This is a genomic window from Pseudonocardia sp. HH130630-07 (assembly GCF_001698125.1).
Lineage (GTDB): Bacteria > Actinomycetota > Actinomycetes > Mycobacteriales > Pseudonocardiaceae > Pseudonocardia.
The window spans coordinates 681,391-907,968 of record NZ_CP013854.1 but is presented as its reverse complement, the minus strand read 5'-3'; the positions used below and the strand labels follow the sequence as shown (position 1 = coordinate 907,968).

General features: G+C 74.2%; 225 protein-coding genes, 5 tRNA genes and 3 pseudogenes (2 of these 233 cut by a window edge). 134 read left to right on the top strand and 99 right to left on the bottom strand.

Annotated features, from left to right (window positions below; all coding sequences use genetic code 11):
- Positions 1–673: the 3' portion of an enoyl-CoA hydratase/isomerase family protein gene (locus tag AFB00_RS04455; RefSeq protein ID WP_068796167.1), read on the top strand. The gene continues 107 nt to the left of window position 1, outside the view; 673 of the gene's 780 nt are visible here — the last part of the coding sequence; the start codon falls outside the window, past its left edge; it ends in the stop codon at positions 671–673.
- 31 nt (positions 674–704) lie between these two features.
- Here AFB00_RS04455 and AFB00_RS04450 read toward each other — a convergent pair whose 3' ends face one another.
- Complete coding sequence (locus AFB00_RS04450) at positions 705–1,289, bottom strand: Uma2 family endonuclease (protein WP_068796166.1); 585 nt, start codon at positions 1,287–1,289, stop codon at positions 705–707.
- A 62-nt stretch (positions 1,290–1,351) separates the two neighbouring features.
- Here AFB00_RS04450 and AFB00_RS04445 point away from each other — a divergent pair, with 62 nt between their 5' ends.
- The 5 genes from AFB00_RS04445 to AFB00_RS04425 all read left to right on the top strand — a co-directional run bounded on the left by AFB00_RS04445 (position 1,352) and on the right by AFB00_RS04425 (position 5,623).
- The gene (locus AFB00_RS04445) at positions 1,352–2,308 is read left to right on the top strand and encodes a class I SAM-dependent methyltransferase (protein WP_068796165.1); all 957 of its coding nucleotides are present in this window, start codon (positions 1,352–1,354) and stop codon (positions 2,306–2,308) included.
- The gene (gene macS, locus AFB00_RS04440) at positions 2,305–3,498 is read left to right on the top strand and encodes a MacS family sensor histidine kinase (protein WP_231974214.1); all 1,194 of its coding nucleotides are present in this window, start codon (positions 2,305–2,307) and stop codon (positions 3,496–3,498) included. The genes AFB00_RS04445 and macS overlap by 4 nt, the downstream gene beginning before the upstream one ends.
- Entirely contained in the window at positions 3,495–4,157 is a 663-nt protein-coding gene (locus tag AFB00_RS04435) for a response regulator (RefSeq protein WP_068796164.1), read from the top strand. The genes macS and AFB00_RS04435 overlap by 4 nt, the downstream gene beginning before the upstream one ends.
- A 96-nt stretch (positions 4,158–4,253) precedes the next feature.
- Positions 4,254–4,853 carry a DedA family protein gene (locus AFB00_RS04430; protein ID WP_068796163.1) on the top strand — a complete coding sequence of 200 codons (600 nt, stop codon included), beginning with the start codon at positions 4,254–4,256 and terminating at the stop codon, positions 4,851–4,853.
- Positions 4,854–5,005: 152 nt separating this feature from the next.
- Entirely contained in the window at positions 5,006–5,623 is a 618-nt protein-coding gene (locus tag AFB00_RS04425; protein ID WP_068796162.1) for a response regulator transcription factor, read from the top strand.
- 7 nt (positions 5,624–5,630) lie between these two features.
- On the opposite strand, the gene AFB00_RS04420 is transcribed toward AFB00_RS04425, so the two are convergent.
- Positions 5,631–5,861 carry a hypothetical protein gene (locus tag AFB00_RS04420; RefSeq protein WP_068796161.1) on the bottom strand — a complete coding sequence of 77 codons (231 nt, stop codon included), beginning with the start codon at positions 5,859–5,861 and terminating at the stop codon, positions 5,631–5,633.
- An 89-nt stretch (positions 5,862–5,950) separates the two neighbouring features.
- Between AFB00_RS04420 and AFB00_RS04415 the strand changes: the two genes are divergently transcribed.
- Complete coding sequence (locus AFB00_RS04415; RefSeq protein ID WP_068796160.1) at positions 5,951–6,658, top strand: acyltransferase; 708 nt, start codon at positions 5,951–5,953, stop codon at positions 6,656–6,658.
- A gap of 9 nt (positions 6,659–6,667) precedes the next feature.
- Here the strand turns inward: AFB00_RS04415 and AFB00_RS04410 are convergent, their stop codons facing one another.
- From AFB00_RS04410 to AFB00_RS04400, 3 genes are read right to left on the bottom strand one after another with little or no spacing between them, the layout of a single operon-like run.
- On the bottom strand, positions 6,668–7,909 hold the full coding sequence (locus tag AFB00_RS04410) for a glycosyltransferase family 4 protein (protein WP_068796159.1): 1,242 nt from the start codon (positions 7,907–7,909) through the stop codon (positions 6,668–6,670).
- 32 nt (positions 7,910–7,941) lie between these two features.
- On the bottom strand, positions 7,942–9,480 hold the full coding sequence (locus tag AFB00_RS04405) for a 1,4-alpha-glucan branching protein domain-containing protein (RefSeq protein WP_068796158.1): 1,539 nt from the start codon (positions 9,478–9,480) through the stop codon (positions 7,942–7,944).
- A 7-nt stretch (positions 9,481–9,487) separates the two neighbouring features.
- Positions 9,488–10,246: a class I SAM-dependent methyltransferase gene (locus tag AFB00_RS04400; RefSeq protein WP_068796157.1), complete on the bottom strand. Its 759-nt coding sequence runs from the start codon at positions 10,244–10,246 to the stop codon at positions 9,488–9,490.
- A gap of 450 nt (positions 10,247–10,696) precedes the next feature.
- Here AFB00_RS04400 and AFB00_RS04395 point away from each other — a divergent pair, with 450 nt between their 5' ends.
- Positions 10,697–10,930, top strand: coding sequence for a hypothetical protein (locus AFB00_RS04395; RefSeq protein ID WP_068796156.1), 234 nt, complete (start codon positions 10,697–10,699; stop codon positions 10,928–10,930).
- Between the two features lie 21 nt (positions 10,931–10,951).
- Here the strand turns inward: AFB00_RS04395 and AFB00_RS04390 are convergent, their stop codons facing one another.
- Complete coding sequence (locus AFB00_RS04390) at positions 10,952–11,251, bottom strand: hypothetical protein (RefSeq protein ID WP_068796155.1); 300 nt, start codon at positions 11,249–11,251, stop codon at positions 10,952–10,954.
- A gap of 395 nt (positions 11,252–11,646) precedes the next feature.
- Between AFB00_RS04390 and AFB00_RS04385 the strand changes: the two genes are divergently transcribed.
- From AFB00_RS04385 to AFB00_RS04345, 9 genes are all read left to right on the top strand, one after another.
- Positions 11,647–12,432, top strand: coding sequence for an electron transfer flavoprotein subunit beta/FixA family protein (locus AFB00_RS04385; protein ID WP_068796154.1), 786 nt, complete (start codon positions 11,647–11,649; stop codon positions 12,430–12,432).
- A gap of 46 nt (positions 12,433–12,478) precedes the next feature.
- Positions 12,479–13,426 carry an electron transfer flavoprotein subunit alpha/FixB family protein gene (locus tag AFB00_RS04380; RefSeq protein ID WP_068796153.1) on the top strand — a complete coding sequence of 316 codons (948 nt, stop codon included), beginning with the start codon at positions 12,479–12,481 and terminating at the stop codon, positions 13,424–13,426.
- Between the two features lie 237 nt (positions 13,427–13,663).
- On the top strand, positions 13,664–14,440 hold the full coding sequence (locus AFB00_RS04375; RefSeq protein WP_068796152.1) for a GNAT family N-acetyltransferase: 777 nt from the start codon (positions 13,664–13,666) through the stop codon (positions 14,438–14,440).
- Positions 14,437–15,501 carry a lysophospholipid acyltransferase family protein gene (locus tag AFB00_RS04370; protein ID WP_156819366.1) on the top strand — a complete coding sequence of 355 codons (1,065 nt, stop codon included), beginning with the start codon at positions 14,437–14,439 and terminating at the stop codon, positions 15,499–15,501. Before AFB00_RS04375 ends, AFB00_RS04370 begins: the two co-directional genes overlap by 4 nt.
- A gap of 58 nt (positions 15,502–15,559) precedes the next feature.
- The gene (locus tag AFB00_RS04365; protein WP_068796151.1) at positions 15,560–16,765 is read left to right on the top strand and encodes a cysteine desulfurase family protein; all 1,206 of its coding nucleotides are present in this window, start codon (positions 15,560–15,562) and stop codon (positions 16,763–16,765) included.
- A 4-nt stretch (positions 16,766–16,769) separates the two neighbouring features.
- Complete coding sequence (mnmA, locus tag AFB00_RS04360; RefSeq protein WP_068796150.1) at positions 16,770–17,852, top strand: tRNA 2-thiouridine(34) synthase MnmA; 1,083 nt, start codon at positions 16,770–16,772, stop codon at positions 17,850–17,852.
- Positions 17,853–17,902: 50 nt separating this feature from the next.
- On the top strand, positions 17,903–18,358 hold the full coding sequence (locus AFB00_RS04355; protein WP_068796149.1) for a nitroreductase/quinone reductase family protein: 456 nt from the start codon (positions 17,903–17,905) through the stop codon (positions 18,356–18,358).
- A 250-nt stretch (positions 18,359–18,608) separates the two neighbouring features.
- On the top strand, positions 18,609–20,177 hold the full coding sequence (locus tag AFB00_RS04350; RefSeq protein ID WP_068796148.1) for an alpha/beta hydrolase: 1,569 nt from the start codon (positions 18,609–18,611) through the stop codon (positions 20,175–20,177).
- Between the two features lie 194 nt (positions 20,178–20,371).
- Positions 20,372–21,409, top strand: coding sequence for a methionine synthase (locus tag AFB00_RS04345; protein WP_068800002.1), 1,038 nt, complete (start codon positions 20,372–20,374; stop codon positions 21,407–21,409).
- Between the two features lie 12 nt (positions 21,410–21,421).
- On the opposite strand, the gene AFB00_RS04340 is transcribed toward AFB00_RS04345, so the two are convergent.
- Entirely contained in the window at positions 21,422–22,759 is a 1,338-nt protein-coding gene (locus AFB00_RS04340) for an MFS transporter (RefSeq protein ID WP_068796147.1), read from the bottom strand.
- A gap of 102 nt (positions 22,760–22,861) precedes the next feature.
- Complete coding sequence (locus AFB00_RS04335) at positions 22,862–23,557, bottom strand: GntR family transcriptional regulator (RefSeq protein ID WP_068796146.1); 696 nt, start codon at positions 23,555–23,557, stop codon at positions 22,862–22,864.
- A 184-nt stretch (positions 23,558–23,741) separates the two neighbouring features.
- Here AFB00_RS04335 and AFB00_RS04330 point away from each other — a divergent pair, with 184 nt between their 5' ends.
- The 5 genes from AFB00_RS04330 to AFB00_RS04310 are packed head-to-tail and all read left to right on the top strand — an operon-like array spanning position 23,742 to position 30,704.
- Complete coding sequence (locus AFB00_RS04330) at positions 23,742–25,445, top strand: thiamine pyrophosphate-binding protein (protein WP_068796145.1); 1,704 nt, start codon at positions 23,742–23,744, stop codon at positions 25,443–25,445.
- Complete coding sequence (locus AFB00_RS04325; protein WP_231974213.1) at positions 25,445–26,836, top strand: phenylacetate--CoA ligase family protein; 1,392 nt, start codon at positions 25,445–25,447, stop codon at positions 26,834–26,836. The genes AFB00_RS04330 and AFB00_RS04325 overlap by 1 nt, the downstream gene beginning before the upstream one ends.
- Before the next feature lie 26 nt (positions 26,837–26,862).
- Entirely contained in the window at positions 26,863–28,383 is a 1,521-nt protein-coding gene (locus tag AFB00_RS04320; protein ID WP_083275259.1) for an aldehyde dehydrogenase family protein, read from the top strand.
- A gap of 28 nt (positions 28,384–28,411) precedes the next feature.
- Positions 28,412–29,041 (top strand): gluconate 2-dehydrogenase subunit 3 family protein, encoded by a 630-nt coding sequence (locus AFB00_RS04315; RefSeq protein WP_068796144.1) that lies wholly within the window; start codon positions 28,412–28,414, stop codon positions 29,039–29,041.
- 10 nt (positions 29,042–29,051) lie between these two features.
- Positions 29,052–30,704, top strand: coding sequence for a GMC family oxidoreductase (locus AFB00_RS04310; RefSeq protein WP_068796143.1), 1,653 nt, complete (start codon positions 29,052–29,054; stop codon positions 30,702–30,704).
- A gap of 92 nt (positions 30,705–30,796) precedes the next feature.
- Here AFB00_RS04310 and AFB00_RS04305 read toward each other — a convergent pair whose 3' ends face one another.
- Entirely contained in the window at positions 30,797–31,576 is a 780-nt protein-coding gene (locus tag AFB00_RS04305) for an isocitrate lyase/PEP mutase family protein (protein WP_068796142.1), read from the bottom strand.
- Positions 31,577–31,662: 86 nt separating this feature from the next.
- On the opposite strand from AFB00_RS04305, the gene AFB00_RS04300 reads away from it, so the two are divergent.
- Positions 31,663–32,373, top strand: a complete 711-nt coding sequence (locus AFB00_RS04300) for an SDR family NAD(P)-dependent oxidoreductase (protein ID WP_068796141.1) — start codon at positions 31,663–31,665, stop codon at positions 32,371–32,373.
- 143 nt (positions 32,374–32,516) lie between these two features.
- Positions 32,517–32,912, top strand: coding sequence for a VOC family protein (locus AFB00_RS04295; protein ID WP_068796140.1), 396 nt, complete (start codon positions 32,517–32,519; stop codon positions 32,910–32,912).
- A gap of 21 nt (positions 32,913–32,933) precedes the next feature.
- Here AFB00_RS04295 and AFB00_RS04290 read toward each other — a convergent pair whose 3' ends face one another.
- Positions 32,934–34,535: a peptide chain release factor 3 gene (locus AFB00_RS04290; RefSeq protein ID WP_068796139.1), complete on the bottom strand. Its 1,602-nt coding sequence runs from the start codon at positions 34,533–34,535 to the stop codon at positions 32,934–32,936.
- Positions 34,536–34,660: 125 nt separating this feature from the next.
- Between AFB00_RS04290 and AFB00_RS04285 the strand changes: the two genes are divergently transcribed.
- Complete coding sequence (locus AFB00_RS04285; protein ID WP_068796138.1) at positions 34,661–35,269, top strand: isochorismatase family protein; 609 nt, start codon at positions 34,661–34,663, stop codon at positions 35,267–35,269.
- On the opposite strand, the gene AFB00_RS04280 is transcribed toward AFB00_RS04285, so the two are convergent.
- Entirely contained in the window at positions 35,244–35,624 is a 381-nt protein-coding gene (locus AFB00_RS04280; RefSeq protein WP_068796137.1) for a VOC family protein, read from the bottom strand. The two genes, AFB00_RS04285 and AFB00_RS04280, sit on opposite strands and share 26 nt — an antisense overlap.
- Positions 35,625–35,764: 140 nt before the next feature.
- Positions 35,765–36,166 (bottom strand): ankyrin repeat domain-containing protein, encoded by a 402-nt coding sequence (locus AFB00_RS04275; protein WP_068796136.1) that lies wholly within the window; start codon positions 36,164–36,166, stop codon positions 35,765–35,767.
- A gap of 47 nt (positions 36,167–36,213) precedes the next feature.
- Here AFB00_RS04275 and ligA point away from each other — a divergent pair, with 47 nt between their 5' ends.
- The 3 genes from ligA (at position 36,214) to AFB00_RS04260 (ending at position 40,328) form a co-directional block, all read left to right on the top strand.
- Complete coding sequence (gene ligA / locus AFB00_RS04270) at positions 36,214–38,652, top strand: NAD-dependent DNA ligase LigA (protein WP_068796135.1); 2,439 nt, start codon at positions 36,214–36,216, stop codon at positions 38,650–38,652.
- Positions 38,653–38,895: 243 nt separating this feature from the next.
- Positions 38,896–39,615, top strand: a complete 720-nt coding sequence (locus AFB00_RS04265; protein WP_068796134.1) for a 3-keto-5-aminohexanoate cleavage protein — start codon at positions 38,896–38,898, stop codon at positions 39,613–39,615.
- A gap of 194 nt (positions 39,616–39,809) precedes the next feature.
- Positions 39,810–40,328: an AAA family ATPase gene (locus AFB00_RS04260; protein ID WP_068796133.1), complete on the top strand. Its 519-nt coding sequence runs from the start codon at positions 39,810–39,812 to the stop codon at positions 40,326–40,328.
- A 113-nt stretch (positions 40,329–40,441) separates the two neighbouring features.
- On the opposite strand, the gene AFB00_RS04255 is transcribed toward AFB00_RS04260, so the two are convergent.
- Positions 40,442–41,098, bottom strand: a complete 657-nt coding sequence (locus tag AFB00_RS04255; RefSeq protein ID WP_068796132.1) for an amino acid-binding protein — start codon at positions 41,096–41,098, stop codon at positions 40,442–40,444.
- 362 nt (positions 41,099–41,460) lie between these two features.
- On the opposite strand from AFB00_RS04255, the gene gatC reads away from it, so the two are divergent.
- From gatC to AFB00_RS04235, 4 genes are all read left to right on the top strand, one after another.
- On the top strand, positions 41,461–41,793 hold the full coding sequence (gene gatC, locus AFB00_RS04250; RefSeq protein ID WP_068796131.1) for an Asp-tRNA(Asn)/Glu-tRNA(Gln) amidotransferase subunit GatC: 333 nt from the start codon (positions 41,461–41,463) through the stop codon (positions 41,791–41,793).
- Between the two features lie 17 nt (positions 41,794–41,810).
- Positions 41,811–43,301, top strand: a complete 1,491-nt coding sequence (gene gatA / locus AFB00_RS04245) for an Asp-tRNA(Asn)/Glu-tRNA(Gln) amidotransferase subunit GatA (protein ID WP_068799999.1) — start codon at positions 41,811–41,813, stop codon at positions 43,299–43,301.
- Positions 43,298–44,803 (top strand): Asp-tRNA(Asn)/Glu-tRNA(Gln) amidotransferase subunit GatB, encoded by a 1,506-nt coding sequence (gene gatB, locus AFB00_RS04240; RefSeq protein WP_068796130.1) that lies wholly within the window; start codon positions 43,298–43,300, stop codon positions 44,801–44,803. Before gatA ends, gatB begins: the two co-directional genes overlap by 4 nt.
- A gap of 67 nt (positions 44,804–44,870) precedes the next feature.
- The gene (locus AFB00_RS04235) at positions 44,871–46,034 is read left to right on the top strand and encodes an ROK family transcriptional regulator (protein ID WP_083275258.1); all 1,164 of its coding nucleotides are present in this window, start codon (positions 44,871–44,873) and stop codon (positions 46,032–46,034) included.
- Positions 46,035–46,051: 17 nt separating this feature from the next.
- On the opposite strand, the gene AFB00_RS04230 is transcribed toward AFB00_RS04235, so the two are convergent.
- From AFB00_RS04230 to AFB00_RS04210, 5 genes are all read right to left on the bottom strand, one after another.
- Positions 46,052–46,939 (bottom strand): carbohydrate ABC transporter permease, encoded by an 888-nt coding sequence (locus AFB00_RS04230; RefSeq protein WP_068796128.1) that lies wholly within the window; start codon positions 46,937–46,939, stop codon positions 46,052–46,054.
- Entirely contained in the window at positions 46,936–47,862 is a 927-nt protein-coding gene (locus AFB00_RS04225; RefSeq protein ID WP_068796127.1) for a carbohydrate ABC transporter permease, read from the bottom strand. The genes AFB00_RS04230 and AFB00_RS04225 overlap by 4 nt, the downstream gene beginning before the upstream one ends.
- A complete protein-coding gene (locus tag AFB00_RS04220) occupies positions 47,859–49,229 on the bottom strand; it encodes an extracellular solute-binding protein (protein WP_068796126.1) in 1,371 nt (456 codons plus the stop codon). The genes AFB00_RS04225 and AFB00_RS04220 overlap by 4 nt, the downstream gene beginning before the upstream one ends.
- Positions 49,230–49,285: 56 nt before the next feature.
- Complete coding sequence (locus tag AFB00_RS04215; RefSeq protein WP_068799998.1) at positions 49,286–52,324, bottom strand: alpha-mannosidase; 3,039 nt, start codon at positions 52,322–52,324, stop codon at positions 49,286–49,288.
- 90 nt (positions 52,325–52,414) lie between these two features.
- Positions 52,415–53,509 (bottom strand): hypothetical protein, encoded by a 1,095-nt coding sequence (locus AFB00_RS04210; RefSeq protein ID WP_068796125.1) that lies wholly within the window; start codon positions 53,507–53,509, stop codon positions 52,415–52,417.
- Between the two features lie 75 nt (positions 53,510–53,584).
- On the opposite strand from AFB00_RS04210, the gene AFB00_RS04205 reads away from it, so the two are divergent.
- The 5 genes from AFB00_RS04205 (at position 53,585) to AFB00_RS04185 (ending at position 59,803) form a co-directional block, all read left to right on the top strand.
- Positions 53,585–54,502, top strand: a complete 918-nt coding sequence (locus AFB00_RS04205; protein ID WP_068796124.1) for a 2-hydroxyacid dehydrogenase — start codon at positions 53,585–53,587, stop codon at positions 54,500–54,502.
- 244 nt (positions 54,503–54,746) lie between these two features.
- Entirely contained in the window at positions 54,747–55,844 is a 1,098-nt protein-coding gene (locus AFB00_RS04200) for a polyprenyl synthetase family protein (protein WP_231974212.1), read from the top strand.
- Complete coding sequence (locus tag AFB00_RS04195) at positions 55,834–56,850, top strand: UbiA family prenyltransferase (protein WP_231974211.1); 1,017 nt, start codon at positions 55,834–55,836, stop codon at positions 56,848–56,850. The genes AFB00_RS04200 and AFB00_RS04195 overlap by 11 nt, the downstream gene beginning before the upstream one ends.
- On the top strand, positions 56,847–58,523 hold the full coding sequence (locus tag AFB00_RS04190; protein WP_068796123.1) for a prenyltransferase/squalene oxidase repeat-containing protein: 1,677 nt from the start codon (positions 56,847–56,849) through the stop codon (positions 58,521–58,523). Before AFB00_RS04195 ends, AFB00_RS04190 begins: the two co-directional genes overlap by 4 nt.
- Positions 58,520–59,803: an FAD-dependent oxidoreductase gene (locus AFB00_RS04185; RefSeq protein ID WP_068796122.1), complete on the top strand. Its 1,284-nt coding sequence runs from the start codon at positions 58,520–58,522 to the stop codon at positions 59,801–59,803. Before AFB00_RS04190 ends, AFB00_RS04185 begins: the two co-directional genes overlap by 4 nt.
- Positions 59,804–59,805: 2 nt before the next feature.
- Here AFB00_RS04185 and AFB00_RS04180 read toward each other — a convergent pair whose 3' ends face one another.
- Positions 59,806–60,840: a methyltransferase gene (locus AFB00_RS04180; protein ID WP_068796121.1), complete on the bottom strand. Its 1,035-nt coding sequence runs from the start codon at positions 60,838–60,840 to the stop codon at positions 59,806–59,808.
- Between the two features lie 163 nt (positions 60,841–61,003).
- Between AFB00_RS04180 and AFB00_RS04175 the strand changes: the two genes are divergently transcribed.
- The 7 genes from AFB00_RS04175 (at position 61,004) to AFB00_RS04145 (ending at position 67,972) form a co-directional block, all read left to right on the top strand.
- Positions 61,004–61,840 (top strand): TauD/TfdA dioxygenase family protein, encoded by an 837-nt coding sequence (locus tag AFB00_RS04175; RefSeq protein WP_068796120.1) that lies wholly within the window; start codon positions 61,004–61,006, stop codon positions 61,838–61,840.
- A 23-nt stretch (positions 61,841–61,863) separates the two neighbouring features.
- Positions 61,864–63,096, top strand: coding sequence for a cytochrome P450 family protein (locus AFB00_RS04170; protein WP_068796119.1), 1,233 nt, complete (start codon positions 61,864–61,866; stop codon positions 63,094–63,096).
- Positions 63,093–64,118 carry a pyridoxal phosphate-dependent aminotransferase gene (locus tag AFB00_RS04165; protein WP_197519744.1) on the top strand — a complete coding sequence of 342 codons (1,026 nt, stop codon included), beginning with the start codon at positions 63,093–63,095 and terminating at the stop codon, positions 64,116–64,118. The genes AFB00_RS04170 and AFB00_RS04165 overlap by 4 nt, the downstream gene beginning before the upstream one ends.
- Entirely contained in the window at positions 64,115–65,374 is a 1,260-nt protein-coding gene (locus tag AFB00_RS04160) for an MFS transporter (RefSeq protein ID WP_068796118.1), read from the top strand. The genes AFB00_RS04165 and AFB00_RS04160 overlap by 4 nt, the downstream gene beginning before the upstream one ends.
- A gap of 64 nt (positions 65,375–65,438) precedes the next feature.
- Positions 65,439–66,041: a DoxX family membrane protein gene (locus AFB00_RS04155; protein WP_068796117.1), complete on the top strand. Its 603-nt coding sequence runs from the start codon at positions 65,439–65,441 to the stop codon at positions 66,039–66,041.
- A complete protein-coding gene (locus AFB00_RS04150; protein ID WP_068796116.1) occupies positions 66,038–66,952 on the top strand; it encodes a phosphotransferase in 915 nt (304 codons plus the stop codon). Before AFB00_RS04155 ends, AFB00_RS04150 begins: the two co-directional genes overlap by 4 nt.
- Before the next feature lie 225 nt (positions 66,953–67,177).
- Positions 67,178–67,972 carry an ESX secretion-associated protein EspG gene (locus AFB00_RS04145; RefSeq protein WP_068796115.1) on the top strand — a complete coding sequence of 265 codons (795 nt, stop codon included), beginning with the start codon at positions 67,178–67,180 and terminating at the stop codon, positions 67,970–67,972.
- 15 nt (positions 67,973–67,987) lie between these two features.
- Here the strand turns inward: AFB00_RS04145 and AFB00_RS04140 are convergent, their stop codons facing one another.
- From AFB00_RS04140 to AFB00_RS04130, 3 genes are all read right to left on the bottom strand, one after another.
- Positions 67,988–68,971 (bottom strand): aldo/keto reductase, encoded by a 984-nt coding sequence (locus AFB00_RS04140; protein ID WP_068796114.1) that lies wholly within the window; start codon positions 68,969–68,971, stop codon positions 67,988–67,990.
- 142 nt (positions 68,972–69,113) lie between these two features.
- Positions 69,114–70,955: a dihydroxy-acid dehydratase gene (gene ilvD, locus AFB00_RS04135; protein ID WP_068796113.1), complete on the bottom strand. Its 1,842-nt coding sequence runs from the start codon at positions 70,953–70,955 to the stop codon at positions 69,114–69,116.
- Between the two features lie 214 nt (positions 70,956–71,169).
- Complete coding sequence (locus AFB00_RS04130) at positions 71,170–71,589, bottom strand: PH domain-containing protein (RefSeq protein WP_197519743.1); 420 nt, start codon at positions 71,587–71,589, stop codon at positions 71,170–71,172.
- Between the two features lie 503 nt (positions 71,590–72,092).
- Here AFB00_RS04130 and AFB00_RS04125 point away from each other — a divergent pair.
- The 4 genes from AFB00_RS04125 to serA all read left to right on the top strand — a co-directional run bounded on the left by AFB00_RS04125 (position 72,093) and on the right by serA (position 77,351).
- A complete protein-coding gene (locus AFB00_RS04125; RefSeq protein ID WP_068799993.1) occupies positions 72,093–73,898 on the top strand; it encodes an acetolactate synthase large subunit in 1,806 nt (601 codons plus the stop codon).
- Positions 73,895–74,404, top strand: coding sequence for an acetolactate synthase small subunit (gene ilvN / locus AFB00_RS04120; RefSeq protein WP_083275254.1), 510 nt, complete (start codon positions 73,895–73,897; stop codon positions 74,402–74,404). Before AFB00_RS04125 ends, ilvN begins: the two co-directional genes overlap by 4 nt.
- A gap of 45 nt (positions 74,405–74,449) precedes the next feature.
- Positions 74,450–75,454 (top strand): ketol-acid reductoisomerase, encoded by a 1,005-nt coding sequence (ilvC, locus tag AFB00_RS04115; RefSeq protein WP_068796112.1) that lies wholly within the window; start codon positions 74,450–74,452, stop codon positions 75,452–75,454.
- Between the two features lie 286 nt (positions 75,455–75,740).
- Positions 75,741–77,351 (top strand): phosphoglycerate dehydrogenase, encoded by a 1,611-nt coding sequence (serA, locus tag AFB00_RS04110; protein ID WP_068796111.1) that lies wholly within the window; start codon positions 75,741–75,743, stop codon positions 77,349–77,351.
- A gap of 28 nt (positions 77,352–77,379) precedes the next feature.
- Here serA and AFB00_RS04105 read toward each other — a convergent pair whose 3' ends face one another.
- Entirely contained in the window at positions 77,380–78,396 is a 1,017-nt protein-coding gene (locus tag AFB00_RS04105; protein ID WP_068796110.1) for an LLM class flavin-dependent oxidoreductase, read from the bottom strand.
- Positions 78,397–78,578: 182 nt separating this feature from the next.
- On the opposite strand from AFB00_RS04105, the gene AFB00_RS04100 reads away from it, so the two are divergent.
- Complete coding sequence (locus AFB00_RS04100; RefSeq protein ID WP_068796109.1) at positions 78,579–79,619, top strand: 3-isopropylmalate dehydrogenase; 1,041 nt, start codon at positions 78,579–78,581, stop codon at positions 79,617–79,619.
- A 62-nt stretch (positions 79,620–79,681) separates the two neighbouring features.
- On the opposite strand, the gene AFB00_RS04095 is transcribed toward AFB00_RS04100, so the two are convergent.
- On the bottom strand, positions 79,682–79,990 hold the full coding sequence (locus AFB00_RS04095; RefSeq protein WP_068796108.1) for an EthD family reductase: 309 nt from the start codon (positions 79,988–79,990) through the stop codon (positions 79,682–79,684).
- Positions 79,991–80,157: 167 nt separating this feature from the next.
- Between AFB00_RS04095 and gltX the strand changes: the two genes are divergently transcribed.
- The 4 genes from gltX (at position 80,158) to AFB00_RS04075 (ending at position 82,057) form a co-directional block, all read left to right on the top strand.
- On the top strand, positions 80,158–81,642 hold the full coding sequence (gltX, locus tag AFB00_RS04090) for a glutamate--tRNA ligase (RefSeq protein ID WP_068796107.1): 1,485 nt from the start codon (positions 80,158–80,160) through the stop codon (positions 81,640–81,642).
- Positions 81,643–81,710: 68 nt separating this feature from the next.
- Positions 81,711–81,782 (top strand) — tRNA-Gln (locus tag AFB00_RS04085).
- Positions 81,783–81,839: 57 nt separating this feature from the next.
- Positions 81,840–81,912 (top strand) — tRNA-Glu (locus tag AFB00_RS04080).
- Between the two features lie 72 nt (positions 81,913–81,984).
- Positions 81,985–82,057: transfer RNA gene (locus AFB00_RS04075), tRNA-Glu, on the top strand.
- Positions 82,058–82,165: 108 nt separating this feature from the next.
- Here AFB00_RS04075 and AFB00_RS04070 read toward each other — a convergent pair.
- Both AFB00_RS04070 and AFB00_RS04065 read right to left on the bottom strand, forming a co-directional pair.
- The gene (locus tag AFB00_RS04070; RefSeq protein ID WP_068796106.1) at positions 82,166–84,016 is read right to left on the bottom strand and encodes an Hsp70 family protein; all 1,851 of its coding nucleotides are present in this window, start codon (positions 84,014–84,016) and stop codon (positions 82,166–82,168) included.
- An 86-nt stretch (positions 84,017–84,102) separates the two neighbouring features.
- Positions 84,103–84,807 carry an IclR family transcriptional regulator gene (locus AFB00_RS04065; protein WP_083275253.1) on the bottom strand — a complete coding sequence of 235 codons (705 nt, stop codon included), beginning with the start codon at positions 84,805–84,807 and terminating at the stop codon, positions 84,103–84,105.
- Positions 84,808–84,872: 65 nt separating this feature from the next.
- Between AFB00_RS04065 and leuC the strand changes: the two genes are divergently transcribed.
- From leuC to AFB00_RS04050, 3 genes are all read left to right on the top strand, one after another.
- Positions 84,873–86,300 (top strand): 3-isopropylmalate dehydratase large subunit, encoded by a 1,428-nt coding sequence (leuC, locus tag AFB00_RS04060; RefSeq protein WP_068796104.1) that lies wholly within the window; start codon positions 84,873–84,875, stop codon positions 86,298–86,300.
- Positions 86,300–86,890 carry a 3-isopropylmalate dehydratase small subunit gene (leuD, locus tag AFB00_RS04055; RefSeq protein WP_068796103.1) on the top strand — a complete coding sequence of 197 codons (591 nt, stop codon included), beginning with the start codon at positions 86,300–86,302 and terminating at the stop codon, positions 86,888–86,890. The genes leuC and leuD overlap by 1 nt, the downstream gene beginning before the upstream one ends.
- 127 nt (positions 86,891–87,017) lie before the next feature.
- Positions 87,018–87,581 carry an HU family DNA-binding protein gene (locus AFB00_RS04050; protein WP_068796102.1) on the top strand — a complete coding sequence of 188 codons (564 nt, stop codon included), beginning with the start codon at positions 87,018–87,020 and terminating at the stop codon, positions 87,579–87,581.
- A gap of 70 nt (positions 87,582–87,651) precedes the next feature.
- Here the strand turns inward: AFB00_RS04050 and AFB00_RS04045 are convergent, their stop codons facing one another.
- The 3 genes from AFB00_RS04045 to cofC form a co-directional block, all read right to left on the bottom strand.
- Positions 87,652–88,599 carry an NUDIX hydrolase gene (locus tag AFB00_RS04045; protein ID WP_068796101.1) on the bottom strand — a complete coding sequence of 316 codons (948 nt, stop codon included), beginning with the start codon at positions 88,597–88,599 and terminating at the stop codon, positions 87,652–87,654.
- Positions 88,600–88,609: 10 nt separating this feature from the next.
- On the bottom strand, positions 88,610–90,865 hold the full coding sequence (locus tag AFB00_RS04040) for an RNA degradosome polyphosphate kinase (RefSeq protein WP_083275252.1): 2,256 nt from the start codon (positions 90,863–90,865) through the stop codon (positions 88,610–88,612).
- 191 nt (positions 90,866–91,056) lie between these two features.
- The gene (cofC, locus tag AFB00_RS04035; protein WP_083275251.1) at positions 91,057–91,875 is read right to left on the bottom strand and encodes a 2-phospho-L-lactate guanylyltransferase; all 819 of its coding nucleotides are present in this window, start codon (positions 91,873–91,875) and stop codon (positions 91,057–91,059) included.
- Between the two features lie 145 nt (positions 91,876–92,020).
- Here cofC and AFB00_RS04030 point away from each other — a divergent pair, with 145 nt between their 5' ends.
- The 4 genes from AFB00_RS04030 (at position 92,021) to AFB00_RS04015 (ending at position 95,687) form a co-directional block, all read left to right on the top strand.
- Positions 92,021–92,752 carry a lysophospholipid acyltransferase family protein gene (locus AFB00_RS04030; protein ID WP_068796099.1) on the top strand — a complete coding sequence of 244 codons (732 nt, stop codon included), beginning with the start codon at positions 92,021–92,023 and terminating at the stop codon, positions 92,750–92,752.
- Positions 92,749–93,783, top strand: coding sequence for an NAD(P)H-dependent glycerol-3-phosphate dehydrogenase (locus tag AFB00_RS04025; RefSeq protein ID WP_231974209.1), 1,035 nt, complete (start codon positions 92,749–92,751; stop codon positions 93,781–93,783). Before AFB00_RS04030 ends, AFB00_RS04025 begins: the two co-directional genes overlap by 4 nt.
- A 32-nt stretch (positions 93,784–93,815) precedes the next feature.
- Positions 93,816–94,928, top strand: a complete 1,113-nt coding sequence (locus tag AFB00_RS04020; RefSeq protein WP_197519742.1) for a cystathionine gamma-lyase — start codon at positions 93,816–93,818, stop codon at positions 94,926–94,928.
- 228 nt (positions 94,929–95,156) lie between these two features.
- Entirely contained in the window at positions 95,157–95,687 is a 531-nt protein-coding gene (locus AFB00_RS04015; RefSeq protein WP_068799989.1) for an HNH endonuclease, read from the top strand.
- A gap of 40 nt (positions 95,688–95,727) precedes the next feature.
- On the opposite strand, the gene AFB00_RS04010 is transcribed toward AFB00_RS04015, so the two are convergent.
- A complete protein-coding gene (locus tag AFB00_RS04010; protein WP_068796097.1) occupies positions 95,728–96,525 on the bottom strand; it encodes a glucose-1-phosphate cytidylyltransferase in 798 nt (265 codons plus the stop codon).
- Positions 96,526–96,663: 138 nt separating this feature from the next.
- On the opposite strand from AFB00_RS04010, the gene rfbC reads away from it, so the two are divergent.
- From rfbC to AFB00_RS03995, 3 genes are all read left to right on the top strand, one after another.
- Complete coding sequence (gene rfbC / locus AFB00_RS04005; RefSeq protein ID WP_068796096.1) at positions 96,664–97,233, top strand: dTDP-4-dehydrorhamnose 3,5-epimerase; 570 nt, start codon at positions 96,664–96,666, stop codon at positions 97,231–97,233.
- Positions 97,233–98,516 carry an NAD(P)H-dependent oxidoreductase gene (locus AFB00_RS04000; protein WP_068796095.1) on the top strand — a complete coding sequence of 428 codons (1,284 nt, stop codon included), beginning with the start codon at positions 97,233–97,235 and terminating at the stop codon, positions 98,514–98,516. The genes rfbC and AFB00_RS04000 overlap by 1 nt, the downstream gene beginning before the upstream one ends.
- A gap of 94 nt (positions 98,517–98,610) precedes the next feature.
- Entirely contained in the window at positions 98,611–99,120 is a 510-nt protein-coding gene (locus AFB00_RS03995) for a hypothetical protein (RefSeq protein ID WP_068796094.1), read from the top strand.
- A 24-nt stretch (positions 99,121–99,144) separates the two neighbouring features.
- Here the strand turns inward: AFB00_RS03995 and AFB00_RS31300 are convergent.
- The 5 genes and pseudogenes from AFB00_RS31300 to rfbD all read right to left on the bottom strand — a co-directional run bounded on the left by AFB00_RS31300 (position 99,145) and on the right by rfbD (position 103,596).
- A pseudogene (locus AFB00_RS31300) lies at positions 99,145–100,042 on the bottom strand (IS5 family transposase).
- On the bottom strand, positions 100,021–100,701 hold the full coding sequence (locus tag AFB00_RS03985) for a hypothetical protein (RefSeq protein ID WP_068796093.1): 681 nt from the start codon (positions 100,699–100,701) through the stop codon (positions 100,021–100,023). Before AFB00_RS03985 ends, AFB00_RS31300 begins: the two are co-directional and overlap by 22 nt.
- A 135-nt stretch (positions 100,702–100,836) precedes the next feature.
- The gene (locus tag AFB00_RS03980; RefSeq protein WP_068796092.1) at positions 100,837–101,832 is read right to left on the bottom strand and encodes a hypothetical protein; all 996 of its coding nucleotides are present in this window, start codon (positions 101,830–101,832) and stop codon (positions 100,837–100,839) included.
- A gap of 28 nt (positions 101,833–101,860) precedes the next feature.
- Positions 101,861–102,754 carry a glucose-1-phosphate thymidylyltransferase RfbA gene (gene rfbA, locus AFB00_RS03975; protein WP_068796091.1) on the bottom strand — a complete coding sequence of 298 codons (894 nt, stop codon included), beginning with the start codon at positions 102,752–102,754 and terminating at the stop codon, positions 101,861–101,863.
- Complete coding sequence (gene rfbD / locus AFB00_RS03970) at positions 102,751–103,596, bottom strand: dTDP-4-dehydrorhamnose reductase (RefSeq protein WP_068796090.1); 846 nt, start codon at positions 103,594–103,596, stop codon at positions 102,751–102,753. The genes rfbA and rfbD overlap by 4 nt, the downstream gene beginning before the upstream one ends.
- A 74-nt stretch (positions 103,597–103,670) precedes the next feature.
- Here rfbD and rfbB point away from each other — a divergent pair, with 74 nt between their 5' ends.
- The 3 genes from rfbB to AFB00_RS03955 all read left to right on the top strand — a co-directional run bounded on the left by rfbB (position 103,671) and on the right by AFB00_RS03955 (position 106,802).
- The gene (gene rfbB, locus AFB00_RS03965) at positions 103,671–104,627 is read left to right on the top strand and encodes a dTDP-glucose 4,6-dehydratase (RefSeq protein WP_068796089.1); all 957 of its coding nucleotides are present in this window, start codon (positions 103,671–103,673) and stop codon (positions 104,625–104,627) included.
- Positions 104,624–105,220, top strand: a complete 597-nt coding sequence (locus AFB00_RS03960; RefSeq protein ID WP_068799987.1) for a dTDP-4-dehydrorhamnose 3,5-epimerase family protein — start codon at positions 104,624–104,626, stop codon at positions 105,218–105,220. The genes rfbB and AFB00_RS03960 overlap by 4 nt, the downstream gene beginning before the upstream one ends.
- Positions 105,221–105,461: 241 nt before the next feature.
- Positions 105,462–106,802: a UDP-glucose dehydrogenase family protein gene (locus AFB00_RS03955; protein WP_197519741.1), complete on the top strand. Its 1,341-nt coding sequence runs from the start codon at positions 105,462–105,464 to the stop codon at positions 106,800–106,802.
- Here the strand turns inward: AFB00_RS03955 and AFB00_RS03950 are convergent.
- Positions 106,772–107,680 (bottom strand): NmrA family NAD(P)-binding protein, encoded by a 909-nt coding sequence (locus AFB00_RS03950; RefSeq protein ID WP_068796088.1) that lies wholly within the window; start codon positions 107,678–107,680, stop codon positions 106,772–106,774. The genes AFB00_RS03955 and AFB00_RS03950 overlap by 31 nt on opposite strands.
- Positions 107,681–107,776: 96 nt before the next feature.
- Between AFB00_RS03950 and AFB00_RS03945 the strand changes: the two genes are divergently transcribed.
- The 7 genes from AFB00_RS03945 to AFB00_RS03915 all read left to right on the top strand — a co-directional run bounded on the left by AFB00_RS03945 (position 107,777) and on the right by AFB00_RS03915 (position 113,381).
- Positions 107,777–108,346 (top strand): TetR/AcrR family transcriptional regulator, encoded by a 570-nt coding sequence (locus tag AFB00_RS03945; RefSeq protein WP_197519740.1) that lies wholly within the window; start codon positions 107,777–107,779, stop codon positions 108,344–108,346.
- Between the two features lie 9 nt (positions 108,347–108,355).
- Positions 108,356–109,786: a DUF2252 domain-containing protein gene (locus AFB00_RS03940; protein ID WP_068796087.1), complete on the top strand. Its 1,431-nt coding sequence runs from the start codon at positions 108,356–108,358 to the stop codon at positions 109,784–109,786.
- A gap of 11 nt (positions 109,787–109,797) precedes the next feature.
- Positions 109,798–110,034 carry an aa3-type cytochrome oxidase subunit CtaJ gene (gene ctaJ / locus AFB00_RS03935; RefSeq protein WP_068796086.1) on the top strand — a complete coding sequence of 79 codons (237 nt, stop codon included), beginning with the start codon at positions 109,798–109,800 and terminating at the stop codon, positions 110,032–110,034.
- Positions 110,021–110,503 carry a DUF5130 family protein gene (locus AFB00_RS03930; RefSeq protein WP_068796085.1) on the top strand — a complete coding sequence of 161 codons (483 nt, stop codon included), beginning with the start codon at positions 110,021–110,023 and terminating at the stop codon, positions 110,501–110,503. Before ctaJ ends, AFB00_RS03930 begins: the two co-directional genes overlap by 14 nt.
- Before the next feature lie 45 nt (positions 110,504–110,548).
- The gene (locus AFB00_RS03925) at positions 110,549–111,220 is read left to right on the top strand and encodes a LuxR C-terminal-related transcriptional regulator (protein WP_068796084.1); all 672 of its coding nucleotides are present in this window, start codon (positions 110,549–110,551) and stop codon (positions 111,218–111,220) included.
- Between the two features lie 83 nt (positions 111,221–111,303).
- On the top strand, positions 111,304–112,875 hold the full coding sequence (locus AFB00_RS03920) for a sensor histidine kinase (RefSeq protein ID WP_068796083.1): 1,572 nt from the start codon (positions 111,304–111,306) through the stop codon (positions 112,873–112,875).
- 155 nt (positions 112,876–113,030) lie between these two features.
- Entirely contained in the window at positions 113,031–113,381 is a 351-nt protein-coding gene (locus AFB00_RS03915) for a hypothetical protein (protein WP_068796082.1), read from the top strand.
- Positions 113,382–113,442: 61 nt separating this feature from the next.
- Here the strand turns inward: AFB00_RS03915 and pepN are convergent, their stop codons facing one another.
- The gene (gene pepN / locus AFB00_RS03910; protein ID WP_068796081.1) at positions 113,443–116,049 is read right to left on the bottom strand and encodes an aminopeptidase N; all 2,607 of its coding nucleotides are present in this window, start codon (positions 116,047–116,049) and stop codon (positions 113,443–113,445) included.
- 127 nt (positions 116,050–116,176) lie between these two features.
- Between pepN and AFB00_RS03905 the strand changes: the two genes are divergently transcribed.
- The 3 genes from AFB00_RS03905 (at position 116,177) to AFB00_RS03895 (ending at position 120,026) form a co-directional block, all read left to right on the top strand.
- A complete protein-coding gene (locus tag AFB00_RS03905; protein ID WP_068796080.1) occupies positions 116,177–116,803 on the top strand; it encodes a mycothiol-dependent nitroreductase Rv2466c family protein in 627 nt (208 codons plus the stop codon).
- A 102-nt stretch (positions 116,804–116,905) separates the two neighbouring features.
- On the top strand, positions 116,906–118,375 hold the full coding sequence (locus AFB00_RS03900; RefSeq protein ID WP_156819362.1) for a transglycosylase family protein: 1,470 nt from the start codon (positions 116,906–116,908) through the stop codon (positions 118,373–118,375).
- A gap of 139 nt (positions 118,376–118,514) precedes the next feature.
- The gene (locus AFB00_RS03895) at positions 118,515–120,026 is read left to right on the top strand and encodes a serine/threonine-protein kinase (protein ID WP_068796078.1); all 1,512 of its coding nucleotides are present in this window, start codon (positions 118,515–118,517) and stop codon (positions 120,024–120,026) included.
- Here the strand turns inward: AFB00_RS03895 and AFB00_RS03890 are convergent.
- The 4 genes from AFB00_RS03890 to AFB00_RS03875 are packed head-to-tail and all read right to left on the bottom strand — an operon-like array spanning position 120,013 to position 124,313.
- A complete protein-coding gene (locus AFB00_RS03890; protein WP_197519739.1) occupies positions 120,013–120,933 on the bottom strand; it encodes an alpha/beta hydrolase in 921 nt (306 codons plus the stop codon). The genes AFB00_RS03895 and AFB00_RS03890 overlap by 14 nt on opposite strands.
- The gene (locus tag AFB00_RS03885) at positions 120,930–122,807 is read right to left on the bottom strand and encodes a S9 family peptidase (RefSeq protein WP_068796077.1); all 1,878 of its coding nucleotides are present in this window, start codon (positions 122,805–122,807) and stop codon (positions 120,930–120,932) included. Before AFB00_RS03885 ends, AFB00_RS03890 begins: the two co-directional genes overlap by 4 nt.
- 7 nt (positions 122,808–122,814) lie before the next feature.
- Entirely contained in the window at positions 122,815–123,621 is an 807-nt protein-coding gene (locus AFB00_RS03880; protein ID WP_068796076.1) for an MBL fold metallo-hydrolase, read from the bottom strand.
- A 17-nt stretch (positions 123,622–123,638) separates the two neighbouring features.
- The gene (locus AFB00_RS03875) at positions 123,639–124,313 is read right to left on the bottom strand and encodes a DUF429 domain-containing protein (RefSeq protein ID WP_068796075.1); all 675 of its coding nucleotides are present in this window, start codon (positions 124,311–124,313) and stop codon (positions 123,639–123,641) included.
- Positions 124,314–124,331: 18 nt separating this feature from the next.
- Here AFB00_RS03875 and AFB00_RS03870 point away from each other — a divergent pair, with 18 nt between their 5' ends.
- Genes AFB00_RS03870 through AFB00_RS32915 form a run of 4 tightly spaced genes read left to right on the top strand, consistent with a single transcriptional unit; the run spans position 124,332 to position 126,645 of the window.
- Positions 124,332–124,799 carry a ribose-5-phosphate isomerase gene (locus AFB00_RS03870; RefSeq protein ID WP_068796074.1) on the top strand — a complete coding sequence of 156 codons (468 nt, stop codon included), beginning with the start codon at positions 124,332–124,334 and terminating at the stop codon, positions 124,797–124,799.
- Between the two features lie 31 nt (positions 124,800–124,830).
- Positions 124,831–125,658 carry an Fpg/Nei family DNA glycosylase gene (locus AFB00_RS03865; RefSeq protein WP_068796073.1) on the top strand — a complete coding sequence of 276 codons (828 nt, stop codon included), beginning with the start codon at positions 124,831–124,833 and terminating at the stop codon, positions 125,656–125,658.
- 50 nt (positions 125,659–125,708) lie between these two features.
- Positions 125,709–126,449, top strand: coding sequence for an HAD-IIA family hydrolase (locus tag AFB00_RS03860; protein WP_197519881.1), 741 nt, complete (start codon positions 125,709–125,711; stop codon positions 126,447–126,449).
- Between the two features lie 43 nt (positions 126,450–126,492).
- Positions 126,493–126,645 (top strand): hypothetical protein, encoded by a 153-nt coding sequence (locus AFB00_RS32915; protein WP_156819361.1) that lies wholly within the window; start codon positions 126,493–126,495, stop codon positions 126,643–126,645.
- Positions 126,646–126,654: 9 nt separating this feature from the next.
- Here the strand turns inward: AFB00_RS32915 and AFB00_RS03855 are convergent, their stop codons facing one another.
- Genes AFB00_RS03855 through AFB00_RS03845 form a run of 3 tightly spaced genes read right to left on the bottom strand, consistent with a single transcriptional unit; the run spans position 126,655 to position 128,709 of the window.
- Positions 126,655–127,308 (bottom strand): RraA family protein, encoded by a 654-nt coding sequence (locus AFB00_RS03855; protein ID WP_068796071.1) that lies wholly within the window; start codon positions 127,306–127,308, stop codon positions 126,655–126,657.
- A 42-nt stretch (positions 127,309–127,350) separates the two neighbouring features.
- Entirely contained in the window at positions 127,351–127,962 is a 612-nt protein-coding gene (locus AFB00_RS03850) for a TIGR03086 family metal-binding protein (RefSeq protein ID WP_083275246.1), read from the bottom strand.
- A 21-nt stretch (positions 127,963–127,983) separates the two neighbouring features.
- On the bottom strand, positions 127,984–128,709 hold the full coding sequence (locus AFB00_RS03845) for a MerR family transcriptional regulator (RefSeq protein ID WP_197519738.1): 726 nt from the start codon (positions 128,707–128,709) through the stop codon (positions 127,984–127,986).
- A 401-nt stretch (positions 128,710–129,110) separates the two neighbouring features.
- Between AFB00_RS03845 and AFB00_RS03840 the strand changes: the two genes are divergently transcribed.
- Complete coding sequence (locus AFB00_RS03840; RefSeq protein ID WP_068796068.1) at positions 129,111–129,299, top strand: hypothetical protein; 189 nt, start codon at positions 129,111–129,113, stop codon at positions 129,297–129,299.
- 69 nt (positions 129,300–129,368) lie between these two features.
- On the opposite strand, the gene AFB00_RS03835 is transcribed toward AFB00_RS03840, so the two are convergent.
- Entirely contained in the window at positions 129,369–130,832 is a 1,464-nt protein-coding gene (locus AFB00_RS03835) for a flavin-containing monooxygenase (RefSeq protein WP_068796067.1), read from the bottom strand.
- Positions 130,833–130,912: 80 nt separating this feature from the next.
- On the bottom strand, positions 130,913–131,440 hold the full coding sequence (locus AFB00_RS03830; protein WP_068796066.1) for a DsbA family protein: 528 nt from the start codon (positions 131,438–131,440) through the stop codon (positions 130,913–130,915).
- 46 nt (positions 131,441–131,486) lie between these two features.
- Between AFB00_RS03830 and AFB00_RS03825 the strand changes: the two genes are divergently transcribed.
- The 3 genes from AFB00_RS03825 (at position 131,487) to AFB00_RS03820 (ending at position 134,284) form a co-directional block, all read left to right on the top strand.
- Entirely contained in the window at positions 131,487–132,392 is a 906-nt protein-coding gene (locus tag AFB00_RS03825; protein WP_250637530.1) for a Na+/H+ antiporter NhaA, read from the top strand.
- Positions 132,338–132,826 carry a Na+/H+ antiporter NhaA gene (locus tag AFB00_RS35410; RefSeq protein WP_250637529.1) on the top strand — a complete coding sequence of 163 codons (489 nt, stop codon included), beginning with the start codon at positions 132,338–132,340 and terminating at the stop codon, positions 132,824–132,826. The genes AFB00_RS03825 and AFB00_RS35410 overlap by 55 nt, the downstream gene beginning before the upstream one ends.
- Before the next feature lie 306 nt (positions 132,827–133,132).
- Positions 133,133–134,284, top strand: coding sequence for a methyltransferase domain-containing protein (locus tag AFB00_RS03820; protein WP_068796065.1), 1,152 nt, complete (start codon positions 133,133–133,135; stop codon positions 134,282–134,284).
- 105 nt (positions 134,285–134,389) lie between these two features.
- Here AFB00_RS03820 and AFB00_RS03815 read toward each other — a convergent pair whose 3' ends face one another.
- Positions 134,390–135,487, bottom strand: a complete 1,098-nt coding sequence (locus tag AFB00_RS03815; protein WP_068796064.1) for a winged helix DNA-binding domain-containing protein — start codon at positions 135,485–135,487, stop codon at positions 134,390–134,392.
- 119 nt (positions 135,488–135,606) lie between these two features.
- Here AFB00_RS03815 and AFB00_RS03810 point away from each other — a divergent pair, with 119 nt between their 5' ends.
- The 6 genes from AFB00_RS03810 to AFB00_RS03785 all read left to right on the top strand — a co-directional run bounded on the left by AFB00_RS03810 (position 135,607) and on the right by AFB00_RS03785 (position 139,572).
- On the top strand, positions 135,607–136,050 hold the full coding sequence (locus AFB00_RS03810; RefSeq protein ID WP_068796063.1) for a hypothetical protein: 444 nt from the start codon (positions 135,607–135,609) through the stop codon (positions 136,048–136,050).
- 24 nt (positions 136,051–136,074) lie between these two features.
- Positions 136,075–136,692: a DedA family protein gene (locus AFB00_RS03805; protein ID WP_068796062.1), complete on the top strand. Its 618-nt coding sequence runs from the start codon at positions 136,075–136,077 to the stop codon at positions 136,690–136,692.
- Positions 136,693–136,721: 29 nt separating this feature from the next.
- Positions 136,722–137,342 (top strand): TetR/AcrR family transcriptional regulator, encoded by a 621-nt coding sequence (locus AFB00_RS03800; RefSeq protein ID WP_156819360.1) that lies wholly within the window; start codon positions 136,722–136,724, stop codon positions 137,340–137,342.
- Entirely contained in the window at positions 137,330–137,797 is a 468-nt protein-coding gene (locus AFB00_RS03795; RefSeq protein WP_068796060.1) for a GNAT family N-acetyltransferase, read from the top strand. The genes AFB00_RS03800 and AFB00_RS03795 overlap by 13 nt, the downstream gene beginning before the upstream one ends.
- Before the next feature lie 117 nt (positions 137,798–137,914).
- Entirely contained in the window at positions 137,915–138,784 is an 870-nt protein-coding gene (locus AFB00_RS33835) for a hypothetical protein (protein ID WP_068796059.1), read from the top strand.
- Positions 138,781–139,572, top strand: a complete 792-nt coding sequence (locus AFB00_RS03785) for a class I SAM-dependent methyltransferase (protein WP_068796058.1) — start codon at positions 138,781–138,783, stop codon at positions 139,570–139,572. The genes AFB00_RS33835 and AFB00_RS03785 overlap by 4 nt, the downstream gene beginning before the upstream one ends.
- On the opposite strand, the gene AFB00_RS03780 is transcribed toward AFB00_RS03785, so the two are convergent.
- From AFB00_RS03780 to AFB00_RS03765, 3 genes are all read right to left on the bottom strand, one after another.
- A complete protein-coding gene (locus AFB00_RS03780; protein WP_068796057.1) occupies positions 139,569–140,081 on the bottom strand; it encodes an ImmA/IrrE family metallo-endopeptidase in 513 nt (170 codons plus the stop codon). The genes AFB00_RS03785 and AFB00_RS03780 overlap by 4 nt on opposite strands.
- Before the next feature lie 121 nt (positions 140,082–140,202).
- Positions 140,203–141,000, bottom strand: coding sequence for a transposase family protein (locus AFB00_RS03775; RefSeq protein ID WP_068796056.1), 798 nt, complete (start codon positions 140,998–141,000; stop codon positions 140,203–140,205).
- Positions 141,001–141,818: 818 nt separating this feature from the next.
- Positions 141,819–142,649: an HARBI1 family protein gene (locus AFB00_RS03765; protein ID WP_068796054.1), complete on the bottom strand. Its 831-nt coding sequence runs from the start codon at positions 142,647–142,649 to the stop codon at positions 141,819–141,821.
- Between the two features lie 146 nt (positions 142,650–142,795).
- Between AFB00_RS03765 and AFB00_RS03760 the strand changes: the two genes are divergently transcribed.
- Positions 142,796–143,074 (top strand): hypothetical protein, encoded by a 279-nt coding sequence (locus AFB00_RS03760; protein WP_156819359.1) that lies wholly within the window; start codon positions 142,796–142,798, stop codon positions 143,072–143,074.
- A gap of 72 nt (positions 143,075–143,146) precedes the next feature.
- Here the strand turns inward: AFB00_RS03760 and AFB00_RS03755 are convergent, their stop codons facing one another.
- Both AFB00_RS03755 and AFB00_RS33830 read right to left on the bottom strand, forming a co-directional pair.
- Positions 143,147–143,332 (bottom strand): hypothetical protein, encoded by a 186-nt coding sequence (locus tag AFB00_RS03755; RefSeq protein ID WP_068796052.1) that lies wholly within the window; start codon positions 143,330–143,332, stop codon positions 143,147–143,149.
- A gap of 365 nt (positions 143,333–143,697) precedes the next feature.
- Positions 143,698–143,949: a suppressor of fused domain protein gene (locus AFB00_RS33830; protein WP_197519737.1), complete on the bottom strand. Its 252-nt coding sequence runs from the start codon at positions 143,947–143,949 to the stop codon at positions 143,698–143,700.
- A 372-nt stretch (positions 143,950–144,321) separates the two neighbouring features.
- On the opposite strand from AFB00_RS33830, the gene AFB00_RS35980 reads away from it, so the two are divergent.
- Both AFB00_RS35980 and AFB00_RS35975 read left to right on the top strand, forming a co-directional pair.
- Entirely contained in the window at positions 144,322–144,774 is a 453-nt protein-coding gene (locus AFB00_RS35980; protein ID WP_442965819.1) for an IS5 family transposase, read from the top strand.
- A complete protein-coding gene (locus AFB00_RS35975; protein WP_442965860.1) occupies positions 144,698–145,219 on the top strand; it encodes an IS5 family transposase in 522 nt (173 codons plus the stop codon). The genes AFB00_RS35980 and AFB00_RS35975 overlap by 77 nt, the downstream gene beginning before the upstream one ends.
- Here the strand turns inward: AFB00_RS35975 and AFB00_RS03740 are convergent.
- Positions 145,216–145,644 carry an NUDIX hydrolase gene (locus tag AFB00_RS03740; protein ID WP_068796049.1) on the bottom strand — a complete coding sequence of 143 codons (429 nt, stop codon included), beginning with the start codon at positions 145,642–145,644 and terminating at the stop codon, positions 145,216–145,218. The two genes, AFB00_RS35975 and AFB00_RS03740, sit on opposite strands and share 4 nt — an antisense overlap.
- Before the next feature lie 76 nt (positions 145,645–145,720).
- On the opposite strand from AFB00_RS03740, the gene AFB00_RS03735 reads away from it, so the two are divergent.
- The 11 genes from AFB00_RS03735 (at position 145,721) to AFB00_RS03690 (ending at position 153,306) form a co-directional block, all read left to right on the top strand.
- Positions 145,721–146,497, top strand: coding sequence for a GntR family transcriptional regulator (locus AFB00_RS03735; RefSeq protein WP_068799983.1), 777 nt, complete (start codon positions 145,721–145,723; stop codon positions 146,495–146,497).
- Between the two features lie 114 nt (positions 146,498–146,611).
- Positions 146,612–147,004 carry a hypothetical protein gene (locus AFB00_RS03730; protein ID WP_068796048.1) on the top strand — a complete coding sequence of 131 codons (393 nt, stop codon included), beginning with the start codon at positions 146,612–146,614 and terminating at the stop codon, positions 147,002–147,004.
- A 339-nt stretch (positions 147,005–147,343) separates the two neighbouring features.
- A complete protein-coding gene (locus tag AFB00_RS32905; RefSeq protein ID WP_231974207.1) occupies positions 147,344–147,520 on the top strand; it encodes a hypothetical protein in 177 nt (58 codons plus the stop codon).
- 4 nt (positions 147,521–147,524) lie between these two features.
- Entirely contained in the window at positions 147,525–147,875 is a 351-nt protein-coding gene (locus AFB00_RS03725; protein WP_068796047.1) for a hypothetical protein, read from the top strand.
- Positions 147,876–148,067, top strand: coding sequence for a hypothetical protein (locus AFB00_RS03720; protein WP_068796046.1), 192 nt, complete (start codon positions 147,876–147,878; stop codon positions 148,065–148,067).
- A 104-nt stretch (positions 148,068–148,171) separates the two neighbouring features.
- Positions 148,172–149,614 (top strand): FtsK/SpoIIIE domain-containing protein, encoded by a 1,443-nt coding sequence (locus AFB00_RS03715; RefSeq protein ID WP_068796045.1) that lies wholly within the window; start codon positions 148,172–148,174, stop codon positions 149,612–149,614.
- A complete protein-coding gene (locus tag AFB00_RS03710; protein ID WP_083275955.1) occupies positions 149,614–149,829 on the top strand; it encodes a hypothetical protein in 216 nt (71 codons plus the stop codon). Before AFB00_RS03715 ends, AFB00_RS03710 begins: the two co-directional genes overlap by 1 nt.
- Positions 149,826–150,509 carry a hypothetical protein gene (locus AFB00_RS03705; RefSeq protein WP_231974206.1) on the top strand — a complete coding sequence of 228 codons (684 nt, stop codon included), beginning with the start codon at positions 149,826–149,828 and terminating at the stop codon, positions 150,507–150,509. The genes AFB00_RS03710 and AFB00_RS03705 overlap by 4 nt, the downstream gene beginning before the upstream one ends.
- 93 nt (positions 150,510–150,602) lie before the next feature.
- Positions 150,603–151,958: a replication initiator gene (locus AFB00_RS03700; RefSeq protein WP_068796042.1), complete on the top strand. Its 1,356-nt coding sequence runs from the start codon at positions 150,603–150,605 to the stop codon at positions 151,956–151,958.
- Positions 151,955–152,173: a helix-turn-helix domain-containing protein gene (locus AFB00_RS03695; protein WP_068796041.1), complete on the top strand. Its 219-nt coding sequence runs from the start codon at positions 151,955–151,957 to the stop codon at positions 152,171–152,173. The genes AFB00_RS03700 and AFB00_RS03695 overlap by 4 nt, the downstream gene beginning before the upstream one ends.
- Entirely contained in the window at positions 152,173–153,306 is a 1,134-nt protein-coding gene (locus AFB00_RS03690; RefSeq protein ID WP_068796040.1) for a tyrosine-type recombinase/integrase, read from the top strand. Before AFB00_RS03695 ends, AFB00_RS03690 begins: the two co-directional genes overlap by 1 nt.
- A gap of 83 nt (positions 153,307–153,389) precedes the next feature.
- On the opposite strand, the gene AFB00_RS03685 is transcribed toward AFB00_RS03690, so the two are convergent.
- Positions 153,390–153,460 (bottom strand) — tRNA-Gly (locus tag AFB00_RS03685).
- A 122-nt stretch (positions 153,461–153,582) separates the two neighbouring features.
- On the opposite strand from AFB00_RS03685, the gene AFB00_RS03680 reads away from it, so the two are divergent.
- Positions 153,583–154,158: a sigma-70 family RNA polymerase sigma factor gene (locus AFB00_RS03680; protein ID WP_083275954.1), complete on the top strand. Its 576-nt coding sequence runs from the start codon at positions 153,583–153,585 to the stop codon at positions 154,156–154,158.
- Entirely contained in the window at positions 154,155–154,805 is a 651-nt protein-coding gene (locus tag AFB00_RS03675) for an anti-sigma factor family protein (protein WP_068796038.1), read from the top strand. Before AFB00_RS03680 ends, AFB00_RS03675 begins: the two co-directional genes overlap by 4 nt.
- Before the next feature lie 7 nt (positions 154,806–154,812).
- On the opposite strand, the gene AFB00_RS03670 is transcribed toward AFB00_RS03675, so the two are convergent.
- The 3 genes from AFB00_RS03670 to AFB00_RS03660 all read right to left on the bottom strand — a co-directional run bounded on the left by AFB00_RS03670 (position 154,813) and on the right by AFB00_RS03660 (position 157,099).
- Positions 154,813–155,433, bottom strand: a complete 621-nt coding sequence (locus AFB00_RS03670; RefSeq protein WP_083275953.1) for a class F sortase — start codon at positions 155,431–155,433, stop codon at positions 154,813–154,815.
- A 7-nt stretch (positions 155,434–155,440) separates the two neighbouring features.
- On the bottom strand, positions 155,441–156,133 hold the full coding sequence (locus AFB00_RS03665) for a CHRD domain-containing protein (protein WP_068796037.1): 693 nt from the start codon (positions 156,131–156,133) through the stop codon (positions 155,441–155,443).
- A 93-nt stretch (positions 156,134–156,226) separates the two neighbouring features.
- On the bottom strand, positions 156,227–157,099 hold the full coding sequence (locus AFB00_RS03660) for a hypothetical protein (protein ID WP_068796036.1): 873 nt from the start codon (positions 157,097–157,099) through the stop codon (positions 156,227–156,229).
- A gap of 169 nt (positions 157,100–157,268) precedes the next feature.
- Here AFB00_RS03660 and AFB00_RS03655 point away from each other — a divergent pair.
- Positions 157,269–157,342, top strand: a tRNA-Pro gene (locus tag AFB00_RS03655).
- 207 nt (positions 157,343–157,549) lie between these two features.
- Positions 157,550–158,447 (top strand): annotated as a pseudogene (locus AFB00_RS31290) (IS5 family transposase).
- Here AFB00_RS31290 and AFB00_RS03640 read toward each other — a convergent pair.
- The 7 genes from AFB00_RS03640 to AFB00_RS03610 all read right to left on the bottom strand — a co-directional run bounded on the left by AFB00_RS03640 (position 158,444) and on the right by AFB00_RS03610 (position 162,563).
- On the bottom strand, positions 158,444–159,004 hold the full coding sequence (locus AFB00_RS03640; RefSeq protein WP_068796035.1) for a putative immunity protein: 561 nt from the start codon (positions 159,002–159,004) through the stop codon (positions 158,444–158,446). The pseudogene AFB00_RS31290 and the gene AFB00_RS03640 sit on opposite strands and share 4 nt — an antisense overlap.
- Positions 159,005–159,065: 61 nt before the next feature.
- A complete protein-coding gene (locus AFB00_RS03635; RefSeq protein ID WP_068796034.1) occupies positions 159,066–159,731 on the bottom strand; it encodes an alpha-ketoglutarate-dependent dioxygenase AlkB family protein in 666 nt (221 codons plus the stop codon).
- 24 nt (positions 159,732–159,755) lie between these two features.
- Positions 159,756–160,511 carry a methylated-DNA--[protein]-cysteine S-methyltransferase gene (locus tag AFB00_RS03630; protein WP_068796033.1) on the bottom strand — a complete coding sequence of 252 codons (756 nt, stop codon included), beginning with the start codon at positions 160,509–160,511 and terminating at the stop codon, positions 159,756–159,758.
- On the bottom strand, positions 160,508–161,107 hold the full coding sequence (locus AFB00_RS03625; RefSeq protein WP_068796032.1) for an RNA polymerase sigma factor: 600 nt from the start codon (positions 161,105–161,107) through the stop codon (positions 160,508–160,510). Before AFB00_RS03625 ends, AFB00_RS03630 begins: the two co-directional genes overlap by 4 nt.
- 10 nt (positions 161,108–161,117) lie before the next feature.
- Positions 161,118–161,849 (bottom strand): 2OG-Fe(II) oxygenase, encoded by a 732-nt coding sequence (locus AFB00_RS03620; protein ID WP_068796031.1) that lies wholly within the window; start codon positions 161,847–161,849, stop codon positions 161,118–161,120.
- Between the two features lie 101 nt (positions 161,850–161,950).
- Positions 161,951–162,340, bottom strand: coding sequence for a VOC family protein (locus AFB00_RS03615; protein ID WP_068796030.1), 390 nt, complete (start codon positions 162,338–162,340; stop codon positions 161,951–161,953).
- Between the two features lie 43 nt (positions 162,341–162,383).
- A complete protein-coding gene (locus tag AFB00_RS03610) occupies positions 162,384–162,563 on the bottom strand; it encodes a hypothetical protein (protein ID WP_068796029.1) in 180 nt (59 codons plus the stop codon).
- A gap of 198 nt (positions 162,564–162,761) precedes the next feature.
- Here AFB00_RS03610 and AFB00_RS03605 point away from each other — a divergent pair, with 198 nt between their 5' ends.
- The 3 genes from AFB00_RS03605 (at position 162,762) to AFB00_RS03595 (ending at position 165,439) form a co-directional block, all read left to right on the top strand.
- Positions 162,762–163,436: a HEAT repeat domain-containing protein gene (locus AFB00_RS03605; protein ID WP_068799981.1), complete on the top strand. Its 675-nt coding sequence runs from the start codon at positions 162,762–162,764 to the stop codon at positions 163,434–163,436.
- Positions 163,430–164,431, top strand: coding sequence for a MerR family DNA-binding transcriptional regulator (locus AFB00_RS03600; protein ID WP_068796028.1), 1,002 nt, complete (start codon positions 163,430–163,432; stop codon positions 164,429–164,431). The genes AFB00_RS03605 and AFB00_RS03600 overlap by 7 nt, the downstream gene beginning before the upstream one ends.
- A gap of 360 nt (positions 164,432–164,791) precedes the next feature.
- Entirely contained in the window at positions 164,792–165,439 is a 648-nt protein-coding gene (locus AFB00_RS03595; protein WP_231974205.1) for a class II aldolase/adducin family protein, read from the top strand.
- Positions 165,440–165,443: 4 nt separating this feature from the next.
- On the opposite strand, the gene AFB00_RS03590 is transcribed toward AFB00_RS03595, so the two are convergent.
- Positions 165,444–165,935, bottom strand: a complete 492-nt coding sequence (locus tag AFB00_RS03590) for a hypothetical protein (RefSeq protein WP_068796027.1) — start codon at positions 165,933–165,935, stop codon at positions 165,444–165,446.
- 97 nt (positions 165,936–166,032) lie between these two features.
- Entirely contained in the window at positions 166,033–166,986 is a 954-nt protein-coding gene (gene pip, locus AFB00_RS03585) for a prolyl aminopeptidase (RefSeq protein ID WP_156819356.1), read from the bottom strand.
- 44 nt (positions 166,987–167,030) lie between these two features.
- On the opposite strand from pip, the gene AFB00_RS03580 reads away from it, so the two are divergent.
- From AFB00_RS03580 to AFB00_RS31285, 3 genes are all read left to right on the top strand, one after another.
- Positions 167,031–167,243 carry a hypothetical protein gene (locus AFB00_RS03580; protein WP_068796026.1) on the top strand — a complete coding sequence of 71 codons (213 nt, stop codon included), beginning with the start codon at positions 167,031–167,033 and terminating at the stop codon, positions 167,241–167,243.
- Between the two features lie 25 nt (positions 167,244–167,268).
- On the top strand, positions 167,269–167,598 hold the full coding sequence (locus AFB00_RS03575) for a hypothetical protein (protein WP_068796025.1): 330 nt from the start codon (positions 167,269–167,271) through the stop codon (positions 167,596–167,598).
- A 101-nt stretch (positions 167,599–167,699) separates the two neighbouring features.
- Positions 167,700–168,404 carry a DsbA family protein gene (locus AFB00_RS31285; protein ID WP_083275240.1) on the top strand — a complete coding sequence of 235 codons (705 nt, stop codon included), beginning with the start codon at positions 167,700–167,702 and terminating at the stop codon, positions 168,402–168,404.
- A 16-nt stretch (positions 168,405–168,420) separates the two neighbouring features.
- Here the strand turns inward: AFB00_RS31285 and AFB00_RS03570 are convergent.
- Positions 168,421–170,402 (bottom strand): annotated as a pseudogene (locus AFB00_RS03570) (heavy metal translocating P-type ATPase).
- On the bottom strand, positions 170,395–170,781 hold the full coding sequence (locus tag AFB00_RS03565; protein WP_068796023.1) for an ArsR/SmtB family transcription factor: 387 nt from the start codon (positions 170,779–170,781) through the stop codon (positions 170,395–170,397). The pseudogene AFB00_RS03570 and the gene AFB00_RS03565 overlap by 8 nt, the downstream one beginning before the upstream one ends.
- An 86-nt stretch (positions 170,782–170,867) precedes the next feature.
- Between AFB00_RS03565 and AFB00_RS03560 the strand changes: the two genes are divergently transcribed.
- The gene (locus AFB00_RS03560) at positions 170,868–171,953 is read left to right on the top strand and encodes a DNA polymerase III subunit beta family protein (protein WP_068796022.1); all 1,086 of its coding nucleotides are present in this window, start codon (positions 170,868–170,870) and stop codon (positions 171,951–171,953) included.
- 202 nt (positions 171,954–172,155) lie between these two features.
- Positions 172,156–172,362 carry a hypothetical protein gene (locus tag AFB00_RS03555; RefSeq protein ID WP_068796021.1) on the top strand — a complete coding sequence of 69 codons (207 nt, stop codon included), beginning with the start codon at positions 172,156–172,158 and terminating at the stop codon, positions 172,360–172,362.
- Between the two features lie 18 nt (positions 172,363–172,380).
- Here the strand turns inward: AFB00_RS03555 and AFB00_RS31280 are convergent, their stop codons facing one another.
- Complete coding sequence (locus tag AFB00_RS31280) at positions 172,381–173,019, bottom strand: hypothetical protein (RefSeq protein WP_083275239.1); 639 nt, start codon at positions 173,017–173,019, stop codon at positions 172,381–172,383.
- 131 nt (positions 173,020–173,150) lie between these two features.
- Between AFB00_RS31280 and AFB00_RS31275 the strand changes: the two genes are divergently transcribed.
- Positions 173,151–173,555: a hypothetical protein gene (locus AFB00_RS31275; protein WP_083275238.1), complete on the top strand. Its 405-nt coding sequence runs from the start codon at positions 173,151–173,153 to the stop codon at positions 173,553–173,555.
- Between the two features lie 75 nt (positions 173,556–173,630).
- Entirely contained in the window at positions 173,631–174,398 is a 768-nt protein-coding gene (locus AFB00_RS03545) for a class I SAM-dependent methyltransferase (protein WP_083275237.1), read from the top strand.
- A 15-nt stretch (positions 174,399–174,413) separates the two neighbouring features.
- Here AFB00_RS03545 and AFB00_RS03540 read toward each other — a convergent pair whose 3' ends face one another.
- Positions 174,414–175,223 (bottom strand): sigma-70 family RNA polymerase sigma factor, encoded by an 810-nt coding sequence (locus AFB00_RS03540; RefSeq protein ID WP_156819355.1) that lies wholly within the window; start codon positions 175,221–175,223, stop codon positions 174,414–174,416.
- Positions 175,224–175,603: 380 nt separating this feature from the next.
- Between AFB00_RS03540 and AFB00_RS03535 the strand changes: the two genes are divergently transcribed.
- The gene (locus AFB00_RS03535; protein WP_156819354.1) at positions 175,604–176,746 is read left to right on the top strand and encodes an FUSC family protein; all 1,143 of its coding nucleotides are present in this window, start codon (positions 175,604–175,606) and stop codon (positions 176,744–176,746) included.
- Positions 176,747–176,905: 159 nt separating this feature from the next.
- Here AFB00_RS03535 and AFB00_RS03530 read toward each other — a convergent pair whose 3' ends face one another.
- The 10 genes from AFB00_RS03530 to paaA form a co-directional block, all read right to left on the bottom strand.
- Complete coding sequence (locus AFB00_RS03530; RefSeq protein ID WP_068796018.1) at positions 176,906–177,118, bottom strand: heavy-metal-associated domain-containing protein; 213 nt, start codon at positions 177,116–177,118, stop codon at positions 176,906–176,908.
- A 35-nt stretch (positions 177,119–177,153) separates the two neighbouring features.
- Positions 177,154–177,435, bottom strand: a complete 282-nt coding sequence (locus AFB00_RS03525) for a metal-sensitive transcriptional regulator (protein ID WP_068796017.1) — start codon at positions 177,433–177,435, stop codon at positions 177,154–177,156.
- Between the two features lie 63 nt (positions 177,436–177,498).
- Positions 177,499–178,338, bottom strand: coding sequence for a hypothetical protein (locus AFB00_RS34575; RefSeq protein ID WP_231974203.1), 840 nt, complete (start codon positions 178,336–178,338; stop codon positions 177,499–177,501).
- A 212-nt stretch (positions 178,339–178,550) separates the two neighbouring features.
- Complete coding sequence (locus AFB00_RS03515) at positions 178,551–179,696, bottom strand: CaiB/BaiF CoA transferase family protein (RefSeq protein ID WP_068796015.1); 1,146 nt, start codon at positions 179,694–179,696, stop codon at positions 178,551–178,553.
- A complete protein-coding gene (locus AFB00_RS03510) occupies positions 179,693–180,301 on the bottom strand; it encodes a phosphoribosylanthranilate isomerase (protein ID WP_068796014.1) in 609 nt (202 codons plus the stop codon). The genes AFB00_RS03515 and AFB00_RS03510 overlap by 4 nt, the downstream gene beginning before the upstream one ends.
- Positions 180,302–180,319: 18 nt before the next feature.
- On the bottom strand, positions 180,320–181,510 hold the full coding sequence (gene paaE / locus AFB00_RS03505) for a 1,2-phenylacetyl-CoA epoxidase subunit PaaE (protein WP_083275236.1): 1,191 nt from the start codon (positions 181,508–181,510) through the stop codon (positions 180,320–180,322).
- Complete coding sequence (gene paaD, locus AFB00_RS03500; RefSeq protein WP_231974393.1) at positions 181,510–181,956, bottom strand: 1,2-phenylacetyl-CoA epoxidase subunit PaaD; 447 nt, start codon at positions 181,954–181,956, stop codon at positions 181,510–181,512. The genes paaE and paaD overlap by 1 nt, the downstream gene beginning before the upstream one ends.
- 41 nt (positions 181,957–181,997) lie before the next feature.
- A complete protein-coding gene (paaC, locus tag AFB00_RS03495; RefSeq protein ID WP_068796012.1) occupies positions 181,998–182,876 on the bottom strand; it encodes a 1,2-phenylacetyl-CoA epoxidase subunit PaaC in 879 nt (292 codons plus the stop codon).
- Positions 182,873–183,226, bottom strand: a complete 354-nt coding sequence (paaB, locus tag AFB00_RS03490; protein WP_068799976.1) for a 1,2-phenylacetyl-CoA epoxidase subunit PaaB — start codon at positions 183,224–183,226, stop codon at positions 182,873–182,875. The genes paaC and paaB overlap by 4 nt, the downstream gene beginning before the upstream one ends.
- An 11-nt stretch (positions 183,227–183,237) precedes the next feature.
- A complete protein-coding gene (gene paaA / locus AFB00_RS03485) occupies positions 183,238–184,194 on the bottom strand; it encodes a 1,2-phenylacetyl-CoA epoxidase subunit PaaA (RefSeq protein ID WP_068796011.1) in 957 nt (318 codons plus the stop codon).
- Between the two features lie 275 nt (positions 184,195–184,469).
- On the opposite strand from paaA, the gene AFB00_RS03480 reads away from it, so the two are divergent.
- On the top strand, positions 184,470–185,300 hold the full coding sequence (locus AFB00_RS03480; protein ID WP_083275235.1) for a DUF559 domain-containing protein: 831 nt from the start codon (positions 184,470–184,472) through the stop codon (positions 185,298–185,300).
- A 22-nt stretch (positions 185,301–185,322) separates the two neighbouring features.
- Here the strand turns inward: AFB00_RS03480 and AFB00_RS03475 are convergent, their stop codons facing one another.
- Positions 185,323–185,913 carry a TetR/AcrR family transcriptional regulator gene (locus AFB00_RS03475; protein WP_068796009.1) on the bottom strand — a complete coding sequence of 197 codons (591 nt, stop codon included), beginning with the start codon at positions 185,911–185,913 and terminating at the stop codon, positions 185,323–185,325.
- Positions 185,910–186,716 carry an enoyl-CoA hydratase/isomerase family protein gene (locus tag AFB00_RS03470; RefSeq protein WP_068796008.1) on the bottom strand — a complete coding sequence of 269 codons (807 nt, stop codon included), beginning with the start codon at positions 186,714–186,716 and terminating at the stop codon, positions 185,910–185,912. Before AFB00_RS03470 ends, AFB00_RS03475 begins: the two co-directional genes overlap by 4 nt.
- A 123-nt stretch (positions 186,717–186,839) precedes the next feature.
- Between AFB00_RS03470 and paaZ the strand changes: the two genes are divergently transcribed.
- Both paaZ and paaK read left to right on the top strand, forming a co-directional pair.
- Positions 186,840–188,879, top strand: a complete 2,040-nt coding sequence (gene paaZ / locus AFB00_RS03465; RefSeq protein ID WP_068796007.1) for a phenylacetic acid degradation bifunctional protein PaaZ — start codon at positions 186,840–186,842, stop codon at positions 188,877–188,879.
- Positions 188,876–190,198, top strand: coding sequence for a phenylacetate--CoA ligase PaaK (gene paaK, locus AFB00_RS03460; protein WP_068796006.1), 1,323 nt, complete (start codon positions 188,876–188,878; stop codon positions 190,196–190,198). Before paaZ ends, paaK begins: the two co-directional genes overlap by 4 nt.
- A gap of 6 nt (positions 190,199–190,204) precedes the next feature.
- Here paaK and AFB00_RS03455 read toward each other — a convergent pair whose 3' ends face one another.
- The 4 genes from AFB00_RS03455 to AFB00_RS03440 all read right to left on the bottom strand — a co-directional run bounded on the left by AFB00_RS03455 (position 190,205) and on the right by AFB00_RS03440 (position 193,647).
- Positions 190,205–190,963, bottom strand: a complete 759-nt coding sequence (locus tag AFB00_RS03455) for an SGNH/GDSL hydrolase family protein (protein ID WP_197519736.1) — start codon at positions 190,961–190,963, stop codon at positions 190,205–190,207.
- 146 nt (positions 190,964–191,109) lie between these two features.
- Entirely contained in the window at positions 191,110–192,450 is a 1,341-nt protein-coding gene (locus AFB00_RS03450; protein ID WP_156819351.1) for a hypothetical protein, read from the bottom strand.
- A 154-nt stretch (positions 192,451–192,604) separates the two neighbouring features.
- Positions 192,605–193,003: a PE domain-containing protein gene (locus AFB00_RS03445; protein WP_068796003.1), complete on the bottom strand. Its 399-nt coding sequence runs from the start codon at positions 193,001–193,003 to the stop codon at positions 192,605–192,607.
- A gap of 74 nt (positions 193,004–193,077) precedes the next feature.
- Positions 193,078–193,647: a DUF3558 family protein gene (locus tag AFB00_RS03440; RefSeq protein WP_068796002.1), complete on the bottom strand. Its 570-nt coding sequence runs from the start codon at positions 193,645–193,647 to the stop codon at positions 193,078–193,080.
- Between the two features lie 242 nt (positions 193,648–193,889).
- Here AFB00_RS03440 and AFB00_RS03435 point away from each other — a divergent pair, with 242 nt between their 5' ends.
- Together AFB00_RS03435 and AFB00_RS03430 are read left to right on the top strand one after the other, a co-directional pair.
- Complete coding sequence (locus tag AFB00_RS03435; RefSeq protein ID WP_068796001.1) at positions 193,890–194,156, top strand: ACT domain-containing protein; 267 nt, start codon at positions 193,890–193,892, stop codon at positions 194,154–194,156.
- Between the two features lie 44 nt (positions 194,157–194,200).
- On the top strand, positions 194,201–194,704 hold the full coding sequence (locus AFB00_RS03430) for a GNAT family N-acetyltransferase (protein WP_068796000.1): 504 nt from the start codon (positions 194,201–194,203) through the stop codon (positions 194,702–194,704).
- On the opposite strand, the gene AFB00_RS03425 is transcribed toward AFB00_RS03430, so the two are convergent.
- The 3 genes from AFB00_RS03425 to AFB00_RS03415 are packed head-to-tail and all read right to left on the bottom strand — an operon-like array spanning position 194,688 to position 197,344.
- Complete coding sequence (locus AFB00_RS03425; RefSeq protein ID WP_068795999.1) at positions 194,688–195,647, bottom strand: pirin family protein; 960 nt, start codon at positions 195,645–195,647, stop codon at positions 194,688–194,690. The genes AFB00_RS03430 and AFB00_RS03425 overlap by 17 nt on opposite strands.
- Positions 195,644–195,943, bottom strand: a complete 300-nt coding sequence (locus AFB00_RS03420) for a GNAT family N-acetyltransferase (protein ID WP_068795998.1) — start codon at positions 195,941–195,943, stop codon at positions 195,644–195,646. Before AFB00_RS03420 ends, AFB00_RS03425 begins: the two co-directional genes overlap by 4 nt.
- Before the next feature lie 36 nt (positions 195,944–195,979).
- Positions 195,980–197,344: a mycothione reductase gene (locus AFB00_RS03415; protein WP_068799975.1), complete on the bottom strand. Its 1,365-nt coding sequence runs from the start codon at positions 197,342–197,344 to the stop codon at positions 195,980–195,982.
- Between the two features lie 339 nt (positions 197,345–197,683).
- Between AFB00_RS03415 and AFB00_RS03410 the strand changes: the two genes are divergently transcribed.
- The 4 genes from AFB00_RS03410 (at position 197,684) to AFB00_RS03395 (ending at position 202,049) form a co-directional block, all read left to right on the top strand.
- Complete coding sequence (locus AFB00_RS03410; RefSeq protein WP_197519735.1) at positions 197,684–198,793, top strand: aldose epimerase family protein; 1,110 nt, start codon at positions 197,684–197,686, stop codon at positions 198,791–198,793.
- Between the two features lie 64 nt (positions 198,794–198,857).
- Complete coding sequence (locus tag AFB00_RS03405) at positions 198,858–200,171, top strand: extracellular solute-binding protein (protein ID WP_068795997.1); 1,314 nt, start codon at positions 198,858–198,860, stop codon at positions 200,169–200,171.
- 37 nt (positions 200,172–200,208) lie between these two features.
- Positions 200,209–201,138 carry a carbohydrate ABC transporter permease gene (locus AFB00_RS03400; RefSeq protein ID WP_068795996.1) on the top strand — a complete coding sequence of 310 codons (930 nt, stop codon included), beginning with the start codon at positions 200,209–200,211 and terminating at the stop codon, positions 201,136–201,138.
- Positions 201,135–202,049 (top strand): carbohydrate ABC transporter permease, encoded by a 915-nt coding sequence (locus tag AFB00_RS03395; protein ID WP_068799974.1) that lies wholly within the window; start codon positions 201,135–201,137, stop codon positions 202,047–202,049. Before AFB00_RS03400 ends, AFB00_RS03395 begins: the two co-directional genes overlap by 4 nt.
- Positions 202,050–202,070: 21 nt before the next feature.
- Here the strand turns inward: AFB00_RS03395 and AFB00_RS03390 are convergent, their stop codons facing one another.
- The 4 genes from AFB00_RS03390 to fdnG all read right to left on the bottom strand — a co-directional run bounded on the left by AFB00_RS03390 (position 202,071) and on the right by fdnG (position 208,562).
- Complete coding sequence (locus tag AFB00_RS03390) at positions 202,071–203,090, bottom strand: LacI family DNA-binding transcriptional regulator (protein WP_083275231.1); 1,020 nt, start codon at positions 203,088–203,090, stop codon at positions 202,071–202,073.
- Between the two features lie 95 nt (positions 203,091–203,185).
- Positions 203,186–204,202, bottom strand: a complete 1,017-nt coding sequence (gene nrfD / locus AFB00_RS03385; protein WP_068799972.1) for an NrfD/PsrC family molybdoenzyme membrane anchor subunit — start codon at positions 204,200–204,202, stop codon at positions 203,186–203,188.
- Between the two features lie 68 nt (positions 204,203–204,270).
- Positions 204,271–205,305 (bottom strand): 4Fe-4S dicluster domain-containing protein, encoded by a 1,035-nt coding sequence (locus tag AFB00_RS03380; protein ID WP_068795995.1) that lies wholly within the window; start codon positions 205,303–205,305, stop codon positions 204,271–204,273.
- Positions 205,302–208,562, bottom strand: coding sequence for a formate dehydrogenase-N subunit alpha (gene fdnG, locus AFB00_RS03375; RefSeq protein WP_231974201.1), 3,261 nt, complete (start codon positions 208,560–208,562; stop codon positions 205,302–205,304). Before fdnG ends, AFB00_RS03380 begins: the two co-directional genes overlap by 4 nt.
- 134 nt (positions 208,563–208,696) lie before the next feature.
- On the opposite strand from fdnG, the gene AFB00_RS03365 reads away from it, so the two are divergent.
- On the top strand, positions 208,697–209,650 hold the full coding sequence (locus AFB00_RS03365; protein WP_068795993.1) for a LysR family transcriptional regulator: 954 nt from the start codon (positions 208,697–208,699) through the stop codon (positions 209,648–209,650).
- Here AFB00_RS03365 and AFB00_RS03360 read toward each other — a convergent pair.
- On the bottom strand, positions 209,644–213,750 hold the full coding sequence (locus AFB00_RS03360; protein ID WP_083275229.1) for a bifunctional nitrate reductase/sulfite reductase flavoprotein subunit alpha: 4,107 nt from the start codon (positions 213,748–213,750) through the stop codon (positions 209,644–209,646). The genes AFB00_RS03365 and AFB00_RS03360 overlap by 7 nt on opposite strands.
- Positions 213,751–214,064: 314 nt before the next feature.
- Between AFB00_RS03360 and modA the strand changes: the two genes are divergently transcribed.
- Positions 214,065–214,871 carry a molybdate ABC transporter substrate-binding protein gene (gene modA, locus AFB00_RS03355; protein WP_083275228.1) on the top strand — a complete coding sequence of 269 codons (807 nt, stop codon included), beginning with the start codon at positions 214,065–214,067 and terminating at the stop codon, positions 214,869–214,871.
- Positions 214,872–214,881: 10 nt separating this feature from the next.
- On the opposite strand, the gene AFB00_RS03350 is transcribed toward modA, so the two are convergent.
- A complete protein-coding gene (locus tag AFB00_RS03350) occupies positions 214,882–215,454 on the bottom strand; it encodes a maleylpyruvate isomerase N-terminal domain-containing protein (protein WP_068795992.1) in 573 nt (190 codons plus the stop codon).
- 54 nt (positions 215,455–215,508) lie between these two features.
- On the opposite strand from AFB00_RS03350, the gene AFB00_RS03345 reads away from it, so the two are divergent.
- Positions 215,509–216,648 carry a PIN domain-containing protein gene (locus AFB00_RS03345; RefSeq protein ID WP_068795991.1) on the top strand — a complete coding sequence of 380 codons (1,140 nt, stop codon included), beginning with the start codon at positions 215,509–215,511 and terminating at the stop codon, positions 216,646–216,648.
- Positions 216,649–216,687: 39 nt separating this feature from the next.
- On the opposite strand, the gene AFB00_RS03340 is transcribed toward AFB00_RS03345, so the two are convergent.
- Both AFB00_RS03340 and AFB00_RS03335 read right to left on the bottom strand, forming a co-directional pair.
- Positions 216,688–217,614, bottom strand: a complete 927-nt coding sequence (locus AFB00_RS03340) for a DUF2188 domain-containing protein (protein ID WP_068795990.1) — start codon at positions 217,612–217,614, stop codon at positions 216,688–216,690.
- Between the two features lie 100 nt (positions 217,615–217,714).
- Complete coding sequence (locus AFB00_RS03335; protein WP_068795989.1) at positions 217,715–218,113, bottom strand: DoxX family protein; 399 nt, start codon at positions 218,111–218,113, stop codon at positions 217,715–217,717.
- Between the two features lie 567 nt (positions 218,114–218,680).
- Between AFB00_RS03335 and AFB00_RS03330 the strand changes: the two genes are divergently transcribed.
- Together AFB00_RS03330 and AFB00_RS03325 are read left to right on the top strand one after the other, a co-directional pair.
- On the top strand, positions 218,681–218,887 hold the full coding sequence (locus AFB00_RS03330) for a hypothetical protein (protein ID WP_068795988.1): 207 nt from the start codon (positions 218,681–218,683) through the stop codon (positions 218,885–218,887).
- A 299-nt stretch (positions 218,888–219,186) separates the two neighbouring features.
- Positions 219,187–219,441, top strand: a complete 255-nt coding sequence (locus tag AFB00_RS03325; protein ID WP_068795987.1) for a hypothetical protein — start codon at positions 219,187–219,189, stop codon at positions 219,439–219,441.
- Positions 219,442–219,506: 65 nt separating this feature from the next.
- Here the strand turns inward: AFB00_RS03325 and AFB00_RS03320 are convergent, their stop codons facing one another.
- Complete coding sequence (locus tag AFB00_RS03320; RefSeq protein ID WP_068795986.1) at positions 219,507–220,958, bottom strand: glutamate synthase subunit beta; 1,452 nt, start codon at positions 220,956–220,958, stop codon at positions 219,507–219,509.
- Positions 220,959–221,023: 65 nt separating this feature from the next.
- Entirely contained in the window at positions 221,024–225,571 is a 4,548-nt protein-coding gene (gltB, locus tag AFB00_RS03315) for a glutamate synthase large subunit (protein ID WP_068795985.1), read from the bottom strand.
- Positions 225,572–226,234: 663 nt separating this feature from the next.
- On the opposite strand from gltB, the gene AFB00_RS03310 reads away from it, so the two are divergent.
- A protein-coding gene (locus tag AFB00_RS03310) for a (2Fe-2S)-binding protein (RefSeq protein ID WP_068795984.1) crosses the window boundary here: on the top strand, positions 226,235–226,578 show its 5' end (the start). It continues 487 nt past the right edge of the window; only the first 344 of its 831 coding nucleotides appear in the window; the start codon lies at positions 226,235–226,237; the stop codon falls past the right edge of the window.

Below are 226,578 nucleotides of genomic sequence, written 5' to 3'. Positions count from 1 at the left end.
GGTGGCCGGCGAGGCGGCCACCCGGGCCGACGTGCGCGCCGTGGTCGTGTACGGCGGGGAGAAGACCTTCGCGGCGGGTGCGGACGTCAAGGAGATGGCGTCGATGTCCTACGCCGACATGGCGCCGGTGGCCCGCAGGCTGTCCGCCGGGCTCGGGGCGATCTCGACGATCCCGAAGCCGACCGTCGCCGCGGTCACCGGGTACGCGCTCGGCGGCGGGCTCGAGGTCGTGCTGGGCGCCGACCGGCGGATCGCCGGGGACAACGTCAAGCTCGGGTTCCCGGAGATCCTGCTCGGCATCTTCCCCGGCGGCGGCGGGACCCAGCGCACCGCGCGGCTGATCGGGCCGAGCCGGACCAAGGACCTGATCTACACCGGCCGGATGGTGCCCGCCGACGAGGCGCTCGCGATCGGGCTGGTCGACGAGGTCGTCGGGGCGGACGAGGTCTACGCCCGCGCGGTGGCCTGGGCGGCCCAGTTCACCTCCGGCCCCGCACTGGCCTACGCGGCGGCGAAGAAGGCGATCGACAACGGCCTCGACACCGACCTGCGGACCGGCCTCGACATCGAGTCCGAGCTCTTCGCCGGGGTGTTCGCCTCCGACGACGCGCGGACCGGCATGGCGAGCTTCGTGGAGAACGGGCCCGGCAAGGCGACCTTCACCGGCCGCTGAGGCCCACCCCGTGGCCGCCGGGCCGGCCGGGTCAGCGGGCCCAGGCGGGCAGCAGGTCCCGCAGCGCGACGTCGACGGCGAACGGCCGGTCGGCGACGAGCCGGTCGACCGGGCAGTCGAGCTCGCGGTACCTGTCGCCCGCCGGGTCCGGGCCGTAGCGCCGGGCCCGGATCGGGCCGAGCTCGATCCGCCAGAACGACCCGATGCCGTGGCCCGCGTACAGCGCGGGTTTCACGATCCGGTCCTCCACGTGGGAGCCGGGGGACTCGATCTCCACGGCGAGCAGGACCTCCGACGGGGAGAACCAGTGCCGCCCGGGCTCGCTGGATCGGACCACCGCGAGATCCGGGATCCGGGTGAGCTGCGGGCCGAACCGGATCTCGACCGCCTGCGCAGCAGCGAGTCCGGGTGGGCAGTCCGCGGCGAGCCGGGCGAACAGCAGCCCGGAGACGCTCTGATGGAGGTTGGAGGGGGAGGGGGACACGGTGAGCGCTCCGTCCGTCAGCTCGTAGCGCACCTGCGACTCCGGCCAGCGGTCCAGATCCTCGACCGTCCACCCGTCGGCAGGCCGCTCGAGCTGGTGCGGCTCGCTCACCTGGTCCGTCACGGTGCTCATGGTCGCACTATGACCGAGCCCACCGACAGTTCCGGCCAGGGCGTTCTGCGAAACTCCTGCTCATGAGTTCGGACCCGGCGCCCACCCCGCACGCCACCGCCGAGCAGGTCGAGGCCGCCCGGCACGACCCGAAACTCGCGAACGTCCTCTACCACGACTGGGAGGCCGGCACCTACGACGAGAAGTGGTCGATCAGCTACGACGAGCGCTGCATCGACTACGCCGCCGGCCGGTTCCGGGCCGCCGCCCCGTGGGACGGCCGCCCGTACCTGCGCGCGCTGGAGCTCGGCAGCGGCACCGGGTTCTTCCTGCTCAACCTCATGCAGGCCGGGGTCGCCGAGCGGGGGGTCGTCACCGACCTGTCCCCGGGGATGGTCGCGGCCGCCACCCGCAACGCCGAGGGGCTGGGGCTCGACGTCGAGGGCCGGGTCGTCGACGGCGAGCACATCCCGTTCCCGGACGACAGCTTCGACCTCGTCGTCGGGCACGCCGTGCTGCACCACATCCCGGACGTCGAGGCCGCGTTCGCCGAGGTGCTGCGGGTCCTCGAACCGGGCGGGCGGTTCGTCTTCGCCGGTGAACCCACCACGGTGGGCGACGCCTACGCCCGCACCCTCGGGCAGTGGACCTGGAAGGCCACCACCGCGCTCACCCGGCTGCCCGCGCTGCAGGACTGGCGGCGCCCGCAGACCGAACTCGACGAGTCCTCCCGGGCCGCGGCGCTGGAGGCCTGCGTCGACATCCACACGTTCGACCCCGCCGACCTGGAGCGCACCGCGCGCCGGGCCGGCGCGGAGGGCGTGCGTGCCGGCACCGAGGAGTTCTCGGCCGCGATGCTGGGCTGGCCGGTCCGGACGTTCGAGGCGGCCGTCCCGCCCGGCAAGCTCGGCTGGAACTGGGCGATGTTCGCCTACCACGGCTGGCAGCGGCTGTCCTGGCTGGACGAGCACGTCCTGTCCCGGGTGGTGCCGCGCAGCTGGTTCTACAACGCGCTCATCACCGGCACCAAACCGCGGTGACGCCACCGGCCGGGGCGGTGCGGCGGGCCCGGTCCCGGGCGCGCGACGCCACGCTCGTCGACACCGAGCACCCGCTGGAGCCGTTCTGGCGCGGCATCATCGCCTGCCGGCTGCTCACGCTGGTGACGGTCGTCGGCGTCACGCTCTACCACCTGCGCACCGGCTACGAGAGCCCGGCGGCCGCGATCGGCGTCCTGGTCGTGATGGCCGGCTGGACGGCGGTGACGTCCTGGGGCTACCTCGGCGGCCTCCCCGGCGCCCCGGACGTCCGCGGCCGGCTCGCGCTCGCCGATCTCGGCGTCTGCGTCGCGGTGATGGCGACGACCCCGTGGATCGTCACGACGGCGCACCTCGACGACGGCGGCCCCGGCATGGGCTCGATCTGGACCTCCGGTGCGGTGCTGGCCTGCGCGGTCGCCTTCCGGATCCGGGGCGGGCTGCTCGCCGCGGCGGTGATCTCGGTGGCGCTGGTGCTGTCGAAGGACCGGTTCGGCGCGCTGGAGCTGGGCGACATCCAGCTGCTGGTGCTGGCCGGGCTCACCGTCGGCTACGGCTCGCTCGTGCTGGAGCGCGCCGCCGCCCGGCTGCGCCGCCTCGCCGCCGAGCAGGCCGCGGCCGCCGAGCGCGAGCGGCTCACCCGGGCCGTGCACGACGGCGTGCTGCAGGTGCTCGCGCACGTCCAGCGGCGCGGTGCGGAGCTGGGCGGCGGTGCGGCCGAGCTCGGCCTGCTGGCGGCGGAGCAGGAGACCTCGCTGCGGGCGCTGCTGTCCGGCCCGGGGACGACCGACGCGGCCGGCCGCCGGGACCTCGCGGCGGCCCTGCGGCAGCTGGCGTCGGGCCGGGTCACGGTGTCCGCGCCGGGGCACGCCGTGGAGCTGGCGGCCACCGCCGCCGGCGAGCTGGAGGGGGCGGTCCGCGCGGCACTGGCGAACGTCGCCCTGCACGCCGGCCGGGACGCGCACGCCTGGGTCCTGGTCGAGGAGCTGGCCGGCGCGATCGAGGTGAGCGTGCGCGACGACGGCCCCGGCATCCCGGACGGCCGCCTCGCCGAGGCCGAGGCCGAGGGCCGGATGGGGGTGTCGCGCTCGATCCGCGGCCGGGTCGAGGACATCGGCGGCACGCTGCGGCTGGACACCGGGCCGGACCTGGGTACTGAATGGGTGATCCGGCTGGACAGGGGGACGGCATGAGCGATCCGGCGATCCGGGTGATGGTGGTCGACGACCACCCGATCTGGCGCGACGGCGTCGCCCGGGACCTGGCCGAGCGCGGGCTGGAGGTCGTGGCGACCGCGTCGGACGCCCCGTCGGCGGTCCGGATCGCGGGCACGGTCCGGCCCGACGTCGTCCTCATGGACCTGAACCTGGGCCGGACCTCCGGGGTCGAGGCCATCGCCGGGATCGCGCAGGGCTCCCCGGAGTCCCGGGTGCTGGTGCTCTCCGCCTCCGGCGAGCACGCCGACGTGCTGGAGGCGGTCAAGGCGGGCGCGCTCGGGTACCTGGTCAAGTCCGCGGGGGCCGAGGAGCTGCTGGAGGCGATCCGGCGGACCGCCCGCGGCGTCGCGGTGTTCACGCCGGGGCTCGCCGGGCTGGTGCTGGGGGAGTACCGGCGCCTGGCCGACGCGCCGCGCCCCGCCGACGGCGCACCGGCCGTCCCGGCGCTGACCGAGCGCGAGACCGAGGTGCTGCGCCTGGTCGCGAAGGGGATGACCGCGAAGCAGATCGCCGCCAGGCTCGTCGTCTCGCACCGGACGGTGGAGAGCCACGTGCAGAACACGCTGCGCAAGCTGCAGCTGCACAACCGCAGCCAGCTCGTCCGCTACGCCATCGAGCAGGGCCTGACCGACTGAGCGGACCCCCGCCGAGCACCCCCGGTCTCGATCCGGTCACGGTACCGGGGCAGACTCGGGGCCGGACCCGTCCGACGCTCCCCACCGGAGACGCCCGTGCCCGACCCGACCGCGCTGATCGGGTACGTCCTGGACAGCCCGTGGCTGCTCCCGCTGCTGACGCTGGCGGTGATCTGCGACGGGCCGATGCCGTTCCTGCCGAGCGAGCCGGTCCTGTTCAGCGCGACCGCGACGGCCGTGGCCGACGGTGACCGGTGGCGGGTGCTCGCGCTGTTCGCCGCGGTGCTGGTCGGTTCGCTGGCCGGGGACGGCCTGCTCTACGGCGCCGGCCGGTCCTCGACCGCGCTGCTGCGCCCCGGCCGGCGCGACCACGGGATCGGCGCCTGGGTCCGCCGGCACCTGCACCGGCGGCCGATCGTCGCCCTGGTCGCGACCCGGCTGCTGCCCGGCGGCCGCCTGGCGAGCGTGACGGCGGCCGGCCGGGTCCGGCTGCCGCTGCGCGCGTTCCTGCCCGCGACCGTGGCCAGCTCGCTGCTGTGGAGCGCCTGGATGACCGGTATGGGTGTGCTCCTCGGGCCGATCACCCACGGCGACCCGCTGCTGTCGATGCTCGCCGGGCTGGTGCTCGCCGTCGCGGTCGCCGGGACGGCCGCCGTGGCGCGCCGGATCCTCCGGCCGGGGGCCCGGCCCGCCTGAACCGTCCGTGGGCGGATATGGTGACGCAAACAACGCTCGGTGACCCCCGGTGGAGCAGTCACTCACCGTTCGGCCGTGCCGTCCGTGCTGTGCGGCATGACAAGCTGATCCGTCCGGGCGAACCCGGACGAGTCAGCTGAGGAGACCAGTACGTGCACGGCGACCAGACCGATCCGCCCGGCGTCGTCGTGGTGGGGGACCCACCCGTCCCGGCGGGCTCCCGGCTCGTGGGCCGCACCCCGAACGGCCCGGCCGAGGCCGTGGCGACCGCCGTGGCCCGGCTCGGCCCGGCACTGGTCGTGGTGGACCTGGCCGGTCCGCGGGAGGCCGGGCTCGCCGCGATCGCGGCGTTGCTGAGCCGGACGCCGGAGATCCCGGTGGTCGCCGTCACCGGGCCGCCCGCCGACCACGAACTCGTGCTCGACGCCGTCCGGGCGGGGGCGACCGGGGTGGCCGCGACCGGCGACCCGGCTGAGCTCGCCGGGATCGTCGCCGCGGCGGTGGCCGGGCGGCCGGCGTTCTCCCCGGGGCTGGCCGCGGTCGTCCTGGAGTCGGTGGCCGCCCCGGTGCGCACGGTGCCGGACCTGAGCCCCCGCGAGTCCGAGGTGCTCCGGCTGGTCGTCGAGGGCCTGACCGCGAAGCAGATCGCGGCCCGGCTGGTGCTCTCCCCGCGCACGGTGGAGAACCACGTGCAGCGCCTGCTGCGCAAGTTCGACGTCCCCGGCCGGGGCGCACTCGTCCGGTACGCGATCGAGCAGGGACTGGCCTGAGCCGGTCCTACTCGCTGCGGGTGGGCTCGTCGTCGTGGTCGGTGGCGACCTCGCGGGCGGCGGCCGCGGTGGCGCCGGAGTCGTCGGTGGTGGCGGGGGAGCGCGGGTTGCCGGAGTGGTCGCGCTCGTCGCGGACCGTCCCCGCCCCGCCGTAGGTCAGCTCACCGGTGCCGACCTCGGAGCCGACGGTGCCGTCGGTGCGCCCGGGGTCGCCGGTGGGGGTGCGGTCGTCGCTCACGTGCGTCTCCTGGGATCGGGGGCGTGCCGGGGCGTGTCGGGTCGGAGGTACCCGCGGACCGGCCGCTGCACACGCCTAGGGTCGGCCGGGTGCGACCGCAGGACGATCCGGGGCAGGCCCGGCTGTTCACCCTCACCTCGCTGCGCTGGATCCTGCGCCACCGGGCCGTCACACCCTGGTACCTGCTGCGGTACTGGCGGTTGCTGGTCCTGCGGGTCCGGCACCCGCACGTCGTCCTGCGCGGGATGGTGTTCCTCGGCCGGGGGGTGACGATCGAGGCCCGGCCCGGGTTCGGGCGCCTGGAGATCGGGCGCTGGGTGCACGTCGGCGACGGGACGGCGCTGCGCTGCCACGAGGGGTCGATGCGGATCGGGGACAAGGTCGTCCTCGGCCGGGACAACACGCTGAACTGCTACCTCGACGTCGAGGTCGGTGCGGCCACCCTGATCGCCGACTGGGTCTACGTCACCGACTTCGACCACCGCACCGACGACGTGCACCGGCCGATCAAGGACCAGGGCATCGTGAAGGCCCCGGTCCGGATCGGGGAGGGCTGCTGGCTCGGGGTGAAGACCACGGTGCTGCGCGGCACCCGGATCGGTCACGGGACGGTGCTCGGCGCGCACGCCGTGGCCCGCGGCGACCTGCCCGCGGAGTCGATCGCCGTCGGCAGCCCGGCCCGGGTGGTGCGCGACCGCCGCGCCGACCACGAGGCCGCGGCCGCCGAGCGCGCCGCCGTCGCCGACATGGCGCGCAAGGCCGACCGCGCGCTGCGCGCCCGCCTCGACCGCGCCTGAGCCCGGGGCTCAGCCCACCCCGTGCAGCAGGTTCCCGGTCGGGATCTTCGGCCGGGCGAGCTCCCGCGGCCCGCCCGCGACGGCGCCGGCGTAGATCCGGGCGGTCCTCTCGGCGATACCCGGCCAGGCGAAGTCGGTGCGCAGCCGGGTGCGCGCGGCCCGCGCCCGGCGGCGTGCGGCGCGGGGGTCGGCGAGCGCCCGGTCGACGGCGTCGGCGATCCCGGGCACGTCGCCCGGGGTGAACCCGATGCCGGTCTCCCCGTCGACGACCAGCTCACCGAGGCCGCCCGCGGTCGAGGCGACCAGCGTCGCACCGACGGTCGCCGCCTCCAGCGCGACGATCCCGAACGGCTCGTAGCGGCTCGGCAGCACGACGGCGTCCGCGGCCCGCAGCAGCGCGGTGAGCTCGGCGTCGGGCAGGTGGCCGAGGAAGTCGACGGCGCCCTTCACCCGGTGCCCGGCGGCGCACCCGGCGAGCATCCCGGCCTGGGTGCCGGTGCCGGCCACGAGCAGCCGGGTCCCGCGGTGGCGGCGGCGGATCCGGGGCAGCGCCGCGATCAGGTCCTGCACGCCCTTCTCGTACTCCAGCCGCCCGACGAAGACCAGCCGCGGCCCCGGGGCCGCGGGCGGCGGCACCCCGCGGGAACGCCACCGGCCGGGGTCGATGCCGTTGTGCACGACGTGCACGGCGCCGGGATCGAGGTCGTAGAGCGCGGCGGCCTCGGTGCGCATCGCGGCGGAGCAGGTGATCACCTCGTCGGCGCGCCGGGCGAGCCACCACTCGGTGGAGTGCACCTGCCGGTTCATCGGGCCGGGTAGCCAGCCGGAGTGCCGGCCCGCCTCGGTCGCGTGCAGGGTCGCCACCAGCGGGACGCCGAGGACGTCGGCCAGCGCGATCGCCGGGTGGGCGACCAGCCAGTCGTGGGCGTGCACCACGTCCGGACGCCAGCCGGGCAGCAGCGCGGTGAGCGCGTGCCGCAGCATCCCGTGCCCCATGCCGAGGGTCCAGGCGACGAGGTCGGAGCCGAACTCCAGGTGCGGCGGGTCCTCCGCGACGCGCAGCACGGTGACGCCGTCGACGGTGTCGCGGGCCGTCGGGTGCGTCCCGGTGTCGGTGCCGGTCGGCGCCCGGGACAGCACGACGACCTCGTGCCCGGCCGCGGCCAGCTCCCGGGTCAGCGCGTGCACGTGCCGGCCCAGCCCCCCGACGACGACCGGGGGGAACTCCCAGCTGAGGATCAGCACGCGCATCCGCACGATCCTGGCAAACCCCTCCGGCCCGGTTACCCCGGGGTAGTCGGGGGTGCGGCGAGGTCGCGGGCGTCGACGTGGCCGAACAGCGGGGACCGGGCGTCGTCCCAGTGCGCGCTGCGGCGTTCCGCGGCGCGCCGGCGCCCGGCCCGCAGCAGGCCGGACAGCTCGCCGACCCGGCCGGCGTGCGTCGCGGACCGGGCGTGGGCGTAGTCCGCGGCGGAGTCCTTGCTGACCATGAACGCCCAGTCGCTGGACAGCGCGTGCAGCGCCTGGTCGACGAGCAGGTCGGCGAGCGGGTCGCGGACGTCGCGGCGCAGCAGCGGGCCGGACCCGGGCAGCACGGTGTCGACGGCGGAGAGCAGGGCGCGCTGGACGTCGTCGCCCCGGGACACGAAGTCCGCCACCTGCGGACCGGTCCACACCCGCCAGTCCTTGCCCGAGCCCCAGGAGCACTCCGGCAGCGTCACCGGGTCGCCGACCAGGCCGTCGGAGACCGCGCCACCGAGCGTCCGGACCGCGACCCCGGCCGCGGGGAGCAGCCGCAGCACCGCGGCGAGCCAGTCCGGGCCCTCGTGCCACCAGTGCCCGAACAGCTCGGTGTCGAACGCGGCGACGGTCAGCGCCGGGCGCCCGGACGCCGACCGCAGGGCGTGCAGCCGGGCGACGACGGTGTCGACGAAGTCCCGGGCGTCGCGCTGCACCGCCCCCGCGGCCAGCTCCGGCGAGTACGGCCGCTTGGCCTCCGACGGCACCCGCCGCCCGGTCACCCGGGCCGGCTTGAGCCCGGACGCGTGGTCCCAGGTGTGGAAGTCGCGGTACTCCGGCGAGCCCGGGTAGCCCCGGCGCGGCGACCAGACCCGGTAGGTGACGTCGAGGTCGCGCCCGACGCAGAGCACGCCGGAGTCGCCGACCGGGCGGGCGAGGGCGGTGTCCCCGCGCAGCGCGGGGCCGTCGACCAGGAACCGCTCGACGCCGGCCGCGGCGTAGTCGTGCTCCATGCCGGGTGCGTAGCCGCACTCCGGTGCCCAGATCCCGGCCGGGCGCGACCCCAGCCGCAGCGCGTGGTCGGCCAGGCCGGCCCGCAGCGAGAACCCGCGGACCCGCGGTGCGAGCAGCGGCTGGAAGGGGTGCGCGGCCGGGCCGCCGAGCAGCTCGACGGCACCGCTGTCGCGCAACGCCCGCAGCGCCGGTGACCCGCCGTGCCGCCAGTGCGCCTCGAACTCCGCGGTCGCCGCCGTCGACACCCGGTGTTCGTGCGCGGCCAGCTCCGGCAGCCGGCCCGCCGCCGAGTGCGCGCGCAGCGTCCAGTCGCCCAGCCAGTCGTGCGCGCCGCGCAGGCAGTACGGGTCGTCCAGCTGGGCGGCCAGCACCGGCGTCACCCCGAGGGTGGCGAGCCCGGTCCGGCCCTCGGCCGCGAGCTCGCGCAGGGTCGCCACCACCGGCAGGTAGGAGTGCGCCCAGGACTGGTAGAGCCACTCCTCGCCGACCGGCCAGCGGCCGTGCCGGGCCAGCAGCGGCAGGTGCGAGTGCAGCACCAGGCAGAAGGTGCCGACGGGGGCCGTGGTCACCGGCGGGTCACCGGCGGGTCGCCGTGACGAGCAGGTCGAGGGAGGCGTCGAGGTCCCGCCCGCCGGCCTCGCCCAGCTCGAAGTCGGTGGCCCGGACGGCGGCGACGTCGGCGACGAGCCCGGACGGCCACGGCTCGCCGGAGAGCGCCAGCGCGGTCTGCGCCCCGATCAGCCCGCCGGGGTGGCGCTCGTCCAGTGCGCGCAGCCGGGGGCCGTGGTGCAGGCCGCGGACGGCGACGTCGGCGAACCCGGCGTCGCGGGTCAGCCCGGCCAGCTCGCCCGCGTCGAGCTCGCGAGTGTGGAACGGGTTGAGCGGGGTGTCCCGGCCGGGGGAGAAGGTGATCCGGTTCGGGGTGGAGACGAGCAGCGTCCCGCCGGGGCGCAGCACCCGGCGGCACTCGGCGAGGAACCGCTCCTGCTCCCAGAGGTGCTCGATGACCTGCAGCGACACCAGGACGTCGATCGCCCGGTCGGGCACCGGCAGCGCGACCAGGTTCGCCCGGGCCACCGCGACCCGCGGGTAGCGGGTGCGGACGTGCGCGACCGTCGCCGGGTCGTAGTCGAGGGCGAGCACCCGGCGTGCGGTGCCGGCGAGCAGGTCGGCGCCGTAGCCCTCGCCGCAGCCGGCCTCCAGCACGACGGCCGACGCGCACCCGGGGACGATCGCGGTGTAGACGACCTCGTGCCGCCGGAACCAGTAGTTCTCGGCGGCGATCCCCGGCACGGTCCGCTCGCCGGTCAGCGGCAGGGACGGGTGAACCTCCACCCCCCGAACGGTGTCAGACGCCCGCCGGGCCCCCGCGCCGGGCCCGCCGATCCCGCACTCATGGAGCTTCGGCCCGGTCTGCCCGGTCCGACGCTCCACGAGTGCACCGCGGGCCCGGGACGCACCGGCCGAAGAGCGTCCACAGTGTACGGTTCAGCGCGCCCCGGCCCGGTTGCACTCATGGAGCTTCGGCCCGGTCCCACGAGGCCGAAGCTCCATGAGTGCAACCAGAGGGTGGGGCGCGCTCCATACCGGCATCATCCGTTACCTGCAACCGGTAGTTCTCGGCAGTGATGCCCGGTACGGTCCGATCACCGGTGCGGGACGGCTCGCGGACCACGGTCGGCGGGGCACCCGAGGTGCGGAGGAATCCGGACGCTCCGGGCAACGCGGGCGCCTGCGGAGCGTCCCCGTGATCGGGGGATCCCGACTCAGAGGAGGTCGCAGGGCATGCGCGAGACGGTCGCCGACGAGGGCACGCTGACCCTCACGATCACCGGCCGGGCCGGGTCGTGGCTGGTCTCGGGCGTGCTGGGCGACGAGGACCTCGCGCTGCAGGGCATGGGCGACGAGGCGCTGGCCGAGATGCTGCGCGCGCTGCTGCCGACCCTCGGCGCCGACGGCGCGGTCGCCGTCGCCGCACCCCGCGTGCAGCGGCCCGGCCGGCACCGCCGCGCGGGCTGACCCGCGCGGCGCACTCCACTGCTAGCGGGCGTCCTCCGGTCCGCCGGCGACGGACACCACCCCGCCGATGTCGTAGCGCAGCCAGGCCAGCAGGACGTCGTCGGTGAGCGTGAGCGGCACCTCCGGCCCGCTCCAGTCCAGCCGCGTCGTCGGCCGGTGGGCCAGCGCGTCCTCCAGCATCGTGGCGAGGCCGTCGGTCGCACGGACGGTCACGCCGCCGTGCTGCACCGTCCGGCTCCCCGTGGCGTCCTCGTCGGCGTGTGCGCCGGTGCTCAGCACGTAGCCGGTCCCCAGGCGGTCGTCGAAACCCGTCACCTGCACGACGGCTCCTTCCGGTCCGTGAGCTGACGACGGTAGCGAAACCCGCCCACCCGCCAGGGGCCGCGCGGTGTGACGTCGCGCGTGCGGCGGGTGACGAGTGCCGCGCGTGAGTACGGTCACAGCGAGGGTGCATGCGACAGCGTGCTACTCGCTGGTAACAATGAACGTCACAGTGGCACGGCGTGCCGTTACGGCGCGACGCTGGCAGAGTCATCGGCTACATGGCGGACGCGACGCCGCGGCCCACCCCCGCTCCTGCCGGAGCGCGCGGCGCAGCACCGTCACGGTGACGCGATACGGGTACGGCCCCGGACCACGGGGCCGGCCCGTCGGACGACAACGACGCGGGACGCGCACGGGCGCGGACCGCCGCGGCAGGAGGTCGAAGAGGTCCTATGAAGATCGTGGTCCTGGTGAAGCAGGTGGCCGACACCTACTCGGAGCGGACGTTGTCCGACTCCGACCACACCCTCGACCGTGAGGGGACCGAGGCGGTCATCGACGAGATCAACGAGCGTGCCGTCGAGCAGGCCCTCCAGGTCAAGGAGGCGGCCGGCGACGGTGAGGTGGTCGTGGTGTGCATGGGCCCGGACCGGGCCACCGACGCGATCCGCAAGGCGCTGTCGATGGGGGCGGACTCCGCCGTGCACCTGTCCGACGCGGCCGTGCACGGCTCGTGCGCGGTCCAGACGGCGCGCGCGCTGACCGCCCTGATCAACCGTCAGGAGGGCTGGGACCTGGTCGTGGCCGGTAACTCGGCCTCCGACGGCCAGATCGCCGCGGTCCCGGCGATGATCGCCGACCTGCTCGACGTCCCGGCTCTGACCTGGGCGAACGAGATCTCGGTCGACGGCACGACGGTGACCGCCAAGCGGGAGACCGACGACGGCGTGACGCACCTGACGGCCGAGCTGCCCGCCGTCGTGTCGGTGGGCGAGAAGTCGGGCGAGCCGCGCTACCCCTCGTTCAAGGGGATCATGGCGGCGAAGAAGAAGCCGGTGGAGAGCCTCGACCTGGCCGGTGCCGGGATCGACGCCGGCACCGTGGGTCTGGCGAACGCGCTGACCACGGTGACCTCGTCGGCTCCGAAGCCGCCGAAGCAGGCCGGCGAGAAGGTCGCCGACTCCGGGGACGGCGGCGCGAAGATCGCCGAGTTCCTGGTCGGGCAGAAGCTCATCTGACCCGCGTCGGTCCCTGCTCCCTCTTCGGTTATTGGAGACAACAGACATGGCTGAGGTCCTGGTACTCGTCGACCACACCGACGGGTCCATCAAGAAGACCACCTACGAGATGCTGACCGCCGCCCGGGCGCTCGGCTCGCCGTCCGCCGTCGTGGTGGGGCCGGCCGGCACCGCCGACGGGTTCGCCGACGGCCTGACCGAGCACGGCGCGGAGAAGATCTACGTCGCGGAGACGGACTCGACCGACTTCCTGGCCCCCGAGGTCGCGGTGCTGGAGTCGCTGGTGAACAGCGTCGACCCGGCCGCGGTGCTGGTCGTCGCGGCGGCCAACGGCAAGGAGGTCGCCGGGCGGCTCGCGGTGCGCACCGGCTCCGGGCTGCTGTCCGACGCCGTCGGCGTGGGCGCGGACGGCGTCTCGCACTCGGTGTTCGGCGGTGCGTACACCGCCGAGGCGAAGGCGAACACCGCGCACCCGGTGATCACCGTGCGGCCGGGCGCGATCGAGGTCGAGGCGAGCGCCGGCGCCGGGGCGCGGGAGGCCGTCGAGGTCCCCGCCGCGTCGGGCCGGCACGCCACCGTGACCGGTCGTGAGCCGGTCACCGGCGGGTCGCGGCCGGAGCTGACCGAGGCGACCGTGATCGTCTCCGGTGGGCGCGGGGTCGGCTCGGCCGACGACTTCACCGTCGTCGAGGGCCTGGCCGACTCGCTCGGTGCCGCGGTCGGTGCCTCCCGCGCCGCGGTGGACTCGGGCTACTACCCGCCGCAGTTCCAGGTCGGGCAGACCGGCAAGAGCGTGTCGCCGCAGCTCTACATCGCGCTGGGGATCTCCGGCGCGATCCAGCACCGGGCCGGCATGCAGACCTCGAAGACGATCGTGGCGGTCAACAAGGACGAGGAGGCGCCGATCTTCGAGATCGCCGACTTCGGGATCGTCGGTGACCTGTTCGCGGTCGCACCGCAGCTGCAGGAGGAGGTCGGCAAGCGCAAGGGCTGATCCCCGCGCCCCGTCCCCGTCGACGACGCCCCGGTGCCGAGCACCGGGGCGTCGTCGCGTGTCGCGCCGAGTTCACCTGCTCCTGCCTGCGGCGACCCTGCGGCGCCTCCTCGGCGACCCCTCGGCGACACCGTCGCGACAGGCCCGGCCGGGTGTCGGTGTCCGTTCACGTCGGCGCCACCGCCGTGTCGGCGCGGAACCGTCCGGGCGTCGTGCGCGGCCGGTACGAACACCCGCGTGACCCAGGTGATCGTCTCGACCCCGGAGGCCGCGGCCCGGCGGTACTCCCTGCTGCTCACGACCGACGCCGACGACGTCGCCGCCGCGCAGGCGCTGCGGTACCGGGTGTTCGCCGAGGAGCTCGGCGCCCGCCTCGACACCCCGGAATCCGGTCGCGACGTCGACCGGTTCGACGGGTTCTGCGACCATCTCGTCGTCCGCGAGGACGCCACCGGGGCGATCGTCGGGACCTACCGGATGCTCCCGCCGCAGCGCGCCCGCGCGGCGGGCGGGCTCTACGCCGACGACGAGTTCGACCTCTCCGCGCTCGACCCGCTGCGCGACTCGCTGGTGGAGACCGGCCGCTCGTGCGTGCACCCCGACCACCGCGGCGGCGCCGTGGTGGGGCTGGTGTGGGCCGGGCTCGCCCGGTACATGCTGCTGACCGGGCACCGCTGGCTCGTCGGGTGCGCGAGCGTCCCGCTGGCCGACGGCGGGATGCAGGCCGCAGGCGTCTGGGACACGGTCCGGGCGAGGCACCTCGCCCCGCCGCAGTACCGCACGACGCCGTGGCGCGGCTGGGACCCCGACGGGGCGCCCCCGCACCGTGCGACGACCGTCCCGCCGCTGCTGCGCGGCTACCTGCGGCTGGGGACGTGGGTGTGCGGGCCGCCCGCGCACGACCCGGACTTCGGGGTGGCGGACTTCCCGGTGCTGCTCGGGATGGACCACATCGACCGGCGCTACCTGCGCTTCTTCCTCGGCGAGCCGGCCGCGGCCGGGGGGACGGCATGACGCTCGCGGCCGCGCCGGGGCCGGACCCGGCCGTGCACCCGCCGACCACCCCGGCCCGCACCGCCCTGCGCCCGCCCACACCGGCAGGCGCCCGACACCCGGCCCGCCCGGCGGATCCGGCACACCCGCGCACCCTGGCCCGCCCGGCGGATCCGGCCCGTCCGGCGGCCCCGGTGCACCCCGGAGCCCCCGTGCACCCCGGAGCCCCGGTGCACCCCGCGCACCCGACCCACCCGGCCGGACCGCCGGCCGGGCGTCGCCCCGGTGGCCCGTGGGCCGCGTGGTCGCCGTGCACCCCGGCGGAGTGCCTGCCCCCGCCCGCCGCGACCGGCCCGCTGCGTCCGCTGTGCCGTACCGCGCTGCTGCTGGCCGTCCTCGTGACGGCGGTGCTGCTGGTCCCGGTCGCCGCGCTGCTCGGTGCCCGGGTGCTGGGCCCGGTGCTGCGGGCACTGCACCGGGCGGTGCTGGCCGCGGCAGGCATCCGGCTGGTCGTGCGGGGCGGCCCGCTGCGCCCGGACGACGGGCGGGGCGTGCTGGTCGTCGCCGACCACACGTCCTGGGTCGACGTCCCGGCGCTGGGCGCGATCGGCCCGGTCACCATGCTCGCCAAGCGGGAGGTCCGGGACTGGCCGGTGATCGGTGCCCTGGCCGCGCGGACCGGGACCCTGTTCGTGGACCGCGAGGGGCTGTCCCGGCTGCCCGGCACGGTCGCGGCCACCGCGGCCGCGCTGCGCGGCGGGACGGTGGTCGGGGTGTTCCCGGAGGCGACGACCTGGTGCGGCGCGGTCCGCGGGGACTACCGGCGGGCGCCGTTCCAGGCCGCGCTCGACGCCGGGGTGCCGGTCCGCCCGGTCACGGTCACGGTCACGACCGCGGACGGCCGCCCGACGACGGCCGCCGCGTTCGTCGGCGAGCAGACCCTCGGCGACGCCGTCGGGCGGGTCCTGCGGATGTCCGGGCTCGTCTGCGAGGTCGTGGTGGGGGAGCTGCTCGAACCCGGGGACGACGACCGGCGGGCGCTCGCCGTCCGGGCCGGGGAGCGGGTGCGCCGCGGCCGGTAGCACGCCCGGTGCCGGGCGAGCGAGACGGTCGTCCACGACGGGATTACCCTGGACGCCGATGACGTACCTGGACCACGCGGCGACCACACCGATGCTGCCCGCCGCCGTCGCCGCCATGAGCGACGCGCTCGGCCGCACCGGCAACGCGTCGTCGCTGCACTCGTCGGGCCGCCGGGCCCGGCGCGAGGTCGAACAGGGCCGCGAGCAGATCGCGGAGGCGGTCGGTGCGCGCCCGTCCGAGGTCGTGTTCACCACCGGCGGGACCGAGAGCGACAACCTCGCGGTCAAGGGCCTGTACTGGGCCCGCCGCGCCGCGGACCCGCGCCGCGACCGGGTCCTGGTCTCGGCGGCCGAGCACCACGCCGTGATCGACGCCGCCGAGTGGCTGGCCGAGCACGAGGGCGCCCGACTGCGGCTGCTGGAGGTCGACGGCGCGGGCCGGATCCGGCCCGAGGTGCTGCGGGCCGCGATCGCCGAGGACCCGGGCGGCACCGCGCTCGTCTCGGTGATGTGGGCGAACAACGAGGTCGGCACGGTGAACCCGGTGCGCGAGCTCGCCGCGGTGGCGCACGAGTACGGCGTCCCGTTCCACACCGACGCGGTGCAGGCGGTCGGGATCCTCGACGTCGACTTCGCCGCGTCCGGCGCCGACGCGCTGACCCTCACCGGGCACAAGCTCGGCGGCCCCTACGGCGCCGGGGCCCTGCTGCTCGGCCGGGACGTCGCCTGCACCCCGCTGCTGCACGGCGGCGGCCAGGAGCGCGACGTCCGGTCCGGGACCCTCGACGTCCCGTCCCTGGTCGGGCTGGCCACCGCCGTCGCCGAGTCGGTCGCCTCGGCGCCCCGGCGGCGCACCGAGCTGGCCGCGCTGCGCGACGAGCTGGTGACCGCCGTGCGGGCCACGGTGCCCGAGGCGGTCCTCAGCGGCGACGCGCTCGACGCCCGGATCGACGGCGGCCCGGGCCGGCTGCCGGGCAACGCGCACCTGGCGTTCCCGGGCTGTGAGGGCGACAGCCTGCTGATGCTGCTCGACGCGCACGGGATCGACTGCTCCACCGGGTCCGCGTGCACCGCGGGGGTCGCCCAGCCCAGCCACGTGCTGCTCGCGATGGGGGCCGACGAGCGGCTCGCCCGCGGCTCGCTGCGGTTCTCCCTCGGTCACACCAGCACCCGGGCCGACGTGTCCGCACTGACCGACGCGATCGGCTCGGTCGTCGAACGCGCGCGCCGGGCCGGTCGTGCCCCGGCCGCGGTGACGGGCTGATCGCATGCGGGTCCTCGCCGCGATGAGCGGCGGAGTCGACTCGGCGGTCGCGGCCGCCCGGGCCGTCGCCGCCGGGCACGACGTCGTCGGCGTGCACCTGGCGCTGTCGCGTACCCGGGACGCGATGCGTTCGGGCTCGCGCGGCTGCTGCTCCAAGGAGGACTCGGCGGACGCCGCCCGCGCCGCCGACGTGCTCGGCATCCCGTACTACGTGTGGGACCTGTCCGAGGAGTTCACCCGGGACGTCGTCGACGACTTCGTCGCGGCCTACGCGGCCGGCGAGACGCCGAACCCGTGCCTGCGCTGCAACGAGAAGATCAAGTTCGCGGCGGTGCTGGACAAGGCGCTCGCCCTCGGGTTCGACGCCGTCTGCACCGGTCACTACGCCCGGCTCGATCCCGCTGTGCCGACCCTGCGGCGCGCGGTCGACGACGGCAAGGACCAGTCCTACGTGCTCGCCGTGCTGCGTGCCGACCAGCTGCGGCACGCCCTGTTCCCGGTCGGGGACACGCCCAAGCCGCAGATCCGCGCCGAGGCCGAGCGGCTCGGGCTGCGGGTCGCCGGCAAGCCCGACAGCCACGATATCTGCTTCATCCCGACCGGTGACACCCAGGGCTTCCTGGGCGAGCGGCTCGGCAGGCGCCCCGGCGACCTCGTCGACGCCGCGACCGGGGAGACCCTCGGCCGCCACGACGGCGTGCACGGGTTCACCGTCGGGCAGCGCAAGGGCCTCGGGATCGGCCGCCCCGCGGCCGACGGGCGTCCCCGCTACGTGCTGGGCATCGAGCCGGTCAGCGGCACCGTACGGGTCGGCCCGGAGGCCGCGCTCGACGTCGCGCGGATCACCGCACGGACCCCGGTCTGGACCTCCGGGGCCGTCCCGGACGGCCCGTTCGGCTGCACGGTCCAGGTCCGCGCGCACGGCGGCACCGCACCCGCCGAGGTCACCCCCGTCCCGGACGGGGTCACCGTGGCCCTGTCCGAGCCGCTGCGCGGTGTCGCACCCGGCCAGGCCGTCGCCTTCTACCGGCCCGACGGCGACGGCGACGTCGTGCTCGGTTCGGCGACGATCACCGCGACCGCCTGACCGCACCCGGCGGCCCGGCGGTCCTGCCCGGACGGTGGCAGGGTGTCGCCATGAGCGACCGCCCCTACCGTCCGCCCGGCGTGTTCAGCCGCCGGATCCTCAACCCGCTGGTCGGCGCGCTCGCGACCCGCGGGGTGCTGCCGGGCGGCACGGTGGTGCTCGCCGTCGCGGGACGCGTGAGCGGCGAGATCCGCAGCGTCCCGCTCACCCCGTTCACCGCCGACGGCCGTCGCTGCCTGGTCTCCCCGCGCGGTGACACCGACTGGGTGCGCAACCTGCGCGCGTCCGGCGGGGCCGCCGAGCTGCGCTCCGGCGGCGGGCCCGAGCGCATCCGGGCCGTGGAGCTCGACCGGGCCGGTGCGGTCCCGGTGCTGCGGAGCTACCTGCGCGGCCTCGGCCGGTCCGCGGGGCTGCTGTTCCCCGGCCTGTCCGACACGGCCTCGGACGAGGAGATCACCGCGGCCGCCCACCGGCACCCGGTCTTCGAGGTGACGGCCCGGTCCTGAGCGCCCGGGGCACGGCCCGGGTCATCCGGCCGACCGAAGTCGGAGCGCCGGGGGTGCCGCGCTCCGCCGGGCTGCGCCCGGTACTCCTCCTTCGGTCGATCCGTTCCAGCCCGCCGGGTGATCCGCGGGGCCCGGCGGAGGTCCTAGTTTCGTCCACCGGGCCCGGCCCGGGCGGGGACCGTGCGTCCCCGCCCGCCGGTACCGCAGCGGCGCATCGGGCGTCCGCGTCCGTCCCGGGGGAAGAGCGACCATGCAACGACGACGTATCCGGACCGCACTCGCCGCGACGGCGCTGCCGGTCCTCCTGGTGGCGGCCGCGTGCGGCCAGCCGGGACCGGCAGCGGCACCGGACGCGCCGGCACCCGACCTGACGCGGTTCCACGACCAGCAGGTCGCCTTCGGACCGTGCGCCCCGTACGCGACGGACCCCGCCGGCCGGGCGGCGTTCGCGAACGACCGGTTCGACTGCGCCCGCGTCGAGGTCCCGCTGGACTACGCCGACCCCGACGGTCCGCGGGCGCAGGTCGCGCTGCTGCGGATGAAGGCACGGGGCGAGCGGATCGGTTCGCTGGTCGTCAACCCGGGCGGTCCCGGCGGTTCGGGGATGAACCACGTCGCCACGTCGGGCCCGGCCTGGGACGGGACGCCGATCGGGGAGCGGTTCGACGTCATCGGGTTCGACCCGCGGGGCGTGGGCGCCACGACCCCGCGGGTGGACTGCTTCACCGACGCCGAGGACGACCGCGACGAGGGCTTCAACGGCACCCTCGTGCCCGAGGACGTGCCCGACGAACGGGCCGCCGGGGCGATCGCGGAGCGCTGCGCCGACAGTGCCGGTGGCGCGCAGGCGCTGGCCCACATCGGTACCCGGGAGACCGTGCAGGACATGGACGTGCTGCGTGCCGTGCTCGGCGACGAGCAGCTGTCCTTCCTCGGCTACAGCTACGGCACCGAGCTCGGAGCGGTGTACGCCGAGACGTTCCCGGACCGGGTCCGGGCCATGCTGCTCGACGGCGCCGTCGATCCCGAGCTGTCCCCGGTCGAGTTCACGGTGTCCCAGGCGAAGGGGATCCAGGGGGCGTTCGACGGCATGGTCGCGCAGTGCACGGGCGCGCCCGACTGCCCGCTGGGCACCGACCCGGCCCGGGCGGTCGAGGCGTACCACGCGCTGCTGCGACCGTTGCAGGACGAGCCCCTGCCGACCGCCGACGGGCGCGGCCTCAGCTACGAGGACGCGGTGACCGGGGTGTTCTCCGGGATGTACGCCGAGTTCCTGTGGCCGGCCGTCGTGCAGGGACTGCGGGACGCCGCGGCCGGCCGCGGCGACGGTCTGCTGGCCCTGCACGACATCTACGCCCAGCGCGGGCCCGACGGCCACTACGGCGGCCTCATCGAGTCCTTCCGCGCGATCCGGTGCATGGACTGGCCCCGGCGCACGCCCGCCGAGCAGGCGGACCTGTTGCAGCAGGTCCGGGCGGCGGCCCCGATGATGGACGACGGCCGACCGGTCACCGAGACCCAGCACGAGTGCGCCGCCTGGCCGGAGCCGCCGAGCCGGACCGGCCCGTTCATCACCGGCGACGTCGACGTGCCACCCGTCCTGGTCACCTCGGTCACCGGCGACCCGGCCACCCCGCACCAGGGCGGCATCAGCATGGCCCGGGTCCTCGGCGGCACCCTGCTGACCGTCGACGGCGCGCAGCACGGCTCCGCGCTGATCGGGCTGAGCCCGTGCGTGGACCGGATCGCCACCGACTACCTGGTCGACCTGGCGCTGCCGCCCGCCGACGCCCGCTGCACCCTGCCCACCGGGGCGTAGCCGGGGGCGCAGACCCCGGGGCGCCCGGACACCCCGCCGCGGGGGAGACTGGACCGGTGAGCACCGACGATCCGCTGGCCGCCGCACTCGCCGCGGCCGGTCTCGGCGACGTCCGGCCCGGCGAGAGCCGGCCGCCCGAGCCCCGGATCGAGGTCGTCGATCCCGGGCCCGAGGTCCCGGCGGGACCGCGCGAGCTGTGGCCGGAGGGGATCGGCACCGGTGTCGGGTCCCTGCCCGGCGAGGACCCCCGGGAGTCCTCCGCCCTGGTCACCGGGGAGACGCCGGAGTTCCCGGCGCTGCCGGAGCTGCCCGCGCGCGGCGTCGGCGCGGACATGATCGGCCGCACCGCCGGGCTGCTCGTCGACCTCGCCGTCGAGGTCGTCCCGACCGGGTGGCGGGTGACCGCCCGGCAGGGCCGCGACCTGCGCCGGGCCCGCGACCTGATGGCGACCGACCTCGACGCCTTCGACGACGCGACCGACCACGTCCGCCCGGGCTGGGTCAAGGTCTCGGCCACCGGGCCGTGGACGCTCGCGGCGTCGGTGGAGCTCGCCGCCGGGCACCGGGTGCTCACCGACCACGGCGCCGTCCGCGAGTTCGCCGCGAGCCTGGGCGAGGGGCTGCGGGCGCACGTCGCCGAGGTCGCGGCGCGGACCGGGGCACGGGTCGTCGTGCAGCTCGACGAGCCCGTCCTCCCGGCCGTGGTCGCCGGGTCGCTGCCCACCGCGTCCGGGTACGGGACGGTGCGCGCGGTGCGGGCACCGGACGCGCAGGACCTGCTCCGCGAGCTGATCGCCGGGCTCGGGGTGCCGGTCGTCGTGCACTGCTGTGCCGACCGGCCGCCGATCCGGCTGCTGGCCGGCGCCGGGGCCGCCGCGGTCGGGATCGACGCGACCCGGCCGGCCTTCGCCGGGTCCACCGCGGAACCACGTGCGCTGGACGCGATCGGCGAGACCTGGGACGAGGGGACCCCGCTGCTGCTCGGCCTGCTGCCGGGTACCGCCCCGGCCCGCGAGCCGGCGATCGGTGACCTCGCCCGCGCCGGGTACGACCTCGCCGACCGGCTCGGCTTCGAGCGGCACCGGCTGGCCCGCCTCGCCGTCCCCACCCCGGCCTGCGGGCTGGCCGGCGCGACGCCGGAGTGGGCGCGCCGGGCGCTGGCCCTGACCCGGGAGCTGGGCCGGGCGTTCGCCGATCCGGACGAGGTCCCGCCGGGCACCGGCCGCTCCTGAGCCCGGCCCGGCTCAGCGGGCTGGCCCGCCGTTCACCCGCTCGCGCTCCAGCGCCAGGACCAGCGCCCCGCCGGCGACGAGCACGATCCCGAACAGGTACAGGCCGGCGGCGGTGCTGCCGGTGGCGTTCGCGACCACCCCGACCAGCGACGTGCTCACCGCCCCGGCGACGTTGCCGATCGAGTTCACCAGCGCGATCCCGGCGGCCGCGCCGACCCCGCTGAGCAGGGCGGCGGGCAGGCTCCAGAACGCGGCCTGGGCGGCGGAGACCGCGGCGGCCGCGAGCGTCAGTGCCAGCAGGGCCGGCACCGTCGTCGACTCGGTGAGCCCGACGGCGACGAGCCCGAGCCCGCCGAGCACGCACGGGACCGCGGTGTGCCAGCGCCGCTCGCCGGTGCGGTCGCCGTGCGCCGCCACCCACACCATCGCGACGACGGCGACCAGGTACGGCACCGCCGACAGCAGCCCGACCACCACGGTCGACTCCACGCCGGAGCGGGAGAGGATCGTCGGGAGCCAGAAGCTGATCGTGTAGATGCCCAGCGCCACCGCGAAGTAGATCGCGCCGAGCAGCCAGACCACCGGGCTGCGCAGCGTCGCGCGCACGCTCGCGTGCGCGCCGGACTTGGCGTCGTCGTCGGCGGTGACCTCGCGGATCACGACGGCCTTCTCCGCGTCGTCGAGCCAGCGCGCGTCGGCGACCCGGTCGTCGAGCCGGCGCAGCACGACCAGCCCCAGCAGCACCGCGGGCACCGCCTCCACGACGAACATCCACTGCCAGCCGCGCAGGCCGCCGAGCCCGTCGAAGACCTGCATCAGCCAGCCCGATACCGGCCCGCCGACGATCGTCGCGACCGGGATCGCGGTGAGGAACAGCGCGGTGATCCGGCCGCGGCGGTGCGCCGGGAACCAGTAGGTCAGGTAGAGCAGGATCCCGGGGATGAAGCCGGCCTCGGCGACGCCGAGCAGGAACCTCAGCAGGTAGAACGTGGCGGGCGAGGACGCCAGCGCCATCAGCCCGGAGACCAGGCCCCAGCTGACCATGATCCGGGCGATCCAGCGCCGGGCCCCGACCCGGTGCAGCACGATGTTGCTCGGCACCTCGAACAGGATGTAGCCGAGGAAGAAGACCCCGGCGCCGATGCCGTAGACGGCGTCGGAGAACCACAGCTCGTCGTCCATCTGCAGCCGGGCGAACCCGACGTTGACCCGGTCGAGGTAGGAGACCGCGTAACAGACGAACAGCAGCGGGACGAGCCGGAGCGCGACCTTCCGGTAGACCCGGTCGGTGACGGCGTCGGGGGGTACCGGCCCGTCGGGCCGGTCCGGTCGTGCGGACGATGCGGGCATCGGCGGGCTCCTCGACTCTGAGCGAGCAACGACCGTGCCACCATCCGGCATTCTGAATTCAATAGCAAGGCGTGCCGTCACGCCTCCGGAGAGCGCGGGCCCTCAGGACGCGGTGCCGCTCGCCCGCTCGGTGTCGTCGCCGTAGTCCGCGCCGAGCGCGTCGAGGATCAGCGTCTCGCCGTGCTCGGCGTGCTGGCGGGCCAGGCGCTCGGCCTTCTCGCCGTCGCCCGCGACGATCGCGGCGAAGATCGCGGCGTGGTCCTCCCAGACCCACTTCGGCGCGCTGCCGCGGAACAGCAGCTCGCCCATCACGCGCTGCACGTTCCGCCAGATCACCCCGGCGCTCTCGATCAGCAGCGGGTTGCCCGCGTGGTCGGTGACGAACCGGTGGAAGTCGATGTCGGCGGCGACCATGCGCGCGTAGTTCTTCTCGCGGTCGGCCGCCTGCCCCTCCGCGACCAGGGCGAACCCGCGCGAGGCCGCGTCCGGCGACAGGCGCCCGGCGGCGCACCGGGCGGCGTAGCCGTCGAGCACCGCGCGCAGCCCGTAGAGGTGCCGGACGAACTCGGCGTCGACCGGGGCGACCTCCAGCCCGCGCCGGCCGAAGTCGCGCAGCATGCCCTGGTTGCGCAGCAGGAGCAGGGCCTGCTGCACCGGCTGGCGGGAGACCGAGAACCGGTCGGCGAGCTGCTCCTGGCGCAGCGGCGCGCCCGGCGTGAGACGACCGGTGCAGATGTCGTCGACGATCGCGTCGTAGACCTGCTGGACCCGTGAGGGCGGGGCGGGCAGTGCCGTCATGACGGCGGACCGTCCTTTCCGCGTCGTCGAGCGGTCGTCCGGCGCCGGCGGGACCCCGCCGGCGCAGCGCCTCCCAGGTTACCGGGCGGGATGGCCGGATCCGGCTCCGGTTGACTTCTGAATTCAGTATGCGATAGTACGTGTCGTACGTCACCCGGTCGATGTCGCCCGAGGAGGCCGATCGATGACCGAGGAAGGTCCACACACCGTCGCCGAGCTGGTGGCCCGGTTCCTGTACGAGCGCGGGGTCCGGCGCGTCTTCGGCCTGCAGGGCGGGCACATCCAGCCGATCTGGGACCGGCTCGCCCGGCTCGGCGTCGCCATCGTCGACGTCCGGGACGAGGCGGCCGCGGTGCACATGGCGCACGCCCACACCGAGCTGACGGGCGAGATGGGCGTCGCGCTGGCCACGGCGGGCCCGGGGGTCACGAACACCGTGACCGCGGTCGCGAACGCCTCGGTCTCGCGGATCCCGCTGGTCCTGCTCGGTGGCTGCCCGCCGCGGCCGCAGTCGAACAAGCATCCGCTGCAGGACATCCCGCACGCCGCGATCCTGCACCCGGTGACCCGGCAGAGCCGCACCCTGCGGGTCGCCGACGAGGTGCTCCGCGAGCTCGACGAGGGCTGGTCGCGCGCGCTCGGTGACGCCGGTGAGCCGGGGCCGGTCTACCTGGAGATCCCGACCGACGTGCTGCGCGAGACGGTGCCACCGGCCGTCGTGCTCGACGAGCACGTCCGCCCGCCGCGCCCGCGCCGCGCGCTGCCGCACCCGGCCGACGTCGCCGACCTCGCCGCGCTGCTGGGCCGGGCCGAGCGGCCGGTCGTGGTCACCGGGCGCGGGGCCCGCGACGCACCGGAGGCGCTGGTGCGCCTCCTCGACGCGACCGGTGCCGCCTACCTCGACACCCAGGAGGGGCGCGGGCTCGTCCCGCAGGACCACCCGGCCGTCGTCGGGGCGCTGCGGAGCCGGGTGATGCGCGAGGCCGACCTCGTCGTCACGGTCGGCCGGCAGCTGGACTACCAGCTCGGGTTCGGCTCGCCGGCGGCGTTCCCGGGCGCCCGGTGGGCCCGGATCTCGGACACGGCGTCCGAGCTGTTCGACAACCGGCGCGGTGAGGTCGAGATCCTGGCCGATGTCGCGTCCACGCTGGACGCCGTGGCCAAGGAGTCCACACCGGACACCACCTGGCGGGACGGGCTGCGCCGCGAGCACCTGGAGCGCTCGTCGGGGTACCGCGACGCGCTGGCCGCGACCCCGCCCGGCGGGGACGGGCGGATGCACCCGAACCACATCTTCGCCGCGCTGGCCGGCATCGACCTCGACGGGGGATGCGTCGTCGCCGACGGCGGGGACCTGCTGAGCTTCGCCCGGCTCGGGGCCCCGCCCCGTGCGCGCTACCTCGACGCCGGTGCGTTCGGCTGCCTCGGGGTCGGCGTGCCGTTCGCGATCGCCGCGGCACTGGCCCGGCCGGACCGCCCGGCGATCGCGGTGACCGGCGACGGTGCCTTCGGGATCAACGCGATGGAGGTCAACACCGCGGTCCGGCACGGCGCCCGGATCGTCGTCATCGTCTCGAACAACGCGGCCTGGAACATCGAGCGCCACGACCAGGCCGAGAACTACGGCCTGGTGGTCGGCACCGAGCTGGAGCACAACGACTACGCCGCGCTGGCCCGGTCGCTCGGTGCGCACGGCGAGCGGGTCGTCGAACCGGGGGAGATGGCCGGCGCGCTGGACCGGGCGCTGGCCAACGCCCCGGCCGTGATCGACGTCGTGACCAGCCGGGACGCGCCGTCCCCCGACGCGGGCAAGGGTCTGGGCTGGGTCCCCGACTACCAGGCCCTCACCCCCTGGAACGACGCCGAGGTCGAGCGGAGGAGGTCCTGATGGGACAGATGGAGGAGTGGCACTTCCCGGCGGGGTACGACCAGGGTTACCTGCCCGACCCGGACAGTCCGTACTGGTTCCCGTACCGGGAGACGATGGACCCGGCCGAGCGGGACGCGATGGTCCTCGTCCGGCTGCAGGAGGTCCTGCGCTACGCCTACGACGGCTCGCCGTTCTACCGCCGCAAGTACGACGAGGCCGGGCTCGACATCGGTGACGTCACCACCTGGGAGGCGTTCGAGCAGGTCCCGGTGGTCACGAAGCAGGAGCTGCGCGCCTCGCAGGAGAACGCGCCGCCGTTCGGTGACTACGTCTGCGTCGACGACGCCGAGCTGCACCACATCCACGGCACCAGCGGCACCACGGGCACCCCGACCGCGTTCGCGATGGGCCGGCGGGACTGGGAGGTGATCGCCGACAACCACGCCCGGATCCTGTGGGGGATGGGCGTGCGCCCCGGTGACACCGTCTTCGTCTCCGCGCTGTTCTCGCTCTACCTCGGATCGTGGGGCGCGATGAGCGGGGCGGAGCGGCTGCGCTGCAAGGTCTTCCCCTACGGCGCCGGCGCGTCCGGGATGACCGCGCGGGCCGTGCAGTGGCTGGCCCGCACGACGCCGAAGGCGTTCTACTCGACGCCGTCCTACGCGCTGCGCCTCGCCGAGGTCGCCGAGCAGGAGAAGATCGACCCGCGCGAGTTCGGCATCGAGGTCATGTTCTTCTCCGGCGAGCCCGGCGCCTCGGTCCCCACGGTGCGCTCGGCGATCGAGGACGCGTTCGGCGCCCGGGTCGTCGACTGCGGGACGATGGCCGAGATGACGCCGTTCATGTCGGCGTCGGCCACGCAGGGCAGCCCGGACGGGATGCTGCTGTGGCAGGACATCGTCTGGCACGAGGTCTGCGACCCGGACAGCTTCCGCACCGTCCCCTACGGCTCGGAGGGCACCCCGGTCTACACCCACCTGGAGCGCACCTCGCAGCCGATGATCCGGCTCGCCTCGAACGACCTGACCCGCTGGGAGCTGGGCACCAACGGCTGCGGGCGCACCTACCCGCGGCTGCCGGCGGGTGTCTACGGCCGGATCGACGACATGATCCACATCCGCGGCGAGAACGTGTACCCCACCGAGATCGACAACGTGCTGCGCTCGATCGAGGGGTACGGCGGCGAGCACCGGGTGCACGTCACCCGGACCGGCTCGATGGACGAGATCGTCGTCCGCGCCGAGTGCGGGCCCGAGCACGCCGAGGCGTTCGCCGCCGCGGCCGGGAGCGGACTGCACCGCGTCGTCGGGCTGCGGGTCGGGGTCGAGGTCGTCGCCCCCGACACCTACGAGCGCAGCGAGCACAAGGCCCGCCGGGTCGTCGACGAACGCGAGCACGTCACCCGCTGAACCCGCTCCACGACGAGGAGACATCCATGTCCACCCCGCACGCACTCACCGTCGATCCCGAGGCCCGCACCGCGGACCGGGTCGCGATGTTCGTCGACGGCGAGTTCGTCCCGGCCGCGGCCGGGGCCACCTTCCCGACCGTCGACCCGAACACCGGCCGCACCATCGCCGACGTCCCGCGGGCCGACGGCACCGACGTCGACCGCGCCGTCGCCGCGGCCGAGCGGGTCGCCGTCGAGTGGCAGTTCACCGACGCGATCGCCCGCGCCGCGCTGCTGCGCAACCTCGCCGCGCTGGTCACCGAGCACGCCGACGAGCTCGCCCGGCTGGAGGCGCTGGACTCCGGGCACTACCTGGCCAAGGCCCAGGAGCTGGTGGGCGCGATCCCGCTGTGGCTCGACTACTGGGCGAGCCTGGCCGACAAGGTCGGCGGGCGCACCATCGAGGTCCCTGGCAACAAGCTGTCGTTCACCCTGCTCGAACCGCTCGGCGTGACCGCGCACATCGTGCCGTGGAACTACCCGCTGCTGATCATGGTGCGGTCCTGCGCCCCGGCGCTCGCGCTCGGCAACACCTGCGTGGTGAAGCCCGCCGAGGACACCTCGCTGTCCGCGCTCAAGTTCGCCGAGCTGGTCAGGGAGGCCGGGTTCCCGGACGGGGTGTTCAACGTCGTCACCGGGTTCGGCACCGAGGCCGGCGCCTCGCTGGCCGCGCACCCGGACGTCGCCGGCATCACCTTCACCGGCTCCACCGAGACCGGGAAGACCGTCGCCAAGCTGGCCGCCGACCACGTCGCCCAGGTCAACCTGGAGCTCGGCGGGAAGTCCCCGACGATCGTGTTCCCCGACGCCGGCCTCGACGACGCCGTCGAGGCCGCCGTGCAGGGCTTCTGCTCGCACACCGGCCAGGTCTGCGTCGCCGGGACCCGGCTGTTCGTGCACAGCGACGTCCGGTCGGCGTTCCTCGAGAAGCTCACCGCGCGCCTGGACCAGACCCGGGTCGGCGACGGGTTCGCCGACGGCACCCAGATGGGCCCGCTGGTCTCGCAGAAGCAGTACGACCGGGTCCGCGAGTACATCGAGATCGGCCGGGGCGAGGGCACGCTGCACTACGGCGGTGGCCGTCCCGCCGGTGTGCCCGACGGCGGCTACTTCGTGGAGCCGACGGTGTTCGTCGACGTCGCGCACGACGCCCGGATCGCCCGCGAGGAGATCTTCGGCCCGGTCGCGTCGGTGCACACGTGGGACACCGAGGACGAGCTGGTCGAGGCGGTCAACGACTCCATCTACGGGCTGTTCGCGGTGCTGCTCGGCAGCGACGTCACGAAGCTCCTCTCGACGGCACGCCGGCTCCAGGTCGGCGGCGTGATGATCAACGACTGGTTCGGGGAGCTGCCGATGACCCCGCACGGCGGGCACAAGCAGTCCGGCACCGGCCGCGAGGAGGGCATCGAGGCGGTGCACGGATACACCCAGGTCAAGCACGTGAGCATCAATCTCGACCCGTCGCTGCGTGCGGGCAGCGACTGGGCCGGCGCCCCGCTGTAGCCCACTGCGGGAGGAGAGGAGTTCCACGATGAACGACGCACCCGCTCCCTTCGGAGCACCCGCGGAGACCGCGAACCCGGGCGAGGCCGGTGGCTTCTTCGAGACCGGCCGGCCGCGGATCGGCGGCCTGCTCGACCCGGTCCGGTTCGACGGGACCCAGACCGCGGTGCTGAACGCGGTCGCCGACACGATCATCCCGCCGGACCCGAGGTGGCCGACCGCGAGCGAGGTCGGCCTCGTCACCTTCGTCGGCCGTTACGTCACGCCGTCCGGGTACCGGAACAAGCACTTCCCGTTCGCCGAGGAGGACGAGTTCAAGGCCGGGCTGGACCGGCTGGGCCGGTCCTTCGCCGACGGCGACGCCGACGCCCGCACCGAGGCGATCGGCGCGATGGAGACCGCCGGGGACCCGCTGTTCGAACAGCTGCGCGCGCTCGTCTACTACGGCTACTACTCCCGGCCCGTGGTGACGCTGGCGATCAACCGGAACCTGCCGGCCGGTCGGGACTACCACGGCCCGCCGCTGCCCTACGGCTACCTGCAGACCACCGAGCCGTGGGACGAGGAGCTGCTGACCCAGGCGCAGGAGAACGGGTCCTACCTCGAGACCGCCGACGTCGTGCGCGTCGACCTGTCCCAGCTGTCCTGGACCACGTGAGGAGCACGTCATGCCCGCATACACCGAGACGGACGTCCTGGTCATCGGGGCCGGGCCCGGCGGGGCCGGGATCGCGCTGAAGCTGGCCAGGGCCGGTGTGAAGGTGGTCTGCCTGGAACAGGGCCCGTGGGTCACGCCCCAGGAGCACCCGCACTACCACGACGAGTGGGAGCTGGAGAAGCAGCGCGGCTGGGCCTACGACCCCAACGTGCGTCAGCTGCCCGAGGACTACCCGGTCACCGGGGTCACGACGCCGTACATGATGAACAACGTCGGCGGCTCGACCGTGCACTACGCCGGTCACTGGCCGCGCTACAAGCCGGTCGACTTCCGCAAGGGCACCGAGCACGGGCTCGAGGGGACGATCGACTGGCCGATCAGCTACGAGGACCTCGCCCCGTTCTACGACGAGAACGACGAGATCTACGGCGTCTCCGGCCGGATCGGTGACCCGTCCTACCCGGACCGCAAGCAAGCCGTCCGCGACCCGGAGGTACTGCCCGGCAAGCTCGGGCTCAAGTACGCCAAGGCGTCGCGCGACCTGGGCTGGCACTGGTGGCCGTCGGACAACGCGATCATCACCCGGGACCGGGAGAACCGCCACGCCGACCAGGCGATGGGCAACGAGCTGTCGGGCAGCCCGACCGGCTCGCTGTCCACCCCGGCGAACGCGCACTGGCCCTACGCCATCCGGCACGGCGCGGACCTGCGCACGATGGCCCGCGTCGAACGGATCAACGCCTCGAACGGCCGGGCCACCGGCGCGACCTACATCGACCGGAACACCGGCGACCGGCACGAGGTGCGGGCGAAGATCGTGGTGCTCGCGGCCAACGGCATCGGGTCACCGCGGCTGCTGCTGCAGAGCGCGCAGGCCGGGCACCCGGACGGGCTGGCGAACTCCAACGGGATCGTCGGCAAGTACCTGATGCACCACGTCTTCGCGTTCTGCGACTCGTGGTTCGACGAGCCCGTCGAGGGCTACAAGGGCAGCTTCGGGGCGCCGCTGTACAGCCACGAGTTCTACCACACCGACGTGAGCAGGGGATTCGTCAACGGCTTCGGCATGCAGGTCGCGCGCAGCTTCGGGCCGGCCTACGCCGCGATGGGCACGCACACCGGCTACACCGCGCCGTGGGGCGCGCGGCACCGCGAGTTCTTCGACGGGCACTTCGCCAACCACCTGATGGTCTTCATGTTCGGCGAGGACCTGCCGGTGGAGACGAACAGGGTGACGCTGGACCACGACGTCACCGACAGCTCGGGCCTGCCGGCCGCACACGTGGACTACGAGCTGCACGCCAACGACATCGCGCTCGCGAAGTACGGGATCGACAAGATCTTCGAGGCCACCCGGGCGGTCGGGGCGGTCGAGACCAACGACACCGGGGTGCTCTACCCGCCGCCGGCCTGGCACCTGATGGGCACCTGCCGGATGGGCAACCACCCGGGCGACTCGGTGCTCAACAAGTGGTGCCAGACCTGGGACGTGCCGAACCTGTTCGTCTGCGACGGCAGCACGCTGACCACCGGCGGCGCGGTCAACCCGACGAGCACCATCGGCGCACTGGCCCAGCGCACCGGCGAGTACATCCTGCGCAACTACGACGCACTGGTGGCACAGCGGACCACCCCGTCCAACGCCGACGCGCCGACCATGTGACCCGCCCCCACCCCCACCCCACGGGGTCACTCATGGAGCTTCGGCCCGGTGTCACGAGGCCGAAGCTCCATGAGTGCATCGTCGGCGCGGGCTCAGTTCAGCTTGCGGGTGTCGGCGGGGAGGCCACCGCCGTCGTAGACGTCCTCGGCGAGCTTCGCCAGCGCGGTGAGCGCGACGTTCTGGCTCCAGGGGCCGTAGGACACCCGGGCGACGCCCAGCTCCTGCGCGGTCTTCAGCGGGATCGAGCCGGGGATGCCGATCAGGTTGACCGTGCGCTCGCCCAGCGCCTCGACGAGGCGCCCGACCTGGGTCTCGTCGAGCTTGCCGGGCACGAAGAAGGTCGACGCCCCGGCGCCGAGGTAGGCCCGGCCGCGCTCGATCGCGTCGGCCAGCACGGCGTCGGGGTCCTTGTCGCCGGCCTTGAGGAACACGTCGGTGCGCGCGTTGAGCACGAAGTCGACGCCGGCGGACCCCGCCGCCGCGACGGCCGCCTCGACCGCCTTCACCGACTCCGCGAGCGGCTTGGCCTGGTCCTCCAGGTTCGCCCCGACGATGCCGACGTCGATCGCGCGGGCGACGGTGCCGCCCGGGTCGCCGTAGCCGGCCTCCAGGTCCGCGCTCACCGGCAGGTCACCGGCGGTGTGCGCGATGAGGCCGACCGCGGCGATCATCTCGTCGCGCGGGATGTTCTCCCCGTCCTCGTAGCCGTGCGCGGCGGCGATGCCGTGGCTGGCGGTGGCGAGCGCGGTCGTCCCGGGGGTCTCGGCGACCACCTTCGCGGTGATCGCGTCCCACACGTTGACGACGAGGAGCAGTTCCGGAGCGGCGTGCAGCTCCTGCAGCCGGGTGGCCTTGTCGGCGGTCGAGGTCATGGCGACCACAGTAGGACCCGGCCCCGGGCCCGGCGCGCCGCCGGTCACCGGATGCGGCGCGCCCCACGGCACGGAACGATCCGGACATGACCGGACGACTCGAGGGCAGGCGGGTGCTCGTCACCCACGCGGACCGCTACATCGGACCCCCGGTGGTCGAGCTGTTCCGCGCGGAGGGCGCGGACGTCGTCGCCGACACCACCGACTACACGACCGGGCCCGACGTGGCGGCCCGGGTGGTCGCGGACGCCGGCGAGATCGACGTGCTCGTCGCGAACTTCGCCGGGCCGCACCGCAGGATGCCGGTCACCAGCATGATCGGCGAGATCACCGACACCACCGGCTCCGTCGACGAGGAGTTCCAGGACTACCTCGACGAGCTGGTCTGGCCGCTGCTGCGGGTGGTCACCGCCGCGCTGCCGGCGATGACCGCGCGCCGCTCGGGCAAGATCGTCGCGGCGACGAGCGCGACGCCGGTACGGGCGATCCCCGGCCTCGCGGTGTACTCGGCGGCCCGCGGGGCGCAGAACGCGTTCCTGCAGGTGGCCGGCGCGGAGGCGGCCCCGCACAACGTGCAGGTCAACGGGCTCGGCCCGGCGCACATCCGGAACAACATGTACTACACCGACGAGATGCTGGCCGACGACGAGGTGCGCGGCTCGTTCGAGGCGCAGATCCCGGCCGGGCGGCTCGGCGAGGGCCGGGAGGCCGCCGAGCTGGCGCTGGCGCTGGCCTCGGGCGCGAGCGACTTCATGGCCGGGCAGATCGTGCCGCTCTCCGGTGGGTGGGCCACCTGATCCCCGGGTGACCGGGTCGCCCGGCGAACGCGGACGTCGCCGACGAGCAGCGGCCGCGGGCCGGCCGGCGCGGCCCGGTGGTTGACCGCGGGCCCGCGCGGGCACCCCGGGTCACCCGTCCCGAGACACCCCGGAGGACCGCCGTGCCCACCTTCCCCGCCATCCATCACGTGGCCCTGTCGGTGACCGACCTGCAGGTCAGCGAGCCCTGGTACGTGCGCCTGATCGGCGCCGAGCCGGCGATGACGCTGTCCGACGGGCCCTTCGAACGTCGGGTGTTCGCCCTGCCGTCCGGCCAGCTGCTCGGGCTGACCCGGCACGACGACGCCGACGGCGCGGACGCGTTCTCCCCGTCCCGGCCCGGGATGGACCACCTCGGGTTCGGCGTGACCGACCGGGCCGGGCTGGAGGACTGGCGCGAGCACCTGGACGCCACCGGCATCGCGCACGACGGGATCGTCGAGGCCGACTACGGGCTGGCGCTGTCGTTCAAGGACCCGGACGGCAACGCGCTGGAGTTCTTCGTCATGGCCGGGTGACCGGCCGCCCGACCCGCGGGTTCAGGAGATCGACGAGCCCGCGGGCATCGCCTCGAACCGCAGGTCCGGGAACTTGCGCTCGATGATGTCCATCCGCCACTTGTTGGTGAACAACGCGAGGTACGCCCCGTCGGCGTCGCGGCGCAGCACCTCGCACTCGGACTGCCCGGCCAGCGCCTCGGCCGCGTCCTGGTCCACCAGGCGGGCGATCTGGTACGGCAGCCGGTCCAGGGTGACCGGGGCGTTGAACTCGGTCTCCAGCCGCCCGGTGACGACGTCGAACTGCAGCGGCCCGACCGCCGCCAGCACCGGTGCCTGGTCACCGCGCAGGTCCGAGCGCAGGATCTGGATGACGGCCTCGTTGCCCAGCTGCTCGATGCCCTTGCGGAACTGCTTGTACTTGCCGGCGTCGCGGGCCCGGATCACCGCGAAGTGCTCCGGGGCGAACGCCGGGATCGACGGGAACTCGACCGGCTCGGACGCGTAGAGCGTGTCCCCGGGGCGCAGCGCGGTCGCGTTGACGAGCCCGACGATGTCGCCCGGGAACGCCTCCTCGACGGTCCGGCGCTCGGCGCCGAACACCGACTGCGCGTACTTCGTGGCGAACGGCTTGCCGGTGGTCGCGTGGGTGAGGATCATCCCGCGCTCGAACCGGCCCGAGCAGATCCGCAGGAACGCCATCCGGTCCCGGTGCGCCCGGTCCATCCCGGCCTGCACCTTGAACACCAGCCCGGCGGTCGGCGCGTCCAGCGGCCGGTCGTGGCCCTCGACGTCCGGGCGGGCGGCCGGGGCCGGGGCCAGGTCGACCAGCGAGTCGAGCAGGCGGGCGACGCCGATGTTGGACAGCGCCGAGCCGAACAGCACCGGCGTGGCGTGGCCGGTGAGGAACGCCTTCTCGTCCCAGCCCGCGCCGATCTCGTCGAGCAGGCCCAGCTCGTCCTGCGCGTTCTGCCAGTACTCGGGCTCCTGGGCGGCGATCGTGTCGGCGTCGACCTCGGTCGCGGTCGCCTTCGTCGCGCCGCCCGCCGCCCGGGTGAACGCGGTGTAGGCGCCGGTCTCGCGCTCGATCAGGCCCTTGAACTGGCCGGCGATGCCCAGCGGCCAGGTGAGCGGCATCGGGCGCAGGCCGATCGTCTGCTCGACCTCGTCGAGCAGTTCGAGCGCCTCGCGGCCGGGCCGGTCCCACTTGTTGACGAAGGTGACGATCGGGACGCCGCGCGAGCGGCAGACGTCGAACAGCTTGAGGGTCTGGGGTTCGAGGCCCTTGGCCGCGTCGAGCAGCATCACCGCGGCGTCGACGGCGGCGAGCACCCGGTAGGTGTCCTCGGAGAAGTCGCCGTGGCCCGGGGTGTCGAGCAGGTTGACCACGCAGTCGCGGTAGGCGAACTGCAGCACCGCCGAGGACACCGAGATGCCGCGGGCGCGCTCCATCTCCATCCAGTCCGAGGTCACGCCCTTGCGGCCGGACTTGCCGTGCACGGCGCCCGCCGAGTCGATGACCTCGGCGTGCAGCGCGAGCGCCTCGGTGAGCGTCGACTTGCCGGCGTCGGGGTGGGAGATGACGGCGAAGGTGCGCCGGCGCGCGGTCTCGCCGATGACGTGGGCGTCCTGCGGGTCGGTCACCGCACCAGGATAGGCGTCCGGTCCCGGGCCGCCGACGCCCGGCGAGCCCGTCCCCGCGCGGCGCGCGCGGCCGGGCGGTGCGAGCGTGGCGGCCCGTACGCCCAGCCCGAGCCCGGGGAGACACCGTGACCGTCACCGCACTGGACCCGACCACCGCACTCGTCGTCGTCGACCTGCAGCGGGGGGTGCTCGCCGCGGACACCGTGCCGCACCGCACCGCCGACGTCCTGGACCGCTCGGTCGCCCTCGCCAGTGCCTTCCGCGCCCGCGACCTGCCGGTGGTGCTGGTGCGGGTCACGTACGCCGCGGACGGGGCGGACGCGGCACCCGGGCGCACCGAGGCGGGCGGCGGGACGCGACCGCGTCCCGCCGGGTGGGACGAGATGGCCCCGGAGCTGGCGGACCTGCCGGGCACGGTCACCGTCACCAAGCGGAACTGGGGCGCGTTCCACGGCACCGACCTGGACCTGCAGCTGCGCCGGCGGGGCGTGACCCAGGTCGTGCTCACCGGGGTGGCGACGAGCTTCGGGGTGGAGTCCACGGCGCGGGCCGCGCACGAGCACGGCTACCACGTCACGCTCGCCGTGGACGCGATGTCCGACCTCGACCCCGACGCGCACACGAACGCGGTGACCCGGATCTTCCCGCGGCTGGGGGAGACCGGGAGCACCGCGGAGATCCTCGGCCTGCTCGCCACCGGCTCCGGGCTCAGCCCGACGACGGAGCCCGGCTGAGGTCGACCACGCAGAAGACGTTGCCGTCCGGGTCGGCGAGGACGACGAAGTCCGGCTCGGCCGGGTAGTCGTCCCAGGCGGGCGGCGTCGCACCCAGCCCGACCAGCCGCCGGACCTCGGACTCCTGCTCGGCGGTGTCGTCGACCAGCAGGTCGAGGTGCAGCCGCGGCCGGGGTTCGGGCGGGGAGACGCTGTGCATGAGCCCCAGCACCCGCGCCCCGCCGGTGCCGGTGAGGGTCCGCCAGGTCGCGCTCGACCACTCCGCGGACACCGAGAGCCCGAGTGCCGCCGTCCAGAACGCCGCGGCGCGGTCGAGGTCGGTGACGCCGATGACGGGGAACCCGAGTCGCAGCACCGGTCCAGGGTGGCGCACCGGGCCGCGACGTGCGACGGCCCGGTCGGACCGGAGTGTTCCGGTCCGACCGGGCCGTCCGTCCCGAACTGACGCGCCGCTCCCACCACGAAGCGACACCGCAGACATTAGGTAAGGCGCACCTAACTGTCAAGGGTGCGATCGAGGAGGGCCCGCATGTCGGGGAGATCGAAGTGCTCGACGGTCTGCCGGGCCGACGGCGTCCCGTGGTCCGGGTCGGCGCCGGCGCGCAGCAGGGCCGTCACCGCCACCGCCGACCGGGCGAACAGGGCGGCGGCGATCGCCGTCTGGCCGCGGTCGTTGGTGCGGTCCGGATCGGCGCCGCGGTCGAGCAGGTCGGCGACGATGCCGGGGTGCCCGTGGTAGGCGGCCAGGATGAGCAGCGTGTCGCCCTTCGGGTCGGTGAGCTCGACCGGGACCCCGGCGTCGAGGAAACCGCCCAGCTCCTCGGCGGCGCCGGAGCGGGCCAGGTCGAACATCCGGTGCGCGAGCTCCACGGCGGCCGGGTCCATGCCGATACCCATGCCGCCACCGTAGGTTCGCACGGTCGGGAGCGCGCGAGGACGCATGACTGTCGGGGGACCCGGCTAACCTCCCCGTCGTGAGTTCCCCGACCGACGAGCAGGCCCGCGAGCGGCACGCGCAGCTGGCCACCGAGGTGGCCGACCACCAGTTCCGGTACTACGTGCTGGACGCGCCGGTCGTCTCCGACGGCCAGTTCGACGAGCTCTGGCACGAGCTGCTCGCGCTGGAGGAGGCGCACCCGGAGCTGGTCACGCCGGACTCGCCCACCCAGAAGGTCGGCGGCACGTTCTCCACCGTCTTCACCGCGCACGACCACCTGGAGCGGATGCTCTCGCTGGACAACGCGTTCTCCCCGGACGACCTGCGCACCTGGCAGGAGCGGGTGACCAGGGAGGTGGGGGAGAACCTGCACTACCTGTGCGAGCTCAAGATCGACGGGCTGGCGGTCAACCTGCTCTACGAGGACGGCACCCTCACCCGCGCGCTGACCAGGGGCGACGGGCGCACCGGCGAGGACATCACGCTGAACATGCGCACCCTCGGCGAGGTCCCGGTCACGCTCACCGGCACCGCGGAGTTCCCGGTGCCGCGGCTGGTCGAGGTCCGCGGCGAGGTCTACTTCCGGCTGGCGGACTTCGACCGGCTCAACGCGTCGCTGGTCGAGGCCGGCAAGGAGCCGTTCGCGAACCCGCGCAACACCGCGGCCGGGTCGCTGCGCCAGAAGGACCCGCGGGTCACCGCGTCGCGGAACCTCCGGCTGATCTGCCACGGCATCGGGAAGCGGGAGGGCTTCACCCCGGTCACCCAGTCCCAGGCCTACGACGCGCTGGTCGCGTGGGGCCTGCCGATCTCGCCGCGCACGAAGGTGCTGCGGGGGATCGACCGGGTGATCGAGTACGTCGAGCACTGGGGGGAGCACCGCCACGACGTCGAGCACGAGATCGACGGCGTCGTGGTCAAGGTCGACGAGGTCGGCCTGCAGCGCAGGCTCGGCGCCACGTCCCGGTTCCCGCGCTGGGCGATCGCCTACAAGTATCCCCCGGAGCAGGCGGCCACGAGGCTGCTCGACATCCGGGTCAACGTCGGGCGCACCGGCCGGGTGACCCCGTACGCCGTCATGGAGCCGGTCAAGGTCGCCGGCTCCACCGTGGAGATGGCGACCCTGCACAACGCCGACGAGGTCCGCCGCAAGGGCGTGCTCATCGGTGACCGGGTGGTGATCCGCAAGGCGGGTGACGTGATCCCGGAGGTGCTGGGCCCGGTGGCCGACGTCCGGGACGGCAGCGAGCGCGAGTTCGTGATGCCCACGCACTGCCCGGAGTGCGGCACCGCGCTGGCCCGGCAGAAGGCGGGCGACGTCGACCGGCGCTGCCCGAACGCCCGCTCCTGCCCGGCGCAGCTGCGCGAGCGGCTGTTCCACGTGGCGGGCCGCGGTTCCTTCGACATCGAGGGTCTCGGCTACGAGGCCGCGGTGGCGTTGCTGACCTCGGGCGTGCTGACCGACGAGGGCGACGTCTTCGCCCTGACCGCCGACGACCTGCTGCGGACCGAGCTGTTCCGCAACCAGAAGGGCGAGCTGACGGTCAACGGCGGCAAGCTCCTCATCCACCTGGACGCGGCGAAGGACCGGCCGCTGTGGCGGGTGCTGGTCGGGTTGTCGATCCGGCACGTGGGCCCGACCGCGGCACAGGCGCTGGCGCGGGAGTTCGGGTCGATGGAGGCCCTCGAACTCGCCGCGGCCGCGGCGAAGGAGGGCACCGAGGCGGCCGGCGTGGAGATCGTCTCCGACGGCTCCGCGGGCGACGAGCCCGTGGCGGCCGGCGTGACGGACGCATCCCCGGCGGCCGCCGGCACCGCCGCGACGGAGACCGCGGCCGGCGGCACCGCCGTGGACGGGGCGAGCGGCGGCACAGCCGTGGACGCGGCGACCGGCGACACCGCCGTCGACGGGGGCGCGGGCGACACCTCGGCCGCGGAGGCGAGCGGTGACGCCGAGGCCGCCGTCGCCGAGGCCGAGAAGCAGGAGCGAGCCGCGGTGCGTGCCCGGGCGAAGGCCGTCGCCGAGGCACTCGCCCCGATCGCCGGGGTGGACGGTGTCGGCCCCACCATCGCGGCGGCGGTCCGGGACTGGTTCTCGGTGGACTGGCACCGTGAGGTCGTGGACCGCTGGCGCGCGTCCGGCGTCCGGATGGCCGACGAGCAGGACGACTCGGTCCCGCGCTTCCTCGAGGGGCTGTCGATCGTGATCACCGGCTCGATGGAGAACTGGTCCCGGGACGAGGCCAAGGAGGCCATCATGGCCCGCGGCGGGCGGGCCGCCGGCTCGGTGTCGAAGAAGACGGCGTTCCTGGTGGCCGGCGAGGCCCCGGGCTCGAAGTTCGACAAGGCGACCGAGCTGGGCGTCCCGGTGCTCGACGAGGCCGGGTTCGAGATCCTCCTGGGCCGGGGCCCCGAGGCGGCGACGGAGCACGCCGCCGCGGAGTGAGCCTGCCGCCGCCGGGTGCGGCCGAGCGACGCCACCGTCCGGGCCTTCTCGCACGGGCCCGGCGGTGCGCCGAGGGTGAGCAGCCACTCACCGGCTGTGCTTCCGCCCGTCGCCTCCCGGCTGCCGGACGGCGACGCGCCCGAACGGTTGGGCGCGTCCGAAGGATGCCGGCCCGTTCCAGCACCTACCCTGCGAGCAGGGGCCGGGTGTCCGGCCGGAGGTCTGGGGAAGGCGGAGTCAGCGGTGTTGCAGGCGGCACTCAACGGGTCACGACCGGCGGATGCGCATCCGGCCCTCCCGGTACTGCCGCGGCACCTGGCGCGTGACGCCCGGGCCGTCGCCCGGCTCGGGATCACCTCGGTGCACGTCCACCCGCGGGACGACTCCGGCGCGGAGACGAACGACCCGGCCGTGGTCGGTGACGTCGTCGCGCTGATCCGCCAGGAGGCACCGGGCATCGAGATCGGCGTGCCGATGGGCCGCTGGATCCAGCCCGACCCGAACGACCGGGTCGAGACGGTGCTCACCTGGGGCCGGCTCGGGGCCGGCAAGCCCGACGTGTGCGGCGTCAACGTCCACGAGCTCGGCTGGACCGACGTCTGCCGGGCCGCGGCCTCGGTCGGGATCGCCGTCGAGCTCGGCGTCTGGACCAGCGGCGACGCCGTGACCCTGCGGCAGAACGGGCTGCCGCCGGGGACCCGGCGGGTGATCGCGGAGTCGACCGTCATCGACCCGGAGACGGCCGTGGCGGAGGGCATCCGGATCCTGCGCGCGCTCGGCCAGCCCCCGGTCCCGGTGCTGCTGCACGGCGAGGAGGAGGGCGCCTGGCCGATCCTGGAGTACGCGACCCGGGTCAACATCGACACCCGGATCGGCTTCGAGGACGTGCTGGTCCGCCCGGACGGCTGGCTGGCCACCGGCAACGACGACCTGGTCCGGACCGCCCTGTCGATCCGGGTCTGAGTCCCCGCCGGGCCCACGGCGTACCTGCCTGCGGCCCGGTCGCACCCCGGGGTGCGAGTGGCACCTCGATCCGGCGTGCCGCTGCCCACCCGCGGGACTCGGCGCCGGGCAGGGACGCCGCGGTCGGGCAGGGGCGCGGCAGTCGGGCAGGGGCGCGGCAGTAGGCGGCGAGCGGATGGTCCGAGGGAGTCGTGGTGGGTGGAACGGGTGGCGGAGCGCGGCTCGTCGTCTTCGCGGGGCTCCCCGGCGTCGGCAAGACGAGTCTCGCCCGAGCGACGGCGACCGGCCTGGACGCCACCTACCTGCGGATCGACACGATCGAGACGGCGATCCAGGCGACGCTGACGCCGGTGCGCGGCAACCCCGTCGGGTACGTCGTCGCCGCCCGGGTGGCCGCCGACCAGTTGCGGGCGGGCCGCCCGGTGGTCGCCGACGCGGTCAACGGGGTCGCCGAGGCGCGCCGGCTGTGGGTGGACCTGGCCGCCGGGTGCGCGGCGCCGGTCCGGTTCGTCGAGGTCGTCTGCAGCGATCCCGCCGAGCACCGCAGGCGGGTGGAGGCCCGGGTCCCGGACCTGCCGGGCCAGTCCGTGCCGACCTGGACCGACGTGCAGGACCGGGAGTGGCAGCCGTTCACCGGCGACCGTCTCGTCGTGGACAACACCGGCGATCCGGCAGACGCCGTCGCCCGGGTCCTGACCTGGCTGTCCTCCTAGTCGCACCCCGCTCCGCGGTGGCGCGCCCCACGCGCGGGCCGCGGCACGCCGGGCCCGGGTGCGATCGGTCGCCGGAGGTGCGCCGGGGCGGACCGAGGGCCGGGGACGGTGGGTCAGGCCTTCAGGACGGTCGCCACGATGCCGGCCAGGTGGGCCAGCCGAGCCAGCTCGGAGGGGCGGAAGACCGGGCCGCCCGGGCGTCCCACCACGAGGGTCTTCGGCGGCACCCCGGTGCCGAACGGGGCCGCGGCCAGCTCGGTGTCCATGGCCCGCCACGGCTCGGGGACCCAGTGACCGTCGTCCAGCGCGATCGCCCGGTCCAGGGGCAGCCAGGGCAGGTCGCCGCTGCGGGTCTCCGGCGAGGCCGAGCTCTCCGCGATCCGGTAGGACCGCCCGTCCTCGCTGACCGCCACCAGCGCCCAGCCGGCGCGGAACAAGCGGGGAACCTCGGCGGCGAGCAGGTCGAGCCCGTGCGCCGGGTCCCCGGCGATCTCGTCGAGCAGCTCCAGCTCGCGGTGCGTGTCGAGCTTGCCGGTGTGCGGGCGGACCGACTCCACGGTCACGCCGGGCACCGACTCCGCGGCGGTGATGAGGACGTCCGGTGGCCGGTGCGTCGACATCTCGACGGCGATGTCGTCGATCGCGTGGCCGTCACCGCGCTCGACGACGTCGACGCTCAGGATGTCCGCGCCCGCCCCGCCGAGTGCGGTGGCGACGGCCCCGAGGTTGCCGGGCTTGTCCGGGAGCAGGACCCGGAGCAGGAACGACACGGACGGATCCTCTCCCTCGGTTCCGGCACTCGGAGCGGGCATGCCGGTCACCCGCTGACCGACGGCGAGGGGCCGTCCGGCGCGGGAACCCGTGATCCTGCCACCCGGGGCCGCGGGAGGTCACGGCCTCCCCGCCGGTCCGGCGGGATCGGGCGGTCACGGGGACCGGACGGGCAACGGACGGTTCCGGGTCCCCGCCCGTGCAGGGCCGATTCCCGGCGAGAATAGACTTTCCGGGACTCCGCACGCACCCCGCGCACGCGGGGGTGGTCCGCAGCGGCTCCCGGAACGCCCGCCGGGCGGGTCCGGTGAGACCGGGACCACTGCCGGCCGAGCGGACGAGAACCATCCCGAGGAGGGGCATGACCGCCGATTCCGCGCCGCGGACAGGACCGGGCGGGTCCATCACCCGGGACGAGGTCGCGCACCTCGCCCGGCTGGCCCGGCTCGCCGTCACCGAGGACGAGCTGGACGTGTTCGCCGGCCAGCTCGACGTGATCATCGGGTCGGTGGCCCGGGTCGGGGAGATCGCGGCCGACGACATCCCGCCGACCTCGCACGTCGTCCCGCTGGAGAACGTGTTCCGGCCCGACGAGCAGCGCCCCGGCCTGGACCAGCAGCAGGCCCTCGCGGGCGCGCCGGCCGCCGAGCAGGGCCGGTTCCGGGTCCCGCGGATCCTGGGGGAGGAACAGTGAGCACCGACCTGACCCGCATGACGGCCGCCGAGCTGGCCGGGCGGATCCACGCGAGGGAGGTCTCCGCGGTCGACGCCGCCCAGGCCCACCTGGACCGCATCGCCGCCGTCGACGGTGGTGAGCGCGGTGTGCACGCGTTCCTGCACGTCGGCGCCGAGTCCGCGCTGGCGAGCGCGGCCCGGGTCGACTCCAGGCTGGCCGCCGGGCACGCCCCGGAGTCCCCGCTGGCCGGGGTACCGCTGGCGCTCAAGGACGTGTTCACCACGTCCGACATGCCCACCACCTGCGGCTCGAAGATCCTCGACGGCTGGCAGCCGCCGTACGACGCGACGGTCACCGAGCGGCTGCGCGCCGCCGGCATCACCATCCTCGGCAAGACCAACATGGACGAGTTCGCGATGGGCTCCTCCACCGAGCACTCGGCGTACGGCGTCACCCGCAACCCGTGGGACACCTCGCGGGTGCCGGGCGGGTCCGGTGGCGGGTCCGCGGCCGCGCTGGCCGCGCACGAGGCGCCGCTGGCGATCGGCACCGACACCGGTGGCTCGATCCGCCAGCCGGCCGCCTTCACCGGCACCGTGGGCGTCAAGCCGACCTACGGCGGGGTCTCCCGCTACGGACTGGTCGCCTGCGCGTCGTCGCTGGACCAGGCCGGGCCGTGCGCGCGCACCGTGCTCGACGCGGCCCTGCTGCACGAGGTCATCGGTGGGCACGACCCGCGCGACTCGACCTCGATCGACGCACCCGTGCCCGGCGTCGTCGCGGCCGCCCGCGAGGGCGCGTCCGGCGACCTGTCCGGGCTGAAGGTCGGCGTGGTGCGCGAGCTGGGCGGCGAGGGCTACCAGCCCGGCGTCCGCGCGGCGTTCGACGCGTCGCTGCGCCGGTTGGAGAAGCTCGGCGCCGAGATCGTCGAGGTGTCCTGCCCGCACTTCGAGTACGGGATGGCCGCCTACTACCTGATCCTGCCGAGCGAGGTGTCGTCGAACCTGGCCCGGTTCGACGCCATGCGCTACGGCCTGCGCGCCGCCGAGGGGCGGTCCGCGGAGGAGGTCATGGCGAACACCCGCGAGCAGGGCTTCGGCCCCGAGGTGAAGCGCCGGATCATGCTCGGGACCTACGCGCTGTCCTCGGGCTACTACGACGCCTACTACGGCCAGGCCCAGAAGGTCCGCACCCTGATCGGCCGGGACTTCGACGCGGCCTTCGGCCAGGCCGACGTGCTGGTCTCGCCGACCACGCCGACCGTGCCGTTCGCGATCGGGGACAAGGTCGACGACCCGCTGGCCATGTACCTCAACGACCTGGCCACGATCCCGACGAACCTGGCCGGGGTGGCCGGGATGTCGGTGCCGAACGGCATCTCCGACGGGCTGCCCGTCGGCCTGCAGATCATGGCCCCCGCCCTGGGCGAGGCCGTCATGTACCGCGTCGGTGCGGCCTTCGAGGCCGCCCGTGACGCCGACGACGGCGGTCCCCTGATCGCGCGCGTTCCGGAGGTGTCCCCGTGACCACGACCGAACCCGAGCTCGTCGAGTTCGACGACGTCGTCGCCCGTTTCGACCCGGTCTTGGGCATCGAGGTGCACGTCGAGCTGTCCACGAACACCAAGATGTTCTGCGGCTGCCCGACCGCGTTCGGCGCCGAGCCCAACACCCAGGTCTGCCCGGTCTGCCTCGGCCTGCCCGGCGCGCTGCCGGTGGTCAACCGGACCGCGGTGGAGTCGGCGATCCGGATCGGCCTGGCGCTGAACTGCTCGATCGCGCCCTGGGGCCGGTTCGCCCGGAAGAACTACTTCTACCCGGACATGCCGAAGAACTTCCAGACCTCCCAGTACGACGAGCCGATCGCGGTCGACGGGTTCCTCGACCTGACCCTGGACGACGGCGAGGTCGTCCGGATCGGCATCGAGCGCGCGCACATGGAGGAGGACACCGGCAAGTCGCTGCACGTGGGCGGCGCGACGGGGCGGATCCACGGCGCCGACCACTCGCTGCTCGACTACAACCGGGCCGGGGTACCGCTGATCGAGATCGTCACGAAGATGATCCCGGACACCGGCGCCCGCGCCCCGGAGGTGGCCCGCGCCTACGTCAGCGCGCTGCGCGACCTGGTGAAGTCGCTCGGCGTCTCCGACGTCCGGATGGACCAGGGCTCGATGCGCGCCGACGTCAACCTGTCGCTGTCGCCGAAGGGCGGCGCGCTGGGCACCCGCACCGAGACCAAGAACGTGAACTCGCTGCGGTCGGTGGAGCGCGCGGTCCGGCACGAGATGGGCCGCCAGGCCGGGGTCCTCGACGCCGAGGGCGAGATCGTCCAGGAGACCCGGCACTTCGACGAGGCCACCGGGCACACCCGGGCCGGGCGGCGCAAGGAGACCTCGGAGGACTACCGGTACTTCCCGGAGCCGGACCTGGTCCCGATCGCGCCCAGCGCCGAGTGGGTGGAGGAGCTGCGCGGCACGCTGCCGGAGCTGCCCTGGGAGCGCCGCCGCCGGATCCAGGCCGAGTGGGGGATCTCCGACGAGGAGATCCGCGACCTGGTCAACGCCGGTGCGCTGGACCTGGTCGAGGCGACCGTCGCGGCCGGTGCGCCGTCCCAGGACGCCCGGTCCTGGTGGGTCTCCTACCTGGCCCAGCAGGCCAACACCCGCGAGGTGGAGCTCGCCGACCTGCCGATCACCCCGGAGCAGGTGGCCCGGGTGATCGCGCTGGTCGCGGCCGGGGAGCTGACCAACAAGCTGGCCCGCCAGGTCGTCGACGGCGTGCTCGACGGCGAGGGCGGCCCGGACGAGGTCGTCGCCGCCCGCGGCCTGAAGGTCGTCTCCGACGAGGGTGAGCTGGTCGCCGCCGTCGACGCGGCGCTGGCCCAGCAGCCGGACGTCGCGGAGAAGATCCGCGGCGGCAAGGTCGCCGCCGCCGGGGCCATCGTCGGTGCGGTCATGAAGGCCACGAAGGGTCAGGCCGACGCCAAGCGGGTGCGCGAGCTGATCATCGAGCGGGTCGGGGCCTGACCTGACCGGGGCGCCGGTCCGCCGGGGGGCGAACCTGCCCCGGATCGGGGACTACAACCAGGCGGTCGTGCTGGACGCGCTGCGGCGCGCCCGGCACGGCCTGTCCCGGACCGGGCTGAGCGAGCGCACCGGGCTGTCCGCGCAGTCGATCACGAACATCGTGCGCCGGCTGGTGGAGCGGGGCCTGGTCGTGGAGCGCGCCCCGGCGGTCCCGCACGGCCGGGGCCGGCCGTCCGGTCTGCTCGAGCTGGACCCGGCCGGGCGGTACGCGGTGGGCGTGCACGTCGACCCGACGGTGACCGCGGTCGCGCTGGTCGACCTCACCGCGGCCGTCGTCGCCTCCCGCCGGACGGTCGCGGCCTCGGCCAGCACACCGGAGGAACTGGTGGGGGCGATCGCCGAGGCCGTCGGCGAGGTCGTCGACGGCGTCGATCCCGGGCGGCTGCTCGGGGTCGGCGTCGCGACGCCGGGACCGATCGACGCCGGCGCCGGTGCCGTGGTCGGGGCGCCGCTGCTGCCGGGCTGGGACCGGGTCGAGCTGCGCACCCTGGTCCGGGACGCCACCGGGCTGCCGGTCGTCATGCACAAGGACGCCGCGGCCGCCGCCGTCGGGGAGCTGTGGCAGGACCCGGACCCCGCAGACTTCGTGTTCCTCTACCTCGGCACCGGCCTCGGCGCCGGGTTCGTGGTGAACGGCGAGCTGCTGCCCGGCAGCACCGACAACGCCGGCGAGATCGGGCACCTGATGGTGGCCCCGGACGGCCCGCGCTGCCACTGCGGCTCCGACGGCTGCGTGGGGGCGAGCAGCATGCCCCGCACGCTGGTCGGCGAGGCCGTGGTGGCCGGGGTGCTGGATCCGCTGCCGCACGAGGCGGGCGACGGGGAGATCGACGCCGCCTTCACCCGGCTCTGCACGGCCGCGGCCGGCGACCCGGCGGCGCGCGCCGTGCTGGAGCGTTCCGCCGCCCGGCTGGCCCGGGCCGCGGTCACCCTGTGCAACGCGCTCGACGTGGGCGCGGTCGTCGTCGGCGGGCCCGCGTGGTCCCGGACCGAGCCGGTCTACCTGCCGATCCTGCGCGACGTCGCCGCGGCCACCACCGAGGCCCGCCGGGTGCACGAGGTGGCCGTGCGCACCAGTGCCGTGGGCGACGACTCCGCGGTGGTCGGCGCCGCCTGCCTGGTCCTGGAGCACTCCTTCTCCCCGCGCCCGGCCACCCTGCTCATCCGCTGATCCCGCGGGCTCGCGGCTCAGGCCTTCAGGCCGCCGGTGGCGGTGAAGCCGCTGCCCAGGCGCCGGCCCAGCAGCAGGTACAGGACCACGACCGGGGCCGAGTACAGGATCGAGAACGCGGCCAGCTGGCCGTAGGCGACCTGGCCGTACTGCGAGGAGAACGTGAACAGGCTGACCGCGGCCGGGAGCTTGTCCGGGGTGAGCAGCAGCATGAACGGGACGAAGAAGTTCCCCCACGTCTGCACCAGCGTGAAGATCGTGACGACGGCGACGCCCGGCCGCATCAGCGGCAGCACGACCGACCACAGGGTGCGCATCGTCGTCGCCCCGTCGGTCCAGGCCGCCTCCTCGATCTCGACCGGCACCGCGTCCATGAACCCCTTGGTCAGGAAGATCGCGTGCGGCAACGCCGACGTGGCCAGGAACAGGATCGCGGCCGGCATCGAGTCGACCAGGTTGACCTGCACGAACAGTGCGTAGACCGGGATCATGATGGCGGTGATCGGCAGGCCGGTGGCGAACACGATCGTCAGCAGGAACGGGCGGCTGGCCCGGCTGCGGTAGCGCGAGAGCGGGTAGGCCGCGAGCACCGCGCAGACCACGGTGACCAGCGTGGCGCCGCCGCACAGCACCACCGAGTTCCACATCGGGCGGAACGTGGTGTCGGTGTTCAGCACCGCCGCGTAGTTGTCCAGGGTCGGTGCCGACGGCCAGGCGACGGCGAGCGACGCCTCGCCGTCGAACGAGGCCAGCACGACCCAGGCCAGCGGGATCGCGAAGAACGCCGCGATGACCAGCAGCACGACGTCGGCCGGTCCCGGGCGGCGGCGCCGGCCGGGGGCGACGAGCGGCGGGCCCGGTGCCGCCGGGTCGGCGGCGACGGGGGGTGCGGAGGTGACGGTCACGAGTCCTCCTTGGCGAGCAGCCGCAGGTAGGCGAGCGAGGCGGCGCCGCCGAGCAGCAGCAGGAGCAGGGCCACCGCGGTGCCGTAGCCGAGCTGCCCGTAGCTGAACGCCTGCTCGTACATGAACAGCGGCAGGGTCTGGCTGGACGTCCCGGGGCCGCCGGCGGTCATCACGTAGATCAGCCCGAACACCGACAGCGTCTGCAGGGTGATCAGCATCAGGTTGGTGGCGATCGCGCGCCGGATCAGCGGCAGGGTCACCTGGAGGAACCGCTGGACCGGCCCGGCGCCGTCGATCCGCGCGGCCTCCTCGACCTCGGTCGGGATCTCGGCGAGCGCCGCGGTGTAGACGAGCATGGTGAACGCGGTACCGCGCCAGATGTTGGCGAAGGAGACCGCGAGGATCGGCAGCGCGGTGAGCAGTTCCTGGTCGGGCAGGCCGACGAGGCCGAACAGCGCGTTCAGCGAGCCGTCCCCGGCGAGGAAGGTGTACCAGAGGTAGCCGACGACGACCTCGGGCAGGATCCACGCCCCGACCACGATCGCCCCGGTCACCGCGCTCACCGGCCGCGAGGCGTTGCGCATGAGCAGCGCCAGCGCCATCCCGAGCAGGTTCTGCCCGATGATCGCCGAGACGACGGTGAACACCAGCGTCAGGCCGATCGAGTTCCAGAAGTCGGCCGAGCTCAGGGCGTCGGTGAAGTTCGAGAGCCCGACGAACGACGTCGTGTCCGAGCCCTCGCCGCGCAGCGCCCGGTTGGTGAAGGCGAGGTAGACGCTGTAGAGGACCGGCCCGGCCAGGAACAGCACGAGCAGTACGACACCCGGCACCAGCGGACCACCCCGGAGCAGGGTGCGCCGCAGCGGGGAGCGGACGGGCGGGGCCGGTGGTGTCCGGGCCGGCGGCGGCGCGGTGGTGGTCATGTGCGTGCCTCCGGCGCGGTCGCCCCGGCCCCGACGATCTCGGTGAGGGCGGCGTCGTAGCCGTCGGCCGCGCTCTCCGGGCTGGACGCCCCGGTCATGACGGCCTCGGTGGCGGCCTGGATCGCCGAGGAGATCTGCGGGTACGGCGCGAGTGCCGGCCGGTAGTCGGCGTGCGGGACCAGGTCGGTGAAGAACCCGGTGACCGGGGAGCAGTCGGCGTAGTCCGGTGCGGAGACCACGTCGCTGCGGTTGGCGAGCTTGTTGTCCCCGACCGTCCAGGCGGTGGCGTTCGGGGTGCCCATCATCGTCGTCAGCAGCTGCCAGGCCAGGTCCGGATCCGCTGCCCGGGCGGGCAGAGCCCAGGACATGCCGCCGGACAGCGTCACGAACCCGCGGCCCTGCCCGTGCTGGGTGGGCATCCGGGCGAGCCCCAGTTCCTGGTTCCACTCCGGCCAGTCGTCCCAGTACTGGGCGATCCAGTTGCCGTCGACGACCATCCCGACCGCTCCCTCCGGCATCCACGAGGTGTAGACGGTCTCGGTCAGGTTCGGGTCCAGTGCCTCCTCCAGCGACGGGCCGAGGCCCTCGCCGTAGAGCGTGTGCAGGAAGCCCAGTGCCGAGCGCATCCCGGCGGCGCCGGTCGTCCAGCGCCGGGTGGACTCGTCGTAGAGCACCGAGCCGGTCCCGTTGAACAGCATCTGCAGGCCCTGCATGCTGGCCTTCTCGCCCTGGGCCTTGCCCGAGTAGAGCAGCGCGGGGACGACGTCGGGGACCCGGTCGCGGATCGCCCGCGCGGCGGTCAGCACGTCGTCCCAGGTGCGCGGGTTCCACGGCGTCGGGATCCCGGCGCGTTCGAGGACCCCGCGGTGGTACCAGATCGCCCGGGTGTCGGTGGGGCCCGGGATGGCGTACACCCGGCCGTCCTCACCGCGCACGGCGTCCTTCGCGACGTCGACGTAGGCGTCCCACAGCGGCCACTCGGCGACGTAGTCGTCGAGCGGGCGCAGGTAGCCCGCGGCGATGTCGGCCTTGAGGATGAAGGTGTCCTCGTAGACCACGTCCGGCGCGGTCCGGGCGGACGCCATCATCAGCTCGTTCTTGGTGAAGTAGTCGTTCTCCGGGGCGACCAGCGGCACGATGTCCACCGACGTGCCCGGGCGGGCCGCGGTGAACTCGGCGGCCGCGGAGTCGAGGAACCGGGCGGTGGCCTCGGCACCGCCCCAGCGCTGGAACGACACCCGCAGGCTCCCGGGTGGGCGCGTGTCCGCGCCGCACCCGGAGAGCACCGGTGCCGCCATCAGCGCGGCACCGGCCGCGCCGAGCAGGGTCCGCCGGGAGATCCCGCGCGGTGGTGATGGTGGGGACATCGGCGAACCGTCCTTACGCGTCGTTGCGTGGTGCGGTGGTGCTTCGGGTGGTCGGGTCAGCCGCGGCGCAGCCGCAGCGTGCTGATCTGGAACGGGCGCAGCCGCAGCCGCAGTCCGTCGGAGAGCGCCTCGGGACCCTCCAGCGGACGTTCGAGCAGGTCGGTCTCGACCGCACCGCTGCAGTCGAAGCCGGTGCCGATCCGGGCGTCGGCGCGGTTGCCGTACGCCTCGTACAGCCGGACGACGACGTCCCCGCTGCCGTCGTCGGCGAGCTTGACCGCCTCGACCACCACACCGTCGCCGTCGACGGTGACCAGTGGCTCGACCGGCCCGGACCCGCGCACCTCGCGCACCGGCAGGTTCATCCGGTAGCCCTCCCGGACCGCGTCCGGGATCTCCGCGCCGGGGGTGAGGCTGTAGTGCAGGGTGTGCGAGCCCGAGTCGGCCTGCGGGTCGGGGAACTGCGGCGCGCGCAGCACCGAGGCCCGCAGCCACGTCGTCGTCCCGGCCGTGGTGCCGCGCGCGCCCTCGCGCGCGGACCGGGTGACGTCGTGGCCGTAGGTGGCGTCGTTGGCCAGCGCCACCCCGTACCCCGGCTCACCGACGTGCACGAACCGGTGCGCGCAGGTCTCGAAGCGGGCCGCGTCCCAGGACGTGTTGGCGTGCAGCGGGCGGTGCAGGTGCCCGAACTGGATCTCCGAGGTGGCCCGCTCGGCGTGCACGTCCAGCGGGAACGCGAGCTTGAGCAGCTTCTGCCGCTCGTGCCACTCGGCGTGCACGGTGACCTCGAGGCTCCGGCCGCCGGGGGCGAGGGTGTACTCGGTGGTGACCGTGCTGTCGCCGAACCCGACGACGGCCCGGACACCCCGGGGGACCTCGTCCACCGACTTCGCGGGCGGCAGCGCGATCTCCATCCGGCGGTAGTGCCGGTCGACGTCCCAGGCGTCCCACTCGTTCGGGATGTCACCGAACAGGTGCAGCCCGGCGGTCTCGCCGGGGGCGAGCACCGCCCGGTCGGCGGCCAGGTCGTGCAGGGCGTGCACCCGGCCGTCGTCCCCGACGAGCACGGAGAGCCGGTCGTTCGCGATCCGCCAGCCGTCGTCGGTGCGGGTCACGGCCGGTTCGGCCGCGGCCGGCGCGGCCGCGGTGCCGATCCCGAGCGCCGGCGCACCGTCGCGGTCGAACGGGCCGGCGTTGGCGTGCAGCACGCCGTCGCCGTCCCCGGCGAGCGCGGCCAGCGCGCCGGAGACGATGGTCTCCAGCTCGGCGGACACGGCGGCGTAGTTCCGCTCGGCGTCCTGGTGCACCCAGGCGATGGAGCTGCCGGGCAGGATGTCGTGGAACTGCTGCAGCAGCACCAGCTGCCAGAGCCGGCGCAGGTCCGCGGCCGGGTACTCCGCGCCGGTGCGGACGGTCGCGGTCGCGGCCCACAGCTCGGCCTCGCGCAGCAGGTGCTCGCAGCGCCGGTTGCCCTGCTTGGTGCGGGCCTGCGAGGTGTAGGTGCCGCGGTGGTACTCCAGGTACAGCTCGCCTGACCAGACCGGCGGGTCGGCGTACTCGGCCTCGGCCTCGGCGAAGAACTCCGCCGACGTGCCGACCCGCACCCGCGGGGCGCCCTCCAGGTCCGCCTGGCGGCGGGCGGCGGCCAGCATCTCCCGGTTGGGGCCGCCACCGCCGTCGCCGTAGCCGAACGGGACGAGCGAGGTGCCGGCCCGGCCCTTCTCCCGGTACTGGCGCTGGGCGCGGTCGAGCTCCTCGGGCGACAGCACCGAGTTGTAGGTGTCGACCGGCGGGAAGTGGGTGAACACCCGGGTGCCGTCGAGACCCTCCCACTGGAAGGTGTGGTGCGGCATCCGGTTGGTGTCGTTCCAGGAGATCTTCTGGGTCAGGAACCACCGCGACCCGGACGCCCGCACGAGCTGCGGCAGCGCCGCGGTGTAGCCGAACGAGTCCGGCAGCCAGACCTCCATCGGCTCGACGCCGAGCTCGTCGAGGAAGAACCGCTTGCCCTCGACGAGCTGGCGGGCCAGTGCCTCGCCGCCGGGCATGTTGGTGTCGGACTCGACCCACATGCCGCCGACCGGGACGAACGTGCCGGCGGCGACCGCGGCGCGCAGCCGCGACCACAGCTCGGGATAGCCGTCGCGGATCCACTGGTACTGCTGCGCCGAGGAGCAGGAGAACCGCAGCGTCGGGTCCTCCTCCGCGAGCGCGAGGACGTTGGAGAAGGTGCGGGCGCACTTGCGGACGGTCTCGCGGACCGGCCACAGCCACGCCGAGTCGATGTGCGCGTGCCCGGTGGCGACGACCCGGTGCGCGCTCGCCGTCGCGGGTGCGGCCAGCGCCGGGGCGAGCCGCTCCCGTGCCGGGCCCGCGGTGCCGGTGAGGTCGCGCGGGTCGAGCACGTCGAGCGCGTCCTCGATGCCGGAGACGATCGTCGTGTGCCGGGCGGACTCCGGGTCCAGCCGGTCCAGCCAGCCCTCCAGGACGAACAGGTCCTGCTCCAGCTCCCACACCGTCTCGTCGAGCAGGCCGATGTCGACCTGCTGCAGCGAGTACAGCGGGTCGGTGCCCGCGGTGGCGGGGTCCCCGAGCGGGGTCGGCACGAACCAGCCGTGCTCGGCGATCCGCGGGTTCGCGGCGGCCTCGAGGTAGAGGTCGACGTCGTCGCCGGTGACCGGCACGTGCGCGTTGCGCGGCTCGATCCCCTTGATGATCGTGCCCTGCGGCGACCACGCCGTGGCCTCGGTCTGGAAGCCGGGGTTGTCCGCGGTGAACCCGAGGTCGACGACGACCTCCACCCGGGTCCCCGGTACGTCCCGCCAGGCCGGCGGCACGGTGCCGGTGGCGTGGAACCAGACGGTCCCCCACGGCCGCCCCCAGGCCGAGGCGTGCCCGGCTCCGACGGGGAACGGGGTGTAGTCCCGGGTCACCGCCTCGTCGAACGGGACGGGCTCCCCGGGCACCTCCCAGGCCCGGACCTGGAGGGGGACCGTGCTGCGGTAGCGGGCCCGCCCGAGGTGCTCGAGACGGAAGCGCCGCAGACGGTCGGCGACGAAACGGGTGCGGTCGTGCACGGGGGTCTCCTGCTGCATCGGCTGCATCGGCTGCACTGCCGCCAATACTTAAAAACGATGGAGGAAATATGTCAAGACCTTCTGTCGCCGCACGGCGGGGTCAGCAGGTCAGGCCGCGGAACCGCCGCCGCCGGTCGGCGGCTGGATGCGCACGACGCGGTCGTCGGTCCGGCCGGGGCCGGGGCCGTCGCGGTTCACCGTGCCGAGCCACAGCAGCCCGTCCGGGGCGATCGTCACCGGGCCGATGGCGCCGTAGGTGTCCTGCAGCACCGGCTGCGGATCGCCGGTGAAGGTGCCGTCCCGGCCCGGGTTCAGCACGAACAGCGCCTCGCCCGCCCGTTCGGCCACGACCAGGCTGCCGGGCAGCACCGTGCACCCGGCGACGCCGGGGCGCTCCGGCCAGGTCCACGCGGGCGCGCCCAGCGCGCCGGGGGAGACCCGGAAGAGCACGTCCCGGCCGGGGGCCCGGTCGGTCACCCAGGTCGTCCGGGCCTGCGGGTCGACGCAGACCCCGCCCGGATCGGTGAGCCCCCTGGCCAGCACCGGCGACGCCGGATCGGGATTGCCGGGTGCCGGGCGCCCGAGGGTGTCGATCCGCAGCACCGCGCCGCCGAGCGGCCCGGGCCCGGCGCCGGTGGCGACGACGAGCGAGGACCCGTCGGCGTCGGCGGTGAGCGCACCGCCCGGCGGCAGGCCGCTCAGCACCGGCTTCGGCGGCTCGCCGGGCGCGATCCGCAGCACCTGGCCGCCGGCGAGCGCGTAGAGCAGCCGGTCCTCGGCGTAGCCGGGGGAGAGCACCAGGCCGGTCACCCCGGCCCCCGGGCCGCCCGGGAGCGTCGTCACCGGGACCGGGTCGGTGTCGGCCTGCACCTGCAGCACGCGGCCGGTGTCGCGCTCGGCGACGAGTGCCCGGTCGCCCGGCGGCAGCACCGCGACCGCGCCGACCGGTCCGAGGCAGGCCGCGACGACCTGCGGGTCGGGGTCCTCGCACGGACCCGACGGCGTCGGCCCGCCGCCCTGCGGTGGCGGCGGGGGCGGCGGCTCGCCGGTCGGCCCGACGTCCGGTGGCCCGCCCAGCTCGCCCGCGCCCTCCGCCTTCGGGCGCCAGTCCCGGGCCCCGGAGTCGGGGAAGGCGACGCACCCGGAGACCAGCGCGAGCGCGGCGAGCAGCGCGGCGACGAGGAGCGGGAGGCGGGCGGTCACGGTTGCCCAGGCTAGGCCGACGGAGGTGAGCGCCGGGTGAGTGCCGGTGGGTACCGGTCGGTAGCGTCGCCGGGCATGACCCCCGTGACCGTCCTGGTTCCGCACAGCGCGGGTGCCGAGATCCTGTCCGAGGTGGACGGCCTGCTGCCGGTCGTCTACGACCCGGAGCAGCCGCTGCCGGAGCAGGCCGCGTCGGCCCGCGTGCTGGTCGCGCCGTTCCTGGCCACGTCCGACGCGGTCGCGATGACCGGGCGGATGCCGCAGCTGGAGCTGGTCCAGCTGCTCACGGCGGGCGCCGAGGCGTGGATCGGGCGGCTCCCGGACGGGGTCGCGCTGTCCGACGGCCGCGGCGCGCACGGCGGTGCCACCGCGGAGTGGGTGGTGTCGGTGCTGCTCGCCGTCTACCGGCACCTGGACCGCTTCGTCCGCGCCCAGGACCGGGGGGAGTGGGACTACCACCAGACCGAGGAGCTGGCCGGCAAGCGGGTGCTGGTCGTCGGGGCCGGGGACGTCGGGACGAAGACTGTGGCCCGCCTGACGCCGTTCGAGGTCGAGACCACGCTGGTCGGCCGCACCGCGCGGGAGGGCGTCCACGGCTGGGACGAGCTGCCCCGGCTGCTCCCCGAGCACGACGCCTGCGTGCTGATCGTCCCGCTCACCGACGAGACCCGCGGCCTGGTGGACGCGGAGTTCCTGGCCGCGATGCCGGACGGCGCGCTGCTCGTCAACGGGGCCCGGGGCCCGGTCGTCGACACCGGTGCGCTGCTGGCCGAGCTGACCTCGGGGCGGCTGCGGGCCGCCGTCGACGTCACCGACCCGGAGCCGCTGCCGCCCGGGCACCCGCTCTGGAGCGCGCCCGGGCTGCTCCTGACCCCGCACGTCGGGGGCACGGTCCCGATGGCGATGCGCCGGGCCTACGGCGTCGCGGCCGAGCAGCTGGCCGCGTTCGTCCGGGGTGCCGAGCCGCCCAACCTGGTGACCGGGGCGTACTGATCGGGCAGTGGTCGTGCCCTCGCGGGCATTGACAGAATCGTCCCCGGAATTGTTCGACCGCCGATTCGGCGAACGGCCTGCATTGCGCTGACGTAAAGAGCCTGGGATGGCGCTGGAACCGCTTGACGAGTTCCGCGTGTAATCGTACGTTCAGGTGGCGTTCGCCAGTTCATTCTTCGCAGAATCGTGATCGCGCAGTCCTCGGGGGAAGGTTCCTTCTGTTGACCCCAATCACTGATCGTCCGTGCTCGGACGAGTACCGCCGGGCACCCGTGCCGTGCCGGGCACGATGAGCCGGGCGTCGTCCCCCGCCGAGGGCGACGACGTCCGGGAACCCTCCGTCCTTGATCCCGCCGCCGACCCGGCGGCCACCGACATCCGGTCCGAGATCCACGCGGCGCTCGCCCGGCGGCGTCCGGAGACCGGCGCCCGGTTCGACGAGATGACCCGCTACGCCCTGCTCGCGCCGGGCAAGCTGCTGCGACCGCTGATGCTGCTCGCCGCGGCGGAGGCCGTCGGCGGCCGCGGGGAGGACGCGCTGCCCGCGGCGGCGGCCGTCGAGCACCTGCACGTGGCCTCGCTCGTGCACGACGACATCATCGACGGCGACGACCTGCGCCGCGGGCAGCCGTCGGTGCACGCCCGCTACGGCGTCCCGGACGCCATCGTGACCGGTGACGCGCTGCTGTTCGACCTGTTCGCCGCCGTCTCGGAGTGTGCGGCCCCGCCGCAGGCGGTGGTCACCGCGGTCGCCGAGCTGGCCCGGGCCGGGACCGACCTGTGCCGCGGGCAGGTGCAGGAGTCCGAGCTCGTCGCGCCGGGCCCCGGCCGGCCCGGGAGCACCCTCGCGGACTACCTCGAGGTGGCCGGGCTGAAGACCGGGGCGCTGTTCCGCGGCGCCTGCCGGGCCGGCGCCGCACTCGGCGGCGGTGACCCGGAGCAGGTGGAGCTGCTCGGCGAGTACGGCCACCACACCGGCGTCGCGTTCCAGCTGCACGACGACCTGCTGCCGTACCTCTACGACACCTCGGCCACCGGCAAGCCGGTGACCAGCGACGCCGCCAACCTGCGTCCCACCTGGCCGGTGCTGCTGGCCCACCGCGACGGCGACGACGGCAGGCGCCGGGCGGTCGAGACCGCGCTGTCCGGTGCGCTGGGCCCGGTCGAGGCGCACGAGGCGCTCCGCTCGGCGGTGACCGCCGAGGGGGTCTGGGACGCCGCGCGGGCCGGTGCCCGGGAGCATGCCGAGGCGGCCGTGGCCCGCCTCGGTGAGCTGCCCGGGTCCGCGGCCGCGCACCGGCTCGCCGGGATGGCCGCGATCGCGGTCGACCGTGACCGCTGACGTGCCGACCCTGCGCACCGACCCGGCCGCCGGTACCCGGCGGCGGGGGGAGCGCCTCACGGCGCACTGGCAGACCTGGCGGCCGTACACCACCTGCCACCCGGCGCTGCTCGGGCTGGCCGGGGCGATGGTGGCCGGTGGCGGCTCCGCGGCCGGGATCGCGGTCGCGGTGCTGGCACCGGTGCTCGGCTGGCTGGCCGGGCACTATCTCGGCGACTACTTCGACCGGGACCTCGACGCGATCGCCAAGCCGCACCGCCCGATCCCGTCCGGGCGCCTCGGCGCCCGCACCGCGCTCGTGTGCGGGATCGCCTGCGCCGCGGCGTCGCTGCTGGCGACGACCCTGGTGAACTGGCGGATCCTGCCGGTGTTCGCCTGCGCGTTCGCCGGGATCGTCACCTACAGCCTGGTGTTCAAGCAGCGGGGACTGGCCGGCAACGTCAACCGCGGCGCGCTCTCGGCGCTCGCGACGGTCGTCGGGGCGATGGCCGTCGCGCCGTGGCCGTCGTGGGCGCTGCTGCCGGTGGCGCTCGGGTTCGGGCTGCACGACACCGCGTCGAACCTGATCGGGACGGTCCGCGACGTCGACGGCGACCGGGCCGGCGGCTACCGGTCGGTCCCGGTCCGGCACGGCACGACGACCGCGGTCCGGCTGGCGGCCGTGCTGTGGGCGGCGGCGGTGGTCGCGATCGGCGCCGGTGCGCTCGCCGCCGAGCGGCCGGTGCCCCAGCTGGCCGGGCTCGCGGTGGCGGTGCTGGCCGGCGGGTACGCCTTCGCCGTCGTGCGGCCCGGCTCGGTGACCCGGCGCCGGGCGCTGCGCTCGCACGAGGTGCTGGTCGCCGAACGGATGGTCCTCGCGGGCGCGGTCGTCGCGGGCGCCGCGGGTCCCGCCCTCGCGGTCGCGGTCGTGCTGCCCGCCCTCGTCGTATCCCTGTTCATGCAGGCCCGGATGCGGGCCCGGCACGAGTTCCCGGCGGGCGCCGGGGACGGAGAGGACACCCCATGACGCCGGCCCACACCGGAACCGGCCGGATCGCCGAGGAGGTGGCCGGCGCGATCTCCGGCGGGGCCGAGGCGTTGCTGCGCGCCCGGCGCGACGACGGTGTCGTCGACTACGGCGCCGAGGGCCTGCGGTCCACCCTGGCGACGGCGGGTGCGATCACCGCGCTGCACTTCGCCGATCCCGGCGGCGCCGCCGACCTGATCGCTGCCGGGGCGGCGCGCCTGCGCCGGACCCAGACCGCCGACGGCGGGTGGGCGATGGTGCCGGGCCTGCCCGCCGAGCCGGGCCCGACCGCGGTCTCGGCCGCCGCGCTGCACCTCGTCGACCCCCGCGGCAGCGCCGAGCAGGTCGCGGCCGGGCGGCGCTGGATGGAGGGCTACGGCGGGCTCGCGGCGATCCCGCACCCGGAGGTCGTGCTCTGGTGCCGGCAGTTCTACGGGTTCGTCGGCTGGATCGCCCCGGCCGACATGCGCCGCTTCCCGCTGGAGCTCGCGTTGCTGCCCGGGCTCTACCGGCGGCTGTTCGACCTGCGCCTGCCGATGGCCTCCGCGCTGGGGCTGGCCCAGACCCGGCACCGGCCGCTGACCCGGGTGCAGCGCACGCTGGCCCGGCTGGCCGAGCCGAACGCGCTGCGCGTGATCCGGCAGGCCTACGAGCACGAGGGCTCGGCCGGGTCCTGGTCGGAGGACGCCTGGGTGACCGGTCTGGTCTGCACCGGGCTGGCCAGGGCCGGGCTCGGCCGGGACATGGTCGACGCGGCCGTGGGCTGGCTGCGCCGGTCGATGCACCCCGACGGCTCGTGGGCCACGACCCCGCTGGACGCGGCCTGGACGATGTACGCGGTGCGCGGGCTGGTCGAGGCGGGCTACGGCGCCGACGAGCGCCTGGTCGCCTCCCGGGACGCCCTGCTGGGCCTGCAGCAGCACCGGCCGTTCCTGGCCTTCGGGTGCCCGGCCGGGTTCTGGGGCTGGACCGGCGGTCGCGGCTGGCCCGCGGTGCTCGAGACGGGCGAGATCGTGTCCGTGCTCAGCCGGCTGCCCGGCACGGCACAGGCCGGAGCCGTCGCGGCCGGGGTCGCCTGGCTCACCGACCGGCAGGACTCCCGCGGCTCCTGGGGCCTGTGCGTGCGCAACACCCGGGTCGCGAACAGCGGCCCCTGCCCGATGACGACCGCGCAGGCCGTCGACGCCCTGCTCGACGCCGGGGTACCGGCCGACGACCGGCGGGTGCGCCGCGCGCTGCGCTGGCTCGGGCACGCGCAGCTGCCCGGCGGCGGGTTCGAGTCGGTCTGGTACCGCGAGCACACGATGGGCACCGCCGCGGTGCTGGAGACGTTCGCCCGGTGCGGCCGGGCCGGTGACGAACCGGCGGTCCGGGCCCGGAGCTGGCTGGTCCGTGCCCGCAACGCCGACGGGTCCTGGGGCGACGGCCACGGCACCGCCGGCACCGTGGAGGAGACCGGCTGGGCGGTGTCGGCGCTGCTCGCGGCCGGGGCACCGGCGTCGGCGGTGGAGCAGGGCGTGCGGTGGTTGCTGGACGCGCGCCTGCCGGACGGCGGCTGGGCCGCCGAGCCGGTGCACGAGTACGTCCGCCGGGTGAGCCGCTACGCCAACCCGGGGTTCACCCACGGCATGGCCCTGCGCGCGCTCGGCCGCTACCGGGAGGCGCTGCGATGACCGGCGGGACCGACCACGACGTCGTGGTGTGCGGGGCGGGGGTGGCCGGGCTGTCGGCGGCCTGCGCGCTGGGCCGCCTCGGGCACCGGGTGCTGGTGCTGGAGAAGCGCCCGGTACCGCAGCCGGTCGCCAAGGGCGAGGTGCTGCAGCCGGGATCGCTCGCCGTGCTCCGGGAGTGGGGCGTGGCGGACCGGCTGGAGGCGGCCGGAGCGCTACGGCTGGAGCACCTGGTCGCCCGCGCCGCCGACGGCACCCCGCGGATGCTGCTGGACTACGGGCGGTTGCCCACGCCGCAGCCCTGGCTGCTGGCCCACGACTACCCGACGATCCTGGCGACGCTGGCGGAGACCCTGCCGCCCTCGGTCGAGGTGCGGCGCGGCGCGCTGGTCGAGGACCTGCTCCGGACCGGGGACCGGGTGACCGGGGTGCGCGTCGACGGCGCCGAGCTCCGGGTGCCGCTGGTCGTGGCGGCCGACGGGACGTCGTCACGGCTGCGGCGGGCGGCCGGTCTGACCGCGCCGCGGCGGGACTACCCGCACCGGCTGGCCGCGTTCGAGCTGGACGGGCCGGACGGCACCGTGCCGGCGGACTTCTCGGCGTACGTGACCGACGGCGGGCTGCGGCTGCGCTACCCGCTGCCCGGCGGCCGGATCCGGCTCTACGTGCAGGTCGCCCCGGACGAGCTGCGCGGGCTCGGGCCGGACGGGCTGCGGGCCTGGGCGGACCGGGTGCTCGACGGCTGCCCCGGGCTCGCCCCGCTGGCCGGGGCGTTCCGGGCCGGCGTCGACCGGCGCCAGGTGCTGCCGGTGTCCCGCGCGCTGGCGCCGGCGCTGGCGGTGCCGGGGCTGGCGCTGGTCGGGGAGAGCGGGCACCTGGTGCACCCGATGGCGGCACAGGGCATGAACAGCTCGATCGCCGACGCCCACACCCTGGCCACGGTGCTCCGCCAGGGCGGATCGCTACGCCCCGGCGTGCTCGACCACGCGCTGCGCCGCTACGACACCGCCCGCCGCCACGACCTGCACCACATCGGCCGGACCAGCCACAACGCCGCCCGGATGATCACCGACCGGTCCTGGATCGGGGACCGGGCGCTGACCGGGACCGGTGGCAACGCCCGCATCCGGCACGAGGTCATGCACACCATGTCCGGGCTCGGGATCCGCCGCCTGACCCCGGTGGACCGGCTGCACCAGATCGGGGTGCTGCCCGATCCGCGGGCGGCCCGGCTCCCCGGCTGGGCCCGGGCCGCGAGCGGATCGGGCGCGGCGGCCCGATGACCTCACGCCCTGGCGTACTCCAGCACGACCAGCCCGTTCGCCCCGTCGTGGCGGCCACGGGGGACCAGGCCCGCGTCGGCGGCGAGGACGTCGAAGGCCTCGGGTGCGCGTTCCCGGCCGCCCAGCAGGGTCAGCGACTGCAGGTCGAACGACGCGTTGTTCTTCGCGTGCTCCTCCCCGGCCAGCACCTCGACCACCAGCACCCGGCCGCCGGGTGCGACGGCCTCGGCGCAGCGGCCCAGGATCCGGGTGGCGTCGTCGTCCGGCCAGTCGGTGAGCACCCGGGACACCATCAGGACGTCGTAGCCGGTGGGCAGCGGGTCCAGGAAGCTGCCGCCGACGAACCGGGCCCGTTCGCCCAGCCCGGCCCCGGCGAGGAACTCCTCGGCCTCCGGGGCGACCTCGGGCAGGTCGAGCACGGCGCCGTGCAGGTGCGGATGCGCGGACAGGACGGCCTCGAGCAGCGCCCCGGTGCCGCCGCCGACGTCGAGCACCCGGCCGACCGGGGCCCAGTCGTACCCGGCGGCCACCTCGGGGCCGGTCTGCCAGGCGAAGCCGGCCATCGTGGCGCCGAAGAACAGCCGCAGCCGCTCGTCGGCGCGGTAGTCCGACCAGAAGTCGCTGCCGTGCACCGCGGGGTAGGCCGACCGGCCGGTCCGGACGGCGTGCAGCATCCCGCCGTAGGCGAGGTCCATCCGCTGGCCCGGCCCGTCGGCGTCGAGCCAGGCCCGCAGCAGCGCGTTGCGGTCGTCCAGCAGCGCCTCGGAGATCCCGGTCAGCGCGTACCGGCCCGGCACGGGCTCGGCGAACAGCCCGGCCGTGACGAGGTGGCGCAGCAGCCGGGCGAGCGCGTCCGGGTCGGCCCCGCTGGCCGTGGCCAGCTCGCCGGCGGCGGTGTGGCCGTCGCGGACCAGCTCGGGCAGCCGCAGCGCGACCGCGGTGCGTACCGCGAACGGCGTCGCGAGATCGACGAGCGCGGCGAGCGCGGTGGTGCCCGCCGTGTGGTCGGCGGCGGCCTCGGCGGTCTCACGATTCACGGTGTTCCTTTCGACGAACGGGAGACGAAGTCGGATCCCTGCTGACGATGGCACCGCGGGCCGGACCCGACAAGGGCTCGCGACAATTCGATACTGCTGCGCCCTAGTCGATTCCGCGGATGTGGGACGGCTACCGAAGAATGTGTACGGAAAGGTTTGTCAGATGGTTTCGCTCGATGTCCGCCCCGTGTCCGGAGCACTCGGGGCCGAGGTGCGCGGGCTCGCGCTCGCCGACGTGGACGACGACGTGTTCGCCCGGCTGCACGAGCTGCTGCTCGAGCACCTCGTGCTGTTCCTCCCCGACAACGCCGGCCTCGCCGCGGCCGACCACGAGGCGTTCGGACGGCGGCTGGGGCCGCTGGAGGTCCACCCGTTCCTGCCGAAGCTGGACGGGCACGACGAGATCGTCGTCCTCGACTCCGACCAGGGGGCGAAGGCCGACGTCTGGCACACCGACGTCACGTTCTCCCCGGCCCCGCCGATCGCCTCGGTGCTGCAGATCGTGCAGGGCCCCGAGGTCGGCGGCGACACCATGTGGAGCAACCAGTACCTGGCCTACGAGGCGCTGTCCGCCCCGCTGCGGGAGCTGCTCGAGGGCCTCACCGCCCTGCACGTGTTCGAGCACCCGAACGGCTCCTACCGCAGCGAGGCCGAGCACCCCGTCGTCCGGGTGCACCCGGAGACGGGCCGGCGCTCGCTGTACGTGAACCGGATGTTCACCCGGCGCATCCCGCAGCTGACCCCGGGTGAGAGCACCGCGCTGCTGGCCCACCTGTTCGACGTCGGGGAGGGCCCGCAGCGGGTCTGCCGCTACCGCTGGACCGAGGGCGGGGTCGCGATCTGGGACAACCGGGCGACCCAGCACTACGCCGTCAACGACTACACCGGCCGCCGGGTCGGCCGCCGGGTCACCGTGCTCGGGGACCACCCGGAGGGCGAACCCGCGCGCTGGCCGCACCACCAGGCGGCCGGGATGAGCGCGACCGCGGTCAAGGACTGACCGGCACCGGACGGGAGACCGACATGAGCGAGACGACCACCACCGCCGGGTCCGAGGAGTTCCTCGAGACCTACTGGCGCGATCCGCACACCGCACTGGCCGGGGCCCGCCGGGACCACCCGGTCCGCGAGGTCACCTTCGAGACCGGCCCGACCTGGCTGGTCACCCGCTACGCCGACGTCCGGGCCGGGCTGGTCGACGACCGGCTCGCCAAGGACTGGCGGGCCTCGCTGCCGCCGGCCGAGCGGGCCGCGGCGCCGCCCGGGCTGCCCGCCCCGATGTCGCACATGCTGACCTCGCTCGACCCGCCGGAGCACACCCGGCTGCGCCGGCTGGTCACCCAGGCGTTCACCGCGCGGCGGATCGCGGCGCTGCGGCCGCGGGTCGAGAAGCTGGCCCACGACCTGCTCGACGCGCTGCCGGTCGACGAGCCGGTCGACCTCGTCGCCCGGTACGCGATCCCGTTGCCGATGGAGGTCATCTGCGAGCTCATCGGGGTGCCGGACCTGGACCGCGAGGACTTCGCGCACTGGTCGACGGTGCTCATCGACGAGTGCCCCGAGCCGGAGCTGATCCGGGCGTCGAACCAGATGGCCGACTACCTCGGCGGCCTGGTCGCGGCCCGCCGCCGCGACCCCGACGACGCGTTGCTCTCCGGCCTGATCGCCGCGTCGGAGGACGGCGAGCAGCTCTCCGACATCGAGATCGTCGCGATGGCGATGCTGCTGCTGATGGCCGGGCACGAGACGACGGCGGTGTTCGTCACGAACAGCGTCCGGGTGCTGCTGAAGGAGCCGGACGCGCTGGGCAGGCTGGCCTCGCCGGAGACCGCGCCCGCACTGGTCGAGGAGCTGCTGCGGTGGGCGTCGCCGGCGTTGAACGCGTCGCTGCGCTTCGCCACCGAGGACATGGAGATCGGCGGGACGGCGATCCCGCGCGGCGCCTCGGTGACCCTGTCCACCGGGGCCGCCAACCGGGACCCGGACCGGTTCGACGACCCGGCCCGGCTGGATCCCGACCGGGACACCGGCGGGCACGTCGCGTTCGGCCACGGCATCCACCGCTGCCTCGGCGCGGCGCTGGTCCGGCTGGAGGCCGACGTGGCGCTCACCGCCCTGTTCGGCCGGTTCCCGCACCTGCGGGCCACCGCACCGGAGGACGAGCTGACCTTCCGGCGCAGCGTGCACGTGCACGCCCCGCGGACGTTCCCGGTGCTGCTCGACCCCACCACCGACCACGATCAGGAGCGACCGTGACCCCCGCCGCGACCCCCGTCGTGCACCAGCTGTCGTTCAACGAGAACCACTGGCCCGTCCTGCCCGGGGTGCGCGAGGCACTCACGGCGTCGCTGGACACGATCGGCCACACCCTCGACGCCCTGTCGGAGAACCTGACCGCCGAGATCGCCCGGCGGCTCGGCGTGCCGGCGACCCGGGTCGTCGCGGGCGCGGGCTCGGGGGCGCTGCTGCAGCAGTTCCTCGCGGCGCACTGCAGCGCGGGGACCACCGTCGTGCACACCTCGCCGTCGTTCGCGATGTACCCGCTGCTGATCCGCAACACCGGCGCGGAGGCGGTCGCGGTGCCCGACGGCCCCCGGGGCAGCGACCTCGCCGCGGTGGCGAAGGCGGTCACCGAGGACACCCGGGTCGTGGTGCTCTGCAACCCGGACAACCCCACCGGCGAGGTGCTGGGCACCGCGGAGGTGCAGCAGCTGCTCGACGACCTGCCGCCGCACGTGCTGCTGCTCGTCGACGAGGCCTACCGCGAGTTCGCCGACCCGGACGCGGTCGCCGACGTGCTGGGCCTGGCCGCCCGCGACGACCGGGTCGCGGTGGTCCGCACCTTCTCCAAGTCGCACGGCCTGCTGGGCCTGCGGGTGGGCTACCTCGTCGCCGCGGACCGGGTCACGGCGCCGATCCGGCCGAGCACGGTGTTCTACCGGGTGCCGACGCCCGCCCAGGCCGCCGCGCTGGCGGCCATGGACGCCGAGGACCGGATGCGCGAGCAGTGCCGCGAGGTGGCCGCCGAGCGCGACCGCGTCCGTGACGGCCTGCTGGCACTCGGCTTCGACGTGCCGCCCAGCGGCGGCAACTTCGTGTGGGTCCGCCTCGGCGGGCGCAGCCGGGCGTTCGTCGAGCACCTCGCCGCCGCCGGGATCGCGGTGCGCGACCAGGACGGGATCGGGGTGCGGGTCAGCACCGGCCGCCCGCCGGCGAACGACGCCGTCCTCGCCGCCGCGGCCGGCTTCGACCCCGCCCCGGGCGGAGCGGCCCCGTGACCAGCAGCCCGGACACCCGGGAGGAGACCTCCGCGCCCGCGCCGTGGACGTCGCGGCTGTTCATGCCGTTCTACCTGCTCGCGTTCGCCGGCCTGATGGCGACGACGGCCACCCCGGTGGCGGTGACGCTCGCCCTGCGCGCCCAGCAGCTCTACGGCGAGGAGAAGACCGCCGTCCTGGCCACCACCCTGGCCATCGGCACGGTCTTCGCCTCGATCGCCCAGCCGCTGGGCGGCTGGCTCAGCGACCGCACCGTGTCCCGCTGGGGCCGTCGCCGGCCGTGGCTGGTGCTGGGCCTGCTCGGCGGGGTCGCGGGCCTGCTGGTGATCGCGCTGGTGCCGGAGCGCTGGGCGATGGTGCTCGGCTGGTCGATCGCGTCGCTGTTCCTCAACCTGGCGTTCTCGGCGTTGTTCGCGGTGCTCGCCGACCAGGTCCCGGCGGCGCGGCGCGGCCGGGTCTCCGGCTGGATCGGCGTCGCCCTGCAGGCCGGGCTGAGCGCCGGGACGTGGGGCGCGGTCTGGCTGGGCGACCAGCCGGTCGCGCTGTTCCTCGGCCCGGCGGCGTTCGCGGTGCTGACGACCGCGGCGCTGCTCGTCGTCCTGCCGGACCGGTCGGCCGACCCCGGGGCCCGCGGTGCGGCCGGGCGCGTCCCGTGGCGGGAGCGGCTCACCCTGCTGGCCCGCTACCGCGACTTCGGGTTCGTGTGGGCCGGCCGGTTCCTGCTGCTCACCGGCTACTACATCTTCTTCAACTTCCAGCTCTACACGCTGACCGACCACCTGGGCGTGACCGTCGCGGTCGCGACCTCGGTGGTGGCGCTGAACAGCACGCTCAGCGCGGTGCTGAAGCTCGTGGTGTCCCCGCTGGCCGGCTGGCTGTCCGACCGGCTCGGCAGGCGCCGGGTACTGGTGGGCTGCTCGGCGGTGCTGTTCGCGGTGTCGATGGTGCTGATCGCACTGGCCGACGACGTCACGACGTTCGTGCTGGGCGCCTCGGTCGGGTTCGTCGCCTACGGCGTCTTCCTGGCCGTGGACCTGGCGCTGGCCACCGAGGTGCTGCCGGAGGGCGACGCCAACGGCGGCTTCGGGCTGGGGCTCTACAACGTCGCCGGAACGGTCTCGCAGTCGCTCGCGCCGGTCGTCGCGGCGTCGGTGCTGGCCGTCTCGGGCAACAGCTACCCGCTGATGTACACCGTCGCGGCCGGCCTGGTGGCGGCGGCCGCGGTCACCGTGGTGTTCGTGCGGTCCGTCCGGTGAACGACCCGCGCGCCGCGCGCGAGGTCGGGAGCGCGGGGCCGGTGTCCCGGTAGGGTCCGGCCCCATGAGCGGGCCCACACAGCAGTACGACTGGGGCGGTTCCTCCGGGAACGAGCCCACCGAGCGGACCCGCCCGGAACGGCTCCCGGTCCCGGCGCACATCTCGTCGGACATCGGCCTGCTCGTGCTGCGGGTGGTGGTGGGCGCGTCGTTCGCCGCGGCCGGTGCCCGGAAGGTGTTCGGGGTGTTCGGCGGGATCGGCATGGACGGCACCGCCGCGGCGCTGTCCGAGCAGGGCTTCGCCGCGTTCGCCGGGCCGCTGGCCTGGGTGCTCGGCGTCGGGCAGCTCGTGCTCGGTGTGCTGCTCGTCGTCGGGCTGCTCACGCCGTTCGCCGCCGCCGGTCTGCTGGCGACGAAGGCCGTCGCGATCGCCGTGGCGTTGCTGCCGGTGCAGAGCGTCCCGCTGTTCACCTCCGACGGGCCGGACGCGATCGAGCCCGACCTGCTGCTCGGGGCCGGGGCCGCGGCCCTGCTGTTCGCCGGGGCCGGCCGGATCGCGCTGGACGCCGGGCGGACCTACCAGCGCCGTCCACTGCCCTGGTCGGTGCTCTGCCTGGTCGTCGCGGCGGGGGTCGCGCTGCTGGTCCTGTTCGTCCTGCGCCGGTGACCGAGGACCTCCCCGACGAGGTCTGGCTGCGACCGCTCGCGCGGCGGCGGCGGCGCCCGGTCCGGGTGACGGGCCGGGCGCCGCTCACCGGTGGCCACGCCTCCGGCGGTGCCGAGCGGATCGACCTGGACGACGGCACCCGGGTCGTCCTGAAGCGGTGCGGGCCGGTCGACGCGGCGGCGCTGCGGGCGGTCGCGGTGGTCGACGGCCCGGTCCGGCTGCCCCGGATGCTCGCCTCCGGAACCGGCTGGGTGCTGACCGACTTAGAGCCGGGCGCCCCGCTCGCTCCGGGCGACCCGGTTCCGGACGGGGTCTGGCGCACCCTGGCCCTGGTGCACGCGCACTGGCGGCGCAACCGGCCGCGCGGGGTGCCGGTCGTCGACCAGGCCTGGTGGGCCGGGCTCTGCGAGCGGGCGGCGGCAGTGTTCCCGCCCGGTGCCGGCCGGCCGGCCGTGGTGCGGGCCTGGGCGTCCGACGAGCGGATCGGCACCGCGCTGCGCGCGCTGCCCCGCACCCTGTGCCACGGCGACGCCCACCGCGGGAACGTCCACGCCGGGCCGTCCGGTGCGGTGCTGCTGGACTGGGGCAACGCCCGGGTCGCGGTGGGATCGCTGGACGCCGTGGTGCTCACCGCACCCCCGGCCGACGGGCCGGCGGACGCCCCGGCCGCGCCGGAACCGCCGATCTACCGGGAGACCCTGCACGCCGCGCTCGGCGCCCCGGACCCGCCGGCGATGATCGCCGTCGAGCGGGCCTGGGCCCGGGTGCAGGCGCACGTGCAGTACCTGCCGTTCGCCGCCGGGCACCAGGGCGACGAGCGGGTCGCCTCGATGGTGCGGGTCGTGCAGGAGGCGCTGGCGGAGCTGGGCGATGCGCTCGACCGCGCCCGGGCCCCGGGGGCGGCGGGATAGCGCCACCGGTCCGGTCGCCGCGGTGCGCCGTCCGCCGTGGCGACGGGTTCTCCCGAACCGCCGTGCCGCGGCGTCGACGGTCGTAGCGTGTGCCCGTGACGACGCTCCCGCACGCGCCGATCGGTTCGGTGGCGGGGCGTCGGCCGGGGTGGTGCGCCCACCGCACCGGCCGCCCCGTGCCCGGTGACACCGCGTCGACCGGGCCCCGGACGAGAAGGACACCCGATGACCCCCGCCCCCGACTGGTCCCGGGCGACGGTGCTGAGCGGCACCGAGCTCGACGTGGCCCGTGAGCTGCTGGGATTCGGCCCCGGCCCGGCCGTCCTGGGCCTGGTGAGCCCCGGGCCGACGACGACCGAGCGGGACCGGCTCGTCCGCGACGTCACCGCCGGGCTGCAGGGCCGCGGGCTCGTCCGCGACGGGCGTCCGGTCCCCGGGCTCGCCGAGGAGCTGGAGGTGCTGCTCCGGCCCGACGCCCGGCGGGAGGTGACCGTCGACGAGCCGCACCGGCAGCGGGCCGTGGTCGCGACCCGGGACCGGCGGGCGGTGCTCGCCGCCCGGGTGGGCGAGGAGATCGCGCTGCTGCGGGTCGATCCGGCACGGGCGTCCGCGGCGCTGGTCGCGCTGCTGGGGCCGGTCGTCCCGGGCCACGGGGCGCCCGTGCGCATCCCGTACCGGATCCTGCTCGACGTCGGTGACGCCTGTGCGGGCGACCGCTCCCGGCTCACCGCCGAGCTGCTGCGCCGTGGCGCGTCCGGGACCGAGACGGCGCTGGTGAACCGGATGGGGGAGTGCTACGCGCTCGCCGAGTTCGGCGCGGCGAGCGTGGGGCCGCGCGGGCCGCGCCGGGCGTCGTCGTTCCTGCTGGCGTTCGCGACCCCCACCGGCTGGTACTACCAGAGCCGCCCGGCCCCGGCCCGGCTCGGCGGCCGCCCGGCCGACACGGCCGTGGTCCGGTGCGGACCCGCCGACGCCGGCGCGCTCGCCGCCGAGCTGGACACCCTCGCCAGGGCCTGCTGACTCCGGCCTGCGCCCTCAGCGCCCGACGGTGCGCTGCAGGTGCGCCGGGTACCGCTCCCCGGTGACCCCGGACCCGGCCGCCTCGAGCTCGGCCAGCTCCCCGGCGGACAGGTGCAGCTCGGCGGCGGCGACGTTCTGCTCGAGGTAGCCGCGCCGCTTCGTCCCCGGGATCGGGACGACGTGGTCCCCGCGGCTCTGCACCCACGCGAGCGCGAGCTGGCCGGGCGTCGCGCCGTCGTCGCGCCGCTCGGCGACGGCCCGCACCGCGTCCACGACCGCCAGGTTCGCGCTCAGGTTGTCCGCGGAGAACCGGGGCAGGCCGCGGCGCATGTCGTTCTCGCCGAGCTGCCCGGCCGAGGTGATCGACCCGGTGAGGAAGCCGCGCCCGAGCGGGGAGAACGGGACGATCCCCACGCCGAGCTCCGCACACACCGGGGCCACGGAATCCTCGATGTCGCGGGTCCACAGCGACCACTCCGACTGCACCGCGGCCGGCGGGTGCACGGCGTGCGCGCGCCGCACGGTGTCGGCGCCGCACTCGGAGAGGCCGTAGTGCCGGATCGTCCCGGCGTCGATCAGCTCGCGCAGCGCGCCGACGGTGTCCTCGATCGGCGTGTCCGGGTCGACCCGGTGCTGGTAGTAGAGGTCGATGTGGTCGACGCCGAGCCGGCGCAGCGACTGCTCGACACACGTCCGGACGTAGGCCGGGTCGCCCTGGGCGGCCTGGTTGCCGTCCGCGTCGCGCACGATGCCGAACTTGGTCGCCAGCACGACCCGGTCCCGGCGGTCGGCGATCGCCCGGCCGACGAGCTCCTCGTTGGCGCCCCCGCCGTAGACGTTCGCCGTGTCCAGCAGGGTGACGCCGAGATCGAGGGCCCGGTGGATCGTCGCGATCGACTCGGACTCGTCACCGGCGCCGTAGCTCTGTGACATGCCCATGCAGCCGAGCCCCTGCGCGGAGACGGTCAGCGAGCCGAGCTTCCTGGTCCCGATAGCCATCCCCGCACGCTAGCCCTCGCCCGAGCACCCCGCCCCCCGGTCACTCATGGAGCTTCGGCCCGGTCTGACGAGGCCGAAGCTCCATGAGTGCGACGGGGAACGGGCGGGAACGGGCGGGCGGGAACGGGCGGGCGGAGCGGGCTCAGGGGATGCGGCGGACGGCGCCGGTGTCGGCGCTCGTCGCCAGGTGCGCGTAGGCGCGCAGGGCCCGGCTCACCGTGCGCTGCCGGTCCTTCGGCTGCCACGGACGCTCGCTGGTCTCCATCTTGGCCCGCCGGTCCGCCAGCACCTCCGGCTCGACCAGCACCTCCAGCGAGCGGGCCCGGACGTCGAGCCGGACCCGGTCACCGTTCTCGACGAGCGCGATCGTGCCGCCGGCCGCGGCCTCGGGGGAGATGTGCCCGACCGAGATGCCGGACGACCCGCCGGAGAACCGGCCGTCGGTGACCAGCGCGCAGGCCTTGCCGAGACCGGCGCCCTTCAGGAAGGCGGTCGGGTGCAGCATCTCCTGCATCCCCGGCCCGCCCGACGGGCCCTCGTAGCGGATGACCAGGACGTCGCCGGGCTTGATCTCCTTCTTCAGGATCGCGGAGGCCGCGTCCTCCTGGCTCTCCAGGACCACGGCCGGGCCCTCGAACTGCCAGATGTCCTCCGGGATCCCGGCGGTCTTGATCACCGCGCCGTCGACGGCGAGGTTGCCGCGCAGCACGGCGAGGCCGCCGTCGGCGGTGTAGGCGTGCTCCACGTCCCGGATGCATCCACCGGCGGCGTCGGTGTCCAGCGACGACCAGCGGTTCTCGGTGGAGAAGGCCTGCGTCGTCCGGACCCCGCCGGGAGCCGCGTGGTACAGCTCGACGGCGGTCTCCGACGGCGCCCCGGAACGGATGTCCCACTCGGTGAGCCACTGCTCCATCGACGGCGAGTGCGCGGTGTGCACCCCGGTGTTGAGCAGCCCGCCCCGCCACAGCTCGCCGAGCAGCGCCGGGATGCCGCCGGCCCGGTGCACGTCCTCCATGTGGTAGTCCGAGTTCGGCGCCACCTTGGACAGGCAGGGCACCCGGCGGGAGATCGCGTCGATGTCGTCGAGCGTGAAGTCGATCTCGCCCTCCTGCGCGGCGGCGAGGATGTGCAGCACGGTGTTGGTCGAGCCGCCCATCGCGACGTCGAGCGCCATCGCGTTCTCGAACGCCTCGCGGGTCGCGATGGTGCGCGGCAGGGCCGACGCGTCGTCGTCGCGGTACCAGCGGGTCGCCAGGTCCATCACGGTGCGCCCGGCGTTCAGGAACAGCTCGCGGCGGGCGGCGTGCGTGGCCAGCGTGGAGCCGTTGCCCGGCAGCGACAGCCCGAGCGCCTCGGTGAGGCAGTTCATCGAGTTCGCGGTGAACATGCCCGAGCAGGACCCGCAGGTCGGGCAGGCCGACCGCTCGACCTCGGACAGGCCGGCGTCGTCCACGTCGGGCGAGGCCGACGCCGAGATCGCGGTGATCAGGTCGGTCGGCGCCTGGGCGACCCCGCCGACGACGACCGCCTTGCCCGCCTCCATCGGCCCGCCGGAGACGAAGACGGTCGGGATGTTCAGCCGCATCGCCGCGTTGAGCATCCCCGGCGTGATCTTGTCGCAGTTGGAGATGCAGACCAGCGCGTCCGCGGCGTGCCCGTTCACCATGTACTCGACGGCGTCGGCGATCAGCTCGCGCGAGGGCAGCGAGTAGAGCATGCCGCCGTGGCCCATGGCGATGCCGTCGTCGACGGCGATCGTGTTGAACTCGCGCGCGGTCCCACCGGCCTCCTTCACCGCACCGGCGACGAGGTCACCCATGTCCTTGAGGTGCACGTGCCCCGGCACGAACTGGGTGTAGGAGTTGGCGATCGCGACGATCGGCTTGCCGAAGTCGTCGTCCTCCATGCCGGTCGCGCGCCAGAGCGAGCGCGCTCCGGCGGCGTTGCGGCCGTGGGTGGTGACGCGGGAACGCAGGGCGGGCATGTGCTCGGATCTCCAGGCTGGTCTTCGGCGGTGCCCGGGCGCGGGCACCGGGGACGGGTGCGTGCAGCACGGTCCGGGCGGGTGCGTCGCGGCGGTGGTGGGCGCGAGCCGGCCCGGGGCCGGTGCACGACGGCGGGGCGGGTCGGCGCCGGGTCGTCGCGTGCCGGTCGTGGGCAACGGTACGCGCCGTGCGGGACCGGCCGCAGGTGTGGGATCAGTCCCCGACCGGGTCCGCGACGCGTCCGGCCGACGCGAGCGACACCGCAGGCAGGTCCCGCACCCGCACCGCGGGCAGCCGGAGCTCCGAGGAGTCGGCGAGCACCGCGGACACCGACGAGCGCCCACCCAGGCGCAGGCCGCGCACCTCGTCCCAGCCGACCGAGCGCGACCCGGTCACGGTGCGCGCCGTGACGGAGTCCGGGTCGACGGTGGTGCGGGTGCGCAGCGTCCAGACGGCGACGGCGACCGGGACCAGCAGCAGCACCGCCGTCCACGGGAGGCTGGCGTAGAGCGGGAGCCCGCCGACGGCGAACACCAGCGCGACGACGATGGTCAGCCGCGACGGCGCGAAGACCAGGGCGCGGGCGCCCTCGCGGACCTGGCGCCCCTCCGCCTGCACGCGGGGGGTGATCACGACCCGCTCGTCCACATCCTGGGACGGTTCGGGTGACGCTGTCGCCGGGTCGGGAGCGTCGGTTCCCTGGTCATCGGTGCTGCTCACAGCCCCAGTGTGACACCGGCGGGCGGACGGTCGCACCGGAAGGGGTGTCATCGATTGACGCTGCGCGTGGGACGCGTGCTAGCGTCGGCGCCATGCTCTCCGTTCGAATTCTCGTACTTCCCGGGCGCGTCGCCGCCTGAGTTCGACCTCTCGAACGACGACGCGCTCACCCTCGCACCAGCCCGTAGTCCGGGCGGCGGGGGTTTTTTCATGTCCAGCACTGCTCATGTCCGGCATCTGATCGAACACGATCTCCAGCGAGGCAGACCCCGATGACCACCGCCCCCTCGAAGTCCGGCTCGGCCGGCCCGAAGCCGGGCCCGCCGCCCGGCCGGTCCGCGACCGCGCGCGCCGAGACGTCCCGACCCGGTACCCCGGACACCACGGTGCCCGGTCCGCGGATCGTGGACGAGCCCATGACCGGTGCCCAGTCCCTGGTGCGCTCGCTCGAGGAGATCGGCTGCGAGGTGGTGTTCGGTCTTCCCGGCGGCACCATCCTGCCCGCCTACGACCCGCTGCTCGACTCGACCCGGGTGCGCCACATCCTCGTCCGGCACGAGCAGGGCGCCGGGCACGCCGCCACCGGGTACGCGCAGGCCACCGGCCGGGTCGGGGTCTGCATGGCGACGTCCGGGCCGGGGGCGACGAACCTCGTCACGCCGATCGCCGACGCGCACATGGACTCGGTGCCGCTGGTGGCCATCACGGGGCAGCAGACCCGGCCGCTGATCGGCACCGACGCCTTCCAGGAGGCCGACATCACCGGCATCACCATGCCGGTGACCAAGCACAACATGCTGGTGACCGAGGCGACGGAGATCCCGCGCGCGATCGCCGAGGCCTTCCACCTGGCGTCCACCGGCCGGCCCGGCCCGGTCCTGGTGGACATCCCGAAGGACGTGCTGCAGGAGCAGACCACGTTCTCCTGGCCCCCGGAGCTCGCACTGCCCGGCTACCGGCCGACGACCCGGCCGCACGGCAAGCAGATCCGCGAGGCGGCCCGGCTGATCGGCGAGTCCCGCAAGCCGGTGCTCTACGTCGGCGGCGGCGTGCTCAAGGCGGAGGCCGCCGAGGAGCTGCGCGAGCTGGCCGAGCTGACCGGGGCGCCCGTCGTCACCACGCTGATGGCCCGCGGGGTCTTCCCGGACAGCCACCCGCAGCACCTCGGCATGCCGGGCATGCACGGCACCGTCGCCGCGGTGGCGGCCATGCAGCGCTCCGACCTGCTGGTCGCGCTCGGTTCCCGGTTCGACGACCGGGTCACCGGCAAGCTGGAGAGCTTCGCGCCGCACGCCAAGGTGGTCCACGCCGACATCGACCCGGCCGAGATCTCCAAGAACCGGCGCGCCGACGTGCCGATCGTCGGGGACTGCCGGGAGGTCCTGCGCGAGCTCATCGACGCCGTCCGGACCGAGCGGGAGGCCGGCCCCGCGCCGGACCTGTCCGCGTGGTGGAAGCAGGTCGGCGGGCTCCGCGACCGGTACCCGCTGGGCTGGACCGAACCGGCCGACGGCTCGCTGTCGCCGGAGTACGTCATCTCCCGGATCGGCGCCATCGCCGGCCCGGACGCGGTGTACGCCGCGGGCGTCGGCCAGCACCAGATGTGGGCCGCGCAGTTCGTCCGCTACGAGAAGCCGCGCACCTGGCTGAACTCCGGCGGGCTCGGGACCATGGGCTACGCGGTCCCGGCCGCGATGGGCGCCAAGGTCGGCGAGCCGGACACGGTCGTCTGGTGCATCGACGGCGACGGCTGCTTCCAGATGACCAACCAGGAGCTCGCCACCTGCGCGATCGAGAACATCCCGATCAAGGTGGCCGTGATCAACAACGGCAACCTGGGCATGGTCCGCCAGTGGCAGAACCTGTTCTACGGCGAGCGGTACTCCAACACCGACCTCAACACCCACAAGCTGCGCATCCCGGACTTCCCGATGCTGGCCGAGGCCATGGGCTGCGTGGGCCTGCGGGTCGAGTCCAAGGAGGACGTCGACCGGGTCATCCGGCAGGCGATGGAGATCAACGACCGGCCGGTCGTCGTGGAGTTCGTCGTCGGTGCCGACGCCCAGGTGTGGCCGATGGTCGCCGCGGGCATGGGCAACGACGAGATCAAGGTCGCCAGGGACATCCGGCCGGAGTTCGAGCACGACGATCTCGCGGCCTCGGTGGACGAGGTCTCCGACGTGACCGAGCAGGCCGCTTTCGGTTCGGAGGACGACAAGTGAGCGAGCTGCACACCCTCTCGGTCCTGGTCGAGGACAAGCCGGGTGTCCTCGCCCGGGTGTCCGGGCTGTTCTCCCGTCGCGGGTTCAACATCAACTCGCTGGCGGTCGGGCCGACCGAGTACCCCGACGTGTCCCGGATGACGATCGTCGTCGAGGTCGACGAGCTCCCGATGGAGCAGGTCACCAAGCAGCTGAACAAGCTCGTGAACGTGATCAAGATCGTGGAGCTGGACCCGGCCGCCTCGGTCCAGCGGGAGCTGCTGCTGGTCAAGGTCCGGGCCGACGCCACCGTGCGCAGCCAGGTGCTGGAGACGGTGCAGCTGTTCCGGGCCAAGGTCGTCGACGTCTCCCCGGAGGCGGTCACGGTCGAGGCCACCGGCACCGGCGACAAGCTGGGCGCGCTGCTGCGCATGCTGGAGCCCTACGGAATCCGCGAGATGGTCAAGTCGGGGATGGTCGCGGTCGGGCGTGGCCCCCGGTCCATCACCGCCGCGGCCGTCCGCTAGACACATCCCGCACCACGAATCCCCGAGAGGAACGTTCCAGTAGTCATGAGTGTCAACATCTACTACGACGCCGACGCCGACCTGTCGATCATCCAGGGCCGCAAGGTCGCGGTGATCGGCTACGGCTCCCAGGGGCACGCGCACTCGCTGTCCCTGCGTGACTCCGGGGTCGACGTCAGGATCGGCCTGCCGGAGGGCTCCAAGTCCCGGCAGAAGGCCGCCGACGAGGGACTCGAGGTCCTCACCCCGGCCGAGGCGTCCGCCTGGGCGGACGTGATCATGGTCCTCGCACCGGACACCAAGCAGCGCTCCATCTACACCCAGGACATCGAGCCGAACCTGAAGGCCGGCGACGCGCTGTTCTTCGGCCACGGCTTCAACATCCGCTACGAGCTGATCAAGCCGCCGGCCGACGTCGACGTCGCGATGGTCGCCCCGAAGGGCCCCGGCCACCTCGTCCGTCGCCAGTTCGTCGACGGCAAGGGCGTCCCGGCCCTGATCGCCGTGGAGCAGGACCCGTCGGGCAACGCCAAGGCCCTCGCGCTCTCCTACGCGGCCGGGATCGGCGGCGCCCGCGCGGGCGTCATCGAGACCACCTTCAAGGAGGAGACCGAGACCGACCTGTTCGGTGAGCAGGCCGTCCTCTGTGGCGGTGCCGCCGCCCTGGTCCAGACCGGCTTCGAGGTGCTGACCGAGGCGGGCTATGCCCCGGAGATCGCGTACTTCGAGTGCCTGCACGAGCTCAAGCTGATCGTCGACCTCATGTACGAGGGCGGCATCGCCAACGAGCGCTTCTCCATCTCCGACACCGCCGAGTACGGCGACCTCACCCGCGGCCCGCGCGTCATCACGCCCGCGGTCAAGGCGGAGATGCAGAAGATCCTGGGCGAGATCCAGGACGGCACGTTCGCCCGCGAGTGGGTGGCCGAGGACGAGGCGGGCCGCCCGAACTACACCAAGCTGCAGCAGCAGGGCCAGGAGCACCCGATCGAGCAGGTCGGCGAGAAGCTGCGCGGCCTGATGAGCTGGGTGGGCGAGAAGGCCAAGTGATCCACTGCCGGTAGCGTCCGGCAGGATGAAGGACCGCGGGTGCGCGAGCGCCCGCGAGCTCGGCTCCCGGCGCACCCTCCGGTGAGCGAGCAGAGCCGAACCCCCGTCCGACACGACCGGACGGGGGTTTCGGCCTTCCCGGGGCCGGTGGGCCAAGGAACGTACTGGTCAGTAGGTTATCGGGCCGCTCACGTCCGGGGGGTTGGCGAGGCCCTGACGGCCCTAGGATGGTCGTGGCCCGACGCAACGTAGGAACACCACCCGACCCCGGGAGCACCGTCACACCGTGAGCACCGTCGCCACCCACCCCCGTCCCGTCGTCCTGCTCGCCGAGAAGCTCGCGCCGTCCGCGGTGGAACTGCTGGGCGACGGCGTCGAGATCCGTCACGTCGACGGGACCGACCGACCGGCGCTGCTGAAGGAGGTCGCCGACGCGGACGCGCTGCTGGTCCGGTCCGCGACGCAGGTGGACGCGGAGGTGCTGATCGCCGCCCACCGGCTGAAGGTCGTCGCGCGGGCCGGGGTCGGCCTGGACAACGTCGACGTGGAGTCGGCCACCGCCCGCGGGGTGATGGTCGTCAACGCACCGACGTCGAACATCGTCTCCGCGGCCGAGCACGCCGTCGCGTTGCTCCTGGCCGTCGCGCGGCACGTCCCGGCGGCGGACGCCTCGCTGCGCCAGGGGCAGTGGAAGCGGTCGGACTACGGCGGGGTCGAGCTCAACGGGAAGACCGCGGGCATCGTCGGGCTCGGCAAGATCGGCCAGCTGGTCGCGCAGCGGCTCGCCGCGTTCGGGATGAAGCTGGTCGCCTACGACCCCTACATCGCGCCGTCCCGGGCCGCCCAGCTCGGCATCGAGCTGATGGGGCTCGACGAGCTGCTCCGCACCGCGGACATGATCACCGTCCACCTGCCGCGGACCCCGGAGACCCTGGGGCTGATCGGCAAGGACCAGCTGGCGATCACCAAGCCGGGCGTGCTGGTCGTCAACGCCGCACGCGGCGGTCTGGTCGACGAGGACGCGCTGGCCGAGGCGGTGCGCTCGGGCCAGGTCGGCGGGGCCGGCATCGACGTCTACGTCACGGAGCCGACGACCTCGAGCCCGCTGTTCGAGCTGGAGAACGTGGTCGTCACCCCGCACCTGGGCGCGTCCACGGCGGAGGCGCAGGACCGGGCGGGTACCGACGTGGCGCGGTCGGTGCAGCTGGCCCTGGCCGGCGAGTTCGTGCCGGACGCGGTGAACGTGCAGGTCCACGGCGCGGTCGGCGAGGAGGTCCGGCCCTGGCTGCCGCTGGTGCAGAAGCTCGGCATCACGCTGCACGCCGTCGCCGGCCGGACGCCGACCTCGGTGACCGTCGACGTCGCCGGTGAGCTCGCCGGGGCGGACGTGTCGGTGCTGTCGCTGGCCGCGCTGCGCGGGGTCTTCACGCACGTCGTGGAGGACCGGGTGACGTTCGTCAACGTGCCGCAGCTCGCCGAGGACCGCGGCGTCTCGGTGGACCTGACCACCACGCCGGAGAGCGCGAACCACCGCAGCGTCGTGCAGCTGCGCGGGGCGATGCCGGACGGCGAGTCGATCACCGTCTCCGGGACGCTGACCGGGCGGGCCGAGGTGCCGAAGCTGGTCGAGATCAACGGCAGGCACTTCGACCTGCGGGCCGAGGGCGACGTGGTGGTGCTCGAGTACTCCGACCGGCCCGGCGTGATGGGCCGGGTCGGGTCGCTGCTCGGCGAGGCCGCCGTGAACATCGAGGCGGCCCAGATCTCGCAGACCACCGAGGGCACCGACGCGCTCATGCTGCTGCGGGTGGACCGGCGGATCGACCCGGGGGTGCTCGAGCCGATCGGGGCGTCGGTCGGTGCCCGGACGATCCGGCTGATCTCGTTCGACGACTGAGCCGTCGGACGACCGGGCCGCCGCCCGGTCAGCGCGCCGGCGACCAGCCCAGCGCCGGGCCGAGCCGCGTCGCGATGTCGGTGACGATCTGCACGTAGTCCTCGTGCGGGAAGCCGAACGGCAGGGCGAACACGGCCTCGCGCACCTCGCGGAACGCGGCGTGGGCGTACAGGCTCTCGGCGATCTGGTCGGAGGTCCCGACCAGGTCGCGGGCGAACAGCAGCCCGGCCGGGCCCTGCGGGATCCCGACCCGGGCGTTGCGGTGCTCGGCGTAGGCGGAGTACCGCTGTCGCTGCGTGGGTGTCGCCGAGTCGGTCGGGACGACGACGAGCCCTTGGGACACCCGCCCGGCGGGGTGGGCCTCGCGGAAGGCGAGGATCTGCCCCTGCTGGACCGCGGCGAAGTCGGTGCCGCCGTCGCCGGGTGCGCGCACGACGTTGCTGGTCAGCAGGTTCAGTCCCTGCTCGCCGGCCCAGGCGGCGGAGCCGGCGGACGCGGCCCCGTACCAGATCCGGCCGGCCAGGCCCGGCGCGTGCGGTTGCACCCGCTCGGAGAACGTCTCGATGCCGACCGTCCCGGAGAAGGTGCTCGCCGCGTCGCCGCGCACGAACCGCAGCAGCCGCGAGACCCGCTCGCGGCCGAAGTCCTCGACGTCGGCGGTGTCCGGGTACAGCGCGTCGCGCACGTGCTCCCACTGCATGGGCGGGCCCACGCTGATGCCCGGGTTCAACCGCCCGCCGGAGAGCACGTCGACGGTGGCGAGGTCCTCGGCGAGACGCAGCGGGTTCTCCCAGCCGAGCGGGATCACCGCGGTGCCCAGCTCGATCCGGCTCGTCCGCTGGGTGGCCGCGGCGAGCACCGCCACCGGTGAGGAGATCCCGAACTGCAGGTGCCGGTGGCGGACGAACGCGCTGTCGTACCCCAGGCGCTCGCCCAGCTCGATCATGGCCAGCGTGGTCTCGTGGCCGGCGCGCGGATCCGCGCCGTCGAACGAGCCGATGGTCAGGAAACCGAGCCGGTCCAGCGGCTCCGACGGTGTGGGCACGTCCGTCCCAACGCGTCCGGATCCGGCCGTCTTCCCGCCGGAGGGTGATCGGGCCCGGTGACGGGCGCGTGCGTCCGGCTGACGCGTTCGCCCGTCCGTGCCCACCCCACCGGGTGGCCGGACGATGACCCTGCGTCCGCAGACGGTAGCGTGCGGACGCAGTACGACGAGAGGACGAGCTCATGCGCCTTGCGGTCATCCCCGGTGACGGCATCGGCCCGGAAGTGATCAACGAGGCACTCAAGGTCCTCGGTGAGGTTGCCCGAGACGTCGAGACGACCGAGTACGACCTCGGGGCCGCCCGCTGGCACTCCACCGGTGAGCTGCTCCCCGAGACCGTGCTGTCCGAGCTCAAGCAGCACGACGCGATCCTCCTGGGCGCGGTCGGCGACCCGTCGGTCCCCAGCGGGATCCTGGAGCGCGGCCTGCTGCTGCGCCTGCGGTTCGAGCTCGACCACCACGTGAACCTGCGCCCGGCCCGGCTGTACCCGGGCGTGCGCGGGCCGTTGGCCGGCAACCCCGAGATCGACCTGGTGGTCGTCCGCGAGGGGACCGAGGGCCCGTACGTGGGCACCGGCGGCCTGCTCCGCAAGGACACCCCGCACGAGATCGCGACCGAGGTCAGCCAGAACACCGCGTTCGGCATCGAGCGGCTGGTGCGCGACGCGTTCGCCCGCGCCCAGCGGCGCCCGCGCCGGCACCTCACGCTGGTGCACAAGACGAACGTGCTGACCTACGCCGGTGCGCTCTGGTCGCGGATCGTCGAGGAGGTGTCGCTGGAGTACCCCGAGGTGTCGGTGGCCTACCAGCACGTCGACTCGACCACGATCCACCTGGTCACCGACCCCGGCCGGTACGACGTGATCGTCACCGACAACCTGTTCGGCGACATCCTCACGGACCTCGCCGCCGCGGTGACCGGCGGGATCGGCCTGGCCGCCAGCGGGAACCTGGACGCGAGCCGCACCAACCCGTCGATGTTCGAGCCGGTGCACGGCTCCGCGCCGGACATCGCCGGGCAGGGCATCGCCGACCCGACGGCCGCGATCCTCTCGGTGGCGCTGCTGCTCGACCACCTGGGCCACGTCGACTCCGCCCGGCGGGTCGAGGCCGCGGTGGCGTTCGACCTGGCGACCCGGGACCACTCGGCCACCGGGAACACGTCGTCGATCGGTGACCGGCTCGCCGCACTGGTGTCGAGCCGCGAGGTGTCGGCGAACTGACGCCGGGAGCCCGGCACGGACCGGAGGGCGGTACGGCACGGCCGTGCCGCCCTCCGGTGCGTTCAGGGTGTCTGCGACGGACCGGTCAGCATCGTCGCCCCGCCGGTGGCGAAGTTCGGCACGTCGGCGACGGCGGCCTGGCCCTCCGCGCCGCCCATCGCGGACCCGAAGGCGGCCTGGTCGGCGAACTCGAGCGTGGCCACCAGGTGGTACTGCGGCGCCGCACCGTCCGGTCCCGGTTGCGGACGGCTGACGGTGAACCGCTGCAGCCCGGGGAGCGCTCTCGCCAGCGGGACGTGCGTGCGGTCGTAGTAGTCGTCGAACGCCGCCGGATCGTCCGGCTGGTGGTACAGGACGGTGAGCTGGTACACGGTGCTCGGCCTCCTCGTCGATGCCGGTGCCGCCTCGCACCGGCCGGTGTCACCACCCTGGCCCACGCCGGGCCCGTGCGCACCCTCCGGACGGAGGGCGGGCCGCGGTCCGGGCCGGTGGTGGGCGGGCCGTCGGCGGCGGTGCCGGGGGCTACCCTGACCGCACCATGAGTACCGTTCGCGTCCGCTTCTCCCCGTCCCCGACCGGCACCCCGCACGTCGGGCTCGTCCGCACCGCGTTGTTCAACTGGGCGCACGCCCGGCACCACGGCGGAACCATGGTGTTCCGCATCGAGGACACCGACGCGCAACGCGACTCCGCCGAGTCCTACGACGCCCTGCTCGATGCGTTGACCTGGCTCGGCATCGACTGGGACGAGGGCGTCGAGAAGGGCGGCCCGCACGGTCCCTACCGGCAGAGCGAGCGCGGCGAGATCTACGCCGACGCGCTGGCCCGGCTGATCGAGGCCGGCGAGGTCTACGAGTCCTTCTCGACCGGGGAGGAGATCGAGGCCCGGCACCGGGCCGCCGGCCGGGACCCCAAGCTCGGCTACGACAACGCCGACCGCGACCTCACCGAGGCCCAGCGGGAGGCCTTCCTGGCCGAGGGCCGCAAGCCCGTCTTCCGGCTGCGGATGCCCGCCGAGGACATCACGTTCACCGACCTCGTCCGTGGCGAGATCACCTTCCGGGCCGGTCAGGTGTCGGACTTCGTGCTGGCCCGGGCCGACCGGACGCCGCTGTACCCGCTGACCAACCCGGTCGACGACGCGCTGATGGGGATCACCCACGTGCTGCGCGGCGAGGACCTGCTGCCGTCGACGCCGCGCCAGATCGCCCTGCTGCAGGCGCTGGCGCGGGTCGGCATCGGCACCGGCCCCCTCACCTACGCCCACCTCCCTCTGGTCACCGGCGAGGGCAACCGCAAGCTCTCGAAGCGGGACCCGCAGTCGAACCTGTTCCACCACCGCGACCGCGGCTTCGTGCCCGAGGGACTGCTCAACTACCTCGCGCTGCTCGGCTGGTCGATCGCCGACGACCGGGACATCTTCTCGCTGGAGGAGATGGTCGCCGCGTTCGACGTCTCCCGGGTCTCCGGCAACGCGGCGCGGTTCGACGTCAAGAAGGCCGAGGCGGTCAACGCGGCGCACCTGCGGCTGCTCGCCCCGGAGGACTTCGCCGAGCGGGTCGTGCCCTACCTGGCGGCGGAGGGGATCGAGCTCTCCGGCACCGACGGGGCCGGCCGTGAGTTGCTGGCGGCGGCGGCGCCGCTGGTGCAGGAGCGCAGCCAGCTGCTCTCCGACGCGGCCCGGATGCTCGCGTTCCTGTTCCGTGACGAGGAGGGCTTCGCTCCGGACCCCGACGCCGTCGAGAAGAACCTGGGCACCGACGCGACGCCGGTGCTGGAGGCCGCCGTCGCCGGGCTGACCTCGCTGGACGGGTGGGACGCCGCCGCCATCGAGGAGTCGCTGAAGGCCACGCTGGTCGACGGGCTGGGCCTCAAGCCGCGCAAGGCGTTCGCGCCGGTCCGGGTGGCCATCAGCGGACGGACGGTGTCCCCACCGCTGTACGAGAGCATGGAGCTGCTGGGCCGCGAGCGCTCGCTCGCACGCCTGGGGGCCGGTGTCAGGCGCTCCCAGGGCATGGTTTAGAGTACTCGTATCACGGAGATCGGGGCTCGGAACCGCGAGCAGTGAGCGGGCTGAGCCTCGATTTTCGATGGGGTATGGTGTAATTGGCAGCACGACTGATTCTGGTTCAGTTAGTCTAGGTTCGAGTCCTGGTACCCCAGCGGAAACCACCGCCCTTCGTGTCAGTGGTTTCTGGAACATCGGAATCATCTCGTCTCGGTCCCGTCGTCTAGCGGCCTAGGACGCCGCCCTCTCAAGGCGGTAGCGCGGGTTCAAATCCCGTCGGGACTACTCGCGAGATGTACATATCGCGTCCGGATCACGATTCGTGATCCGGCATCGGAGATCGATTCCGATGTCCTCGGTCCCGTCGTCTAGCGGCCTAGGACGCCGCCCTCTCAAGGCGGTAGCGCGGGTTCAAATCCCGTCGGGACTACTCGAGATGAAAGGCCCCCGTTCCTCAGGAACGGGGGCCTTCGTCGTTCCGGCGGGCCGGTTCCCCGCCCGCCGGAACGCTCCCCGGCCGTGGCCGGGGAGCGCGGTCTCACTGCGCCGGCAGCGTTCCCGCCGGCTGGGCGCCGGCCGGTTGCGGCCGGTTGGCGGGCGGCTCCTCCGGCCGGCTCGAACTCGACGACGACGAGGACGTCGACGACGTGGACGTCGTGGTCGGCGGCTCCTCCGTCGTGGTCGGGTCCTCGGGCGTCGAGGGGTCCGGCGGCGGGGGCGGCGGCGGGAGGATCTCCGACGTCGTCCGGGGCGTCGAGGTGCGGTCCCTGGTGGGCTCGGGCTCCTGGGTCGGCTCGGGCGCCTCGGTGGTCGGCGGGGGAGCCTGGGTGGTCGTCGGCATCGCGGGCAGCTCCGGCGTCGCGTTGCTGACGCTGCGGTTCTGCGGCCAGAAGAACACCGCACCCAGCACCGCGAGCGCGGCGACCACGCCGCCGACGCCGATGAGCAGCGCCGGGGACCGGCCGGTGCGCCCGGCCGGTGCGGCGGTGACCGAGGTCTCGTCCTCGTAGCCGCCCGGGTAGCCGTACATCGCGGTGCCGGCCTCGTCGCCGGGATGACCGTAGGGCGGGGCGACGACCGGGATCCGGTCGGTCGGCGGGTCGGCGTTCGCACCGTCCAGGTACGCGGTGGCACCGCCGTCCGGAGCCGCCGTTCCGGCGCCGGCCGGCATCCGCTCGGTCACCGGCTCCCCGCCCTCCCAGGGCAGCGGGCCGGGATCGGGGGCGAGCGCGGGAGCACCCGGCACGACCGCGCCGAAGCCGGGCTGCGAGGCCCCCACCGGGTCGGCCGGGCCCAGCGCGAGCACCGCTCCCTTGCCGATCGCGTTCTTCGGGTCGGCGTCCACCTGGATCGGGCGGCCCAGCTCCGAGGAGACCATCTGGGCGACGAGCGGCACCCGGGAGGAACCGCCGACCAGCAGCACCACCGAGGGGCCGGACGCGGCGAGGCCGGCGGACGCGATCGCCCGCTGCAGGGCGTCCACGGACTCGTCGAGCCGGGGGCGGATCCGTTCCTCGAAGTCGCTGCGGTGCAGCCGCACGGTGCTGCGCACCTCACCCAGCCAGACCGGGATGGAGACCTCGGTGTCGGCCGAGAGCGCCTCCTTGGCCTCCCGGCAGTCACGGCGCAGCCGGGCCATCTGGGACAGCACGTCGGGGTCGGACTCGTCGAGCGACTCGAACGCCTGCGGGACCGCGTCCCGGACGTGGTCGACGACCGACTGGTCGAAGTCGGCGCCGCCGAGCTGCTCGACCCCCTCCGGCCGGCCGAGCAGGGTGAACGACGCCCCGCCGACGGCGGTGTGGCCGCCGGTGCCCGCGGTCCCGCCCGCCTCCTTGCGGACGACGGCGGCGTCGAACGTCCCGCCACCGAGGTCGTAGACGGCGACGGTGGCCCCCGGCTCGACGCGCTCGTTCGTCGCGTAGTGCAGGGCCGCGGCCTGGGGCTCGGTGAGGAAGGTGACGGTCAGCCCGCGCCGGGCGAGCGCCCCGGCGAACAGGTCGCGCTTGTGCGAGCCCCAGGAGGCCGGGTGGGTCACCGCCACCCGGTCGGGGCGACCGCCCTCGACCCGGGACACGATCTCGACGACGTGCTCGGCGAGCAGCGCCGAGAGCTCCTCCGCGGTGAAGGCGTGCTCGCCCAGCGGGATCGGGGTCGGATCGCCGATCCGCCGCTTGAACTCGCGGGCCACCCGGTCCGGCTCGGTCAGCGCCCGCCGTTCCGCGGCGTCGCCGTACAGCAGCGTCCCGTCCGGTGCGGCGTAGACCACGGACGGGATGTCGACCGCATGATCGCCGAGGGTGACCATCTCCGGCCCGGGCGTCCCGGGCCGGGTGACCGCGGCCGCCGTCCTGGTCGTGCCGACGTCGATCCCCAGCAGGTAGCCCATGGTCCCCCCCCCCGGATCACAGCACGTCGGAGCCGCCCGGCCCGGTGCCGGACGGCTCCACGGTAGTGGAGGCCGCGGGAGGCTCCTCAGGCGAGTCGGTGCTGCAGCGCGTCCGCGGCGGCCAGGAGATCGGCGGCCCACCGGACGCCGGGACGCCGCCCGATCCGGTCCACCGGCCCGGACACCGACACCGCGGCGACGACCTGCCCCGCACCGTCGCGGACCGGGGCCGAGACCGAGGCGACGCCGGCCTCGCGCTCGGCGACGCTCTGTGCCCAGCCGCGGCGGCGGACGTCGATCAGCACCCGCTCGGAGAACGTGGCCTCGGCCAGGATGAGCCGCTGGGTCGGTACGTCGCACCAGGCGGCGAGCACCTTGGCCCCGGAGCCGGCGGTCATCGGCAGCCGGGTGCCGACCGGGACGGTGTCGCGCAGCCCGGACGGCGGTTCGGCGTGCGCGATGCAGATCCGGTGGACGCCGTCGCGCCGGTAGAGCTGGACGCTCTCGCCGGTGATGTCCCGCAGCCGGGGCAGGACCGCGGACGCCGCGTCGAGCAGCGGGTCCGGGCGCCCGCCGGCGAGCTGCCCGAGCGTCGGGCCGGGGTGCCACCGGCCGTCCGGGGTGCGCAGCAGCATGCCGTGCGCCTCCAGCCCGACGGCCAGCCGGTGCGCGGTCGCCCGCGGCAGGCCGGTACGGGCACAGAGTTCGGCCAGCCCACAGGGTTCCTCCGCCGTCGCCCGGAGAACACCCACGGCCTTGTCGAGTACGCCGATACCGCTAGACTGTCCCACGTTCCGATACTAGCTTTCCAGTATCTGGGAAGTCCACCACGATCAGATCACCGAGGGAGGCGAGCGTGACCACTGCAGAGACGCCGCGCACGCTGGCCGAGAAGGTGTGGGACCGGCACCTCGTCCGCAAGGGCGAGGGCGACGAGCCCGACCTGCTCTACATCGACCTGCACCTGGTGCACGAGGTCACGAGTCCGCAGGCGTTCGACGGGCTCCGCATGGCCGGCCGGCCGCTCCGCCGTCCCGACCTCACCATCGCCACCGAGGACCACAACGTCCCGACGCTCGACGTGCTCGGCCCGATCGCCGACGAGGTCTCCCGCACCCAGGTCGAGACCCTGCGCCGCAACTGCGCGGAGTTCGGTGTCCGGCTGCACCCGATGAACGACCCCGAGCAGGGGATCGTGCACGTCGTCGGCCCGCAGCTGGGCCTGACCCAGCCCGGCACGACCGTCGTCTGCGGCGACTCGCACACCTCCACCCACGGCGCGTTCGGCGCGATGGCGTTCGGCATCGGCACCTCCGAGGTCGAGCACGTCATGGCGACGCAGACGCTCCCGCTCAAGCCGTTCCGGACGATGGCGATCAACGTCACCTCCGCGGACGGGACCCTGCGGCCGGGTGTGACCAGCAAGGACGTCATCCTCGCCGTGATCGCGAAGATCGGCACCGGAGGTGGCCAGGGTCACGTGCTGGAGTACCGGGGCAACGTGATCGAGAACCTCTCGATGGAAGCCCGGATGACGGTCTGCAACATGTCGATCGAGGCCGGGGCCCGGGCCGGGATGATCGCCCCGGACGACACGACGTTCGCCTACCTGGCCGGGCGCGAGCACGCGCCGGCCGGCACGGACTGGGACGACGCCGTCGAGGACTGGCGGAGCCTGCGCACCGACGACGGGGCGGCCTTCGACCGCGTCGTCGACATCGACGCCGACACGCTGACGCCGTTCGTCACCTGGGGCACCAACCCCGGCCAGGGCCTGCCGCTGGGCGCCTCGGTGCCGGACCCGGAGCAGATCACCGACGAGGCCGAGCGCGCCTCGGTCGCGAAGGCGCTGGACTACATGGGCCTGACCGGCGGGACCCCGCTGCGCGAGGTCGGGGTCGACGCCGTGTTCGTCGGGTCCTGCACCAACGGCCGGATCGAGGACCTGCGGTCGGTCGCGCGGATCCTGGACGGGCGGACGGTCGCCGACGGCGTCCGGATGCTGGTCGTGCCCGGATCGATGCGGGTCCGTTTCCAGGCCGAGGAGGAGGGCCTGGACGCGATCTTCACCTCGGCCGGTGCCGAGTGGCGCTCCGCGGGCTGCTCGATGTGTCTGGGGATGAACCCGGACCAGCTGGCTCCCGGGGAACGGTGCGCGTCGACCTCCAACCGCAACTTCGAGGGACGGCAGGGCAAGGGCGGGCGGACCCACCTGGTGTCGCCGCTGGTGGCCGCCGCTACCGCCGTCCGCGGCACCCTGAGCAGCCCGGAGGACCTGGACTGATGGACAAGTTCGAGACGCACACCGGGATCGGCGTTCCGCTCCGCTGGTCCAACGTGGACACCGACCAGATCATCCCGGCGGTCTACCTCAAGCGGGTCACCCGCACCGGCTTCGAGGACGGGCTGTTCTCGGCGTGGCGCGGCGACCCGTCGTTCGTGCTCAACACCGAGCCCTTCGACCGGGGGTCGGTGCTGGTCGCCGGGCCGGACTTCGGGACGGGATCGTCGCGCGAGCACGCCGTGTGGGCGCTGATGGACTACGGCTTCCGGGTCGTGGTCTCCTCCCGGTTCGCCGACATCTTCCGCGGCAACTCGGCCAAGGCCGGGCTGGTGGCCGCCCAGGTCGAGCAGCCGGACGTCGAGCTGATCTGGAAGAAGCTGGAGAACGAGCCGGGCACCGAGGTGACCGTCGACCTCGGGGAGCGGACGATCCAGGTCGGCGACCTGACCGTGTCGTTCCAGATCGACGACTACGCCCGGTGGCGGCTGCGGGAGGGACTCGACGACATCGGGCTGACCCTCCGGCACGCCGACGCGATCACCGCGTTCGAGCGAACCCGGCCGGCCCGGATGCCGCGCACCCTGGCCTGACGTCGCCCGGAGTCGCCCAGGGCCCCGTTCGGGCTAGCGTGTGTTAGCCCGAACGGACCTGTCCGGAAGGACAGTATGCACACGGGATCTGGTGCGGGGCAGGGCCGCAGCCCTACCGTTCGTGACCATGAACAAGGCTCAGCTCGTCGATGCGCTGACCGCCAGGCTCGGTGACCGTCGCTCGGCGACCGACGCCGTGGACGCGATGATCGACGTGATCGTGGAGACCGTCGGCGCGGGCGACTCGGTGACCCTGACCGGATTCGGGGTGTTCGAGGCGCGCCGGCGGGCACCACGCACCGCGCGGAACCCCCGGACCGGGGAGACCGTGCCGGTCGGGGAGACGGTCGTCCCGTCGTTCCGGCCGGGCGCCGCGTTCAAGCAGCGGGTGGCGCAGAGCGAGGCGGCCGCGGCGGGAGCGACCAGTGCACCCCGCCGGGCCCCGCGGGACCGCTCCGGCCCGGCCGGTACCCCGCCCGCCGGGTCCGACGGCGCCCCCGGCGCGGCACCGGCCCGGCGCCGCACGTCGTCCGCGCGGTCGGGATCGCGGAGCGCCGCGGCGAAGGAGTCCGGGGCCCCGGCCCGCACGCGGAAGACGGCGACCAAGAAGACCGTCCCGCCCGCACAGGACACTCCGGACACGCCCCGCAAGCCCGCGCCGCGCCGCCGTTCCCCCGCCGCCGAGGCGTGACCCGGGCCCCGTCGTCGAGCAGGGCGGGGCGCGGTGGAGCGGCGCGTGCGGCGCTCCTGCGGGGGAGGGCTCAGGCGGGCGGACGGCGGTAGTAGTCGGCGAACAGGAGCGTCCCGGTGCCGCCGAAGCCCAGTACCCAGGTGCTGGCCTTGTGCGACGGCAGGTCCGCGTCCGTCGCGTCCGACGGGTCCAGCAGCCGGTCCACGACGTCCGGGATCACGCCGCCCTGGCTGCACAGCAGCGTCACGCCGGGACGGGTGGCGAGCTCCCGGAAGCGGGCCAGGCCGGCGGCCGGGTCGACCCAGTAGCCGTGCTCCCCGAGCAGCGGCTCGGTGTCCGGCCGGTCGAGCCCGGCCTTCTCGACGAGCGGGGCGATGGTCTGCGCGCAGCGCAGCGGGGGCGCGGCGGCGGCCCGGTCCGCACCGAACCGGGCGAGGAACGGGGTGAGCCGGTCCGCCTGGGTGTACCCGGTGCCCGACAGCGGGCGGAGGTCGTCGTCGCCGTCCCACGCGGAGCGGCTGCCGGCCTTCGCGTGCCGCACCAGCACCACCGTCGACGCCGGGACGCCGATCCCGGCGAGCCGCGAGATCAGGGTGCGGTCGTGCTCGTGGTCGACCACCTCCCGCGCCTCGGCCGGGGAGGCCCAGCGCAGCGAGTCCGTCTCGTCGGTCGCGACGAAGTCGTGGCCGCCCACGACCTCGGCCGCCCAGTAGTGCACGACCTTGCGCCCCTGACCCGGGACCCGGTACTCGGTGTACCCGAGCCGACCGCCGAGCCGGCAGTCCAGGCGCGCCTCCTCGGCGGTCTCGCGCAGGGCGGTGAGGGTCAGCGCCTCGCCCGGGTCCTGGTGTCCCTTGGGCAGTGACCAGTCGTCGTAGCGCGGGCGGTGGACCAGCGCCACCTCCAGCGTGCCGTCGGTGCCGATCCGGTAGGGCACCGTTCCCGCGGCGACGACGTCGGCCGGCCCGGTCGGGTCGGCCTCGGCCCCGTCGGTGCGCAGGGGCGAGAGCAGGGTCATCGGGGTGCGCTCAATCCTCGTCGGACCCGCGGCGCGAGTTCATCATCTCGACCTGGTGGTCCCGGACCCGCACGTTCTCCGCACCGGCCGCGGGCGACGGCGACCAGGAGCCGTCCGGGCCCAGTGTCCAGCACCGGGTCGCCGGATCGAGGCAGGAGTCGAACATCGCGCCGAGCTGGTCGGCGAGCTTCGGGTCGGCCACCCGCAGCATGACCTCGACGCGGCGGTCGAGGTTGCGGTGCATCATGTCGGCGCTGCCGAGCCAGTACTCGTCGGCGGCGCCGAAGTGCAGGACCCGGGAGTGCTCCAGGAACGGGCCGAGGATCGACCGGACCGTGATGTTCTCCGAGAGCCCTGGCCGGCCGGGGACGATCGCGCAGATCCCGCGGACGACGATGTCGACCGGCACCCCCGCCTGCGACGCCCGATAGCACGCGTCGATGATCGCCTCGTCGACCAGGGAGTTCGCCTTGAGCCGCACGTGGGCGTCGGGCTCCCCGGCCCGGTGCGCCTCGATCTCGTCGTCGATCCGGCGGACGATGCCCCGCCGGATCCCGTACGGCGCGACGAGCAGGCTCCGGTAGGAGGTCTGGCGGGAGTAGCCGGTCAGCGAGTTGAACAGGTCGGTGAGATCGGCGCCGATCGTCGGGTCGGCGGTGAGCACCCCGACGTCCTCGTAGAGCCGGGCCGTCTTCGGGTTGTAGTTGCCGGTGCCGATGTGGCAGTAGCGGCGGATCTCCGAGCCCTCCTGGCGGACGACGAGGCAGGTCTTGCAGTGCGTCTTGAGCCCGACCAGGCCGTAGACGACGTGCACGCCGGCCTTCTCCAGCTGGCGGGCCCAGCGGATGTTGGCCTGCTCGTCGAACCGGGCCTTGATCTCGACCAGCGCGACGACCTGCTTGCCGGCCTCGGCGGCGTCGATCAGCGCGTTGACGATCGGCGAGTCCCCGGAGGTCCGGTAGAGCGTCTGCTTGATCGCGAGCACGTTCGGGTCGGCGGCGGCCTGCTCGATGAACCGCTGCACGCTGGTGGAGAACGAGTCGTAGGGGTGGTGCACGAGCACGTCGCCGTCGCGCAGGGTCGCGAACACGCTGCGCGGGGTCTCCCGCTCGGCGAACGCCGGGTGCGTGGCCGGGCGGAACGGCTCGTCCTTGAGCTCGGGCCGGTTCACCCCGTGCACCTGCCACAGGCCGGTGAGGTCCAGCAGCCCGGGGACGGTGACGACGTCGTTCGGGTCCACGTCGAGCTCGCGCAGCAGCAGCTCCAGCACGTGCTCCGACATCGAGTCGAGCACCTCGAGCCGCACCGGCGGACCGAACCGGCGCCGGGCCAGCTCGCGTTCGAGGGCCTGCAGCAGGTCCTCGTCGCGGTCCTCCTCGACCTCCAGGTCGGCGTTGCGGGTGACCCGGAACGGATGGACCTCGGTGACCTCCATGCCGGTGAACAGGTCACCCAGGTGCGCGGCGATGAGGTCCTCGATCGGCAGGAACGTGACGTGCCGGTTCCCGGCGCGCGCGTCGCTGTCCGGTGGGTCGACCGTGACCAGCCGCGGGACGTTGTTCGGCACCTTCACCCTGGCGAAGCGCTCGGTGCGGCCCTCCGGGTCCCGGACGGTGACCGCCAGGTTGAGCGACAGCCCCGAGATGTAGGGGAACGGGTGTGCCGGGTCGACCGCGAGCGGGGTGAGCACCGGGAAGACCGACTCGGAGAAGTAGTCCGACAGGCGCAGGCGCTCCGCGTCGGTCAGGTCGTCCCAGGCGCGGATGTGCACCCCGGCCGCGTCGAGCTCGGGACGCAGCTCGTCGGTGAAGACCTCGGCGTGCGCGCGGGACAGGGCCCGGCTGCGCTCGGAGATCCGGGCGAGCTGCTGGCGCGGGGTCAGCCCGTCGGCGCTGCGGACCGACAGGCCGGTCTCGTCGCGGCGCTTCAGCCCGGCGACCCGGACCATGTAGAACTCGTCCAGGTTGGAGGCGAAGATCGCCAGGAACTTGGCCCGCTCCAGCAGCGGCTGGCTGGAGTCCTCGGCCAGGGCGAGCACCCGGGCGTTGAAGTCGAGCCAGGACAGCTCGCGGTTGAGGTAGCGGTCCTCGGGCAGCACGTCCGGCACCGCGGGGACCGGCGCCGTGGCCCCGGCCGGTGGCGCGATCGGTGCCGCCCCCTGGGTCGGTGGCGCGGGCGGGCCGGGCGGCGTGACCTGCGCGTTCTGTGCCGGGATGTCCGGCGCCGGCGGCTTGTGCTCGGTCACGGTCCGCGCGGTGTTGTGCACCCGGCGGGACGCGGGCCGGGGCGCCCGCCGCCCGCCCGGCCGGGGGCGCGCGCCCGAGGATGCGCCGTTCCGTCCGGTCGAGCCTGCCGAGTCGTCACTCACCCGGCGATTGTTTCGCACCGGGGACCCGGCGGCCAACCACACACCGGGCCGCGGAGATGAATTCCGGGTCTCGACCCGGCGGAGATGCGTCACACCTTCGGGCAGCGCACCGGATCGTCGGGGCGGCGGCCGGTGCGGCCCGCGCCGGGGACCCCGTCCGCGCCGTCCCTGCCGTCGGTGCCGTCCCTGCCGTCGGCGTCGTCGGCGCTGCCGGGGACGTTGTCCGTGCCGCCGTCCGTCCGGCCGCCGAGGACGGCCCGGGTCCACGCCCCGACGCCGAGCACCACGGCCTCGTCGAGATCGGTCCGGGTGTCGACGTCGCGGCGCAGGCCGGGCCGGTCCCCGGGCAGGACCACCGCCCCCGACGCCCGGTGCGCCGCGGCCGACGCGCCACCGAACCGCGGGTCGAGATCGAGCCCCGGTGCGGCGAGCAGCAGGGTGCTGCCGGTGCCGGGCGCGTCCGGCTGGAACGCCCGCCGGGCCCCGCCGGCGAACAGCGCCGCCGCGGTGGCGACGGCGTCGTCCAGCTCGCCGGGGCGCAGCGCGGGCAGGTCGGCCTGCAGCGCCCCCAGCACCGAACCCGGATCGCGGGAGCGCAGCAGGGCCGCCCCGTGCCGCAGTGCGCCGTTGAGCCCGCGCCCGGGATCGGTGACGACCTCCACCCCGAGCGCACCGACCTCCATCGCGACCGCCGGGTCGGAGGAGATGACGAGCACGGTGCGCACGGCGGGCGCGGACACCGCCGCCGCCACGGTGTCCCTGGCCAGCGCGAGCGCGAGCCGCTGGTGCGCGCCGAGATCGCCGACGCCGCCGTCGGCCGCGCCGCGCAGCCGGGTCTTCGCCCTCGGCAGCGGCTTCACCGGGACGACGAGGTCCACCCGCGGGTTCACCGGGTTCACGGGCGCCATCGTCGCACCATCGGGGCCGGTGGCGGGGCCGGGTTTACCCCGAGCGCCCGATATGGGGAGACTCTGCGGCACCGGGAGTCCCGGACCGGTCTCGGTCCGGGCCCACTGACGACCCCGCCGCGACGCGGGTGGGAGGAGGCCGCCGGTGGCTCGCGAGAAGGGCGGGTTCTGGATCGGGCTGGCCGCCACGGTGTTCTACCCGCTGGGGTGGCTGACCGGGCGCCAGCGCTACCAGGGCCGCGAGCACCTGCCGGAGACCGGCGGCGCGCTGCTGGTCGGCAACCACATCTCCCACCTCGACCCGGTGCACACGGCGTTGTTCGTACACACCGCGGGCCGGGTGCCCCGCTTCATGGCGAAGAACGGCCTGTGGAACGTCCCGGTGCTCGGGTCGATCCTGCGCGGCAGCGGGCAGATCCCGGTCTTCCGGGACACCGCCGACGCCCAGCAGAGCCTCGCCGCCGGGATCACCGCGCTGACCGGCGGCAAGCTGGTGATCATCTACCCGGAGGGCACGATCACCCGGGACCCGGACGGCTGGCCGATGCGCTCGCGGACCGGGGTCGCCCGGATGGCGCTGGCCGTGCTCGAGGCCGGCGTCCCGGTGGTCCCGATGGTGCACTGGGGCACCCGGGAGGTCTACGACCACTACGGCCGCCGGTTCCGGCCGCTGCCCCGCACCGAGCTCGTGCTGCGCGCGGGCGACCCGGTGGACCTGTCGGCCTACCGAGGCCGCACGGTCGACGCCGCGGTGCTGCGCGAGGTGACCGACCTGATCATGGGCGACGTCCGGGCCCTGCTCGCCGAGGTCCGGTCCGAGCCCGCGCCGGAGGAGTTCTTCCGGCCCGGCGGCTCCGGCCGGGAGGCGGGCCGGTGAACGTGCGGCCGGTCAACGAGCCGGTGCACGACGTGCAGCGGGTGGCGGTGCTCGGCGCGGGCAGCTGGGGCACCGCGTTCGCGAAGGTGCTGGGCGACGCCGGCCGCGAGGTCCGGCTGTGGGCCCGCCGGGAGGAGGTGGCCCACGACGTCAACACGACCCGGTGCAACCCCGGCTACCTGCCCGGCGTCGAGCTGCCGGCGAAGCTGTCCGCCACCCACGACGCCGCGGCGGCGCTCGACGGCGCCGACGCGGTGGTGCTGGCGGTGCCGTCGCAGTCGCTGCGGGCGAACCTGGAGCGGTGGCGGGACCTGATCCCGGCCGGGGTCACCGTGGTGAGCCTGGCGAAGGGCGTCGAGCTGGGCACCCTGAAGCGCATGACCGAGGTGATCGACGACGTCACCGGCATCGGTCCCGACCGGCTCGCCGTCGTCTCCGGGCCGAACCTGGCGGCGGAGATCGCGCACGAGGAGCCGACCGCCACCGTCATCGCGTGCCCGGACCACGAGCGCGCGGTGGCGCTGCAGACGGCCTGCGCGACCGGCTACTTCCGGGCCTACACCAACACCGACGTCGTCGGGGCCGAGCTGGGCGGCGCGGGCAAGAACGTCATCGCGCTGGCGGTCGGCGTCGCCTCCGGGATGGGGCTCGGCGACAACTCGCGGGCCTCGCTGATCACCCGCGGGCTGGCCGAGATGTCCCGGCTCGGGACGGCGCTGGGCGCGTCGCCGATGACCTTCGCCGGGCTGGCCGGCATGGGCGACCTGGTGGCGACCTGCAGCTCGCCGCTGTCGCGCAACCGGACCTTCGGCGAGCAGCTCGGCCGGGGCGCGAGCCTGGACGAGGCCGGCCGGGCCAACCACGGCCAGGTCGCCGAGGGTGTGAAGTCCTGCCTGTCGATCTGCGAGCTGGGGGAGCGCAGCGGGGTGGAGCTGCCGATCGCGGACGCCGTCCGGCGGGTCTGCCACGAGGGCATGACGGCCCGGCAGATGGCCAAGGAGCTGATCTCCCGCGCGCCGAAACCGGAGTAGCGCACGCCGGGCCCGCGCGTAGGGTCACCGCGGTGAGCGGCGACGGGACCAGATGCGTGCACGGCGGCGACGGCCGGGACCACGAGGTGGGCGCTCCCGTCCACCACGGACCGGTCCTGACCAGCGCGTTCCATCTCGGACTGCCCGAGCAGGCGGTCTCCGGGGCCGACATCTACGCCCGTGCCGACAACCCGACCTGGCGCGAGTACGAGGCCGCGGTCGGCGGGCTGGACGGCGGCGCCTGCACGGTCTTCGGGTCCGGCATGGCGGCGATCGCGGCCGTGCTGCGGGCGTTCGGCTCCCGCGAGCGCGGGGTGCTGCTGCCCGCCGACGGCTACTACGTGGCCCGCGCGCTGGCCGACGAGGAGCTCGCACCGCTGGGCGTGCCGGTCGGGTACTGCTCGACCGCGGGGGACTGGATCGCGGCGATCGCGGAGCACCGGCCCGGGCTGGTGCTGCTGGAGACGCCGTCCAACCCCGGGCTGGAGGTGTGCGACGTGGCCGCGGTCGCGGCGGCCGCGCACGGGATCGGTGCGGTCGTCGCCGTCGACAACACCACGGCCACGCCGCTCGGCCAGCGCCCGCTGGACCTCGGCGCCGATCTCGTGGTCGCCTCCGACACCAAGGCGCTCGCCGGGCACGGCGACCTGCTGATCGGGCACGTCACCGCGGCCGACCCGCTGCACGCCGAGCGGGTCCGCGGCTTCCGCACCCGGGGCGGCGCGATCGCCGGGCCGATGGAGACCTGGCTGGCGCTGCGCGGGCTCGGCACCCTCGACCTGCGGCTGGCCCGCCAGGCCGAGAACGCCCGCGCGCTCGCGCTGGCGTTGCGGGAGACCCCCGGCGTGCACGACGTGCGCTGGCCCGGTCTGGCCGACGACCCGTCGCACCCGCTGGCGAGCCGGCAGATGCGGCGCTGGAACGGGGTCCTGCGGTTCACCCTGCGCGACGTGCCCGCGGTGTCGGAGTTCCTGCGCCGCAGCACGCTGGTGGACTCGGCGACCAGCTTCGGGGGGCTCCGCACGGCCGCCGACCGGCGCGCCCGCTGGGGCGACGCGGTGCCCGGCGGCCTGGTCCGGCTGTCCTGCGGGGTCGAGGACACCGACGACCTCGTGGCCGACGTGACGGGGGCGCTGGGGGCCTGAACCCCGGACGGACACCCCGCGGCGACCTCGCTATCACACTCGCGTTACCGGACTTCCGTATGGTCGACTACAGCACGGACCTCGAGCTGTCGCGGAGGTGGTCGCATGCCGTACCGACAACCCGTCCCCGGGGGTGCCGGGACCGTTCCACCGGTCGATCTCAGACCGGTCGAGGACCGTGGTCCGGCACCGGGTACCGCACCGCCGGCCCCCGGCGCGGTACCGGGGGTGACACCGATCGCGCCGGCCACGACCGGCTCCCGGGTCCTGCTCCTCAACGCCAGCTTCGAACCGCTGGCCGTCGTCACGTCCAAGCGCGCGGTCTGCCTGCTGCTCGCCGGTAAGGCCGAGTGCCTGCAGGAGGCGCTGGAGGGCACCGCCTTCCACTCCGAGAGCCTCTCGCTCCCCGCCCCGTCGGTGCTGCGGCTGTGCCGCTACGTCCGCGTCCCCTACCGGCGGGCCGTCCCGATGACCCGGGCCGGCGTGCTGCGCCGCGACGGCCGGCGCTGTGCCTACTGCGCCCGCCGGGCGGACACCATCGACCACGTCGTCCCGCGCAGCCGGGGCGGTGCGCACAGCTGGGAGAACTGCGTCGCGGCCTGCCGGGCGTGCAACTCGCGCAAGGCCGACCGGCTGATCGAGGAGCTGGGCTGGTCGCTGCACACGAAGCCGGGGCCGCCGGCCCGCAACGCGGGCGGGGTGCTGGTCCTCGCGGTCGAGCCGCTCCCGGCGTGGGAGCCCTGGCTGAGCGCGGCCTGACGACGGGTGGGCGGGGCCGGTACCGGCCCCGCCGCCGGTGTCACCAGAGCTTCCAGGGCGCCTCGCCCGTCGACCAGAGCTCGTTGAGGTAGGTGAAGTCCTTGTAGGTGTCCATCGCCGACCAGAAACCGTCGTGCCGGTGCACGTTGAGCTGGCCGTCGCGCGCCAGACGCTGCAGCGGGGTGTGCTCCAGCCACAGCTGCGGGTCGTCGTCGAGGTAGTCGGTCAGGAACTCGCGGCGGAAGGCGAAGAACCCGCCGGAGACGAACCCGGTGACCTGCGTGGGCTTCTCGTTGAACTCGACGACGCGGTCGGCGTCGACCTGCATCTCGCCGAACTTCGAGGTCGGGTGCACACCGGTGACGGTGCCGACCTTGCCCGAGGTCTCGTGCTCCTTGGTCAGCGCCGCGATGTCGATGTCGGACACGCCGTCGCCGTAGGTGAGCAGGAAGTTCTCGGTGTCGACGTAGGGCAGGATCCGGCGCACCCGGGCACCGGTCGCGGTCTCCAGGCCGGTCTCGGCGAAGGTGATCTGCCAGTCCTCGCCGGTGCTGCCGTCGCCGTCGTGGAAGTCGATGCTGTGCTTGTCGCTCATGTTCAGGGTGAAGTCGGCGACCCGGGCGCGGTAGTCGAGGAAGTACTCCTTGATCGCCCAGCTCTTGTACCCGAGGCAGAGCACGAACCGCCGGAAGCCCGCCTCGCGGTAGAGCTTCATGATGTGCCAGACGATCGGCCGGCCACCGATCTCGACCATCGCCTTGGGGAGGCTCTCGCTGGCCTCGCGGATACGGGTGCCCTGGCCTCCGCAGAGGATGACGACGGGGGTGTCGGCGTGCATACGGACCTTTCGTCGGAGGCGGGGAAGCGTGCCACAAGGTACTCGCTCACCACCCGTGCGAATGTGACGCTTCCGTGAGGGGTGACACACGTCCGGGGTGCAGGCAACGGATCCGGTGCGATGGGCGACCCTAGGGGCATGGACATCCACCCGACTCCGCTCGCCGGATCGGCGTTGATCGACCTCAAGCGACTGGAGGACGACCGCGGGTTCTTCGCCCGTGCGTTCTGCGAGCAGGAGTTCCTCGACGCCGGCCTGGACCCGACGATCACCCAGTGCAACCTCTCGTACAACCACGGGACGGGCACCCTGCGCGGCTTCCACTACCAGCTGGAGCCGAACGCCGAGGTCAAGGTCATCCGCTGCGTGCGCGGCGCGGTCTTCGACGTGATCGTGGACCTGCGGCCGGAGTCCGAGACCTACCTGCAGTGGTTCGGGGCGGAGCTGTCCCAGGACAACTACCGGGCGATGTACGTGCCGCGGAACTTCGCGCACGCCTACCTGACCCTCACCCCGGACGCGACGACGATCTACCAGGTCTCGACGCCCTACACCCCGGGTGCCGAGCGGGGCCTGCGCTGGAACGACCCGGCGATCGGCGTCGAGTGGCCGATCGAGATCGCGACGATCTCGGACAAGGACGCCAACTGGCCGCTGCTGGCCGACAACCCGGACTTCGCCGCGGCCCCGAAGGCCGAGGTCCGCTGATGCTGATCCTCGACACCGCACTCGCCCGGCGGGCCGCGGAGAACCGGCCGATCCGGGTGGGCCTGGTCGGCGCCGGGTTCATGGGCCGCGGCCTGGTCAACCAGATCGTCAACTCCACGCCCGGCATGGACGTCGTCGCGATCGCCAACCGGACGGTGCCGACCGCGGTCCGCGCCTACACCGAGGCCGGGTGCACCCCGGTCGAGGTCTCCACGACCGCCGAGGTCGAGAACGCGATCGCGGCGGGCACCCCGGCGGTGCTCGGCGACGCGTTCGCGCTGCTCGCGGCGGAGAACATCGACGTGCTGGTCGACGTGACCGGCGCGGTCGAGTTCGGCGCGCACGTCACCGTCGCCGCCATCGACCGCGGCCTGCCGGTCGTCACGATGAACGCCGAGCTGGACGGTACGGTCGGGCCGCTGCTGGCGCACCGGGCGCGCGCGGCGGGCGTCGTGCTCACCGGTGCCGACGGCGACCAGCCGGGCGTCCAGGGCAACCTGCTGCGGTTCGTGAAGGGGATCGGCATCACGCCGCTCGTCGCGGGCAACATCAAGGGCCTGCAGGACGAGTACCGCAACCCGACCACCCAGCAGGGCTTCGCGGAGAAGTGGGGCCAGGACCCCTACATGGTGACGAGTTTCGCCGACGGCACCAAGGTGTCGTTCGAGCAGGCGATCGTCGCCAACGCGCACGGTTTCACGGTGGGCCGGCGCGGCATGTACGGCCGGGACCACGCCGGCCACGTCGACGAGCTGACCCAGGTCTACGACGTCGACGAGCTGCGCGGGCTGGGCGGGGTCGTCGACTACGTCGTGGGTGCCAGGCCCGGTCCCGGCGTCTACGTGCTCGGCACGCACGACGACCCGAAGCAGCAGCACTACCTGAACCTGTACAAGCTGGGCGAGGGCCCGCTCTACAGCTTCTACACGCCGTACCACCTGTGCCACTTCGAGGTCCCGAACACCGTCGTGCGGGCCGTGGACTTCGCCGACGCCGCGCTCGCGCCGACCGGCGGCCAGCGGGTCGACGTCGTCGCCACCGCGAAGCGCGACCTGGCGGCCGGGCACACCCTCGACGGTCTCGGCGGGTACGACTCCTACGGCGTCGCCGAGGCCGCCCCGGTGACCCGGGCGGAGCGGCTGCTGCCCATGGGCGTGGCCGAGGGCTGCGTGCTGGTCCGCGACGTCGCGAAGGACGAGGTGCTCACCTACGCCGACGTGACGCTGCCACCCGGGCGGCTGATCGACACGTTGCGCGAGGAGCAGGAGAAGCTCTTCACCTGAAAGGGCTATGCGCATACCGCCGAAATCGCGTAACACCGGCGGCTCCATATGCGACACGTGATCAAGCGATCATCGTCCGTGAGGGAGCCCGTTGGTGCCGTCGAGCCGTTTCGACCGGACGTCCTGGCCCTCGGCCGGCCCGCACCGCGAGCTGCTCGAGCTGCTCGACGCCGTGCACGTGCGGAACGGCAGCCGGTCGGCGCGCGTCGTGGGCCGGGCGATGCACGTCTCGGCCCACCGGGTGCACGAGATCGGCCGCGGCGCGGCGCTCCCGGCCGACGAGGAGCAGGTCCGGGTGCTGCTGGCCGCCCTGGCCGGTGGCGGTGCGACCGAGCAGGGCACCACGGACCGGGCGGTGGAGCTGTTCGTCGTCGCCCGGCGTGAGCGCGACGGCGCCGGTCCCTGGCCGGTGCACCCGGTGCCCGCGGTGTGGGGGCGGTGCGGGACGCCGGCGGCGGGGACCGGGGACGGTGCGCCGGTCCGGGGCCGCCGCCCGTGGTCCGGTGTGGTGGAGGCGGTCCGCGAGCGGACGCGCCGGCTGCGCGGCCCGTGCCGCTCGGGCCCGGCCGACCGGCGCCGTGACGGCGGTCCGTCCGGCTCCTGATCCGGCGCCGGGCCCGGACGGGTGCTAGGGTGTGTCTCCCAATGCGCGGAGCCAGGTGACGATTGCCTTCAGGACGGCGCCGCCGCGGAAGGTCAGGGCGAGCTTGTCGTAACGGGTGGCCAGCCCGCGCCACTGCTTGACGTGGCAGAACCCGCGCTCGACGACGTTGCGGTTTCGGTAGTCGACCGGATCGAATGCGGGCGGTCGGCCACCGCGTGAGCCCCGTCGTTTGCGGTGTCCCTGCTGGTCAGAGGGCTCCGGAATGACAGCGATGATCCGGCGCTCGCGCAGGTGCCGGCGGATCGCGCGTGAGGAGTAGGCCTTGTCCGCGCGCACGCGTTCAGGCCGGGTCCGGGGTCGTCCCGGGCCCGGTCGGGCGATGCTCAGGCGCGCCATCAGGTGCGGAAACATTGGCGAGTCGCCGCCCTGGCCGGGGCCGAGGAGGACCACCAGCGGGCGGCCGTGCCCGTCAACGAGCTGGTGGATCTTCGTCGACAGCCCTCCGCGGGACCGTCCCAGCGCGTGATCTGCTGGTTCGGCGAGCAGATTCGTGTAGTTCGATCCGGCCCCCTGTGTCGCGCTTGAGGGTCGCGGCGTGCTGGTGGGCACGGATGATCGTGGAGTCCACGCTGACCGCCCACCCGAGCACCTCGGCGGCGTCGGCCTCGACCAGAAGAGCAGCCAGGATGTGGTCCCAGGTGCCGTCGCCGCTGTAGCGGCGGTGCCGCTTCCACAACGTCTGCCACGGCCCGAACTCGGCTGGGGCGTCGCGCCAGGGAAGCCCGCACCGATACCGGTAGATGATCCCCTCGATCACCCGGCGGTCATCGCGGAACGGGCACCCGCGACGACCCTCGGAGGAGGGCAACAGCGGCGCCAGACGGGCCCACTGGGCATCAGTCAGGACAGCGGTACGCGGCACCGATCAAGCATCGCGCACCCCGCTCCGCCTATCTGGGAGACACGCCCTAGGACCGCGACGTCGTCACCGGTCGTCGTGGCCCGGCCGGGGAGCAGGTCGGGGACCCGGGCCAGCACGGCCCCCGGCGCGTACGGGTCGCGCCGGGCGGACCCGCCGGACAGCGCCCGGAGCAGTTTCGCCGGCGCGGCGAAGACGGTCTCGAACAGCGTGGTCCCGGCGACCAGCGACATCGGTGACGACACGATCTCCAGCAGCGGCAGCGACGGTGCGTGGCCGATGTAGCTGGAGTGGATGTCCCCGCCGACGGTGACCGTCGGCCGTCCGTCCCGGGCGGCGGCGAGGCCCTCCCAGAACCGGGCGTACTGGTGCGGGTAGTCGGCGACCTGGAGGTCGATCGCGCGCTCGACCCGGGCGCCGATCGGCCGCTCCGCCCGGCGGACCCGGTACGGCGGCACGAGCATCGGCTGCGGGGTGACCAGCACCAGCACCGCGGCCTCGGCGGCGATCGCGAGCACCTGGTCCAGCTGTGCGGCGTCGACGAACCCGGAGTAGCGCGGGTCGTCGGTGCGCCGGGTGCGCCGGGTCCGGGTGTCGAGCAGGACGATCTGCACCTCGCCCAGGTCGATCCGCTGCACCACCTGGTTCAGCGGGCGGTGCACCTCGCCGGGCGGGCCGGACCGCGGCGGGCGCAGCGGGTCGCCGTCGTCCAGCGCGCCGCGGGTGATCCGGCCGGTGTCGCGGTCGCGGACGCTCGGCGTCTGGAACGAGCCGAACAGGTCGAACGCGGCCCGGCCTCAGGCGTCCCACTCGTCGGGGTGGGCCGGGTGGTAGCTCTGCACCTGCGGGTCCGACGGCGGCGGGCCGGGATCGGCCGGGTACGGGATCTCCGCACCCGGCCGGTGGCGCCGCACGGCGAGTATCCGGCGCAGGCCGCCGCGGCCGGCCCGGCGGATGTTGGCGTAGGAGTGCCGCGCGGTCACCGAGGCGTGCGGCCAGTTGTTCCAGAACTCGTGGTCGTCGGGCAGGAACCAGTGCGGTCCGTGCCGCAGCAGCTCCCGCATCCCGTGGTGCGGGCGCCGGTCGTCGCCGTAGGTCTGCATGCCCCAGGACGTCCAGTACTCCAGCAGCCCGTAGGTGCGCGGCGTGCTGCGGGCCATCGTGGCGTAGAACTTCGCGGGCGCGTCGGCGTAGACCTGGTCGCCGGTGAGGAGCGCGAGATCGGGTGCGGCGACGTGCTCGCGCAGGTGCCGGAACGCCGCGTCCAGCGCGTCGGTCGTGTCGGTGTCGGCGTCGTAGCAGGACGCGACGAGCGCGGTGAGCGAGCCGCCGACCTCGATCCGCGACGGCAGCGTCCGGATCCGGCAGGAGGCCGTGCGGTGCTCGGGCGCCACCCCCGGCGCGGGGTCCAGCTCCACCCGGGCCTCGCCCCAGGCGTCCGGGACGAGGCCGTCGACGACGACGTGGCCGTGGAAGAACCGGGTCCCGGGGCCCCAGCCGGTCACCGGGCGCTCGTCGTCGAACCCGAAGCGGTGCAGCGTGGTGACGGTGCGCGCGTCCCCGTCACCGTCACCGGCCGGGCCACCGACGGTGACGGTCGCGGTCAGCGTCTCGGCGTCGCAGCCGTGCACCAGGGTGCCGATCCACAACCGGACCCGGTGCGTCCCCGCGTCCTTCCCGACGAGCGCGAGGCCCGGCTCGATGTCCCGCTCCGGGCCGCCGCGGTGGCCGAGCAGCCACTGCCCGGCCCGGAACAGGATGCGCTGGAACCGTCGTACCGGTGTCGTGCCCACCCGCCCACCCTGTCAGGCCGGCGGCGGATCAGCTCCGGTCGCGGGCCTGGCGGGCCACGCGCACGACGTACTCGCCGTAGCCGGAGCCCAGCTGCGCCTCGCCGAGCCGCTGCGCCTGGCCGGGGTCGATGTAGCCCATGCGCAGGGCGACCTCCTCGATGCAGGCGATCCGGATGCCCTGCCGGTTCTCCAGCACCCGGACGTACTGACCCGCCTCGGTGAGCGACTCGTGCGTCCCGGTGTCGAGCCAGGCGAACCCGCGGCCGAGATCCTGCAGGTGGGCGCGGCCCTGCTCGAGGTAGGCCCGGTTGACGTCGGTGATCTCCAGCTCGCCGCGGGCGGACGGGCCGATGCCGGCGGCGATGTCGACGACCTGCTCGTCGTAGAGGTAGAGCCCGGTGATCGCCCGGTCCGAACGGGGGTGCTCGGGCTTCTCCTCGATCGAGACCAGCCGCCCGTCGGCGTCGGCCTCGCCGACCCCGTACCGGCGCGGATCGCCGACCGGGTACCCGAACAGCACGCAGCCCGCGCGTCCCTCGGTGACGTCGGCGACCCGCCGCCGCAGCAGGTCGCCGAACGAGGAGCCGTGGAAGATGTTGTCGCCCAGGACGAGCGCCGACGGCCCGCCCCGGACGTGCTCGGCCCCGATGACGAAGGCCTCGGCCAGACCGTTGGGCCGGGGCTGCTCGGCGTAGCCGATCCGCAGGCCGAGGTGGTCGCCGTCGCCGAGCAGGCGCCGGAAGCCGGGCAGGTCGTGCGGGGTGGAGATCAGCAGGATGTCCCGGACGCCGGCCAGCATCAGCGTCGTCAGCGGGTGGTAGATCATCGGCTTGTCGTAGACCGGGAGCAGCTGTTTGGACACCGCCGCGGTCAGCGGGAACAACCGGCTCCCGGTGCCCCCGGCCAGCAGGATCCCCTTCACCGGGCCACTCCGTCGCCGGCCGCGAGGTAGCGGTCGAGGGAGTCCCGCCACGGCGGCATGGACACCCCGGCCCGGGTGGCCCGGCTGAGGTCGAGCACCGAGTTCGCGGGCCGCGCGGCGGCCCCGGGACGCTGCGCCGCGTACCCGGCGGTCGTCACGGGCGCGACGTCGGCCGGATCCCGCCCGCAGCGGGCGAAGACCTCGGTCGCCAGGCCGTGCCGGCTGACCGGCTCGCCGTCGCCGGTCACGTGGAAGGTGCCGGTCGCGGTGCCGGCGAGGGTGATCAGGGCGGCGGCGAGGTCGGGGGCGAACGTCGGCCGGCCGATCTGGTCGTCGACGACGTCGGGCCGGGCACCCTCGCGGGCCAGCCGGGCCATCGTCGTGACGAAGTTGCCGCCGTCGCCCACCACCCAGCTGGTGCGCACCACCAGGTGCCGCGGTGCGCTGCGGACCGCCAGCTCACCCGCGGCCTTGGACGCGCCGTAGACGCCCAGCGGCGCCAGCGGTGCGTCCTCCGGGACCGGGCCGGGTGCGGTGCCGTCGAAGACGTACTCGGTGGAGACGTGCACCAGGACGAACCCGTGCCGGGCGGCCGCGTCGGCGAGGTGCGCCGGGCCGAGGGCGTTCACCCGCCACGCCGCGGCGATCTCGGCCTCGGCCCGGTCGACCGCGGTGTGCGCCGCGGCGTTGAACACCACGTCGACGCCGGAGAAGTCGTGCCCGGCGACGGCGGCGGCGTCGCCGATGTCGAGCCCGTCCCGGGTGTGGGCCACCGCGTCCGGCAGTGCCGCGGTCAGGGCCCGCCCGAGCTGTCCGTTCGCACCCAGCACGCACGCGCGCACGTGCCACCTCCTCGCCGTCCGACGCGGCGACTCTGACACGCTGACCGGGCGGGACGTCGAGCGGGGGAGGGCGTGTGCGGGTCGTGGTCACCGGCGGGGCCGGGTTCATCGGGTCCTGTTTCGTGCGCTCGGCCGTCGCCGGGGAGCACCCGGCGCTGGCGGGCGCCGAGATCGTGGTGCTGGACGCGTTCACCTACGCGGGCCGCGAGGCGAACCTGGCGCCGGTGTCCGGCGCGGTGCGCGTCGAGCGCGGCGACGTCCGCGACCCGGCGCGGGTCGCGGAGGTGCTCGCCGGGGCCGACCTGGTGGTGCACTTCGCCGCCGAGACCCACGTCGACCGCTCGATCACCGGGGCGGCCGACTTCGTGACGACGAACGTCGTCGGCACCCAGGTGCTGCTGCAGGCCGCCACGGACCTGGGCGTGGCCCGGTTCGTGCACGTGTCCACCGACGAGGTCTACGGCTCGATCGAGTCCGGCAGCTGGCCGGAGACCCATCCGCTGGAGCCGAACTCGCCGTACTCGGCGGCCAAGGCGGGCAGCGACCTGCTCGCCCGCAGCTACCACCGCACCCACGGGCTCGACGTCGTCGTCACCCGCTGCTCGAACAACTACGGCCCGTACCAGTTCCCGGAGAAGGTCGTCCCGCTGTTCGTGACCCGGCTGCTCGACGGGCACACCGTGCCGCTCTACGGCGACGGGGCGAACGTGCGGGACTGGCTGCACGTCGAGGACCACTGCCGGGCCGTCGCCCTGGTGGCCGAGCGCGGCCGGGCCGGTGAGGTCTACAACATCGGCGGCGGGACCGAGCTGACCAACGCCGAGCTGACCCGCCGGCTGCTCGCCGCGGTCGGCGTGGGGGAGGACCGGATCGAGCACGTGACGGACCGCAAGGGCCACGACCGCCGGTACTCGGTGGACTGGTCCAAGATCCACGACGAGCTGGGCTGGGCGCCCCGGGTGCCGTTCGGCCCCGGCCTGGCCGCCACGGTCGCCTGGTACGCCGAGCACCGGGACTGGTGGGCGGCGTGAGGGCGACCGAGCTGTCGATCGCCGGGGCGTGGCTGTTCGAGCCGGCGACGTTCCCGGACCACCGCGGTTCGTTCACGGCGCCGTTCCAGGGCCCCGCCTTCCGCGCCGCGCTGGGTTTCGACCTGACGGTGGCGCAGGCCAACCAGTCGGTGTCGGCCCGCGGGGTGATCCGGGGCGTGCACTACGCCGACGTGCCCCCGGGCCAGGCGAAGTACCTGTACGTCGCGTCCGGCGCGGTGCGCGACGTCGTGGTGGACCTGCGGGTGGGGTCGCCGACCTTCGGGCGGTCCGAGACGGTCGAGCTGGACGCCGGGTCGATGCGGGCGGTCTACCTCGCCGAGGGCCTCGGCCACGCGTTCCAGGCGCTCACCGACGACGCGGTGGTGGGGTACCTGTGCTCGGCGCCGTACGCCCCGGCGGCCGAGCACGGGATCACCCCGCTCGATCCCGATCTCGACCTGCCCTGGGCGGACGGACCGGACCCGGTGCTCTCGGACAAGGACCGCGACGCCCCCACGCTCGCCGAGGCGCTGCGGGCGGGCGCGCTCCCCTCCTGGGACGACTGCCGGGCCTGGTACGCCGGACGGTCCTGACCACTGCGGTGCACCACCCTCGGCCCGAGCGGCGCCCGGCTCGCCGTCCTGTGAGATCGCTTACCTGCGAGGATCCGCAGGGAGACCGCCCCCGGGCCGGCGGGAGCGGCCGATCGGGCCGGGATGTGCGGGACCGGTGCACGGGCGACCAGCGGGACTGCGGGGTGGCGCCGGGTGACGCTCGTCGTGCTCCGCGACGTCTGGTGCATGCGGCCCCGACGGCACGGGTTAGCCTCGCGCCATGGCGGAGAGCGACCAGCCCCTGAAGATCTCGGTGATCGGCTGCGGGTACCTGGGTGCGGTGCACGCGGCGTCGATGGCCGAGCTGGGTCACGAGGTCGTCGGCGTGGAGGTCGACGTCGAGAAGGCCGAGGCACTGGCCGCGGGCCGGGTGCCGTTCTTCGAACCCGGTTTCGAGGAGCTGCTCCGCCGCTCGCTGGAGTCGGGGCGGCTGTCGTTCTCCTCGGACATGGCCGCAGCGACCGGGGCGGCGGTGCACTTCGTGTGCGTCGGCACGCCGCAGCGCCGTGGTGAGTACGCCGCCGACCTGACGTTCGTGGAGGCGGCGACCGCGTCGCTGCTGGAGGTCCTGGGTCCGGGCGAGCTGGTGGTCGGCAAGTCGACGGTGCCGGTCGGCACCGCGGCCCGGCTGGCCGAGCTGGTCGCCGAGCGGGTGCCGTCGGCGGCGCTGGCGTGGAACCCGGAGTTCCTGCGGGAGGGGTTCGCGGTGCAGGACACCCTGCACCCCGACCGGCTGGTGTACGGCATCCCGGACGGTGCGGACGGTCAGCGCGCGGAGGCCACGCTCGACCGCGTCTACGCCCGGATCGTCGCCGAGCAGACGCCGAAGGTGGTCACCGACTACGCGACCGCCGAGATGGTCAAGACCGCGGCGAACTCCTTCCTCGCCACGAAGATCTCCTTCATCAACGCGATGGCCGAGCTGTGCGAGGCCACCGGTGCCGACGTGAAGCAGCTGGCCGACGCGATCGGCCACGACGACCGGATCGGCCGCAAGTTCCTCAACGCCGGGCTGGGCTTCGGCGGTGGCTGCCTGCCCAAGGACATCCGGGCGTTCATGGCCCGGGCCGGCGAGCTGGGTGCGGACCAGGCGCTGACCTTCCTGCGCGAGGTCGACAACATCAACATGCGGCGGCGGATCCGGATGGTCGAGCTCGCCCGGCAGGTGTGCGACGACTCGCTGCTCGGCAAGCGGATCGCCGTGCTGGGTGCGGCGTTCAAGCCGGACTCCGACGACATCCGCGACTCCCCGGCCCTGAACGTGGCCCTGCAGCTGCAGCTGCAGGGCGCGAACGTCCGGGTCACCGACCCCGCCGCCGGGGACAACGTGCGCAAGCACTGGGCGCAGCTCGACTTCGTCGACACCCCGGAGGAGGCGGCCGAGAACGCCGACGCCGTGCTCCTGCTGACCGAGTGGCGGCAGTACAAGGAGCTGGACCCGGCCACGTTCGGCCGCGTCGTGCGGACCCGGCGGGTGCTCGACGGCCGTAACGCACTCGACCGTGAGGCCTGGGAGTCGGCCGGCTGGACCTACCGGGCGCTGGGCCGCAGGACCGTCTGAGCCGCCGCCCACTCGGCCACCCCGGTGACGTCGATGCCCGCGGCCCGGGCGTCGCGCGGGTCGGCCGGCGCGGGGAACGCGGTCGTGAACTCCTGGGACCGGGTGAGCACCGCGGCGAACCCGGTCGTCTCCGGCGCCGCGACCGGCTCGATCGGCACGTCCCACGCGCGGGCCAGCGTCGCGGCCAGCTCCCGGAAGGTCAGCCGTTCACCGGCCAGCTCCAGGGTGACCCCGCCGAACCGCTCGGGATCGGCGAACGCGGCCGCGGCGGCGGCGCCGATGTCGGCCACCGCGATCCACGGCAGCGCGATGTCGAGATCCGCGGCCGTCTGCAGCGGTCCGGGGGTGTCGCCGGCGAAGTAGGGCGAGGGCGGCAGCAGGTTCTCCAGGAACCCGCCGGGGCGCAGCACCGTCGTGTACCGCGCTCCGGCGCCGGTGAGGATCCGCTCGGCCCCCAGCTTGTTCCGCCAGTAGTGCGGCAGGTACTCGCCCCATGCCTGTTCGTCGACGGCGCCGGGCTCGCCGTGCGTCCCGGCCCCGCTGACCGAGGTGTGGACCACCTGCGCCACCCCGTTCTCCCGGACGGCTCCGGCGATGGCCGTGGCGTGCCGCAGCTCCCGGTCACCCATCAGGTCCTCCAGATCCGGCATCTGGATGGAGAACACCCCGCGTGCCCCGCGGGCCGCGGCGACGACGCTCGCCGGGTCGTCCAGATCGCCCCGCACGACGGTGATCCCCAGCTCCGCCAGCGTGCGGGCCCGGTCCGCGTCCGGGTCGCGGACCAGGGCGTGCACCGGGGTCCCGGCGGCGTGCAGTGCCCGCGCCGTCGCGCCGCCCTGCTTCCCCGTGGCTCCGGTCACCAGTACGAATCCGTCCATCACGTGCTCCCGTCGAAAGTGGGGTGACGCCCCGTTTGGGCTCGACCGAAGAATATGGGGTGTCACCCCGTTTGTCGAGCGGAACGGTGTGGTGGAATGGGTGACATGGACGGCGGGCGGGAACGGGCCGACCGTCGTCGTAACCGGGAACGCCTGGTCGCGGCGGCGATGGAGCTCGTGGCACGGGACGGTGCGAACGCCTCGATGGAGGAGATCGCCCGGTGCGCCGGGGTCGGTTCGGCGACCCTGCACCGGCACTTCGGGTCCCGGTTCGCGCTGCTGGAGGCGGTGTTCGCCGACGGCGTGGAACGGCTCTGCGCGCGTGCCGGTGCACTGGCCGTGGCCGCGGGGCCGGGCGAGGCGCTGTGGACCTGGGTGGACGAGCTCGTGGGGTACACCGCTGCCGCCCGTGGCTTCGCCGAGACCCTGCGTGCCCACGGCCGCGACCCCGGCGGGCACAGCTGCCACGGCAGCCTGCGCGCGGCGGTGGACCCGCTGGTGGAGGCGGCGCACACCGCCGGCACGCTGCACCCCGAGGCCGGCACGGACGACCTGATCGACCTGGTCACCTCGCTGTCGGTGGTCACCGAGGGCGACGTCGAGGCGTCCCGCCGGCTGCTCCGGCTCTCGGCCCAGGGGCTGCACCCGACGGCCGCCGCGGGGTAGGACTGCGCCGTGACGTCGCACCCCGTACTCGCCGGATCGGACCGGGACTCGTTCGGTTCGCTGCACCGCCGCTCCACCCCGCGCCCGGAGCGGTACCGGATCGGCAAGGGGCTGCGGAAGAAGGCGCCGCGCTCGTCGCTGGCGACCTGGTCCTCGGCGTTGCGCCGGGTCGACGCCGTCGGTGTGGTGGAGCGCACGAACGCTGGGCGGGTGGACGAGCTCGTCCCGTTGCGGATCCAGCGGATGAGCGCCTCGCCGCACGCCTTCCTGCGCGGGGCCGCGGCGCTGCACGCGGCCGACTTCGCGGTGCTGCCCGAGACCGGGGTCCATCCGGTGATCTGCGGCGACGCCCATCTCGGCAACTTCGGGTTCTACGCATCGCCGGAGCGCGAGCTGGTCTTCGACCTCAACGACTTCGACGAGGCGCATCCCGGGGCCTGGGAGTGGGACCTGCGCCGGCTCGTCGCGTCGACCTGGGTCGCCGGCCGCGACTCCGGCGCCTCGGAGCGCCGTTGTTCCGAGGCCGTCACCCGCTGCGTGCACTCCTACGCCGAGCAGCTGCGGACCCTGGCCGACCAGCCCCTGCTGGCCCGGTCCTACGACGTGACCGACGTCGACGCGCTCCGCTCCGACGCCGACCACAAGACCGGCAGGCGGGCGATCGACAAGGCCGCCGAGCGGGCCCGCAGGCGGACCTCGGACCGGGCGCTGCCGCGCTTCGTGACCGACGACGGCGGGGAGCGCCGCATCGTGACCGAGCCACCGCTGATCACCCACCCCGACGACGAGCACACCGAGCGGATCCTGGCCGCGCTGGACGGTTACCTGGCGACCCTGCCCCCGCACTGGGCCCGCATCCTCGGCGGCTACCACGCCACCGACGTGGCCCACAAGGTCGTCGGGGTCGGCTCGGTCGGGCTGCGTGCCTACCTGGTGCTGTGTGAGGGATCGAGCCCGGACGACGTGGTGTTCCTGCAGCTCAAGCAGGCCCGCCGGTCGGTGGTGGCGCCGTTCGTGCACGGCGACGAGGCCTGGCACGCGCACCAGGGGCAGCGCGTCGTCGAGTACCAGCAGGCCCTGCAGACGGTCTCCGACCCGCTCCTGGGCTGGACGACCGTGGGCGGGCGGCAGTACTACGTCCGCCAGTTCCGGGACATGAAGGGCGCGATCGTGCCGGACACGCTCGACGCGCCGGCGCTCGCCGACTACGCCGACGTCTGCGGGAAGCTGCTCGCGAAGGGGCACGCGCGGACCTCGGGCGCCTCCATGATCGCCGGTTACCTGGGCGGGGGCGGCCGGGTGGCCGACGCGCTCTGCGCGTTCGCCCGCAGCTACGCCGACCAGACCGAGGCCGACCACGACGCGCTGCTGCGCGCGATCCGCACCGGGCGGCTGTCGGATCGGACACCTGAGCAGGTGCCGGGCGGAGCGATCGGATAGGTTCTCCGACCGTGACCGTCGTCGAAACCCTGCTGGTCTTCGTGGTCGCGCCGGTGGGTCTGTACGCCGTGGTCTGGGCCTGGATCGCGGTACGCAACCGGAGCGGCCGCTCCCGCTACACCGCGGGCGACCCGTGGCCCTACGAGCCCCTGTTCTGGATCGCCAACCCGGCCGGAGCCGCGCACCACGCGGCCCACGCGCCGGTCGACGGCAGCGACGTGCGAGGAGGTACCGGTGGCAAGTGGTAGCGGCCTCGCCGTCTTCGAGGGCAACGAGGAGGACCTGCCCGAGGGGACCGTCGTCACCCAGTCCGGCCGCCTGTCGGTGGCCGAGCACTTCCGGGAGCCGGACCTCTCCGAGCACCCGTTCACCCCGGTCCAGCTCACCCGGCTGGACGACGCGCTGACCCTCACCAGCCGGGAGACCGGTCTGCGGTTCGCCCTGTACCTGGGTGACCTGGGGGCCGACGCCCGCGCGACCGCGGTCGACCTGCACTCCCGGGTCGAGGGCTACGACGAGGCCGTGCTGGTCGCCGTCAGCCCCGAGCAGCGGCTGCTGGAGATCGTCACCGGCGTGGAGGCCAAGGTCCGCCTCCCGGACCGCGGCGCGAAGCTGGCCCTGATGAGCATGGTGGCCTCGTTCAAGGAGGGTGACCTGTTCGGTGGTCTGCTCTCCGGGCTGCGGATGCTCGCCGACCAGGCAGGCAGCCGCTCCTGACCCTAGGGTGTCGGACATGTCGCCTTCCGCCGGAGTGACGACGGTATGACCGCACCGAGCTCGATCCTCATCGTCGACGACCACGAGCTCGTCGGATCGGCCCTCGCACTGAACCTGCGCGCCGAGGGCGAGGAGGCCGTGTTCCGGCCGGTGCGCTCCGCGGCCGGGATCCTCGACGAGGTCCGGCGCACCGCGCCGGGCCTGATCGTGCTCGACCTCGACCTCGATCTCGGCCGGGACCCGGACGGGCGGCGGATCGACGGCGTCCGCCTGGTCGGGCCGATGGTCGAGCTCGGGTGGCGGGTGGTGATCCTCTCCGGGAGCTCCGACGCCGGCCGGGTCGGCGCCGCACTGGAGGCCGGCGGGTTCGTCTTCGTCCCCAAGAACGCACCGTTCCCGGCGCTGCTCAACGCGATCCGGGAGGCCACGGCCGGGCGCTCGGTGATGCCACCCGGGCGGCGCGAGCAGCTCATCGCCCTGCACCGCGACCGCGAGAGCGAGCGGCGGGAGCTGCACGAGAAGCTGCGCACGCTCACCCAGCGCGAGCGTGAGGTGCTGGCCCTGCTGGCCGGCGGGAAGCGCGCCCAGGTCGTCGCGGACCACTTCGTCGTGTCGCTCGCCACGGTCCGGACGCAGATCCGCGCGGTGCTGACCAAGCTCGGCGTCGGCTCGCAGCTGGAGGCCGTCGCGCTCTACCGGAAGGCCGCCGGGCTCTGAACCGCCCGTCCGCGCGGACGTCCGGTGCGGCCCGGCTGCGGGACCCGCCCTATCATCGCCGTTTCACCGGCAGGGGAGGCGGCGTGGCGACCGGGAGCTTCGGCGGGATCCTGGACCGGCACCGTCGCGCGCGGTTCGTGGCCGGGCACCTCGCCGACCTGCTGGTGGTGGGACTGCTGGGCGTGGTCGTCGCGACGGCCACCCGCCCGGCCGTCGTCCTGGGCCGGATCGACGTCGGGACCGTCACCCCGGCCCTGACGCTGACCGCCGCCGCGGTCGGCTCGGTGGCCGCGGTCGTCGCGCTGGTCGCGGGCCGGTTGTCCGGTGATCCGCGGCCGTCCTGGTTCGGGGCGGCGTTGCTGCTCTACGGCGTGGTCCTGCTGCCGCTGTCGGCACTGGCGATCAGCGACCGGACCGCCGGGGTCCCGCGGCTCGCCGTGCTCGCGATGCTCGCGGTGGGGATGTGCGTCATCCTCCTCGCGCTGCGGCCGCCGCCCCGGCTCGGCGCCTGGGGCGGCTGGGCGCTGTGCGCCGCCGCCCTGGTGATCGGCGCCGTCGTGGCGGTGCAGGAGGAGAACGCGTTCACCACGGCGCTCGCGCGCAGCCCGGTCCCGTCGATCCTGATCCAGGCCGGCTGGTCGCTGGTCGCGGTGCTGTTCCTGCTCGACGGCTACCGGCGCCAGAGCCGGACCAGGACCCGCCTCGGCCTGGGGCTGCTGGTCGTCGCGGTGTCCCAGCTCTACCGGGCGGTCGCGCCGGGGCAGCCGGCCAGCGGCCTGGTGTACCCGTCGCTGCGCATCCTCGGGATGACGGTCGTGCTGTCGGCCATGCTCGCCCTGGTCCTGCAGGCGGTGAGCCGGCTGCAGGACGAGTACGACCGGCTCCAGGAGACCCTCGGGGACGCGACGCTGCTGCTGGAGCGGGCCGCGGGCCAGGCCGCGGAGCGGGACCACGAACTGCGCAACGGGCTCGCCGGCCTGGCCGGTGCGGCCTCGCTGCTCGCCCACTCCGGCACCGGCGACGGCCGGTCCGGGCAGCTCCGTGACGCCGTGCTGGCCGAGCTCGGCCGGCTGCGGACCATGCTGGAGGATCCGGCGACGGCCCGGATCCCGGAGACCGGCGCACCCGACCCGATGATCGACGACCGGGACGCGCGGCTGCTGGACCTCGGCGCCGGTTTCGCTCCGGCCGGTGGCGCGAACGGAGCCGCGCCCGCGGCCCACGAGGTCGGTCCGGTGCTGCGCCAGCTGGTCGGCCTGCGCGCGGAACAGCCGATCAGCCTCGTCGTGGCGGACGACCTCCCGGCGGTGGCGGCCCCGGAGTCGGTCACCCGCCAGGTCGTGACCACCCTGCTGGCGAACTGCGACCGGCACGCTCCGGGGGCCGAGGTCGCGGTCCGGGGGCGCGCGGCGCGGGCCCCGGGTTTCGTGGCCGTGGAGGTGCGTGACGCCGGCCCGGGCCTGCCCGGGGGCCGGGACACGTGGGCGATCGCCCGGGGCGCACACGACCGGTCGGCCGGTGGCTCCGGGCTCGGGCTGCACATCAGCGCCCGGTTGGCTGACGACCACGGGGGTACCCTCGTGCTCCGTACAGCCCAGAACCCTACCGGCTGTATAGCGGTACTCACTCTTCCGGTTGCCGACCAATCGGGTTGACCCGACGCTCTGACCTGCGAATCGGTCGACCGTTCGCAACCGAATCGCGCAGAGTCATTCCCCCGGAGCCCCCGGTAATCCCATACTGGGGACCGCGACGGCACGGCCACCCGGTACCCGGGGCCGGGCCGATCGTCCGGACGAAGGAGGTCACGATGGTGGACTCGCACGACGGTGCAGCGCGACCGGCCCCGAGCGGGCGTCGGGCCACGTCGAAGCCCTCGGCGGCGGTGCTAACCCCGCCGACCGGACTGCCGGCCGTCGAACCCTCGGCAGAACCACGGGTCCCGGTACAGGTCCCGGCACAGCGCGCGCCCGCCGACCCGATCGTCCCGGCGTCGACCGGCGTCCGGCTCTGCGCCTGCGGCCACCCGGAGGACGTGCACGAGCACTACCGCCCGGGCAGCGACTGCGGGGCCTGCGGGGCCCGCGCCTGCGACTCGTTCCGGGCACTCGGCGAGCCGGAGCCGAGCCGCAACCCGCTGCGGCGGCTGCTGCGCCGCTGAGCCGTCCTGCACCACCGGACCGACGGGGCCCGGGAGCATCCGCTCCCGGGCCCCGTTCCGGTCAGGGCTGGTGGACGGCGGTCGCCTCGTCCGCGGAGGGCGTCGGCGCGGCGTCGAACTCCCGCGCCGCCAGCGCGCGGACGATCCCGGCCCGGCCCTCGGTGACGAGCCGGCGCAGCGAGGCGGGCTTCGCGGTGTCGGCCAGCCAGGCGTCGGCCGCGTCGACGGTGCGCTGCTCCACCGCCCAGGACGGGAACAGCCCGATCACGACGTTCTGCGCCAGCTCCGAGGTGCGCCGGGCCCACACGTCGTCGATCTCGGCGAAGTAGCGCTCCACGTACCCGTCGAGCAGGCCGCGCTGGGCCGGGTGCGAGAAGCCCGCGATCGCCGACTCGTTGATGGCGTTCGGCAGGGAGTCGTTGTGCACGGCACGCTGCCAGGCACGCTCCTTGGCCTCGGCGGTCGGCACCAGGGCACGGGCCCGCTCGGCCTGCCGGGCACCGGTCGAGGTGGCGTCGCGCTGCTCCTCCTCGGCGATCTCGGTCTCGCCGGCCCGGCCGTGCGCGACCAGCGCGTGCAGCAGCCGCCAGCGCAGGTCGGTGTCGACGGTCAGCCCGTCCGGGACGCGGACGTCGAGCAGCCAGCCCTTCATCGCGTCGAGCGTGACGTCCGGCAGCACCGACGCCGCCAGCGCGTTCACCACGGCCAGCTGGGTGTCCGACCCGGCCGGGGCGGTGTCCAGCCGGAACCGCAGCGCGTCGGTCAGCAGCGGCCAGCCCCGCTCGGTGGCCCACTCCGGGGCCGAGTAGGAGGCGGTCGCCGTCTGTGCCTGCAGCAGCAGCCGGGACGCGACGCCGATCTCGGTCTCGGTGTCGAACCCGCCGGCGACCAGGGTGACGAAGTCGCGGGCCTTCAGCTCGGCCTCGCGGGTCATCTCCCAGGCCGAGGACCAGCAGAGCGTCCGCGGGAGCGGGTCGGCGATGTCGCCGATCCGGTCGACCAGGGTCGCCAGCGACCCGGGGTCCAGGCGCAGCGCGCAGTAGGTGAGGTCGTCGTCGTTGACCAGCACCAGCTTGCCGCGGGGCAGCCCGACGAGCTCGGGGACCGGGGTGCGCTCGCCGGAGACGTCCAGCTCCACCCGGTGGGTCCGGACGAGCTTGCCGGTCGCCGGGTCGTCGTCGTACACGCCGACGGCGATCCGGTGCGTGCGCAGCTCGCCCGCACCGGGGCGGGCGCCGCCCTGCACCACGTCGAACGCGGTGAACCGGCCGGCCTCGTCCACCCGGAACGACGGCCGCAGCAGGTTCAGGCCGGTGGTGCGCAGCCACTGCGCGCCCCAGTCCGAGAGGTCCCGCCCGGAGGCGGACTCCAGCGCGCCCAGCAGGTCGTCGAAGGTGGCGTTGCCCCAGGCGTGCGCGGCGAAGTAGTCGCGCAGCCCGGCCAGGAACGGCTCCAGCCCGACGTAGGCGACCAGCTGCTTGAGCACCGACGCGCCCTTGGCGTAGGTGATGCCGTCGAAGTTGACCTCGACGGCCTGCAGGTCCGGGATGTCCGCGGCGATCGGGTGCGTCGAGGGCAGCTGGTCCTGCCGGTAGGCCCAGGACTTCTCGACGTTGGCGAACGTGGTCCAGGCACCGGTGTACTCGGTGGCCTCGGCCTGGCACAGCACCGACGCCCAGGTGGCGAACGACTCGTTCAGCCAGAGGTCGTCCCACCAGCGCATGGTGACGAGATCGCCGAACCACATGTGCGCCATCTCGTGCAGGATCGTCTCGGCACGCCGCTCGTAGAGGGTGTGCGTGACCCGCGACCGGAAGACGTAGTCCTCCAGGAACGTGATCGCGCCGGCGTTCTCCATCGCGCCCGCGTTGAACTCCGGCACGAACAGCTGGTCGTACTTGCCGAACGGGTAGGTGATCCCGAAGTTGCGGTGGTAGAAGTCGAAGCCCTGCCGGGTCTCGGTGAAGATCCGCTCGTGGTCCATGTGCGGGGCCAGCGAGGCGCGGCAGTAGATGCCCAGCGGGATCTCGGCGTGGTCGTCGCGGTAGGTGTCGTGCCAGCTCGCGTACGGACCGGCGATCAGCGCGACCAGGTAGGTCGAGAGGATCTCGGTCCGCTCGAACGAGTGGACGGCGCCGGCGGGGGAGTCCGCGACGGCGGCCGGGGCGTTCGAGATGACCTTCCAGTCCCCGGGCGCGGTCACCGTGAGGGTGTAGCGGGCCTTGAGGTCGGGCTGGTCGAAGCAGGGGAACAGCCGCTTGCAGTCGGCCGTCTCGAACTGCGAGTACAGGTAGACGGCGCCGTCGACCGGGTCGACGAAGCGGTGCAGGCCCTCACCGGTGTTGGTGTAGAGGCCGGTCGCGACGATCGTCAGCTCGTTCTCGGACTCCAGCCCGGGCAGCTCGAGCCCGTCCTCCTCGGTCCAGTCGGTGGCGTCGAGGTCGGTGCCGTTGAGCGTCGCCGAGGTGACGCCCTCGCCGACCCACTCGATCCAGGTGCTCCGGCCGGGCTCGGTCGCGGTGAAACGCACGGTCGTGGTGACCGCGAACGTCCGCTCGGACGGGGCGCCGGCGCCGTCGGTGAGGTCGATCGTCACGTCGTAGGTGGAGACGTCGAGCAGCGCGGCGCGCTCCTGCGCCTGGACACGGGTCAGGTTGGGCGGGGTCATCAGAGGTGGTCTGGTCCTCTCCGGGGAGTGGGGTCGTCCGCATCCAATCACGTGCCCGGTGACCGGGCAGGGAACACCGGGCCCGGCTCCGCGGAATGACCGCCCGCCGGCCGTCGTTGCGCCGGTCATGACGACTGCTGCCCCTGCCGCACCTGCTCGCGTCGACATCTGGTTCGACCCGCTGTGCCCGTGGGCCTGGCTCACCTCCCGCTGGGTGCTGGAGGTCGAGAAGGTGCGCGAGGTCGAGGTGAGCTGGCACGTGATGAGCCTCGGTGTCCTCAACGAGGACCGTGACCTGCCCGAGAACTACGCCGAACTGATGAGGAAGGCCTGGGGCCCGGTGCGGGTGTGCATCGCCGCGGCCGAGCAGCACGGGTCGAAGATCCTCGCGCCGCTGTACACCGCGCTCGGCGAGCGGATCCACAACCAGCAGAACAAGGACTTCGACGACGTCGTGGCCGGTGCGCTGGCCGAGCTGGGTCTCCCGGCCGAGCTGGCCGGGGCCGCGCACTCCACCGAGTGGGACGAGAAGCTGCGCGCCAGCCACCACGAGGGCATGGACCCGGTCGGGCTGGACGTCGGGACCCCCACCATCCACGTGGACGGCGTCGCCTTCTTCGGCCCGGTGATCTCCCGGGTGCCCAAGGGCGAGGACGCCGGCCGGCTGTTCGACGGGGCCCGGCTGATGGCCGAGAACCCGCACTTCTTCGAGCTGAAGCGGACCCGGACCGAGGACCCGTCCTTCGACTACTGACCGCCGGCCGGCCGCTGCGGGGCGGCCCCGGGGAAACGCGATCGCGAACGAGGACGCCCGTTCGGCCACGGTGAGCGCCGGGTCCGTGCAGGGTGCCCCGTCGTGGACACCAGGTACTCGCGTCGGCCGGCCTCGGTGCTCGGCGGGGCACTGCTCGTCGCCGGTGCGCTCGCCGGGGGACAGATCGCCGTCACCACCGCCCTGGAGGCCCCCGACGGGGCCCTGCGGACCGCCCTGAGCCCGTACCGGGACGGTGCGTTCACCGTGCGGGCCGCCGCCGTGGACGCGCGGGTCGACATCGCGAGTGCCGAGGACGGCTCCTACGTGCTGGGGCACACCCCGGCCGGCAGCGACGTCGTCCTCGACCTGGGCCTGCTCACCGGCGAGGTCGCGCGTCCGTGGTGGGTCGAGCCCGCCACCGGCCGGACCGTGGAGCTCGCCGAGCTCGACAGCTCCGGCGTCGCCCGGTTCCCGGTACCGGCCGGGGGCGGGGAGAACTGGGTGCTGGTCCTCGACGACGCGGCCGCCGGGTACGGCGCGCCGGACGTCGAGGCGATCGCCGAGTCGGTGGGGGAGACGGTCCGGTCCGCCGTCGCCCGCGCCGAGGCGGAGGGCGGCGGGTCCGGCGGTGCCGGGGGAGCCCGCGGCGACGGATCCGGTGGGGACGCCCGGGACGGCGGTTCCGGGGACGAGGAGGTGTCGACCGCCGACCGCGTCTCCGGCTGGCTCGGAGGGCCCGGCAGCGGCTCGGACCGCGAGGACGACGTGCGGCGCGACGGCGGGGACGACAACGGCGGCGACCGTGACGATCGGGACGGCGACCGCGACGGTGGCGACCGCGACGGCAGCAGCGGCGGTGACGGCAGCGGCGACGACAGCGACGACGACGGTGGTGGCACCGGCGGCTCCGGCGGCGACCGTGACTCCGGTGGCGACCGTGACTCCGGCGGGCAGCGCGACTCCGGTGGCGGTAGCGACGGCGGGCAGGACGGGATGGACGGGGCCGGCGACGGCCCGTCGTCGGGCACCGAGCCCGAGGACCGCAGCTTCCCCGGTGGCCCGTCCGGGGACGACGCGCAGGACCGGGACTCCGGTGAGCAGCCGGACGGCGGGGACCGGGACGGCGAGCGGGGAGAGGGGTCCGGGCCGAAGCCCGAGGACGAGCCGGAGCCGGAGCCGAAGGACGACCCCGAGCCGGAGAAGAAGCCCGAGCCGAAGCCGGAGCCGGAGAAGAAGCCCGAGCCGGAGCCCGAGAAGAAGCCCGAGCCGAAGCCGGAACCGGAGAAGAAGCCGGAGCCGGAGAAGCCCGCCGCCGGCGGCGACGGTTCCTGGGACAAGCTGGCCGAGTGCGAGTCCTCCGGGGACTGGGCCATCTCGACCGGCAACGGCTACTACGGCGGCCTCCAGTTCGACAAGGGGACCTGGAGCGACTTCGGTGGCACCGAGTACGCGCCGACCGCCGCCGGTGCGTCCAAGGAGCAGCAGATCGAGATCGCGACGAAGGTCCGCGACGCCCGGGGCGGTTACGGATCGTGGCCGGCCTGTGCCCGAAAGCTCGGTCTCCCGAGGTGACCGTGGTCCCTCCGGTGCGCCGTCCGGGCGCTGGAAGCCGGGACGGTCGACGCGTAGTCTCGGCCGTCCCCCGCCCGGACGTCCGGACCCGGTGCCCTGGTGGCACCCGCTCCGGCCCGATTCCCTACCCTTGGACCCCATGAGCTCGCCCACCCCCGAGGCCCACCGGATCGGGAACCGCTACCGGCTCGACGAGCGGATCGGTGCCGGTGCGATGGGTGCTGTGTGGCGTGGCACGGACGAGCTGCTGAACCGGACGGTCGCGGTCAAGGAGCTGCTCGCCGCCGCCCTGCCGTCGGCCGACCAGCTCGAGGAGTCGCGGCAGCGGATCCTGCGGGAGGGCCGGATCGGCGCCCGCCTGCAGCACGCCCACGTGATCAGCATGTTCGACGTCGTCGTGCACGACGACCGTCCGTGGCTGGTCATGGAGTACCTGCCGTCCCGCTCGCTGGCCGCGGTGCTGGCGGAGAAGGGCCCGATCCCGCCGCGCGAGGCGGCCGCGATCGGCCGGCAGGTCGCCGACGGTCTGGCCGCCGCGCACACCGCCGGCGTGGTGCACCGCGACGTGAAGCCGGGCAACGTCCTGATCGCCGAGGACGGCCGGGCCAAGATCACCGACTTCGGCGTCTCCCGCGCGGTGGACGACGTGCAGCTCACCCGGACCGGGGTGATCGCCGGTACCCCGGCGTTCCTCGCTCCCGAGGTCGCCCGTGGCCAGGAGCCGACCGCCGCGTCCGACATCTTCGCGCTCGGTGCCCTGCTGTACGCCGCGGTCGAGGGCGAGCCGCCGTTCGGCCTCGACGACAACGCCTATGCGCTGCTGCACAAGGTCGCCACCGGGGCGATCACCCCGCCGTCGGACGCCGGGCCGCTGACCGCGCTGCTGATGCGCCTGCTGTCCAACGAGCCCGCCGACCGGCCCAGCGCGGCGCAGGCCCGCGAGGCACTCGGCCGGATCGCCGCCGGGCAGTCGGTGAAGGGCCTGGCCACGCCGTCGACCGCCACCGCGGTGATGGACACCCACGACGCCGTGGAGCCGGCCGCCGGGCCCGGCGGCGGCACCGTCGTCGATGCCCCGGCCGTACCGGCGCCGCAGGTCATCCCGGGCGGGGGCGACGGCGCCCGCTCCGGTGGGGGCGGCCGGCGGCGGCTGCCCGCGGTGCTCGCCGCGGTGGCCGCGCTGCTCGTCATCGGGGGCGGGGTCGCCTACGGGGTCCTGTCCAACCAGGGGCAGCAGTCGCCGGTGGCCGCGCCGACCTCCGAGCAGGCTCCGCCGCCCGCGCCGACGACCGCACCGGCCCCGACGACGTCCGGGTCGGCCACACCGACCCCGGGATCCGGCGGGGTGCAGGACCCGGTCTCGTTCGTGCAGAACTACTACCGGATGCTCCCGGAGAACATCGACGGGGCGTTCGCGCTGCTGAGCCCCCAGGCCCAGGCCCAGTCCCGGGGGATCGAGGAGTACCGGAACTTCTACAGCGGCCTGCGCACCGTCTACGCGGAGAACCTGCGCAACGACGGCCCGAACGCCGTGACCGCGACGGTGGTGTTCCTCCGCCCCGACGGCAGCTCCAGCCGGGAGAACTACCGGTTCGTCGTCGGGACCGACTCCAGCGGGCAGGAGATCCTGCAGTCGTTCAGTACGGCCTGAGCGCCCGGACGAACGCGGTCGTCTCCGCGACGATCTCCTGTTGCGCCCCGGCCCGGTCGACGCCCGGCACACCGTCCCCGGACTGCGCGCCGTAGTCGCCGAAGTAGGCGTGCACCCCACCCGCGACCTCGACGAACCGGGTCCGGGCCGGGAGCAGTGACCGGGACGCGGCGATCGTGTCCGGCGTCGCCAGCCCGTCCCGCGAGCCGGACACCGACAGTGCGGCGACCGGCGCGCCGGACAGGTCGCCGGCCGGGTAGGACGCCCACAGCAGGAGCCCGCGCACGCCGGGCACGTCGACGGCCCGGGCCGCGGCGACCCCGCCCATCGAGTGCCCGCCGACGACCCACGTCCTGGTCCCGGGCAGCGCGGCCACGGCCCTGGCCGTGGCTCCGGGGCCGGTCAGCGCCAGCCCCAGCGGCGGTGCCGGCACGACGACGACCGCACCCTGCTCGGCCAGCGGAGCGAGCAACGGCAGGTAGGCCCGCGGATCGACCAGCGCACCGGGATGGAAGACGACGCCGACCCCGCTGGCCGGTCCGCGCGGGCGCAGCTCCCAGGCGTCGGCCCGGTGGACGACGTCGACCGGGCCGGTGTCGACGGCGTCGGCCGGGTACGGGCGCAGCCACACCGCCACCGCGACCAGCGCCACCAGCAGCAGCGCCCCCGTGACCCGTCCGGCCCCGCGCACGCGTCCCGTCCGCACCGGCCGCCGGCGCCGGGCGAGCAGCACCGCACCGACGGCGGCGACGGCGAGCAGCAGCAGCGGGTAGGCGGGATGCCCGGCGGCGAGCACCGCCCACCAGCGGACCGCCGTCCACACCGGGACGGCGACCGCGACGGCACCGAGCGCGGTGCGCAGGTACACCGCCCACCGGGGGCGCGGCACCCGCTCCCGGCCGGTCACCGCCCGGTCACCTCGGCGACCCACCGGACGATCCGGCCGGTCGCGGCCGCCCGGGTGTGCCGGTCGAACACCTCGTGGCCCTCGTCGGCCAGCCGCAGGAACTCCACCGGTGCGCCGCGGCGGGTCAGCGCCCCGTGCACCGCCAGCGCCTGGCCGAGCGGCACGTTGGTGTCCTGCTCGCCGTGCACGAGCAGCAGCGGCGCCGTGATCTCGTCCACCGCGTGCAGCGGGGACATCGCCCGCATCGAGGCGGCGTCGGTGCGGGGGTCGCCGTACTCGGTGAGCGCCGGCCCGGCGATCCACGGCTCGGTGTCGGCGTAGAACGCGAGGAAGTCCGAGATGCCGCACACGTCGACCCCGCCGGCGAACAGCTCCGGGAACCGGGTGAGCGCGGCGAGGGTGAGGTAGCCGCCGTAGGAGCGCCCGCCGACCACGATCCGCCGCGGGTCCACGTCCGGGACCCCCGCGAGCAGCCGGGTCGCGGCCCGCACGTCGGTCACCGATCCCGGGCGCAGCCCGCCGTCGTCCAGCCGGGCGAACGCCCGCCCCCGGCCCGACGAGCCGCGCACGTTCGGGGTCAGGACGGTGACCCCGGCCGCCACCAGCTCGTGCAGCAGCGGCGCCCAGCCGGGCCGCTCCTCGGACTCCGGCCCGCCGTGCAGCCAGACCATCCCGGCCCCGCACGGGGCCGCCGGCCGGTGCAGCCAGCCGGCCAGCCGCAGGCCGTCCTCGGCCGGGAAGCGCACCTGCTCCGGTCGCGGCGGCACCGGGGTGACCGGTTCCCCGCCGAGCAGCGCGACCGGCCGGCCCCCGTCGACCGGCAGGCGCACGACGTGCGGGGGCAGCCCGGGACCGTGCCCGGCGACCAGCAGCTCCGCACCGTCCCGGCCGAACACCACCCCGGTGACGACGTCGCACGGCGCGAGCAGCCGCTGCGGCCGTCCGCCGCGCAGGTCGGCGATCTCCAGCTCGCTGCGCCCGCCCACGTTCCAGACCAGCGCCGCGCGGGTGCCGGACCGGTCGAGGGCGAGGACCTCGAGATCGGCACCGGGCCGCACGGCGACCGGCCGGGCGGGGGACGCCCGCTGCTCGTCGGTCTGGCCGAGGGTCACCGCGAGCAGCGCGGTGCGCTCGCGGTCGGCGTCGGTGTGCACCCACAGGGTGCCCGGCGTGCTGCCGAACTGTGCGCCCGCGGTGAGCGCGCCGCCGGAGCCGCCGACGAGCCGCTCCCGGGCCCCGGTCCACAGGTCGACCAGGTCGAGCGCGCGTTCGCCGCGGCGCCCGGTCCGCAGCACGACCCGGCGGCCGTCCGCCGAGACCGCCTGCACCACGGCCGACTGCCCGGTCCCGAGCAGGACCGATGTCCCGTCCAGGACGTCGACGAGGAACGCCGTGCCGTCCCCGTGGTCGTCGGAGCACGGGTCGCCGGACGCGGTGTGGACGGTGACGCCCAGCCGGCGCCCGCCGGGTGCCCAGGCGCCCAGGGTCACGGCGGTGGCCGCCGGGGCGATCTCCTGCGGGGTGCCGCCGTCCGGATCGAGCAGCAGCACCCGGGTGCGTTCGCCGCCGGACGGGGCGATCTGGACGGCGATCCGGCCACCGTCCGGGGCCCAGGCGAGCGCGGTGACGTCCGGGTGCGGGCCGCCCGCGGTGCCGGTGCCGTCGAGCACCCGGGCCGTCGCGAGGTCGACCGGCCCGTGACCGGGCATCGGCGCGACGTGCACCCGGGGCCGTCCGGGCCGGTCGGAGATCCAGGCGATCCGGGTCCCGTCCGGCGAGACGGCCGGGTGCAGGTGCCCGGCCGCGGCCGCCGGTCCCGGGGTGCTCCCCGGACGTGTCCCGGCCGCTCGTGCGGGTGTGTGCAGGGCCTCCATCGACCACCTACCCCCGTCCGTCTCCCGCCGCCTGCTCGTCGGTCGTCGCCGGTACCGGAACGTACCTCCTGCAACGGTCCGCCCACGTGACATCCGCGTATCGCCGGGCCCGGGCGGTCAGCAGGGTGTGCTGGGCCACGGCCCCGCCCAGGGTCATCGGGTCGCCGTGGCCGGGCACGCAGGTCCGGGCGGCGCGGGTGAGCAGCAGGGCGAGCGCGTCCGGCCAGCGCAGCGGGTGGGCGTCCGGCCCGGCCGAGGGTGGCGCGCCGTTCTCCAGCAGGTCCCCGGCGAACAGCACGCCCGCGTCGGGCACGTGCACGGCGAGATCGTGCCCGGTGTGCGCCGGTCCCGGGTACACCAGCTCGACGGTGCGCCCGCCCAGGTCGAGCCGGTGGACGTCGCCGGGCCGCGGGCAGACCGGACGGTCGGGGAGCACCGGCACGGTCGCGGCGAGCGCGGCCGCGGTGCGGTCGTCGCCGGTGCTCCGGTAGTGGCGCACCCACTCCGCGCGCTGGGCCGCCGCGGTGACCGTGAGCGCGGCGGCGCACCCGGCCTGGGCGTGCACGGGCACGCCGGGGAACGCCGACGTCCCGAAGCAGTGGTCGAAGTGGGCGTGGGTGATCGCGACGAGCAGCGGCAGACCGGTCACCGCGCGCACCGCCGCCGCCAGCTCGGCGCCCTGGGCGTCGTCGCCGCGGGTGTCGATCACCAGGGCCCGGTCCCGCCCGAGCACCAGCCCGGTGGTGAGGTCCAGCTCGGTGTGCCGGCGGGCGAGCACGCCGGGGCCGACCTCGGTCCAGTGGCCGTCCGTCACCGCCGCGCCACCGTTCCTCAGACCGCGATCGCGGTGGAACGCCCGCGGTCGTCGCGGCCGGGGCCCAGGTACTCCGCCGTCCCGCGGGCCACCCGCTCCGCGGTCCAGGCGCAGACGAGCGCGTCCAGCGCGTCGTCGATCCGGGTGCCGGTGGGCAGGTCGCCCAGCAACGCCGCCGGATCGGCCCACCCCGACAGCGCCGCGATCCGTTGCCCCGCGCCGCGTGCGGTCTTCTTCGACGCGAACGCCACGGCCGGCGCGAGCGTGCGGAAGCTCAGCTCGGGATGCGCCTCGACGACCCCGGCCGGCAGCGTGACCTGCTGGAACTGGCGGATCTTCGGCACGATGTTCCAGGTCTGCACGCTGATCCTGCGGCCGGTGACCCGCTGTGCGGCCGCGCAGGCGTCGGGATAGGAGCCCGCGTCCAGCACGGCGGGCGGCGGGGTCGGGAACAGCGACGAGCGCGCCCCGCCCAGCCGGGCCGACGCGAGCGTCTCGGCCGGGCGGCGCGCCGGGCCGGTGGGCAGGACCAGCGGGATGTCGACCCCGACGGCGTCGCACCCACCGGTCGCGGCCAGGACGCCCGGCGCGTCCGGGACCACCGCCCAGGTCACGTCCCGTGCCCGGCCGGTCCCGGAGAGCAGGCACACCACCCAGCCCCGGGGACCGGAGTCGACCCCACCGATCCGCATGAGGAAAGATCCTGCACCGTGCGCGTCTACCTGGGCAGTGACCACGCCGGTTTCGAGGTCAAGGGCAAGCTCGTCGAGTACCTGACCGGGCAGGGGATCGAGACCGTCGACGTGGGCGCCCCCACGTACGACGCGCTCGACGACTACCCGGCCTGGTGCATCGAGACGGCCCGCCGGGTCGTCGCGGACCCCGACGGGCTCGGCATCGTGCTCGGCGGCTCCGGCAACGGCGAGCAGATCGCCGCGAACAAGGTGCAGGGCATCCGGGCCGCGCTGGCCTGGAACCCCGCCACCGCGACCCTGGCCCGCGAGCACAACGACGCCCAGATCATCGGCGTCGGCGCCCGCCAGCACTCGTTCGAGGACTTGGTGGCGATCGTCGACGCGTTCCTCGCCACCCCGTTCTCCGGCGACGAGCGGCACCAGCGGCGGATCGACCAGATGCTCGACTACGAGCGGACCGGCGAGTACCAGCTGCCGTCGTGACGGGTCCCCGACCGGTGGTCCGGGGGCGCTGATGCCCGAGGGGCACACGCTGCACCGGCTGGCGAACCTGCACCGGCGGCTGTTCGCGCGCCGCCCGGTCCGGGTCTCCAGCCCGCAGGGCCGGTTCGCCGGGTCGGCCGCGCTGCTCGACGGCGAGGTGCTGACGACGTCCGAGGCGCACGGCAAGCACCTGTTCCACCGCTACGGCGCCGACCGGGTGGTGCACGTCCATCTCGGGCTGTACGGCACGTTCGTCGAACGGGAGCTGCCGGCTCCGGAACCGGTCGGGCAGCTGCGGATGCGCCTGGTCGGCGAGACCCACTTCGCCGACCTGCGCGGCCCGACCGCCTGCGAGCTGCTCACCGGGGCCGAGGCACGGGCGATCCGGGCCCGGCTCGGCCCCGACCCGCTGCGCCGCGACGGCGATCCCGACCGGGTGTGGCAGCGCATCTCGCGCTCGCGCAGCCCGCTGGCCACGCTGCTCATGGACCAGGCGGTCATCGCCGGCGTCGGGAACGTCTACCGGGCCGAGCTGCTGTTCCGGCACGGCCTCGACCCCCGGCTCCCCGGCCGGGCGCTGGACCGGGAGACCTGGGACGCGATGTGGGCCGATCTCGTCGTGCTGATGCGGGACGGCGTGCGGCGCAACCGGATCGACACCGTGCGGCCCGAGCACGACCCGCGCCGCCGCGGCGAGCGCGGCCGCGTCGACCGGCACGGCGGTGAGGTCTACGTCTACCGGCGCGCCGGGATGGCCTGCCTGGTGTGCGGCACGGAGGTCCGGCACGCCACGCACGCGGCACGCAACCTGTTCTGGTGCCCGACCTGCCAACCGGCCCGCGGCGGTCCCGAGGGCTAGGGTCTGCTCCCGTGGTGGAGCACAAGCCGATCGAGTGCTGGATGACCGACATGGACGGCGTCCTCGTCCGCGAGGGGAGCATCGTCCCCGGTGCGGACGCGTTGCTGTCCCGGTTGCGGGACAAGGGTGTTCCGTTCCTGGTCCTGACCAACAACAGCATCCACACCGCGCGTGACCTGCGGTACCGGCTGCAGGCGACCGGGCTGGACGTGCCCGAGGAGTCGATCTGGACCTCGGCGCTGGCGACGGCGGCGTTCCTGGACGAGCAGCGGCCGCGGGGCAGCGCCTACGTCATCGGTGAGGCCGGGCTGACCACCGCGCTGCACGACGTCGGCTACGTCATCACCGACCGCAACCCCGACTACGTGGTGCTCGGCGAGACCCGCACCTACTCGTTCTCCTCGATCGCCACCGCGATGCGGCTGGTCGAGAAGGGCTCGCGGTTCGTCGCCACCAACCCGGACGCGACCGGCCCGTCCCCGGAGGGCATCCTGCCGGCGACCGGTTCGGTGGCCGCGATGATCTCGAAGGCGACCGGGGTCGAGCCCTACTTCGTGGGCAAGCCGAACCCGCTGATGATGCGGGCGGCGCTGAACCGGCTGGGTGCGCACTCCGAGTCCACCGTGATGATCGGGGACCGGATGGACACCGACATCCTCGCCGGGCTGGAGGCCGGGATGCGCACCGTCCTGGTGCTGACCGGGATCACCCGGGAGTCGGAGATCGACCGCTTCCCGTTCCGCCCGACCCGGGTGGTGCCCTCGGTCGCCGATCTCGTCCAGGACGTCTGAGCCGGGGTTGCGAATCACAGCGATGTGATTCACCCTCGAACACATGTACGCAACCGAGGACGTGTCATGGTGCCGCTGCGCCGGGTGCGGCGCGGAGGCGGAACTGCCGGCGGTCGACGCCGCCGGGGTCGAGGTCCCCTGCCCGGACTGCGCCGACCCGATGGCGGTCGAGTTCTCCTGGGAGTCGGCGGCCTGAGCGCCGGGCTCAGACCCGGAAGCCCAGCGCGGACGGCTCGCCGCGGCGCAGCGCGGCGACGTGCTCGTCGACCGTGGTCAGCGAGTGCAGATCGGCGCCGTCCCGCATCGCGGCGACCAGCGCCGTCTCGGCGGCCTCGATCGCCTCCGCGGTGTCCACGATCTCGGCGAACCGGGCCGGCGGTGCGATGAGCAGGCCGTCGTCGTCGCCACGGACGACGTCGCCGGGGCTCACCACGATCCCGCCGAACGAGACCGGTTCGTCGATCGTGCCGGCGTCGCGGACCGATCCCGACGCCGGGCAGGTGCCGCGGGCGAACACCGGCAGGCCGATCGCACGCAGGCCCCGCAGGTCGCGGACCAGCCCGTCGACGACGATGCCGGCCAGCCCCCTGCGGTGCGCCTCGGTCGCGAACAGCTCGCCGGACACGGCCCGGGTCCCGCCCGCCCCGGCGACCACGAGCACCGACCCGGGTGCCGCGGCCCGCAGCGCGGCGAACATCGGGAGATGGTCGTCGACGCAGGTCACGGTCACGGCCGGGCCGGTCAGCGCGGTGTCGGTCAGCAGGGCGCGGATGGCCGGGTCCACCACCGGCAGTGACTTGTCGGCGTCGCACAGCGAGGAGACCTGCAGCGCGCGGAGCCGGTCCAGGAGATCGGTCATGGGACGGATCCTGCCGTAGTCGGCCGGGCGCGGCCGTGCCCCTCAGGACGGAACCGGCCGGCCGGGATCGCGACCGAGCAGGGCCAGGGTGCGCGACCACGGGCCGGTGGCCCCGGCGCCGGCGTGCACCGGCCCGAACGGGAGCCCCGGATCGTCGCGCTCGGTGGGAACCTGTTCGGCGATCGAGAGGGCCCGCCCGACGAGGTCGTCGTCGAGACCGGCGGAGTAGGCGTCGGCCGCGCCGAGCGCCGTCGCGACGTCCCAGCCGTGGACCAGCGTGTCCACCAGGTGCATCGACACCAGGGTCGGCAGCGGGACCCGGGATCCGAACTCGGGCAGCAGCACGGGCCGGTCCAGCCCCTCGGCCGCGGCGACGGTGGTCGTCACCGTGGCCAGCGACCCGGCCACGTCCGCGGCCGGTGACGGGCTGAGCGGGCGTGGCCCGAACGCGGCGGCGTCGGTGTCGCTGCCGTGCTGCGCCGCGGTGACGGCGGCCGCGAAGCCGTGGTCCTGGCCCGTCATGTGTTCGAGCAGGGCCCGCAGGTCCCATCCCGCGCACGGGGTGGGCCGATCGAGATCGGCCGGGACGATCCGGTCGGTGACCGCTCGGACGGCGGCCACCGACCGGTGGTGCAGCTCGAAGACTATAGGCATACGCCTATCGTCTATGATCGCCTACGATCTGTCGAGAGTGGGTCGGCCGGAGCCCCGGGCCCGCTCGACGTAGTCGATCATCGCCTGGTCGGGCCCGCCGGCCGCGACCACCTCGGTGGCGTTCTCCGCCCGCATCCGGAACAGCTGCTCGCGCAGCTCCGGCTCGCCGCGGTGGAACCCGGCCAGCAGCTCCGCCCAGCGCGCGGCGAGCGCCTGCACGCGCGGGTCCGCTGGGTCGGTGCCCGCCGCCATCTCGGCCCGGATGCCGGCGATGACGTCCGGCCACTGCGCGGCGGTGGTCTCGCCGTCCGCACGTGCCGCCTGCAGCGCGGCGACCTGGTCCGGTGTGAAGTATTGCGCGAAGGTGTCGTTCACCCTGCTCACCTCGTCGATCATCATCAACACGTCCGACGGGGTCGGGTCCGGTGCCTCCCGGAGCCGGTCGACGACGCCGGACAGCGTGCTGCGCAGCGAGCGCAACGCGGCCAGCCGGTCGTCGACCTGCTGCAGGTGGGCGGTGAGGACGGCGGCGAACGAGCCGCTCGCGAGCAGCTCGCCGACCGCGTCGAGCGGGAGTCCGAGCTCCCGCAGGGCGACCACCTGGTAGACGCGGCGGACGTCGCCGTCGTCGTAGACGCGGTGGCCCGAGTGGGTACGTGCCGAGGGCACGACCAGGCCCCGCTCCTCCCAGTGGTGCAGCGTGCGCACCGTCAGTCCGGTCGCCCTCGCGAGCTCGCCGACCTTCACCGGTCTCCCCTCCCGTCGGGCCGTCACCTCGTGACGGCATGATGGACGGTGCCGCCTCACGTCGCGTGAGGATCAACCCGCCGTGTCGCGACACGCCGAAGAAGCGCGACACGCCGTGCGCGCCTCAGTCCACCGGGTGACGCGGCCCCCGGGAGCAGCGTGAGCGATCGATCGCTGTCCGTGTTCGCCTGGCGCGCAACGGGAACCGAGCGTGTCGGCCGTCCTGGGGGAACCCGTCGCGGGGCGCGCAAACCACCCGGCGGAGGGGGAGGTGACCGCCGCCACTCTTCCGGGTGGCGACCGTATCTCCCGGCGCACCCCGGTCCCTAGCGTTCTTCCTGCCGGGTCGCGTTCCGCAACGCCGGTTAGGTCTCGATCAGAACTCATTTCGGGAGATGACAATGGGCAGGAAGCTCGCGATCGTCGTTGCCGGTGCCGCGGCGTGCCTGGTGGCGTTCGGCTCGCCGGCGTTCGCGTCGACGTCGCACGACCGTGACGACGTGAACATCAACGACTCGGGTAACGAGCAGGCGCAGGTCGGCCTGGTCAACCTGCAGGACCTCGACGTGCTCAGCGGCATCATCGACTGAGTTCGGCCCGGCGACGCGCCGTGCCCCGGCTCCCGGGGTACGGCGCGTCGGCGTTTCCGCCGGTCGTGCTCAGCGCTGCGGGGACCCGTGGAACACGTAGTCGGCCGGTTCCACCCGCGCGGTGCGGGCCTCGTAGTCGCGCATGTAGCCGGGCCAGTTCGTCACGATCCGGCCCGAGTCGTCCCGGTACCACGAGTCGCAGCGCAGCCAGGCCGTCCCGGCGAACCGGGCCTGGGTCGCCTCGTCGTAGGACCGCTCGACCTCGGCCCGCACCTCCACCCCGCTCGACCCGCGCCGCGCCGCCTCCTGCAGCGCCTCGCGCACGTACCGGGCCTGGTGCTCCAGGTAGCGCACGATCGACCCGCCGGAGGTGTTCGTGTTCGGTCCGTAGAGGACGAACAGCGACGGGAACCCCGGCACCGTCATCCCCAGGTAGGCGTGCGCACCGTCGGCCCACTCCGCGCGCAGCGACCGCCCGCCGGGACCGGTGATCTCCATCGGGAACATGAAGTCGGTGGTCGCGAAGCCGGTGCCCCAGATGATCGTGTCGGCCTCGTGCACCCGGCCGTCGGCGGTGCGCACCCCCTCCGGGACGATCTCGGAGATCCGCTCGGTCTCCAGCGACACGTTGGGGCGCTGCAGCGCGGGCAGCCAGTGCGAGCTGAACAGGATCCGCTTGCAGCCGAAGGTGTAGTCCGGCCACGCCCGGCGCCGGACCTCCGGGTCGCGCAGCTGCATCCGCATGAACACCGTGGCGTAGAGCCGGCCGATCCGGCCCCAGGTCGAGGGGTGGCGGATCATCAGGGTCAGCGACTCGCAGTACTCCGTGACGAACCGGCGCCGCAGCCGCTGCAGGCCGGGGACCCGCCGGATCGCCGCCCGCCACCAGGCCGGGAACCGCCGGTTGCGGCGCGGCAGGAACCAGTTGCCGGAGCGCTGGAAGACGGTCAGGTGCCCGGTCCCCGGCGCGATCGCGGGGACGAACTGCACCGCGCTCGCGCCGGTCCCGATCACGGCGACCCGGCGGCCCCGCAGGTCGTGGTCGTGGTCCCAGCGCGCCGAGTGGAACGCGTGCCCGGCGAACGAGTCCACCCCGGGCAGGGACGGGACGACCGGCGTGTTCAGCTGCCCGGTGGCCACGATCAGGACGTCCGCGGTGCGGGTGCGGCCGTCCTCGGTGGTGAGCGTCCACGGCCCGTCGGCCCGCGGCCGGTCCGCCGCGGTGACCCGGGTCCCGGTCTCGACGAGGTCCGCGACGCCGAACCGGGTCGCCACCTCCTGCAGGTAGGCGAGGATCTCCGGCTGCGGGGAGCACAGCCGGGACCAGCCGGTGCGCTGGGCGAAGGAGAACGAGTACAGGTGGCTGGGCACGTCGCACGCGGCACCGGGATAGGTGTTGTGCAGCCAGGTGCCGCCGAGGCCCGGGGCGGCGTCGAGGATCGACACGTCCCGGATGCCGTGGGCCCGCAGCTCGATCGCGGCCGCGATCCCGCCGAAGCCGGCGCCGACGATGACAACGCTCGGTGCGTGCATGGGACCTCCCTGTCGCCGTGATCACCGTAGCGATCCGCGGCGGGACCCGGGGTGCCCGTCGCGGCCCGTGCGGGCCGCGGCTACCGGGCGTCCGCCGGCTCCAGCGCCGCGGCCAGCGCGTCCACGGTGACCTCCCCGCGGTAGCGCTCGCCGTTGACGTACAGCGTCGGGGTGCCGCGCACCCCGCCCCGGACGGCGGCGTTGAACCCGGCCTCGATCCGGTCCTCGACGGCCCGGGTGGCCGGCCAGATGACCTGGTCGGGCCGCGCCCCGGCGGTCCGCGCGTGGGCGCGCAGGTCGTCCTGGCCCAGCCGGGGCGGCCCCGGTGCGAACAGCGCGGCGTGCATCTCCCAGAACCGGCCCTCGCGCGCGGCCATCTCCGCGGCCAGCGCCGCCGCGATGGCGTGCGGATGCACCTCGTGCAGCGGGAAGTGCCGGAAGACGAACCGCAGCCGTTCACCCAGACGGGCCCGGACCTCGTCGATCACGGGGGCGGCGTCGCGGCAGTACGGGCACTCGTAGTCGCCGTACTCGACGAGGGTGAGCTCCGCACCCGGTGCCCCCAGGACGTGGTCGTACGGGCCGACGGGCGGGTCGAGCCGGCTCACGGGACCTCCGCGCGGTGCGGTTCGGGCGGGACGGCAGGATCGTCGCATGGCGGTCACGACGCTGGTCGAGCGCGGGGATCTCTCGGACTCCGCACGCCGGTTCCTCGGCACCGAGTCCGGCTCGGCCGTGCTGCTGGTCGGCGCGGCCGTCGTCGCGCTCGTCTGGGCCAACCTCGGCGCCGGGTACGAGTCGTTCTGGCACACCTCGCTCGCCGTCCAGCTCGGCGGCAGCGGGCTCGATCTCGACCTGCGGCACTGGGTGAACGACGGCCTGATGGTGCTGTTCTTCCTCTCGGTCGGCCTGGAGATCGCCCGCGAGACGACGCTCGGTGAGCTGCGCGGCGCCCGTGCGCTCGCCGCCCCGGCCGCCGCCGCGGTCGGCGGGCTCGTCGTCCCGGCGCTGCTGTTCCTGTCGCTGAACGCGGGCGGCGAGGCCGCCGGTGCGTGGGGGATCGCGATCTCCACCGACACCGCGGTGATGCTCGGGGTGCTGGCCCTGCTCGGCCCGCGGTGCCCGGACCAGCTGCGGGTGTTCCTGCTGGCGCTGGCGATCGTCGACGACATCGGCGCGGTCGCGGCGATCGCGCTGTTCTACACCGACGAGGTCGACGTGGTGGCGCTGGTGGTGGCGGTGCTGCTGCTGGCCGGCCTGCTGGGACTGCGGTACGTGCGGTTCTGGCGGACGCCGTTCTACGCCGTCGTCGGGGTGTTGTGCTGGCTGGCGGTGCTGGCCTCGGGGGTGCACCCGAGCGTCGTCGGGGTCGCGCTCGGGCTGCTGGTCAACGCCTACGCACCGCGCCGGGAGCAGATGGCCGACGCGATGCGGGCCGGCAAGGACTCCTGCTCGACCCGACACCGGAGCGGGCGCAGGCGGCCCGGTCCGTCGCCGTCGGCGCGGTGTCGCCGAACGAGCGGCTGCAGCTGCGCATCCAGCCGTGGAGCAGCTACGTGATCGTCCCGCTGTTCGTGCTGGCGAACGCCGGTGTGGTGCTCGACGCGCAGACCCTGTCCGCCGCCGCGACCTCGATGCTGACCTGGGGGATCGTGCTCGGGCTCGTGGTCGGCAAGCCGATCGGCGTCGCGCTCGCCACCTGGGTCGCATTGCGCACCGGGATCGGCCGGGTGCCGGACACGCTGCGCTGGGGCCAGCTGCTCGGCGGGTCGGCGCTGTCCGGGATCGGCTTCACGGTGGCGTTGTTCGTCACCGAGCTGGCGCTGTCGGACGAGCTGCTGGTCGCGGAGGCGAAGATCGGCATCCTCACCGGCTCGGTGCTCGCCGCGGTCGCCGGGTGGCTGGTGTTCCGGCTGGCGGGGGAGCGTGGTGGGCAGTGCTCGCCGAGCGGGGTGCCGACGCTGCCGCCGCGGCCGTGGCGGCCGGTCGACTAGCGGCACGGCACCTCCGCCGGGTGCGAGCAGGTCGCGCTCGACACCCGACTCGCCCCGCCAGGGCGGGCTCGGCGGAGCGCGCGGCCGGACGCGTCCTCCCGGTGGATTCTCCCCGTGATCGCGCCACGAGGTCCGACCGAGGTGGTATCCAGGAGGAACACGGGATCGCAAACCCTGTCGGAGGCGAGAAGTCGTGGGCAAGCACGCGGACAACACCGAGAGCGACGGGCACAAGGACGGCTACGACCACACCCGGACCAAGGACGTCGACGACGCCGGCGGCGGGAAGCACGACAAGGACGACACGTGACCGCGGCCGGCACGACACCGCAGTGGCAGGTCCTGTCCGAGCAGGTTCCGCGGACCGCGTTCCTGCCGGACACCATCTGGATCCGGGGCGAGTCCGGTTCGTTCACCGCGGTGCACCGCGACACCGACCCCGACGCCTGGCACGCAGCTGCCGTCGCGGACGCGCCGGTGATCACCCAGGTCGACCTCGGTGCGGTCGAACCCGGCGCGACGGGCAGCTTCCCGTCCAGCTCGTGCAGCCGGCCCGGCATCGTCGCGGACATGCTCCTCGCCCTGGACACGCAACCAGGTGACCGGGTGCTGGAGATCGGCACCGGCACCGGTTGGAACGCCGCGCTGCTCGCCCACCGGGTCGGGCCCGGCGGGCACGTCACCACCATCGAGGTCGATCCCGCCCTGGCCGACGGTGCCCGCCGCGCGCTGACCGCGGCCGGGTACGCGCCGACGGTCGTCACCGGCGACGGGACGGCCGGCGTCCCCGACCACGCCCCCTACGACCGGGTGATCGCCACCGCCGCGATCCGCGAGGTCGTACCACCGGCATGGCCGGCCCAGCTGCGCCCGGGCGGGCGGCTGGTGACCCCGTGGGGTACCGACTGGTCCAACGGCGTCATGCTCACCGTCGACCTCGACGACACCGGAGTCGGCACCGGGCGGTTCAGCGGGGACCTGGCGTTCATGCGCATCCGCGACCAGCGCCGCGCGCTGCACTACTTCGAGCCCTCGCCCGATGCCGTCGCCGCCGCGGACGTGTCGACCACCGCCTGCCGTGGCAGCGACCTGGACCGGATACTCGACCCCGACAAGGGCCTGTTCGCCATCGGTGCTCGCCTGGCCCCGGTGAACAAGGCCATGAAGTGGGACAGACACGGTCGGCGCCACCACAGTCTCGAACTCGACGACCCGGTCACCGGGTCGTGGGCCCGTCTCGACGCGAACCTCACCGACCCCGCCCCGTTCACCGTGCACCAACTCGGACCGCGGCGGCTGTGGGACGAGACCGAAGACGCCTACGACTGGTGGCACGACCACGGCGAGCCCGGCCTCGACCGGTTCGGCCTGACCACCACCCCGAGCGGCGCGATCGCCCAGACCATGTGGCTCGACGAGCCCAGCTCCGTCGTCCGCACCTGGGCGTCGCCCGGCTGAACATCGGGCACGCACCCGACAACGGCGACGGACTCGCCGACCAGCGGATCCTCTCGTGCGGCCTCCAGCTAGCCGGCCGATCACCGGGAGGACGTGCCGCTCGGTTCAGACCGTGGCGACCCGGACCCGGCCCGGTGCCCCGCCACCGCGGAACTCCCGCAGTCGCTCCCCTTCGGCCACGATGTCGTCGGTCTCGGCCGGGGACAGCGGACGCAGCGGCTGCACGGTGAGGTCGGTGCCGTCGGCCCCGTCCCCGCCGGACGGGGCCCAGGTCGCGGCGACCCGGCCGTCGACCAGCACGAAGCGGGCGCCGGCGACGCTGAGCCCGCGGTGGGCGTCGTCGATGACCCGGCTCCGGTCGTCGAACCCCAGCACGACGTTGTCGAACGCGGGCAGGAACCGCACCGGCGCCGGGACGTCCGGGCCGGGGAGCGGCGCGTCGGGGACGTCCAGCAGCTCCCGGCCCCGCTCGTCACGGAAGGTCCGCAGTTCGGGCCGCATCCGCGCGAGGACCGCGGGCAGCCCGGTCAGCCCGCACCAGGCGCGCAGGTCCGCGGACGCGGCGGGACCGAACGCGCGCAGGTAGCGGCGCACCAGCTCCTCGGCCGCCGGCTCCGGGTCGGGGTCCCGGCCCAGCCATGCGGCCACCGTCGTCAACCGGGCCTGCCCCGCGCCGTCCCAGGTGCCGCGGGGCGGGACCTGGACGAGCGGGACGACCGACACCGCGGCGTCGGCGAGCGCGGCGTGCGCCGCGTCCGGGAACCGGGCGGCGACCAGCCGGGCTACCTCGCCCCCGGTCCGCGGGGTCTCGGTGAAGCACGGTGCGACGGCCTCGGCGAGCGTCTCCGGCGTCACCCCGGCCAGGTCCGCCTTCCGGGCGCCCCAGGTCCGCTGGGTGATCATCGGCTGGTGCAGCGCGCGGTGGGCGAGACAGTCGTCGGCGGTCACCAGGTGCACGGTGCGGCGCATCAGCAGCGTCCGGACCAGGGTGCGGTCGGTCAGCGCCGCCGAGGCCGGGGCCGGGTCGAACGCGGCGATCCGGGACCACAGCCCGGTGTAGGGCTCGCGGGGTTCCTGCGCCTGGAGCCCGCCCAGGTGGCCGACGACCTCCGCGGCGGTGGTCCCGGCGACCCTGCGTTCGAGCAGGTGCTGGCGAGCCAGGGTCGCCCGGTTGAGGGCCTGCCGGTCGAGGACCGTCGTCATGCGCCGAGCACAGCAGACGGCGCTGGTGCCCGGCAACGCCGGTGGCCTCCGTGGAACCACGGAGGTGCTGGAAGGATGCGCGGTCCATGGTGGTCCGTGGACCACGACGGGAGGACCCGATGGGACACGAGACGCACACCCGGACGACGGCGGCGATCGTGGGTGCGGCCGGCGCGGCCGCGGCCGTCGTCACCTGGTACCTGGTGGGTGACCTGAGCAGCCCCGGGCCCGGCACCCCGATCGTCGCGGCGCCGCAGGTCCCGGTCGCGCTCGAGCACGTCGGCGGGGTGCTGGCGATCGGTCTGCTCGTGGCGCTGGCCGCGGTGACCGCCCGCCGGACCGGCGCGACCGGGATCGGTGCCGCGGCACTTCTCGTCCCGGCCGGTGTCCTGCTCGGCGGGATCGGACGGCTCGTGACCGCCGCGACCCCGGACGCGAACATCGGCGGGGGGATCGCGATCCTGTTCGGGCTGCCGCTGGTCGGGACGCTGGTGCTGGCGGCCGTGGCGGTACTGGTGACGTCGGCGGTGCGGCGCCGCCGGACGGCGGGGGCCCGGACATGACGGCCGTGGTGCGGTGACCCGCCGGTGATCGCCGACGCGCTGTCCGCCGCGGCGGACCTGCTGGGCCCGGGGGTGCTGGTCGTGGCGGCGCTGGTCCTGGTGGCGGAGTCCGGGCTGCTCGTCGGGGTCGTGCTGCCGGGGATCAGCGTGACCGTCGGGCTCGGTGTGCTGGCAGGGACGGGTGCGGTGCCCGGCCCCGCCGCGGTGACGGCGGCGGTGACGGCGGCGGTCGCCGGGCCCAGCCTCGGCTACTGGCGGGCGCGTAGCGCCGGTGCGGGACCGCTGCGCGGGGGTGCCCGGGTCCCGCCGCCGGCCCGGCGGGTGCTGCGGCTCGCCGAGGCCCGCCCGGTCGTGGCGCTCGCACTCGGGCAGTGGTTCGCGGTGGCCAGGACGCTCGTGCCGCGGGTGGCCGGACCGAGCCTGCGTTATCCGCGGTTCCTGCTGGTCAGCGTCCCGGTGGCGGCGGCGTGGGCGCTGGCCACCTTCGGGCTCGGCCGGTTGCTGGTGGCGGGCTCGGCGGTCGCGGCGGGGCTGGTCTCCGTGCAGGAGATCCTCACCTGGGTACTGCTCGGTGCGCTGGCGGTGGCGGTGGGATGGACCGTCGTCCGTACGGCACGCGCGCGGCGGGCCGCCCGCTCCTGACAATGCGAACGCATTGCTACGCTCGCCGGGTGCCACGGACCACCGACCACGAGGCCCGGCGCGAGCAGCTGGCGGCCGCCGTCTGGCGCCTGGTCTCCGACGGCGGGGTCGAAGCGGTGTCGCTGCGCTCGGTCGCGGCCGAGGCGGGCGTGTCGATGGGGCGGGTGCAGTACTACTTCTCGACGAAGGACGATCTGCTGCTCGACGGCCTGCGGTTCTCCCACCGGTACATGGAACGCCGGATCGGGCAGCGCCTGGAGGGGTCCGCCGGTGACGAGCGCACGATCCTGGTCGCCATCCTCGACGAGCTGCTGGGGGAGCACCCGCAGACCCGGGACGCGATCCGGGTGCACTCCGCGTTCGCGGCGCGCGCGGTGACCGAGGAGATGGCCGACGTGCTCACCGACGGCGACGAGGAGATCCTCGCGCTCACCGTGCGCGTCGTGGCCGAGGCCGTCGCGTCCGGGCGGGCCGCGCCCGGCACCGACCCGGAGATCGACGGGTTCGCACTGTGGACGCTGGCCCGCGGCCTGGGCGGCGACGTCGCGCTCTACGGCGCCCCGGTCGAACGGGCGCGCCGGACGCTGCACCACGTCCTGGACCGGATCGCCCCGCCGCCCGGCGCCCGGGAGCAGCCGTGCCGCCGGTGACGCTGCGCCCGGGTGAGCCCGGTGACGCCGGCTGGCTCGCCGAGCTGCGCGCGGTGGTCCTGCGCGCCGACCTCGAACGGCTCGGGCGCTTCGACCCGGTGCGGGTACGGCAGCGGTTCCGGTCGGGCTTCGTCCCGGCGCACACCCGGATCGTCCTGGTCGACGGCGTGGACGCCGGCTCGGTCGCGGTGCGGCCGGAGACCGGCGCGCGCTGGATCGAGCACTTCTACCTGGCCCCGGCGTTGCAGGGGCGGGGGATCGGCGGCGAGGTCCTGCGCGGGGTGTTGCGGGACGTCGATCCCCGGCCGTTCCGGCTGAACGTCCTGCAGGGCAGCCGGGCGCGCGTGCTCTACGACCGGCACGGTTTCGTGGTGACGGCCGAGGACGAGATCGACGTCTTCATGGAGCGCCCCGCGGCAGATACCGGCGACGGGTCACCGCTCCGCGGCGAGTAGGGGTGTTCGCCGAATACCGGTGTTCGCGCGACGCGACGCGTTATCCTCCCCGGGGCGTGTGAACGGCACGTACGGGTAATCACCGGGGAGTTCTCGTTGCTGACGATCGCCATTGTCGTGAGCTGGATCGGACTGGTCGTGTGGGGTTTCGGCCGCGCCGCTCGCGGGCCGGTCTTCTGGGCCACGACGAGTTTCGTCCTCTCCCAGACCGTCTACGTCCCGGCTATCGGTCGGGCACTCGCCGAGCTGACCCGGTCGCCGTATTCGTGCAACCAGTTCATGAACGTGTGGGGCCTGCTCTCGGCGTTCGCGGTCCTCGCCTGTGTCGTCGAGCGCAACCGTATCCACTGGGCGTTCTTCGGTGGTGCCGCAGCCCTGTGCACCGCGGCCCTGTTCGTTCTCGCGGCCGTCGAGAATCCGAGTCCGGTCGGTTGTATCGCCTCGCTCGACGTGACGTGGACGTCGGGTTACTGGTGGATCCTGACCGTCGTCCACGTCGTGTCGAGCGCGTGGGCGGCGGCCGAGATCGCTCGGCACGCGGTCGTCGCGTGGGGCACACCCGACCGGCTGTTCGCCGCGGGACTGACGGTGTTCGGCGCCGCGTTCGTCTCCTCCACGGTCTTCTGGCTCCTCCTGGGCGCGGTGCAGGTCACGGGGGACCGGGGGATCGGGGCGTCCGCGTCCGCGGTGGTGTTCCCGACCACGGTGTACGCCACGAGCGTGGCGCTGGTGACGGCCGCGACGGCGCAGGTACTGACCCTCCGGACCGCCCGGCGGACACTCACCGCGCTGTACCGGCGCCACGTCGAGCAGGAACGACGGCTGCGTCCCGGTACGGCTCCGCAGGCATGGCGTGCGGTCGCCGGGGCCTGGTGGCAGGCGCCGGACGAGGCCGTCCACCGGCTGTCGGTGCGGGTCTCCGACAACGACCTCGCCGCCGGTGTGTCCGGCACCCCGGCGACCCCCGGCGATCGGCACGGGGCGTGAGCGGGATCGGTTCGGGCGGCCGCGACGACGGGGTCCGCCTGGCCGCCGTCGCCCGCGCGACCGACGACTGGACGGTCGCGGCCCTCGAGGAGGTGCTGCCCCGGGACGGCGGGCAGTGCGACGTCCTGGAGGTGGGGTGCGGCACCGGGTCCGTCGCGATCGAGCTGGCCCGGCGACGGCCGGCGATCCGGGTCTGGGCGCTGGACCCGGACCTGGCGTTGCTGCCCGCCGCCGACCGCCGCCCGGCGAACCTCCGCCCGGTCCGCAGCCGGGTGCAGGACTGGACCCCGCCCACGCGGTTCGCGCTGGTGCACGCCCGGTTCGTGCTCTCCCACCTCCCGGACCGGGAGGCGGTCTGCACCCGGCTCGCGGACTGGCTGGTCCCGGGCGGGCACCTGGTCGTCACCGATCCGGTCCATCTCGACCTCGGCGGTGGTGGCCCGGTGGCCCGGGTGCTCGCCGCCTACCGTGCGGTCGCCGAGGCGGACGGCCTGGCGTTCACGTTCGCCCCGGCCCTGCCCGGGTTGTTCCTGGGTGCGGGCCTGACCGACGTCGACCTGCGGGCCCGGCCCGCGCGCCTGGGCGGCGGTCCCGGCGTCGATCGCTGGGCGCCACTGGTCCGGCGGGTGGAGGACCGGCTCGCCGGGGTCACGCCGGCGGATCTGGCCGCGTTCCACGCCCACGCGGAGTCCCCGGCCACCTGGAGCGTCCCGCAGATCCTCCTCACGGTCACGGGGCGCGCCCCGGCCCGAGCCGGCCGTGGCCGCGCCGGTCCGCGCCGGGTCTAGCCGGCCCAGTCGAACCGGCGCCGGGCGATCACCGGGACGGGCACGACGAGCCGGGTGCAGGCGAGTGCGGCGAAGGCCTCCGCGCGCCGCTCCTCCGGGGTCGCGAGCGACACGGTCCCGTCGCCGGGGTGCCCGTGCGTGCAGTCGCGCAGCGGGCCGCCCGGTGACCGCCCCACGTAGTCCCGGCCGAGCAGGTGCCCCAGCTCGTGGGCGATGACGTGGGCCCGGTGCAGGCCGTCCAGGTCGTCCCGGATCACGATGACGTCGGTGCTGGCCGGGCCGCGGAGGAACGACACGCCGGTCGTCAGCGTCCCGGGTTCGTCGATCCACTGCCGGTGCGTGCGTTCCACGATCGTCACCGGCCCGACCAGGGGCTCGCACCACGCGACCAGCTCGTCGATCGAGGCGTAGTGCCGCCTCGCGCCGGCGGTCCGCCGGATGTCGCGCACGAAGCGGGCGGCGCCCCGGCGGTCGGCCGCGGTGATGCGGTGATGGGGAGGGAGACGCACGGATCGGTCCCGTCCGGTCCGGGACGTCAGGCGCCGTCGGCGTCGCCCGGGGGCCGGCCGTCGCGCGCGTCGTCCAGTCCGGAGATGGTCTGGATCAGCCACTGAGCCTTTGCCAACCTGGTCAGGTGTTGACGATCATGAGGGTCTGAACTGCGGCGATGAGCTGTCCGGCCCGGTTCGGGCTGGAGCGGATCTTGCGGAGGATCTTCCAGTTCTTCAGCTCGGCGTTGACCCGCTCACCGGGTCCGCGGCGGCGTGAGTGAGCGGCGTTGACCTCGCGCTGGTTGTGCGACAGCGGGCGGAACCGGCCGGTGTCGGGGTCCTTGCGTCGCCGCCGGTGCGGGACCGCGACCGTCGGGCCGGCGCCCTGATATGCGGTGTCGGCAGCCGCCCGGATCCGGTGCTCGGTCAGGGCGTCGATGATGCCGTGCTCGCGGGCGGCGCCTATGTCGTGGCGGGCTCCGGGAAGCGGCGGGGAGATCCACACCAGCTGGCCGGCGGGGTCGGCGATGACCTGGACGTTGAGTCCGTGGCACTTGTGCTTGCCGGAGTAGAACCCGCGGTCATAGCCCGAGGCCATCCCGACGCGGTCGATGCGCAGCAGGGTGCCGTCGAGGATGACGAACGCTTTCCCGATGGCGACGTCGATCGCCTGCTCCAGGGTCGGGGCCATCGCCGCGAGCAGCTCGATCGCCTCGCGCAGGTAGCGGTAGACCGTCGAGGTCCCGACCCGGAAACCGCAGGCGAGGTCGGTGTAGGTCTCGCCCTTGCGCAGGTGGGCGACCACGAGCAGGGCCTGGCGGCCGCACGTCAGCTTCCGCCACCGGGTCGCCCGCTGGTTGCGGTGCGCGCGCAGCGCGTCAGAGAGTACGTGCAGGGCACGGCTGGACACGGTCATCCCGGACGGGTAGGACAGCACCTTGAAGCTCCTGGTCGGACGGTTTCGATCTCAGCAATCGCCCGTCTACCAGGAGCTTCACCCATCCGAGGGCACGCCACGCCGTAGCCGCCCTGACGAGCCCGAACACCAGGTTGGCAAAGGCTCACTGTGACCGCGCTCTCTCCCGGTCGCATCCGACTCGTCAACTTTGATGAGTGCCGGTAATGACGGCGCGGGAAAGGTCGACAAGCCAGACGACATCCGACAATTCGAAGGGTTCGTGACGGGCGTGAGGATGCTTCTGGTCGTGCTGGGGTCTCTGGCGGCGATTGGTTGGCTCGGAAGAATGGCACTTCTCGGCTACGCCGGAGAACCACACTGCTGGGCGGAACGCCCCGAACAGGTGCCGGACCGGGTTCTGATCCCCCGGCCGCGCCGTAGCAGCGAGTCCGTCTCCGGCGACGCCCTGTCCAGGACCTGAAGGCGGGAGACCGAGATGACGTACCCCTCGCACCGACAGTTCCATCCGGCCTACGGTCCGCCGCCCAGGAACGGTCCGGGGACGACCGCTCTGATCCTCGGAATCCTGGGGGCGCTGTTCGCCCTCGTCCCGCTGATCGGCGTGATCGCGTGGCCGCTGGTCATCCTCGGCCTCGTGTTCGGGATCGTCGGGATCGTCCGGTGGCGTCGGGGCACCGCCACCAACTCCGGTATGGCTGTCACGGGAACCGTGCTCTCCGCGTTTCGGACTCCTGGTCTGCTCGATCTGGGTCGCGGCACTCGGTAGCGCCGGTTCGGTGTCTGTGGCGTCTGCTCCAGCCCCGACGCAGAGTGAGGTGTTCTCAGTAGCGTGGTGATCATGTTGTGCGGTCGTATTCGGTGTGGAGTAACACGAGCGCGGCTGCGGTGATCGCGCCGGTGCGCCAGGGACAGAGGGTGACTCGCTGTAGCGTTGCGAAGGTGGTCTTGAGCAGGGCGTTTGCTCGTTCGGCGAGTGCTCGGGTGGCTGAGTGCAGGCTGTTGACGGTGCGCTGATCGACTGTTCGGCCGCCGGCGGGGATGGGTTTGATCGGCACGGTGAGTCGGTGGGCCTCACCTTCGTAGCCGAGATCGCCCAGCGCGGCGTGGTCATCATCGATCCAGTGATCGAGGTCTTCGAGCAGACCGGGGTGGGCTCGGGCACAGGTCACGTCGTGTTCGCGCCCGGGTCTTCCCGGGGATGTCCATAGCGGCCATCCATCCGGGGCGGACACGACCTGGACGTTCCCGCCGTGGCGGTGGTGTTTACCCGACCACCACAGGTCGACCCCCGCGGTGGGGCCGAGCGCGCGGCAGCGGTCGGTGGCGATCAGGGTGCCGTCCAGGTGAACGTGGGTGTGTCCGGCGAGGCGGGCGGCGAGCAGGGCACCGTGCAGCCCGGGTGCGGCGCTGGCGAGGACGTCGATGCCTTCGTGCAGGTAGCGATAGGTGGTCGCGGTACTGATCGCGTTGTCGCGGGCCAGGTGCCGGACCCGGGTGGCGTCGCAGAACCAGCGGATCACCAGCACTGCCTGGGCGAACGGGGTCAACGCCCGCCGCCGGGGGCGGGTACCGCGGCGACAGCGTTGAGCGGCCAGAAGCCGAGCCAGGTAGGCCACGGTGTGCTCCCCGATCGGGAGGACAGCGGTGTAGGTGACAGGATCGGACATGCGGGGCCTCGGAGAGTTCGTTGATCTTGGTCGACCAACTGCTCTACCGGGGCCCTGCCCCATGTCCTAGACATCTCCACTCCCTCGGCGTGTCGCAGCGGAACGACCACCACTACTGAGAACACCTCAGTGTGCTCCCGAGCCGGATGCTCACCCCGACGGCGCCGGCGCCGTCCGTTCCGGAGGGCGCCCTCACCGACGGGATATACGAGGTCGGTGTGGACATCGAGGCGGGCACGTACAGGACAGATGGCCCCGACCGGTCGACACTTCTCCCGAATTGTTACTACGAGCGAGCCAGGGACGCTTCGGGCACGCTCGACGCGGTCATCGCCAACAAGAACATGAACGGTCCCGGAATCGTGACGGTCGAGGACGGCGAGATCGTCAGGTTCTCCGGGGCGTGTGCCTGGATGAAGTCCTAGCCAGGGAGCCGGGCGAGTCCCGGCCGGATGCCGGGGCTCACAGGGTCTCGGAAGTCGGGTGTCCGGCGGGGCTCACCCTGCGGCGACGGTCCGCTCCGGCTCCGGCGGCACGGGAAAGGGCGCCAGCATCCGGCCCGTTCCGGAGGCGTCGACGTAGCCGATCTCCACGTGATCGCCGGCCCGGCGCGCGTACGGGTGCAGGCCCCCGCCCGGCCCGGCGAGGTCCGGCCAGCTCCGGTGGAGGTGGTCGATGACCATCTCCTGTAGTGCATCGAGCGCCCGGAGCGAGGCCTCGGCCGGGACGTCGGAGGTGGATACCGCGTCGCCGGGACGTCGACGTCGGTCATCTCGACGACGCGTGGCGGTTCCGCCCCTCGCGCGGACCGGACGGCGATCCGCACGCCGGTGGCCTGGGCGGTTACGCCGTCCGGAAGGAGTGGCGAGACCTCGCCGGTCACGTGCGTCAGCGCTGCGGCCATGACGCGCAGCCGCCAACCGGAGGGGTTGTCGTGCTCCGGACCAGATGTCATCGACGTCCTCGGGTGATGCGCCGGCCTGCGGCCGTGGACAGGCGGAGGCAGTCGGCGCCTGCGCCGGAGCGGACTGCCGTACGGACCCACTGCCTAGATGATCGATGCCCGCCAGAGATCGACGATGTCAGGGTCGGCGTCCTCCAGACGATCGGCGAGGGCGTCCGCCCCGTGCTCGTCGACATACCGCCGCTCCGGCTCGGTGATCGGCACCGCCATGACGAAAGCTGCGGTCTTACCGGACAGCTCGAGGGTGTCGAGACCGGTCCAGAGGTAGGGCGGAACGAGGAGGACGTGCGGAGTGGTGACGCTCTCGAAGTGTTCCGGCACCACGTCGGGGAACACGTTGTCCGGCTCCGGGGCCCACCCGTCGTTGATCACGAAGAACCCCGCAGGTAGCGAGGACGGCGCCGAACTCGGCCCGGTCGCTGGTCCCGACGAGCTCGACACCGAGGGGTGGCCGTACCGCGCCGGGGATCGCATGGTCCGAGAGTCCGATCGTGCAGAACGATGTCAGCCCGTCGGCCGGCGTCTCCGTCGCGGACAAGAGGTCGAGCGTCGTCCGCCGGCCTTCGTCGCCGTACGCGGTGACGGACCAGGTGCCGCCGAACGCCGCGGCGGCCGCCCGTGCGATGGCCTTGTTGTCTGGACTGGGGCCGTTACTCACCTAGGGCGTGTCTCCCAGATAGGCGGAGCGGGGTGCGCGATGCTTGATCGGTGCCGCGTACCGCTGTCCTGACTGATGCCCAGTGGGCCCGTCTGGCGCCGCTGTTGCCCTCCTCCGAGGGTCGTCGCGGGTGCCCGTTCCGCGATGACCGCCGGGTGATCGAGGGGATCATCTACCGGTATCGGTGCGGGCTTCCCTGGCGCGACGTCCCAGCCGAGTTCGGGCCGTGGCAGACGTTGTGGAAGCGGCACCGCCGCTACAGCGGCGACGGCACCTGGGACCACATCCTGGCTGCTCTTCTGGTCGAGGCCGACGCCGCCGAGGTGCTCGGGTGGGCGGTCAGCGTGGACTCCACGATCATCCGTGCCCACCAGCACGCCGCGACCCTCAAGCGCGACACAGGGGGCCGGATCGAACTACACGAATCTGCTCGCCGAACCAGCAGATCACGCGCTGGGACGGTCCCGCGGAGGGCTGTCGACGAAGATCCACCAGCTCGTTGACGGGCACGGCCGCCCGCTGGTGGTCCTCCTCGGCCCCGGCCAGGGCGGCGACTCGCCAATGTTTCCGCACCTGATGGCGCACCTGAGCATCGCCCGACCGGGCCCGGGACGACCCCGGACCCGGCCTGAACGCGTGCGCGCGGACAAGGCCTACTCCTCACGCGCGATCCGCCGGCACCTGCGCGAGCGCCGGATCATCGCTGTCATTCCGGAGCCCTCTGACCAGCAGGGACACCGCAAACGACGGGGCTCACGCGGTGGCCGACCGCCCGCATTCGATCCGGTCGACTACCGAAACCGCAACGTCGTCGAGTGCGGGTTCTGCCACGTCAAGCAGTGGCGCGGGCTGGCCACCCGTTACGACAAGCTCGCCCTGACCTTCCGCGGCGGCGCCGTCCTGAAGGCGATCGTCACCTGGCTCCGCGCATTGGGAGACACACCCTAGGTCGCGACGAGCTGAACTCCGTCGTGAGCCCGGGACGCGGGCGTGTCTGTGAGCGCATCGAGGACGCGTACGGCGTAGGCGGGGTCCATGTACTCGCGAACTTCGTCGGGGGTCAGCCAGTCCACTCGGAGGGACTCGTCAGTCGCGGTGGGCTCGCCGCCGAGGACTCGGCAGCGGAACACCAACGCGACGACGCCACGAGGAAGGTTCTTGTAGGCGCCCGTCAGCCGCTCGGCCTCGACTCGGATGCCGGTTTCCTCGGCGACCTCTCGGCACACACCCTGCTCGAAGGTCTCCGCCAACTCCAAGACGCCGCCCGGCGGCTCCCAGTGGGCGTTGTCGCGCCGCTGGATGGCGAGGACGCGTCCGTCCTCCCGCACCACGATCCCTGCGACGCTGACGGAGTGCTGCGGCGTGCCGGCCATGGCGCTCACCTCCTCGGTTGACGGCAGACGCTACGCTACCGACTTGTCTACACGAGTACACAAGTGGAGGGACTTCGTGCAGCTCGGAGAGATCGACCGGAGCAACGATCGGCCGCCGTATCGCCAGATCGCAGATCACCTGCGGGCGGCCATCGACCGCGGTGAGCTGACCGCTGGGGACCGTCTGCCGTCGGAAGCTGAGCTGACCCGCCACTACTCCGTTGCCCGGATGACGGCCCGACAAGCGATCCAGGAGCTACGCACCGAGGGGCGCGTGGTCGCGGAGCACGGTCGTGGTGTGTTCGTCCGGATGCCTGCCCCTGTCCGGCGACTCGCGTCCGACCGGTTCGCACGTAAGCATCGTGACGCTGGCCAGGCTGCGTTCCTCGCGGAAGCAGACAAGGCAGGGGTGCGCCCGTCTGTCGACCAGATCGAGATCACCGAAGCCGCTCCCCCGGCCGACGTACGCGAGCGGCTGCGCCTCTCGGAAGACGAACGAGTTGCCGTCCGCTCCCGGCGGTACCTGGCTGACGACCGACCCATCGAGGTCGCAACGTCGTTCGTACCGCTGACGATCGCTGAGGGCACGGCGATCCTGGAAGCGAACACGGGGCCAGGCGGCATCTACGCACGCCTAGAGGACGCAGGTCACCTCCTCGACCACTTCGTGGAAGAGGTGACCGCACGGATGCCGACCTCCGTCGAACGGGGCCACCTCGCACTGCCGGACGGGGTTCCAGTACTGGTCGTCGTGCGCACGGCCTACGACACGACCGGCAGGCCGGTCGAGGTCTGCGACACCGTCAAGGCCGCGCCCGCGTACGTCCTTGAGTACGAGATTCCGGCCCGCTGAGCTGCATAGATCCGGTCCGACAAACTGGTCGTTGCAACTCGTCTAGACGTGCGCTACCGTCGTAATCACTCCCCTAGACGTCCAGTCAAGGGGTAGTCAATAAGGAGGTCAGGCATGCGTGACATCCCGGTGGTGCTGGACGGCTACAAGATAACGGTGGTGGAGCCGCCCGCGCCGAAGGTTCGGCAGGACGCGAACGGCGCGGAGGTCCCGGTGACCGATCGGGACGGGGTGATGCAGTTCGTGGTGTCGGTGTTCGCCAAGCTGCAGGTGCAGCCGGGTCAGCGGGCGCCGAAGGGCGAGGAGATCAAGGTGACCTTGGAGACCGATCCCGGGGAGGGGTTCCCGGAGGATGCGCGGGTCGCGCTGGTGGAGCCGCGGATCAACCCGTACTCGATCGACTCCGGGGATGGCCGGACGATCTCGGGGGTCGCGTTCAAGGCGAAGGCGCTGCGCCCGATGCACCCCGCTCCGGCCCGTCGGGGTAAGGACGGCGAGGGCGAGTAGCCCGTAGCGCTGCGCCGAGATCAGATAGCGCAGCGTTTTCGCGCTCCGGACATGCATTCTCCGGAATCCGATGAATGACTCAGACAGGACAGGTGTGTCCCAAAATCGGGTGGTGATGCCGGTGATCTGTAGTGAATGCAGCGGGAGCCGGGCGTGTGATGCGTGTGACGGCTATGGCGATTCCGTCGGCGGGATCGAGTGCGAGAGGTGTTCGGCGACCGGGCGGTGCCCGAATTGTTTCGGCGAGGGCGAGACCCGCACCGAGACAGCGACACAGGCAGCGACCGAGACGGCGACACAGGCAGTGGCGGCAGTGAGTGGGAGGACGGAGCAGTGGGTGTGACGACGAGGACCAGGGCGACCACCGGGGTGGGCCGGTTGGTGCGGCGGATCGAGCGGGAGCGCAAGGACTGGATCCGCACCGTCGGCGCCGAGATCGCCACCGAGCAGGCGTGGCGCGCCGGTGTCGCCGAGGGGCTGCGGCTGGCGCAGATCGCGATCCGGAAGGGGGTGTGAACCGGTGGCTCTGAGCCTGGGTCCGCGGGACCGGATCACGACGTTGCCGAAGGTCAACCGGCGCGCGCTGCGCAAGTACGGCGAGTTCTGGCGGGCCCTACAGGTCGTGGGTGACGCCGTCTACGACGCCCAGCAACTCGCCGCGAAGGCCCGTGACGAGCAGGGCAAGGCGAAGAACAAGGCCGGTAAGGGCGTCTCGGCGAAGGCCGGCCACACCGCGACCGCGGCGATGGGTCGGGTGTCGGGCGAGGAGATGGCGTCCTCGGCGAAGAAGGCGAACCGGTCGCTTGAGGTGATCACCACGGCGGCGAAGAAGTGGGAAGCGGAGCTGATCTCACGGGAGTGGAGGAAGTAGATGTCCAAGGCAGTGGATCAGACCGTGGAGTACCTCGACATGGCGATGCGCGACCTCAAGCGCGCCCTGAACGGTATCCCGTATCGGACGGGTGGGTTCAAGAACACCCACGACCAGTTGGCCCGCGATGTCGCGGTGCTGACCGTTCAGCTCGACGCCTCCCGCGGCGTGCTGCGCGAACAGAAGAAGTAGTGCCCTGTGGTGGTGGGGCGCCCGCCGAGCGTGATTCTTGGCGGAAACCATTCGACGGGCGCCCCGCTACCGATTCCGACACATCTGGCGAAGGACTGGTAGCAGTGAACAAGCGTACTCACGGCGCGACCGTGGCCAACGGCCCGGCACGTCACGTCACGCGAACGACCCGGCCCAACGGTCGTGAACTGGCCGCCGTGTTGTGGCTGGGCCGCCACCCGGGCTTCCCGGCCGTCGCCCTGCTCGGGCTCGGCCTGATCCTCGTCCTCGGCCCACTCTGGTCGACGGTCAGCCTGGCTGTCGGCGGCGCCGGTGTGACGGCGTGGTGGCATGCCCATCCGGCGAGTTTCGACCGGTGGGCGGCTCCGTGGCTGCGGGCGACCTGGCGGCGCTGGACGACCTACCGCGGTGCGCGCTGGACCCGGCTGATGACCGACGTCGGCCTGACCCGCGAGCACCGCCAGACCGGGGAGCACCTCATCCCGCGGGTCCTGCGGGTGCGCTCGTACTCCCCGGTGATCGACACGGTGTTCGTGCGGATGGTCCGCGGCCAGGACGTCACGTTCTGGCAGGAACACGCACCGGTGCTGTACGAAGCGCTGATCGCGCACCGGGTGTCGATCACCCGTCACTCGCCGGGCGTGGTGGCGATCGTCATCGAGTGGGAGTTGCCGTTCACCCGCACCATCCCCGCCCCCGAGATCCCCGCCGACACAGGCGACGTCGACCTGAGCGCGGTCGAGATCGGGGACAACGAGCGCGGGGAACCGTTCACCGCCCCGGTGATCGGAGGGCACCGGCTCGTGGCCGGCGCATCCGGATCGGGCAAGGGCTCACTGCTGTGGTCGACCCTGCGCGGCGTCGGCCCGTGCCTGCGCGACGGCGTGGTGCGGGTCTGGATGATCGACCTCAAGGGCGGAGTGGAGACCGAGCAGGGCGCACCACTGTTCCACCGCTACGCCACCACCGGCGCCCAAGCGTTGGAGCTGCTGACCGAGTTCCGCGACGCGATGCGCGACCGCCAGGACGACATGCGCGATCACGGCATCCGCGCCGCCACCCCCAGCGCCGCGACGCCGGTGGAACTGCTGATCATCGACGAGATGGCGATGCTCACCGCCTACGGTGACCGCTCCCTGGTCCGCGACGCCCTGCGGCTGCTGGCCGAGGTGATGACCCAGGGTCGGGCGTCACTGTTCAGCGTCCACGGCTACCTGCAGGAGCCCTCCAAGGACGTCCTCGACATCCGGGAGCTGTTCACCCAGCGGATCTGCCTCGGCGTCACCAGCGCCAGCCACGTCGACATGGTCCTCGGAGACGGTGCCCGCGACCGGGGTGCCCGCGCGGATGAGATCCCCGCCGACGCCCGCCACGCCGGGATCGGGTTCGTCGTCGACGTCAGCACCCGGCTGCCGGTGCGGTTCCGGGCGGCGTTCGTCTCCGACGACGACATCACCGAACTCGTGCAGCGCTGCACCCCGGCACCGGACGCGACGGTCATCGACCTGCACGACGACGAGGACGGCTCGGATCGGGGGGCCGCGTGATGATCGCGACGACCGGATGGGCACTGCGCACCTGGGCGAAGATCACGCTCCTGCTCGCACTCGCGGTCGGTGGGGTGTGGCTGTGGCTCGGAAGCGACTCGGGATGGTTCTGGATCGCGCTGGCCGGAGCCGGACTCACCGAGTACTACGTGATCCGCCAGCTCGCCCGTGAGTGGTCCTGGGAGGCCCGCGCCACCTGGTGGTGGTCCCCGTGACCGACCTCGTCCAGGACGCGCTGTTCGGTGAGCCCACGCGGGTCGGCACCGACTCCACCGGTCCGGCCACAACCCAGGACCCGAGCGAGGTCGCCCGGATCGTGTCCGCCGCACAGGACCCGGGATTCCTGATCGTCGAGCGGACCGGACGGGTCCTCAAGGCCGACCCCACCCGGCCCGGCTGCGCCGAGGCGGCTGCCCGCCACGACGGGGACACGGTGATCCAACTCCTCGGCTCCGGGCACCTCAAGCTCGGCGGCAACCACCACATCCACTGCGACGGCCACGAGGGCCCGGCCCGCTCGGTGCTGATCCCGAAGGCGACCCGGGACATGGTGCTGCGCTGGTCGCACCTGCGCCCGATCCCGCGACGGAGGACCCCAGTGCGCACGTCATCTCAGCCACCGACGAGCGGCCGGATCAGCGTCGACATCGTCGAGCGAGGCAAGGCCCTGGTCACCTGCGGCACCGGCGGGGACTTCTCCGGAACGATCATCCGCAACGGGCGTAACCGGGGCAGCGGCCGGGCCGACGGCCGCTACACCGTCGAGACCGAGTACGGCGACGACGTCGGACAGGCCGGCTCCTACCGGGCCGGTGCCGTGATGCTCGCCCGCCGCCACGGCTACCGAGCAGGCCCGATCGAGATCGAGCACGAGTACCGGCTCGACGAGCACTGACCCTGTCCCCAGGGGACGGCCCGGCCCCGCCGAGTGAGACCAGCTCCCGGCGGGGCCGGAGCCACCCCCACACCTGCCTGCGGAGACACACCCATGACGCTCACCCACGCCCCCAGCACCCTCGACGAGGACCTGTCCCGGCTCCTGCGCGCCGAGGACTTCCAGGACTGGCGCGCCAAGGTCACCGCCATCGGCGGCTGCACCGTCCCGATCCACCTCACCGGAACCTCGACCATCCACGACCCGACCGGCGCGGTCCTGGCCGAACGCAGCGGCGACATCCTCGCCCCCTGCGGCAACCGCCGCGCCTCGGTCTGCCCAGCCTGCTCGGACCGCTACGCCTCCGACGCCTACCACCTGATCCGCTCCGGCATGTCCGGCGGCAAGGGCGTCCCCGACCACGCCGCCGGGCACCCGCGGGCGTTTGTCACCCTCACCGCGCCCTCCTTCGGGCCGGTCCACACCCGGCGGGTCACCACCCGCGGGCTCGTCGTTCCTTGCCGCTGCGGCGACAAGCACCACCGCGACGACCCCCGCATCGGCTGCGCCCTCGACCCTGAGTCGCACGACTACGTCGGTGCGGTGCTCTGGCAGGCCCACTCCGGGGTCCTCTGGAACCGCTTCGCCATCCGCCTCCGCCGACTGCTCGCCCAGGCACTCGGCGTCCGGGTCCGCGACTTCCGTGACCACGCGCGGCTGTCCTATGCCAAGGTCGCGGAGTATCAGCGCCGCGGGCTCGTCCACTTCCACGCCGTCGTGCGCCTCGACGGGCCCGACGGCCCGTGGACCGCGCCACCGGCCGGGATCACCACCGACGCTCTGAACGCTGCGATCCGGGACGCCGCCCACGACGTGTCGCTGACCGTTGACCGGCCCGATGGCACCCCGCAGACGATCGCGTGGGGCACCCAGGTCGACATCCGCCCCATCACCAGCACGACCACGGTCGCTCTGGAGAACGCCGACGGGGAGATCACTGACGCCGCGCTCGCCGCCTACGTCGCCAAGTACGCCACCAAGGGCACCGGCAAGAGCGAGGCGACCGACCGCCCGATCCGCGACATCGCCCACCTCGACCACCTCGACGTCACCCCGCACCACCGGCGGCTCATCGAGACCGCGTGGGAGCTCGGCGGGCGCGAGGAATACGACGGGCTGAACCTGCGCAGGTGGGCGCACATGCTCGGGTTCCGCGGCCACTTCCTCACCAAATCCCGCGCGTACTCCACGACCTTCGGGGCGATCCGCGGCGACCGGCGCACCTACCGACTCGGGGAGACCCTCGCAGCCCTCGACACCCCGGCCGAGCCCGGCGAGGTCCTGGTGGTCAACGACTGGGCCGTCGTCCACATCGGGCACCGCAACGACGCGGAACGAGAGATCGCACTCGGCATTGCCGAACGACGACGCGAACAGCGCACTACGCGAGAGCGGAAGGAGACGTCATGACCGGGAACTACCTGACCGTCACCGAGGCGGCGGCCTACCTGAACACGTCGGTGCGCTTCGTCCGGCGGCTGATCGCCGAGCGTCGGATCGCCTTCCACCACATGGGCAGGCACGTCCGGCTCCGCGTGACCGACCTGGAGGCCTTCGTCCAGGCCGGACGGATCGAGCCGGTGGACGTCTCCGCCGTGCGTCGACAGCTTCGGAAGGTGAGCTGATGGCACGCGGCAACCGCCCCGGGCACCGCCGCTTCGGCCTGATCAGGAAGCTTCCGTCCGGGCGCTACCAGGCCTCCTACCTCGGCCCCGATGGTCGACGACGAACCGCACCCGACACATTCGCCCGCAAGCGCGAGGCCGAGCAGTGGCTCTCGACGGTCGAGGCCGAGCTGCTGCGTGACGACTGGACCGACCCCGCTCTGGGCAAGATCCCACTGCGCGAGTTCGCCGAGCAGTGGATCACCGAGCACAAGATCAGCCGTAGGACCCGCGAGGAGTACGCCAGCCTCTGGGCCCTGCACCTGGCCACCTACCTCGGCGACTACCCACTCGGCCAGATCAGCACCGACCGCGTCCGGTCCTGGCGGTCCGCGCTCCTGAACGACGGACGTTCGGAGGACCGGACCGCCAAGGCCTACCGGCTCCTGCGCGCCATCCTCAACACCGCCGTCGACGACGGACTGATCAAGCGCAACCCGTGCCGGATCAAGGGCGCGGGCCAGCACCGGACACCGGAGCGACCGACGGCGACGGTCACACAGGTCAACCGGCTCGCTGGGCTGGTGCCTCCGCGCTTCCGGGTCCTCGTTCTCGCGGCCGCGTTCACCGGACTGCGCTGGGGCGAGCTGGTGGCTCTGCGGCGCTGCGACATCGATCTCGACGGCGCAGCGATCCACGTCTACCGGCGCCTGGCCGAGCACAAGAACGGAGAGATCGAAGCAGGGCCCACCAAGTCCGTGGCCGGGGCCCGCACCGTCGCCCTGCCCGACGTGCTGGTGACCGAGCTGCGCGAGCACATCGCCGAGTACGCCGACGAAGGCACGGAGGGCCTGGTGTTCACCGGCGACCGCGACGGCCCGCTACGCCGAGGCAACTTTCACCGCGCGACCGCTTGGACCCGCACGGTCGTCGCGGCCGGCCTTCCGAGCGGCTTCCACTTCCACGACCTGCGCCACACCGGCAACCACCTCGCGGCCACGGCCGGGGCGAGCACCCGGGAGCTGATGCACCGCATGGGCCACGGCTCGATGAGAGCCGCCTTGATCTACCAGCACGCCACCAGCGAACGGGACCGCGCCATCGCGCGCCGCCTCAACGACCTGGTCCAGCACGACGAGCATGGCGACAGCTAATTGCACGCTAATTGCACGCTAACGACGACGGCGCCCCTCCCAAGATCGGGAGTGGGCGCCGTTTCCGCTGGTAGAACCACTTGAGCGGGCGACGGGAATCGAACCCGCGTAGCCAGTTTGGAAGACTGGGGCTCTACCATTGAGCTACGCCCGCGTGCCCGGCCGTCACCGACCGAACGCTGTCCACCCTAGCCCACAACGCCACGATGAACCTCTCCGCCCCCGGCTACGTACACATCGTCGTACCGGACGCGGGGGAGGTTGCGGACACCGATGATGGCGCGCAGACGTGGCTTGCGGGCCGCCGGACGCGAGGGCCCGCCCCCTGCGGAGCCGGCGCTCGACACCGAGACCGGCCTGCGGGCCGCGTACGGCGCCCACGGCGGCGAGCTCTACCGTTTCGCCCTGCGTCAGCTCGGCGACGAGGGCGGTGCGCAGGAGGTCGTCCAGGAGGTCTTCCTGCGGGCCTGGCGACGGGCCGACGCCTACGACCCGTCGGTCGCGAGCCTGCGGGTCTGGCTGTTCGCGATCGCGCGCAACGTCGTCGTCGACGAGCTGCGCAGGCTGACCGTGCGACCCTGGCGGCGCCAGCTCACCGACGCGCCGGAGTCCGGCACGGACACGGTCGGTCCCGCCGACGACACGCTCGTCGACACCTGGCTGGTCGAGGAGGCGTTGCGCCGCCTGCGGCCGGAGCACCGGCAGGCGATCGTCCAGGCGTACCTGCGCGGGCGTCCGCACGCGGAGATCGCGGCCGAGGCCGGGGTCCCGATCGGCACGATCCGCAGCCGGGTGTTCTACGGGCTGAAGGCACTGCGACTGGCGATGGACGAGATGGGGGTGGAACCGTGAATCCGGAGGAACACCGGGTCCTGCGCGAGTCGCTCGGGGACCATGCGATCGGGCGCCTACCCCGGGACGAGGCCGCCACCGTGCAGGCCCATCTCGACGGCTGCGCGGACTGCCGGACCGAGCTGGCCGAAATCACCTCGGTGCTGCCGGCGCTGCGCGGAGTGGATCCCGCGCACCTGGACAGCATGCCGGTACCCCCGTCCGACCTGGGCGAACGAATCCTCGCGGCGGCCCGTGCCGAACCCCGGCGGCGCCCGGCGCCCCGGTGGCTCCCGGTCGCGGCGGCGGCCGCGGTCGCGGTCGTCGTGGGCGGGGTGACGGGATACGCGATCGGGGACCACGACGGCATCCCGCGGGAACCGGTCGCGGTCCGGGCGATGGCACCGGAGATCACGGCGAGCGCGGTCGCGATCCCGCACACCTGGGGCGTCGAGATCGTGCTCGACGCGGACGGCTTCCGGTCCGGTTCGACCTACCGCGTCGTCGTCGAGGCGGACGACGGGCGGGAGGTCGGCGCCGGCGAGTTCGTCGGGACCGGCGCCGACCCGATGACGTGCAACCTCAACTCCTCGGTCCTGCGGGCGGAGGCGTCCGGCTTCCGGGTGCTCGACGCCGGCGGGACGACGGTGCTGCGCGGCGAGCTCTGACGCCGGCTCAGCCGGGACGGGCGTGGATCACCAGGTTGTCGGTGTAGCTGCGCTCGCCCCGGTCGAACTCGCCGGCGCAGGTGACCAGCCGCAGCGCCTCGGTGCCCCCACCGCCGAACACCTCGAAGGTCGGGAACGCGTCCTTCGGGACCTGCTGGGTGCGCTCGACCGCGTACCGGACGCTGCGGCCGTCGTCGTAACCGACCTCGATCTCGTCACCCGGACGTAGATCTCGCAGGTCGAAGAACACCGCGGGACCGCTGCGCGAGTCGACATGTCCCATCAGGACGGTCGGCCCCGGGTTGCCGCGGCGGTCGAACCAGCCGACCTGGCCGTAGTCCTGCGGCACCTCGGCCGAGCCGTCCGCGGCGACACCGAGCCGGACCATCGCGGTCTCCTCGACGCCGATCCCCGGGATGCTGACCGAGGTCGGGACGACGGTCCCGGGCTCCACCGGTTCTCCGGCCGACGGAGGGGGGATCGACGGGGCGGGGGCCGACGGTGTGGGAGCGGCCGGCACCGGCGCCGTCCCGGGACCGCCGGCGCAGCCGACGAGCACCAGAACCAGCACGACGACGCCCGGGAGCAGCAGGGCTCCCGGGCGTCGGAGGTGCGTCCGTCCGGACACCGGCGGCTCAGCCCTGCGCACGGCTCCGGCGGGCGACGACGAGCCCCGCACCGGCCGCGGCGACCAGCCCGGCGGCACCGAGCGCGTAGGCCCCGTTGCCGTCGGAGCCACCGGCGCCGGTCTCGACGCCGCCCATCGGGACCTCCATCAGCTGGCCACGCACCGCGCCGGCCGCGTAGTCGGCGGTGTGGGTGTCACCGAAGAACGCCGACGGGTCGGCCTCGATCTGGGCCAGCGAGAACCCGGTGCCGGTGTCCTGGCCGTCGCGCTCCAGGCCGGTGGTGAACGGGCCCTTCAGGCAGCCCGACGACGTCCGGACGTCACCGTCGCCGGCCGGGTTCGGGAACGCCAGGCGCGGCGGGCCCGCCGCACCGGCGCGGGCCTCGTGGATGTGCGTCGCGGTCTTCGCCGGGCTCTCGTACTCGCCGGTCACGCCGCGCAGCGTGATGTCGTAGCAGACGACCTCGTCGTCGCTGTTGATCCGGAAGTTCATCTCGCCGCTCGCGCCGGGCTGGCCGGGCACCGCTGCGTTGTCGTTGTTGATGATCGTGTCCGGGCTCGCCGACACGGTGTACATGCTGGTGAAGCTGCTCGGCTCCGGGACCTCGGTCTCCTGGGCCATGGCCACACCGGCGGTGGCGACGAAGGTCAGTGCACCGGCAGCGGTGACGGCGGCCAGGCGGGGCAGGGTACGGCGCATCGGTCGTCCTTTCCGAACGAATCATCCTCGATGCCCGTCTCTACGCACGTCGTCCCGATCACGTTCGACGCCGGCCGGACATGATCGGCCGATTCACCCGAACACGTCGCCGACCATCCGCTCCCATGACTCCACGTCACCGGGCGCGGGCAGCCCGAGCTGGCCGAGAAGGAGCAGGCAGCGACCGTCGTCGCCGGTCAGCAGCACGGTCGGCGCCGGGCCGTGCGGACCGTGCACACGGACGACCCGGGCCGCGTCGACGTCGCCCGGGCCGAACGCGTAGCGGGTGGAACCGGACAGCACGCCGACGACGTCGCCGGTCTCGACGTGGTCCACCTGCCCCACCGACGCCTGCAGGCAGCCCCGGTTGGGTACGACCGTCGTGACCGGGACGCCGTGCTCGCAGAGCAGGCACAGCAGCTCGACGACCGGCAGGAACCCGGTGACCCCGGACGACGGCCGGGCGATCCGGTCGAGCAGGGCACCGTCGTCGGCGAGGATCGCGTCGAGCAGGCCGAGCTGGTCGAGGTCGCCGGGTTCCGGCAGGGCGGCCCTGGGACGGATCGGACGGTCGGCACGCGGGGCGAGCGCCATCACGTCGAGCACCATCGGCGCCGTCTCCGACACCAGGTGCGCGCGGTGCACGGCCGCGCCGTCGGCGTCGAACAGCCAGAGGCCGGCGGGTTCGCGGGCCTCGTCGTCGGGATCGGTGCGTACGACGGCGGCGACGGCCGACCGGGACAGCCGCACGGTGACCCGGTCCGGCCGGACGGCGAACGCCTCGCCGGCGAAACTCGGCTCGGCGTACGGGGCGTTGTCGCTGATCAGGGCGCTGCCGTTGGCGGTGGTCGCGATGACCTCGTCGAGCAGCGGGAGGTGCCGGGCGAGGGAGCCGGCGTCCAGGTCGAGCCGGGACCCGACGCGGTGGGCGAGCAACGTCTCGAGCTCGGTGCGGGGCAGGGTCACGGGCGCTCCGATGGATCGGCGAGCACTAGGTTAGGCAAGCCTGACCTTATGGAGCCGGGCGGGGGCGATCAACGGCCCGGGGCTGTCGCGCGGGACACAGGAGCGGGCCGCCCGGCGAGGTCCGGTGTCGTCGCGGCGCAACGGTGGGGCGGGGCTAGACTGCCGACGACGGGGTGTGGCGCAGCTTGGTAGCGCACTCGCTTTGGGAGCGAGGGGCCGTGGGTTCAAATCCCGCCACCCCGACCGAGATATCGACACCTGGTTCACACGGCGCACCCAGGCACGAAGGCGTCTGATAGACGATGGTCGGACAGTTCGCACTCGTTGGCCTGAGCGCGGAACGTCCCCCTGCCGTTCATCGTTTCCTTGAGCAGGTAGCCCGGCGAGTCAGTCTCGGGGCCTAGGGCGTGTCTCCCAGATAGGCGGAGCGGGGTGCGCGATGCTTGATCGGTGCCGCGTACCGCTGTCCTGACTGATGTCCAGTGGGCCCGTCTGGCGCCGCTGTTGCCCTCTTCCGAGGGTCGTCGCGGGTGCCCGTTCCGCGATGACCGCCGGGTGATCGAGGGGATCATCTACCGGTATCGGTGCGGGCTTCCCTGGCGCGACGTCCCAGCCGAGTTCGGGCCGTGGCAGACGTTGTGGAAGCGGCACCGCCGCTACAGCGGCGACGGCACCTGGGACCACATCCTGGCTGCTCTTCTGGTCGAGGCCGACGCCGCCGAGGTGCTCGGGTGGGCGGTCAGCGTGGACTCCACGATCATCCGTGCCCACCAGCACGCCGCGACCCTCAAGCGCGACATAGGGGGCCGGATCGAACTACACGAATCTGCTCGCCGAACCAGCAGATCACGCGCTGGGACGGTCCCGCGGAGGGCTGTCGACGAAGATCCACCAGCTCGTTGACGGGCACGGCCGCCCGCTGGTGGTCCTCCTCGGCCCCGGCCAGGGCGGCGACTCGCCAATGTTTCCGCACCTGATGGCGCGCCTGAGCATCGCCCGACCGGGCCCGGGACGACCCCGGACCCGGCCTGAACGCGTGCGCGCGGACAAGGCCTACTCCTCACGCGCGATCCGCCGGCACCTGCGCGAGCGCCGGATCATCGCTGTCATTCCGGAGCCCTCTGACCAGCAGGGACACCGCAAACGACGGGGCTCACGCGGTGGCCGACCGCCCGCATTCGATCCGGTCGACTACCGAAACCGCAACGTCGTCGAGTGCGGGTTCTGCCACGTCAAGCAGTGGCGCGGGCTGGCCACCCGTTACGACAAGCTCGCCCTGACCTTCCGCGGCGGCGCCGTCCTGAAGGCGATCGTCACCTGGCTCCGCGCATTGGGAGACACACCCTAGGGGAGGGCCCGGAACCGGGCGTCCAGTGCGGCCGTCAGCTGCGCGACCCGGTCCCGGCCGGCCCGCACCGGCGGATATCTCCCGACGATGCGGGCCAGTGCGGGTGCGACGCTCCGGGCCGTCGCGTCGACGAGGGCGTCACCGACGGCCCGGTCGTCACCGGACGCCAGCTCGGCGATCCGGGCGGCCAGGGCGGCCGGACGCAGGACGTGCGCGACCTGGGTCTCCCGGGCGGTCCGTGACGTCCAGCCCGCGACCTGTGCCGGCGGGTGCAGGTACGCCGACGACGCCGCGTCACCGGCGGCCCGGGCCGCGCACCGCGCCGGTTCGCCCGCCGCGGCCGTCGCGGCCCGGTGCGCGTCCAGCGAGGTGACGCGCTGCAGCCGGGACCGGGGCGCGCCGTCGGCGAACAGCCGCGCCGCGTCCAGGGCGGCCCGGGGACGCCCGTCGTCCGGGTGCCCGGTCTCGAACACGGCGAGCAGTGGATCGGCGCACCCGAGCGTGAACCGGGTGACCAGGCGTAGCTCCGCCGTCGTGATCCCGGGGTCGTCCGGCACGTGGTCCTCCTCCCGCGATGGGCTGGCCCCGCCGCGATGACGCGGTGCGGGGCCGCGCCGGTCAGCCGAACCCGGACACCCGCATCGTGATGTTCAGCCGCCCGGCGTCCAGACCGGTCTCCGGCACGTCGGCCGCCGTGTGCTCCAGCAGTCGCGGGACCCCGTGGTAGGCGAGCCTGCTCTCGTCGCCGAAGACGACCAGGTCACCGGAGCGCAGCTCGACGTCGGTCCAGGGGCGGCCCCTGGTGTGCGGGTTGCCGAGCCGGAACAGGCACGGCGCACCCAGCGAGAGCGACACCACCGGGTCCGGTGACCGCTCGTCGGCGTCGCGGTGCATCCCCATCCCGGCGTCCGGGCCGTAGTGGTTGATCAGCGCGATGTCCGGGGCGTAGGCCCGTCCGCGGGCGGGATCGTCGTAGGCGTCGGCGACCGCGGCGCGGCCCAGCCCGGCCAGCCAGTCCGGGAACGCGGCGACCGGCGAGCCGTCCTGGTCGTCGCGGGTACGGGAGTAGCGGTACGGGGTCCAGTGCCAGCCCAGGCAGACCGTGCGCACGCTCATCCGGCCGCCGTTCGGCAGGACGGCGGCGCGGATCCCCGGTCCCTCGCTCGCCCAGCGCCGGCACTGCTCCACCAGCGTGCGCTGCCGGTCGAGCGGCAGCCAGCCCGGTACGTGCACGGCGCCGGGGCCGAGCGGGCGCCGCTCGCGGGGGATCAGTTCGAGGGTCATCGCAGGTCCGGGCCGCCGTGGGGGTCAGGCCGCCGCGGGGCGGCAGGTCAGGCAGGGCCGGTAGCCGGCCCGGCGGGCGTCGTCGAGGCTACCGAAGCCGTGCCGGTGCGCCGGGGTGATGCGGCGGGCGTCGCGGCAGCTCGGGAAGCACACGATCCCGGTCGTGTCGCTGGCCAGGTACCGCACGCCGGCCCGGGCCAGCGTGCCGAGCCCGTCGACGTCGGCACCCTCGGCGCGCAGCATCTCGATCTTGCGCTGCGGGCCGAACATGTACCCGCCGAGTGCGCCGTCGGTGCGCACCACCCGGTGGCAGGGCACGAGCAGCGGCAGCGGGTTGCGCGCCAGGACCGTCCCGACGGCCCGGACCGCCGCCGGGTACCCGGCCTCCCGCGCCACCCAGGCGTACGGCCGGACCTGGCCGTCCGGGATGCGGCGGGTCGCCGTCAGCACCGCGCGCTCGAACGCCGACCCGGACGTCAGGTCCAGGGCGGGCCGGGCACCGGGACGGCCGCGCAGCACGGGCCCGACCCCGGCCGGGACCCGGGCCGCGGGGCGCAGCGGCCGGGCGAACCGCGCCCGGTGCGCGGCCGCGAAGACGCGTTCGTCGGTGCCGTCGGCGGGACGCACGAACTGCGGCCCGTCCGCGGTGAACGCGACCCGGACGTCGCCCAGCCGGCTGGGCGCGACGGCCCAGCGGGCGAACACCCGGTCGTCGAGCCCGGGCGGGGCCGGGACGGCGAGCGCGGCGAGGGCGGTGGTCAGGGGGTCGGTGCTGGTCATCGGATCCTCCCGGCGAGGGGACGGGTGCTGGACGGTGCCGTGTCGAGCACCCGGCGGAGCCGGGCGAGCCCACGCGACACGTGCGACTTCGCGGTGCCCTCCCGGCAGCCGAGCACCTGCGCGACCTCGGCGGTCGGCAGACCCTGCACGTGCCGGAGCACGACGGCGGTCCGCTGCACCTCCGACAGCTCGGCGAGTGCGGCGCCGAGCCGTCGTTGCAGCTCGTCCCGCTCGGTCTGCTCGGCCGGGCCCGGAGCCGTCGCCGCCCGATCGGCGACCGGGACGACCGCCGGCGGCGGCGCCGGCCGCCGGGCGGCGTCACGGGCCCGGTTGCGCGCGGTGTTGCGCAGGACGGTGAGCAGCCACGGCCGGACGGCGAGCGTCTCGGTCCGTGCGGCCGGCCAGCCGGCGAGTGCACGGTAGGCCCGCAGCAGCGCGTCGGCGGCCAGGTCCTCGGCGTCGGCCGGGTCCCGGGCGAAGGTGCGGGCGACCGAGAACATCAGGTCCCGGTGCCGGGCGACGAGCTCGGCGAAGCCGGCGTCGAGATCCCGGGCGAGCGCCAGTGCCAGCGGGTCCGGCTCGGCGACGCTCGTCATCCGGTTCTCCTCAGCGGGCGTTGTGGAAGATGATGCCCAGCACGTGCCGGTTCCCGCTGTGCACCATCGAGACCCCGTGCCGCAGCTGCACCCGGTGGTCACCGCGGGTTCCCCGGCGCGGCCGGGTGCGGACCGGGAAGACGACGGCCTGCCCCTGCTCCGGGCGCAGCACGATCGGGCGGGACTGCTGGCGCGGCCGCTGCTCGACGAACACGCTCTCCCCGCCGGTGAAGTCGACGTCCGGCCGGGACAGCATCACCAGGAACTGCAGCGGGAAGACCAGGTCGCCGTAGACGTCCTGGTGCAGGCAGTTGTAGCCGGACTCGCCGTAGCGCAGCACCAGCGGTGTCGGCCGGGTCTGGCCGAGCTCGGCGCACCGGTCGAGCAGCTCGTCGAGGGTGTCCGGGTACCCGGGTTCCCCGAGCCGCTCGGCCCAGGCGTTCGCGATCCGGGCCAGCGGCGGGTACAGGGTGGTGCGCAACGCCTGCACCAGCGGTGGCAGCGGATCGGCGAAGTAGCGGTAGCTGCCCTCGCCGAACGCGTGCCGGGCCATCCGGACGGTCGAGCGGAACCTCTCGTGCTCGTCGAACATGCCCGCGATCGCGGTGCACCGCTGCGGGTCGAGGATCGGGGGAGTCACGGCGACGCCGTCCTCGTCGAGCCTGCGGGTGAGCGCGGGCCAGTCGAGTGCCCCGAGATCGACGCCGGGGACGTCGGCCGGTGCCGGGCCGGTGATGGTCATGGAGCGCTGCCTCCGGACGGTCGAGGCCCTGGGACGGGCCGTTCAGCCGTCCGAACCCCGCCGGGGCGCCGCGGGTTGCACCGACCGGCCGCCACGGTCCCTCACGACCGGTCGACGGTGCTCCAGCCCGGCCGGCCCACCGCGTCGATGACGCAGAACCGGTTCCCCTCGGGGTCCTCCATGATCACGTAGTCCGCGTCGTCCGGCCGGTTCCGCCAGGGGACGTGCCGGGCGCCGAGCCCGGTCAGCCGGCGCACCTCCGCCTGCTGGTCCTCGGCGTAGAGATCGAGATGGATCCGCGGCGGGAGGACCCGTTCGGACGGCTGCACGTCGAGCGACACGTTCGGGCCGGTGCGGCCCGCCACCGGCCGGAGGAGGACGAAGTCGGCGCCCGCGGGCGGGCGCACCTCGTAGTGCAGGGCGGCCGTCCAGAAGCGGACCTGCCGTTCCAGATCGGTCACACGGATGACGATCGAGCCGACGACGAGCACCGGCGGACCGTAGCGTGTGGCGGCCGGTCCGCCCGGGCCGTCGTCACACGTGCAGTTCCGAGCGCTCGCCGCGGGCGACCTGGGTACGGAACACCGCGTCGTAAGGGCTGCTCGGGTCTTCGTCGAGCGCGTCGACGAAGACGACGACGATGCGGCCCCGCTCCCCGGCCGCGATCCGGTCCGGCATCACCCGCCAGGCGTGCAGGTTCGGGTGCCGGTACATGCGGGCGGCCTCGGCCGGGCAAGGAGATCGACGGCCTCGCGCAGGCGGTCCGCGGTCAGGGGCCCATCCGGGCTTCGTACCGGAGTGCGGAGTCCGGGCGGAGCGGATCCCCCGGGCGCCGTGCTGGACGGAGCAGCGCGTTCCTGCTTGACCCTGACACCGTGACAAGGCCTTGGATCACGGGCGGAGGTGGTCGAGATGACCGACGTGCACGATGGCCCACACCCGGGACCGGCACTGGCGGACCCGGCGGTGTCGGTGCGCCTGAACGCGGCGCTCGCCGCGGGGACGCGCCCCGACCCGGCGAACGTCGAGATGCTGGTCCGGCGGTGCGCCGTCGAACCCGACTTCTACGTCCGCGACATGCTGACCTGGGCGCTGACCCGGCATGATGCCGCGGTGACGGTGGACCTCCTGCTGGCCGAGCTCGGCTCCGAGGTCGCGCAGGGCCGGAGCCAGGCGCTGCACACGCTGTCGAAGATCGGCGACCCCCGGGCGTGGCCCGCGATCAGCACCGCGCTGCTGCAGGACGCGGACGACGAGGTGGCCCGCACCGCGTGGCGTACGGCGGCCGGTCTGGTCCCGGAGGGAGCCGAGAGCGGGCTGGCGGCGACCCTGGCGACGCAGTTCGGCCGGGGTGGCCGGGAGCTGCAGAGGAGCCTGAGCCGCGCCTTCGCGGTGCTGGGAGAAGCGGCCGAGCCCGCCGTCGCCCGGGCCGCGACCGCGTCCGATCCCGACGTTCGGGCGCACGCGGTCGCCACCGAGCGGGTCATGGCCGATCCCGACGAGGCGTTCGACGGCGCGATGGACGAGGCCCGCCGGATCGTCGCGCTCCGCGGGGCGCCGCTCGGCGAGGGAGCGACGATGTGCTGATCGGCGAGGTGTCCCGGCGGTCCGGGATCAGCGCCCGCATGCTGCGTCACTACGACGCGATCGGGCTGGTGCGCCCGTCCGGGCGCACCCTCGGCGGCTACCGGGAGTACTCCGAGGCCGACGTCCGCCGGTTGTTCCACGTGGAGGGCCTGCGCGCGCTGGGCATGGGCCTGCCCGACGTCGCGGAGGCCCTGGGCGATCTCTCGTTCGACCCGACCGCGCTGGTCGAGCGGCTCGTCGCCCGTACCCGGGACCGGATCGCCCGGGACGAGGAGCTGCTGCGCAGGCTCGGACGGGTCCGGGGGAGCGACCCGGCCGACTGGACGGACGTGCTCCGGACGACCGGGCTCCTGCGCGGACTGGAGGCGGCGGACCCCTCGGCCCGGCAGCGGCTCGCCCTGTCGCTCACCGGCGGGGCGACGCGGGACGCCGAGTTGCTCGCCGAGGCCACGCTGTCCGAGCCCGACCCGGTCGTCGCCGGGGCACTGGACTGGGCCGTCGCCCGGGCCGGCGACGACGCGGTCGCGGTGCTGGCCGACGCGCTCGACGCACCGGACGCCGACCGTCGGCACCGTGCGCTGACCGCGCTGCTGAAGATCGGGTCGCCCCGGGCCCTGTCGGTGCTGGCCGAGGCGTTCCGGCACGCCGATCCACTGGTGGCGCGGCGCGCGACCCTCGTGCGCGGCACGCTCGGTCTGCCGGACACGGTGGCCGCGCTCGTCGACATGGTCGTCGACGGTCCCGACGACGTGGAGGCCGCGGAGGTGCTGGGGACACTGGCGTCGACGCAGCACCGGGGCGCCGAGGTCGCCGCGGCGATCGCGGAGGCGCTGACCGGCGCCGAGGTGTCGGTCAGGCTGCGGCTGACGACGGCGCTCGCCGAGGTTCCCGGGCCGGAGGCCGACGCCGTCCTGACCGATCTGGTGGCCGACGCCGACCGGAGGGTGGCGCTCACCGCGGGACAGTTGCTGCGGGTGCGCCCGGACGGGGGCTGAGCGCGGCGCCGATCACGGGCACCCGATCGCCCGGCGCGACCCCGGACCGCTCGACGACGCCGACGCGCAGACCCAGCGCATCCCGGTGCACCGGCCGCGATGACGGCCCGGACGATCGTCGGCCCTGTCGTCAGAGCACGGTGGTCGGTGGCGGCATGCGATCACGACGGAACGGCCGGCCGTGGGAGGAACAGCCGACCGCTGCCCCCGGTGGCTCCGGGCGTCGTCCGCCACCGGCTCCGGCTGTCCTGGCGGTGCGGTCTCGTGCAGGCTGGACCGGAAGGGGCGGCGGGTCGCGCCGACCGTCGTCGGACACCCGGCCGGTGCGGCGGCGCCGGGATCGAGGAGGACATCCGCACCGTGGCCCCGACCATCGAGGCGGACGGCGTCGTCCCCGCGGACCGGTGCACCGAGCTGATCCGGATCGGGGCGGACGCGGTGTCCCGCGGGCTCGTCCTCGCCAGCGGCGGCAACCTGTCGGTCCGGCTCGGCGCGGACCGCTATCTCGTCACGTGTGCGGGAACCTGGCTCGACCGGCTGGGCGTGGACGACTTCTGCGTCGTCGACGGCCACGGCCGGGTGCGGGCCGGGACCGGGCGGCCGTCGAGCGAGTGGCGGCTGCACACCCGCACCTACGAGGCCCGTGCGGACGTCCAGGCCGTGATCCACCTGCACCCGCAGGCGTCGTTGCTGGTGGACGCGCTGGGGGAGGAGATCCGGCTGGTCACGATGGACCACGCCCACTACGTGCGGCGGATCGCCCGCACCGCGTTCCACCCGAACGGCAGCGACGCGCTGGCCGACTCCGCGGCGGCCGCCGTCGCCGACGCGGACTGCGTCCTCATGGCCCACCACGGCAGCTCCTGCGTCGGTGCGGACCCGGCGTCGGCCTACCGGCGTGCGCTGAACCTGGAGCAGGCGGCGGAGATGACCTACCGGCTGCTCGCCGTCGGGAACCGGACGGCCACGTTCCCGCCGGAGGAGCTACCGGGGCTGCACCACGGGTGAGCGGTCAGCTCCCGGCCGAGGCGTGCCGGCGGACCAGCTCGGCCGGCAGCCGGGCCAGGCACTGCTCCACCGCCGTCAGCATCAGCGGGAGCGCGCGCCGGTGTTCGTCGAGGTCCACCGAGGACAGGACGTCCTCTCCGCCGCACAGCGCGAGCAACGCCGGCAGGTCGCGCAGGCGGTCCTCGATCCAGCGCCGCGGATCGTCGGTGATCGCCCGCTCGAACTCCCGGCCGCCGACGTCGGTGGCCGAGAAGGTGGGGTGGTGGTGGAAGCAGCCCTCGCCCGGCCGGTCGAGGTTCAGGAACAGGTCGGCGCGCCACAGCCCGTCCGGCCGGACCGGGCTGACCGTGCACCCCGCGGCACCGGCCCGGTGCGCCGTGCCCTCCACCTGCGTGACCCGGCGCAACTCGACCCGGGCGCCGCCGTCGCCGAACCCGGGCTCCTCCCAGTACCGGATCTGGATGGCGAGCCGTCCGTTGACGAACAGGTACTTCACCGCGGGTCTCCGATCCGGGAGTGGACTCGATGGACTGCGACCTCCACTGTGCGAAGCGGACGCGCGCCCGGTCAACCCCGGTACGGCGAACAGGGCCTCACCCGGCGGTGACCTCGGCCAGCCCGTCGACGACGGCGTCGGTGAAGCTCGTCGTGCCGCCGTGGCCGGTGTCGTCGAGCACCTGCAGGCGGCTGGTCGCCCAGCGCCGGTGCAGCCGCCAGGCGGTGTCCAGCGGCCCGCCGACGTCGAGCCGTCCGTGGATCAGCACGCCGGGAATCCCGTCGAGGCCGGGTGCGTCGCGCAGCAGCCGTCCGTCCGGCTGGAAGGCGGCGTGCCGGAAGTAGTGCGTGACGGTGCGGGCGAACAGGTAGCGGAAGTCCGGGTCCCGGAAGCGGTCCTGCTGCCGGTGGCCGGGATCGAGGGACACGATCGCGTCCTCCCACCGGCACCACTCGCGGGCCGCGTGCTCCCGGACGCCCGGGTCCGGATCGGCGAGCATCTCGGCGTAGGCGTCGACGAGCCGTCGCCCGCGGAGCCGCTCGGGGACGGCGCCGGCGAACCGCTCCCACTCCTGCGGGAAGAACCGCCCCACGTCCTCGGTGAGCCACGCGACCTCCCGGGCCGTCGTCGTCGTGACGGCGGCGAGGACCATGCCGTCGACCCGCTCGCGGTGGGCCTGGGCGTAGGACAGGGCCAGCGTGCTGCCCCAGGAGACGCCCAGGACGGTCCAGGCGGCGAACCCGTGCAGCTCCCGCAGTCTCTCCAGGTCGGCGACCAGGTCCCGGGTGGTGTGCCCGTCGAGCCCGACGGTCGGGTCCCCCAGCGACGGCCGGCTCCGGCCGCACCCGCGCTGGTCGAGCAGCACGACGTCGGACGACTCCGGGTCGAAGTACCGGCGGGCACCGGCGCCCGCGCCGCTGCCGGGCCCGCCGTGCAGGTACAGGGCGGGCCGCGCGCCCCGGGTTCCGCAGCGCTCCCAGTACACGTGGTGGCCGCCCCCCACGTCGAGCAGACCGCAGTCGAACGGTTCGGTCGGGGGGAACAGGGGCACGCTGACTCCCGGGCGGTGCGACGAGGGCCGCCCAGCCTAGCCGGATGATGGCGACACCCGGTCGCGAGCGCGTCAGGGTCTGGCAGCCGGCTCAGAACACCGCCGACGGCCAGCACCCGCGGCCCGCCGATCTGGCCCCGGGCCGGGTGGGGATCGGCCTGGCGTGGGTCGCGGTGGCCGTCGGGCAGCGCGTCTCCCGGCGCCCGCAGGGGCCGGGAACCGGCGTCGTGACCGGTTCCGCCGCGGGCGCGCGCTAACCTCACCCGGTCGGAGGGGGAGCGGGTGCGGCGAGTCGCGCAGTGGTCGGCCGTGGTCGCGGTCGGGCTCCTCGCCGTGCTCGCGATGGGCCTCACCTCGTGCGCGACGGTCGGCCCCACTGCCCAGGCGTCCGCCGCGGAGCGCGCGCACGGGTGCCACGGCGCCCCGGTGGAGCACGCTGCGGCCGGGCGGCTGTCGACCGCGGCCCCCACGGTCGGGCACCCGGCCCCGGTGGTGCTGCCGGACCGTCCGGCCGGTGCTGCGACCGCGGCGCCGCGGATGTGCGTGACCGACCGGGCGCCGCCCCTCCTGTCCCGGCACACCGCCGCCGACCTGCAGGTCTTCCGGATCTAGACGTGCTCGCCGGGCCCTCGTGCGCCCGGCCCGCCGCACATCACCCTGCCCGGGCCCGGCATCGTGCCGCGACGGCCCGGCACGCGATCCGAGAGGCCGTCATGACCCGCTCCACCCGACGCCGCGGCGTACCGTCCACCGCTCCCCGCACGGGCCTGTCCAACCTGACGTTCTCGCTGGTCATCGTCGCCGTGTTCGTCGTGGCGGTCGGCGCTCTGCTCGTCATCGGCCGCTCCGGCGACGAGGACGTCTCCGACCCCGGCCGGGCGGCGGCGGTCGCGGTCCGGGCCGACAGCCACCGGCTGTCCTCGGCGCCCGGCGCGACCGTCGACTTCGTCGAGTTCCTCGACTTCGAGTGCGAGGCCTGCGGCGCGGTGTACCCGGTGATCGAGCAGCTCCGCGAGCAGTACGGAGACCGCGTCAACTTCGTGATCCGGTACTTCCCCGGGCCGAGCCACGCCAACGCCGAGCGCGCCGCCCGCGCGGTGGAGGCCGCGGCCCAGCAGGGCCGGCTGGAGCCGATGTACCAGCGCATGTTCGAGACCCAGTCCGAGTGGGGCGAGCAGCAGGTCCCGATGGACGAGCGGTTCCGTGGCTACGCCCGGGACCTGGGCCTCGACCTGGCCCGGTACGACGCGGCGTACGCGGCGCCCGAGACCGGGCAGCGGATCGACGCCGACCGCCGCGACGGTTACGCGCTGGGTGTGCAGGGCACGCCGACGTTCTTCGTCGACGGCGAGCGGCTGCAGCCGGAGACGGTCGACGACCCGCGCCGGGCCCTCGACGAGGCACTCGCCGAGGGCTGATCCGACCGTCTGCCGGTCACCCCACGGCGTGCGGTGTGGCCGGTGGGGTGCGCCCGACGCGCTCCGCGGGCGGCGCGGTGCCGAAGCGTGCCGCCCGCAGCGCGTTGAGGATGACCAGCACCTCCGCGGTCTCGTGGACCAGCACGACGGTCGCCAGGCCGAGCACGCCCACGACGGCCAGCGGGACCAGGATCGCGATGACGGCCAGGGACAGCGCGACGTTCTGCAGCATGATCCGCCGGCAGCGCCGGGCGTGCGCCAGCGCCCGGGGCAGCTGCCGCAGGTCCTCACCCATGAGCGCGACGTCGGCGGTCTCCACGGCGACGTCGCTCCCCATGGCCCCATCGCGACGCCGACGTCGGCGGTGGCGAGCGCCGGTGCGTCGTTGATGCCGTCGCCGACCATCGCGACCGCCCGGCGCCGACCGGCGGCCCCGCCCCGGCCGAGCGCGGTGACCAGCGCGGCCTTGTCCGCCGGGCGTAGCTCGGCGTGGACGTCGTCGACACCGGCCCGGACCGCGACGGCCGCCGCGGTCGCCCGGTTGTCCCCGGTGAGCATCGCGACGCCGAGGCCGAGCGCCCGCAACCGCGTGACCGCCGCGGCCGCCTCGGGACGCAGCTCGTCCCGGACGGCGAGCGCACCGAGCGGCACGTCGTCGCGCTCGAGCAGGACGACGGTCGCCCCGGCGGCCTGCCACCGTGCCACCCCGGTGGCGAACGGACCGGGGTCGATCCAGCCGGGCCGTCCGAGCCGCAGCGTGCCGCCGTCGAGCACGCCGGTGACGCCGTGTCCGGGCACCGTCGTGACCTCGGCGATCCGGACGTCCGGCCGGTCCGCCGCGCCGGCCGCGGCGAGGACCGCCCGGGCCAGCGGATGCTCGCTGCGCCGTTCCAGCCCGGCGGCGAGGGTCAGCACCACACCGGGCTCGCCGAGCACCTCGACGACCTCCGGACGGTTGCGGGTCATGGTGCCGGTCTTGTCCAGCGCCACCACCCGGACCCGGCCGAGCTCCTCCAGCGCCGCACCGCCCTTGACGAGGATCCCGTTGCGGCTCGCCGCCCCGACCGCGGCGACCACGGTCAGCGGCACCGCCAGCGCCAGCGCGCAGGGGGCGGCCGCGACCAGCACGACCAGCGCCCGCTCCAGCCAGGTCACCGGGTCGTCGCCGAGCAGTGTCCCGAGCACGGCGACCAGACCGGCCAGGACCATGATCGCCGGGACGAGCGGCCGGGCTATCCGGTCGGCGAGCCGCTGCCCGGAGCCCTTGCGCTCCTGCGCCTGCTCCACGAGGTGCACGACCCTGGCCAGCGAGCTGTCCGCGACCGGGACGGTCACCTCCACCTCGATCGCGGATCCCCCGTTGATCGCACCGGCGAACACCGCGTCCCCGGGACCGGCGTCCACCGGGACGGACTCGCCGGTCACCGCGGCGAGATCGAGCCCGGTCCGGCCGGAGCGGATCACCCCGTCGGTGGGTGCCCGCTCGCCCGGGCGCAGGACGAGGACGTCACCGGGGCGCAGCTCCCCGGGCGGCACCGGGGTCTCCCGCCCCGCGCGCAGCACCGACGCCGTCCGCGGCACCAGGTCCAGCAGGGCGCGCAGGCCGCGCCGGGTACGCGCGACCGCGTGCTGCTCCAGCCCCTCGGCGATCGAGAACAGCACGCCCAGCAGGGCGGCCTCGGAGAAGCGGCCGAGCGCGACCGCGCCGACGGCGGCGATCGTCATGAGCAGCCCGACGCCGACCCGCCCGCGGAGTGCCGCACGGACCGCCGACGGCACGAACGCCGAGCCGGCCACCACCGCGGCGACGAGCTCCGTCGCGGCGACCGCGAGGGCCGGGGCTCCCGCGGACCCGGCGACGAGCGCGCCGGCGAGCAGGACCGCCGCCACCGCTGCGAGCCGGAGTTCACGGACCCGGTGCAGCCGGACCGGCTCCGGCGCCTCCGGTTCCTCCGGGGCGTCCGCGCCCGGTGCCGGGGCGCAGCAGGCGTCAGCCACGGCCGGTACCCGGCACGCGCTCCGCGGCGGGCCGGTCGTCGGTGCCGAGCAGCACCGTCAGCACGGCGCGACCGTGCCCGGTGAGCCGGTACATCACCATCCGCCCGTCCCGGCGGGCGGCGACGACGCCGGCCGTGCGCAGCCGTCGTGCGTGGTGGGAGACCAGCGCCTGGGACGCGCCGGACACCCACGCGAGATCGCAGACGCACAGCTCGGTACCGGCCAGCAGCGCCGCCGCCACGCGCAGCCGGGTGGGGTCGCCCAGCCCGCGGGCGACACCGGCGGCCGGTTCGAGAAGGTCGAGGGCCGGGAGCGTGGCCCGGATCCGCTCGGCCTCCGGGAGGTCGAGGCACAACAGGTCGCAGGTGTCGTCGGCCATCCAAATAAACTAACGACTGTTTTAATGGCTGTCGAGGCGGCCGGACGCTTGACCCTCGGGTTGCCCGAGACCCGAGGATCGTCCGCGTGACCGAACCAGACCTGATGTCCATCGGCGTGTTCGCCCGCCGCTGCGGGCTCACGCCCGGCGCCCTGCGGTTCTACGACGACGCCGGTCTGCTCCCTCCGGCGTGGGTCGACCCGGCGTCGGGCTACCGGTACTACCGCGCCGACCAGGAGGAGCGGGCGGTCGCGGTACGCCGGCTCCGCGAGATCGGGATGCCGCTCGTCCGGGTCGGCACGGTGCTCGACGCCGACCCGGACGAGGCGGTCCGGTCGATCGACGAGCACGTCGCCCGGGCCGCGGCCGGGATCGCCGAGGCCCGGCGCACGGCCGCCGCGCTGCGGTCGAGCCTCGGCGCGTCCCCCGGCCGGACCGTGGCCGAGCTGCGGAGCCCGGTGCTGGCCGACGCCATGGAGCAGGTGCTCGCCGCGACGGTGCACGATCCGCAGATCCCGGTGCTCGCCGGTGTCCGGGTCGAGATCGATCCCGCGTCGGTGACGCTGATCGGGACCGACCGCTACCGGCTCGCCACCCGCACGCTGGTCCCGATCCGGACCGGCGACGTCCCGTGGTCGGGCACCCTCGACGGCGACCAGCTCCGGGACGTGCTCGCCGCGGTGCGCCGGACCGCCGACGTGCGGATCGAGGCGACACCGCACGCGGTCCTGTTCCGGCCGGCCGCCGACGCCCGCCCGGTGGGCCTGGTGCCGGGGGAGTACCCGGACCACCGGGCCATGCTCGCCGCGCTGGGCGAGGTCGTCACGCGGGTGACGGTGTCGCGGGCCGCGCTGCTCGCGGCCCTGGAGCAGCGGTCCGGATCGCTGGTCCGCCTGGCGGCCGGCGCCGCCGCGGTCACGGTGACCGGGGGCCGTGCCGAGGGCCCGGGTGCGCCCGTGGTCGCCGCCGGGGTCGCGGGTCCCGACCTGTCCGCGGCGTTCGACCTCCGCTCGCTGTACCCGGCGGTCAGTGCCGCGACCGGTCCCGACCTGCTGCTCGACCTGCGCGGACCGGACGTCCCGATGACCGTCCGGTCGGCCGACGGCGGCGACCTCAGCACGGTCGTCATGCCGCTGGATCCTGCCGGCGACGACGGGACGGAGCCACGGTGAGCACCGGCGACCCGACGCCGACGGCCGACGGTCCTGCCGGTGTGCCCCGGAGGGCGGTGATCCTGCCCCGGACATGATCGGAGCGGATCGTCTTCATCACATATGAGGATCGCCGTCCGGTTCGACCCGTTCGCCGATTAGCCTCGTCCGCCCGTGGGCCGACGCCCGCGGTGTCGACGATCGGCAGGACGGCGAGAACGAGATGCACGAGTGCGGCCGGGGGCGGCGGCTCCCCGCGGTGGGCGCCGGACAGCTCGGGCGCCTGCGCCGGGCCCGCGCGGTGGTGCCCGGCGGCGGGCCCGCCGCCGCGCCGACGATCCTCCGGCGCGCCGACGGTCGCCTGGTCCGGCGCACTGTGGACCGGCACGGGCGGGTCGGGTACCGGGTGCTCGGCACGCCGGAGGCCTGAGCCCGCGGGCCGGTCCGGCTACGCGTCGCCCGCCCGGTCCGCCGTCCGGTCGTCGGTGCTGCCGTCGGCCCGGTCCAGGCGGGCCCGGCGCTCCTGCTCGCGACGGCTGTACGCGGCCTGGCGGACCGCACCGTCGTCGGCGAACCCGGATCCCAGCGCCCCGGCGACCGTGCCCATCGACGTCGACAGCCAGGCGATCATCACGTAGTCGTCGAACCCGGACTCCCGCATCAGCGTCGTACCGAGGTAGTGCGGTGGCACCACCAGCACCACGGTCACCAGGCTGATGACGAACAGCAGCGCGAACATGATCACGACGCCGACGGCGACGGTCAGCACCGTCGAGGCGTTGGACAGCAGCATCTCCTCGCGCAGCGACCGGTTGCGGCGGGACTCCCACAGTCCGTTGTCCAGGATGAGCCACGCGGTCATCGCGACCAGGGCCACGGCCATGACGGTGATCTGCCGCCCGACCCCCAGCGCCGTCGCGAGCTGCCAGATGTTGGAGTAGAAGATCCCGAACGCGGCACCGGCCGCGGCCGCGGCGATCGCCGGGGACAGGCTCGGGACCAGCCGCCACGGCCGGTTCGCGCGGACCATCCCGGACAGCAGCCGCAGCCGTCCGCGCCGTCCGGTGAGCGCCAACCGGACGTCCACCCCGTCCTCGACGCCCGCGCTGCCGGCGTCGTCGTCGCGTCGCCGGTGCCGGGATCGAGCCGGGTCAGCGCCCCGGCCCGCCCCGCCCGGGTGCTCCCGCCGACCGGCACCCGGTCCTCGGAGGGGAACAGGTGCCGGGTCACGAGCCGGAGCACCGTGTCGCGGCAGCGCCGGTACTGGTCGAGCGCCCCGAGCGCGGGCAGCGAGACCAGGCCGATCCGGTCGCCGGTCCCGCCGTCGGCGACCACCGGCTCCGCCCCGGCCCGCCGGGGCAGATCGGTGAGCAGGACGACGACGTCGCCACCGGTCCGCTCCCGCACCCGGGCACCGATCTGCAGTACGGGCAGCGTCCCGTCCTCGTCGAGCGCGATCGGTTCGTCGGCGACCCGCACCTCCCAGGTGCCGTCGCCGGCGCGGTCCAGGGCGGAGGGCAGCTCGCGGGCGAGCCGCCCGGCCAGCTCGGTGGGCAGGCCGGGATCGGCGACGAGATCGACGACGGTGGGACGGGACGGTGCACTCACGGCGAGGCACGGTAGATCGGGGTGGCCGGGCCCGCACCCCGGGGTGCCCGTCGCGGAGTGGACCGGCCGCGCCGGGGTAGTCCCGCCGGCATGACCGATGACGTCGCGGACCCGATGGAGCACGAGTTCGACACCGTCGCCGGATGGCTCCGCGGTGCCGTGGACCGGCTCGGCGCCGGGTACGCGATCCCGGCCGCGTGCCGGGGCAGCGGTGGTCCCGCCGCGCTCGACCGGCTCGCCGGTGCGTGCGGGATCCGGCCGGGCACCCGGCTCGCCGACGTCGGAGCGGGCGCCGGCGGTCCCGCCGCCTACCTGCGCGAGCGGTTCGGTGCCCGGCCGGTCGTCGTGGACCCGATGCCGGACGCCTGCCGGTCGGCGCGGTCGTTGTTCGGACTCCCTGCGATCGTCGGGAGCGGGCACCGGGTCCCCCTGGCGACCGGCTCCGTCGCGGTGTGCTGGTGTCTCGGCGTGCTGTGCGCGGTCCCGGACCGGGCGGGCGTGCTCGCCGAGCTGCACCGGGTGCTGGAACCGGGCGGGGCGCTGGGGCTGCTGGTGTTCACCGCGCCGGTGCCACGGCCCGCGGGCACGCCGGACGGCAACCACTTCCCCTCGGTCGAGGAGCTGCACGACCTGGTGCGGACGGCCGGGTTCACCGGCCTGACGACGACGCCGACGATCGGGCTCCCGCCCGCGCCGGCCGGGTGGGCGGCCCGCGTCGACCGGGTCGACGAGGTCCTCGCCGAGGAGCACGGCGACGATCCCCGGTTCCGCGCGGCGCAGGACCAGTCCGACCGGCTGGCCCGGCTGCTCGCCGACGGGACCGTGGCCGGGGTGCTGCTGCACGCGACGGCGGGGTGATCCCGGGAACGGTCGTCACCCGTCCATCTCGTCGCGGAGCCGGGCCACCGTCCGGGACAGCAGCCGGGACACGTGCATCTGGGACACGCCCACCTCGTCGGCGATCTCGGACTGGGTCTTGTTGCCGTAGAACCGCAGCAGCAGGATGCGCCGCTCGCGCTCGGGCAGCCGGTCGATCCGCTCGCGCATCTCGGTGCGCAGCGACGCCGTCTCGACGTCGCGGTCGTCCCCGCCGATCCGCTCGCCCAGGCTGGGCTCGCCGTCGGGGCCCGGTTCGTCGAGCGACACCGGGTGGTGGGTCTCCATCGCACCGAGCACGTCGACGACCTCCTCGGTGCTGATGTCCATCTCCTCGGCGAGCTCGCTGGGGCGCGGTGCCCGGCCCAGGCGCTGGGTCAGCACCCCGGTCGCCCGGTTCAGCCCGACACTGCGGTCCTTCAGGTCCCGCGGGACGCGCAGGGCCCAGCTGTGGTCGCGCAGGTAGCGCAGCAGCTCGCCGCGCACGCTCGGTACCAGGAAGCCGAGCGGACCACCGGTCGCCGCGTCCGGGTCGTAGCGGTCGATGGCCCGGATGAGGCCGAGCGTGGCGGCCTGCTCGATGTCGTCGGCGGAGTGCGCGCCGCCCACGTACCGGCGGGAGACGTTGCGGGCCATCGGCAGGAAGGCGCAGATGACGTGGTCGCGCAGCGCCGCCCTGGCCGGGTCGTCGGCGCCCATCCCGGCGAGCCGGCGTAGGTCGGGCTCGAGATCGTCGTAGGCGCGGGGTCCCTCACGACGGCGCGGCACGCGGGGCCGCGGGGTGGGGACGGTCGGTGAAGAGTGCACGGAGGCTCCCGGTGTGGTTCGGGGTCGGACTCCGCTGCAGGCTGAACGGAACCGTCACGTGGACGGCGGGGACCCTCGACCGTACGAACCCGGTGCGGCGGGCCACAAGACCGCCCACCGCACGACCGGCGTCCGCGCGTTCCGGCGCCGGTGCCGGCCGGACCGGAACGGGCCCGGTGCGCAGGCGGAGCCGGGCGCGCAACGCCCGCGTTCGGACCTCCCTGCGTCACACGGCCGGGTGAGCAGGTTTGGGATCGGGCGCACCGGGAAGCCCCGCCCCGGTCCACCCGGCACCGCGAGGAGGTCGTCCCGGTGGCCGTCGAGTGGTCGAGACACCGGCCCCGTTCCCCGAGCACGCACCATCCCTGACGGAGCCGTTGTTGAGTCCCCGGAAACTGCTGTCCCGGGCCGGGTCGTTCCCCGACGACCTGCGCCACCGCATGCGCCTGGCCTGGCGGGCCGGCCTCGCCGCCGCCGCGGCGTGGTACCTGGCCACGCTCGTCCCCGGCGTCATCGGCGACTACCCCTACTACGCGCCGATGGGGGCGCTGCTCGTCTGCTACCCCACGGTGCTCGACTCGCTGCGGCAGAGCCTGCGGGCCCTGTCGGCCACCGCGGCCGGGGTGGGGCTCGGCGCCACCGCCGTGTACGCCGCCGGCGCCGAGTGGTGGGGCGTCGCGCTCGCCGTGGTCGTCGGCATCGGGCTCGGCGCGGTGCCCTACCTGAGCCCGCAGCGCGACACGGTCCCGCTGGCGGCGCTGTTCACGATCCTGGTCGGCGCGGCCGACCCGACCGGCTTCGTCGCCGGTTACCTGGGCCAGACGCTGCTCGGTGTCGCCGTGGGGATCGGCGTCAACGTGGGCCTGCCACCGCCGCCGCAGAACGCGCGGGCCGCCCGGACGGTGGCCCGGCTGCGGGCCGGCATCGCGGGCCACCTGCAGGAGATGGCGGCGGTGCTGGCCGAGCAGTGGCCGCCGGAGCGGGAGGAGTGGATCCGGCACCGGCACGACTTCGAGCCGATGATCGACGCCACCCGGGACGCGGTGGCAGCCGCCGACGCGGGCCGCCGGGCGAACCTGCGTGCGCGGTCCTACCGGATGCGCGGCCAGCAGCTCTACGAGGCGGCCCAGACCCTGGAGCAGCTCGCCGTGCTGGTCCGTGACATCAGCACGGTGCTGGCCCAGACCGCCTGGGCGGAACGGACGGTGCTGGTCCTCGACCCGGAACTTCGGCGACCGGTCGCCGACGCCATGTCGGGTCTCGCCCGGGCGATCGGATCGGCGGACCCGCACGATCTGGCCGGTGACCCGGACGGACCGGCCGACGGGCCGCACGCCACCCACCTGGCAGCGGCGTGGGCGGCACTCGGGCAGGTCACCGAGCGCCTCGACGGCCAGCGCGACGCGGGCTGGGAGGACAGCCTCGCCGCCTCCGGGATCGTCCTGCACCTGCGCCGATGCCTCGACCACGTGCAGAGCGGCCCGACGGTGCGCACCCCCGAGCTGCACCCGGAACCGGCGTGATCCGGGCCCGTGGGTGTGAGACGCCGGCGGGCGGGTACCCCGACCCCATGCCGCACGGTGGGCCCGGGCGCGTCGTCGGCCCAGGTCCTGTCGGTTCAGATCCGGAGCCGGCGGGGCCGAACCCCGACCATCACCCCGAGAGGAGCGGCCGAGGAGTACTCAGGCCCCGGCGGTGACCTCGTAGCCGGCCTCCTCGACGGCGGCCCGGACGTCACCGGGGGCGATGTCGCCGTCCGCGGTGACCGTGACGGCGCCGGTGGGCAGGTCGACGTCGACAGCGGTCACGCCGCCGATCTCACTGATCTCCTCGGTGACGGACGCGACGCAGTGCTCGCAGGTCATGCCGGTGACGGTGTACGTGGCGGTGCTCATGGCGACCTGCCTCCCTGTGGTGTCCGATGTGGGTGTCAGGACCGGACGAGACGCGCGATGGCGGCGCTGGCCTCGTCGAGCTTCTGCTCGGCGACGGGGCCGCCCTCGGCGGCGGCGTCGGCCACGCAGTGCTTGAGGTGCTCGTCGAGCAGGCCGAGCGCGACGGCCTCCAGCGCCTTGTTGACCGCGGCGACCTGGGTCAGCACGTCGATGCAGTACTTGTCCGACTCGATCATCTTGCTGATCCCGCGGACCTGACCCTCGATCCGGCGCATCCGCTTGATGTGCGCATCCTTGTTGTCTGCGTAACCGTGCATCGCGTCCCTCCTCGGTCCCCCCGCGACTATACCGCCGGGGGGTATACCGTTCGAGGGCCGCGGTCAGTCGAACGAGATGTGCACGTGGTCCATGTGGTTGGCGGTCTCGCCGCCCCGGTCCTCCTGGGTCTCCCAGCCGCTGCCGGTGTCGATCCGCTGGCGCCAGATGACGTAGGAGATGCCGAGCGAGTCCTGGTTGGCCATCGCGTACTCGGCCAGCCGGTCGCCGGTGGCGCGGTCGACCATGAAGTCCAGCGCCTTGCCGCTCGGGTGGTCGGAGGCGTTGCCGCGGCTGCCGAGCCCGAGCACCGAGTCGACGCCGAACATGCACCGCAGCTTCTCGCCCGCGGTGGCGACGTTCGCGGCGACCCCCTCCATGCCCTCGGTGCCCGCGGCGCAGGAGCTCGGCCCGGAGCCGGCGGTGCTGCCGGTGCCGTCGCCCGCCGCGCCGGACGTGTCCTCGTCGGGCTCGGGCTCCGCCGCGGTCCGCGCGGCGTCGGCCGCGGCCCGCGCGGCACGGACCTGCTCGTCCCGGACCCGCAGGGCGTCGTCCACGGCACCGGTCGCGGCCCCGACGATCTCGTCGACGTCCACCGGAGGGGGCGGTTCGGCCAGTGCCCGGACCGCACCCGCGGCCACCGCGGGGGTGGCCGGGTCCGCGGCCGGGGTGGGCAGCTCGAAGGCGGCCACGGCGAGTCCGTCCGGCTGCGGGGTGATCGCGCCGAGCGCGACGTGCCCGGCGACCATGCCGCCGCCGGCGAGTGCGGAGGTCAGGATCCCGACCGCGCCGATCGGACGGCGGACGGGGCGGTGCGTGTCGCGGGTGACGACGGTGCGGGACGGCACGGGCCGGCTCGGGGAGCGCCGGAGCCGCGCCGTGCCGCCGGGGGTATGCCTCGGCACGGGGGTCCTTCCTCGGTCGGTGACGGTCGCGCCCGGGAGCCGGGGAGCGTGGGCGCGGGCGTCGCTGGGGATCGACGCCGTTACCGTTCCGAGACCACCGTACGACGGTTCCCGCCGCGATCACGGGGCTCGCGCCCACCGGGCGGCCCCGCGCTGTGAGCGGGGCGCCGAGCCGCGTGGGCTGCGGCGGACGGGGTAACCGGCTCGGCCGGTCAGCCCTCGTCGAGCCAGGCCCGGACCGCGTCGGTGTGCTCACCGACGCCGGGGACGGCGTCCATCCGGGGTGCCCGCCCGGCCATCCCGATCGGCGGCAGCACCGCCCGGACCGGCCCGGCCGGGCTGCCCACCTCGGTCCACCGGTCGCGGGCGAGCAGCTGCGGGTGCTCCAGAACGTCGGTCAGCTCGCGCCGGCGGGCGTGCGCGATCCGGGCGCCGGCCAGCCGGTCGGTCAGCTCCTCGCCGGTCAGCGTGGTGAACACCGCGGCGATCTCGGCGTGCAGCTCCGGGCGGTGCGCCACCCGCCGCCCGCCGGAGTCGAACCGGGGATCGGTCGCGAGCTCCGGCCGGTGCAGGACGTCGGTGCAGAACGCCGCCCACTCCCGCTCGTTCTGCACCGACAGGACGACGTCGGTGTCGTCGCCCGCGGCGAACGTGCCGTACGGGGCGATGGCGGCGTGGCTGGTCCCGGCCCGCGCGGGCGGGGTCCCGCCGTACCCGGCGTAGTAGAGCGGGTACCCCATCCACTCGACGAGCGAGTCGAACAGGCTGACCTCCAGCTCGGTGCCGCGACCGGTGCGTTCGCGCTCGTAGAGCGCGGCGAGGATGCCGCTGAACGCGTACATCCCGGCTCCGATGTCGGCGGCCGGGATGCCGCTCTTGGCCGGGGCGTCCTCGGTCCCGGTGATCGACACCAGGCCCGCCTCGGACTGGACGAGCAGGTCGTAGGCCTTGGCGTCGCGGTACGGCCCGTCCGGGCCGAACCCGGAGATCGAGCAGGTGACGAGCCGCCCGCGGTGCTCGCGCAGCGCCGCGGCACCGAGGCCGAGCCGCTCCGCCGCACCCGGGGCGAAGTTCTGCACGAAGACGTCGGCGCGGTCGAGCAGCCGCAGCACGGTCGCCAGGTCCGCCGGGTCCTTGAGGTCCAGCGCGACCGACTCCTTGGAGCGGTTCAGCCAGACGAAGTGGCTGGACAGCCCGCGCACGGTCTCGTCGTAGCCGCGGGCGAAGTCGCCGGTGCCCGGCCGCTCGATCTTGATCACCCGGGCGCCGAGGTCGGCGAGGTGCCGGGTCGCCAGCGGGGCGGCGACGGCCTGCTCGCAGGAGACGACGAGGATCCCGTCCAGCGGCAGCCCGGTCACTGCAGGCCGCCGTCCTTCGCGGCGTCGACGAACGCCGCGATCCGCCCGTGGTCCTTGACCCCGCGGGCCGACTCGACCCCGCTGGAGACGTCCACCCCCCACGGCCGGACCCGGCGCACGGCGTCCGCGACGGTGTCCGGGCCGAGCCCGCCGGCGAGCAGCCAGCGGCCGTCCGGGCGCCGGTCCATGGCGGCGGCGTCCCAGGTCTCGCCGGACCCGGCGACCGGCGAGTCGAGCAGCAGGACCTCCTCGCCGTAGGCACCGACGCGCAGGTCCGGATCCTGGTCGAGCGAGGTGGCGCGCCAGAGACGGACCGGGACGGCGGCGGCGACGGCGAAGTCCTCCGCGGTGTAGCGCCCGTGCAGCTGCAGCACGTCGGCGCCGATCTCGCGGGTCAGCGCCGCGGCGTCGGCCGCGGTGTGGTCGGCGACGACGACCACCGACAGCACCGACGACGGCACCGCGGCGACCAGGTCCCGTGCCGTCGCCGGGTCGACGTAGCGCGGGCTCGGCGGGTGCACGACCACGCCGATCGCATCGGCACCGGAGTCCACGGCGACCCGGACGTCGGAGGCGGTACGCAGGCCACACACCTTCACGAACACACCGGCGACCCTACGGGCTCAGGTGTCGTAGTCGATCGTGACCTTCTCCGTCACCGGCCGGGCCTGGCAGGTGAGGACGAACCCGGCGGCGACCTCGTCGTCCTCCAGTGCGTAGTTGCGGCGCATCTCCACCTCGCCGCCGGTCACCCGGGCCCGGCAGGTCCCGCAGACCCCGCCCTTGCAGGCGAACGGCAGATCGCCGCGGACCTTCTGGGCGGCGTCGAGCACCGCCTCGTCACGGGGGAGCGACAGCGTGGTCGACCGCCCGTCGAGGACGACGGTGACCTCGCTGGCGGAGCCGTCCGCGGGGGCGGTCCGCTCCGGCCGGTGCGGTTCGGGCGGGGGCTCGTCGACGTGGAAGAGCTCGCGGTGCACCTGCCCGCGCGGCACACCGAGTCCGGCGAGCACGGTGCGGGCGTCCTCGGTCATGCCCAGCGGGCCGCACAGCCACCACTCGTCGACGCCGTCGACGTCCACCAGGGCGGTCAGCAGCGCGCGCAACCGGCCGGCGTCCAGGCGGCCGCCCACGATCTCGACCTCGGTGGGCTCCCGGGACAGCACGTGCACCAGGTGCAGGCGTGGGCCGTAGCGGTTCTTGAGGTCGGCGATCTCCTCGGTGAACATGACGGTGTCGGTGCGCCGGTTGCCGTAGACCAGGGTGACCCGGGTGTCCGCGTGCGCGGTGAGCAGCGACGCGGCGATCGACAGCACCGGCGTGATGCCGGACCCGGCGGCGATGAGGCCGTGGTGGGTGCCGGCGGCGAGCTCCGGGGTGAAGCCCCCGGACGGCGGGCCGACCTCGACGACGTCGCCCGGCGCCACCCGGTCGACCAGCCACTCGGAGAACAGGCCCCCGTCCACCCGGCGCACGCCGACCCGCGGCGCGGACCCGGCCGGGGCGCAGATCGAGTAGGACCGGCGTTCCTCCCCGGCGTCCGTGCGGGTGCGCAGGGTCAGGTACTGGCCGGGCCGGAACGCGTAGTGCGCGCGCAGGTCGTCCGGCACGTCGAAGGTGACGGCCACCGCGTCGTCGCACAGCCTGTCCACATCGGACACGACGAGCCGGTGGAAGCCGGGCGCGGCGTCCGGGGTGTCCGCGGCGAGCAGGGCGTCGATCTCGTCGTCCAGCTCGAGCGTGCTGCGCCCGGCCGCCCGGTTGGCCCTGGCCTGCCAGGCGGCGCCGCGACGACGGGCGGCCGGCTCGGCCATCAGATCTCCTTCATGTGTTCGAACGGCTCCCGGCAGGTGGTGCAGCGGCGCAGCGCGGTGCACGCGGTCGGGCCGAAGCGCGACAGCTCCTCGGTGGCCGGTGACCCGCACTGCGGGCAGCGTACGGCCGTCCGGGGTGCGTCGAGGGTGAGCGGGACCGGGCCCGGCGCGGGCCGCGGCGCCGAGCCGGGCGGGGCGATCCCGGCCTCGGCGAGCTTGCGCCGGCCGGACTCGCTGATCCAGTCGGTGCTCCAGGCCGGGGCGAACACCGTGCGCACCTCGACCGGCCCGTACCCGGCCTCGGTGAGGCCGCGGGAGATGTCGGTCCGCATCTCCTCGACCGCCGGGCAGCCGGAGTAGGTCGGGGTGATCGTCACCGTCACGCCCGCGCCGGACTCGGTCACTGAGCGGACGACGCCCAGGTCGTCGAGGGTGAGCATCGGCATCTCGGGATCGGTGACCCGGGCGACGACCGCGCGGGCCCCGGTCACCACGTCGCCCCCGGGTGCCTCCGGGCCAGGCTCTGCAGCACGGCGAGCGCGGGCTCCAGGTGTTCGGTGTGCAGGCCGTCGCGCCCGCCGCGGCCCCCGACGGTGCCCATCGGCGGGACGTCGGGACGGGTGAGCGTGGCCCGGGCGAGCACCTGGTCGAGGACGGTGTGCACCTCGTCGCGGGTGGTCGCCGGGTCGACCGCGACACCGGCGTCGACCAGCCGCCGCTCGACCGCGCTGGTCCGGAACAGCTCGTCGAGGAACGGCCACACCCGCTCCAGCGCGTCCTGCATCCGGGTGTGCGAGACGGGCGTGCCGTCGCCGAGGCGCAGCGTCCAGCGGGCGGCGTGGTCGCGGTGGTAGGTGACCTCCTTGACCCCCTTCGCCGCGACGGCGGCGAGCACCGGGTCGGCCGAGGCCTGCAACCGGTGCAGCAGGGCGAGCCGCCAGGAGGAGAACACCAGCAGCCGGGCGATGCACCGGGCGAAGTCCAGGTCGTCGGACGGCTCGGCGAGCGCGACGCAGCGGAAACCGGAGCCGTCGCGGCGGTAGGCGAGCGCGTCCTCGTCGGTACCCAGCAGGTGCCCGGCGCGGGCCAGCAGCACCCTGGCCTGGCCGAGCAGGTCGAGCGCGGTGTTGGCGAGCGCGACCTCCTCCTCCAGCTCGGGGGCGTTCGAGACCCACTCGGTGAGGCGGTGGCTGACGAGCAGCGCGTCGTCGCCCAGCATCAGGCAGTACGCCGCCAGATCGGCCGGGTCGGCGCCGCCGGGGACCGGGGCGGTGAGGTCCGCCTCGACCTCGTCGAAACCGGAGCCGAACGCCCAGCGCGGGTCGTCGGAGTCCTCGGTGAGGGCGTCGTAGACGTTCCCGGTCACAGGTGCGGCACCTCCTCCGGGATCGCGTAGAACGTGGGGTGCCGGTAGATCTTGTCCGCGCTCGGGGCGAAGAACGGGTCCTTCTCGTCCGGGCTGGACGCGGCGATCGCGTCCGCCCGCACCACCCAGATCGAGACGCCCTCGTTACGGCGGGTGTAGACGTCGCGCGCGTTGTGCAGGGCCATCTCGTCGTCGGCGGCGTGCAGGGAGCCGACGTGCACGTGGTTGAGCCCGCGCTTGCCGCGTACGAACACCTCGTAGAGCGGCCAGGCCCGGCGGCTCGGCCGCTCGCCGGAGCCGGTCTCGACCCCCGTCGTCGGGACGGCGCCGTGGCCGCCCTCCGCGGTCATGTCCTGCTCGCTCACGACCGTGCCCCCCGTGCGTCCTGCTTGTCCGCGTACGCCCGGGCCGCCTCGCGCACCCAGGCACCGTTCTCGTGGGCACGCCGCCGGTGGGCGAGCCGCTGCCGGTTCGCCGGCCCCGCCCCGGAGACGACGGCCTGGAACTCCGACCAGTCCGGCTCGCCGAAGTCGTGCGCGCCGCGCTCGCCGTTCCAGCGCAGGTCGGGGTCGGGGAGCGTCACGCCCAGGGCCGCGGCCTGCGGGACGGTCATGTCGACGAACCGCTGGCGCAGCTCGTCGTTGGTGTGCCGCTTGATGCCCCAGGCCATCGACTGCCGGGTGTTGGGGGAGGCGCCGTCGGCCGGGCCGAACATCATCAGCGACGGCCACCACCACCGGTCCGTGGCCTCCTGCACCATGGCCCGCTGCTCCTCGGTGCCGTTCATCAGCGCGAGCAGCGACTCGTAGCCCTGCCGCTGGTGGAACGACTCCTCCTTGCAGATGCGGATCATCGCCCGGGCGTACGGGCCGTAGGAGCAGCGGCACAGCGGCACCTGGTTCGCGATCGCCGCGCCGTCGACCAGCCAGCCGATCACGCCGATGTCCGCCCAGCTCAGCGTGGGGTAGTTGAAGATCGACGAGTACTTCTGCCGGCCCTCGATCAGCTTCTCGGTGAGCTCCTCGCGGTCCACCCCGAGGGTCTCGGCCGCGGCGTAGAGGTACATGCCGTGGCCCGCCTCGTCCTGCACCTTGGCCAGGAGGATCGCCCGGCGCCGCAGGGACGGGGCGCGGAGCAGCCAGTTCCCCTCCGGCTGCATCCCGATGATCTCCGAGTGCGCGTGCTGGGCGATCTGGCGGATCAGCGTGCGCCGGTAGGCCTCGGGCATCCAGTCCCTCGGCTCGATCCGGCGGTCCGCCGCGATGGTCGCGGCGAAGCGCTCCTCCAGCTCCGCCTCGGATGGCGCGGTGCTCGTCACGGGACACCTCCGTACCGAACGTACCGAATGTTCGTTCGGCTGTCAGTGTGGCTCAGCCTCCCGCCGCCCGCAACCCCGCCATCGGCCGTTGCGTTCTGGTCGCGACGATCGCCCGGGCGTACCGCTCGACGATCGGGTGGAACCGGCTCCGGTGGCGGTGCCGTCCAAGGGGCATGGATGTCTCCAGGCCCTTCGTGGGGGCGGACGCGGTCCGGGACGGTCTGCTGACCCGGGCGGAGTTACGCGGGCCCCGGTTCCGTCGACTGTTGAGAGGAGTGCACGTACTCGCCGGCACCGAGCCGACCTACCTGCAGCTGTGTGAGGCCGCCGCCCTCGCCGTGGGTGCTCGGCACCGGGCCGGCGCCGAGCCGGTGATCACCCGGGGTGTTCTGGCCGGTTGGTCGGCGGCGGAGATGCTCGGCGCGGACTGTGCGCCACGTGGGGTTCCCGCGGAGGTGCTGGTCCCGGGAGGGAGCCGCCGGGTGCAGGAGGGCCTGCGGGTCCATCGTGGCGGTGTCCGTCCGGACGAGGTGGCCGGCGGTGTGCGGATTCCGGTCCCAGGGAGCCGGCACCGGTTCGTGCCCGGCCACACCGTGCTGGTGACGACGGCGCTGCGGACCGCGTTCGACCTGGCGCGCCGCGAGGAGCGGGACCCGGCCGTCGTCGCGCTCGACGCTCTCGCGAGGGTCGGTGGCTTCGCCCCGGACGCGGTGCTCGGGCTCGCCGCCCGGCACCCCGGCGTCCGGGGCGTTCGCAGGCTCGCAGCGGTCGTGGCGCTGGCCGACCCACTCGCCGAGTCCCCGATGGAGTCCAGGACCCGGCTCGCCCTGCACGACGGCGGGCTCCCCGCGCCGGTGTCGCAGTACCCGGTCGGGCCGTACCGGATCGATCTCGCCTACCCGCGGTTCCGGCTCGGCATCGAGTACGACGGCCGTCACCACCTCACCCCGTCCCGTGCCCGGGCGGACCTGGAGCGCCAGCAGTACCTGAGCGTCCGCGGCTGGCACATCCTCCGCCCGGAGGCCCCCGAGGTCCTCCACCGCCCGGCCCACCTGGCAGGTCGGGTGCGCTACCTCATCGAGCGTCACGCAGCGGCTCCGGCGTGAACCCGTACGCAACGCCCACCGGTCAGTTCGGGGGGACGATACCGGTGAAGGCGGCCCGGACCACGTCGTCGGGGAGGGTGCCGTTGCCGGGGCGGTACCACTCGACCATCGAGTTGACCAGGCCGGACAGCAGGCGCGCGGCCAGGGCCGGGTCGACGTCGGACCGGACCTCCCCGGCCTCCACCGCCTGCCGGACGATCCCGGTGACCACCCCGTCGAACGCCCGGCGGCGCTCCAGGGCCCAGCGCTCGGTCTCGGTGTTCCCGCGGACCCGCAGCAGCAGGGTCACGTAGGGCAGCTCGGCCATCAGCACCCCGACCTGCTCGCCGACGATCACCCGGAGCCGGTCCGACGGGGAGCCCTCCCGGGCGCCGGGCAGGTCCAGGACGCCGAACAGGCCGTCGACGGCGCGCTCCAGTGCGGCCCGCAGCAACGCCTCCTTGCCGGCGAAGTGGTGGTAGAACGACGACTTCGTGATCCCGGCCGCGCGGGACAGGTCCTCCATCGACGTCGCGTCGTAGCCCCGGGCGTTGAACTCGCCGACCGCGGTCTCGAGGAGCTGGTCGCGGCCGCCGCTCGGGCGCCGCGCCCGGCGGACCGGCGCGGTGCTCATCGGCCCTCGAAGGTCGGCGTCCGCTTGGCGACGAACGCCTCGACGGCGCCGCGGTGGTCCGCGGTCGTGGCCAGCCGGACCTGGGCGTCGGCCTCGTGCTCCAGCACGGCGGGCAGCTCGTTGACCGCGCCGAACCGGATCGCGCTCTTCACCTCGGCGTAGGCCCGGGTCGGACCGGTGGCCAGCGTGCGGGCGAGCACCAGTGCGGACTCCAGCAGGTCCGGGCCGTCGACGACGTCGCGGACCAGGCCCCAGTCCCGGGCGTCCTCGGCGGTGAACCGCTCGCCGAGCAGCAGCAGCTCGGTCGCCCGGGAGACGCCGACGGCGTGTGCGAGGCTCGCCGACAGGCCGCTGTCGGCGGAGAGCCCGATCCCGGTGAACGCCGTGCCGAACGTCGCCCCGGCGGCGGCCACCCGCAGGTCGGCGGCGAGCGCCAGCCCCAGGCCGGCGCCGACACAGGGGCCGTTGATCGCCGCCACGACCGGCTTCGGGGTCCCGGACAGCGCCAGCACCAGCGGGTTGTAGTGCTCCCGCACGGTGTCCAGCGCGGTCCCGGCGTCCGCCCGGAGCGCGGCGGCGTGCTCGCCGAGGTCCTGCCCGACGCAGAACGCCCGCCCGGACCCGGTGAGCACCACGGCACGCACGGACTCGTCCCCGGCGACCCCGGCGACCGCGGTCAGCAACGTCTCCTTGAGGTCGACGGAGAGCGCGTTGTAGGTCGCGGGCCGGTTCAGCGTCAGCACCGCGACGGCGGGATCGACGGTGTCGCGGTCGACGAGCACTGCGGGGTCGGAGTCGGCCATCGGGCCAGCCTAGCCGCCGACCGAACGGTCGGTCATGTCCGAGTGCTGGCCGCCCGGGGCCGCCGATGCTAGGTTCAGCCGAACGAACGGTCGGTTCATTGACGAACGACGGAGGTCCTGTCGATGCCCCAGTCCAGTACCCCGGTGCTCCGCAGCCATCTCGCCGGATCCTGGTGCACCGGCTCCGGGGACGGGCGCCCGCTGCACGACGCGGTGACCGGAGCGGAGATCGCGCGGATCTCCGCGGACGGCCTCGACCTCGGTGCGGCGCTCGACCACGGACGGCGCACCGGCGGCCCGGCCCTGCGCGAGCTCACCTTCCACCAGCGTGCCGCGCTGCTCAAGGCCCTCGGCCAGCACCTGCGCGAGCACCGCGACGAGCTCTACGCCGTCTCGGCCCGCACGGGCGCGACGCTCGCCGACTCGCGGTTCGACGTCGACGGGGGCATCGGCGTCCTGCTCGCGTACGCCTCGAAGGCCAAGCGCGAGCTGCCCGCCGACACCGTGTTCGTCGAGGGCGCCGTGGAGCCGCTGGGCCGCGGCGGCACGTTCCTCGGCCAGCACGTGCTCACCCCCCGCCACGGGGTCGCGGTGCAGGTCAACGCGTTCAACTTCCCGGTGTGGGGTCCGTTGGAGAAGCTGGCGCCCGCCTTCCTCGCCGGCGTGCCGACGCTGATCAAGCCCGCGTCGCCCACGGCGTTCCTGACCGCGCGGCTGGTGGAGCTGATCGTCGGCTCCGGGCTGCTCCCGGACGGGGCGGTGCAGTTCGTCGCCGGCTCGCTGGGCGACGCGTTCGAGCACCTCACCGGCCAGGACCTGGTCTCCTTCACCGGGTCCGCGGCGACCGCGCAGACCCTGCGCAGCCACCCGTCCATCGTCCGCAACGCGGTCCGGTTCTCCGCCGAGGCCGACTCGCTGAACCTGGCCGCGCTCGGTCCGGACGCCGGTCCGGGGACGCCGGAGTTCGACCTGTTCGTCAGGGCCCTGAGCACCGAGATGACGGTGAAGGCCGGCCAGAAGTGCACGGCGATCCGGCGCGCGTTCGTGCCGCGCGAGCACGTCGACGCCGTGGTCGGTGCGGTGTCGGAGCGGTTGGCCCGGGTCGTGGTCGGCGCACCGGACGCCGAGGGCGTCACGATGGGCGCCCTGGCGAGCCTCGACCAGCGCGAGGAGGTCCGGCGCAGCATCAAGGCCCTGCAGGGCGCCGGCCGGATCGTGTCCGGCGACCCGGACCGGGTGGCGGTGACCGGTGCCGACGCCGACCGGGGCGCCTTCGTCTCCCCGCTGCTGCTGCTCGGCGACCCCGACCACGCCGCGCCGCACGAGGTCGAGGCGTTCGGCCCGGTCGCCACCGTCCTGCCGTACGACGGCACCGCGCAGCTCGTCGAGTACGCGGCCCGCGGCCAGGGCTCGCTGGCCGGGTCCGTGGTGAGCGCCGACCCGGGGTTCGTCCGGGACGTCGTGCTCGGCATCGCCCCGTTCCACGGCCGCGTGCACGTGCTCAACGCCCGCGACGCCGCCGAGTCCACCGGGCACGGGTCCCCGCTGCCGCAGCTGGTGCACGGCGGTCCGGGCCGCGCCGGTGGCGGCGAGGAGATGGGCGGGATCCGCGGCGTCCTGCACCACATGCAGCGCACCGCCGTCCAGGCCGACCCCGACTCGCTCGCCGCGATCACCGGCCGCTGGGTGGCCGGGGCCCGGCGGCACGACGACGGTGTCCACCCGTTCCGCAAGCACCTCGAGGAGCTGCGGCCGGGGGACAGCCTCGTCGCCGGCCCGCGCCGGGTCACCCAGGGCGACGTGGAGCACTTCGCCGAGTTCACCGGAGACACCTTCTACGCCCACACCGACGAGGCGGCCGCCGCGGCCAACCCGCTGTTCGGGCAGCGGGTCGCGCACGGCTACCTCGTCGTGTCACTGGCGGCGGGCCTGTTCGTCGATCCGGACCCCGGCCCGGTGCTGGCGAACTTCGGCGTCGACGGGCTGCGGTTCCTCACCCCGGTCCGCTTCGACGACGAGCTCACGGTGACGCTGACCTGCAAGCAGATCACCCCGCGCCAGTCCGCGGACCACGGCGAGGTCCGCTGGGACGCCGACGTGACCCGCCAGGACGGCGAGTCTGTCGCCCGCTACGACGTGCTGACCCTGGTGGCGAAGCGATGAGCACGGCGACCGGGGACGCACCGGCCGCGGAGCTGCTGGACCCGGCCGAGCGGATGTCGCTCGACGAGCTGCGCGCGCTGCAGCTGCAGCGTCTGCAGTGGACACTGCGGCACGCCTACACCCGGGTCCCGCACTACCGGGCGGCCTTCGACGCGCACGGTGTGCACCCCGACGACTGCCGCGAGCTCGCCGACATCGCGAAGTTCCCCACGACCACGAAGGCCGACCTGCGCGAGAGCTACCCGTTCGGCATGTTCGCCGTGCCCCGGGAGCAGATCGCGCGGATTCACGCCTCGTCCGGGACGACCGGGCGGCCGACCGTCGTCGGGTACACCGCGGGCGACGTCGACAACTGGGCGACGCTGGTGGCCCGCTCGATCCGGGCGGCGGGCGGGCGCCCGGGGCACCGGGTGCACGTCGCGTACGGGTACGGGCTGTTCACCGGCGGGCTGGGCGCGCACTACGGCGCGGAGAAGCTCGGCGCGACCGTCATCCCGATGTCCGGCGGGATGACCCCGCGCCAGGTGCAGCTCATCGTCGACTTCCAGCCCGAGATCATCATGCTGACGCCGAGCTACATGCTCACCCTGATCGACGAGTTCGAGCGCCGCGGCGTCGACCCGCGCAGCACCGCTCTGCAGGTCGGGATCTTCGGCGCCGAGCCGTGGAGCGAGCGGATGCGCACCGAGATCGAGGAACGTACCGGCATCCACGCCGTCGACATCTACGGGCTCTCGGAGGTCATGGGACCCGGCGTGTCGCAGGAGTGCGTGGAGACCAAGGACGGCCTGCACGTCTGGGAGGACCACTTCCTGCCCGAGGTCGTCGACCCGCTCGACGGCACGTCGCTGCCCGACGGCGAGGAGGGCGAGCTGCTGTTCACCAGCCTCACCAAGGAGGGGCTGCCGATCATCCGCTACCGCACCCGGGACCTGACGACGCTGCTGCCGGGCACCGCGCGTCCGCAGATGCGCCGGATGGCGAGGGTGACCGGCCGGTCCGACGACCTGATCATCCTGCGCGGGGTGAACGTCTTCCCGACCCAGATCGAGGAGATCGTCCTGCGCACCCCGGGGTGCGCGCCGCACTTCCAGCTGGTGCTGACCACCGAGGGCCGGATGGACGCGCTCGCGGTGCGGGTCGAGGCCCGCCCGGACGCGCCGGCCGAGCGTCGCGAGCGCGCGGCCGCGGACCTGGTGCGGGCGGTCAAGGAGGCCGTCGGCGTCACGGTGACCTGCGAGATCGTCGATCCGGAGACGCTGGAACGGTCGGTCGGCAAGCTGCAGCGGCTCCGGGATCTCCGGGAGCCGCGCGCCTGACCGGGCTCAGGCGGTGACCGTCGTCCAGGTGGGGTGCTTGCCGACCCGGCCGTCGCCGGAGGACCGGTGCCGCAGCCGCCGTCTGATCCAGGGCAGGACGTGCTCGCGGTAGTACGCCAGTTCGGTCCGGACGCCCCGGCGCGCGTCCGGCAGGAGCTGCGGCGCGGGGACCGACCCGCGGACGCCGAGCGCGTCGAGCACCAGCCCGGCCGCCCGCACGTGCCCGGCCGGGCCCAGGTGCAGGCGGTCCGGCGACCAGTAGCCGGGCCGGCGGATCTCGGCGTCGCCGAAGACGTCGGCCATCCCCAGCCCGTGCGTGGCGGCCAGCTCCGCGACGGCCACGGTCAGGGCGGCCGCCCGGCGGTGCACGACGTGGCCCATCGGCAGGCCCGCCGACGGGTCGGCGCCGCTGATCAGCAGCAGCCGGACGCCGGTCTCCGCGCACCGGCGCACGGCGTGGGTGGTGAGGGCCGTCAGATCGTCGAGGTCGGTGTGCCGCCGCAGCATGTCGTTGCCGCCGCCGTTCAGCGTGATCAGCGTCGGCAGCGGGTCCAGGGCGAGCGCGGCCTCCAGCTGCGGGCCGACGATGTCGTCGAGCAGCCGGCCGCGGACCGCGAGGTTCGCGTACGACACGGGCCCGCCGGACGCGCCGGCCAGTCCCGCCGCGACCCGGTCGGCCCAGCCGCGGGGCTCACCCGACCCGTCCTCGTCACCCACGCCCTCGGTGAAGCTGTCGCCGATCGCCACGTACCGCACGACGGCCATCCTGCGCCTCCCCGGCCACCGCCCCCGCACCCGGCCCGCACCCGGCCCGCGCCCACCGGAGCCCGCCGGTTCGCACTCATGGAGCTTCGGCCTGCTCACACGAGGCTCTTGCTCCATGAGTGGGCCGGTCCCGGGGTGGTGAGGGGTCAGCGGGGGGTGTCGTCCGGGCCGAGGACGGCGTCGGTGACCTCGAGGTCGAGGTCGAAGAACTCGGTGGTGGGGACGATGTAGCGGTTGCGGTGTTCCTGGCCGCCGCTGGTCCCGGCCCCCGCGCCGCCCATCATCGGGCCGTACCCGCCGGGCTGCCCGCCGCCGGCACCGCGGCCGGTCGCCGGATCGCCGGGGCGGACGGGCTGACCCTCGGCAAAACCGGCCCGGGGGAGGCCCGTACGCGGCTCGGGCGCCCAGACCCCGCCACCGGCACCCGGGCCACCCCATCCGGTGCCGCCCCCGCCGAACAGGGCGCCGCGGCCCGCACCCGGCGTCGCCCCGCCGACGGTGCCGCGGCCGAACGGTGCCGTGGGTCCCGGCTGGTTGAGCAGCTGCTGGCGGCGGGCGGTGTCACCGAACCTCGTACCGAGATCGCTGCGGATCCGGTCCGCAGCCGGGCCGGGCACACGGGACCCGGCCCCCGGGACGCGGTCGGCCCCCGGGGCACGCACCCCGCTGCCGGGGGCGCCGCCGACCATCCCCGCGCCGCCGGTCCCGGTCCCGGTGCCGTTCGGAGCCGGGCCGCCCGCGGCCGCGCCGCTGCCGGATCCGGTGCCGTTCGCGGTCCCGCCGCCCGGCCCGGCGTCGGTCGGGCGCAGTGCGGGCCCGCCGCCGCCCGGCCCGGTCTCGGCCGCGCCGGCCGGGCCCGGTGCACCGCCGACCGCGGCCGGGCCGAGAGCCGGAGCTCCACCACCGTCGGGGAGCCCACCGCCGGGTGAGGGCGGAGCCACGGGCCCGGCACCGGGAGCGTCCGCCGTGCCGCCACCGCCACCGGCCGCGGGGCCGCCGGACGAGACACCGCCGATACCGCCCGCACCCGCACCACCGGGGCCACCGATCCCGCCGGCGCCACCGGGGACACCGCTGCCACCGGGAGCGGGTGGGGCGCTCGCGGTCGTGAAGCGTTCGTTGATGTCGAAGGTGTCGTTCTCGTAGCGTGTGAAGGCCCGGTCGACCTCGGCGTCGGTGGCCGCGTTGCGTTCGGCGATGGTCACGTGATCTGCGCCGTTGCCCCACAACGACTGCCAGGACTCGCTGATGTTGTCCCCGGCCCGCTGGATCCAGCTGTACTGGTTCGGGTCGACGTAACGACCGCTGTCGACCAGCGGACGCAGGTACTCGAACGACGAGCCGTGGTCACCGAGCCGCCCTGCACCGTTCGCGGCGACGGTCGCGGTGTCGCCCACGCCCTGCGCGATACCGGTCAGCGAGGTCGTGGCGGCATCGGCGGCCGGGCCGCGCCAGGCGGTGCCGAACCTGCCAATTCCCTGATCCACACCACCGCCGGCAATAGCGAGCGAGGTACTGAGCGTGGTCAGGTTCTCGGCTCTACCGTCCGAGGCAGACCGTCCGGGCTTATCCTGAACCCAGCTGATCTTCGTCGGGAGGTCGAACGCCGAGAAGTTGTTGCACCCGATGATCATCGATTGCTCACAGTGCGGCTGCTCGGGCGGCGCGGACGTCAGCGTGCCGTTGCTGCATACCCGGGAGCTCAGCCTTGAACGACGCCTCGATGTCATCGTTGGTGAAGCCGTACTCGGCTGCGGCCTCGCGCAGCCGTCCGATCGCTCTCTCGATCTCGGCGAGATGTGCCCAGTGCACGTCGCGAATCTGTTCGATCTTGGCGTCGAACGCTCTGGCCGCGTCGATCGAGACAGGATCGTCTCCGCACGGCGGTTGCACCGCATTTCGGTCCGCTGTCTCCAGAGCGGTGTACATCTGCTCGACCTGATAGCGCAGCTCGCTGCAGATCCCGAGCACGTTGTCCCGGTCGACCTGCACCATGAGGCTGTCGGATTCCGTTCCACGCGGCTCGTGCGCCTGAGTCATGGCGATAAGCTAGGGGATCCGTGGTGGTCGCCGAGGCGGAACAGGGGATCGTGGTCGCGGGAGCAAACCCGTCATCAGCTCAGCGCGCGCAAGGTCTCGATCACGTGAGACGTGACATCAGCCGCACTCCGGCACACGTCGGTCATGGACACGGGCTGCCCGACGACGTCCCCACGCGACAGGACGTCCACCCGGAAGGTCCGATCGTGACCGGCATCCACCGAGATGCGGCAGGCGTTGGCCCCGTCGTCCTCCTGCCGAACGACCCCATAGCCGGCGACCTGATCGATCGTGCCGTTACCGATGGCCGCACCGTGACCGTTCGTCACCTCCCGGTCGATGAACGACACGCTGTAGCTCGTGTAGTCGCTGAGGTTGGACCAGCTACAGCTGCGGGTCCGTGCTCCCTGGATCTTGGCAGCCGGCGCGTCCTCCTCGTCTGTCGATCGCGCAGCCCCCCTCGTCCCCAGCTCGGACGCCTTCGCCGCGGTGATCCCCTGACACGGATCGAGCCGGTCGACCGCGATGTCCTGCGGCCGCGGCGGGAACGGCCCCGGCGGCGGCTCCTCGGCCCCGCACCCCGCCGACACGGCGACGACGAGCGCGAGCAGGACGGACAGGCGGCCCCAGGCCGGTCGTGCCACGTGGTCCTCCGGGATCGAAACGGGCGCCCAATCTATCCCGGCACCATCCCGCCCCGGGCCCGATCCGGAGTTCCGCCGTCGCCGGGCAGCGGCGGGGCACTGCTACCCTGCCCTCGTGCGTGCGCAGGTGATTACCCGGCGCGCCGGCTGAACCAGGTCGCCGGCGCGCGGCCCGTTCGTGCGGCCCCACGACTGCGCACCGGACCTGGCCGGATCCCCGTACCGCTGCCCCGGGAGATCCGATGGACACCCTCACCGCCACCCCCGACGCCCGCCCCCGCGCGTCCGTGCACGCCTACACCCTGCTGGTGACCGGCGGCGACGACGGGCTGATCAAGGTGCTCACCACGCTGCGGTCGCGCCGCTACGCCGTCCGTGACCTGCGCGCCGACCTGTCGGGAGACGTCGGGCGGGTCGACGTCGAGGTCGAGCCGGACGGGCGCGGCCCCGACCTGTTGCTCGAACAGCTCCGCCGGGTGGTCGCGGTGGTGCGCGCCGACCACGCCTGAATCCGGGGTGCGCCCCCGCGCGGGCCCGGCGAGGATGCGGCGTCATGCTGATCCGAGAGCTCGACCCCGCCGACCGGGACGCCCTCGTCGCCCTCGCGCTGCGGGCCTGGGAGCCGGTGTTCGCGTCCGTCCGCTCGATCCTGCGTCCGTCCGGCGTCTACGACGTCCAGTACCCCGACGGGTGGGCCGCCGCCCAGCGCGCCGCGGTCGAGCGGGTGTGTGCGGCCCCCGCCGACGCCCGGGTCGCCGAGACCGACGGCGCCGTCGTCGGCTTCGTCGCCGTCGCGATGCGCGACGAGGGACTGGGGGAGATCGACATCCTGGCCGTCGACCCGGCCGCGCAGCGCAGGGGCATCGGCACCGCACTGACCCGGCACGCGTTCGACCTGCTGGCCGGGCGGGGCGCGACCTCGGTCATGGTCGAGACCGGCGGCGATCCCGGCCACGCCCCGGCCCGGGCGGTCTACGCCGCCGCCGGGTTCGTCGAGTGGCCGGTCAGCCGCTGGTTCCGGGTGACCGGCGACGCCCCGGTCACTCCCGCGGGGTGAGCCGGGCGTTCGGCAGCTCCGGTGCGGGCAGCGTCGACTCCCACTCGTCCGGGAAGGCGCCGAACTGCGCGTCCCCGCCGGTCGCGCGGGCGGCCCGCCACGCCGCCCGGTGTGCGGCGATCTCGTCGTGGGTGGCGCCGACGAAGTTCCACCACATGACGATCTGCTCGCCCAGCGGCTCGCCGCCGAGCAGCAGCAACCGGGCGCCGTCGCCGGTCCGCAGCGGCAGGGTCGTCCGGCCGGGCGGCAGGTAGACCAGTTCGCCGGGGCCCGCGGTGGTGCCGCAGACGTCGACCGTCCCGGTGTCGACCAGCACGCCGTGCTCGAACGACGCCGACACCTCCGGCGCCACCGACCCGCCCGCCGGGAGCACCAGTTCCGCACCGAGCAGCGGGGAGAACGTCGCGACCGGGGACGTGACACCGGCCAGCGACCCGAGGAACACGCGCAGGCCCGCGCCGTCGAGATCGGTCCGCGGCGGTGCGTGGTGCTCGAACGCCGGGGCGGTCCGCCGGTGCGCGGACGGCAGCGCCAGCCACAGCTGGACCCCGTGCAGCACGTCGGTGCCCGGCAGCGAGAACTCCGAGTGCGCGATGCCGTGCCCGGCCGTCATCAGGTTCACCTCGCCGGGCCGGATGACGGCGTGCGCACCGGTGGTGTCGCGGTGCTCCACCTCGCCCTCGAACAGCCAGGACACCGTCTGCAGCCCGGTGTGCGGGTGGCCCGGCACGGCCATCCCGCCGGTGTCGGAGACCCGGTCCGGCCCGAAGTGGTCGATGAAGCACCAGGCCCCGATCAGCGAGCGGACGCGGCGGGGCAGCGTCCGGCGCACGGTCATCGCGCGCGGCCCGCCCAGCGGGACCTCGCGGGGCGTCACCAGCTCGACGGCCGGGGCGTCACCGCCGCAGACGACCGGGTCCGGCGCGGTCTCGGTGTTGCTCATGCGCTCTCCTCCACACGGTCCGCGAACCCCTCGTGCGAGGCGATCCAGTGCTGCACGTACGGGCACTGCGGAACGATCCGCCACCCGGCGTCGCGGGTGTCGGTCAGGGCGAACCCGACCAGGGTCGAGGCGAGGCCGCGTCCACGCAGCGCGGGGTCGACCTCGGTGTGGTGGAAGATCCGCCGGTCGCCGTCCTCGGTGTAGGCGGCGAGTCCCACGCGCTCGCCGCCCAGGGCGATCTCGTAACGGCGGCGCACGGGGTCGTGGGTGACGACCGGCTGCTCGGTGTCCGACATGCCGGGATCAACCGTCCGCGACGCCGGGGTGTTCCGCTACCCCTCGGCCGCGTCCCGCAGCGCGTTCTCGACGACCTCGCTGAGCGCCGGGTGGATCCAGTACTGCACGTCCGCGAGCCGTCCCGCCCCGGCACCGAGCGCCATGGCCTGCACCAGCTGCTGCACCAGTGTGGACGCCTGCGGGCCGAGCAGGTGCGCCCCGAGCAGCGTCCCGTCCGGCGCGGTCAGGACCTTGCAGAAGCCGTGCCGGTCCTCCATCGCCCAGCCGTAGGCGACGTCGGCGTAGTCGTGCAGACCCACCCGGTACTCCAGGCCGTCCTCGCGGCACTGCTGCTCGGTCCGGCCCACGGTGCCGATCTGCGGGGTGGTGAACACCGCGGCGGGGACGGCGGTGTGGTCGAAGGCCCGCAGGTCGTCTGGGTTCGCGAGGTTGTGCGCGACGACGGCGGCCTCGTGGTTCGCGACGTGCTTGAGCGGGTGCCCGGTGCAGGCGTCGCCGAGGGCCCAGACGCCGTCCGCGGTGGTCCGGCCGTACTCGTCGACCTGGATCCGGCCGTCGTCGCGGGTGGCGACGCCGCCGAGCCCGGTGTCGAGGCGGTCGCTGTTCGCGGCGCGCCCGGCGGCGACGAGCAGCCGGTCCGCCCGGATCTCGGTGCCGTCGTCGAGGTGCAGCCGGACGTCACCGGCGCCGCCGGTGACCTTCTCCACCGAGCGCCCGGTGTGAACGGTGAACCGCTCCCGGACGGCGGCGGTGAACCGCTCCACGACGGTCTCGTCCATCCCGCCCAGCAGCGTCTCCGACGCCTCGACGACGGTGACCTCGCAGCCGAGCCCGCCGAAGACGTGCGCGAGCTCGGCGGCGATGTAGCCGCCGCCGATCACCGCGAGGTGCCGGGGCAGCTCGTCGATCCGCATGATCGTGTCCGAGGTGTCGAACGGGACGCCGGACTCCGCGACCGGCGGTGGCACGAGCGGCCGGCCCCCGGTGGCCAGCACGATCCGGTCGGCGGTGAACTCGGCGGTCCCGCCCCCGTGCAGGTCGACGGCCATGGCCCGCGGCCCGGTGAAGCGGGCGTAGCCGTCGTGCACGGTGCCGTGCTCGCGGCGGTGGTCCCGGCCCTCGTCGCCGATCGGGTCCAGCCGGCCGAAGACCCGGTCCCGGATGTCGGGCCAGCGGACCCCCTCGATGCGAGCGTCGATCCCGAACCGCGACGCCGTCCGCACCGTCTCGGCGACCTCGGCGGCGTAGGCGAGCATCTTCGTCGGGATGCAGCCGACGTTGAGGCAGGTGCCGCCGAACCGGGTCGCCTCGACGTGGACGACGTCGAGCCCGGCGAACCGGTGGTCGACGATCGTGTTGCCGGATCCGGTGCCGATGACGGCGAGGTCGTGGTGCGTCACGGGCCCGAGCCTAGGAACGCGGGTGCGGCGGCGCGCGTCGAACGGGAACGTGGTTCCGGCCCCGGTCACCCCGTGCGGGTACCGGTGACGTCACCGCCGGATCCGGTCACCGTGCCGTTGCCCCTCCCCGGTGCGGACGGCCGGGAGGCCGGCTGCGGAGTCGTTCGCGAGATCCGATCGAAACGAGTAGAACGATCACATCTTTTGAGGACCCGATCGATATGCCGTTCGAACTGCCGTTGGTCCAGTGACCGGTGCGGTTGGGAGTGTGATTGACAGGCGTTGATGTTCGCGTTAACAATCACCGCTCCCGCCGCGAAGCGCCACAGGAGGTCAGCAATGGATCACTCCGGTGTGATCCCGGACGCGGCCGGCCACGGCAGCTCCTCGCCGGCCTCCCGCCCCGGCGCCGTCCGGCCGCCGCGCGCTGACCGGTCCGCGCCGGGTGCCGTACTCCTCCGCGTCCCGGGCGGTGCGATCGAGGCGGTCGTCGACCCGCACGGAGCACGCCTCGCCGCGTTGCGGGCACCCGACCGCCATGGCCGGCTCGGCGACGTGGTGCTCGGCTGTGCCGACCCGCGGACCGACACCGCGTACCGCGGCGCGACCGTCGGCCGCTATGCCAACCGCATCAGCGACGGGCGCTTCCGGCTGGCCGGCCGGGAGCACCGGCTGGACCGCAACGAGGCCGGGGCGTCGCTGCACGGCGGGAGCGCCGGGCTCGACCACGTCGATTTCCGGATCGGTGCGGTGCACGACGTCCCGGGCGGCCGGACCGTGGTGTGCGCCCACACCAGCCCGGCCGGTGCCGGCGGCTATCCCGGCACCCTCGACATCACGGTCGCCTACACGGTGACGGACACGGACGTCCTCGTCGAGTTCATCGTCGTCACCGATGCGCCGACGGTGGTGAACCTGACGAACCACACCTACTTCACCCTCGGCGGACGCGGGGTGGAGGACTGCGACGTGACCCTCTGGTGCGACCACTACCTCCCGGTCGACACCCGCCTGATCCCGTTGCCCGGTGCACCGGCCCCGGTCGTCGGCACGCCGTTCGACCTGCGCGTCCCGGTGCGCATGAGCGACCGCCTCGCGTCCGGCCACCCGCAGCTGGAGGTCGCCGGAGGGTTCGACCACACGTTCGTGCTCAACGACGAGGGACCGGTCGTCGACGGTCTCCGTGCGGCGGCCCGGGTCGTCGACCGGCCGTCGGGTCGCGCGATGACGGTGTTCACCGACCGGCCCGGCGTCCAGTTCTACTCCGGGAACATGCTGGACGGCACCGTGCGGTTCCCCGGCGGCGGGCCCGCGACCCGCGGCGCTGCCTTCTGCCTCGAACCGCAGGACTTCCCGGACGCCCCGAACCGGGCGGACTACCCGTCCACCGAGCTCCGGCCGGGGAACACCTACCGCAGCCGCATCCTCCTGCGCACCGGTACGGGGTAGCCGGGGCGCCTCGGCCCCACGTCGCCGGCAGGAGAGCCGCGCACCGCGAACGAAGGAGTTCGAGTTGAGCCAGAGGCCGGTCGGGAGGCGCTCGGTACTGCGGGGACTCGGCGGGGTCGCCGCCGCGATGGTGGCGGGCCCGGTGCTCGCCGGGTGCGGAGCCGGCGGCGGGGCAGGTCGCCCGTTGCAGCTGTGGCACCTGTTCAGCGGAGCCGACGGCGAGAAGTTCCTGTCCATGCTCGATGCGGCGCGCTCGCGGGATCCCGGCCTCACCGTCGTCGACGTGTGCCTGGAGTGGGGCGCGGCCTATTACACCAAGCTCGCCATGGCGACCGCCGGTGACGAGCCCCCCGATCTCGCCGTGATGCACATGTCCCGGCTCGGCGGGTACGCACCGTCGGGGCTGCTGCAGCCGTTCGACCCCGATCTGCTCGCCCGTAACGGCGTGTCGGCGGCGACCTCGACCGAGGCGTTGTGGAGCAGTGCCACCGTCGACGACCACGTCTACGCGATCCCGCTCGACACGCACCCGTTCGTCGCGTTCTACAACCTCGATCTCGCCGAGCGGGCCGGGTTGCTCGGCACCGACGGCCGGATGCCATCGATCCGGTCGGCCGAGCAGTTCGTCGAGGTGAACCGCAAGCTGGCCGAGGTGACCGGGAACATCGGTTGTGCCTTCGGGTTCGTCAACGACAAGGCGCAGGCCTGGCGGCTGTTCTGGGGCCTCTACAACCAGACCGGCGGGCCGTACCGGTTCGAGACCGGTACGGCTGCGGAGTGGGACGTCGACGCGGCCGCGTCGGTGATCGCGTTCGTCGCCGGGGCGATGGACGACACGGTGATGTCGACGACCCTCGACTACGACGCGGGGGTCTCCGCGTTCAGCGCGGGCCGGGCCGGGATGACGCTCTCCGGGGAGTGGGAGATGCCGAGCTTCGCGGAGGCGCTCCCGCGGCTCGCCGGCTCCCCGATGCCGACGATGTTCGGCCGGGCCGCGACCTACGCGGACTCCCACGCGTTCGTCCTGCCGTCCCGGTCCGACGTCGACCCGGAGCGGCTCGCCCGGTCCCAGCAGCTGGCCACGGAGCTGGTGAAGGAGGGACTGACCTGGGCGGAGGGCGGTCACGTCCCCGGCTACGAGCCCCTCACCCGGACGCCGGCCTACCGGTCGATGACGCTGCAGAGCAGTTACGCGGCTGCCGCGGAGAGCGTGGTGCTGGACCCACCGCTGTGGTTCGCCGGCGGGGGCAGCGACTTCCAGGACCGGATGTCGTCCCGCCTCATCGAGGGGTTCGTGGGCCGCACGGACCCGCTCGCGACGTCCGCCGCGATGCTCGACGACATCACGGCGATGCTCGCCGTCGACAATCCGCTGTGAGACCGACCGTCCGTCACCACGAGCCACAGGAGGTGCGATGACCCGCACGAGCGCCGCTCCGGTGGCGGCGGACCGAGGGGCTCGTGGTGCCGGGCCGGCTCCACGGCGCCGTCCCGTCACGGGCCTCTGGTTCTCCGCCCCCTACGTCGCCGCCTTCGCCCTGTTCCTGGCCTGGCCGATCCTGTACCTGTTCTACCTCAGCTTCACCGGCACCAGCCTGACCGGTAAGAACAGTGGGTTCGTCGGTTTCGACAACTACACCGAGGCGCTCACCGATCCCGAGATGTGGGCCTCCCTCGCGAACACCGTGTTCTTCACCGTGATCACGGTGATCCCGCTCGTCGCGGTGGCGTTGCTCCTCGCCGTCCTGGTGTCGGCGGGTCTTCCGGGGCAGTGGGTGTGGCGGCTGGCCTTCTTCGGGCCGTTCCTGCTGGCGTCCTCGGTCGTCACCACGTTGTGGGGGTGGATCTACCAGAGCGAGGCGGGCCTGGCCAACACCGTCCTCGGGCTGGCCGGCATCGACGCCGTCGGCTGGACCTCCGAGGAATCGGTGGCGATGCGGTCGATCGCGATCCTGACCGTCTGGTGGACGGTAGGGTTCAACTTCCTACTCTACGTCGCCGCGCTGCAGGCGATCCCCGAGCAGCTGTACGAGGCCGCGGCGCTGGACGGGGCCGGACCACTGCGCCGGACGTGGGCGATCACCCTGCCGATGCTGCGCCCGACGACGAGCCTGGTCGTGCTCCTGCAGCTGCTGGCCTCCATGAAGGTGTTCGATCAGATCTACCTGCTGGTCAAGGGCGGTCCCAACGGCTCGACCCGGCCGATCCTGGAGTACGTCTACGACGTCGGGTTCGCCGGGTACCGCATCGGCTACGGCGCGGCGATCTCGTTCATCTTCTTCGTCGTCGTGGTCGCGGTGTCCGCCGTGTGGGCGCTGCGGTCGCGGAAGGGACCGTCGTCATGAGCCTCCTCGACACGACCGCCCCCGACGCCGGCTCCCGGGCCGCGCGACGCGAGGAGCGCAGGCGCTCGAGCGCCCGCCTGCTCGGAACCTCGACAGCGTTCCGGGTGATGGTCGCCCTCGTGCTCGTCGTCCTGGCGGCCAGCTGGTTCGTCCCGCTGCTGTGGGGTCTTCTGACCTCGCTCAAGACCGAGGACGACGCCGCGTCGGTACCGCTGCGGGTGTGGCCGTCCGACGGGTTCACCCTGGAGCACTACGTCTCGGTGCTGCAGGCCGGGGGACTGCCGACCTGGCTGGTCAACAGCCTGCTGTCGTCCACCTTGGTGACGGTGCTCGCGGTGGTGATCTCGGCGCTGGCGGCGTATGCGTTGTCCCGGCTCGACTTCGCCGGGCGCCGGCTGCTCCAGGTCCTCACCCTCGCGGCGATCATGGTCCCGGCGCAGCTCCTGGTCATCCCGCTGTACTCGCAGATGCAGACGTTCGGCCTCGTGGACAACATCTGGGGGATCGTGCTGCCGCAGATCGTCGTCCCGGTGAACGTCGTCATCCTCACGCGGTTCTTCGACATGGTGCCGCGCGAGCTCGAGGAGGCCGCCTACATCGACGGCGCGTCGCACCTGCGGGTGTTCTGGACCATCGTGCTCCCGCTGTCCCGGTCGATCCTCGTCGCGGTCGCGATCTTCACCTTCATCGGGTCCTGGAACAACTTCCTGTGGCCGTTCCTCATCACCAACGACCCCGCGCAGATGACCATGCCGGTCGGGGTCGGGACCGTGCAGAACGCCTACGGCGTGAACTACGCCAGGAGCATGGCCACTGCGGTGATCGCGGCGGCGCCGCTGCTGATCGTGTTCATGTTCTTCCAGCGTCAGATCGTCAAGGGCATCGCGACCACCGGTCTCGGCGGACAGTGACATGCCGGGCTGGCGGCGCGGCTAACGCTGCGGTGGCGCCGTAGTAGAACGGGGCACGAGCACCGGGGCGACACGGCGATCCTCGGTGGTCCCCCGCCCACGCTGGTGCAGGTCGCTCAGCAGCAGATCGAGAACCTCACCGGCCACGGCCCCGAAGTCCGGCCGGACCGTGGTCAGCGGTGGGATGAGGTGCGCCGAGGACGGGGCGTCGTCGAAACCGACGACACTCACCTCGCCCGGCACTGCTCGGCCGAGTTCGTGGAAGGCGTGCAGCAGTCCGGTGGCTAGGGCGTCGTTAGCGGCGAACACCGCGGTGACCTCCGGCATCCGGGCCAGCAAGTGACCGGCCACGTGCCCGGCGCCGGCGCTCCAGTCCCCGGGAACCACCGGTGGGATCTCGGACCCGGCGGCGTGTAGCGCCGCTCGCCAGCCCTCGGCCCGCTGCGCCGCGTCGTGGTACTCGGCGGGCCCGCCGACGTGCCACACCGTGCGGTGGCCGAGGCCGAGCAGGTGTGCGGTCGCGAGCCGGCCGCCTTCGAACTGGTCGACCGAGGACCGGAGCTGCGGGCGGGCGGGATCGCCGCCGACCACCACGAGCGGGACGTCGGCGGTGACCTCGTCCGCCGGCACGGCGGTCGACACCAGTGGGGCGATGACGAGGATGCCGGCCACCTGCGAGTCCAGCAGCCGCCCGATCCCGGCCCCCACCGAGGCGTCGTCCCGCTCGTGCGCCCGCACCACGGTGACGTCGAAGCCGGCCTCGGCGAGATGATCCTCGAAAGCGGCGAGCAGCGACACCGGACCGAACTCAGTGGACCTCGGCGCGACGACCCCGATCGTCCTGTCACGGCCGGTGACCAGCGTGCGTGCCGCCCGGTTGGGCCGGTAGCCGAGCTCCGCGATCGCCGACCGGACCCGGGTGCGGGTGCCGGCACGGACGTTCGGGTGGTCGTTGAGGACGCGCGACACGGTCTGGTGCGACACCCCCGCGAGCCGGGCGACGTCGACCATGGACGGGCCACGCACGATCCTGCTCGTCATCGGCCCCGCCCCCTCCCGGCCGCACGATGATCCGCGGCCGTCCCCCTCCGGTCAGGCTAGGCCACCGGGGGCACACCGCGGGGCGACGAGCCGGGTCAGCTCCCCGCGGCCTCGGCCCGGCGCCGCTCCTCGAGCCGCTCCCGCTGCGGGACGACGACGTAGCGCGGGTCCTTCGTCGTCTCCACGCCCGCCTCGAACACACTGAGCCGCTGCAGCAGGCTCCCGGCCAGCAGCGCCAGCCCGGACACCGCGGCCCCGGCCCGGGACCGCCGCCCGAGGAGCAGCGTTCCCGCCAGCCCGGCGAGTGTGGCGGCCTCCGAGCCCTTGCGGAGCTTCCCGGCGTGTCCGTGCTCGTAGGCCTCGCGGATGATGCCCATCCGGCGTTCCATGATCTTGCCCGCGACCAGCTCACCGGCGGCCCCGAGCACCGCGAAGGCCCGGGCCGGTCCGGCCTCACGGACCGGCGTCGTCAGCATGCCGAAACCGCCGCCGCTGGCCGCCGCCGAACCGGCGAAGACGAACGGCAGCTCGTCGCGCACCTCGTTCCAGCCGGGGACGGCGGTGTGGGAGAACAGCACCGCCGTGTAGGTGCACAGGGCGGGAGCGGTCACGGCGGCGCCGAGCCCCGCGGGCCGGGCGAGCGCGCCCATCAGCCGGACCGGCCAGGAGCGGCGCAGCCGCGGCGGGAGCGCCGGGATCACCTCGGCGGCGCCGGCCAGACCGGCGGCCGGGCCGAACACGGCGAGGATCCAGGTGCCGACGCTCATCGGGGACGTCGGCTTGGCGACCCGCAGCATGTGGTGGAACCGCTCCGGGCGGCCCAGGTCCGAGACCAGGAAGTAGGTGCTCGCCACCAGCCCGCCGAGCGCACCGGCCCGGCTCGCGCGGCGCAGCGCGGGCCGCCCGGTCAGGTCGGCGCCCGCGCCCACCACCGCGGTCCCGGCCGCGAGCCCGCCGCAGAACAGGTAGTAGGCGATCTTGTGCTCCCACACCGGCGGCTTGAGCACGGCGCGGCCGTAGTACGAGGAGAACTCGGCCTCGGGGACCATCGACTGCTCGCCGCGGCCGCCACCCCCGCCCCGCCGGCGCCGGCGCCGGCCGCCCTGGAACATCTCGGCGTCGCGGGCGGACCCCGGGCCGGTCGTGGCGGGCAGCCCCGACTCGGGGGCGGCGTCGTGGCTCATCGGGACCTTCCCAGGAACGAGGCGATCCCGGCGAGCAGGAACGCACCGGCGGCCAGCCCGGCCTGGCGCCACATGGCACCGGCGTCGCGGGTCGGGACGACCGGGTCCGGCGGCAGACCGTAGACCTCGGGTTCGTCGAGGAGCAGGAAGAACGCGCCGTCGCCGCCGACGCCGTCGTCCGGGTCGCGGCCGTAGAGCCGGGCCTCACCGACGCCGAGGCCGTGCAGCTGCTCCAGCCGGGCGTCGGCCCGCTCGCGCAGCTCGTCGAGCACGCCGAACTGGATGGAGTCGGTGGGGCAGGCCTTCGCGCAGGCCGGCTCCTGGCCGTCGTGCAGACGGTCGTAGCACAGCGTGCACTTCTGGGCCCGGCCGTCGCCGACCCGGCGGTCGATCACGCCGTACGGGCAGCCCGAGACGCAGTAGCCGCAGCCGTTGCAGATGTCCTGCTGCACGACGACGGTGCCGAACTCGGTGCGGAACAACGCGCCGGTCGGGCAGACGTCCAGGCAGCCGGCGTGCGTGCAGTGCTTGCACACGTCCGAGGCCATCAGCCAGCGGAAGTCGGTGCGGACCTCGGCGCCGGTCCCGTCGCCGGGTCTGGAGAACGACGGCATCCCCAGCGGTTCCGCCCCGTCCCGGCGCGGCATCGATCCCAGCTCACCACCGCGCTCCGGGGAGGCGGCGAGGCCCTCGGCGACCGAGGCCTGCATGACACCGGTCGCGGTGGCACCGACCGGCGCGGCGTCCAGGCCGGTGTCCTGGCAGCCGGACCGGCGCGGCTGCTCGATGAACGCGACGTGGCGCCAGGTGTCGGCGCCGAGCGACCCGGTGTTGTCGAAGGACATCCCGAGCAGGTCGAACCCGTCGTCGGGCACCGAGTTCCACTGCTTGCAGGCGACCTCGCAGGCCTTGCAGCCGATGCACACCGAGGTGTCGGTGAAGAAGCCCATCCGCGGCGGGTGCTCCGGGTCGTACCCGGCGTCACCGGTCACGTCGTCCAGCGGGCCGTAGAAGCTGTTCCGCTCGGTCACGGGGTCTCCAGCGGGTTCTCCGCCGGGACGCCGATGCCCGGGACACCGGGCGGACGGTCGTCGGGGCGGGCGGTCGGGTCGACGTGCGGGACGCCGTCGTCGTGCAGCAGTTCGGTGTTGGTGGCGGGGGTGATGCCGGCCAGCGAGCGGACCTCCTCCAGCAGGGCGGTCAGCTCCGGCCCGCGCGGGCGCGGGCCGGGCCGGACGTCGCAGGTGATGACCTTGGTCTCCTGGATGAAGACGTTCGGGTCCTGGACCACGCCGAACAGGTCGTTGACCACGTCGCCGCGGACCAGGCCGGTGGAGCCCCAGTGGTAGGGCATCCAGACCTGGTGCACCGTCGTGCCGCCGACCCGCAGTGGCGCCATCCGGTCGGTGACCATCACCCGCGCCTGCACCGCGGACCGGCTGGTCACCACGTGTGCGGTGCCCATGTGCTCCAGGTCCCGCTGCCGGGCCAGCTCCGGGGACACCTCGACGAACAGCTCCGGCTGCAGCTCGGCGAGGAACGGCAGCTGGCGGCTCATCGCCCCGGCGGTGTGGTGCTCGGTCAGTCGCGACGTCGTCAGGACGAACGGGAAGACCTCCGAGCCCTTCTCCCCGGCCGCCGGGTTCGACGGGTTGTCCTTGCGCCCGAACACCTTGCGCGTCGGGTTGGACTGCTGGCGGTAGAGCTGGTTGCGGATCGGGGACTCGTGCGGCTCGTAGTGCGTCGGCAGCGGGCCGTCGGCGACACCGGTCGGCGCGAACAGCCACGCCTTGCCGTCGGGCTGCATCACGAAGGCGTCGTCACCGGCGAGTGCGGCCGGGCCGACGGCGTCCGGGCCCGGATCGTGCCCGGGCGGGGTGGTCGCGACGAAGTCCGGGACGTCGTCGCCGGTCCAGCGGCCCGCGTCCGCGTCCCACCAGAGCAGCTTCTTCCGCTCGCTCCACGGCCGGCCCTGCGGGTCGGCCGAGGCCCGGTTGTAGATGACCCGGCGGTTCATCGGCCAGGTCCAGCCCCACTCGGGGGCGACGTCCGGGTCCGCCGGGCGTTCGCGCCGCGCGGCCCGGTTGACCCCGCCGGCGTACACCCCGCTGTAGATCCAGCAGCCGGAGGACGTACTGCCGTCCGCCTTGAGCTGGGCGAACCCGTCGAGCAGCTCACCGGTGGACAGGTCGTAGCCGTTGATCCGGCGCAGGACGTCGTCCGGCGACGGCTCGGCCCACTCGTCGTGGCCCTCGAGCTCGTAGTCCCAGGCCAGCTTCTGCACCGGCAGGTCGCGTGGGTCGGTCGAGTCCGCCAGGCGCTCGCGCACCAGCCGGCCGAGGTGGTAGGCGAACCACAGGTCCGAGCGCCGGTCACCGGAGGGCTCGACGGCCTTGGTCCGCCACTGCACCATCCGCTGGGTCTGGGTGAACGTGCCGTCCTTCTCCACGTGCGAGGCCGCGGGCAGCAGGAACACCTCGGTGCGGCACTGCTCGGGCACGATCTCGCCGGTCTCGATCTCCGGCGAGTCCTTCCAGAAGCTCGCCGTCTCGATGTCGACGAGGTCGCGGACGACCATCCACTCCAGGTTGGCCATCCCGAGCCGCTGCATCTTGCCGTGCGCGGAGCCGACCGCCGGGTTCTGTCCGAGCACGAAGTACCCGAACACCCGGCCGTCGATCATGTCCATGACGGTGCGGTAGGTGCCGTGGTCGCCGTCGATGCGCGGCAGCCAGCCGTACCCGAAGTCGTTCTCCGGCGTCGCGGCGTCACCGAACCACTCCTTGAGCATCGACACCATGTAGGCGTCGCTGTTCCAGCCGAAGCCCTTGTGGCCCTTCGTGCGCACCGCCTCGATGTAGGTGGCGGTGTCGGCCTGGCCGACGGCGGGCATCGGCAGGTAGCCGGGCAGCAGGTTGAACAGGGTCGGGATGTCGGTCGAGCCCTGGATGGAGGCGTGCCCGCGCAGCGCGAAGATCCCGCCGCCGGGGCGTCCGACGTTGCCCAGCAGCAGCTGCAGGATCGCCCCGCAGCGGATGTACTGCGCACCGACCGAGTGCTGGGTCCAGCCGACGCTGTAGACCAGCGACGTCGTCCGGTCCCGCCCGGAGTTCGACGTCCAGGCCTCGCAGACGTCCCGGAACTGCTCCGGGGACACGCCGCAGACCTCCTGCACCGTCTCCGGGGTGTAGCGGGCGAAGTGCCGGCGCAGCACCTGGAACACGCTGCGCGGGTGCTCCAGCGTCGGGTCGCTCACGGGCGCGCCGTCGGCACCGGTCTCGAACCGCCAGCTGCTCGTGTCGTAGGTCGCGGACTCCGGGTCGTAGCCGGAGAAGACGCCGTCGTTGTCCTCGGCGTCGACGTAGTCCTCGCCCAGCACGAACGACGCGTTGGTGTAGGCCGCCACGTACTCCCGGAACGCGAGGTCGTTCTCCAGGACGTGGCGCACGACCCCGCCGAGGAACGCGATGTCACTGCCCGCGCGCAACCGCACGTAGGTGTCCGCGACCGCGCTGGTCCGGGTGAACCGCGGGTCGATGTGGATCACCCGGGTGCCCCGGGCCTTGGCCTCCATCACCCACTGGAACCCGACCGGGTGCGCCTCGGCCATGTTCGAGCCCATGATGATGATGCAGTCGGCGTCCGCCAGGCTCTGCTGGTGGTTGGTCGCGCCGCCCCGACCGAACGAGGTTCCCAGACCGGGAACCGTGGCGGAGTGTCAAATACGCGCCTGGTTCTCGATCTGCACCGCGCCCCACGAGGTGAAGACCTTCTTGAGGAGGTAGTTCTCCTCGTTGTCCAGCGCGGCGCCGCCGAGTGCGGCGATGCCCATCGTCCGGTTCAGCGGGCGGCCCTGGTCGTCGGCGTCCTGCCAGCCACGGCGGCGGGCGTCCACGACCCGGTCGGCGATCATCCCCATCGCGGTGGACAGGTCCAGGTCGGTCCACTCGGTGGCGTAGGGCGCGCGGTAGCGGACCTTCTCCAGCCGCTGCGGGCCGGTGACGAGCTGGGTGCTGGCCGAGCCCTTCGGGCACAGCCGGCCGCGGGAGATCGGCGAGTCCGGGTCGCCCTCGATCTGGACGACCTTCTCGTCCTTCACGTAGACCCGCTGCCCGCAGCCCACCGCGCAGTACGGGCAGACCGAGCCGGCCCAGCGGTCGGCGGTCGCGGTCCGGGCGCGCAGCCCCTCGGACTTCCCGGACTGCGCCGCGGCGCCCCGGCCGAGCCGGTCGCGACCGGTCAGCTGCTGGAAGACGGGCCAGGAGCCCAGCCACCCCACGACGTCCACGTCCACTCCGATCCGGTGCGATCGCCTTCTCACACAACCTAGGCGCCGTGGCCCGGACCCGCTCGGGCGATCGGCAACTCCGGAGTCGTGATCGACGGCGCCGATCATCCCCGATCGGCGCCTAAGCTCGTCCCGTGGCCGGTGACGTGCAGCTGCGACAGCTCGAGTACCTGGTGGCCCTGGCCAGGGAACAGCACTTCGGCCGGGCCGCCGCGGCCTGTCACGCCAGCCAGTCGACGTTGTCGACGGCGCTGCAGACCCTCGAACGGCAGCTGGACGTCACGATCGTGCTGCGCGGCCGCCGGTTCGAGGGATTCACCCCGGAGGGGCAACGGGTGGTCGGCTGGGCGCACCGCATCCTCGCCGAGCGGGACGCGCTGCACACCGACCTCGACCGGATGCGCGACGGCCTGTCCGCGATGGTCCGGATCGGGGCGATCCCGACCGCGGTCCCGGCGACCCCGGCGCTGACCACCGCCTGGATCCGGGCGCATCCGCGGGCCGGTTCCCGGATCGAGGTCCTGCCCTCCCGGGAGATCGACCGCAGGCTCGCCGAGTTCGAGCTCGACGCCGGGCTGACCTACCTGGAGCCGGACGAGCCCGGCGACACCACGCTGCCGCTCTACCGGGAGCGCTACCTGCTGGTGACCCCCGGTCCGACGGCGGCCGACCGGGAGACGGTGGGCTGGGCCGACGTCGGGGAGGTGGAGCTGTGTGCGCTGGTCCAGGGCATGCAGAACCGGCAGATCCTCGACGACGCCGTCCGCGCCGCCGGTGGCCGTCCGCGGATCGTGGTGGAGACCGACACCGTCGCCGCGCTGTACGCGCACCTCGCCACCGGCCGGTGGTCGGCGGTCATCGCGCACACCTGGCTGCGGGCGTTCGGGGTGCCGCCGGGGATGCGGGCGCTGCCGGTCGTGGGGGAGGGGCCGCGGCCGACCGTCGGGCTCCGGCTCGGTGACCGCGGCCCGGCCTCGCACGTCGCCCTCGCCTTCCGGGACGCCGTCGCGGCCGCCGACGTCGCCGCGGAGCTGGAACGTGCCGGCTCCCCGGGCGACGGCGGCCCCGGCGGCCCGCGGGATCAGTAGACGTCGCGGACGTAGCGTCGGTCGGCGGCCAGCGCGGCCACCTGCGCGTCCGCCTCCTCCGCGGTGAACCCGCCGTGCCGGGCGACGACGGTGCGCAGCGCCCGGTCGACGTCGCGGGCCATCCGCGCCGCGTCGCCGCACACGTAGAGGTGCGCGCCGTCGCGCAGCCAGGACCACAGCTTCGCGCCGTGACCGAGCATCCGGTCCTGGACGTACACCGTGGCCCGCTGGTCCCGGGAGAACGCCAGGTCCAGGTCGGTGAGGACGCCGTCGCGGCGGAACCCGTCCAGCTCGTCGCGGTGGTAGAAGCCGGTCGCCCGGTGCCGCTCACCGAAGAACAGCCAGCTCGGAGCCCGGTCGCCGCGGGCCCGGCGCTCCTGCAGGAAGCCGAGGAACGGCGCGATCCCGGTCCCCGGCCCGATCATGATCATCGGGACGCCCGCGGCGGGCGGGCGGAAGTGCGGGGCGGACCGGACGGCGACCGGCACCGGGCTCCCGGCCGGGGCGTCGGCGAGACCGGCCGAGCACACCCCGGCCCGCGGCGTCCCGCGCGGGCCGGTGAAGCGGACCACGGACACGGTCAGCGACGCGGTGGCGGGCCGCTCCAGCGGGCTCGACGAGATCGAGTACCGCCGCGGGCGCAGCGGCCCGAGCAGGTCCACCCACTCCTGCGCGGTGGCCCGCACCCCGGACCCGCCGACGACGTCGACGGCCTGGCGGCCCCAGGACCACCGGTCCAGCTCACCGCGGTTGCCCGGCCGCAGCAGGGCGCCCAGCCGCGCGTCGCCGGACCGCTCGGCGACGAAGTGCAGCAGCGCCGGGGCCGCCCGCGTGATGTCCAGCCGCTCGCGCAGCGCGCGCCCGAGCGGCACGGCGGACCCGGCGATCTCGACCTCGGCGCGCCCGTCCAGCCCGGTGGCCGACAGCCACTCCTCGACCAGGGCGTCGGCGTTGCGCGCGGTCACCTCCAGCGCGTCACCGGTCTCGTAGCGCAGCCCGGTCCCGTCCATGTCGAGGACGAACTCGCGGACCTCCTTGGCCGCGCCGGGCCCGCTGAGCAGCCGGTTGCCGACGAGCGGCGCGTCCCGGGGCGTACCAGCCGGCGTCGCCGCTGCTCCCGGGTCCGCGGCGCCGGTGCCCGGTCCGGCGTCCGGGACGGCACCCGGCCCCGCGGAGTCCGGCGGGTCGGTGGTGAGCACCGCGGCGACCGCCTCCAGCCACTCCGTGGCCGGCCCGGCGACGTCGGGCCCGCAGTCCACCCGGTCGAGCAGCCGCTCGGCCCCCAGCTCGGCGAGCCGGGCGTCGAGGCGGCGGCCGTGCCCGCAGAACTCGGCGTAGCCGGGATCACCGAGCGCGAGCACGGCGAAGCGCCGCCCGGCGAGCGCGCCGGGGCCGGCGCCGGTCAGCGCCGTCCAGAACGCCGCGCCGTTGTCCGGGGCGTCGCCGTCGCCGAACGTGCTGGTGACGACGAGCAGGTCCGCGCCGGCGGGCAGCGTCGCCGGGTCGGCGCGGTCCATCCCCAGCACGGCCGGCCGGACCCCGATCCCGGCGAGACGGCGCACCAGGGCCCCGGTCGCGACGTCCTCGGCGGTCCCGGTCTGCGACGCCCACAGCACGACGACCGGGCGGGAGCCCCCGTCCGGCCCGGCGGCGGCAGTCGCCACGGCGGCCGGGGACGCCCGGGAGAACATCCCGGCCAGCACCCCGTCCACCCAGGTCGCGTGCTCCGGCGCGAACGGGGCGCCCGGGGGCAGCACCGGGACCGTCCCGTCCGGCGGCGCCGCGTCCAGCCCGCGCAGGAAGCCTGCGAGGTAACGGCGCTGCGTGCCGGTCAGCTCCGGGTCGGGCTCGCCGGCCACGCCGAACGGTCCGGCGTCCGGCTCCGGTGCCCGCGGCACCGCGGTGACCGCCACCGCGCACACCTTGAACTCGGGCTGGAAGGACAGCGGATCGACGGCGTCGTTGGTCACCGCGTTCACCGCCAGGTCCGCGCCGTAGCGGTCGTTCCAGTGGAACGGGGCGAACAGGCTGCCCGGGCGGACCCGGTCGGAGACCCGGGCCGGGAGCACCGCACGCCCGCGCCGGGACACCAGCTCCAGGTCGTCGCCGGCGCCGACCGCGAGCCGGGCGGCGTCATCGGGATGGATCTCCACGAACGGCCCGGGGTCCAGCCGGTTCAGCGCGGCGACGGTGCCGGTCTTGGTCATGGTGTGCCACTGGTGCTGGACGCGGCCGGTGTTCAGCAGGAACGGGTGGTCGTCGTCGGGCAGTTCCGCGGCGGGCAGGTGCGGCCGGGGCAGGAACAGCGCCCGGCCGCCGGGCCGGGGGAACCACAGCCGCGGGACCGTGCCGTCCGGCCGGACACCGAGCGCCTGGCTGCGGCCGTCGTTGCGGTAGCGGACGGCGTTGCGGTCCTCGGCGCCGGGCGGGGCCGGCCACTGCACGGGGGAGTCGCGGAGCCGGGCGTGGTCGACCCCGCGCAGGTCCCAGCCGGTCCTCGGGTTGTGGAAGCGGCGGATCTCGTCGAACACCTCGGCCGCGCCGGTGTAGCCGAAGGCGTGCCCGAAACCCATCTCGCAGGCGATCCTGGCGATCAGCTCCCAGTCCGGCAGCGCATCGCCCGGCGGGTCGGCGACCCCGGGCACCAGGGTCAGGTCGCGCTCGGAGTTGACCATGACGCCGTCGGCCTCGGCCCACATCGTCGCCGGGAGCACGATGTCGGCGTGGGCGTTGGTCTCGGTGTCGGCGACGACGTCCTGGGTCACGACGAGCTCGGCGGCGGCCAGCCCGTCGAGGACCGTCCGGCGGTTCGGGACCGACGCCACCGGGTTGGTGCAGATGATCCAGCAGGCCTTCACCTCGCCGTCGGCCATCCGGGAGAACAGGTCGACCGCACCGCGCCCGGTCTCCTCGCGGAGCGTGCCGGCCGGGACGCCCCACTGCTGCTCGACGAACGCCCGGTCGGCGGCGGAGCGCACCGACCGCTGCCCGGGCAGGCCGGGACCCATGTAGCCGACCTCGCGCCCGCCCATCGCGTTCGGCTGGCCGGTGAGGGAGAACGGCCCGCTGCCGGGGCGGCAGATCGCGCCCGTCGCCAGGTGCAGGTTGACCAGGGCGTTGGTGTTCCAGGTCCCGTGGGTGCTCTGGTTGAGCCCCATCGTCCAGCAGCTCGTCCAGTTCTCCGCGGTGCCGATCAGCTCGGCGGCCCGGCGCAGGTCGGCCTCGGCGATCCCGGTGACGGCGGCGACGGCGTCGGGCGGGTAGTCGGCCAGGAAGGCCGGCATGTCCGCCCAGCCCTCGGTGAACTCCTCCACGAACGCCGTGTCCACGTACCCGCCGGCGTGCAGCAGGTGCAGCAGCCCGTTCAGCAGCGCGAGGTCGGTGCCGGGCGCGATCTGCAGGAACAGGTCGGCCTTGTCGGCCGTCGCCGTCCGCCGGGGATCGACCACGATCAGCGTCGCCCCGGCCGCGACCCGCTCCATCATCCGCAGGAACAGCACCGGATGGCAGTCGGCCATGTTCGAGCCGATCACGAACAGCACGTCCGCCCGGTCGAGGTCGGCGTAGGAACCGGGCGGGCCGTCCGCGCCGAGGGACAGCGTGTAGCCGGTGGCCGCTCCGGCCATGCACAGGCGTGAGTTCGACTCGATCTGGTTGCCGCCCAGGAACCCCTTGGCCAGCTTGGTGGCGAGGTACTGCGCCTCGATGCTCATCTGCCCGGACACGTAGAGGGCGATCGCGTCCGGGCCGTGCTCGTCCAGCACCGCGCGCAGCCCGCGGGCCGTGGCCGTGATCGCCTCGTCGACCGGCGTCCGCACCGGCTCCGCACCACGTCCGGGCCGGACCAGCGCGGTGTCCAGCCGCCCGGGGGCGCGGAACAGCTCGGCGCTGGTGGCGCCCTTGGTGCACAGCCGTCCGGCGTTCGCGGGATGGTCCGGGTCCCCGGCGGCCCGGGTCACCTGCCGCGCGCCGCCGGGTCCGGTGCCGATCTGCAGCAGGATCCCGCACCCGACCCCGCAGTAGGTGCAGGCGGTACGCGCCGTGGTCGTGCCCGCCGGGTCCGCCGTGTCCGCCGCTGCCGGGTCCGCTGTCGTCGTCACCGTGCGCTGCCGCCTCCGTCGCCCGTTCCGGGCCCGGCCCGGACCCGTGGTTACGGTACGGCGCGGGCGTTATGCCGCCGTGACCTGGCGTCACCACGTCGTTACGGGTGCCTCACAGCGGGGCCCGGTGCGCTGTGCGGGGCCGTGCGGGGAACGGCAGATGCGGCCCGACGGCCGTGGCGGAGCGGCCCGTGCGTCCCTATCATCCCGACCGTGCCGCACATCCGGATCTCCGGCCGCTCCCCGGCGGACACCGGGGAGCCCGCGGCACGGACGTCGACGCACGCCGTCGCCAGCAACCCGGGAGGGCCCACGTGAAGAACCGATCGATCCCCCGCGCCGCCGCCGCGGTGGTGGCCGCGACCGCCCTGGCCGCGCTGGCCGGGTGCGGCGGGGGCGACGCCGGAGGCGGGGCCGGGGGCGACGCCGCCCCGGCGCCCGCCCAGGGCGGCACGCTGACGGTGTTCGCGGCCGCCTCGCTCACCGGCACCTTCTCCGAGCTGGAGAAGCAGTTCGAGGCCGCGAACCCCGGCTCCGACGTCACCTTCAACTTCGCCGGTTCCTCGACGCTGGCCCAGCAGATCAACCAGGGCGCCCCGGCGGACGTGTTCGCCTCGGCGGACGAGAACAACATGACGAAGGTGACCGACGCCGGCAACCAGCAGGGTGAGCCGGTCGTCTTCGCGACGAACACGCTGCAGATCGCCGTCGCGCCGCAGAACCCGAAGCAGGTCGCGTCGCTGCAGGACCTCACGAAGCCCGACCTGCGGACCGTGGTCTGCGCCCCGCAGGTGCCGTGCGGCTCCGCGACCGAGAAGGTCGAGCAGGCCGCCGGGGCCGACATCACGCCGGTCTCGGAGGAGCAGGACGTCAAGGCGGTGCTGCAGAAGGTGACGACCGGCAACGCCGACGCCGGGCTGGTCTACAAGACCGACGTCACGGCGTCGGAGGGCAAGGCCGAGGGCGTCGACTTCCCGCAGGCGTCCGGGGCGGTGAACGACTACCCGATCACGGTGCTGAAGAACAGCCAGAACGCCGAGCTGGCCCAGAAGTGGGTGCAGTTCGTGACCGGTGACCAGGGCAGGCAGGTCCTCGTGGCGGCCGGTTTCGGTACCCCCTGACCCGGGGCGGTCAGTGCGGGGTGCCGTCCCACCGCCAGCTCGACGGCGGCGGGACGGCACCCAGCGCCGCCCGGCCGGTCCGGTGCAACAGCGTCGAGGCCGGGTCCGGCCCCGGATCGGTGCCCGGCCACAGCCGGTGCAGCACCGCGCGGCACGGCGCGGCCGGGAGCTCCCAGTCCACGCCCAGCCCACGGGTGATGTCGTGGGTGTGCACCAGGATCTCGGTCACCCCCATCGCGGCGAAGCCGCTCGCGTCGGAGTCGCCGTAGGGGTGCCAGCCCCGGACGCCGGGCGGTGCGGTCCGCAGCGCCGCGGCGAGCATCGCGCCGCCGGTCTCGACCACGAGCAGTATCCGGTCGGACGGTTCGCCGGCGGGCACGGTGATCTCGAACGGCGGGTAGTCGCCCGGCGGCGCGACCGCGACCTGCGCGGCGTAGCCGAACAGGTCGTCGGCCACGTGCACGGCGGTGTCCCGGCAGGACCAGGTGAGCGGCCCGGCGGGCGCCGACCAGTCCGCGTCCGCCCGGCCGCGCAGCACCTCCGTCATGACCCCGGTCGCCTGCTCCACGTCCTCCGCACGCATGACGCGCAGTGTCCCGGACGGCCCGGGACGGGGCACCGGGATTAGGCTTCCGCGGTGGCCCACGAGGACGAACGCATCGCCCTGCTGCTCGACTACGAGAACCTCGCGATCGGGGCGCGGGACGGCCTCGGTGTCGTCCCCTTCGACTTCGGGCCGGTCGCCGACGCGCTCGCCGAGCGCGGCCGGGTGGTGGTGCGCCGCGCGTACGCCGACTGGTCGGCGTTCGACGAGGACCGGTGGCTGATGGCCCGCGCCCAGGTCGAACTCATCGAGATCCCGCAGCGGATCGGCGGATCGCGCAAGAACGCCGCCGACATCAAGCTGGCCGTCGACGCGATCGAGCTGGCCTACGAGCGCGAGTTCGTCACGACCTTCGCGATCGCGACCGGCGACTCCGACTTCACCCCGCTGATGCACAAGCTGCGCGAGCTGGACAAGCGGGTGATCGGGATCGGCGTGCAGTCCTCGACCTCCGCGCTGCTGCCGCCGGCCTGCGACGAGTTCATCTTCTACGACCGGCTGCCCGGGCTGGAGCCCAGCCGCGAGCCGCTGCCGTCCCGGCGCCGGCGGGGCGGTGCGCACCGGCCCGCCCCGGCGCCCGCGCCGGTGACCTCGGAGCCGGCCGCTCCCGAGCCCACCCCGGAACCCGATCCGTTCGGGCTGGTCTTCTCCGGTGTCACGGAGGAGACCGCGACGACCGGGGCCGAGGAGCGCGACGTCGCCGGGCTCGTCGTCAGCACTCTGACCGGACTGGCCCGGCAGGCCGACGGGCCGGTGCTCGCCTCCCGGCTGAAGCGGGCGATCCTGCGCAAGGACCCGACGTTCGACGAGGCCGACCACGGGTTCCGCGGGTTCGGGGAGCTGCTGCGGCACCTGGAGACCCAGGGCGCGATCACACTGACCCCCGGTTCGGCGCAGGGTGACCCGGAGATCGCCGTCCCGGACGACCCGGACGCCGACCACGACGCGTTCGCGCTGCTGGTGGGCGTGGTGCGCGACCTGACCGCAGCGCACGGACCGCCCCAGCTGTCCGGGCTCAAGGACCAGCTCCGCAAGCGGGTCCCGGACTTCTCGGAGAAGCGCTACGGCTACGGCAGCTTCCTGTCGTTCGCCAAGGCGGCCCGGGCACGGGACCTGATCCGCATGGAGTGGCGCGACGACGCCGGCGACTACGTCATCGACCCGGTGAGCTGAACCCGGCCCGCCCGGTCTCCCGGACGGGCCGGGACGGGTTCAGCGGCCGGTGGCCCGGCGGGTCCCGCGCTGGAACAGCTTCCCGGCGCGGGCGGTGACGGCGCCGGTGACGCCGAACGCGGTCGCGACCGCACCCGCCGCGACCCGGCTGCCGAAGCGGATCGGGTTCAGCGGGCGGTAGACCCGTGCGGCGAACTCGTCGAGCCGGGCCGCGGCCCGCTCGCCGTTCTCGTGCAGCTGGCGGGCCAGCCGGGCGCCGGTGTCGTCGAGGTCGTCCTCGACGCGCTCGCCGACCCGGGCCGCCCGGTCCGCGCTGCGGACGGCGGACTCGGCACCGGAGTCGGCGGCCGACCGCACCGTGGCGGCCGACCGTGCGGCCGAGGCCGACACCTCACCCGCGACCTGACGGCCGGTGCTCGCCGCGGTACCGGCCACCTGCTCGGCGGTGGCGCGCGCCGCGTCCGCCGCGGCCCGGCCGGCGTCGCCGGCGGCCTTGCCCGACCTGCGGGCCGACTCGCCACCCGACCGCGCGGCCTTCTTCGCCTCGGTGGCGACCTGCCCGGCACCGGCCCTGGCCGTGTCACCGACGGCGGAGGCTCCGGCGCGGGTCTCCCCGGCGACCTTCTTCGCCGTCGTCGCGGTGTCGGAGCCGACCGCCCTGGCGGTGCGGCCACCGCTGTCGGCGGCCTTCGCGGCGGTGTCGGCGGCGGCGGTGCCGGTGGCCGAGGCGGTCGCCCGGACGGCCGTGCCGGTCGTCTGGTCCGATCCGGACTCGACGGCGCGACGCTCGCGGACCGATCCGTCGGTTCCGTGCACGACGAGGGTGCCCCCGCCGGTGTTGGCGATGATCTCCACGGCGCGGGAGACGGCCTCGGCCTGGGTGGCGGCGCGGGCGCTGGGGCGCCGGGCGTTGTCCTTCTCGACGGTCCAGCCGTCGTCGACCGGCTTCACATGGCGGTCGGCCATGGCGGGTTCCTCCCCTTGTGCGGGACTCCGGTGCGGCGCCGGGCGTCCGGCGCCGGTGTCCTGCGAGTCGTTCCCCGGATCGACGGCGGGTAAACGCAGGTCAGCGGGCTGTGGTCAGGGTCTCCCGGCGACCGGCGGCCACCACGGCGCACAGCAGCCCGAGCACCACCGGCGTCAGCGCCAGCAGTCCGCCGTCCAGCACGAACAGCTGGGTGAGCGCGGCGCCGACCATCAGCAGTGCCAGCCCCACGGCGGCGGGACCGGAGAACCGCCTGGTCAACATGCCGACTCCACCGGCGAGCTCCAGGACGCCGATGACGTAGCGCAGCCACTGGCCGACCCCGATCTCGGCGAAGATCTGGACCGCGGTGGCCTCCCCGACGAGTTTGGGCGCCGCGGACGCGAGCACCATGAACACCGCGAGCAGGATCTGCAGCACCCACAGCGCACGGTGGGCTGCGGGGGAGAGCGACGAGCGGGTACCGCTGTGGACCGACATGACCAACCTCCGGGATAGGCCGCCGCGGTGTTTCCCGGGCGGGTACCGGTATCGACCGGGCCGGTGCCGGGAACTCATCGGGGGATACCCCCGTTACCCGCCGGCCCCGCGTCTGCGAGGCTCGCCGGTGGGCACCGAGGGGGAGGCACCGGGTGGAGCTGGTCACGGCGGTACTGCACAGCGTCTGGCTGCTCCCCGTGCTCACGCTGATGGTCGCGGTGGACGGCCCGGTGCCGATGCTGCCGAGCGAGACCCTGCTGATGACTGCGACGGCCTCGGCCGTCGTCTCCGGCAGCACGACGACCGTCCTCGGGCTCTTCCTCGCCGCCGTGCTGGGCTCGATCGCCGGTGACCTCGCGGTGCACACGCTCGGCCGCGGCTCGCACCGCCTGCTCCCGCGCGCCGCGACCGCGGACGGCCCGGCCGTCCGGTGGGCCCGCTCGCAGCTCGGGCGGCGGCCGGTGACGGTGCTCGCGGCGGCGCGCTTCCTGCCCGGCGGCCGGCTGGCGAGCTGCGCAGCGGCCGGGCGGCTCGGGGTGGGCCTGCGGCCGGTTCCTGGCCGGGTCCGTGCTGAGCTCGCTCCTGTGGGGCTGCTACATGCTCGTGATCGGCATCGCCCTGGGCCCGCTGACCGGGGGCGATCCGTTGCTGTGCGTCCTCGCCGGCACCGGCATGGCCCTGGCCACCACGGGACTGTTCTGGGTGGCGAACCGCGCCCTCGCGGTGCGCCGGCGGGCTGCCCGACCGGCGGAACCGGTACTCGCCGACCGCTGAGCGGGGCGGATACACCACCGGGCACCGGGACCGCGACGGAGTCGCGATACCCGGTGTCCCGATGGTGCCCGGCATCTACAGGGGCTCCCGGTTCTGCGGATGCCGGTCGCCCGGTTCAACGCACGAGACCGGTCTGAGTTGTGGTGCAGACGGCCGCTGTGTCGCCCGCGACCGCGAGCGGCGTCGTGACTGCGACGGGCGGAGTCGTGATCACGACGGGTGGCGTGGCCGGATCGGTTCAGTGCGATCGCCGGTCGATCAGCCACGACGGACGGAGCGTGTCGGGCCATACTCGGTCCGTGCGGGACGAACGGTGGCGGGCGCAGGTGGGGGAGCGGAACGCGGCGTGGCTGGCGCGGGAGTGCCGCACCGCGCTGCTGGCCAGGGAGTACCGGCCGGTGGACGCCGGGAACGGCACCGTCGAGTTCGGGCGTCGTGCGCTGGGCGCGATCCGGGAGCTCGGCGAGGAGGAGGACGGTTACATCACCGACGACGCCGAGGGCCTGCGCATCTGGATCGGCGACGACGCCTACGAGCTGGAACGCATCGACTGAGCCGGGCACGTGCGAAGGGGGCCCCGGTCGCACGCGACCGGGGCCCCTTCGCACGGAGACGGTGTTCAGGCGATCTGGCGGTCCGTCGGGTCGATCGGCCGGGGCAGCACGGTCCGGCCGGTCAGGTACGCGTCCACCCCGGCGGCCGCCGAGCGGCCCTCGGAGATGGCCCACACGATCAGCGACTGGCCGCGGCCCATGTCGCCGGCGACGAACACGCCGTCCGCCGAGGACATGTAGCTGTCGTCGCGCGCGACGTTGCCGCGGTCGTCGAGATCGACGTCCAGGTCGTCGAGCAGCCGGCCCTTCTCCGGGCCGACGAAGCCCATCGCCAGCAGCACCAGCTGGGCGGGGAGCTCCTGCTCGGTGCCCGCGACCGGATCGAAGCCCTTCTCGCCGCGGGTGACCTCGCAGATCCGGATGCCGGCCAGCCTTCCGTCGGCGTCCTTCACGAACTCGGTGGTGTTGACCGAGAACAGCCGCTCGCCACCCTCCTCGTGCGCCGAGGACACCCGGTAGACCATCGGGTAGGTGGGCCAGGGCATGCCGTCGGTCCGGTGCTCCGGAGGCGTCGGCATGATCTCCAGCTGGGTCACCGAGCGCGCGCCCTGGCGGTGCGAGGTGCCCAGGCAGTCGGCGCCGGTGTCACCGCCGCCGATGATCACGACGTCCTTGCCCTCGGCGGAGACCGGCGGGGCGTCCAGGTCGCCCTGCTGCACGTGGTTGGCCCACGGCAGGAACTCCATCGCCTGGTAGACGCCCTCGGCGTCGCGGCCGTCGGCGGGGATGTCCCGCCACGCCGTCGCGCCGCCGGCCAGGACGACCGCGTCGTAGTCGGCCCGGAGCTGCTCGACGGTGATGTCGGTGCCGACGTCGACCGAGGCCCGGAAGTGGGTGCCCTCGGCGACCATCTGCTCCAGCCGCCGGTCCAGCCGCGACTTCTCCATCTTGAACTCGGGGATGCCGTAGCGCAGCAGCCCGCCGATGCGGTCCGCCCGCTCGAACACGACGACGTCGTGCCCGGCCCGGGTGAGCTGCTGGGCGGCGGCCAGCCCGGCCGGCCCGGACCCCACGACGGCCACCTTCCGCCCGGTCTTCGTCGCCGCCGGCTGCGGCGTCACCCAGCCCTCGTCCCAGGCCCGGTCGATGATCTCGATCTCGACCTGCTTGATGGTGACGGCGTCGTCGTTGATGCCGAGCACGCACGCCGCCTCGCACGGGGCGGGGCACAGCGTCCCGGTGAACTCCGGGAAGTTGTTCGTGGCGTGCAGCCGCTCGGTCGCCTCGCGCCAGTCCTTGCGGTAGACGAGGTCGTTCCACTCGGGGATGAGGTTCCCGAGCGGGCAGCCCTGGTGACAGAACGGGATGCCGCAGTTCATGCAGCGCCCGGCCTGCTTCTCCAGCGTCTGGCTCGGGAAGTCCTCGTAGACCTCGCGCCAGTCCATCAGCCGCAGGTCCACCGGCCGACGGGTCGGGGTCTCCCGGCGGGTCGTCATGAAGCCCTTCGGGTCACCCATGAGCAGCCTCCCCAGAGAAAGTCGCAGTTGCGTGGTTCGGGTCGCCGGCGTCGCGGCGGGCGTGGTCAGCCATGGGAGGCCTCCATGATCGCCTGGTTGACGTCGCGCCCCTCGCGCTGGGCGTTCTCCGTCGCCAGCAGCACGCGCTTGTAGTCCTTGGGCATGACCTTGCCGAAGCGCTCCAGCGCGGACTCCCAGTCCAGCAACAGGGCGTGCGCGACCGCGGAGCCGGTCTCGGCGTGGTGCCGTTCGATCCGCTCCCGCAGGACCGCACGGTCCTCCTCGCCGAGCGGGTCGATGTCGACCATCTCCGGGTTGACCCGGTTGCGGTTCAGGTCCAGCACGTAGGCGACGCCGCCGGACATGCCCGCCGCGAAGTTGCGCCCGGTCCGGCCGAGCACGACCACCTGACCGCCGGTCATGTACTCGCAGCCGTGGTCCCCGACGCCCTCGACGACGGCGACCGCACCGGAGTTCCGGACGCAGAACCGCTCGCCGACGACACCGCTGATGTACATCTCGCCCGAGGTCGCGCCGTAGCCGATCACGTTGCCGGCGATGACGTTGTCCGCGGCCGCGAACGGCGCCGACGGGTCCGGCCGCAGGGTGAGCCGGCCACCGGAGAGGCCCTTGCCGAAGTAGTCGTTGGTGTCGCCGACGAGCCGCAGCGTAATGCCCTTCGGCACGAACGCACCGAAGCTCTGGCCGGCCGCGCCGGTGAGCGTGACGTCGATCGTGTCGTCGGGCAGGCCCTTGCCGCCGTGCGCCCTGGTCAGCTGGGAGCCGAGCATGGTGCCGACGGTGCGGTTCACGTTGCGGACCGGCAGGTCCAGGGTGACCTGGTCGCCGTGGCGCAGTGCGCCCTCGGCGAGCTGGATCATGGTGTTGTCCAGCGCCTTGTCCAGGCCGTGGTCCTGGCCGCGGGTCCGCTTGCGCGGGCTGGTGGTGTCCCCGCCGCCGACGACCTCGAAGATCGGGCTCAGGTCGAGGTGCCTGGACTTCCAGTGCTGGGCGGCGGAGTCGACGTCGAGCACGTCGGCCCGGCCGATCGCCTCGTCGAGCGAGCGGAAGCCCAGCTGCGCCAGGTACTCCCGCACCTCCTCCGCGACGAACCGCATGAAGTTGACGACGTACTCGGCCTTGCCGTCGAACTTCTTGCGCAGCTCCGGGTTCTGCGTCGCCACGCCCACCGGGCAGGTGTCGAGGTGACAGACCCGCATCATGATGCAGCCGGACACGACCAGCGGAGCGGTCGCGAAGCCGTACTCCTCGGCGCCCAGCAGCGCCGCGATGACGACGTCACGACCGGTCTTGAGCTGGCCGTCGGCCTGCACCGTGATCCGGTCGCGCAGGCCGTTGGCCATCAGCGTCTGCTGGGTCTCGGCCAGGCCGAGCTCCCAGGGGCCACCCGCGTGCTTGATCGACGACAGCGGGGAGGCACCGGTGCCGCCGTCGTGCCCGGAGATGAGCACGACGTCGGAGTGCGCCTTGGAGACGCCGGCCGCCACGGTCCCGACGCCGACCTGGGACACCAGCTTCACGTGGATGCGGGCGTCCGGGTTGGCGTTCTTCAGGTCGTGGATGAGCTGCTTGATGTCCTCGATGGAGTAGATGTCGTGGTGCGGCGGCGGCGAGATGAGGCCGACGCCCGGCGTCGAGTACCGGGTCGAGGCGATCCACGGGTAGACCTTGCTGCCCGGCAGCTGGCCGCCCTCGCCGGGCTTGGCGCCCTGGGCGATCTTGATCTGGATGTCGTCGGCGTTGACCAGGTACTCCGACGTCACGCCGAACCGGCCGGACGCGGCCTGCTTGACCGCGCTGCGCCGGGAGTCGCCGTTCGGGTCGGTGGTGAAGCGGTCCGGGTCCTCGCCGCCCTCACCGGTGTTGGACCGGCCGCCGATCCGGTTCATGGCGATCGCCAGGGTCTCGTGCATCTCCTGGGAGATGGAGCCGTAGGAGATCGCGCCGGTGGCGAACCGGGTCATGATCGACTCGACCGACTCGACCTCGTCGATCGCCACCGGGGCGCGCAGCCCCTCCCGGAACCCGAACAGTCCGCGCAGCGTCATCAGCTTGCGGGCCTGGTCGTCGACGGCCTTCGTGTACTGCTTGAAGACGTCGTACTGCCCGGAGCGGGTCGAGTGCTGCAGCTTGAAGACGGTCTGCGGGTTGAACAGGTGCAGCTCGCCCTCGCGGCGCCACTGGTACTCGCCGCCGACCGCGAGCGCCCGGTGCGAGGCACGGACGTCGTCGGAGGGGTAGGCCCGCCGGTGGTGGGCGAGGACCTCCTCGGCGAGGACGTCGAACCCGACGCCGCCGATCCGGGAGGTGGTGCCGGTGAAGCAGGAGTCGACGACGTCGGGGCCCAGGCCGACGGCCTCGAAGATCTGCGCGCCGGTGTAGGACGCGACCGTCGAGACGCCCATCTTGGACATGGTCTTGCGGACGCCCTTGCCGAGCGCCTTGACCAGGTTCTTCGCCGCGGTCCGGCCGTCGACTCCGGGGACGTCGCCGCGCTCGGCGAGGTCCTCGACGGTGGCCATCGCCAGGTACGGGTTCACCGCGGAGGCGCCGTAGCCGAGCAGCAGCGCGATGTGGTGGGTCTCGCGGGCGTCCGCCGACTCCACGACCAGCCCGACCCGGGTCCGGGACCGCTCGCGCACCAGGTGGTGATGCACCGCACCGGTGAGGAGCAGGGACGGGATCTGGGCGTGCTCGGCGTCGACGCCCCGCTGGGACAGCACGATCAGCCGGGCGCCGCCCTCGATCGCGCGCGACACCTCCTGCTTGATCTCGGCGAGCCGGGACAGCAGTCCCTTGCCGCCGTCGCGCGCGAGGAACGTGCCCTGCACGACGTGCGAGGCGAAGCCCGGGTACTCCCGGTCGTCGTTGATTCCGATGATCTTCGCGAGATCGTCGTTGGTCAGCACCGGGAACGGCACGACGATCGTCCGGCAGTGCGCCGGGGTCGCGTCGAGCAGGTTCTGCTCCGGGCCCAGCTGGCTGAACAGCGAGGTGACGAGCTCCTCGCGGATCGCGTCCAGCGGCGGGTTCGTGACCTGCGCGAACAGCTGGATGAAGTAGTCGTAGAGCTGCCGCGGGCGCTCGGCCACCGCGGCCAGCGGTGCGTCGTTGCCCATCGAGCCGATCGGCTCGGCGCCGGTGACCGCCATCGGGCGGAGCACGACGTTGAGCTCCTCCTCGGTGTACCCGGACGCCTGCTGGCGCAGCGTGAGCGCCTGGTGGGTCGGGGTCTCGCGGTGCCGGTCGGGCAGCTCCTCGAGCCGGATCAGGCCGGCGTGCAGCCACTCGGTGTACGGGTTGCCCTGCGCAAGCTCGCCCTTGATCTCGTCGTCGTCGACGATCGCGCCGCGCTCGGTGTCGATGAGGAACATGCGGCCCGGCTCGAGCCGGCCCTTGCGGACGATCTTGTCCGGCTCGACGTCGAGCACGCCGACCTCGGAGGCGAGCACGACCAGCCCGTCCTCGGTGACCCAGTAGCGGGCCGGGCGCAGGCCGTTGCGGTCGAGCACGGCGCCGATCTGGGTGCCGTCGGTGAAGGCGACCAGCGCCGGCCCGTCCCACGGCTCCATCAGCGTGGAGTGGTACTCGTAGAACGCCCGCCGGGCGGGGTCCATCTCGGTGTTGTGCTCCCAGGCCTCCGGGATCATCATCAGCACCGCGTGCGGCAGGCTGCGGCCGCTCAGGTGCAGCAGCTCCAGGACCTCGTCGAAGGTCGCCGAGTCCGACGCGTCCGGGGTGATGACCGGGGTCAGGCGCTGCAGGTCGCCCGGCAGCTTCGCGGACTCCAGCATCGCCTCGCGGGCGGCCATCCAGTTCCGGTTCCCGCGCATCGTGTTGATCTCGCCGTTGTGCGCGACGTAGCGGAACGGGTGGGCCAGCGGCCAGGACGGGAAGGTGTTGGTCGAGAACCGCGAGTGCACGATGGCCAGCGCCGAGACGACCCGGGGGTCGGTCAGGTCCGGGTAGAACGCGGCGACCTGGGGCTCGGCCAGCATGCCCTTGTAGATGATGGTGCGCGGGGAGAGCGACGCGAAGTAGGTGTCGTACCCGTGCTCGATCCGCTTGCGCAGGCAGAACGCCCGGCGCTCCAGGTCGATCCCGGCCGGGGCGTCGGCGCCGGTGGCCAGCTCCGCACCGCCGACGAACAGCTGCCGGAAGATCGGCATCGCGGCGAGCGCGGTCGGGCCGAGGTCCGCGGCGTCCGGGTCCGTCGGCAGGTCGCGCCAGCCGAGCACCGTGAGGTTCTCCTCGGCGGCGAGCTCGGTGACGGCCTCGACGGCGCGCTCGGCGGCCGCGGGGTCCTGCGGCAGCATCGCGATCCCGACGGCGTACGCGCCGGGTGCGGGCAGCTCGAAGTCGGTGACCTCGCGGTAGAACTCGTCGGGGACCTGGATGAGGATCCCGGCGCCGTCACCGGTGTTGTGCTCGGCGCCGCGCGCACCACGGTGCTCCAGTCGCAGCAGGGCCTCGATGGCCTTCTGCACGATGGCGTGGTCGCGCTTGCCGGTGACGTCGGCCAACATGGCCACACCGCAGGCGTCGTGCTCGTGATCGGCGGCGTACAAACCACCGGGCGAGGGGCGACGCATCTGGTCACTGATCGCGGCCAACTGCTCCTCCTGTCGTCTCGGTACACCGGAAGCGACCCGAGTCGGACGTCCCGGAAGCAGGCAGGTCGCTGCAGTCCGAAAAAGGGTTCTCAGAGTACAGCGAGCCACCGGCTGGAGACGTGCCAAGTGGGCCGATCAGGTGCGCCGTGCCGCCGGGTGGGTGACCCGCAGGAGATCTGTCCTTCGGGTGTGTCTGGCTGCCGGACGCTGCTGGTGAGCCCCCGGACCGTTCTGAACTGCGGCACGGTTGGACCGCACACCCCGGCGAGTGCGGTCTGGCGAGTGCACAGAGTCGCATGCCGCCGCCCGCACGCGCTACAGAAGACCGGCGGCTCGTCCCGTGATGTGGATCGCTGGTCAGTCGAGCAGCACGACGTTGCCGTCCCGTGTCCGGACGGTGAGGGATGTGTGACCGTCCACCGGGACGCGCTGCCCCGTCCATCGCCCCGTGCACCCCTTTCCGTTACCGAACGTGCACGCCCCCGCGCCGTCCTGTGCCGTCCTGCGCCGTGCTGTGCCGCCCCGAGGACGCGCACCGCCCGTGGTCCCGCTCACTCGATCGGGTGAGCGGGGGCCGGTCCGGTGAGCGGGACGGCCGCGGGCGCGGGACTGGGGGAGAGTGGCCGGGTGGGGTCGGATCGGGTGCGGGACCGGGATGTCGCGCGGGTGCTGGCCGACGTCGGGCGGATCGGGCCGTGGTTCGCGGTCGGCCCGGTGCCGCCCGGGAGCACGCCGGTCCGCTGGGACGCGCTGTACGGCCCGGCCCGGGCGGACGGTCCCGACGCGCTGTCCGAGCGGATCGACGGGGTGGCCGCGGCGCTGCACACCGACCGCCGGATCGCGGCGTCGATCGCGGTGCAGGGTCTCGCGGCCCGCCTGGTGTCGATGCCGTTCGCCGCGGTCGCGTGTCACGGCGTGCTGCCGCTGCTCCGTGACCTGGTGCGGGACCCGTCGGCCGCGGACCCCTGGGCCCCGCTGTGGCCGGG

Coding starts and splice junctions, on each gene's coding strand:
- AFB00_RS04450 (WP_068796166.1), bottom strand. CDS start 1,289: ATGAGCACCGTGACGGACCAGGTGAGCGAGCCGCACCAGCTCGAGCGG.
- AFB00_RS04445 (WP_068796165.1), top strand. CDS start 1,352: ATGAGTTCGGACCCGGCGCCCACCCCGCACGCCACCGCCGAGCAGGTC.
- AFB00_RS04435 (WP_068796164.1), top strand. CDS start 3,495: ATGAGCGATCCGGCGATCCGGGTGATGGTGGTCGACGACCACCCGATC.
- AFB00_RS04410 (WP_068796159.1), bottom strand. CDS start 7,909: ATGCGCGTGCTGATCCTCAGCTGGGAGTTCCCCCCGGTCGTCGTCGGG.
- AFB00_RS04395 (WP_068796156.1), top strand. CDS start 10,697: ATGCGCGAGACGGTCGCCGACGAGGGCACGCTGACCCTCACGATCACC.
- AFB00_RS04385 (WP_068796154.1), top strand. CDS start 11,647: ATGAAGATCGTGGTCCTGGTGAAGCAGGTGGCCGACACCTACTCGGAG.
- AFB00_RS04380 (WP_068796153.1), top strand. CDS start 12,479: ATGGCTGAGGTCCTGGTACTCGTCGACCACACCGACGGGTCCATCAAG.
- AFB00_RS04370 (WP_156819366.1), top strand. CDS start 14,437: ATGACGCTCGCGGCCGCGCCGGGGCCGGACCCGGCCGTGCACCCGCCG.
- AFB00_RS04365 (WP_068796151.1), top strand. CDS start 15,560: ATGACGTACCTGGACCACGCGGCGACCACACCGATGCTGCCCGCCGCC.
- mnmA (WP_068796150.1), top strand. CDS start 16,770: ATGCGGGTCCTCGCCGCGATGAGCGGCGGAGTCGACTCGGCGGTCGCG.
- AFB00_RS04355 (WP_068796149.1), top strand. CDS start 17,903: ATGAGCGACCGCCCCTACCGTCCGCCCGGCGTGTTCAGCCGCCGGATC.
- AFB00_RS04350 (WP_068796148.1), top strand. CDS start 18,609: ATGCAACGACGACGTATCCGGACCGCACTCGCCGCGACGGCGCTGCCG.
- AFB00_RS04340 (WP_068796147.1), bottom strand. CDS start 22,759: ATGCCCGCATCGTCCGCACGACCGGACCGGCCCGACGGGCCGGTACCC.
- AFB00_RS04335 (WP_068796146.1), bottom strand. CDS start 23,557: ATGACGGCACTGCCCGCCCCGCCCTCACGGGTCCAGCAGGTCTACGAC.
- AFB00_RS04330 (WP_068796145.1), top strand. CDS start 23,742: ATGACCGAGGAAGGTCCACACACCGTCGCCGAGCTGGTGGCCCGGTTC.
- AFB00_RS04325 (WP_231974213.1), top strand. CDS start 25,445: ATGGGACAGATGGAGGAGTGGCACTTCCCGGCGGGGTACGACCAGGGT.
- AFB00_RS04320 (WP_083275259.1), top strand. CDS start 26,863: ATGTCCACCCCGCACGCACTCACCGTCGATCCCGAGGCCCGCACCGCG.
- AFB00_RS04315 (WP_068796144.1), top strand. CDS start 28,412: ATGAACGACGCACCCGCTCCCTTCGGAGCACCCGCGGAGACCGCGAAC.
- AFB00_RS04310 (WP_068796143.1), top strand. CDS start 29,052: ATGCCCGCATACACCGAGACGGACGTCCTGGTCATCGGGGCCGGGCCC.
- AFB00_RS04305 (WP_068796142.1), bottom strand. CDS start 31,576: ATGACCTCGACCGCCGACAAGGCCACCCGGCTGCAGGAGCTGCACGCC.
- AFB00_RS04300 (WP_068796141.1), top strand. CDS start 31,663: ATGACCGGACGACTCGAGGGCAGGCGGGTGCTCGTCACCCACGCGGAC.
- AFB00_RS04275 (WP_068796136.1), bottom strand. CDS start 36,166: ATGGGTATCGGCATGGACCCGGCCGCCGTGGAGCTCGCGCACCGGATG.
- gatC (WP_068796131.1), top strand. CDS start 41,461: ATGACCGCCGATTCCGCGCCGCGGACAGGACCGGGCGGGTCCATCACC.
- gatA (WP_068799999.1), top strand. CDS start 41,811: ATGACGGCCGCCGAGCTGGCCGGGCGGATCCACGCGAGGGAGGTCTCC.
- AFB00_RS04225 (WP_068796127.1), bottom strand. CDS start 47,862: ATGACCACCACCGCGCCGCCGCCGGCCCGGACACCACCGGCCCCGCCC.
- AFB00_RS04220 (WP_068796126.1), bottom strand. CDS start 49,229: ATGTCCCCACCATCACCACCGCGCGGGATCTCCCGGCGGACCCTGCTC.
- AFB00_RS04215 (WP_068799998.1), bottom strand. CDS start 52,324: ATGCAGCAGGAGACCCCCGTGCACGACCGCACCCGTTTCGTCGCCGAC.
- AFB00_RS04205 (WP_068796124.1), top strand. CDS start 53,585: ATGACCCCCGTGACCGTCCTGGTTCCGCACAGCGCGGGTGCCGAGATC.
- AFB00_RS04190 (WP_068796123.1), top strand. CDS start 56,847: ATGACGCCGGCCCACACCGGAACCGGCCGGATCGCCGAGGAGGTGGCC.
- AFB00_RS04185 (WP_068796122.1), top strand. CDS start 58,520: ATGACCGGCGGGACCGACCACGACGTCGTGGTGTGCGGGGCGGGGGTG.
- AFB00_RS04175 (WP_068796120.1), top strand. CDS start 61,004: ATGGTTTCGCTCGATGTCCGCCCCGTGTCCGGAGCACTCGGGGCCGAG.
- AFB00_RS04170 (WP_068796119.1), top strand. CDS start 61,864: ATGAGCGAGACGACCACCACCGCCGGGTCCGAGGAGTTCCTCGAGACC.
- AFB00_RS04155 (WP_068796117.1), top strand. CDS start 65,439: ATGAGCGGGCCCACACAGCAGTACGACTGGGGCGGTTCCTCCGGGAAC.
- AFB00_RS04145 (WP_068796115.1), top strand. CDS start 67,178: ATGACCCCCGCCCCCGACTGGTCCCGGGCGACGGTGCTGAGCGGCACC.
- AFB00_RS04140 (WP_068796114.1), bottom strand. CDS start 68,971: ATGGCTATCGGGACCAGGAAGCTCGGCTCGCTGACCGTCTCCGCGCAG.
- ilvD (WP_068796113.1), bottom strand. CDS start 70,955: ATGCCCGCCCTGCGTTCCCGCGTCACCACCCACGGCCGCAACGCCGCC.
- AFB00_RS04125 (WP_068799993.1), top strand. CDS start 72,093: ATGACCGGTGCCCAGTCCCTGGTGCGCTCGCTCGAGGAGATCGGCTGC.
- ilvC (WP_068796112.1), top strand. CDS start 74,450: ATGAGTGTCAACATCTACTACGACGCCGACGCCGACCTGTCGATCATC.
- AFB00_RS04100 (WP_068796109.1), top strand. CDS start 78,579: ATGCGCCTTGCGGTCATCCCCGGTGACGGCATCGGCCCGGAAGTGATC.
- gltX (WP_068796107.1), top strand. CDS start 80,158: ATGAGTACCGTTCGCGTCCGCTTCTCCCCGTCCCCGACCGGCACCCCG.
- AFB00_RS04070 (WP_068796106.1), bottom strand. CDS start 84,016: ATGGGCTACCTGCTGGGGATCGACGTCGGCACGACCAGGACGGCGGCC.
- leuD (WP_068796103.1), top strand. CDS start 86,300: ATGGACAAGTTCGAGACGCACACCGGGATCGGCGTTCCGCTCCGCTGG.
- AFB00_RS04050 (WP_068796102.1), top strand. CDS start 87,018: ATGAACAAGGCTCAGCTCGTCGATGCGCTGACCGCCAGGCTCGGTGAC.
- AFB00_RS04045 (WP_068796101.1), bottom strand. CDS start 88,599: ATGACCCTGCTCTCGCCCCTGCGCACCGACGGGGCCGAGGCCGACCCG.
- cofC (WP_083275251.1), bottom strand. CDS start 91,875: ATGGCGCCCGTGAACCCGGTGAACCCGCGGGTGGACCTCGTCGTCCCG.
- AFB00_RS04010 (WP_068796097.1), bottom strand. CDS start 96,525: ATGCACGCCGACACCCCCGTCGTCATCCTCTGCGGAGGCCAGGGCACC.
- rfbC (WP_068796096.1), top strand. CDS start 96,664: ATGGACATCCACCCGACTCCGCTCGCCGGATCGGCGTTGATCGACCTC.
- AFB00_RS04000 (WP_068796095.1), top strand. CDS start 97,233: ATGCTGATCCTCGACACCGCACTCGCCCGGCGGGCCGCGGAGAACCGG.
- AFB00_RS03955 (WP_197519741.1), top strand. CDS start 105,462: ATGGCGGAGAGCGACCAGCCCCTGAAGATCTCGGTGATCGGCTGCGGG.
- AFB00_RS03950 (WP_068796088.1), bottom strand. CDS start 107,680: ATGGACGGATTCGTACTGGTGACCGGAGCCACGGGGAAGCAGGGCGGC.
- AFB00_RS03945 (WP_197519740.1), top strand. CDS start 107,777: ATGGGTGACATGGACGGCGGGCGGGAACGGGCCGACCGTCGTCGTAAC.
- AFB00_RS03925 (WP_068796084.1), top strand. CDS start 110,549: ATGACCGCACCGAGCTCGATCCTCATCGTCGACGACCACGAGCTCGTC.
- AFB00_RS03915 (WP_068796082.1), top strand. CDS start 113,031: ATGGTGGACTCGCACGACGGTGCAGCGCGACCGGCCCCGAGCGGGCGT.
- pepN (WP_068796081.1), bottom strand. CDS start 116,049: ATGACCCCGCCCAACCTGACCCGTGTCCAGGCGCAGGAGCGCGCCGCG.
- AFB00_RS03905 (WP_068796080.1), top strand. CDS start 116,177: ATGACGACTGCTGCCCCTGCCGCACCTGCTCGCGTCGACATCTGGTTC.
- AFB00_RS03895 (WP_068796078.1), top strand. CDS start 118,515: ATGAGCTCGCCCACCCCCGAGGCCCACCGGATCGGGAACCGCTACCGG.
- AFB00_RS03885 (WP_068796077.1), bottom strand. CDS start 122,807: ATGGAGGCCCTGCACACACCCGCACGAGCGGCCGGGACACGTCCGGGG.
- AFB00_RS03875 (WP_068796075.1), bottom strand. CDS start 124,313: ATGCGGATCGGTGGGGTCGACTCCGGTCCCCGGGGCTGGGTGGTGTGC.
- AFB00_RS03865 (WP_068796073.1), top strand. CDS start 124,831: ATGCCCGAGGGGCACACGCTGCACCGGCTGGCGAACCTGCACCGGCGG.
- AFB00_RS03860 (WP_197519881.1), top strand. CDS start 125,709: ATGGACGGCGTCCTCGTCCGCGAGGGGAGCATCGTCCCCGGTGCGGAC.
- AFB00_RS32915 (WP_156819361.1), top strand. CDS start 126,493: ATGTACGCAACCGAGGACGTGTCATGGTGCCGCTGCGCCGGGTGCGGC.
- AFB00_RS03855 (WP_068796071.1), bottom strand. CDS start 127,308: ATGACCGATCTCCTGGACCGGCTCCGCGCGCTGCAGGTCTCCTCGCTG.
- AFB00_RS03850 (WP_083275246.1), bottom strand. CDS start 127,962: ATGCCTATAGTCTTCGAGCTGCACCACCGGTCGGTGGCCGCCGTCCGA.
- AFB00_RS03840 (WP_068796068.1), top strand. CDS start 129,111: ATGGGCAGGAAGCTCGCGATCGTCGTTGCCGGTGCCGCGGCGTGCCTG.
- AFB00_RS03835 (WP_068796067.1), bottom strand. CDS start 130,832: ATGCACGCACCGAGCGTTGTCATCGTCGGCGCCGGCTTCGGCGGGATC.
- AFB00_RS03825 (WP_250637530.1), top strand. CDS start 131,487: ATGGCGGTCACGACGCTGGTCGAGCGCGGGGATCTCTCGGACTCCGCA.
- AFB00_RS03815 (WP_068796064.1), bottom strand. CDS start 135,487: ATGACGACGGTCCTCGACCGGCAGGCCCTCAACCGGGCGACCCTGGCT.
- AFB00_RS03810 (WP_068796063.1), top strand. CDS start 135,607: ATGGGACACGAGACGCACACCCGGACGACGGCGGCGATCGTGGGTGCG.
- AFB00_RS03765 (WP_068796054.1), bottom strand. CDS start 142,649: ATGTCCGATCCTGTCACCTACACCGCTGTCCTCCCGATCGGGGAGCAC.
- AFB00_RS03760 (WP_156819359.1), top strand. CDS start 142,796: ATGCTCACCCCGACGGCGCCGGCGCCGTCCGTTCCGGAGGGCGCCCTC.
- AFB00_RS03755 (WP_068796052.1), bottom strand. CDS start 143,332: ATGGTCATCGACCACCTCCACCGGAGCTGGCCGGACCTCGCCGGGCCG.
- AFB00_RS03740 (WP_068796049.1), bottom strand. CDS start 145,644: ATGGCCGGCACGCCGCAGCACTCCGTCAGCGTCGCAGGGATCGTGGTG.
- AFB00_RS03730 (WP_068796048.1), top strand. CDS start 146,612: ATGCGTGACATCCCGGTGGTGCTGGACGGCTACAAGATAACGGTGGTG.
- AFB00_RS03720 (WP_068796046.1), top strand. CDS start 147,876: ATGTCCAAGGCAGTGGATCAGACCGTGGAGTACCTCGACATGGCGATG.
- AFB00_RS03710 (WP_083275955.1), top strand. CDS start 149,614: ATGATCGCGACGACCGGATGGGCACTGCGCACCTGGGCGAAGATCACG.
- AFB00_RS03700 (WP_068796042.1), top strand. CDS start 150,603: ATGACGCTCACCCACGCCCCCAGCACCCTCGACGAGGACCTGTCCCGG.
- AFB00_RS03695 (WP_068796041.1), top strand. CDS start 151,955: ATGACCGGGAACTACCTGACCGTCACCGAGGCGGCGGCCTACCTGAAC.
- AFB00_RS03690 (WP_068796040.1), top strand. CDS start 152,173: ATGGCACGCGGCAACCGCCCCGGGCACCGCCGCTTCGGCCTGATCAGG.
- AFB00_RS03680 (WP_083275954.1), top strand. CDS start 153,583: ATGGCGCGCAGACGTGGCTTGCGGGCCGCCGGACGCGAGGGCCCGCCC.
- AFB00_RS03665 (WP_068796037.1), bottom strand. CDS start 156,133: ATGCGCCGTACCCTGCCCCGCCTGGCCGCCGTCACCGCTGCCGGTGCA.
- AFB00_RS03635 (WP_068796034.1), bottom strand. CDS start 159,731: ATGACCCTCGAACTGATCCCCCGCGAGCGGCGCCCGCTCGGCCCCGGC.
- AFB00_RS03630 (WP_068796033.1), bottom strand. CDS start 160,511: ATGACCAGCACCGACCCCCTGACCACCGCCCTCGCCGCGCTCGCCGTC.
- AFB00_RS03625 (WP_068796032.1), bottom strand. CDS start 161,107: ATGACGAGCGTCGCCGAGCCGGACCCGCTGGCACTGGCGCTCGCCCGG.
- AFB00_RS03620 (WP_068796031.1), bottom strand. CDS start 161,849: ATGACCATCACCGGCCCGGCACCGGCCGACGTCCCCGGCGTCGATCTC.
- AFB00_RS03610 (WP_068796029.1), bottom strand. CDS start 162,563: ATGTACCGGCACCCGAACCTGCACGCCTGGCGGGTGATGCCGGACCGG.
- AFB00_RS03605 (WP_068799981.1), top strand. CDS start 162,762: ATGACCGACGTGCACGATGGCCCACACCCGGGACCGGCACTGGCGGAC.
- AFB00_RS03580 (WP_068796026.1), top strand. CDS start 167,031: ATGATGGCGACACCCGGTCGCGAGCGCGTCAGGGTCTGGCAGCCGGCT.
- AFB00_RS31285 (WP_083275240.1), top strand. CDS start 167,700: ATGACCCGCTCCACCCGACGCCGCGGCGTACCGTCCACCGCTCCCCGC.
- AFB00_RS03565 (WP_068796023.1), bottom strand. CDS start 170,781: ATGGCCGACGACACCTGCGACCTGTTGTGCCTCGACCTCCCGGAGGCC.
- AFB00_RS03555 (WP_068796021.1), top strand. CDS start 172,156: ATGCACGAGTGCGGCCGGGGGCGGCGGCTCCCCGCGGTGGGCGCCGGA.
- AFB00_RS03545 (WP_083275237.1), top strand. CDS start 173,631: ATGACCGATGACGTCGCGGACCCGATGGAGCACGAGTTCGACACCGTC.
- AFB00_RS03530 (WP_068796018.1), bottom strand. CDS start 177,118: ATGAGCACCGCCACGTACACCGTCACCGGCATGACCTGCGAGCACTGC.
- AFB00_RS03525 (WP_068796017.1), bottom strand. CDS start 177,435: ATGCACGGTTACGCAGACAACAAGGATGCGCACATCAAGCGGATGCGC.
- paaE (WP_083275236.1), bottom strand. CDS start 181,510: ATGGCCGAGCCGGCCGCCCGTCGTCGCGGCGCCGCCTGGCAGGCCAGG.
- paaD (WP_231974393.1), bottom strand. CDS start 181,956: ATGCCGATGCTCACCCTCGACGACCTGGGCGTCGTCCGCTCAGTGACC.
- paaB (WP_068799976.1), bottom strand. CDS start 183,226: ATGACCGCGGAGGGCGGCCACGGCGCCGTCCCGACGACGGGGGTCGAG.
- AFB00_RS03475 (WP_068796009.1), bottom strand. CDS start 185,913: ATGAGCACCGCGCCGGTCCGCCGGGCGCGGCGCCCGAGCGGCGGCCGC.
- AFB00_RS03470 (WP_068796008.1), bottom strand. CDS start 186,716: ATGGCCGACTCCGACCCCGCAGTGCTCGTCGACCGCGACACCGTCGAT.
- paaZ (WP_068796007.1), top strand. CDS start 186,840: ATGCCCCAGTCCAGTACCCCGGTGCTCCGCAGCCATCTCGCCGGATCC.
- paaK (WP_068796006.1), top strand. CDS start 188,876: ATGAGCACGGCGACCGGGGACGCACCGGCCGCGGAGCTGCTGGACCCG.
- AFB00_RS03455 (WP_197519736.1), bottom strand. CDS start 190,963: ATGGCCGTCGTGCGGTACGTGGCGATCGGCGACAGCTTCACCGAGGGC.
- AFB00_RS03445 (WP_068796003.1), bottom strand. CDS start 193,003: ATGACTCAGGCGCACGAGCCGCGTGGAACGGAATCCGACAGCCTCATG.
- AFB00_RS03435 (WP_068796001.1), top strand. CDS start 193,890: ATGGACACCCTCACCGCCACCCCCGACGCCCGCCCCCGCGCGTCCGTG.
- AFB00_RS03430 (WP_068796000.1), top strand. CDS start 194,201: ATGCTGATCCGAGAGCTCGACCCCGCCGACCGGGACGCCCTCGTCGCC.
- AFB00_RS03425 (WP_068795999.1), bottom strand. CDS start 195,647: ATGAGCAACACCGAGACCGCGCCGGACCCGGTCGTCTGCGGCGGTGAC.
- AFB00_RS03420 (WP_068795998.1), bottom strand. CDS start 195,943: ATGTCGGACACCGAGCAGCCGGTCGTCACCCACGACCCCGTGCGCCGC.
- AFB00_RS03410 (WP_197519735.1), top strand. CDS start 197,684: ATGGATCACTCCGGTGTGATCCCGGACGCGGCCGGCCACGGCAGCTCC.
- AFB00_RS03400 (WP_068795996.1), top strand. CDS start 200,209: ATGACCCGCACGAGCGCCGCTCCGGTGGCGGCGGACCGAGGGGCTCGT.
- AFB00_RS03395 (WP_068799974.1), top strand. CDS start 201,135: ATGAGCCTCCTCGACACGACCGCCCCCGACGCCGGCTCCCGGGCCGCG.
- AFB00_RS03390 (WP_083275231.1), bottom strand. CDS start 203,090: ATGACGAGCAGGATCGTGCGTGGCCCGTCCATGGTCGACGTCGCCCGG.
- nrfD (WP_068799972.1), bottom strand. CDS start 204,202: ATGTTCCAGGGCGGCCGGCGCCGGCGCCGGCGGGGCGGGGGTGGCGGC.
- AFB00_RS03350 (WP_068795992.1), bottom strand. CDS start 215,454: ATGCGTGCGGAGGACGTGGAGCAGGCGACCGGGGTCATGACGGAGGTG.
- AFB00_RS03340 (WP_068795990.1), bottom strand. CDS start 217,614: ATGGCCGACCGCCATGTGAAGCCGGTCGACGACGGCTGGACCGTCGAG.
- AFB00_RS03335 (WP_068795989.1), bottom strand. CDS start 218,113: ATGTCGGTCCACAGCGGTACCCGCTCGTCGCTCTCCCCCGCAGCCCAC.
- AFB00_RS03320 (WP_068795986.1), bottom strand. CDS start 220,958: ATGGGTGACCCGAAGGGCTTCATGACGACCCGCCGGGAGACCCCGACC.
- gltB (WP_068795985.1), bottom strand. CDS start 225,571: ATGCGTCGCCCCTCGCCCGGTGGTTTGTACGCCGCCGATCACGAGCAC.